Source organism: Rubrivirga sp. SAORIC476 (genome assembly GCF_002283555.1).
Taxonomy (GTDB): Bacteria; Bacteroidota; Rhodothermia; order Rhodothermales; family Rubricoccaceae; genus Rubrivirga.
Genome location: NZ_MVOI01000006.1, coordinates 1 through 230,096 on the forward strand (window position 1 = coordinate 1; position 230,096 = coordinate 230,096).

Consider the following 230,096-nt stretch of genomic DNA (forward strand, 5'->3'; position numbering starts at 1 on the left):
CTCGCCGGTGCCGGTGGAGGGAATCCAGGTGGCGGTGGCGGCGTCGTAGCTCGTCTCGAGGTTGGGCGGGTTGGCGGCCGGGTAGTAGCCGGGCACGCCGCGGACGAGGTTCATCGCCGCGAGGTCGTCGACGGTGAGGCCAGCCGACGGGGTTCCGAGGAAGCGGAAGCCCTTCGGATCGTCGATCAGGATCGACACGCTACCCGGGCCCGTGGCTCCCACGGTCATCGTGAGCGGGACCGTGGTGGTCGGCTGCTCGGGATCGTTGGAGGTGATCACGAGGTCGGCCGTGTAGACGCCGTCGACGAGTCCGGTCGCGTCGAAGGTGAGCGTGGCCGTCTCCGAGGCTCCGGGGGCGACCGTGCCGCTGGCGGGTGCGACCGTCACGAACGGCGGGTCGGGCGGCGTGGGCCGCGGCGACGCCGAGACACTCGGCGGCAGGATCTGCGCCGTGAGGTTGTTGTGCATGTACGCCGCATTGAAGACCATCTGGAGGGCGTCCGTGCCCGCCGCGTTCTCGATGCCGATGGTGTGCGAGAGCGGGTCGCTCGCGTCATCGGTCATCGTGAGGTAGTTGAGGTCGATCTGGCCGCTGGCGTAGAGGACCGCCTGGAAGGTGGTGGCCTCGGCCGCGACGTTGTAGTGCGGCACGTCGGTGAACTGCACGATGAAGTGCCCCTCGCCCGAGTCCCAGTAGGTGATCGTTCCCCCGGCGAGCGGGTTGAGATCGTCCCAGTACATCGCGATCAGGTTGTTCGGCGTGCTCGTGCTCGGCATGTTCTGGTTGGTCAGCGATGAGCTGCCGCTGCCGAACGTGAGCAGGCCGTTGGAGCCGATGTAGATCGTGCTCTGCGAGGCGCCATAGAACGGGAACGAGAACGGGAGCGTCAGCGCGCCCGAGGCCGCGTCGTCGCCGAGGGCGACGGGGGTGCCGATCTCCTCGATGTCGAAGAAGTAGGCGCTCGGTCCGCCCGCCTCGTCGGAGTCGGCGAAGGTGTTGCCGAACGTGTCGGAGCCGCTGCCGAGGGCCCTTCCGGTGCCGCCGAGGGCGGTCTCGTCGCTGGCCTTCGGAGCCGACGTGTCCGCTGCCGGGGCGGCGGACGGGGCCTGCGGACGCGCGGCGGCGTCGCCCGGACGGACCTCGTTCTGGATCGAGGCCGACCACGTCAGGCCAGCGTCACCGGGCGAGGCCGTGTTCGAGATCGTCACGTCGCTCGTGGTCGTCTCGTCCACCTCAAGGGAGACCGAGACCGAGCCCGGCGTCACGTCGATGGACGGCGGCGGCAGCGGCAGCGTGACGCTGTACCCCTGGTCGGTGTAGCTGTCGTACATCGTCTGGAGGGCCGCCGAGGAGTAGCCCATGTTCACCGCGGCCTGGATGACGGCCTGCGCCGCCTGCGGCTGCGTGGTGCCGCCATTCGTCATGGCGAGGCCCTCGAAGACGGCCGTGTCGGTGTCTTCGCGGCCGAGCACGTCCCAGATGCGCATGTTGGACGTCGACCAGTGCTGGCCGCGCGCGTGGGGGGCGCTGCCTTCCGGGTAGTCCGTGGCGCGGTCGGTCACGCGGCCGTTCCAGCACTCGTTGTGGCCGTCCCACTTGAAGACCCAGTCGTAGGCCGCGTCGGAGGGCGTCAGGAGGCCGAGCGAGCGCGTGTAGCTGGCAGCCACGTAGTCACCGAAGCCCTCCGAGAGGCCGTCGCCGTTGGAGATGGCCGCGAGCCAGTCGTGGAGGCCGTGGCCGAGCTCGTGGATCACCACGTCGGCGTCCTCGGCGTCGTCCACGCAGCCCTCGCCGAAGACGACGATGTCGCTCCCGCTGGAGAAGTACGAGTTGTCGGCGCCGTTGGCCCCGTGCGGGTCAAAGCGCACGCCCGTCGTGTAAGCCTGCGGCGTCGCGTCGATGCCGAGCTCCACGTTGACGTACCGCATGTAGTTGTCGATGTGCCAGTACGTGTTGGCCGCCTCGAAGGCGTCGGCGTTGCGCGAGTAGTCGTAGTTCGGCGAGGCCTGCGCGAAGAGGCCCTTCGCAGGCGCCTCCAACTCGCGGATCTCGGCCCACGGGCCGACGAGATTGTAGTTGACGCCATCGAACGTGAGGTCGCGCAGCGTCACCGCCGAGCGCGCCGCCGTGAGGGCCGCCGTGTCGGCGTCGCCGCCGTCGACGTACTGACCGCCGTAGAGGACGCCCGCTCGCGTGAGCGGGTCGGGGTTGAAGATCATCGCCGTCCCGTCGACGCGGGAGAACATCGTCGGCTCGGCCAGCGGGACCATCGACCGCACCGGCGGGTCGTCGTCGTCGTGCCCGGCGTGGTAGATCGTGCGGTCCGCCACGCGGACGAGCTCGCCCGTGTGGGCGTCCACGATGCCTTCCCAGGAGCCGCCCGGCACGCCGCCTTCGACGCGGACGCTCCAGGCCAGGCGCGTCGGAGAACTCGGCCAGATGACGAGCTCGGTCTGCTCGAACAGCGGCTCGGACCGCACGCCGAGGTGGGCGTAGACGGCCGAGCGCGCGGCGCCCTCGCCCACGGCGGGCCGGATGTCGACGGCCGTGAGGTCGTCGCGGTAGCCGTTGGCGAGGAACTGGACGCGGTCGCGCCGGTCGATCGTCACCACCGTCTCATCGCCCCACACGGGCACGCCCGCGACAGTCTGGCGGAAGCGGACCACGGTGCCCGCGCGACCCTCCCGGACGCGCTGCAGCACGAGGTCGGACGCGTCGAAGGTCCGCAGCCCGACCACGGAGGGGTTGCTCGTCAGGTAGGCGCGGGCCTGGCTCTCCGGCGAGCCAGGCGCCATCGGCGCGTTGATCGCGGCCAGGATGGCCGGGCGCGACGAGCCTACGAAGGTCAGGCCGTCCGGCGCGAGCTCCGCGACGGGGTCGGCCCCGAGCACCAGCGGGCTGACGGGCGCCGGCTTCTGGGCGAGCGCGGGAGGCGCCGTTGCCAGCGCGGCGAGCAACAGCGCGCCGACCAGATGGCGCGCTCGAGTAAAGGTGGAGATCATCGAGATCGGGGGGGTGGGGAAGGGCGGAGAAGCACGGAGGAGACATCGTGAGTCCCGAACGGCGCGGGACCCTGGCGACGCGACGATCCATCCCCGGACCGTCTCTGTGCTCACCGATCCTTCATTCTACACCGCGGGTCGGGAAGCCACAACATGTGGGGCGACCTCCGGGCGAGATCCGCCCGTCACGGCCGACGCCCCTCGGTCCGCGAGCGAGACTCCCGACCTCGGTGCCGAGGCGGGCATGCCTACACACGACGGCGGCCGCTCCCGGAGGAGACGGCCGCCGCACGCACGCACCCGGAACGCTCCCTACCGCACGACGACGGCGGATCGGGTCACCACGGTGCCGCCCGCTTCCAGACGGACCACGTAGACGCCCGCCGCCAGCGAGCCGCTGTCCAGCGTCGCCTCGTGACGACCCGCGCTCAGCGGACCGTCCACCAGCGTCGCCACCGACCGGCCGCGCACGTCGTACACCGTCACGCGCGCCGGGCCCGCCTCCGGCAGCGCGAACGACACCCGCGCCGCGCCCGTCGACGGGTTCGGCGCGATCGCCGTCAGCTCGACCTCCGTGATCGCCGCCTCAGCCGAGGCCGAGGTGCCGATCCGCAGCACGAACCGGTCGGTCGCGTTCGCGCCGTCGGCAAAGTCGCTCGACGGGATCACGTCGGTGAACGCCTCCAGCGTCCGCGCGACGTCGAACGCGTAGCTCGACGCCATCCGGACGTCGATCTCGCGACCGGTCACGAGGTCCACCAGCACGACCGGCAGGCTGGCCGGCAGCGCGTCGGCGTCCCACGAGAGCGTGAACCGCGAGCCGGTGCCGCGCGCCTCGATCGCCAGCGGGATCTCGGCCGCCGCGAACGGACGCACATCATGTCCGAGGAACCGGCCACCTGCGCGCGCCCCGATCTGTGCGTACGCCTCGGCGGGCACCTGGAACTTCGGCGTGTCCTCGTCGGCGTCGAACGCGGCCGACGCGCCGTCCACGAAGCGGATCGACAGCGCGCGGTCCGCCACCGGGGCGCCCTCGGCGTCGACGCCCGACAGCGAGAACGCCAGCCTCGGCGCCTCGGCCGACCGAGCGACTGAGGCCGACCGGGCCGCCGAGGCGGGCTGGGTGGCCGAGAACGGGATCGTGATCACGCGCGGGTTGCCGTTGACGCGCGGCCCCTTCGCCTTGGCCCGGAACGCCTGCCACGGCGCCACCGAGACCGGGTCTTCGACCCACGTCCGCGTCTCGGGGTCGTAGACCCACAGCGGCGCGTTCGGGCTCAGCTCGTCGCCGCCCGGCCACGTCGCGATGCCGGTCAGGTCGAGCGTCTCGCCGAACGGGTTGGCGAGGAAGTTGAACCGGGCGCCGTCGGTGTCGAGCGTCACGTCGACGTCGGCCGTGTTGGCCGGCAGGGGGGTCGAGAGGGTGACCGGGAATTCGTAGCCCAGGCTGACGTTCGGGTTGCCCTGGTTCTTGTCGTACATCTGCCAGCGGAAGCCGTGGCCGAGCGCGAGCACCTCGCCGGTGCCGAGCGCCGGAATCCAGCTCCCGGCGACGGGGTCGTAGTCGGTCCAGAGGTTGGGCGCGCGCGCGTTGGGGTAGTAGCCGGGCACGCCGCGGACGAGGTTCATGTCGGCGAGATCGTCCACGGTGACGCCGTCGGCGGGGGCGCCGAGGTAGCGGAAGCCGAGCCGGCCGTCGATCACGATGGAGACCTCCCCACTGCCGTCGTCGACCGTCAGCGTGATGGGGACCGTAATCGTCTCCTGGGTCGGGTCGTTCGTCGAGAACACCAGGTCGGCGGTGTAGGCGCCCTCCGCCAGGTCGGCGGCGTCGAAGGCGACCGCGATGGGCGCCGAGCTGCCGGGCGCGACCGTCCCGGCCACGGGCGACGGGGCGACCCACAGCGTCGGCGCTCCGAAGGAGGCGCGGAACCGCATGTCGTTCCCGGTCCAGGTCGATGCGCCGCCGGGCGTGCCGTCGAACGAGATGAGCGCGGTGCCGCCGGCGTACGGGTCGGCCTCGGCGTAGGTGAACGGGAGCGCACCGGCGTCGAAGTCGAAGAACCACGTCACCACGTCTCCTGCGTTCACCGAGACGGGCGTCGTGAGGGCGAACTCGACGAAGTCCCAGTCGGCCACGGTCAGGTCGAAGGGAATGGCGTCGAGCTCGGGGCCTGCGGTCCCGGTCCCGGCATACACACGCAGCGTGCCCGAACTCGTCCAGGTCGCGTTGTCGGCCGGGCCGTAGATGTCGGTCGCGATGGACGTGAGCGTTCCATCACACGGAGCCGTGAGAGACTGCCCGAGTTCACTGCTTCCCTCGGTCGACCGGGTGAAGAAGTCGACGGCGTCCTGCTCGACGACCTGGCCGTCGACGCAGGCGGCCATCGCCACGGCGTCGTCGGCCGTCGTGACGTTGGCGAGCGAGAGGGACCACGCCAGGTCGGAGTCCGTGGAGGCGTTCGCGATCGTGACGGTCTCTGTCGCCGTGCCACCTACAGGAAGCGTGAGCGAGAGGGCCGGCGGACTGACCGAGGCGACCGGCGGCGACACCGTGGACGCGCGGAAGGCGGCGACCGTCGCGCCGCGCTCGTCGATCACACGGGCGTTGTCGCGGAGGTCGCGGTCGCCGGAGGCCGAGCCGCGCACGACGACGTCGGGGTTGGACCACTGCGGCAGGCGCGTGCACGGGCTCGCCGAGCAGTTGCTGTACGACATCACCGTCCGCCAGGAGGCCTCGCCGCTGGTCGCGTCCTGAAATTTGCCGTGTCCGTAGGCGTAGGGCGTCGTGGAGCCGTCCGCCTCGGGGTTGTGGCGGAGGCCCATGTTGTGGCCGAGCTCGTGGGCGAATGACAGGTTGCCGACGGCGCAGTCGTACGCGGTCACCGTAAACGCCGACGAGGCGCTCGAGTTGATGTAGCCGCGCCCGCACGACCCGTAGACCGAGCTGGACGGGCCGATCAGCGCGACCAGGTCGGCGCCGTACTGGTCGCGGAGCGCGTGGACCTCGTCGAAGGTGCCGTCCGTCTGTCCCTGGAAGGCGGGCAGGTCGGTCGCGGTCGAGCCCGACGATGCGCCCGGCGTCTCGTAGGCATGGACGAGGCGCAGCCGGGGCTGCACCGCACTGTTGTCGGAGGCCGTGTTGGACGCATCGACGGCGGCCTGCGCGAAGGCGACCGGGTCGGCGTAGACGGTGCTGACCTGAGAGGTGTAGGCCACGATCACGTCGATGGTCGGCGACGCGCTCCCGGCCGCAGGGCCACCAGCCGCCCCAGCGGGCGGGAGGCCCGGTACCCGATCCTCCCGATCCTCGCCGGGCAGGGCGCCTTCGTCGTGGTCGCGGAACACGCTCGTGTCGAGGCGGAACAGGGCATGGAGCCCGCCCCCGAGCGGGCGCACCTCGTAGACGGCGCCATCGTGCCAGACGGAGCCCGTCACCCAGCCCCGCCGGGCGACGAGAACGGCCTGCGAGGCGGCCCCGTCGCGTCCGGCCCACGAGGCGTCATCGGCCGCGCGGCGCTCGAATCGGCTCGGCGCGAGGACGGCCTCGGCGCGGCCCGGGAGCGTGAGGCGGACTGCCCCCTGCTCTCCGAGCACCGCCGCGTCGGCGCGGACGAGGTCGATGGCGGAGACGCCGGGTTCGGCCTGGAGCTGGCGGAGGCGTCCCTCCTGCTCCGGTGTCAGCGCGAGGGACGCCGGGGTGGGGGAGAAGAGAGCAGGCTGGGCCAGCGCGGCCGGGGCCGCGAGCACCGCGAGGAGAAAAAAGACTGTGCGCATGAGAGAACGGGGGGAAGACGACCGTGACATGGGGCCACTCGAGGAGGTCGTTCAAGGACTAGAGCGTCGGGTATCGGTCTGGACACCTCAAGATTGACCTCGGCCAGGATAGACCGGGTGCAGCATCCGACAGCGTGACAGCTGGAGCCCGTGGAGATCCGGTCTGTCCTCCAGCCCGACGGCACCTCTTCGTCCCTGAGGCGTGTATTCTGCCCCCCTCCCCCGACGACCCGACTCTGGACCCCTCCGACATGGCCGACTCCCTCTTCGACGCCCGCGACACGCTCGACACCTCCGCGGGTGCCCACACCGTCTACCGCCTCGACCGCGTCGCCGAGGCGACCGGGGCTGACCTCGACCGGCTCCCGTTCTCCATCAAGGTGCTCCTCGAGAACGCGCTCCGTCAGGCCGACCTGCCCGGGCCCGTCGGCGAGGACGACGTGCGCAACCTCGCCAGCTACGACCCGGCGGCGCCCGCCGAAGTCGAGATCCCGTACACGCCCGCCCGCGTGCTGCTGCAGGACTTTACCGGCGTCCCCGCCGTCGTGGACCTCGCCGCGCTCCGGAGCGCGATGGCGCGCAACGGCGGCGACCCCGAGGCCATCAACCCGCGCGTGCCGGTGGACCTCGTGATCGACCACTCGGTGCAGGTGGACTCGTTCGCGCTCCCGGAAGCGTTCCAGATCAACGCCGACATCGAGTTTCAGCGCAACCAGGAGCGCTACGAGTTCCTCCGCTGGGGCTCGAAGGCGTTCGAGAACTTCAGCGTCGTCCCGCCGGAGCGCGGCATCTGCCACCAGGTCAACCTGGAGTACCTCGCCAAGACGGTCTGGACTTCGCCCGGCACCGACGGGCTGCCGGTGGCCTACCCGGACACGCTCGTCGGCACGGACAGCCACACGACCATGATCAACGGCCTCGGCGTGCTCGGCTGGGGCGTCGGCGGCATCGAGGCCGAGGCGGCCATGCTCGGGCAGCCGATCTACATGCTGATGCCCAAGGTGGTCGGCTTCCGGCTCTCCGGCCAGCTCAAGGAGGGCGTCACCGCGACCGACCTCACGCTGACGGTCACGCAGATGCTACGCGAGCACGGCGTCGTCGGCAAGTTCGTCGAGTTCTTCGGCACGGGCCTGAGCACGATGTCGCTGCCCGACCGCGCGACCATCGCCAACATGGCGCCCGAGTACGGCGCCACGATGGGCTTCTTCCCGGTCGATGCCGAGACGCTCGACTTCCTCCGCCGCACCAACCGCTCCGAGGCGGACGTGGAGCTGGTCGAGGCGTACACCAAGGCCCAGGGCCTCTTCCGCACCGACGACACGCCGGATCCGGAGTTCGAGGCCGTCCTCGAGCTCGACCTCGGTGAGGTCCAGCCGTCCATGTCGGGCCCGAAGCGCCCGCAGGACCGGATCGTGCTCGGCGACATCCAGCGCGAGTTCCGCGAGTCGCTCACGCGCCCGGCCTCCCCGCAGGGCTTCGGCCTCAAGGAGGAGGCGCTCTCGAACACCGGCCGCTACGCGGACGACGAGGGCAACGAGCTCGACCTCAAGCACGGCGACGTGGCCATCGCGGCCATCACGTCCTGCACCAACACGTCCAACCCGAGCGTGATGCTCGCGGCCGGCCTGCTGGCCAAGAAGGCCGTCGAGAAGGGCATGTCGGTCAAGCCGTACGTCAAGACCTCGCTGGCCCCGGGCTCGCGCGTGGTCACGGCGTACCTGGAGAAGGCCGGTCTGCAGGACTACCTGGACCAGCTCGGGTACAACCTCGTCGGCTACGGCTGCACGACGTGCATCGGCAACTCGGGGCCGCTCCCGGAGCCGGTGGCGAAGGCCATCACCGACGGCGACCTGATCGTGTCGGGCGTGCTCTCGGGCAACCGCAACTTCGAGGGTCGCATCCACGCGCTCGTCAAGGCCAACTACCTCGCCTCGCCGCCGCTCGTGGTGGCGTACGCGCTCGCCGGGACGGTCGACATCGACCTCCAGAACGACGTGATCGGGCAGGACAAGGAGGGCAACGACGTCTACCTGAAGGACCTCTGGCCGAGCCAGCAGGAGATCCTGGACGCCATCCAGCAGGCCGTCACGCGGGAGCAGTTCGAGGAGCTCTACGAGGGCATCGAGGACTCGAACCCGCGCTGGAACGCGATCGAGACCGGCGAGGGCGCCGTCTATGACTGGCAGGAGAGCAGCACCTACATCCAGGAGCCGCCCTTCTTCCTGGACGTGACCCAGGAGGTCCCGGCGCTGGACGCCATCGCGGGCGCCAAGGCCCTCGTCAAGGTTGGCGACTCGACCACGACGGACCACATCTCGCCCGCGGGCGCCATCCCCAAGAGCGAGCCCGCCGGGCAGTACCTCCAGGACCACGGCGTCGAGCCGAAGGACTTCAACTCGTTCGGCTCGCGGCGCGGCAACGACCGCGTGATGACGCGCGGCACGTTCGGCAACATCCGCCTGCGGAACCAGCTCGCGCCGGGCACCGAGGGCGGCTGGACGACCAAGGACGGTGAGCAGATGTACATCTACGACGCCGCGCAGGCCTACGCCGCCGAGGGCACGCCGCTGGTCGCCTTCGCGGGCAAGGACTACGGCATGGGCTCGTCGCGCGACTGGGCTGCCAAGGGGACCCTGCTGCTCGGCATCAAGGCCGTCGTCGCGGAGTCGTTCGAGCGGATCCACCGGTCCAACCTGGTCGGCATGGGCGTGCTGCCGCTGCTGTTCCAGAGCGGCGAGACGCTCGCGACCTACGGGCTCGACGGCACCGAGACGTTCGACTTCCCGGTCGCCGACGACCTCGCGCCGGGCCAGACGCTCACGGCCACGGCCACCAAGGCGGACGGCTCGGCGGTCTCGTTCGACGTGATCGTGGCGCTCAACACGCCCGTCGAGGTCGAGTACTACCGCCACGGCGGTATTCTCAACTACGTGCTCCGCGACTTCCTGAACACGCAGATGGAGCTGGCGTAGCGACGGACGGACCGCCTCTGAGACTCTTCGCCCGCCTCGGTGACCGTGCCGAGGCGGGCGTCGTCGCGTCTGGGGGGAATGGTCCCCCGGTTCCAGTGAGATGCCTCGGCCGTGCCAGGGGGGAGGCACAGGGCCAAGCCTACGTTGCGGTCCCCTTCCCCACGGGTGCCGCCGTCGCTCGCGTCGGTGGCCCCGTTCCGGGCGGGATGACCATCGGGCCGTCTTCGGACGGCTTGCCCGGGACGGCACGCCTGCCCTCGGTGCTTCGGCGCCGGGGGCAGTTTTGTTGCCAGGAGCGGAGCCGACCGCGCTTGCGGATCCGGTGCCCGTCAGTCGCCGTCCGGCTGGAGGACGCCGGTTCGCCACGCCCACGCGACGAGCTGCGGCCGCGTCCGGATGCCCAGCTTGTCGTAGACCGTGTGGACGTGCTTCTTGATGGTGCTCTCCGTCACGAAGAGGCGGTCGGCGATGTCGAGGTTGCCCAGTCCCTCGGCGACGAGCAGCGCCACCTCGCGCTCCCGAGCGGAGAGGGCAGCGAGCGCGTCCTCAGCGTCGGAGCGGCGGGTGGCGCGGCCCTGGTCCTGCTGCCGGCGGCGGTGGTAGAGCGCGCTGATGCGGCGGCTGAGCCAGCCCACGTCGCCCCGGCCTGCGCCGCGGACGGCCTCGGCGATGGCGGCGAGCGGCTCGCGTTTGGAGAGGTAGCCCGCCGCGCCCGCGTCCAGGACGCCCAGGATGTAGGCCTCGTCCTCGAAGGCGCTCAGCACCAGGACCGCCGTCTCGGAGCCTTGCTCGGCCAGCCGCTCGACCACGTCGAGGCCGGTCAGGCCGGGCATCTCCATGTCGAGAACGAGCACGTCCGGCGCGTGCTCGGCGACGACCGCCAGCGCCTCGGGACCGGAGGAGGCCTCGGCGACGACTTCCAGGTCGGGTTCGCGGTCGAGGTGGGCGCGCAGACCGGCCCGGAACGTCGGGTGGTCGTCGGCGAGGGCGAGGCGGAGCAGCATGGCGAGTGGGGTGGGGCCACGGAAAGGAACGGCCGCCGTGCCGGGCGGGAGGTCAACGCGCGTACCGTTCCGTCACAGCGGCAGCCAGGCGCGGACGCGCGTCCCGGCGCCCGGCGTCGAGGTCACCTCGGCCCGTCCCCCCAGGGCGTCGGCCCGCTCGCGCAGGCCCGCCAGCCCGAAGTGGTCGCCGCGCACGTGGGCGACGTCCGAGATGTGCGTGTCGAACCCGCAGCCGTCGTCGGCCACCTCCACCTCGGCCATGCCGCCTCGCTCCCCGAGGCGGAGCGTGACGGAGGCGGCCTGGGCGTGGCGGCCGACGTTGGCGAGGGCCTCCTGCACGATCCGGGTCGCGGCGTGCTGCACCTCGACCGGCCACCGGCGCCCGTCGGCGTCGAGAGCCAGCACCACCTCCACGTCGGGCGCGGTGCGCTGGAACCGCTCGGCGGCGGCACGGACGGCCGCCGCGGCGCCGAACGTCCCGACGTGCGGCAGGCGGATGTCGGCCAGCACGCTGCGCAACTCGTCGGACGCCTCGTCCAGCGTGGAGCGGACTGTGTTCACCTCGGCCCGCTCCGCCTCAGGGACGAGCGTCGCGAGGCGGTCGAGGTCGTGCCCGACGCGGTACAGGTGCTGCATGGTGCCGTCGTGGAGTTCGCGTGCCAGACGGATGCGCTCGGCTTCTCGGCTCCCCGCCAGCCGCCGCGCGACCTCCGCGGCGTCGGCCCGGCGTCGCTCGCTGCGGCGGACGCTCACCCAGCCCAGCCCGCCGACGCCCGCGAGCACCAGCAGCCCGAGCAGCCCCTGCACCGCGCGGCGCTCCCACCACACGGGCGGCACCTCCACGTGCAGGCGTGAGGGCTCGGGGGCGAACACCCCGGCGTGGTTGCTCCCGACCACCTCGAACGTGTACGTGCCGGGCGGAAGCGCGGCATAGCGCGCCTCGGGCGCCGCCCCGTCGGTCTCGGTCCACGCGGTCTCCAGCGGGGCGAGGCGGTACCGGTACCGGTTGCGCCTGGGTCGCGTGTAGTCGAGCGCCGCGAAGCGGACCGCGAAGCGGCGCCCGGAGGGGGCCAGCCGGAGCGTGTCGCCGGACGCCATCGATCGATGAACCAGGCTTCCCCGCTCGACCTGCGAGAAGCGCACCGGCGGACGGAACGTAGACGGACGGACCTCGGTTGGGCGGAAGGCCGTGTAGCCTCCCGGACCGCCCATCCGGATGGTCCCGTCGGCGTCGCGGTGGGACGACATCAGGTCCACGATGTCGCCGTGGAGGCCGTCGGCCTCGGAGAAGGTGACGACGTCGCGCGTGACCAGGTCGAGGCGGGCGATGCCGCGGTCGGTGCCCAGCCACAGCGCGCCGTCTCCGGCCTCGATCCGGTGGACCACGTTGGACGGCAGGCCGTCGGCGATGCGCAGGCAATCGGTCTCGTCGGTGGCCGGGACGTACCGGCAGGCCCCGGAGCCGACGGTCGCCAGCCACAGCGCGCCCGGGTCGGCAGGGCTCTCGGCGACGTGCCAGACGATCGGCGTCGCGAGGTCTCGGCTGACGCCGGTCCTGTGGAACGCATTCTTGCTGGGGAAGAACCGGTCGAGGCCGCCATCGGACCCGACCCAGACGCGTCCGCTGCGGTCGGTGTAGATCACGTTCACGGCCGCGTCCGCGAGCCCGTCCCCGCCGCCCTCGCCTTCGCGGAACGCGCGCCACTGCTCGTTTTCGCGCAGCCCCATGCCGTACGATGTCGCGACCCACAGACGCCCGTCCCGTTCCACGATGTCCCGAATCGGTAAGCTGTTCTGGACCTGTAGCGCAGAGCCGAGGGTCTGGTTGAGGAGGTCGGCCGGCTCGGTCCGCCCGGTCTCCGGCCAGAAGCGCCACATGCCGCTCCGCTTGCTGCCGAGCCACAGACCGCCTCCCTCGGCCGGGGAGACACGCCAGATTGCGCTCTGGTTGAGGTCCGATCCGGTCCGGTAGCCCTCGACGGACCCGTCCGCGCGGCGGCGGAACAGGCCGCCGTTGGTGGCCACCCAGACGTCGTCGCCGAGCGTGGTCAGGCCGTTGACGCGTCCGTCTCCCAGGCCCTCGGCCGTGGTCACCGCGTGGAAGCCGGACCGAGGCGGGGTCCAGCGGTGAAGCCCCTGCTCCGTCCCGATCCAGACGCCGCCCTGCCGGTCCTCGAACAGCGCCATCACATCGCGCCCGACCAGCCCGGCCTCTCGCTCTATCGCCACCACCGTATCCCGAGCCGGCAGGTAGAGCCGGAGCCCGGACTCGGACCCGAGCCACGCGCGTCCCGGCGTAACGAGAGTCTGGGACGACCGCCCGACCACGTCCAGTGGCCATCTGGTGACGAGGCGGCGCTCGCGCCCGTCCACACGGACCACGCGTCCATCCATCAGAACCGCGCGCAAGGCCCCGTCTTCGATCCACCCGGCTCGGGGGGCGGTCTCCGGTCCGTCGGTCTGCGCAGGGCGGCAGGTGTCTGTCGTGAGGGTGAGGTTGCAGTCCCGCAGCCACACCGCCTCCCCGACGCGAACCATGGGCGAGGCGGTCGGCCCCCCCTGGAAGACCCGCCGAGCGGTCCCGTCGGGGCGGAGGTGGATGGCCCCTTCTCGGGCCGACAGCCACAGGCCCCCGGCATCCGAGTCGAGAAACCGGACGGCCGTGACGCCCAGGGAGTCGAGGGCTGCCTCGGCCACCTCCTCGAACCGGTCCGCGGCTCGGGTCAGCCGGGCGAGGCCGCCCTCTGTGGCCGCCCACACTGCCCCGGTCGCGTCGGCGTGGACGGCGTACACGACGTTCGAAGGAAGCCCGCCCTCGCCCTCCTGCCAGACGTCGAAGCGGACGCCGTCGTAGCGTGCCACGCCGTCGTTGGTGCCCACCCACAGGAAGCCCAGCGAGTCCTGCGTGATGGAGAACACGCGCGGGCTGGGCAGGCCGTCCCCGAGTCCGATGTGCCGGAGGCGGACGGTACCCGCGGTCTGGGCGGACACGGCGCTCGCGCACGCGAACACGCAGGTTGCGAGCAGAATCCAGACGCGCATCGTCGAAACAGTGGAGGCTCGAAGCTAACCGCCCCCCGATGTCGCGGCCCCCGTCGGAGGGTCCAGCCTACCTTGTGGCGTTCCCCTCCCGAGCTCATGTCTGACGTCACGTCTCTCGCCCGCACCCTCCGCATCCTCTGGCTCGCCATCTGCGCGAGCGGCGGGCTCGCGATGGCCGTCTTCGGCTACCTCGCCACCACTTCGGAGCCGACGATGCCCGAGGCGGCCGAGGTCGGCTTCTACGGCGTGGCGCTGCTGTCGATGGTCGCCACGGGCATCGCGTTCACCCTCATCCGGGCGATGGAGCGCCGCCTCCTCCAGACCGAGACCGAGTCTGAGGCGGGAGGCATCATCCGCACCTTCGGGATCGGTGCGCTGGGGACGGCCGAGATGCCCGCCATCGCCTCGGGCGTCGCGGCCTTCCTCACCGGCGAGCTGCTGGTGCTCGCCTTCGGCATGATGCTGTTCGCGTTCGCGCTGCTGACGTGGCCCAGCGACGACCGTGTCGCCTACTGGCTCGCCCTCGGCCAGCGGGGCTGACCACCTCTGGAGCGCCCTCCGAGGTGGACCGCCTCGGGCGTCGCGCGGGAGGGCAACGAGGTGTGGGGGAGCGCGGAACGAGACGCGGGGCGCCCCCCGAAGGAGACGCCCCGCGAACGGAGTCGGCGGAGCCGAGCTACGCGGCCTGGGCCGCCTTGAGCTCGTCCTGGACCGTGCTGGCCTCGACCATCTTGGAACGGAACTCGAACTGGCCGTTCTGCTTCTTCGAGGCCACGATGATCTTCGCCATCTGCTTGGCCTCCTGGCCGGCGCCACGGTTCGTCCGCTGGTTCTTTGAGACTTTCTTCGCCATGGGAGTGGGGGTCTGGGAGTCGTGAGGAGGGGTACGCGGGGAACGCGCCCCACGATCCGCGCACTACGGACGAGCTACTTGATCTCGCGGTGGAGCGTGTGCTTCCGGAGCGTCGGGTTGTACTTCTTGAGCTCCAGCCGCGCGGTCGTGTTGCGGCGGTTCTTCATCGTCGCGTAGCGCGAGGTGCCGGGCGCCTCGGTGCACTCGAGGATCACCTGGTGGCGGACGTCTTTGCCCTTGGCCATGGTCGTCGGGGTCTAGTGCGTCGCAGAGCGGCGCGGCAGAAAGGTCGGGTTAGACGAGCGAGGTGCCCTTCGCGCGGGCGTCCTTCAGCACGGCAGTGATGCCGTTCTTGTTGATCGTCTTGATCGTGGTCGCGGACACGCGGAGCGTGATCCAACGGTCCTCCTCAGGGATGTAGAACCGCTTCTTCTGCAGGTTCACGTTGAACCGCCGCCGCACCTTGTTGTGGGCGTGGGAGACGTGGTTGCCGAACATCGGCTTCTTGCCGGTAAGCTGGTCTTTGCGGGCCATCGGTCGGCGCGGCAAGTCCGCGCGGGGATCTCGGGGGAGGGGTCCGGCACCGGCGCGAGTGCGCACGGGAGCCGAGCCCATGAACCTACGGACCCGCGGCGCCGAGGCCAACCGCTGAGAGCCCGTAGCGTGTGAGTCTGGGGCGAAGACGGGACCGGGGGATGGGGGATGGGCAACCACTCCTGGCAGGCTCCGGAATGGCATCCCGGCCCTCTGCTCGTTCTCCGTTCCCCCGCCCTCACCGCTACAACAGCCCGAAGCGGAGCTGGACGACGTGGTTGCGGCGGCGAAGCTGGCCGAGCAGGCGCCCGTCCTCGACGCCATACGTCGCGTACTCGAGGCGGAAGGCCCGCGTCACGATCCCGATGCCCGCCGACGGCATGCCCTGGCTGAGACCCGCGCGCACTGCCAGCACGCCGGCGAGGCGGGCGCGGACGCCACCCCGCAGGCCCGCCTGCGTCGACTGGTCGAAGTCAGAGGTCCGTGCCGACGAGTAGTCGACGCCGACGGCCGCATCGGCGAGGCCGGGCACCGAGGGGAGGCGGTACGCGGCGCCGAGCCGCACGACCGCCTCGGCGGGCCGGTCGTCGAAGCGCGCCTCCAGCGTCGCGATCTCGACCGCGTCGTCGGGGTCCTCCTCCGACCCCTCGATCACGATCGACCGGTCGAAGTCGTAGTCGAACGAGCCGCCCACGTTCGACACCGAGGCGCCCACGTCCAGCCCGGGCACGCCCACGTCGGTCGCATAGGCGCCCACCGCGAGGCGGACGCCGTCGGCCCGGAGCACGTACAGTTTCTCGGCGTCCGGGTCGAGGGCGTCGACCGGCGAGGCCTTGGCGGTCACGCGCCGCTGGACGTACGTCGCCGAGGCGCCGAGGCGGAGGCCGAACGGGATCGTCAGGCCGGCGGGCGTCTTGGACAGGTCCACGCCCGCCACCACCGGCACGGCGAGGTCGGCACGGCTGTAGAGGTCGATGAACGGGATGCCGCCGCCGCCGTCGGTGATGCGGCCCCGCGTGACGGCCTGCGCATAGGCGCCCACGCCGACGGCGGCGGGGCCGGTCGCGAAGCGGACCGACGGCCCCAGCACGGCGAGGTCGGCCGTCTTGGGTTGCCCACCGATGCGGAACGCCTCGTCGTAGAGGCGCTCCAGGCGACCCGGGTTGGCCGTCCGGATGCTGTCCAGGCCCTCCTCGATGGCCGGGCCGAGCTCGTCCCGGTAGTAGGCCCACGTCTCGTTGACGTTGCCCCCGACGCCCGCGGCGGCGCCGAGGACCGTGACCGTCAGCCCGCGGTCGGTGACGTGGGCGGGGTTGGAGAGGAACGGCGAGTCGAGCGTCGGCAGCGCGACCACGGCGCCGCCGGTCGCGACCCGCGCGAGATCGGTGATGGCGACCGGCGCCTCGTGAGCCGGGGTGACGAAGGGCTGGGCGACGGCAGCAGGCGCGGCGCTCAGGAGCGCGGCGAGCCAGAGAAGGCGGGGCATGGTGGGGTCCGGGGGGAGGGCCTCAGGGAGACACACGAACGGCGACGGCTGCCAGGGGAGGGCGCTCCGAAGAGGCCCGGCCCGCCTGGCCGCGCGTCGCCGTCGGCGAAGGGAGAGCGGGCTTACTCGGCCGTGCAGTAGTCGGCCACGGCGTCCTCGAACTCGATGTAGACTTCGAGCGCGGTGTCGACGATCTCAGCGGCGACGGAGCCGCTGCCGAGCAGGCTGGCCCGCGTGTCGAGCGACAGCAGCGCCTGGCCCAGTCCGCGGATCGAGCCCTCGGCCTGATCGCGGACGGCGTCCTCGTCGTCGGCGCAGATGGCGATCGAGCCGTCCGAGAGGCGGTACCACGTCGTGGTCTCGGGCAGTTCCTCGGAGATGTAGAGGTACGCCTGCATGAACGTCGAGACGGCACTCACGGCGAGGGCCTGCGCGATCCGGTCCTCCGAGAGGCCCAGCGCGCGGAGCTCGGCGACGGCGCCCTCGCGGTCGTACGCCAGCTCGCCGTCGACGACGGTCGTGCAGAGGTCGAACGACTGGATGGCGTCCGGCAGGAGGCCCTGCAGCAGGTCCTTCGCCTCTTCGAGCGTCTCGGCGTAGGCCAGGATGTCCTCGAAGCCGTCCACGCCCGCCGGGTCGAAGGCCTCGGCGTTGGGGTCGGAGGCGTACGAGCAGACGCCGCGGCCGGCCGTGGCCGCCGAGCCCGTCTCGCCGGTGAACGTCGTCAGGTACTGGCCGACGCGGTCGAGGTCGATCAGGTCGATGCCGTCGCGCTGCAGGAGCGTCGTCGCGAGCTCGACGCGGACGACGGCGTTGGTGGGCTCCGACTCCAGCGCCTGCCCGAGCAGGTCGACGGCCTGGGCGTAGTCGCCGCGGTCGCGCGCCAGGATGGCGTCGTCGACCGCCACGTCGACGCCCTGCTCGAGGGTGAGACCGGGGCCGGTCTCGTCGCAGGCGGAGAGGGGGAGGAGGCAGAGAGCTGCCAGCAGCAGCGCGAACGGGCGAGACATACGAACCGGGATCAGGTGTGGTGGGGAGACGTGTCTTCGGTATCGGCCAGACCCGTCGCCTCGAAACCTACGGTCTCATCTTGCGATTGACCCGTGCAGAGCGGAACCGGAGCGCTCCCGGAGACCACTCTTAAGAACCTCCTCCCACCGTTGGCCGGCCCGGAGGCCGTTTGGACTGTGGACGCCGGTCTACGCCCCCGACTGGACCGCCCGCGCCGGGTCGATCGACGCCGCCCGCGCCGCCGGGTAGACCGCGGCCAGCGCGCACAGCCCGACGGCCACCACGAGGACCACGCCCACGTCGAACGGACGGATGGCGACCGGGTACGCATCGATCACGAACGACCCCGCCTCGGCCATCTTCACGATCCCGAACGTCTTCTGAGCCAGCGAGACCGCTAGGCCCAGCGCTAGCCCGATCCCCGCGCCGACGCCGCCCACCAGCAGGCCCTCCAGTAGGAAGATGCGCCGCACGTCCGCCCGGCTGGCGCCCATCGCCTGGAGCGCCCCCAGGTCGCGTTGCTTCTCGATCACGATCATCGTCAGCGCCCCGACGATGTTGAACGCGGCCACCACGATGATGAGCGCGAGGATGGCCGACGCCGCCCACTTCTCCAGCTTCATGACGCTATAGAGCGAGCCCTGGAGGTCGTACCACGTGCGGACGGTGTACTGGCCGGGGAACGCCGCGTCGAGGCGTTCCTGGAACACGCCCTGCACGGCGGCGGCGTCGTCGAGGTCGGTCAGGCGGAGGTCGAGGCCGGTCACGCGGCCGGTCATCTGGAAGAGCCGCTGTGCTTCGGCGAGGCCCACGAACACGTGCGTCTCGTCGTAGGTCGGCTCCAGCGAGAAGGTGCCGCGGACCTCGAAGGCGCGCTGGTCGGGCAGGCCGAACGGGTACAGGCCGATGGCGCGCTCCAGCGCCGCGGCCGAGAGCAGCGACACCGTGCTGCCCGGCACCCGCCCGGCCTCGGGGCCGCCGTCGAGCGACACGCCCGGCTGAGGCGCGCGGACGCCCGTCCGCCCCGCCAGCGCCGCCCCGATCACGATGCCCACCGTGCCGTCCTCGCGCCCGAGGCTGAAGGCGCCGTCGAGGATCGAGCGCTCCACCTCCGCGTCCAGCGCCGACGGGTCCACGCCGCGCACCGTCACGACCTGGTTGAGCGCGCCGCTGTCGTCGGTGGCGAGCAGCGCCTTGCCCTCGACGAAGGGCGTCGCCGAGACCACGCCGGGCTCCAGCCGCGCCAGCGCCGCCAGCGTGTCGATGTCGGCGATGCCGCCGCCCTCGACCGACTCCACGCGCACGTGCGGGTCGTAGCTCACCAGCAGGTCGCGCACCACGTCGTAGAAGCCGTTCAGCACGCTCAGCACGACCACCAGCGCGGCCACGCCGACGGCCACGCCGGCGACCGAGATGCCGGAGATGACCGAGATCAGCGTCAGCCGACGGCGGCTGGCGAGGTAGCGGCGCGCGATGAGGAAGCGGTAATCCAACGGAGAGGGAGGAGGAAAGAGCGCTGGAAGGCAGGAAGAGAGGAGCGCAGGACAAACGCGCCTTGGTCCCTTACCTCTGCCGTCCTTCGCGGGTGCGTTGACACAGGCGGGGCAGCCGGTCGAAGGGTAACGCCGCGTGTCCGCCTCGTCCTGCCCTTCCGCAGAGGAACCCGAACGACGGCGCCCCGGGTACGCGCGGATCGTCCGCCCCGACCCATGCGCTCCGTCCTCCTGCTCGTTCTGTTCGCGTTCGCGATGCCCACCCAGGCGCAGTCGGCGCTGGCGGAGGCCGAGGCGCGGCTGGCCGCGGGCGACTCCAGCGGCGCGCACGCCCTCCTCTACACCGCGCTCCGGGACGCCGACGACGACACGCCCGACCGCGCCGCGCTGACGCGCCTCCGGCTCCGCCTCGAACTGGCCGGGGTCGGGATGGGGAGCGTGCCGCGGCCCTTCCGCCACCAGCAGATCGTCGACGGCGCGACGCGCCTCCTCCGCCTCGCGCCCGCCGACACGCTCGCGCTCCGCGTGCTCGTGGACGACGCCGTGTGGACGGTGCTCCAGTGGCACGACCGCGTCCGCTTCGGGGACGTGTCCTCGCCCTACGGCGCCTTCATCAGCCCGGCCGAGATCGCGTCCCGGATGTCGACCTCGCGGTTCGACATGGACGACCGCGCGGCGATGGGCCCGCCGCTCGAACGCGACGGCCGCGCGCGGGACGCCCACCGCGACGCCGTCCGCTGGCTGGACACGTGGCGCACCGCCGACCCCGCCTCGTCCGCCGCGGCGCAGGCTGCCGCCACCCTGAACGTCGTCGCCCGCGACTGGGCCGGCCTGCTCGCCCTCGCCGAGGCCTGGAGCGCCGCCTCGGGCGACCCGCGGGCCGACCTGTACGCCGGCCTCGCCCACCACCACCTCGGCGACGCCGAGGCGGCCGGAGCCGCGTTCGACCGGGCGCTGCCGCGGCTCGCGCCCGTCGCCCGCGCCCGCTTCGAGAACGTCCGCCCGCTGCTGCCGCTGGACGCGCGCGAGGCCTATGACGCCGACCCGGCAGGGACGGCGGCGCGCTTCTGGGCCGAGACCGACCCGCGCCTGCTCACCGCGCGCTCCGAGCGGCGCGTCGAGCACCGCGCCCGCGTCGTCGAGGCGGACCTCCGGTTCGGGCGGAGCGTCGGCACGTTGTGGGAGCCGCCCGGTCCCGGCGCCGACACCGAGCAAGGCGTCCTGTGGGTTCGCTACGGGCCGCCGCGCCGCGCGATGTCGTTCACACCCAGCGAGTTCGGCGTCGCGGCCTACGGCGACGACAACTTCCGCGTCTGGGACTACGAGGACTTCCAGTTCGTCTTCGACGACCCCGAGCGCGACGGCGCCTTCCGCACCTACAGTCCGCCCGCCGTCGCGTTCTCCGGTCCTGGCGCGTCGGCGCGGCGCGACGACTTCGTGATGCGCGACCGCGCCATGCAGCGCACCGACCCGCAGCGGTCGCAGGACCTGCCCACGGCCGAGGTGCCGGTGCTCGTGTCGCGCTTCCGCGCAGCGGGCGGTGGCACCGAGGTGGTGGTCGGGTTCGGGGTGCTGGTCTCGGAGATGCCGCCTCCGGTGCGAACGGGCGCCTTCGCCCTGACCGACGGTCAGGTGACGGACCGCGCCGTGCAGGAGCGCGACCGGCTCGCGGCGGGCCGCATCGTGCGGAGTGGGGGGGAGGCGGTCTGGGCCGAGGCCGCGACCCTCCGCCTGTCCGGCCCCGGGACGGTCCGCGTGGAGGCCGAGGCGGCCGGAGGCACGCCACGCGGCGCTGCCGACGTGGCCATCGAGCCGCTGGCGGACGGCGTGGCTGGCGCCGGCCTTCGGTTCGGCCTGAGCGACCTGCTGCTGGCGACGAGCGTGGACGACGAGGGACGCGGCCCGGTCGTCCGCGACGGGCTGGGCATCGTGCCCGCGCCGCGGGCCGCGTTCGCCACGACGGACCCGGTGTACGTGGTGCTGGAGGCGTACGGCCTCGCGATGGATGAGGGGCGGACGCGGACGACGGTCGAGGCGACCCTCCGCCCGGTGGCGCGGCGCGGCGGCCTCCTCGGTCGCCTCTTCGGCCGCGGCCAGGGACCGGGCGTTTCCGTGACCACCGAGGCCAGCGGCGTTCGCGCCGACGAGGTCGTCTCGTTCTTCATCGACATCCGGGACCAGGACCCGGGCCGCTACACGCTCACGGTCACCGTGGAGGATGCCGTCGCGGGTCGGTCCGCCTCGGCGCAGCGCGAGGTGGTGCTGGAGTGAGGCGGACGCGTTCGCGCAGGGGCACGCCATCGGCGTGCCCGCGGGATACCGCGGTCGGTCGGGTCCCGCGAGCCGACGAGCGGGTTACCGGGTCCGCGGCCGCACCCGCCGCCACCCGAGCGCGCCCCACAGGCCGAAGCCGAACGCGTTGAGCCACCCGTGCCGCGCCGTCATCCAGGCGATGTCGGGCGGGTCGACTCCGAGGCGCGTGCCGAACTGGAACCAGCCCGCGAGGACCATCGCCAGAGCGAGCGCGCCGCCTGAGACGGCCACCATCAGCCCCGCCGTCCGGTCCTCGAAGGCGCCCCCGCGGACGACGCCGAGCCCGCCCATGCCGATGGCCGACGCGGTGAGCACCGCCACCCCGAGTGCCTCGACGAGCGAGCCGCCCGCCGGGCCGCGGCTCAGCGCGATCCCCGCCGCGACGCCCCAGAACCCGACCGCCAGCCCGACGACCAGCCCGGCATGCAGCCGGTGCCAGCGCGCCGGGAGCGTCCGTCCGAGGAGCCCTGCCCAGACCAGCACGAGGGCGCCCGCGTAGTGGAAATGCGCGGCCGTGAGGAGCGCCACGAGGCTCCCGTACCCGGTGTCGATGCCCGAGCGCGCGAGCACCAGCCAGAGGGCCCCGCCCGGCAGCGTCGCCCAGCCCAGGGCGAGGGCGGCCTCGGCGGCGTCGAGGCGGGCCGACTGCCACTGGCCGAGGGCCTCGCGCGCAGCCCACACCGCGAGCGTGACGGTCGGCAGCAGCCAGACCGCCGCCAGAGCGCCTGCGACCACGCCCTCCGGCACGAGCAGCGACCCGGCCGCGCCGATCATCCCCGGAATCAACAGCCACGACGCTGCCGTGAGGACGCGAGGGGCCGGGGCGAACGAGGCAGGCACGCTGGCCGTCAGGAACAGGGGGATCAGTGCCAGCGGCGCCAGCAGCACGAGGTGCGCCGCCTCCTCGGCTGTCCCCGTGTCGGTGGCGAGCGGGAGGAACAGCAGGCCCAGCCACGCGATCATGCCGGCGAACGCGATGCGGGAGAGGCGCTGGGTGAGGAACGGCACGGCGGCGGGAGCGAGAGGGCGCATGGTACGCCGACCCGGAGGGCACGGTCGCGAGGCGCCGCGCGTTGAGCGTCTCCCCCACGCCGAGACACGCGGAGCGACCTCGCGCCGCGAGGATGCCGCCTGCGACGCCGACGTGCGGTCCACGGCGTGTTCAGAAACCGACCGGAGCCGCCCCCGTACCCCCGCCTTCTCCACGGACTCGCCATGCGACTCGCCCCCCTCGTCTTCGCCTTCGCCCTCGTCGGGTGCCAGCAGCAGGTTCACTCTCAACAGGCCGACGGCCCCGTCGCCGTCGACGCGCCCGGCGCGCTGGAGCGGGCCGAGATCCAGGTCGGGACGAGCCGCCGGACGGCCATCACGCGCGCCGTCGAGGTGGCCAGCCCCGCCGTCGTGTCGGTCAACGTGATCGAGGTGCAGCGCGTCGTGCGCCGGGCGAACCCCATCGAGGAGCTGTTCTACGGGCGTCGGATCCCGGACCGCGTCTATCAGCAGGAGGTCCAGAGCCTCGGCTCGGGCTTCGTCATCTCCGAGGATGGCTACATCGTCACCAACGACCACGTCGCGGGGCAGGCCACCAAGATCACGATCGCGTTCCCGAACGGCACCCAGATGCCCGCCACGCTGGTCGGCAGCGACCCCGAAACCGACATCGCGCTCCTCAAGGTGGACCCTCCAGGGCCGCTCCCGTACCTCGCCTTCGAAGAGAACGGTGACGCGGTGGTCGGCGAGTGGGCCATCGCGCTGGGCAACCCGTTTGGCCTGTTCGAGGCCGCCGAGCCGACCGTCACGGTGGGCGTGGTGAGCGCCATCGGGCGCGACTTCCCGGCGCAGCAGGGCCGCATCTTCCGCGACATGATCCAGACCGACGCGGCCATCAACAGCGGCAACTCGGGCGGGCCGCTGCTGAACGCGCTCGGCCGGGTGATCGGCATGAACACGATCATCTACACCCAGTCGGGCGGATCGGTCGGGCTGGGCTTCTCGGTGCCGTCGTGGCGCGTCCGCCAGGTGGTGGAGGAGCTGCGGGAGGATGGCGTCGTGGACCGCTCCTTCTACACGGGCCTGAGCATCCGGCCGGTGAGCGCGCGGCTGGCGCAGCAGCTCGGCCTGAGCGACGCGCGCGGCCTGGTGGTGACCTCCATCGACTCGAACAGCCCGGCCGAGCGGGCGGGCTTCCTGCCGCGCGACGTGATCGCGACCATCGAGGGCGAGCCGGTGCGCTCCAACGAGGACGTGCGCGACCGGCTGGTCGACAAGCGCGCCGGAGACTCGGTCCGCCTCGGCGTCGTCCGCGGCGGTGAGGCCCTCGACCTCACGCTGACGCTCGGGGACGCACGATGAGGAGAGGCACGCGGCACCGAGTGTGGGGCAGGAAGAGGAGACTCGGCACGCTGGCCGCCTGCCTCTTGCCCCTGGCTCTCCAGGCCTGTCTGCCGTCGAGCCAGAAGGAGAACAGCCGCGCCCTCGCCGCCGCCGACTCGGCCGCCCAGGCCATCGCCGAGGCGGTGCCGGTGGACACGCTCGCCCAGGTCTGGACCGCCCGTGCCCCCGAGGCCGACCCGATGACCGTGCCGTCCACCATCGCGTGGGTCGGCGGGGCGCTCGCGGTCGTGGAGACGCAGGAGGGCAGCGTCCGCCGGTTCTCGGCCGAGGGCGACTATCGCGACCGGACCGACGTGCCCACGGGCAGCTTCCCGTACGGCGCGGGCGTCCGTGGCGACACGCTGGTGGTGCTCGCGCGCGGGACGCCTGCGCTGCTGTGGGTCGTGCCGGGCGAGGGCGTCGTCCGCGAGGTCCCGGCGCCGCTCGGGGCCACGGTGGCGCTCGCCACGCGCGACGTGCTGGCCGTCCGTGTGGGCGGCGGGCCGGACACGCTGGCGCCCGCGGTCGTCCGGCTGGACGAGCGGGGACGGGAAACGGCGCGGCAGGCGCTGCCCGGCTCCGCGTGGCGCTCGGTCGGCTTTCTGCGGTGGTGGCGCGACCGCGTGGTGGCGCTCTCCGGCTACCGCCCCGTCGTCGACCGCCTGGAGCCTACCGAGGCGGGCGGTCTCGGCGCGGCCGACACGCTCGCGCTGACGGGCTTCTACTCGCCCCAGCTCGTCCGCTCGGCGCAGTTCATGCGCGACGAGGTGGACGAGCCGCCGCTGCTCACGTCGAGCGCCGCCGCCCTCCTGGGCCGTCTGTTCGTGCTCAACCTCCGCTCCGACGAGGTCCGCGTGGATGTCTACGACCGGCGCGGCCAGCTGGAGCGCGTGCTCGTCAGCCCCACGCGGGGTCTGGAGATCGACGTGGCGCAGGACCTCGCGATCCGCCGCGCACCCGACGGGGCGGTCGAACTGGCGGTGCTGATGGTGCGCCCGCCAGGCGTCCTCCAGACGCCGGAGAGCCGGGTGATCCTGTTCCGGTGGGACGGCGCGCCGCCCGTCCCGTCGGAGCGCGATTCTGTCCCGACCCTCCCGTAAAGGCTCGAACCTCCCCGCCTCGGCACCGAGGCGAGGAGGGCCGGATGACGAGGCTACCGTACCACCGTGACCGTCCGCGCGGCTTGCTCGGTGCCCGCCACGAGGCGGATCACGTAGACGCCCGGCGCCAGCGACGCCGCCGGGAACGGCAGCTCGTGCGCCCCCGCCGCCATCGGCGCCTCGGCGAGGATCGCCACGCGGCGGCCCAGCGCGTCGAACACCGACACCGACACGTCGGCGGCCTCGGCCAGCGCGAACCGGACGCGGCCGACGCCGCCCACCGGGTTCGGGTCGACGCCCGCCAGCGTGAACGCTTCCGGGGCCTCGGCCTCGGACGCCACCGGGCTCACGCTCAGCGTCAGCGGGTAGCGGACGACCGGCGTGGTCGGGTTGTTGGTCAGGAACGCGATCTCGTCGGTCAACTCGCCCGGCGGCAGGTCCGTCGCGTCCACCTCCAGGATCACGTCGAAGGCCTCGCGCGGGGCGATGGAGCGGTCGGCAAAGATCGGAGCCCCGGCGCGCACGCGCGTGCCGACGCCCGCGGGCAGGTCCGGCGGGTCGATGCGGACGAGCCGCGCCGTCGCCCCGCTGGCCGCGTCCGAGCGCGTGGTGACGAAGAACGAGCCGTCCGGGTCGAGGCGGTCCCGGAGCAGTCCGTACACGCCCATGGACTGGCCGAGCACGTCGGCCGAGAACACGCCGCTGGCCTCGCCGAAGCCCGCGCCGAACTGGTCGCGCGGGAGCAACTCGGTGGCCCCGCCCGTCATCTCCAGAAGGCCCTGCGCGAACGAGACGCCCGGCAGCGAGGTGGCCCCCGCGTCGATGTCGCGCCCGGCGACGAAAGCCGGGTAGCCCGGCAGCAGCGCGCCGTCGGCGGTGACCGCGAGCACGCCCGACGTGGCGTACGACCCGATGAGGAAGGCGTCCAGCTCGGGGCTGTAGTCCATGCCGAAGGGCGTGAAGTCGAGCGGGACCGTGCGCCCGGTCGGTACGATGCTGCCGCTCGAGAGGGTGACCTCGGCGAGCGTGGCGTCTTCGAACAGCGCGACCCAGAGCGACCCCGTCTGGTCGTTGTAGGCCACGCCAGTGACCGACGCGCCAAGGGCGGTCGAGCTAAACGTGTCGCCGGGGTCCATGAGGTCGCGCGCCAGGACCGTCGCCGTCGTCGTCGTCGTCGAGGCGCCGTCGAACAGCACGATGTCGCCGTTGGGCAACTGGGCGAGGTCGTAGAGCTTGGGCGCCGTGCCGAACGAGACCGCACCGAGCACGTCGCCGTCGTCGAGGGCCCCCGCCGACGACCGCATGCCCGCCGTCTCGGCGATGGCCGTGCCGGGTGCCGCCAGCCCGTCGAAGGCCGAGTGCCCCAGCGACGCGGCTGCGCCCGCCTCGAACCGGCTCGTGGCGGGCTCCAGCACGCGGACGAACGAGAGCGTCGCGTCGCCGCCGTTCTGGAGACTCAGCGTGCGCTCAGAGACGTCGCCGCCGTAGATGTTCAGCGGCAGGATCGGCTCCGCCTCCGTGATCGTGGGCTGGACGGCGCCGCCGACCGAGAACTCGATCGGGAACGGCGCCGGGTCGTCGCCGGGCTGGTTGGTCCGCAGCTCGACGCTGCCGCGATAGAAGCCGGTCTCCAGCGCGCTTGCGTCGACGGTCAGCGTGAGGTCTACGGAGCCGTTGCCCGGGATCACGCCGCCGACCGGAGTGACGTAGAACGGTGCCTCGCCCTCGGCCACGTCCACCACGATGTCGTCGAGGAACCAGCCGACGTCGGTCACGCTGGCGTCGCTCTCGAAGCGGAAGGCGAACTGGACGGGGGTGGGGAAGCTCGCGATGCCCGCCACCTCGATCGTGGCCGTCTCCCAGGCGCCCTCGGTGTTGCGGAGGAGGCCGCCGTCGGAGGAGGCGAGCTCCTCGAAGGTCTGCCCGCCGTCGACCGACAGGAGCACCGAGGCGATGTCGAAGCCCGTCTCGGCCTGGAGGTAGTACGCGAACGAGAGCGTCACGCGGCTGTCCGGCGAGGCGCCGCTCAGGTCGATGGTCGGCGTGCGGATCTGGCCGAACGTGTTGTCCGCGTAGGAGTCGATGAAGAGCGTGCTGCCGTAGTACAGCGCCGTCGGGCTGGAGTGGCCGGGCAGGGCCGCCGGGCCCGTCGTGCGCGTCTGCCAGCGGTCCGGCGCCGACTTCCGGTTGAAGAGGAACGACGCGAGCGGGTCGGCGCCCTCGAAGTCGGCCGAGAAGACCGGCGCCGCGGTGCGGGCGGCCTCGGTGGTCTCGGGGAACGCGAAGGCGCGCGTGACGAGCCCCGTCAGCACGCGGTAGCTCAGGTCGAAGGTGCCCGCGTTGGACACCGGGAGGCCCGCCGTGCGCGTCTCGTCGGTGCCGAGGTCGCCGAGCGTGGTCGGGAGGTCGCCGACGGTCAGCTCCGGGGGGACGGCGCCGCCGGTCGTGAACGTCACCGGGACCTCGACCACGCCGCGGTCGTCGTCGTTGGAGCGGATGCGGACGATCCCCTCGACGATGGCCTGGCCGTTGACCCCGCCGATGGTGAGCTGGCGCGTCGTGGAGCCGCCCGCCGGGACGGTGCCAGTGCCGCTGGCGACGGAGAACGTCGGGGACGTGGTGGTCGGGAAGGTGTTCGTGCGCACGAGCTCGATCACGAAGTCGAGCGGCGCCGTGCTGTCGGCGTTGCCGATCACCAGCGGCACGGAGCGCGTGGCCCCCGCGTTCACGTCACCGAGGTCGATCGGGTCGGTGATCAGGAAGCGGTCGTCGATGGCCTGGCCATCCACGCTGAGCGCCAGCGTCGCCGTCGGCGGGTCGTAGTCGACGGTGTAGCCGATGATGTCGAGCATCCGGATGTCGGCGTAGCGCAGTGGGTCGCGGGTGCCGCGGCCGAGGTTGGGGTCCATGATGCCGATCTTGCGCGCCGCGCCGAGGGACGGTGGGCGCAGCGCGTCGTCGCGCCAGTGCGAGGCCTGCTGGCCGTCGCCGCCTTGCCGCGCGCCGGTGGCCGTCGAGACCTCGAACGTGGCCGGTCCGTCGAAGAAGACCTGCACCGGCTCGAAGTAGGTCACCCCGTTCTCGACCGTCAGCACGACCGAGTTGGGCGGCCCCGGCGTCACGACCCGCTGCGCGGTCTCAAAGCCGACGCCGTCGGTCAGGCTCTCGCCTGCCACCACGGCGTCCGGGCGGACGCGGAACAGGTCCCACGGCGCGAACAGCGGCTCCGAGCCCGCCGCCGTGACCCCGATGGCCGACGTGAACCCGAGCGCGTGCCCGATCTCGTGGATGGCGACGCCCTCGAAGTCCGTCTTGTCGCTGTCGACGCCGTCGGTCGGGTCGAAGTCGTACGGGAAGGCGTCGTTGAAGCCGATCGAGGGCACGTTGCCGAAGGGCGCCGAGGAGTTCGTGACGGCGGGCAGGTAGCCGAGCACCTGGAGCGAGATCTGCCCGCCGATGCCGCGGTTGAGGGTGGCGCCGTCGGCACTGGTCGAGGGGGTCGGGGATGGGATGGCGTTGTAGAGCGCCGTCTCCTGGGCGTCGGAGGCGCGGGCCTTCAGGCGCGCGACCATGTCGGCCGTGCCGGTCGTGCCGCCCGCGAACTGGAGCGCCGAGTTCGTGGAGCCGAGCACGTTGGCGTCGTAGGGCGTCCCGAAGCGCTCCGGGCCGTAGTCCACGTCGATCACCGCCGTGATGTCGTTCTGGAGGACCCGCTCCCAGCGCGCGGCCGAACGCCGGAAGGCGAGCAGCGCCTCGGGGCGGTCCAGCAGCTGGTCCGTCGCCCGCAGGACGATGCGGAAGCCCGACGTGCCCTCGGCGTTGAGCGACGGCAGCGGCGTCAGGCGCACGCTCTGGCCCGTCAGGTTCGCGGTCGCGTCGTGGAGGCCCTGCGCCTGCGCCTCGGTGGCCTCGTCGCAGATCAGGTCGCCGCCGGGACCGACGGTCAGGATGTGGACGCCCGCGTGGGCGGGGAGGGGCTGCTGTGCGACCGCGGGCAGCAGCAGCGCGGTCAGGCTGAAGAGCGCCGCGAGGCGGACGAACGACGAGGGCATAGAACCGAATGCGATGTGGCGGGCACACATGGTACGAACCGACGCCCGACGCCACGGGGCACAGCCCACCCTCCAGACCCCCCACAGGGACGGCTGGAGGCCCGGGTTGGGGCGTTCCCTCAGGAGCCTCCGTGCAGGCGCGCACGTTCAGGAGACGCCCCATCTCCACGCCGATGCGCTCGCTCCCTCTCGCCCTGCTCCTGGCCCTCGCCGCCTGCGCGCCCACCGACCCCGCTGAGACGCCCGAGGCGGACGTACCCGCGCCGTCGCCACCCACCGCGGAGGCGCCGGAGCCCGCGGGCGCCGACACGCTCTCGATCACGACCGACACCGCCGACCTGGCGGCCCGCCCGGCGGCACCCGTCCGGGTAGAGGGCGCCTGCCCGTTTGAGGGCTGCGTCTACGGCACTTGGACCACCTCGGCCGAGACGACCGTCTACGCCACTGCCGATGCGTCGAGCGCGTCGTTCACCGTCCCCGCCGGGACCGCGCTTGAGGCGGACCGCGGCTTCGTCCTCGTGACGCGGCTGGGTGAGGTCGTGGTGGATGCGGCCAGCGACCTGTACCTCGCCTCTGGCGAGACGGCCCCGCTGGCGCCCGGCGACACGCTCCTCGTGCTCGACTACGAGGGCGAGGGCAGCTCGCGCGTCTGGTTCGACGGCCGGATCGGGTTCTCCGAAGCTGGGGGCTTCCAGGGGCCACCCGGCGAGGAGCCCGCCCTCCGCCCGCTCACCGAGGCGGTCACCGAGTGGTGGGCCCACGTCACCGCGCCCGACGGCCGAAGCGGCTGGCTCTGGATGGACGAGACGCCCGACGTGAGCGGCGCCGACGCGCTCGGCGGCTGATCTCCCCCTGCCCGCCTCGATGCCGAGGCTAGCGGGCCTCGGGGGCGGAACGGCGCACGGCGGGCGGCGTGAAGGGACGCCAACAGAAAACCGTCCCCCGATGGCAGACGCCCCCCAGATTTCGACGCTCGGCGACCTCAAGGCGTCGGGCTACCGGCCCCGCTCCGTCAAGGACGAGATCCGCGCTAACCTGATCGCCCGCCTCCAGTCTGGCGACGACGTGTTTCCCGGCATCCTCGGCTTCGACCGGACCGTCATCCCGCAGGTCCAGAATGCGCTGCTGGGTCGCCACGACTTCATCCTGCTCGGCCTCCGCGGCCAGGCCAAGAGCCGCATCGTGCGGATGCTGCCGTCGCTCCTCGACGAGTGGGTGCCCGAGGTCGAAGGCTCCGAGATCCACGACGACCCGCTGGACCCGGTCTCGAAGTACGCCCGCGACCTGATCCACGACCAGGGCGACGAGACGCCGGTCTCCTGGCTCCACCGGTCCGCCCGCTACGGCGAGAAGCTGGCCACGCCCGACACGTCCATCGCCGACCTCATCGGCGACATCGACCCGATCAAGGCGGCCACGAGGAAGCTGACCTACGCCGACGAGGAGGTGATCCACTTCGGCATCATCCCGCGCACGCACCGGGGCATCTTCGCCATCAACGAGCTGCCGGACCTCCAGCCGCGCATCCAGGTGGGCCTGCTCAACATCATGGAGGAGCAGGACATCCAGATCCGTGGCTTCAACGTCCGCATCCCGATCGACGTGCTGATGGTGTACACGGCCAACCCGGAGGACTATACCAACCGCGGCTCGATCATCACGCCGCTCAAGGACCGCATCGACTCCCAGATCCTGACCCACTACCCGCGCGAGCTGGGCATCGGCGTCGAGATCACGCGGCAGGAGGCGTGGGCCGAGCGCGACGGCGCGGTGACCGTCCACGTCCCGCACGTCTTTCGGCAGATCGTCGAGCAGGTGGCCTTCGAGGCGCGGGCCTCCGAGTACGTCGATCAGAAGTCGGGCGTCTCGGCGCGGCTGACGCGGGCGGCGCTGGAGGACCTAGTCTCGGCCGCCGAGCGGCGCGCGCTGATCCACGGCGAATCTGAGACCACGCTCCGCGCGAGCGACCTCGAAGCCATCGAGCCCGCCGTGACGGGCAAGGTGGAGCTGGTCTACGAGGGCGAGCAGGAGGGCGCGCAGGGCGTCGCCCGGGCGCTCGTCGGCAAGGCGGTCTCTACCATCGTCAAGACCTACCTCCCGGACCCGACCGCCAAGGGGTCCGGCGCCGACGGTGGCCGCGCGGCCTACCGCGAGGTCCTCGGCTGGTTCTCGAAGGGCCACACGGTCGACCTCGACACCGACCTCCGCTTCGCCGAGTACGTCCAGCAGCTCGACCGCGTCGAGGGGCTCGGGGCGCTCGTGGACGCGCACACCGCGCCGCCGTCACCCGCCGAGAAGGCGTCGATGATGGAGCTGGCGCTGGAGATGCTCCACCAGCACTCGCTGCTCGGCAAGGAGGTCGCCGACGACGGCGCCAGCTACGCCGACATGATGGGTTCCGTCCTCTCCGGCCTCGGCTCCTTCGGCGCGGACGACGACGACGACCTCGACGACGACGAGGAGGACTACCGTCGCTTCGGCTGACCCATGACGCTCCGCCCCGCCACCCCTGCCGACGCCGCGACCGTGTGCGAGCTCGTCCGCGAGCTGGCCGCCTACGAGAAGGCGTCGGCGGACGACGTCTCGGCCTCGACGGCCGCGTTCGCCGCTGCGCTCGCGCCCGACGCCTCGCCCCGCCTCGGCTGTCTGCTCGCCGAGGTGGACGGCGTCGCAGCGGGCGTCGCGGTCTTCTTTCCCGCCTTCTCGACGTGGCGCGCGGGCTGGGGGCTTTATCTGGAAGACCTGTTCGTGCGCCCGGCCTACCGCGGGCAGGGCATCGGGCTGGCGTTGTTCCGCGCCGTCGCCGCGGAGGCCGTCGCGCGTGGGGCCGAGCGGCTGGAGTGGATCGTGCTCGACTGGAACGAACTCGCGCTCGGCTTCTACCGCTCGCTGGGCGCCGAGGCACTGGACGAGTGGACCAAGATGCGGCTCACCGGCGACGCTCTTGCCGCGCTGGCCGAGCCGGTGCGCGACGCGTAAGGACGCGATCCAACGTGTCTGCCAGACCGCCCCGGGCACGACGAGTCGTGTCCCTCCAGGTGCCCGGAGCGGGGCATCGTCGTTCGGCCGCTACTCCACCAACCGTCCGTTCTCCACCTCTACCTCGGCCCAGTTGGAGATCGCATCGGGCGAGGCGGCGATGACGCGGAGGCGGCGGCGCCCCGGCCCGACGGCGTCGAGGTCCAGCACGAGTCGGTCCGCGTGGATGTCGAGGGCGTTCTCCTCCAGCACGCGGTCGTCGACGAGCGCGGTGCCGTCCTCGTCGTCCAGCATCAGCTCCGAGCCGTCGGTGGCGCGGGCCGTGAAGACGAGCAGGCTCGGGTCGGCCGGGTCGAGGCCTTCGACGCGCAGCGACAGCGACGGCCGGATGGCGGGCACGTCGCGCCCGAGGAGCACGTAGCCGACGCCCCCCACCTCGACGGGCACGAGGACCGGGCGCGGCGCCTCGTCGGACACGCGGACTACCACGCGGCCATCGCCGAGCGACTCCACCTCGACGCCCGGCGCGGGCGGGAAGGTGGCCTCGGCATCGGTGCCGAGCAGCGACGCGACGGCGAGCGTGTCGGACTGCCCGCTGCGGATCTCGATCTCCTGCAGTGGCGCCCGGAGTGGCCCCGAGGCGGTGTCGGCCAGGGCCAGCGAGGCGTCCGGCGGCGGCGCCGGGGCGTCGGCGGCGGTATCGCCGCAGCCGACGAGGGCGGCGGCGAGGAAGAGCGAGAGAGGGCGCATCTACACGTCGGGGGGGCGGCGGAGCTTCTTCTTCTCCGACCGCTGGCGCTTGGCCTCCAGGCGGCGGCGCTTCGAGCCCCGAGTCGGCTTCGTCTGGCGCCGCGGCGTGACGGGCCGGTTGGCTTCTTCGAGACGCCGCCGCAGCTCTTGGACGGCGAGGGCCTTGTTGCGGAACTGGCTCCGCGAACTCCGTTCGTTGACGACGGTCCCGGTCGGCCGGTGCGTGAGGCGGACGGCCGTCTCGACCTTGTTGGCGCGCTGCCCACCCTTCGTGCTGCCCGAGAGCGTCTCCACGTCGCACTCGGCCATCAGGTCGTCGTTGGAGTCGGGGATGTCGGGCACAGCCGGATGGAAGGAGAGAGTAGGTTCTACGGCGTCCTCGCCGTCTCGGTCCCGTGCTTCGCTTCGGTCTTCTCGTCGTCGCCGCCTTCGTCGTCATGGAGGTGGCGTCGTACGTGCTCCACCGGTTCGTCTTCCACGGCGTCCTGTGGCGCATCCACCGGACGCACCACGACCCGGCGCATGGCCACGGCAAGGGCATCGAGTGGAACGACCTCTTCTCCGTCGGCTTCGCGGCGCTCTCGATGGGCCTGCTGTGGGCGGGCCGCGCCGACCCGCTGGCGAGCACCGCCTTCCCGCTGGGCGTAGGCATCGCGGTGTACGGGCTGCTCTACTTCGTCCTCCACGATCTCTACGCGCACGGGCGGCTGGGACCGAAGAAGACGACGGTCTCGGCGGCGCAGGCCGTCAAACGGGCGCATGGGCGGCACCACCAGTCGCTGTCGAAGGTCGGCCAGGAGCCGTACGGGCTGTTCCTGTTCCCCCCGTGGATGGGGCGGCGGTTCGAGCGGAAACGGGACCGCGCGGCCTGAGCGTCAGCGCGTCGCGGTGACGACGGCTTGGGCGCCTCCGGGGATCAGACGGACCACCGCTGTGGCGACGACGTGCGCGCCGTCGGGCTCGTCTCGCATCCACGTCTGCACGCGAGCCTGGTCCGAGGAGGCCTCGTCGGACCGGAGCGCCCAGCCGTCCGTCTCGAAGCGCGTCGTCAGGTCGGCGGCGGCGGACGCCAGCGTCCCGCCGGGAATCGTGAGGACGGAGTACGTGCCTCGATACTGCTGAGTCGCACCGTCGAAGCCGAAGCTCTGGGTGGACGATTGCTCCCCCACCGATCGAAGCCAAGGCAGGTCGGGGCCTCGAAACACAGAGGGCTCGTCGGCCGGCTCGTCGATGATTTCGCCATCGCCGATCACGTCGGCCATGTCGACGGGCTCGTCGATGATCTCGCCATCGCCGATCACGTCCGTCATGTCGCTCGGCTCGTCGAAGATCTCGCCGTCGCCGATCACGTCGGCCGCGTCGTGGACGGTCACAGATTCCGGATCGGAGGCGCACCCACCCGCCTCGATGGAGATGCTCACGAAGGCGCCCCCTGCTTGGCGGGGCGCGAACAGCACGTCGCCGTGCGCGTCGGGGCCGCAGAGCCGGAGCCCCGTCGGTGCATACGGCGACGGCTCCGCCGTCCAGCCGGTCGGGAGGGGGTGGGTGGCGTAGGTCGCTGCGAGGGCGTCCGGGGTGCCGTCGAGGCGGGCGAAGCCGAGCGCGAAGAACGGGCCCTCGGGGGCCTCGGGCACGGGCTGGATCGTGATCCCTCCGAGGGCTGAGGCTTCGGGCGGCAGCAGCGTGCGGTCGATGCCCGCAGGCCACCCGCTCTGCTCGACCCCGACTGACGCGTCTCCCATGCTCGACCCCATCACGAACATGGAGAAGAACGCTTCGAGGAGTTCGTTTTCAGTGCTTTGCGCGCTCGCGGTGGAAGACGCGGCGGCGAGCAGCGCGAGGACGCCGAGGCGAAGAAGACGCATCGTGTGAGGGCGAGATCGTGTGCCGGAGGGTAGCCGCCGCCCGCGGCCCCTGTCAACGTCCGGCTCCCGAGCCTCCGGGGTGGCCCCGCCTGCCTGGGCGCCGAGGCGGGAGGCCGCGACGGGCCGGGCCGAGTGGCGCTAGCTTCCGGCATCGCCCGCCGAAGCCATGTCCGAGCCGTCCTCCGCCCCCCCGTCCGCCTCCTCCGAGGAGGACCGCGCGACGGTCGCCGCGGCCGTCGGCGGCGACCAGCGGGCCTACGAGCGCCTGCTCACCAAGTACCAGGGGCCGCTGCGGCGCCACGTCGGCAAGATGGTGCGCGACCAGGGGCAGGTGGACGACCTCGTGCAGGAGGCGTTCGTCAAGGCGTTCAGCAACATCGAGAGCTACAACCCGGCCTACGCCTTCTCGACGTGGCTCTACCGGATCACGACGAACCACACGATCGACTACATCCGCAAGAAAAAGCTGCCGACGTTCTCGATCGACAAGCCGGTCCAGACGCGCGACGGCCAGTTGCAGATGGAACTGCCGGACTCGACGTACCGCCCGGACCGCGCCATCGTCACCGACCAGCGCAATGAGATCCTGAGCGCGGCCATCGCCGAGTTGCCGGAGAAGTACCACCGGGTGATCGTGATGCGCCACCAGCAGGAGATGACCTACGAGGAGATCGCGACCGAGCTGGACCTGCCGCTGGGCACCGTCAAGGCGCACATCTTCCGTGCCCGCGCGCTCCTCAACAAGGCGCTCCGCGCACGACGCGCCGAGCTGGAGTAGCCGCCGTCAGGCGGTCGGCAGCCGGAGCACGAACGTGGTCCCGGCGCCCTCGGTGCTCTCGACCGCCAGCGTTCCGCGGTGGCCCTGCACCACGATATCGTGGCTGAGCGAGAGGCCCAGCCCCGTACCCTGGCCCGCCGGCTTGGTGGTGAAGAAGGGCTCGAAGACGCGCGCGCGGACGGCCTCCGGCATCCCGGTCCCGTTGTCGGCCACGCGGACCTCGACGGCGTCCTCGACGTGCCGGGTGGCGACCGTCACGGCCGGGACGTAGCCGGGGCTTGCAGACGCGGCCCGCGTGCGGACGGCGTCGAGCGCGTTGCCGACCAGGTTGATGATCACGCGCCCGATCTCCTGGGGCACCGCCTCGACCTCACCCACCTCGGGCCCGAGGTCGAGGGAGGGCGCCACGCCGAACGTCGGGTGCTGGACCCGCGCCGCGTGCGCCACGTGCCCGACGTACTCCGCCACGAGCGGGTTGAGCGCGACCCGCCGCCGGTCGCGGCTGCCGCTCCGCGCGTGGTCCATCATCGCGCGCACGATGCCGTCGGCGCGGCGGCCGTGCTGCTCGATCTTCTCGACGTTCAGCCGCAGGTCGGACAGGATCGCGGCGCGCTCCTCGGCGTCGGTCTCCTCGGCCAGCTCGTCCACCAGCTCCTGCGACAGGGAGGCGAAGTTGGTGACGAAGTTGAGCGGGTTTTTGATCTCGTGCGCGATGCCCGCGGTCAGCGCGCCGAGCGAGGCCATCTTCTCCTGCTGGACGAGCTGCGCCTGGGCGGCCTGCAGGTCGGCGAGGGACTGGTTGAGCTCCTCCGTGCGCCGGGCGACCTCCTCCTGGAGCTGGCGCGTGCGCTCGTCCAGGAGGTCGTTCATGGTGCCCTGCTCGGGCTGCATCGCGTCCGGGACGGAGAAGTGGAAGTGGGCGAGCAGCCAGCGGCCGTCCTCGCGTTCGAGCGCGAACGTGAAGCGGGGCCGCTCGACGACGGCCTCGCCGTCGAGGTCGATGGTGACCGCGATCTCGCCCACGGCGACCGCCGACGCGTCGTGGAGCCGGTGGACCGTCATCCACGGCACGTCGAGCGTGAACGGGTACGACATGCCCTCGTGCTCACGCCGCACCATCGCCCGGAGGGCGGCGCGGTTGGCGTAGTAGTCGCCAGGGCCGGTCCCGTAGCCGGTGAAGCTGGGGCGGACGGCCGCCATGAACCGCTCGGTGGCCTCGGGCGACGCGTCCACCCAGTCGCGGAGCAGGGCGTGGACGGCGTCGCGGATCGTCGGGTCGTCGGGGGGCGTCGGGTCCATGGGCGTGGAGGGACGTGCGTGGGGTGTACGGAGCGGCGTGCATCTGGCTCCCGGACGGGTCCTGGGAGGTGGGGACCCCCGCCGATCCCCCATGCCCGGAAATAAGCGGTCGGGCTAGGTTGAGCGCTCCCCACAGACCCCGCGCATGCGCCTGGCTTCCCTCGTCGCCCTCGTCTCTCTCGTCAGCTTCGCGGGTGCCCACGCGCAGTCGGTCGTCGTCAACGAACTGCTCGCGTCCAACGCGACGACGCTCGCCGACCCCGACTTCGGGGACTACGGCGACTGGATCGAACTCTACAACCCCGCGAGCACGCCCGCCGATCTCAGCGGCTACTACCTCACCGACGACTTCGACGAGCCGACCCGCTGGCGCATCCCGGACGGGACCGTGCTCGCGCCGGGCGGCTTCCTCGTGGTCTGGACCGATGACGAGGACACGGGCCCGCCGGCCACGATCGCGCTGCACACCGACTTCAAGCTGTCCGGTGGCGGCGAGCAGGTCGGCCTGTTCGACCCCGCGGGGGCTGTCGTCGACACGCTGACGTTCGGCGAGCAGACGACCGACATCTCCTATGGTCGGTACCCGGACGGCGCCGCCGACCGCGGCGTCTTCCCCACGCCGACGCCTGGCGCGGCCAACGACACCGCGCCTGGCGGCGACGTGCTGGAGGTCCCGACGGTGTCGCTGGAGAGCGGCTTCTACGGCAGCGGCGAGTCGGTCGAGCTGGGGGCCGAGGCGGGGGCCACCATCCGCTACACGCTGGACGGGTCGCCGCCCTCTGAGGCTTCTCCGGCGTACACCGCGCCGCTGGCGCTCTCCGCGACGACGGTGCTTCGGGCGGCGGCCTTCGCGCCGGACGCCGAGGCCAGCCCCGTCGTCACGCGAACGTTCTTCGTGGGCGAGGGAGGGGCGCTGCCGGTGATCTCGCTCGTGACCGACCCGGCGGGCTTCTTCAGCGACACGTCGGGCATCTACGTCGAAGGCACGAACGGCATTCCGGGACGCTGCCGGAGCTACCCGGTCAACTGGAACCAGGACTGGGAGCGCGAGACGCAGTTCACGTTCTTCGAGCCCGACGGCGCGGGCGGCTTCGAGCGCGTGCTGGACCAGGGCGCAGGCGTCGCCATCTTCGGCGGCTGCAGCCGCATCTATCCCCAGAAGTCCCTCGAACTGCACGCTCGGAGCCGGTACGGGGCGTCCGACTTCGCGTACCGCTTCTTCGACGGTGTCGACATCGAGAGCTTCGACGACCTCGTGCTGCGGAGCTCGGCGCAGGACTGGTGGCGGACCATGTTCCGCGACGGCATGATCCAGACGGTCACGCGCCACATGGACCTCGACGGGCAGGCCTACCGGCCCACGGTCGTCTTCCTGAACGGCGAGTACTGGGGCATCCACAACCTGCGCGAGAAGCTCAACGCGGACTACGTCGCCGGCCACTACGGCATCGCCGACGACGACGTGGAGCTGATCGAGGGGACGTGGGGCGGCCAGTCGGAGCACTACGACGCCTTCTCGGACTTCCTCGACGCCAACGACCTCAACGACCCCGACGCGTTCGCGTACGTGGAGACGCAGATGGACGTCGACCAGTACCTCAGCTACCTCGTCGCCGAGATCTACAGTGCCAATGCGGACTGGCCCGGCAACAACCTCAAGCTGTGGCGTCCGCGCACCGCGGAGGGCCGCTGGCGCTGGATGCTCTTCGACACCGACTTCGGCTTCGGCGGCAACGCCAACGGCCAGGCGAGCAGCAACACGCTCGCTCTCGCGACGGAGCCCAACGGCACGGACTGGCCGAACCCGGCCTGGTCCACGCATCTCTTCCGCCGCCTGCTGACGAACGACGGCTTCCGGCACGCCTTCATCCAGCGCCTCGCGGCACACATGACCACGACGTTCGAGCAGGAGCGCGTCGTGGGGGTGATCGACAGCCTCCAGGCGGCCATCGCGCCCGAGATGCCGCGCCACACGACGCGCTGGCCGCAGTCGGTGTCGTTCGGGTCGAGCTGGGAGGGCAACGTCCAGATCATGCGCGACTTCGCGCGCGACCGCGCCGTGAAGGTACGCGGGCACGTGAATGGCTACTTCGACGAGGTCTCCGGTTCGGCCCGCCTCGACGTGGGCGTGGCGGGCGGCGGACAGGTGATCGCGGAGGGCGTCCCGCTACCTCGCCAGGACCCGGCGGCGCCGTTCGAGTCCGTCTTCTTCCGCGGCGTCCCGGTGCGCCTGACCGCCGTGCCCGATGAGGGCTACTACTTCGTCGGCTGGTCTGGCGCGGCGAATGGCACCGAGCGCGACGCGTCGGTGGTGCTGACCGGGACGGCGGCGCTCACGGCCACGTTCGCGCTCGGGACGGATCGGGACGAGGCCGCCCTCGCGCAGACGACCCTCGGCCCGGCCTACCCGAACCCGGCCTCCGGCACGGCGACGGTCGAGGTGACGATGGCCGCGCCGGGTCCGCTCACGGTCCGCCTGGTGGACATGCTCGGCCGCGAGGTCGCCACGCTGGCCGACGGGCCGACGGCGGCGGGGAGGCACCGGCTGTCGGTCGACACGCGCGGGTTGCCGAGCGGCGTCTACACGGTCGTGATGGCATCGGGCGACGTGCGCGCGTCGCGTCGGGTGGTCGTGGTGCGGTAGCCTGCCTCGGCGCCGAGGCGGGGGGAGCTAGAAGCCGATTCGGCCCCCGTCGCCAGACCGGGGCGACTCCTGCGGCTGGGGCGCGGGCGGCGCCTCCGGTGCGACCGGGGCTTCGTCCAGCGGCTCCAGCCTGAAGTCGCCATCGCCCACGAACTCGTCCTCGAACGGACCGGCGCGGCGGGCATCCTCCTCGCGCTTGTCGTCGCGGAAGGCGTCGGCGATCTCGCGCTCGATCTCGCGGCGGGCCTCGGCGATGGCCCGGTCGCGGACGCCCGCGACGCGGTCGGCCCAGCCGTCGCGCCAGCCGTTGCGGTCCACCTCGCGGGCGGCGCGGCGGAGCACCTCGCGGGCGGCCTCCCGCAGGATCGGGTCGTCGATCTGGTCCAGCTCGTCGAAGGCGTCGTCGAGCCATTCCTCGTTCTCGGCGAGGATCTCCTCACGCCGGCTCCGCGTGTCGCGGCGGTCGGGGAGGGGGTAGATCTCGTCGTCGCGCGGGTCGAGGCCGCGCCCGGGCGTGCGCGGGCCGTAGCCGTCCGGCACGTCCGCCTCGCCGCCGAAGAGACGGTCGCCGACGCCCGCGAGCCAGTCTGCAACGCGGTCCCAGACGCCCGGTCCGTCGGCCTCGGGGTCCGGCTGGGGGAAGGCGAGGTTCGTGTCGACGAGGCCGTCGCGCTGGAACGTCCGGTTGAGGTCGCCGACGAGGCGGAGCGCGTTGTGGCCGCCCTGGCCCCAGTACGATGAGCGGAAGGTGACCCGCGGGTCGTCGAAGCCGACCCACGCGCCGGTGACGAGGTCGGGCCGCATGAGGAGGAACCAGCCGTCGGCGCCGTCCTGCGTGGTGCCCGTCTTGCCCGCGAGGTCGCCGCGGCCGCTGAAGGCCGACCGGATCTCGGTGCCCGTGCCGCGGTCCACGACGCCGCGCATCATGTCGAGCAGGTCGACGGCCACCTCGGGGTCCAGCGCGCGGTCGGCGTCGGGTTCGAAGCGGGCGATCTCGTTGCCGTCGCGGTCCGTGATGTGGGTGACGGTGACCGGATCGCGCCGCGTGCCGCCCGAGGCGATCGTGGCGTATGCGCCCGTCAGCTCCAGCAGCGACACGTCGCTCGTGCCGAGGGCCAGCGACGGGACCGCCTCCAGGTCGCTCGTGATGCCCATCCGCCGGGCCGTCCGCGCCATGTCTCTCGCGCCGACCTCGTCGACCAGCCGCGCGGCGATGGTGTTCTTGGAGGACGCGAGGCCGTCGCGCAGCGAGATCATCTCGCCGGAGGACTGACCGCTGGCGTTCGCCGGCTGCCAGATCACGCCGTCGGCCATCTCAATGGACACGTCCTCGTCGGGCAGCACGTCGTCCGGGCGGAAGCCCTCTTCGAGGGCGCGTGCGTAGAGGAACGGCTTGAACGTCGAGCCCGGCTGGCGGCGAGCGCGGGCCACGTGGTCGTAGGCCGAGCGCGCGAACGAGCGGCTGCCGATCCACACCTTCACGTGTCCGGTCTCGGGCTTGATGGCCGTCATCGCGACCTCCAGCCGCATCTTGACCGCGCGGAGCGAGTCGACGAACGACTCGGTGCTGCGGAGACGCTCCAGCACGGCCGCCGGCTCCTCGCCCGCGTCGACCGCCCGGCGGTACGTCTCGGTGCCGCGGACGAACGCGTCGGCGGCGTCGCGGCGGAGCGTCCAGAAGCGCTCGAAGGGCTCGGTGGTGCGGGACGCCGTCACGTAGGGCGCCGTGGTGGTGCCGAGGCGGGAGACCTCGGCCCGCCCCCACTCCACGTCGGCCACGGCCTGGAGCGCGTCGCCGAAGCGGGTGGCCGTCTCCTGCGCGTCCTGCTGCATCCGCCAGTCGAGCGTCGTGTGGATGGTCAGCCCGTCGCCGTAGAGGCTGTAGCCGGTGCGGTCGGCCCAGGCCTCCAGCCGCACGCGGACGTGCTCGGTGAAGTGGGGCGCGCGGCTGCGCTGGATCGACTGGCGCTCGAAGCGGAGGCCGAGCGGCTGCTCGCGCAGGTCGGCCGCCTCCGCCTCGGGCAGGTCGCCGAAGCGGACCATCTGGCCCAGCACCACGTTGCGCCGCGCCAGCGCTCGCTCCGGGTGGCGGTACGGGTTGTAGGACGAGGTGCCCTTCAGCATGCCGACGAGCGTCGCGGCCTGGAGCCGGTCGAGGTCGTCGGCCGAGGTCGAGAAGTAGGTCCGCGCGGCCATCTCGATGCCGTGCGCGTTGTACAGGAACGGGACCGTGTTGAGGTACAGCTCCAGGATCTCGTCCTTCGTGTAGACGCCCTCGATCTTGCGAGCCGTGATGGCCTCGCGGATCTTGCGCGTCACCGAGGCGCTGTTGCCGATGTCGTCCGGGAAGAGGTTGCGCGCGAGCTGCTGGGTGATCGTGGACGCGCCCCGCAGGCCGTCGCCAGTCAGCGCGCCCTTGAACACGGCCGCCCAGCCGAGCAGGTCCACGCCGCCGTGCGAGCGGAAGCGCCGGTCCTCGGTCGCGATCAGCGCGTCGACGACGTGGGGCGAGATGTCGTCCAGGGAGCGCCACTCGCGGCCCTGGCGGGCGTAGCGCGTCAGCTCGACGCCGTCGGCCGAGACGACGACCGAGGGGTCGATCTCGCGTGCATTCCGAAGGTCGCGGACGCTCGGCGTGAACGGCCACAGCAGGATCGTGTAGCCCATCAGCAGGAGCAGCCCCACCACGCCCATCACGGTCCCGAGGCCGGCCAGCCCGCCTGTGGTCCACAGCGCGCGCTTCGGCTTCGAAAGGTCGGGGTCGCGCACCTTGCCCCAGATGTAAACGGCCTTCGTGCGCAGCCACGTCCAGATCGCGACGGTGATCCGGCGGACGTGCGTCCACCACCACGTCAGCGCGCGACGCCAGCGGGGCGAAGGGCCGGACGCTGGGGACGGCGTCGGAGCAGGGGAGGGGGACGGGACGTCGGGCATGGGGGGACGAGCGCGGCCTGCCCCCTACGGGCGAGGAGGCCGCGCGGATGCGCTCCCCTCAACGGACGGACCCGGCGCTCCGTGTCCGCGTCTCCTTCCGCAGCCCTCGTCCGGCGGGGGCTATCCCTCGTCCAGTTCCGCCAGCCGCCGCCGGTGGGGCTCGGCCCGAGCGTCGCGGTCGGTCGCCTCGTACAGCTCCACGAGGCGTCGGAGTGCGGCGGCCTCTGGGCCGGAGGCCGCGCGGATCGTTCGGTAGCCGTCCACCAGCAGCGGCTCGGCCTCGGCGAGGCGTCCCTGGCGCATCAGGCACTCGCCGAGCGCACTCTGCGACACGCCCGTCTGCCACGCATCGGGGCCCAGCGCGTCGCGCCGGCTGGCCAGGACGCGCCGCAGGATGGGCTCGCCTTCGCGCGCGCGTCCCGACCGCGCCAGCTCGTAGCCGAGGCCGCTGAGGGCATCCTGAATGGCCGGGTGATCGGCGGGGAGCGCCGTCCGGAAGACGCCGAGCGCCTCGCGGTAGGCCGCGACCGCGGAGTCGGGCCGACCGGCCTGTCCGTGCGTGATGCCGAGCTGATGGAGGTTGAATCCGACGTACGGGTGGGTCTCGCCGAGGTGCTCTCGATCCCAGGCGACGATCCAGCGGAACGTCTCGGCCGCTTCGTCGAGGCGGCCCCGGTCACGAGCGAGCGTGGCGAGGTGAAAGCGCGCCGTGACCGTGTAGACGTGGTCGTCGCCCAGCGCGTCCTGCCGGATGCGGTAGACCTCGTCGAACTGTTCTTCGGCACCCGCGAGGTCGTCTTGCTGACGGAGGGAGACGCCGAGCATCTCGCGCGTTGTGGCCACGCGCAACGGGCCTGCGTCTGGAGCCGACCGCTGGAGCGCGAGCGCATGGCGGAAGAACGGCTCGGCCTCGGCAGGCTGCCCTCGGTCCTGATCCACACGACCCTGTTCGAGCAGGATGGCGGCGGCGTCGAGCGGATCGGCGGCGCCCGCCACGTCGGCGGCAGCGAGGACGGCGGCGGCCTCGTCCAGCGCGCCGGTGCGGCGGAGCGCAGCCCCGAGGTGGAGGCGGGCCAGGATCTCGGCGTCGGGATCGCTCGCCTCGGTGACCGCGAGCGCCTCGCGCAGAAGGGGGATCGAGGATGCCGGCGCCTCGCCGAGGTAGCGGGCCTGGCCCCGGGCCATGAGCGCGCGCGCGAGCACGTCGGGCGCCCCCGCCTCGCGCGCCGCATCGACGGCGCCGGCCAGCACCGAGTCGGCCTCGGCGTAGAGGCTGAGCCCCTCGAACGCCTCGCCGATGGTCGTGAGCACGTCGGCGAGGGCGGCGGGCTGGGCGGCGAGGGTGGCGCGGGCGCGGTCGGCGCCGCGGAAGAGCAGGTCCCGGGCGCGGAGGGTGTCCGGCCGCTCTGTCGGGGAGGCGAACGGGTCGGCGGCGTCGAACAGGCTCGTCACGAACGCGGTGGTCGCCTCGGCTCGGTCGCGCTCGGTCTGCGCCGCGTCGCGCTCGGCGGAGACCCGGGCCGTCGTGACCGCCGCGCCGCCGAGCAGGGCCGCCAGCACGGCGACCGTCAGCCCGACGCCCAGCCGGTGCCGCGTCACGAAGCGCCCCATCCGGTACGTCGCCGACTCGGGGCGGGCGCGGAGCGGCAGCCGCTGACGGTAGCGGCGAAGGTCGTCCAGCAACGCCTCGGCCGACGCGTAGCGGCGCTCGGGGTCGGCGCGGAGCGCCGCGAGGGCGAGCGTGTCGAGGTCGCCGCGCAGTGTGCGTGCGAGCCGGTCGTAAGTCGTCCCCTTCGCCCGGGCCGCCGCTTCGGTGAGGGCACCGCTGGGCGCGACCGGGTCGGGCCCGGTGGGCCGCCCGCCCGTCAGCAGCTCGTACAGGATCACGCCCAGGGCGTAGACGTCGGCCGCGGTCGTGATCGGCTCGCCGCGCGCCTGTTCGGGGGCCGCGTACTCGGGCGTGAGGACGCGGTGCTCGGGCCGCGTCAGCGCGTCGGCGTCGGTGTCGAGAAGCCGTGCGATGCCGAAGTCCAGGAGCTTGACGTGGGGCACGCCTTCGGCCTCCGCCACCAGGACGTTGGACGGTTTGAGGTCGCGATGGACGACCAGCCGCCGGTGCGCGTAGGCGACCGCCTCCACGGTCTGCTCGAACAGGTCCAGGCGGGCGGGGACGCCGAGGCGGTGCGCGTCGGCATAGACCGTGATCGGCTCGCCCTCGGCCAGTTCCATGGCCAGGAACGGGCGGCCGTCGTCGTGGGCCCCGGCGTCCAGCAGACGGGCGACGTGGGGGTGGTCGAGTCCGGCCAGGATCCGACGCTCGGCGTGGAAGCGGCGCAGCACCTCGTCGGTGTCCATGCCGCGCTTGACGAGCTTAAGAGCGACCTCTTTCTCGAACGTCCCGTCGGCGCGGGCCGCACGGTAGACGGCCCCCATGCCCCCCCGCCCCAACTCGCCGACGACCCGGTAGGCGCCGACGCGGGTACCGGGCTCCAGGCCGGGCTCGTCGCGGCCGACGGCGTCGAGCAGGCCCGAGGCGAAGTCGGCCGCGCTCTCGCCCAGTGCCCGCTCCGCCTCGGCGTCGGCGTGGAGCAGGGCGGTGACGGCGTGGTAGAGGGCGGGGTCGTCGCCGCACTCGGCGCGCAAGAACGCGGTGCGTTCGTCGGCCGGGCGCTGGAGCGCCGCGTCGAACAGGGCGTCGGCCTCGGCCCAGCGGTCGGGGGCGAGAGGGGGCATGGTGATGGGGTCGGGGTCACCCATCGCTCGTGAGATCGGCCGACGGCGGATCACCGGCCTCCCCGTCTTGCATGAGCTGGTAGAGGTAGGCGCGGGCGCGGCGCCAGTCGCGCTTGACGGTCGGCACGGAGCGGCCGGTCGCCTCGGCCACCTCGTCGTGCGTCATGCCGCCGAAGAAGCGAAGCTCGACGGTCTCGGCGAGGCGCTCGCTCTGGGTCGCGAGCCGGTCGAGCGCGGCATCGAGGGCGAGCAGGTCGTGGGCGTCGGCCTCGCCGTCGGCGGCGACCGCCAGCGCCTCGTCGAGTGGGAGGTCGCGGGCCGCCCCGCCGCGCTTCCGGGCGGCTCGGTCGCGCGCGTAGTCGACCAGCACGAACCGCATCGCGCGGGCGGCGAGCGCGAAGAAGTGCGAGCGGTCCCGGAAGGGCGGCGTCTCGCCGGCGGTCAGCTTGAGGTACGCCTCGTGGACGACGGCCGTCGTGTTCAGCGTCTCGCCGGAGCGTCGGCGAAGCCGGGCGCGGGCGATCTGGCGGAGCTCGTCGTAGACGTGGGGCAGCAGGGCGTCCAGTGAGTCGCGGTCGCCGTCGCGCGCGGCGGCGATCAAACGTATGGTGGGGGTGTCGGAGGTCATGGCCGCGGCATACCGCCCAAAAAAGTAAAGCGGACACCGGTATGGCACGGTGATCCGACGGGGGGACATTTTCCGAGGGAAGAGAGAACCGCCCCGATCTGTCATGCGCGCTCCCGTCCTCCTCGCCGTTCTCGCCGCTCTGCTCGCGCCCGCGACGGCCCAGACCGCCTCGTTCGAACTCCTTCCGCCTTCGGACTACAGCAACGTAGAGGCCGTCTCGCCGAACGGGGACGCCGTCCTGCTCTGGAGGAGCGCGTCCGACCTGCGGGAGGCCGTCTGGCACGACGGCGGCCTCACTCCCGTCGGCGCCCCACAGTGTGGGCCGTTCGACAGCTACCGCGCCTTCGCCGTCTCGGACGACGGCGTCCCGAGCGGGGTCGAGGAGGGAACAGACTCGGACCTCTGGCTCTGGCACGGGTCTGCGTGCCGCGCCGTGTCCGGGCCGGGGGCGGTCGAGATCGTGGCCGTGTCGCCCGACGGCGCGCACGGCGCAGGGACTTACAGAGACGCCTCGGGCGGGGACGGCACCTACCGTGGAGGCATCGTCATCCGGGGGGAGGACACGTACGTCATCCCGCCCCAGGGCCCCGGGTTCGGGGTCTACGTGGCGCTCTCCTCCCTCTCGGAGGACGGGGCCGTGGCCGCCGGTGAGGAGTCCCGCGCTCAGGGGGGACCGATCGACGGGGTGGTGGTCCGGGACGGCGTCAAGACGACTCTCCCCATCCTGGCTGGGGACCGGACGACAGTCGTCGACGTCGCGGGGGACGGGACGGTGCTGGCCGCGGCGGTGAGCCTCACGCCGTCCGCGATCCTCGGGCACTACCTGTTCACGGACGAGGAGGTTCTCGCTCTTGCTCCGTACGAGACGGCCTTCGGATCGGCGGATGGCCGCGCGGCCTCGCGTGGCGGTGCGCGCGTGGTGGGGTCCGTGCAGATCGGCGCCGACGTGAGGGAGAGGGGAGCGGTCCTCTGGGAGAACGGCGTCCCTCGCCCTCTGGCCGAGGTGCTCGTCGAGTACGGCGTCGACACGGGCGCCATCCCGGCATTCCTCACGCCCGTAGACATCTCCTCGAACGGCCGCGTCATCGTGGGGGAGACGGGGTCCGGTACCGACCGGCGGGTCTGGCGCGCGGTGCTCCCGGCGACGGCGCGCTGGGCGGAGGCCGCCGACGGACACTGGGACGATCCCGGGCGCTGGGCTCCCTCCGTCGTCCCCGACTCGCTCACGGCCGTCAGCCTCGACGCGGCAGGCGGCGCGACCTACACGATCACGCTCCGCGACGACCAGGCGGCCGGCTCGCTCACGGCCCGCGGCACCGACGCCATCCTCTCTTTCGGGGGGCATGACCTCCGCGTCGGCGACCTCCGCGTCGGCGACCTCCGCGTCGGGACCGAGGCTCCGGCCTCGCTCTACCTCACCGGCGGCACAACCACGGCGCGCGGTGACGTGATCGTCGGGGAGGGCGGGGAGGGGACCGGCGAACTCACTCTCGCTGGCGGACACGACCTCGCGGCCGGGGGGGGCGTCGTGGTCGGGGCCGCTGCCGCCGACGGCCTCAGCGGTCGGCTCGACGTGTTCGAAGGGCGGCTCGCGACCGCCGGCCCGCTCCACGTAGGCGTCGGGGACGGAGCCTCCGGGCACCTCGTCGCCGCTCCCGGCACGACGGTCCAGGTCACGACCTCCTCGCTCTCGGTCTGGGGCGACCTGGGAAGCGCGACGGTCGACGCCGAGGGCGCGTTCGTGTCCATCGTCGGTGCGCTCGTGCTCGCGCAGGGCGAGGGCAGCGACGCGACCCTTCGGCTGTCCGGCGGCACGTTCTTCACGACGACGACCGACCTCTACGTCGGAGACGAGGGCGTGGGCGACATCACGCTCACGACCGGCGCCTCGCTCTCGACCGGCGGGCAGGCGGTCGTCGGCGGGCTCACCGACTCACAGGGCCTCGGGGTCGTCCGTGTCGAGGACGGAGCCCGGTGGGACGTGCTCGGCTACGCGCTTGCCGTCGGGCTGGGAGAAACCGGCGGCGTGCTGCTCAGCGGCAGCGGCCTTCTGTGCGTCGCCGGCGACCTCGTCGTCGGCGAGAACGGGCTGGTCGATGGCCCAGACCCGTTGCGCGTGCTCGCGAACACCGACTGCGTCTCCACGCCGTCGGCGGACTCCGCACCGTCGTCGGGCTCCACGCGGACCGGCGGGGTCACCGTCGCCCGGCTCACGCTGGCCGACGGGGCCGACCTCGCCGTGCCGGCCATCGAGGTCGGCGAGGGCGGCGTGGTGGACGGGGCAGGGGCGCTGGAGGTGCCGCTCACGAACGGCGGCACGCTCGCGCCCGGAGGGGACGGAGACGTGGGAACGCTCGCCCTCGCGGAGGCGCTGGCGCAGACGGCCGACGGGGTGCTCGCCGTCGAGGTGGGCGCCGCGGGAGCCGACGCGGTCACGGTGGCGGGCACGGCTCTGCTCGGCGGAACGCTCCGCGTGACGGCCCTCCCGGGCGAGAGCCCGACGGTCGGCCAGAGCTACGCCGTGCTCACGGCGGGCTCGATCGCGGGCGCGTTCGACCGGATCGAGGCGCCGGACGGGCTGGCGGTCGCGGTCGGCCCGACGGCCGTGACGGTGACCGTCACCGGACCGGTCGACGCCGAGGAAGGCCCCGCGAGCAGGCTCGTGCTGGCGGCGCCGGCCCCGAACCCGGCCGCGGGGTCCGTCACCCTGGGCTATGCCATCCCCGAGGCCGGCCCGGTCCGGCTGGCGGTCCTCGACCTGCTCGGCCGCGAGGTCGCCCGCCTCGTCGACGGCGAGCGCCCCGCCGGGACCCACGAGGTCCGCCTCGACACGGCGCGGCTGGCGCCGGGCGTCTACATCGCCCACCTCGGGACCGAGGCGGGGGGGCTCACGCGGCGCCTGACGGTGGTGCGGTAGCGGCTACCAGCGGTCTCCGTGACGCCCGCCGCGCCGCCCGCGTCGGCCACGGTCGTGGCCGCGGGCACGGAAGGGGTACGCTGTCAGCCCGACCGACAGGCGGCCCTCGCCGAAGTCCACTTCCTCGTCGGTGATGTCGAGCGTCACGTTGCCGACCTGGACCTCGTCGAACCGGCCGCCGCCGAGGTGGACGGCCGCGTCCAGCGCGACGGTCGGGCTCAGGAAGTACGCCACGCCGAGCCCGGCCGTCAGGCCGCCGCCCCGGAGTTCGAGGTCGCGGTCGTCATCCTGGAGGACGGTGCCGCGCAGCGCCACGTCGAGGTACGGCCGCAGCGCATGTCCCGCGTTCAGGTTGAACCGACCGCCGATCTCGCCCGCGCCGAAGTCGACCTCGTCCCGCCCGTCGATCTCGACGCGCCCGCCCGCCGCGCCCGCGTACAGGGTGAACACGGGCGAGAAGCCGTACCCCGCCCGCAGAGAGACCGTGCCGCCTTCGACCTCCACGTCGCTGCCGTCGTCGTCGATGACGAGGCCCTGGCCGTCAAGGCCGATCTGGAGCAGGAGGCCTTCGGTGTTGGACGCCCCATACGGCTGGGCGGCCAGCGGGAGCGAGAGGGCGAGGAGGGAGGCCGCGAGGAGCGTGCGCATGGCAGAGAGGAAGGGACCTCCCTAAGACGCCGTTCCCGGCCTCGTGGTTACATCCCCGCTTCGGTGCCGAGGCGGGGATGGACGTCCTACCACGTCCGCCCGGTCCAGACCGCGTCGTAGACCGGCTCGCCGTCCTCGAACGCGGCCACCGCGCCGACCGCGTCGCCGAAGGCCGCGATCAGCGCGTCCATGTTGATGGCGGTCGGGAGGAAGCTCCGGAGCGCGGCCGCGTCCTCCAGCATCGCGTCGGTGACCTCCTGGCCCTGGCCCGTCACGGTGATGTCGAGGTAGCTCGGCATCCCGGCCGGCTGCATCGGGTCGGACTGCGGGGCGAGGATGTGGAACGTGAGCGCCGGCGTGAGCGAGAACTCCTCGAAGGGCATCGAGAGGTCGAGTTCGGCCACGATCAGGCCGTCCACGCCGAGGTCGCGGATCAGGTTGTCGAGGCGCTGCGCCGAGAACGGGCCGGACGCGTCGGAGAAGAGCGACGTGAACGAGACCGCGTCGAGGTCGCGCAGCCCGCCGTAGGAGTGGCGGACGTACGACGCCGAGTTCTCGTCCTCGACGGCCCCGAAACGCTGGTACGCCGGCGACGCGATCACGTCGGCCAGCGGGATCAGCATCGCGTCGACGTGCTCGCTCATCTGTGCCGTCATGCCGTTGAAGAGGTCCACGAGCAGGCTCTCCCAGAAGGCGTCGCCGAGCTGGGCGAACTGGCGGCTCCGCGTGGTCGTGGTGGTGGTCCGCACGCCGGTCACGTAGTTGTCGCTCGTCGAGGTGCTGGTCTCGGACTGGCTCAGGCCGCGCGCGGCGACGTTGAGCGTGACGAGCGCCAGCCGCCGGGCCCGGCTGAGCGGCGGGCTCTGGAAGGCGACCGGCTTGACGGCCGTCCACTCGACCTCGCGGTCGCCGACGCGCACCTGCCCCTCCAGCGTCGCGGCGGCCCGGCTCGCGATGCCGACGAGGTTGTCGGCGCGCTCGCCGGTGACGGTCACGTTCGCGTAGTCGCTTGCGTACGACACCACGAGTGCCTGGCCGCCGCTGGGCGTCCGCTGCGGCTCGGGGCGGGCGTACTCCTCGACCTTGAGCCAGTTGTCGCCCCGGTTGATCGGGTTGCCCTGGGTGTGCGTCCAGACGCTCGCGGGCAGCTCGACGCGGTCGGCCGCGGCCACGACGGCCACGTCCCAGAAGCCCTTCACGCCCATCGTGGAGCCGAGCAGCGCGATCCGCAGGTCGGCGGCGTCGGAGGCGCTCCGGTCCAACTCCAGCACGAGCGGCTCGTTGAGGCTGATCGTGGCGTTCGCCGGGTCCTGGCCGTTGATGCGCACGATGCGGACCGGCGGCCGGGGCACGACGGAGAACGTCTCCTCCTGTCCGGTGCTGCTGGCGAAGCCGACCGACAGCGCGCCCGAGGCGGGCGTCTCGAAGAACGTGCTGTACGAGCCGGGGAACGTGCGCGGCAGCTCGGCGCCGTCCAGCGTGACGGTCCCGTCGAGGTTCAACAGGCCGATGCCGTTGCGCTTGAAGAGCGTCGTGGAGACGAGCGGCTGGCGGCTCTGCCACCCGCGGATGGCGTTCGTGCCCGCCTCGTCGGTTTCCTCGGGCGCGGCCTGGTCCGAGTATGTGACCATGTAGTTGATCTCGGCGAGGTCCGAGGTGGAGCCCGTCATGACGCGGGCCGCCAGCGTGCCGACCTGGTTCATGACCGTCCCGCACCCGGCGACGGTCAGCAGCAGGAGGGCGAGGGGAAGGGCGAGGCGCGTGCGCGCTGCAGCGGGAGAGGGCATCGGCGTGGACGGAGGGGAGGAGTGGACTCCAGAATCCCTACCCGGCCTCTCGGGCGCATCCCCGCCGCAGGGGAGGGGCGCTCGTCATGCTGCCAGGACCCGGCCTACGACGCGCTGACCATCCCGACCATCGGGAGCGACCGGGTCGCCTCTCCGTCGCCCGACGCCCCCACCCGCGTGGTGGTCGCCGCGGGGAGGTGGAGATGGACGGTCGTGCCGCGGCCCGGCGCGCTGGTGATGTGCATCGTCCCGCCGAGCAGGTCCACGAGCCGGGCGGCCACCGTGAGCCCGAGGCCGGCGCCCTCGTGCGTCCGGGCGTCGCCCTGGGAGGCCTGCTGGAAGGGGGTGGTCGCGCGCGCCACGAAGGCGTCGGGCATCCCGATGCCGGTGTCGGCGACCTCCACCAGAACCTCGGAGCCCACGTCCCAGACCGCCACCGTGACGTGCCCCACCTCGGTGAAGCGGACGGCGTTGTCGACCAGGGCTGCGAGGACGCGAACGAGGAGATCGGGGTCGGAGAACGCGCAGGCGGCATCCCCGTGGGCCTCGATGGCGAGTCCTTTCCCGGCCGCCTCCGCCTGGTGCGCCTGGACGACCGTCTCGGCGACGGCCAGCACGTCGAGGGGGCGGCGCATGACCTCCGCCCCGGCGCTCTCGGCCCAGGTCAGGTCCAGCATGCCGTCCAGGGTCGTGCGGAGGCGGTGCGCGTTGGCGTCGATCTCGCGCAGGAAGTCGCGCTGGGGCCCCTCGACTTCGCTCATCAAGAGGTCTGAGACGCCGAGAATCGCAGCCAGGGGCGTGCGGAACTCATGGCTCATGTTGCTCAGGAGCACGTCCTTGGCTCGGCTGGCGGCCTCGGCCTGGGCCTGGGCCCGGCGCCGTTCGACGAGCTCGCGCTCCAACTGGTCGTTCGTCGCGTGGAGCTGGTCGGCCAGCTGGCGGAGCGACGACACCATCGGCCCCTCGTAGAGCGCCGCGAGCGCGGCCACCGACCCCGTGCAGCAGAGGAAGCTGAGGAGGTGGTGCAGACCCGCCTTGTCTGGCGGCAGGCTGGTCGGGAACGTCCAGCCGAGCGTCGTCGCGGCGACCATGCCGAGGCCTCCGGCCACCGAGATGCCTGCCGCCGCCCACCCGAGGCGGGCGCCGCCGAGGAACGCCGCGGCGAGCGGCGTCACCACCAGCCAGAACACCGCGCCCGAGGCCATCCCCAGGTCGTAGCACGCCAGCACGATCACGCCGAGCTGGAGCACGAGCACGAAGCCGACACTCAGCACCGGGAGCCCGACCCTCGCCCGCATCAAGAACGGGAAGGACGCATTCAGGGCTGCGATCCCGAGCATCACCGCGATGTTGGTGCCGTCAGAGTCGGGGACGTGATGGAGCGTGTGGAGCGCCGCGAACAGGACCATGTTCGCGGTCACGAGGAACGACAGCACCACGAAGAGCCGCGCGCGGAGCCGCATCACACGGTCCGAGGGCACCTCGGGGAGGAACCACTCGATGGCGCGCAGCGCGCCGGAGGGCGGCTCGGGCCGGTGGGAGGGAGAAAGCGGGGGGGCGAACGGCGGCATGGTCGTCGGGTATCGCAGGTCGTGTCCACGGTGTAAGCGCATCCACACATGGAGGTGCGTTTCCCGATCTAGACCGCGAAAAAGACCACGCGAGCGAACCTGACACGCCCCCGTAGCTTCTGAGTCCTCCCCCTGCCCCTTCCCCGCTGAGATGGACACCCCCGCCCGGACCGCCGACGAGACCGCTCGCCTCGAAACCCTCGCCGCCAACGCCATCCGTGGCCTCACCATCGATGCCGTCGAGCAGGCCAACTCGGGCCACCCCGGCCTCCCGATGGGCATGGCCGACGCCGCGACGGTCCTCTGGAGCCGCTTCCTGCGGTTCAACCCGAAGGACCCGCACTGGGCCGACCGCGACCGGTTCGTGCTCTCGGCCGGGCACGGCTCGATGCTGCTGTACAGCCTCCTCCACCTGAGCGGCTACGACCTGCCGCTCTCGGAGCTGAAGACCTTCCGCCAGCTCGGCTCGAAGACGCCGGGCCACCCGGAGGTCCACCACACGCCGGGCGTCGAGACCACGACGGGGCCGCTGGGGCAGGGCATCGCGACGGCCGTCGGCATGGCCCTCGCCGAGCGGACGCTCGCGGCGCAGTTCAACACCGACGAGCACACCGTCGTGGATCACTACACGTACGTGATCGCGTCCGACGGGGACCTGCAGGAGGGCGTCTCCAACGAGGCCTGCTCCTTCGCGGGGCACCAGGGGCTCGGCAAGCTGGTCGTCCTCTACGACGACAACTACATCCAGATCGACGGCTCGACGGACCTCGCCTTCACCGAGGACCGCGCCGGGCGCTACGAGGCCCTCGGCTGGCACGTCATCCGCGAGGTGGACGGGCACGACAACGAGGCGGTCGCCGCGGCCATCGCGACGGCGCGCGACGTGCTCGACCGGCCCAGCCTGATCGTCTGCCGCACCACCATCGGCTTCGGCTCGCCGCATCACGCGGGCACGCACGATATCCACTCGGACGCCCTCGGGGCCGACGAGGTGGAGGCCACGAAGAAGAACCTCGGCCTCCCGCTGGAGCCGTTCGCGATCCCGGAGGGCGCCGAGACGCTCTTCCGTGAGCAGGCCTTCCACGGGTCCGAAGTCCACTGCGACTGGGAGGGCCGGATGACAGCCTATGCCGAGGCGCACCCGGAGAAGGCCGCCGAGCTGACGCGCCGCCTCGCGGGCGACCTCCCAGACGGCTGGGCCGACGCGCTCCCGTCGTTCGACGCCGACGCGAAGGGCATGGCCAGCCGCGCTGCCAGCGGCAAGGTCCTGGACGCGCTCGCGCCCGTCCTGCCGGAGCTGCTCGGCGGCTCGGCCGACCTGACGCCGTCTAACAAGACGAAGGCGGCGGGCATGGAGAACCTCCAGCACGATTCGCCGGCCAACCGCTACGTCCACTACGGCGTTCGCGAGCACGGCATGGCGTCCATCATGAACGGCGTCGCGCTGCACGGCGGCCTGCGGCCGTACGGCGGTACGTTCCTCATCTTCAGCGACTACGGCAAGGCGGCCATCCGCCTCGGCGCGCTGATGAAGGCCCCGGTCGTGCACGTGTTCACGCACGACTCGGTCGGCCTGGGCGAGGACGGCCCGACGCACCAGCCCATCGAGCAACTCGCCGGGCTCCGCGCGATCCCCAACCTGCACGTCATCCGCCCGGCGGACGCCAACGAGACGGCCGCCGCCTGGAAGGTGGCGCTGGAGACGACCGACGCGCCGACCGCGCTCGCGCTCAGCCGCCAGAACCTGCCCACGATGGCGGAGACCGCCGCCGCCGCTGCCGAGGGCGTCGCGAAGGGCGCCTACGTGCTCTCAGATGCCGACGGCGAGCCGGAGGTGATCCTGGTCGCGACCGGCTCGGAGGTCGGGCTGGCGATGGAGGCCAAGGCCCAACTGGGCGACGGCGTCCGCGTGGTGTCGATGCCGTGTGACCGGCTCTTCTTCGCGCAGGACGCGGCCTATCAGGAGTCGGTACTGCCGAAGGGCGTCCGCGCCCGCGTGGCGGTGGAAGCGGGGAGCACGTTCGGCTGGGGCCGCGTGGTCGGCCTCGACGGCGCGGTGGTCGGGCTGGACCGGTTCGGCGAGAGTTCGCCAGGCGAGGCGGCCTACGAGGCGCTCGGCATCACAGTCAACGCCGTCGTCGAGGCGGCGCGGCGCGTGATGGGGTGACGCCCGGCGCTCTGGGCGAGCGGACGATCCGCCTGCGCCTGCCGCGAAGCACGCGGGCGGCGTTCGCCGGCTGCGCCGCGTTCGGCCTGCTCGGTCTGGTCCTCGCGTTCGACGCGGAGGCGAGGACGGCCGGGCTGCTGTCTGCCGCTTTCTTCGGCGGGCTGGCGCTGGCGTCGGGCGTCATCCCCCGCGAGGTCACGTTCGGGGCCGACGCGCTCACGCTCCGGAGCCGCTTGCGCCCCGTCTGGCACATCGCCTACCGCGACATCACCGGGTTCGGCCTCGGCCGTCTCAAGGCCCGCGGCGCGCGCTTCGGGTGGGCGCCGTACGAGAACGCCGCCGAGGTGGAAGAGGCCTTCGACGCGCTGCTGGCCGACGGCTCGATCTCGCTCGACCCTCTGAGCGACGACTTGGTCGAGGCCGACCTCGCTGGACTGGAGGCCTCGACGTTCGGGCTCTACGCTCTGGTCGGGGCCGTCGTCGTGCTCAGCGTCCTCGCACTGAGCGGCGTTCCGCTCTGGGATGCGCCCGAGTGGGTCTACCAGGTCGTCCTTCCGCTCGGCGTCTTCGGTGGGACGATGGGGGCCGCCTACTGGGTCATCCGCCGCCGGATGCGCCGCGACGACCACGAGGGGAGAGACTGAAGTCGGGCGTATTCACAATTTGGAAGGGCTTCCGGGATTCATGGTTCCTTGGCAATCGCGGTTCTGTACGGCTACCATGCCTGCCCCCCGACGCGCCACTGCTTCCTGGCGCCTTCCGTGACCGCACTCGCCCTCCGTCTCGTCCCCGCGCCCGCTCCGGCGGCCGACGATATCGTGGTCCCCGCGGTCCTTCTCTCGCTCCTCCTTCTTATTGGCCTCCTCGTAGGAGGCTGACCCCAAGAAGACCGACCGAGACACGCTGATTCGTCGCACTGCTCCTGGGTTGGTCGAACCCGAGCCCTCTTGATGGACAGCGCCCCCCGAACGTACACGCTCGCCCTGCTTCCGGGCGACGGCATCGGCCCCGAGGTGACGGCCGAGGCCGCCCGCGTGCTCGACGCCGCGGCCGACGCCCACGGTTTCGCGATCCAGACCTCCGAGCACGCCGTCGGGGGAGCCGGGCTGGACGCCGAGGACGACCCGCTGCCGCGCGCCACGCTGGACGCCTGTCTGGACGCGGACGCCGTCTTCCTGGGCGCCGTCGGCGGGCCGGACTGGGACGGGTACGCGGCGGACCTCCGCCCGGAGCGCGGGCTGCTGCGCCTCCGCGCCCGCCTCGGCGCCTTCGCCAACCTGCGGCCCGTCGCCGTCTCCGACGCGATGGCCGAGCGGTCGCCGCTGCGCCCGGAGCGCGTCGCCGGGACCGACCTGCTGATCGTCCGCGAGCTGACGGGCGGCATCTACTTCGGCCACCCGCGCGAGCGGACGGCCGCGGAGGCCTACGACACGATGCGCTACTCGGTCGCCGAGGTCGAGCGGATCGCCCGCGTGGCCTTCGAGTGGGCCCAGAAGCGCAGCGGGCGCGTCACGTCCGTCGACAAGGCCAACGTGCTCGCATCGTCGGCCCTCTGGCGGGACGTGGTCTCGCGCATCGGCGCCGACGAGTACCCCGAGATCGCGCTGGAGCACCTCTACGTGGATCACGCTGCGATGGAGGTCGTCCGCGACCCGCGCCGGTTCGACGTGGTGCTGACCGGCAACCTGTTCGGTGACGTGCTGAGCGACCTCGCCGCGACGCTGCCCGGCACGCTGGGCTTGCTCCCGTCGGCCAGCCTCGGCGGGCGCGTGGGCCTGTTCGAGCCCGTCCACGGGAGCGCGCCCGACCTGGCGGGCCAGGGCGTCGCCAACCCGCTGGCCGCCATCCTGAGCGGCGCCATGCTGCTCGACGCGCTGGGCGAGGGCGCCGCCGCCGCGTCCGTCCGCCAGTCCGTCGACGCCCTCCTCACCGACGGCCCGCTCCCGGCCGACCTCGACGGGACCGCCTCCACCTCCGACGTCGGCGCCGCCGTGGCCGACGGAATCGCTTCGTTCACCCTCACCTCGTAGTCCGATGTCCACCCCCACCGACCGGGTCGTCCTGTTCGATACCACCCTGCGCGACGGCGAGCAGTCGCCCGGCGCCGCGATGACGCTCGCGGCCAAGCTCCGCGTTGCGCGGATCCTCGCCGCGATGGGCGTGGACGTGATCGAGGCGGGCTTCCCGGTGTCCTCGCCGCAGCAGGCCGACGCCGTCAGCGCCATCGTCGAGATGCTCGGGGGCACCGGGCCGGTCGTCTGCGCACTCGCGCGGGCCCACGAGAACGACATCCGCGCGGCCATCGAGGCGCTCGGCAGCGGCCCGAACACGCGCCTGCACACCTTCATCGCGACGAGCGACATCCACATCGCGGCCAAGTTCAGCGCGCCGCGCTTCGGGACCACCGACGCCGAGCGGCGGGCCAGCGTCCTCCGCATGGCCACCGAGGCGGTGCAGCAGGCCCGGGCCCACACGCCCGACGTCGAGTTCAGCGCCGAGGACGCCGGGCGCACCGACCACGGCTTCCTCTGCGAGGTCGTCTCGGCCGCCGTCGAGGCCGGCGCCACGACCATCAACATCCCGGACACGACCGGCTACTGCACGCCGTCCGACTACGCCGCCCTCTTCCGTGCCGTCGCCGACTGCTGCGACCTGACCGGCGTGAGGCTGTCCACCCACTGCCACGACGACCTCGGGCTGGCGGTCGCCAACACGCTCGCGGGCGTCGAGGCGGGGGCGCGGCAGGTCGAGGTGACCATCAACGGCATCGGCGAGCGGGCGGGCAACGCGCCCCTGGAGGAGGTCGCGATGGCGCTCCGCGTCCGGGCCGACCACTACGGCGTCTCGCACGGGCTGGACGCGACCCTGCTCGGCGAGGCCAGCCGCCTGGTCTCGGTGGTGACCGGCTTCGCGCCGCCGCCCAACAAGGCCATCGTCGGGGCGAACGCGTTCGCCCACGAGGCCGGCATCCACCAGCACGGCGTGCTGAAGGACCGCGCGACGTACGAGATCATGCGCGCCGAGGATGTCGGCGCCGACGCGCAGGGCATCCGCCTCGGGCGCCACTCGGGCCGCCACGGCCTGTTCGCCCGCCTCGACCGGATGGGCGTGGAGGTCCCCGCCGCGGACCGGGAGACGGTCTACGACCGCTTCGTGACGCTGGCCGACCAGAAGCGCGAGGTCTACGACGCCGACCTGCTCCGCATCGTCGACCCCGCGGCCGACGTGCCCGCGAGCGGGTTCGCGCTCGTCAGCCTGAGCGTCTCGACGGGGACCGGCGAGCGCCCCCACGCCGAGGTCACGCTGCTCGACGCCGCCACCGGCGACCTGCGCGTCGAGACGGCCACCGGCGACGGTCCGGTGGATGCGATCTACCGTGCCCTCGACGGCGCTGCGGGCCGCCCTCACCGCCTGGAGACGTACTCCATCCGCGCGCTCACGCAGGCCGCCGACGCCCAGGGCGAGGCCCTCGTCGTGGTCTCGGACGGCCCCGCGATGGCGCAGGGCAAGTCGACCGGCACCGACATTCTCCGGGCCTCCGCCGAGGCCTACGTGGCCGCCCTCAACGGCCTCGACGAGGACAACCACCGCGAAGGCGAGGTCGTCGCCGACGGCATCATGGCGTCGTTCGACGCCGCCTAGAGGGATGGAGGGATACGGGATGCGGCGTGCGCAGAACGCCCATTCCGAGCCCCGCATCCCTCTCTCCTCCCTCCATCCCGCATCCCTCCCATGAGAAGCGACACCGTCAAAGCCGGATTCGAGCGCGCGCCGCACCGGAGCCTCCTCCGGGCGACCGGCCAGATCGAGTCCGACGCGGACTTCGACAAGCCGTTCATCGGCGTCTGCAACTCGTACATCGACCTGATCCCGGGGCACGTCCACCTGCAGTCGTTCGGCAAGGTGGTCAAGCACGCCGTCCGCGCGGCGGGCGGGGTCCCGTTCGAGTTCAACACGATCGGCGTGGACGACGGGATCGCGATGGGTCACCTCGGGATGCGCTACTCGCTGCCCTCGCGCGAGCTCATCGCCGACTCGGTCGAGACGGTCGCCGAGGCGCACTGCCTGGACGGGCTCGTCTGCATCCCCAACTGCGACAAGATCGTGCCGGGCATGCTGATGGGCGCCCTGCGCATCAACATCCCGGTCGTGTTCGTGTCCGGCGGGCCGATGGCGGCGGGGCGGCTCCCCAACGGCGAGGCCATCGACCTGTCGACGGTGTTCGAGGGGGTCGGCCGTCACCAGACGGGCGAGATCGACGACGCGCAGCTGCTCCAGATCGAGTCGCTCGCGTGCCCGACCTGCGGCTCCTGCTCGGGCATGTTCACGGCCAACTCGATGAACTGCCTGGCCGAGGTGCTCGGGCTGGCGCTGCCCTACAACGGCTCGATCCTGGCCACCGACCCGCGCCGCCGCGAACTGGCGCGGACCGCCGCCCGCCGCGTCGTGGAGCTGGTCGGCGAGGGCCTCAAGCCCCGCGACATCGTGACCGCCGACGCCCTCGACGACGCCTTCGCGCTCGACATGGCGATGGGCGGCTCGACCAACACGGTGCTCCACCTGCTGGCGCTGGCCCGCGAGGCCGAGGTGCCGTACGATCTCCGCCGCATCGCCCAGGTCTCCGCGCGGACGCCCTACCTGTGCAAGGTGTCGCCGTCGGTGCCGGACGTCCACATGGAGGACGTCGAGGCCGCGGGCGGCGTCCCGGCGCTGCTCAAGGAACTCGACGCCGTCGGGCGCCTCCACCCTGACCGCCCGACGGTCGCCGGGCCGCTGCGCGACACCATCGCGGCGGCCGAGAACAAGAACCCGGCGATCATCCGTCCGGCCGAGAAGGCGTTTCGCGCGACCGGCGGCCTGTCGGTGCTGTTCGGCAACCTGGCGCCCGAGGGCGCCATCGTCAAGAGCGGCGCGGTCAAAGAGGAGATGCTGACGTTCGAGGGCCCCGCGAGGATCTTCGAGTCGCAGGAGGAGGCCATCGACGGCATCCTGGGCGGCGAGGTCCAGAAGGGCGAGGTGGTCGTGATCCGCACCGAGGGCCCGAAGGGCGGGCCGGGGATGCCGGAGATGCTCGGCCCCACCTCGGCGCTCGTGGGCATGGGGCTGGACGCGTCGGTGGCGATGATCACCGACGGGCGGTTCTCGGGCGCGACCCGCGGGCTCGCCATCGGCCATGCCTCGCCCGAGGCGGCGTCGGGTGGCCCCATCGGCGCCGTCGAGCCCGGCGACCGCATCCGCATCGACGTGCTGGCGGGCACGATGGACCTGCTCGTGGACGAGGCCGAGATCGCGCGTCGCCTCGCGGCGAAGCCCGCCTTCGTGCCCAAGATCCGGTCCGGCTGGCTCGGCCGGTACGCCCACTTCGTGACCAGCGCCTCCGACGGCGCCATCCTCCGCCTCCCCGAGGCCGCCGTGCCCGCCTCGGGCGACGGCGCGACGGTGTCGGTCCAGCCCCTCGCCTCCTGATGGTTCCGGCGGGCCGCCCATCCGGCTGCCCGTCGCCGCTTCACCCTCCGCTGGCGTGCCTGCCAGCCTCCCCATGTCCACCGCAACCCTACCCAAGCCGGCCCACCGCGCCACGCCGACGCCCGCCACGGCGCCCGCGGCCGAGGCGCCCGTCCTGACCGGCGCCGACATCTTCGTCAAGAGCCTCGAGGCCGAGGGCGTCGAGTTCGTGTTCGGCCACCCCGGCGGCGCCATCATCAAGATCTACGACGCGCTGGCCCGCATCCAGCCGTCGTTCGAGCACATCCTGGTCCGCCACGAGCAGGCCGGGGCGCACGCCGCGGAGGGCTACGCCAAGGCGACCGGCAAGGTCGGCACCGTCCTCGTGACCTCCGGGCCGGGCGCCACCAACACGGTCACCGGCATCGCCGACGCCATGCTGGACTCAGTCCCGATCGTCGTGTTCACCGGCCAGGTCTCGGTCCCCCTGATCGGCGGCGACGCCTTCCAGGAGGTCGACACGATGGGCGTGACGCGGTCGGTCACCAAGCACAGCTTCCAGGTGCGCTCGGCGGCCGACCTCGCGCCGACCATCAAGGCGGCCTACCACATTGCGCGGACGGGCCGCCCGGGTCCGGTCGTGGTGGACCTCCCCAAAGACATCCTCGTGGAGGAGGCGCCGTTCGAGTACCCCGAGTCGGTCCACCTGCGCGGATACGCCGTGCCGACGGCCGGCCTGCCGGAGAAGATCGAGCGCGCGGCAGGCATGATCCGCGGCGCCGAGCGCCCGTTGCTCTACGTCGGCGGCGGGACGATCTCGTCGAACGCGACCGAGGCGCTGACCGACCTCGCGCGCCACACCCGCATCCCGGTCACGACGACGCTCCACGGCCTGGGCGCCTTCCCCGAGACCGACGAGCTTGCGCTCGGCATGCTGGGCATGCACGGGACGTACTGGGCCAACATGGCCGTCCAGAACTGCGACCTGCTGATCGCCGTCGGCGCGCGCTTCGACGACCGCGTGACGGGCCAGCTCGAGGCGTGGGCCCCCCACGCCGAGGTGATCCACATCGAGATCGACCCGTCGTGCGTCTCGAAGAACGTCTACGCCGACTGCGCCATCCTGGGCGACGTGGGGACGGTGCTCGGCCAGATCGCGCCGCTGCTGGAGCCCAAGGACACGGCCTCCTGGCTCGCGACCATCGACGCGTGGCGCCAGCAGGCGGAGCCCGAGATGCGGACGCCCCCGGGCGACCCGGACGGGCCGCTCGGCGCCGTCGAGGCGATCCGCAAGCTAGGCGCGAAGGCGGGCGACACGGGCGTGCTCACCACCGACGTCGGCCAGCACCAGATGTGGTCGGCCCAGCACTTCGGCTTCGGCCGCACGCGGAGCCACATCACGTCGGGCGGTCTCGGCACGATGGGCTTCGGCTTCCCGGCCGCCATCGGCGCGGCCTTCGGCCTGCGCGGCACCGACGCCGTCGTGGTCTCCATCAACGGCGACGGCGGCTTCCTGATGAACATGCAGGAGCTGGGCGTGGCGAGGGCGCACGGGCTGCCCATCAAGGTGGCCATCATCAACAACAGCCGCCTCGGGATGGTGCGCCAGTGGCAGGAGCTGTTCCACGCCGAGCGCTACAGCCACACCGACCTCTCGGACACCAACCCGGACTTCGTGGCGCTCGCCGAGGCCTTCGGGTGCGCGGCCTTCCGCGCGTCGACGCCCGCCGAGGCCGACGCGGCCATCGAGGCGGCCTGGGCCGTCACGGACCGCCCGGCGCTGATCGAGTTCGTCGTCCCCCACCAGGAGATGGTCTTCCCCATGGTCCCGGCCGGCGCGGCGACCGACAACATGATCCTGCGCCGGTGGCCCGGCGAGGACGCCTGATCCCCATGACCACGTTCACCCAGCAGCAGCTCCTGCGCAAGCGCGCCAACGGCGAGACCGTCCTCCACGACGCGCCCGAGGACCCGCAGACGCACGTCCTCTCGATCCTGATCGAGAACCATGCCGGCGCGCTCAACCGCGTCGTCAACCTGTTCTCGGCGCGCAACCTGAACCTCGACAGCGTCTCCGTCGGCACGACCGAGGACCCGACCACGTCGCGGCTGACCGTCGTCACGACGGGCACGCGGCGGCAGGTCCGCCAGGCGGTCCGCCTGGTGCGCCAGCTGCTCGACGTGCTGGCGCTCGACGAGTTCGTGCCTGGCGAGCCGGTCGTCGAGCGCGAGCTGTGCCTCGCCAAGCTGGCCGCGACAGCCGCCGAGCGCTCCGGCCTGCTGGAGCTCGTCCGCGGCCTGGGCGCCAGCGTCGTCCATGCCGACCGCGAGGCGGTGACGGTCGAGGTGACCGGCACGGCCTCCGAGGTCGACGCCTTCATCGAGGTCGTCAGCGAGCACGGCCTCCTCGAGGTCGCCCGCTCGGGTCGCCTCGTCCTCCATCGACAGCGGCACCTGTCGCTCCCCTGACCGTCGCCGCCTCGGCCCCGAGACGGACCGACACGAGGGCGCGCCACCGGCGCCCCTGCGGGTGCCCTCCCGTCCCCTGATCCTGTACCCCCGACTCTCTAACATGACCGTCCACTACGAGGCCGACCCGGCCGTCATCCGCTCCAAGACCGTCGCCGTGATCGGCTACGGCAGTCAGGGCCACGCCCACTCCCTCAACCTCCGCGACAGCGGCGTCGACGTGGTCGTCGGGCTCCGCGAGGGCTCGGCGTCGGCCGACGAGGCGCGGGCGGCCGGGCTGGAGGTCGTCTCCCCGGCCGAGGCCGCCGAGCGTGGCGACGTGATCATGCTGCTCGTGCCCGACCAGCACCACAAGGCCGTCTACGAGGGCTCGATCAAAGAGCACCTGACGCCCGGCAAGGCGCTGGCCGTGGGCCACGGCTTCTCGGTCCACTACGACCAGGTCGCGCCGCCCGAGGGCGTCGACGTGTTTCTGGTCGCGCCGAAGTCGCCGGGCCACCTGGTGCGGCGCGTCTACACCGAGGGCGGCGGCGTGCCGTGCCTCGTCGCCATCCACCAGGATGCGACCGGCGGCGCGCTCGACCTGGCGCTGAGCTACGCCGACGCCATCGGCGGCACGCACGCGGGCGTCATCGAGACGACGTTCAAGGACGAGACCGAGACCGACCTCTTCGGCGAGCAGGCGGTCCTGTGCGGTGGCTCGGAGGCGCTCATCAAGGCGGGCTTCGAGACCCTCGTCGAGGCGGGCTACCCGGCTGAGCTGGCCTACTTCGAGTGCCTCCACGAGCTCAAGCTGATCGTCGACCTCTACTACGAGGGCGGCCTAGAGCGGATGAACTACTCCGTCTCGGACACGGCCGAGTACGGCGGCCACGCCATCGGCAACCGCGTCATCACGGACGCTGTGAAGGGCGAGATGAAGAAGGTCCTGGGTGAGATCCAGTCGGGCGCCTTCGCCCGCGAGTTCATCGCCGACCAGGCCGACGGCGGCACCAAGCTGGCCGAGATGCGGGCCGCCTCCGAGGCGCACCCCATCGAGACCATCGGCAAGAAGCTCCGCGGCATGATGGGCTGGCTCAAGCCGAAGGCGAACTCCGGCGACGGCGCCACCGAGGCCGCCACCCCCACCGTGACGGCGTAACCTGACGACCGCCCTTTTGCGTGTCGCGTGTGCTTCCGCACGAGCGCCCGCCACGCAGCACGTACCACGCCACGAGGCCCCATGACCATCACCGAAGCCATCCTCGCCCAGCACGCCGGGCGGGACCGCGTGAGCCCGGGCGAGACCGTCTGGATCGACGTCGACACCCTCATGACGCACGATGTCTGCGGGCCGCCGACCATCGAGATCTTCCAGCGCGAGTTCGGCCGCGACGCCAAGGTGTGGGACAAGGAGGGACTGGCGATCATCCCCGATCACTACATCTTTACGGCGGACCAGCACGCGCACCGCAACATCCAGATCCTGCGCGCCTTCGCCGCCGAGCAGGACCTGCCGCACTACTACGACGTGGGCGGCGACCGCTACAAGGGCGTCTGCCACATGGCGCTGGCGGAAGAAGGCTTCAACCGGCCCGGCACGACGCTCTTCGGCACCGACAGCCACACCTGCACGTCGGGCGCCTTCGGGCTGTTCTCGACCGGCATCGGCAACACCGACGCGGCGCTCATCATGGGGACGGGCAAGATCTGGGTCAAGGTGCCCGAGTCGATGCGGTTCGTGTTCGAGGGCGAGCTGCCGCCCTACCTGATGGCCAAGGACCTGATCCTGGCCGTCATCGGTGACATCGGGACGGACGGCGCGACGTACCGAGCGATGGAGTTCGATGGGCAGGCCGTCTACGACCTCTCGGTCGAGGAGCGGATGACGCTCTGCAACATGGCCATCGAGGCGGGCGGCAAGAACGGCATCATCCAGCCGGACGCCAAGACGATGGACTACACGCGCGCCCGGACGGACCGCGCCTTCTCGCCGGTCTACACCTCGCCGGACGCCCGTTTCCACTCCGAGCGCGTCTACGACGTGAGCACGATGGAGCCGCTCGTCGCCAAGCCGCACGCGCCGGACAACAAGGCGCCCGTCTCCGAGGTCGCCGGAACGAAACTCGACCGCGCCTACATCGGGTCCTGCACCGGCGGCAAGCTGGAGGACTTCGTGGCCGCGGCCAAAATCCTGAAGGGCCAGGAGGTCAAGGTGGACACGTACGTCGTCCCGGCCACGACCGACGTCCGAAAGGCGCTGTGGACGAAGGAGGTCGACGGCGAGACGCTGGCAAGCATCTTCGAGGCGGCCGGCGCCAAGATCGGCCTCTCGTCCTGCGCCGCCTGCCTCGGCGGCCCCGTCGACACGTTCGGCCGGACGCACGGCGACGAGGTCGTGATCTCGACGACCAACCGCAACTACCCCGGCCGGATGGGCTCCAAGCAGTCGGCCGTCTACCTCGCCTCGGCGCTCACGACGGCCGCCTCGGCGCTGTCCGGCGTCATCACCGATCCCCGCGACGTGCTCGTCGCCTGACACCGCCCGCCTCGGCGGCGCGCCCGAGGCGGACACCCCGACCATGAACGACTTCATCCGCGGCAAGGCCTACGTGCTCGGCGACCACGTCGACACGGACCAGATCATCCCGGCCCAGCACCTCGTCTACAGCCTCACCGACCCCGAGGAGCGGAAGCTCTACGGCACCTACGCGCTCTCGTCGGTGCCGCCGGAGCAAGCGGGCCTGCCGGAGGGGAACGTCCCGTTCGTGGCCGAGGGCGAACACCGGAGCGAGTACGCCGTGATCGTGGGTGGCGGAAACTTTGGCTGCGGCTCCAGCCGCGAGCACGCGCCGTTCGCGCTCCGCGAGGCGGGCATCGAGGCGGTCGTGGCGGAGAGCTACGCGCGCATCTTCTACCGCAACGCCGTCGACGGCGGCTTCCTGGCGCCGTTCGAGTCGCCGGAGGCCCTGAACGACAAGGTCCGCACCGGCGACGAGGTGGAGTTGGACACGAAGGCGGGCACGTTCACGAATGTGACGACCGGCGAGAGCTGGGCGCTCCAGCCGCTCGGCGACGTAGCAGCCATCCTGGAGGCGGGCGGCGTGTTCGAGTACGCCCGTCAGCAGGGCCTCATCCCAGCCTGACCGGGCCCTGAAGCGCGATTCGGTGGAGACCCCGTGCGGCCTCTGTAGAGGGCGTGCGTGGGGGAGACAGAGGCGGCGAGAAGGCGCGGTGGGCCGTGTAGGACGGAAGCGGTTCGGGAAGCGCTTCGCTGTTAAGCGGTTGTGAGGCAAGCGCTTCCGGAAGCGAAGGGGGCCAACGGAAGGAGGGGCGAGTCGTTGGAGAGACATCCCAACCCCGCACCCCGATGACCACCCGTCTCCGCTTCCCGGCCCTCTTCGATTTCTTCGTCCACCCGCCGATGCAGGACCGTCCCGTCCGCGTCGCGCTGGCGACGGGCCTCGCTGCCGTCGTGGCCGTCGTTGGCATCCTCGCGGTGTAGCGTCGCGGCCCTCCGCTCGGCCTGTGGAGGAGACGCAGACGCGCCGTGAATCCGCCGCGCGTCGGTCGGTTCGTGTGCAACGAGCCGGGACGAGCGCGTTCATGTCTCCCACCGACATCGATCCCACCCTGATGCTTCGTCTTCCTCTGCTCGCGGGCCTCGGCGCGGCTGCCCACCGTTGGCAGGCCTCGTTCTGGGGCGCCTCCGCCACGCGCGTCCGCACGACGCCGTGGCACATGGACACGCTCCGCCGCACGGCGCCTCGCCGCGTGGGCTGAGCCCTCCCGCCTCGGGGACGCCGAGGCCGGAATCACGCCGTCCGCACCCGGGCGGGGCCTAGCTTTCTGGGCCCCGCCCGTTTTCGTTTCCGATGCCCGCTCCCCTCCCTGGCGACCTCGCCCGCCTGACCCGTTTCGTCGCCACAGGGGCGGTCGTGGCGACCGTGCTCGTCGTGTTCCTGACGGCGGGCGAGCGGCCGTGGCAGTCCGTCGCCGCGGTCGTGATGATCGCGCTGCTGCCGTACGTCGCGTTCGTGGCGCTGGCGCGGTGGGTGTCGGGCGTGTTCGAGGCCGAGGCGGTCGTGTTCGGCGGCCTTGTGCTGGCCATGTTCTTCGCCGTCGGGCTGTACGCGATGGCGTACTGGATCGCGCCGGGGCCGCGGAGCGGCTCGGTGGCACTGGCGGTGCCGCTCTTCCAGTCGGTCGGCGTGGCGTTGGCGGGCGCGGGCGGGGCGTTCTTCCGGTGGCGCGCCCGCGCGCCTCGGTAGCTTCGCCGGACGCCCTCGCTGAGCCCATGATCCTCGCCCCCTCCGTCCTCGCCGCCGACTTCGGCCGCCTCGCCGCTCACGCCCGCGAGGCCCTCGACGCCGGGGCCGACTGGCTCCACATCGATGTGATGGACGGCCACTTCGTGCCCAACATCTCGTTCGGCGCCCCGGTCATGCGCGGCCTCAAGACGCTCGTCGAGGAGACGAACACGCCGTTCGACGTCCACCTGATGATTGAGGAGCCGGACCGCTACCTGGAAGACTTCGCGGCGGTGGGCGCAGACCTCATCACGGTCCACGAAGAAGCCTGCCCACACCTCCACCGGACAGTCCAGGCCATCCACGCGCTCGGCTGCCGAGCGGGCGTCGCCGTCAACCCGGCGACGCCGTTGGTCACGCTTGAGGAGATCGCGCCCGACCTCGACCTCGTGCTCATCATGTCGGTCAACCCCGGCTTCGGGGGGCAGGCGTTCATCGAGGGCTCGGTCGGCAAGGTGCGGCGGTGCCGCCAGCTGCTCGCCGGGAGCGGCAGCCGGGCGCTGATCGAGGTCGACGGCGGCGTCACGCCGGCCAACGTCCGCAGCCTCACCGAGGCGGGGGCGGACGTGATCGTGGCGGGCAGCGCGGTCTTTCGCGGCGACGTGGCAGACAACGTCGCGGCCTTCCGCGAGGCCACCGTGACGCGAGCGTAGGCACCGGCGGCTGGGTGTGTGCGTAGACCCGACCCGGAGACCCCACCACACCATGTCGATGATCCCGCCTGCGGGGCGCCTGCTCCTCCTCCCGCTTCTCGTTCTCGCCGCCTGCGCCGCTCCGCCCGACCTCGGCACTCCGCCCGAGGCGGACGCACCCGCCGCCACCCACGGCCTCGACGCGGACGAACTCGCCGCCCTCCGCGGCCTCGGCTTTCCCGTCCTCATCCCGGACGACGTGGGCGACTTCGTACTCGACGGCTTCGAGGCCGAGACCGACGGGGCCTACGGCAGCTACACGCTCGACTACCGCCGCGCCGATGGCGCCTGCTTCGAGCTGACCGGCACCAATGAGGGGCTGGGCGGCCCCGAGTGGCCGCTCGTCTCTGCCCCGGTCCGCATCGCGTCGGTCGGCGTCACGACGCGCGTCTACGAGGCCGCCGACGACCCCGGCGCGACGAGCGCGCAGGTCTGGGGATTGGGCACGGTCGTGTCGGACATCATCATGCTGGACGGGACGGGCATCCTGTTCATCAGCGACACGGACGGCGGGTGCCGCCCGCTGCCGTTCGAGGAGGGCGTGGCGCTGGTCGGCGGCCTCCAGCCGCTGCCCACAGGCCCCGTGCGCGCACCGTCGACCGGCGGCGACCTCGGGGTGTTCGCGCCCGCCGAGGATCTGATGGACACGATGAACGCAGGCTCCTCGCCCCGCGTCGCCGCCGAGGCCTTGGCCGACCGCCTCGACGCGGCCGAGGTCCAGGTCGAGATCCTGTCCGAGACCTCGTACGAGGCCGTGGCCCTGGTGACGGCGCTCCGCCTCCGCGACGACTCGGTCCGCGACGAGCGGCTCCGTCTGACCTACGCGCCCTACGGCGACACCTGGGAGCTGGTCGCCGCCGGGCGGCAGGTCCGCTGCCAGCCCCGCCGCGGCGTGCAGGACTGGCACGACGGGCTCTGCCGGTAGAGAGGAGGCTCAGTCCCCCCGCACGTCGTCCCAGCTCAGGTCGAACGTCGCGAGGTACTTCCGCAGGCGGTCGGCGTCGTTGACGCGCTTGCGGCGCTTGCGCGACTCGGCGAAGAGCGTCCGGCCGGCGTCGGAGAGCGACCGCGACTGGCGGCACACGCGGACCACGTCGGCTAGCTGGACGCAGACGAAGCGGTCGAGTCCGGCCACCGCCTCGGTATCCAGGACCTCGGCCAGGAGGGCGTCGTCCTCGGTGCGGTCGGCCCCGCGCCAGTGGCGGCGGAGACGGCCCGCCTCGGCGTCGACCGTCTCCTCGGTGATGCGGCCGCCGGGCGCGAGTGTCGCCATGCGGGTCACGGCGGCGTTGAGGTCGCGGAAGTTGGCCGTCCACGCCGCCTCGGGCGAGAGCGCGAAGCGGAGGAAGCGGGCGCGGGCGGGCGACGAGAAGCGAACCTGCCGACCGTTCTCCCGCTCGAACCGCGCCAGTTCGTAGTCCAGGTTCGGCTCGATGTCCTCCCGGCGGTCGGCCAGGCCGGGCAGCTCGTAGGTCCACAGGTCGATGCGCGCGAGCAGGTCGTCGCGGAACGTGCCCGCCGAGACGGCCTCGCGCAGGTCGCGGTTGGTGCCCGCGATCAGCTGGAAGTCGCTCCGGGCGTCGCTGTCGGCGCCGATGGGGAGGAACGCCTTCTCCTCCAGCGCCCGGAGCAGCATGGCCTGCTCGTCGAGCCCCAGTTCGCCGATCTCGTCCAGGAACAGGATCCCGCCGTCGGCCGCGCGCAGCAGGCCGGGCCGGGCGGCGACGGCGCCCGTGAACGCGCCCTTGACGTGTCCGAACAACGCCGAGGCCGCGGCGTCGCCACGGAGCGTGGCGCAGTTGATCTCGACGAACGGCCCCGCCAGCTGGGCGCGCGCCTTGCGCAGCTCGTAGATGCGCCGCGCGAGGCGGCTCTTGCCCGCGCCGGTCGGCCCGTTGAGCAGGATCGGCGCGCGCGAGTTGAGGGCCACTCGCTCCACCTCGTCGATGAGCGCGTTGAAGGCGCCGTTGCGCGTCTCGATGCCCGACTTCAGGAACTGCCGCGTGTCCTCGTGCCGCTGCGCCTCGCGTGACGCGATCCGGTCGTAGGTCGACAGGTCGAGGTCGATGATGCGGTGCGTGCCGACGGGGTCGCGCGGGTCCCCCTTCCGCCTCGGGCGCTTGGCGGGTGCGGTCTGCACGAGCCGCCCCGGCAGGTAGCGCGCCTCGGTGAGCAGGAAGAGGCAAATCTGGACCACGTGCGTGCCCGTCGACAGGTGGACGAGGTAGTCCTCGGCCTCGGGGTCGAACGGGTAGTCGGCGACCACGTCGTGGAGCGTGGCGTAGACCTCCTCGAAGTCCCACGGGTCGGCCAGCGGGACCCGGTGCAGGCGCACCTCGGTCTCGGGCGCGACCATCTGGATGTCCTGGGCGACCAACTCGGCGAGGGCCTGGACCGGCGGCTGGTAGATCAGCTCGTAGCGGTCGAGGAGCAGGTCAGGCTGCTGCGCGAGGGCGACGCTGGGCCGCCAGCGGTTCCAGCGCGCGGCCTCGTCCGGGCCGCCCCGGTCGAGCGTGGAGCCGACGAGGCCGAAGGCGACGGTGGGCATGGAAACGGGCTGGGTGAGGAGATCCGCCTCGGGGCCGAGGCGGGTGGGGTTGAACGAGAGGACGCTTCCGTCCCGAACGCGGCTCCTCCCTCAGCGGGGGAGGCCGAGAGGGGCGAGTCGCGCATTGGGGGCACCACGAAGCGAGCTCGACGCAGCTCCATCTGACGCGCGAGAATGATAAACCACGCGCGAGGTGTCGACGCAGCCGGGGCGTCGACAAACGTCCCCGTTCGTCCCAATGCACGATTCCTGACTGGGAGGGGCGATTTTCTTCCGCCATCACGATCTGGCACGGTGCTTTCAATGACGGTGAGCGTCCCCGACGACTTCACCAGCCGGGGAATGCCATGAACACCACGCTCTTCCAGACGCTGCGCGGCTTGCTGACGCCGCCCGCTGACGCCCGCAACCACGAAGCCGCCCCGGCCTATGCACTGTCGCCCCGCGCGGCGCTCGCCCAGCTGGCCGCCACCGGCTGCCTCACGCCGACGTTCTACGCGTCGGCCGAGACGCAGCTCGACGAGGTGCTCGCGCTGGCCGCCCAGGTCGACGTCGAGTACGTCGCCCGGGTCGCCGTCGCGGCGCGGGAGCAGGGCTACATGAAGGACATGCCCGCCTTGCTGGCCGCCCACCTGGCGACCCGCGACACGGCCCTTCTGGAGCGCGTCTTCCCCCGCGTCATCGACTCGGGCCGGATGCTGCGGACGTTCGTCCAGATCCTGCGCTCCGGCGCGGTCGGGCGGAAGTCGCTCGGCTCGGCGCCCAAGCGGATGGTCCGGGACTGGCTCGCCGGTCGATCGGACGCGTCGCTCTTCCGGGCGTCGGTCGGCACCACGCCGTCGCTGGCGGATATCGTCAAGATGGTCCACCCGCGGCCGACGACGGACGCCCGTCGCGCGCTCTACGGCTACCTGATCGGTCGCGACCACGTGGCCGACGACCTGCCGGAGATCGTCCGGGCGTACGAGGCGACCAAGGCCGACCCGGCCCGGGCCGCCGCCGACGGCACCATCCCGGACGTTCCGTTCCAGATGCTCGCCTCGCTGCCCTTCGACCCCGCGACGGAGCGGGCCGTCTGGGCCGAGATCGCGCGGACGGCACCCTGGCACGCCACCCGGATGAACCTCAACGCCTTCGCGCGGCACGGCGCCTTCGCCGAGCCCGGCGTGGCCGAGACGGTCGCGATGCGGCTGGCCGACCCGGAGTCCGTCCGGCGCGCGCGCGCCTTCCCGTACCAGCTCTTCATGGCCTACCGCCAGGTCTCCGCCGACGTGCCCCACGTCGTGAAGGAGGCGCTGCAGGACGCCATGGAGGTCGCCATCGGGAACGTGCCGAGCCTCGGCGGCCGCGTCGTCGTCTGCCCGGACGTGTCCGGGTCGATGTTGTCGCCGGTCACCGGCTACCGGCGCGGCGCGACCTCGGCGGTGCGGTGCATCGACGTGGCGGCGCTCGTCGCGGCCTCCGTGCTGCGGACCAACCCGTCTGCCCGCGTGCTGCCCTTCGAGACCCGCGTCGTGGACGTGGCGCTGAACGGCCGGGACTCCGTCCTGACGAACGCCGCCAAGCTGGCCGCCGTCGGGGGCGGCGGGACCGACTGCTCGGCCCCGCTGGCCCGGCTCAACGCCGAGACCGCCGAGGTCGACCTCGTCTTCCTGGTCTCCGACAACGAGTCCTGGGTCGACGCGGGCAACCCGCGCTACGGAACGGGCACCATGCGCGAGTGGAACCGGCTGAAGGCCCGCAACCCGGGCGCCAAGCTGGTCTGCCTCGACATGCAGCCGCACCGGACGGTCCAGGCCGCGCCCCGCGCGGACGTGCTCCACGTCGGCGGCTTCTCGGACCGCGTGTTCGAGGTCGTGGCGGCCTTCGCCGCCGGGACGCTCGGCGCCGACCACTGGGTCGGCCAGATCGAGGCGATCTCGATCTGACGCCCGACGATTCCGTGGCCCCCTCCTCGTGTGCAGGAGGAGGGGGCCGACCCGAACGCCTCGTCCCCCGCGCCGCCTCGGTCTCCTCCCGGACCCACCCGGCGCTCCCGACTCCTTCCACAGACTGCCCGAGGCGGAATGCCGCCGTGGACTCCATGCTCGCTCGCATGACCACCCGTCCCCGCCCTCCTCGTCCGCTTCCCTCATTTCCCATCTTCCCATGACCTGATCCCACGGCCCGGCGGAATGCCGCGGCGGACTCCATCGACTGTGAATCGGTGGCCGGCAACGGCTACGTCCCCGCACGCCTCGTCCGCCTCGGGCCGCCTCTCGGCGGAGAATGCCTGCGTGACTCCATGGCAAAGCGCTTCGGCGCGACGGGTTCGAGCCCCGGCCCCGCCCCGCGGGGAGGTCACGCATCCCCTCGTCTTCGCCCCCTTCCGCGGTGAATGCCGACGCTGACTACATGGTCAAGGCGCTCCGGCGCTACGGGTTCGAGTCCCGCTCCGCCTCGGCGGAGATGTCACGTCCCTCCTCGTCACCGCCCTCTTCGATCGCCAGCGGCGAATACCGACCGGACTCCACGTTAGAGCGCCACCCTCGGGTGGAGGTCGCGGGTTCAACTCCCGCCCGCCCCTCGGGGCGAGTAGCTCAGTCCCTCGTCCGGTCATCCCTCGTCGCCGCGCGGGCGGTCCTCCTCGTCGAGCACGTCTTCGGGCGAATGCCGACGGGACTCCATGCACCCAAGAGGTCGCGGGTTCGATTCCCGCCTGCGCCCCGGCGCAGTAGCTCAGTGGTAGAGCACTCGGCTCCGTCCCGTCACTCCCTCGTCGCCCGTCGGGCTCGACACGCTTCGCCGCGCGAGCGGCACGATCTCCGAGCACGCCTCCGGGCGAATGCCGGTGGGACTCCATGCCTACGGAGCCGAAGGTCGCCGGTTCGAATCCGGCCATCCCGACTCATCGGGATGTAGCTCAGCGGACAGAGCGTCGTTGGTCCCGCCATCCCCTCGTCGCCCTCCGGGGTGCTCGGCCCTGTTCCGCGCTGGCGAATGCCGGTGAGACTCCATGACGTGCGTCTTCGCGGGTTCGAATCCCGCCGTCTCTTCGGGGACGTGGCAGAGTGGTCAAATGCGTGACACGTCTCGCTGCCTCCTCGTCGTCCTCGCGGATATCCGTTTCCTCCCTCCACGATTCCCCCTCCCATGTCCACGCCCACGCTCATCCCCACCGGCGACGCGACCGCGATCCTGCCCGCGCGGGACGAGCGGCTCACGCCCATCACCGTCATCGGCAACGAGGCCATCCGCGACGTCTTCGAGGCCGGCTGCCTCACCCAGGCCCAGAACGCCCGCGAGGTGCCCGGCGTCACGTCGGTCGTCCTCAACCCGGACGCCCACTTCGGCTACGGCGCGCCGGTCGGCTGCGCGATGGCCTCGCCGACGCACGTCTACCCCGGCCCCGTCGGCGTGGACATCAAGTGCTCGATGAGCCTGCTCCGGCTCGACCTCCCGGCCGAGGCCGTGGACGACAAGCGGACGCGCCGGGCGCTCATCGACGCCATCCAGGCGCGCACGCCGACGGGCGCGGGGCGCAACCAGCGCTCCGTCCCCAAGGGCCGCACGATCGATCCGGTCAGTGGCTGGGAGGCCGTCACGCGCGGCGCGACGCCGTCCGTGCTGGACGCCTTCGGCGTTCCGGCCCACTGGGCGACGCGGTGCGAGGACGCCGTGCACGTCGGCCACGACGGGACGGGCGACGCGCTCATGACGCGCCTCACCGAGCTCCAGGAGACCGGCGCGTTCCCGCACGTCGACGCCAAGCTGCGCCAGTTCGGGACGTACGGCGGCGGCAACCACTTCGCCGAGTGCGAAGCGGTGTCGGTCGAGGACGCGGCCACGGCCGACGCCTTCGGGCTGGTCGACGGCGGCGTGGCATTCCTGTCGCACTGCGGCTCGCGCGGGTTCGGCTACACGCTGGCTCAGCTCGGCTTCCGAATGCTGGAGGACCACTTCGCGCGCTGGAGCACGCCGTTCCCGGCGGGCGACAAGAACCTCGTCTACGCGCCGCTCGGCTCGCCCGAGGCGGATGCGTACCTCGACTACATGGCGCTCGGCGCCAACTTCGCCACGCTCAACCACCTGCTCATCAACGCGCTCGTGCTGGAGGCCTTCCAGGAGGTGATCCCGGGCTCGACCGGCGACCTCGTCTACTTCATCTCGCACAACATCGCGCGGGAGGAGGAGGTCGGCGGGCAGACGCAGTGGGTCCACCGCAAGGGGGCCACACGCGCCTTCCCGGCCGGTCACCCCGGCCTGGCCGGAACGCCGTTCGCGGACGTGGGCCACCCGATCCTGCTCCCCGGCAACCCCCAGGCCGGGAGCGCGGTGATGGTGGCCGAGCCCGGCGCGGAGCAGTCGCTGTACTCCGTCAACCACGGCGCGGGCCGCCAGATGGGCCGCCGCCACGCCAAGCGGACGCTCGACCAGAAGCGGGTGGACGCGTCGTTCGACGCCGCCGACATCCTGACCAACTGCCGCCGCTACCCGATCGACGAGGCGCCCGCCGCCTACAAGGACTTCGACGAGGTCCTGGCGTCGGTCGAGACGGCCGGGTTGGCGCGGCCCGTCGCCCGCCTCCGGGCGCGGTTCGTGGTCAAGGACGGCGACACCGAGTACCGCGGCGCCGCCTGATGCTCTTCGTCGCACCCCGCCCGCCTCGGTGACCGTGCCGAGGCGGGCGGGGACAGATGTTCAGATCCCCGGTCCGAGGCGTATCCTCGGTCGTCGCACTCCGCAGTCTCTCGTGCTCTCCGCTCAGCGCTATTCCATCTGGCCGACCGCCGCCCTCCCGATGCTCCCCGAGCTGTCGGCGAATGGCGATGTCCGCCCCTTTGGTACGAGCTGCGCGAGCACCGGCTAGACGACCGGCCCGATCGCGCGACAGAACACGCGCGATCCGATCCCCGCCACGCCCCGGCGACTCGCGCGTTCGAGTCCCCGGGGCGTGGCCGTTTCTGCCCGGTCCGATGCTCCGCACGGCTGCTGTTCACGTCCCCTCGCACGCGCCCGTCGACGTCGGCGCGGCGTTCCTGCCCACGCTGCTGGCCGCCTCGGTGGCGACCGGCCAGTCGGTGCGCCTCGATGGGTTCCGGGCCGAGGCCGCGCGCCCGGGCCTGCTGCGTCCTGACCTCGCTGTCGTCCGCGCCGCGGCCGCCGTGTGTGGGGCCGAGGTCGAGGGCGACACCGTCGGCTCGACGGCGCTGACGTTCCGGCCGGGCGCTGTCCGGTCGGGTGAGATCCGCGTCGCTGTCGGCGCGGGCGGGAGCGCCGTGCGCGTGATCGAGGCCGTCCTGCCCGCGTTGCTCGTCGCCGACGGCCCCAGCCGGCTGGTGGTCGACGGCGCCACGTTCTCGGTCGCGTCACTCGGCGCCGAGGCGCTCCGTCAGTCGGTCGCCCCGGTCTTGTGCCGGATGGGCGCGGACGTGCGGGTGACCGTCGAGCGGGTCGGCTTCGCGCCCGTCGGCGGCGGCCGGGTGGTGGTCGAGATCCGGCCGGGTGCGCTGTCAGCAATCGGCCTGGAGACGCGCGGCCCCGAGGTGGGACGGCGGGTCCGGGCCGTCGTGTCCGGACTCCCGGTTCGCGTCGCGCGGCGGACGCTGGCCGCGGCGGCGGACGCGCTCGCCGGGTCGTCGTTCGTCGTCGCCCTCGACGCGGTCGAGGCCTCCGGTCCCGGCATCGCGCTCGTGGCCGAGGTCGTGACGACCGACGGCGTGGCGGTGCAGAGCGCGATCGGCGCCCCCGGCGTGGCGTCGACGGAGGTCGCGGCCCGCCTCGCGCGGCGCGTGCGGGCGGTCCTCGCGAGCGACGCGCCGGTCGTGCCCGAGGCGGTGCCCGCGCTCGTCGTCCCGCTGGCGCTGGCCGGCGGCGGTGCGCTGCGGACGTGCGGCCTGGGCACACGCGCTCGGCTCGCCGTCGAGGCCGTCCGCCAGGCCGGGATTGCGGTCCGCGTGCTGGACGAGCCCGGTGGTGCGGTCCGCGTCCTCGTTGGCTGACCCCGGCCGCCTCGGTGGCTCCCCCGACGGAGTCGCCGAGGCGGGCGAGGTGGTGTCTCCGTGGTTGCGGGTCTATGAGGCCATGCGCCGCCATCGCCGCTCGGTTCGCCTGAGGGCCCACGACTACCGGGCTGGGCTCTACTTCGTCACGGTCTGCACGCACGGCCGCCAGCGGCTCTTCGGGGACGTTGTGGATGGGGAGGTGGTGCTGTCGGTCGCGGGACGGATCGCGCGGGTTCGGACGGCGGAGGTGCGGCCGAGCGTGGTTCTGGATGCGTTCGTGGTGATGCCGGACCACGTGCACCTGTTGTTCGGGGTCGTGCCGGACGACACGCCCCGGGCCGATGACGGGTCATCGCGTAGGGGCGTATTGCAATACGCCCCTACCGACGGGGCACCGCGGTCTTTCCAGTCGCCTTCAGGATCGGTCGGTGCCGTCGTTCGCGGGTACAAGGGTGCTGTCACGAATGCGATCAAGAGGCTCTGGCAGGCACCCGATGCGCGCGTCTGGCAGCGCAGCTTCCACGACCGCGTCGTCCGCACCGGCCGGGAGGCCGACGCCATCCGCCGCTACATCGCCGACAACCCCGCCCGCTGGGACCCCGACGCCGGCCGCGCCGACTGACACCGCGCCTGACTGGCTCGGCCGGGTGGTCCGCAGAGTCCCCGAGGTGGGCGGGGACGGTCCCGGCCCTCGGTAGCTTGCAGGATGCCCGCGCTCGCCCACGTCGTCCCGCTCACCCCCGTTGACGGCGTCTACACGTACCGCGTGCCGGAGGCGATGGCCGACGAGGCCGTGCCCGGTGCCCGCGTGCTCGTCCCATTCGGGCGGCGCCAGATCACCGGCGTCGTCGCCGAGCGGGTCGAGGGCAGTGACGACAAGCTGAAGCCGCTCCACGACGTGCTCGACGCGCGGCCTGCGCTCACGTCCGAGTTGCTGGGCCTCACGAAGTGGGTCGCCGACTACTACCTGTGCGCGTGGGGCGAGGCCGTCAAGGCGGCGCTGCCGAGCGGCACCGGCGTCGAGAGCCACCGCGTCGCCCACGCCCTCGCCCCGGCCGACGCCTGGCCGGACGACCCGCGCGGGCGCAAGCTCCTCCGTGCCCTCGCCGAGGCCAACGGCACCGGCCTCCCCGTCGCCGCGCTGGCCGACGTGCTCGGGCGCAAGTCGGTCCCCCAGAACCTGCTCCGGCGAATGGAGGCGGCTGGTGTGTTGCGCATCGACCACGAGGTGCAGGACGCCGCCGTGACGGCCAAGACCGCCCGTCACCTCCGCCTCGGCGACGGCGCAGAGGGGGCTGCGCTGCGCGGCGCCAAGCAGCGCGCCCTCCTCGACCACCTCACCGAGGCGGGTGAGGTCGTGCTCCAGGCCGAGGCGCTCGCGGCGACCGGCGCCACCAGCAGTACGGTCAAGGGGCTGGTCGAGCGAGGGCTCGTGGAGGCGTTCGACGCCGAGGTCGAGCGCCGAGCGGACGGCATGGACGCGGAGGCGGTCGCCCCGGCGGAGGCGCTGGACCTGCACCCGGCGCAGACAGCCGCGCTGGCGGCCATCGTCAGCGCCATCGAGGCGGACCGTGCGGAGACGTTCCTCCTGCACGGCGTCACGGGCTCGGGCAAGACGGAGGTCTACCTCCGCGCCCTCCGCGCCACGCTGGACCGGGGGGAGACGGCCATCGTGCTCGTCCCCGAGATCGCGCTGACGCCGCAGACGGTCCGCCGCTTCCGCGCCCACTTCGGCGACCGCGTGGCGGTCCTGCACAGCCGCATGAGCCCGGGCGAGCGGCTCGACGCGTGGACGCGCATCCGCGACGGCGTCTACCCCATCGTCATCGGCCCGCGCTCGGCCGTCTTCGCGCCGCTGGAGAACCTCGGGTTGATCGTGGTCGACGAGGAGCACGAGTCGAGCTACAAGCAGTTCGACCCGGCGCCGCGCTACCACGCCCGCGACGTGGCGGTCATGCGGGCCCACCGCGCGGGCGCCGTCTGCGTGCTCGGCTCGGCGACCCCGTCGATGGAGTCCGTCGCCAACGCCAACGCGGGCAAGTACACGCGCCTGGAGATGCCCGAGCGCGTGCCCGTCCGCGGCCCCGACGGGACCACCCGGGCGCCCGCGCCGCTGCCGCCGGTCCGCGTCCTCGACCTCGCGCGCGAGAAGAAGGTGCGCCGCCTCAAAGGTGCGCTGTCGCACGAGCTCCGCCTCGCCATCGCCGACCGGCTGGCGAAGGGCGAGCAGACGATCCTGCTCCAGAACCGCCGCGGCTACGCGCCGGTCCTGACCTGCGAGGACTGCGGGTGGACCCCGACGTGCCGCGACTGCGCCGTCTCGCTGACGGTCCACAAGACGGGCCGGAACCTCCGCTGTCACTACTGCGGACGCGCCGAGCGCATCCCCCGCCCCTGCCCCGAGTGCGGCTCCGACGACCTCCGCCAGCTCGGCGCGGGCACGCAGCGCGTCGAAGAGGAGATCGCCGAGGTCTTCCCTGCGGCTCGCGTCCTGCGGATGGACCTCGACACGACCTCACGGAAGGGCGCCCACCGCCGCATTCTGGACGCCTTCGGCCGGGGCGACGCCGACATCCTGCTCGGCACGCAGATGGTCGCGAAGGGGCTCGATTTCCCGCGCGTCACGCTCGTCGGCGTCGTCGAGGCGGACACGGGGATGCTGCTGCCCGACTTTCGCGCCGCCGAGCGGACGTTCCAGCTGCTCGCGCAGGTCGCGGGCCGCGCCGGGCGCCACGAGCTGGAGGGCGAGGTGCTGATCCAGACGCGCAACCCGGAGCACCCGGCCCTCCAGTTCGCCCTCCGGCACGACTTCCACGGCTTCGCCCTCGGCGAGCTGGCCGAGCGCCTCGCCCTCGGCTACCCGCCCTACGGCCGCCTGATCGGGGTCGAGTTGAAAGGCCCACACGAGGGGTCGACGCGCCAGCTCGCCGGGCGCTGGGGCGACGCACTCGTCACCGAGGCGGGCAAGGTCGCCGGGGTCGAGGTTCTCGGCCCGGTCCCCGCGCTCATCGGGCGCGTCAAGCGGTGGTGGCGGTTCCAGATCCTCGTCAAGACGCCCCGCACCCTGCCCGCCTCGGTGCTCGCGTCGATGGTGCGGGCGGCCGAGGCGCGTGTCTCACTTCCTTCCGGCCACCGGGTCAATCTCGACGTGGACCCGGTGGGGCTGTACTGAGGACGGTTCGAACGTGGGAAGGTCGGCAGGCGCTCTGCCTCGACTCGGCCCACCCCCCGCCGTCCCAACGTGCCAGCCTTCGAACCTGTCCACCTCCTGACTTCATGCCTCCCTACGCCACCGTCCCCGAGGCCGACCTGACGCTCCGCGACCAGCTGGCCCTCGACCGGACCGTCCTCGCCAACGAGCGGACCCTGCTCGCCTACCTCCGCACCGCGCTCGCACTGGTGGCGGGCGGCCTGACGCTGCTCCACTTCGTCGACGCGGCCTGGGCGGCTGTGATCGGCGGCGCGGCGCTCCCGCTCTCCGTCGTCGTCGGGGCCTACGGCGCGTGGCGCTTCACTCGGACGCGGCGGCGCCTTCGAGCCATCGGGGCGAGCTAGCCGCAGGGGGCTATCGCGATGCGCCTCTGCCCGAGTCCGCCCATCAGATGTACCGCCGCAGCGCGTCCAGCTCGGCCGGGATCGTATCGACGGCGGTGGGAGCCTCCCGCAGGCGCGCGAGCCGAGGCGGGGCCGAGGGCGTGACTCCGGTCGCCTCGGCGACGGCGTCGGGAAACTTGGCCGGGTGCGCGGTCGACAGGACCACCATCGGTCCGGAGACGCCGTCGGCGCGGCGGCGGCGGATGGCTTCCAGCCCGACCGCCGTGTGGGGGTCAGCGACGTAGCCCGTCTCGTCGTGGACGCGGCGCATGGCTGCCAGCGTCTCGTGGTCCGTGACAGTCTCGCCGTGGACGAGCGCGCGGAGGTCGGCGTCGGAGAACAGCGACCGGAGGCGTTCGAGGTTGCTCGGCACGCCCACGTCCATCGCGTTCGAGAGCGTCGGCACGGACGCCGAGGCGGGCGCGTCGGCGCCGTCGAGGAAGCGGACGAAGCCGTCGTTGGCGTTGTGCGCGGCCACGAAGCCGGTGACGGGCAGGCCCGCGCGCATTGCCATCGTCGCGGCGGTCAGGTTGCCCAGGTTGCCGCTCGGCACGACCACCGTGCCGGGCTCGCCGAGCTGGCGGAGCGCCCAGGTGGTGTAGAGCATCTGCGGCAGCAGCCGCCCGATGTTGATCGAGTTGGCCGACGAAAGGCGCCGGTCGCCGGGCGCGCGCTCGGCGAACGCCGCCTTGACGAGCCGCTGGCAGTCGTCGAAGGTGCCCTCCACCGCGAGCGCCTGCACGCCGTCACGCGCCACGATGAGCTGGCGCTCCTGCACGTCGCTCACGCCGCCTTTCGGGTAGAGCAGCACGACGCGGACGCCCGGCACGCCCGCGAACCCATCTGCGACCGCGCTGCCGGTGTCGCCCGACGTGGCGGCCAGGATGGTTACCTCCTCGCCCTGGAGCGCGTCCGCCATCAGCCGCGCCATCGTCCGCGCGCCGACGTCCTTGAACGAGAGCGTCGGGCCGTGGAAGAGCTCCAGCACGTGCACGCCGTCGCCGAGGGAGACGAGCGGGATCGGGAACGAGAGCGCGTCCTCGACCAGCGCTCCGAGGTCGGTCACCTCGGGCAGCCATGCGGACAGGACCGTCGCGCCGAGGGCCGCACGGTCGGACGCACTCGCCCAGTCGTCCGGGAGCACGGGGATCTCGGTGGGAACGTAGAGGCCGCCGTCGGGCGCGAGGCCATCCAGGAGCGCCTCGCGGAACGGGACGGCGTCGCCGCCGCCGCGCGTGCTGACGTAGAGAGGAGCGGGCACGGAATCAGGGATCAGGGATCAGAAATCGGGGGCCAGTGCCGGCCGACCCTGTCCGCCTCGGTGCCGAGGCGGGCGGGCTCACGGCGCGACCACGCGGACGCCCTGCGGGTCGACGCGGGCGACCCAGCCGGTCGCGTCCACGCCGCCCGCGCGGCTGGCCGCCACCATCGCGTCGACGATGGCCTGCGGGTCGGCGTCGGTGCCCGGGATGGCGAAGAGAGCGGGGCCGGAGCCGGTCAGCGCGCAGCCCGCGGCGCCCGCAGCGAGCGCGGCCCGACGGACGGCCTCGTAGACCGGCACCAGGGGCGCGCGGAACGGCTCGGCGAGGCGGTCGCGCATGATCGCCGCGCCGACGGCATTCCAGTCGCCCTCCAGCAAGGCCCGCATGAGGAACGCGATCTCGGCGGCCTGCGCGGAGGCGTCGCTGTGGGGGACGGTCGCCGGGAGGACGGCCCGTGCGTCGCGCGTCAGCACCTCCACGTCCGGGAGGACGATGGCGAGCGGCGGTGGGGCCGGAAGCGTGAGGCGGCGGTAGACGGTCGGGTCGGATGGAGAGACGAGCACGAGGCCGCCGAAGAGCGTCGGCAGGACGTTGTCGCCGTGATAGCCGCCCGCGGCGCGCTCGCCTTCGAGGACGGCCTCCACCAGCCCACGCTTGTCGAACGGTCGCCCCAGCACCTCGTTGGCCGCGAACGCCCCCGCCACCGCGCTCGCCGACGACCCGCCGACGCCCGAGCCCATCGGGATGCCCTTCTCGATGCGAAGTCCGACGCCGCCCTCGGCGCCGGACTGGCGGAGGACGTGGCGCGCGGCGCGCCCCGCCGTGTTCGTTTCCGGATCGGTCGGCAGTGACGGCGGCCCCTCGACGGTGACGCCCGGCGCGTCGGTCCGCCACGCAGTCACGCGGTCGCCCAGGCCGGTGATGCACAGGCCGAGGGCGTCGTAGCCCGGCCCGAGGTTGGACAGGCTGGCAGGACCGAAGACGGTGACGGGGGAGGAGTCGGGCATCAGGAATCAGGAATCGAGCGGCGGGCCGTCCGCATCGGTCGGGCACCGGAGGGAGGAGGCGCGTCGGTCACGGCATCAGCTCGGCGGCCTTGACGAGGTCGGCGAGGAGGCCCGCGGCCGTCACGTCGGGTCCGGCGCCGGGGCCCTGGACCACGAGCGGCGTCTCGCTGTAGCGGTCCGACTGGATGATGATGACGTTGTCCGTCCCGCGTGAGCCGCCGAACGGCGAGGCGGTGTCCACGGCGCGGACGCCCACGCTCAGGCCGTCGTCCGAGATCACCCCGACGAAGGCGAGACGCTTGCCGTCCGCCTCCGCCTCGGCGACGCGGCGGGCCCAGTCGGCGTCGAGGTCGTCGAGCGCGTCCATGAAGGCGTCGACCGAGACATCGGCCAGCTCGGCGGGAACGAGCGACTCGACGGTCAGGTCGGCGCGCTCGACCTCGCGGCCGGTCTCGCGAGCCAGGATGAGGAGCTTCCGCGCCACGTCCTCGCCCGTCAGGTCGTCGCGCGGGTCGGGCTCGGTCAGCCCCAGCGCCTTCGCCTCGCGGACGGCCTCGGAGAAGGCCGCGCCCTCAGCGAGCTTGTTGAACAGGAACGCCAGCGTCCCCGAGAAGACGCCCTCGACGTGCCGGATCTGGTCGCCCGAGCGCAGCAGGTCGCGGACGGTGAACACGACCGGGAGCCCGGCCATGACCGTCGTCTCGTAGTGGTAGCTCACCTCGCGGCGCCCGGCGGCCTCGCGGAGCGCGCGGTAGTAGTCCATGTCGAGCGTGTTGGCCTTCTTGTTGGGCGTCACCACGCCCACGCCGGCCTCCAGCCAGCGCACGTAGCGCCGGGCGACCGCCTCGGACGCGGTCGCGTCGACCACGATGCGGCGCTCCAGGCCGCCGACGAGCAGCTTCTCGTCGAGCGCATCCAGGTCGGCCTCGGTGGCGGCGTCGCCGTCGAGGAGCGTGATGCCCTCGGCGAGGGGAAGGCCGCCCGCGTCCCACGCCATCCGGCGCGAGTTGGCGAGGCCGACCAGCCGCAGGTGGATCCGGTCGCGCTCCATCAGGACCGGCGCGTGCTCGGCCAGGAAGTCGACCAGCTTGCGGCCGACCGTGCCGGTCCCGATCACGACCACGTGGACGCGCGCGCGCCGCAGCGGGAACGCCTCGTGGAGCGCGCCGAGTGCCGCCCGCACGTCCTCCTGGCGGACGACCAGCGAGATGTTGGTCTCGGCCGCGCCCTGCGCGATGGCGAGCACGTTGACGCCCGCGCGGCCCAGCGTCGCGAACAGACGGCCCGCGAGGCCGGGCTGATGCCGCATCCCCTCGCCGACCGCCGAAACGACGGCGCAGCCGGGGATGGCAGAGATCGACCGGAGGTCGCCGCGGTCGAGTTCTGTCGCGAACGCCGCCTGGAGCGCCGCCACGGCGGCCTCGGCGTGGGCGCCGTCGACCACGAAGCAGACGCTCTGTTCGCTCGACGCTTGGCTGGTCATGCGCACGTTAACGCCCGCGCCCGAGAGCGCCTCAAACAGCCGCGCGCCGACGCCCAGGACCGCCTGGATGCCGCCGCCCTCCACCATCACGATGGCCACGTCGCGGACCGACGAGATCGCCTTGACGCGCAGGTCGAGGTCGTCGGTCTCGTTCGAGATCACCGTGCCCGGCTCGTCCGGGTCGAGGGTGCTCTTGATGAGGATCGGGATGCCGCCGCGCTCGGCGGGCAGCATCGTGCGCGGGTGGAGCACCTGGGCACCGAAGTAGGCCAGCTCGGCGGCCTCGCGGTAGCTCAGTCGCGGCAGCGGGACCGCCTCGGGCACGAGGCGCGGGTCGGCGGTGTAGACGCCTGCCACGTCGGTCCAGATGACGCACTCGGCGGCGTCGAGCGCGCCCGCCAGGATGGTGGCCGTGTAGTCCGAGCCGGAGCGACCGAGCGTGGTCGTGACGCCCGCGGCGGTCGAGCCGATGAAGCCGGTGACGACGGCGACGGCGTCCGGGTCGAGCGCGTCCATCGCCTCGCGCGTCTGGCGGCGCGTGGTCTCGGGGTCGACGGTCGCCGCCCCGAACCGGCCGTCGGTGCGGATGAGCGAGGCCGCGTCGAGGGCGACGGCGGCGTGCCCGGCGGCGCGGAAGGCGGCGGCCACGATGGGGGCGGAGAGCCGCTCGCCGGTCGCGATGACCGCGTCGCGCGTGCGGTCGGTCGCCTCGCGCAGCAGCGAGACGCCGTCGAGCAACTCGGTCAGTTCCCCGAGGCGGGCGTCGAGGACGGCCTGGAGCGCGGGGCGGTCGTCGGCGGTCGCCAGGTCGTCGGCCGCGGCCTCGTGGCGCTGGCGGATGGCGTCGACAGCGTCGGTGTGGCCCGACCGCGCCAGGGCGGCGTCGAGCGCCGCCAGCAGGTCGTCGGTGGTGCCGCCGAGGGCGGAGACCACGACCACCGTGCGGTCCTCGGCGGCGGTCGCTGTGACCAGCTCGACGACCCGGCGGATGCGCTCGGGGGAGGCGACGGACGTTCCGCCGAATTTGGAGACGTGGGGGGCGAGCATGGCGACCGGCAGGGGGGAGGACCCGGAAGCTAGAAGCCCCATGCGCCCGCCGGCCGGTTCCGATGCGATGCAAAGCGCTTCCAGGCCGAAGAAAAGCGGTCGCGTGACGGTCCCGAACCGACATCGGGGGCGCCCCAGCCTGGAGCGCCCCCGAATCAGAGGTCCGCGAAGGCTCTCGGTTAGGAGCCGACGATCAGCTGCCAGCCTGCCACCAGGGCCGCGATCACGAGGATGTTGGCGATGCCGATGGGCAGCATGTACTTCCAGCCCAGGTTCATCAGCTGGTTGTACTTGAAGCGGGGCAGCGTCCAGCGGATCCAGATGAAGCAGAAGGCGATGAACATCGTCTTCAGGAGCGTCATCGTGATCCCGATGAGCGTCAGCGCGACGCCGCCGAGGCCGACGTACTCGACCAGCAGCGCCTGGCCCGGCATCAGGTAGCCGCCCAGGAACAGCACCGTGATCAGCAGCGACGCGATCCACAGGTTGACGTACTCGGCCAGGAAGAACATCCCGAACTTCATGCCCGAGTACTCGGTGTGGTAGCCGCCGACGAGCTCCTGCTCCGCCTCGGGCAGGTCGAACGGCGCGCGGTTCGTCTCGGCCAGCGCACAGACGCTGAAGACGACGAAGCCGACCGGGTTGCGGAACAGGTTCCAGCCGAGGAAGCTGCCCAGGTGGTCCTGGCTCTCGACGATGTCGAACAGGCTCAGGCTGCCCGAGTAGAGCACCACCGAGATGGCCGCCGCGCCCATCGCCAGCTCGTACGAGATCATCTGGGCGGACGAGCGCAGCCCGCCCAGCAGCGAGTACTTCGAGTTGGAACTCCAGCCCGCCAGCGTCACGCCGTAGACCGTCACCGAGGTCATCGCCAGCACCACCAGCAGGCCGACCCCGATGTCGGCGACGGCGAGCGCGTCGCCCGCGGGCGTCTTGGCCCACGGGATCAGCGCGCCGGTGCTCATCGCGATCACCACCATCAGGACCGGCGCCAGGCTGTGGATGAACGGGTTGCCCTGCGCCGGAACGATGTTCTCCTTGAACATCAGCTTGAACACGTCCGCGAAGGACTGGAACAGCCCTGCCGGGCCGACGCGGTTCGGGCCGGAGCGCTCCTGGATGAACGCCGACACCTTGCGCTCGGCGTAGACCAGCAGCGACGCGGTCACGAGGAAGAAGTTGAGCAGCAGGAAGATGACGATCGGCAGATCGAGCACTTCCCAGATAGCGAGGAGGACGTCCATGCGGAGCGATAAAAGGGGCGCGGTGGCACTGTGGTAGCGCCTCAGGCACTACGAGGACACGAGGCGGGGTCAGGCGGAGAGCTGCGGCGCGTCGGCCGTTTCGAGGGGGACGCCGAGGGTGGCCATCGCGCCGTGCGTGGCGCCAGCGAAGGCGGGCCGCTGGGCGATCTCCTTCATCAACGCGGCCGGGCTCTTGACGGCGAGGTCGTGGCCGAGGGCCTTGGCGATCTGGGGGATCGTGGCCCAGCCCGGCAGGCAGTCGACCTTGTTGTCCTCGTCGTGCCACCGGTCGAAGGGCGTCCCGACGCGGTCGTTGCGGCTCTGGCCGGTGCCGAGCGCCATCAGCAGCGACCGGTTCATGGCGCGGACCATCTTCGCCGGGCGCAGAAGCTGCGCGCGGCCCGTCTCGTTGACATAGGTGCCGACGGTCTCGACCGACATCGTGATCGGCAGCTCGACGGTCGCGGGCGTCTGCTGGGTCGTGTGCGTCGTGTGGAGGACGACGGGCGTCCCGGCCAGGTCCGCCTCCGTGAGGAGGCCGGCGGCCACGGGGTCGTCCTGGAGGATGTAGACGAGGTCGGCCGAGGCGACCGCGCCGGCCAGCAGCGCGGGGTCGACGGGCGCCATGCCGAGGCGGAGGCACCCGGCGGTGTTCGGAGCGGGGTCGGAGGAGACGAGCCAGTCGTCGCCCTCCTGCGAGCCGCGGCGGTCGATGAAGCGCGGTGCCTCGGCGCCGACGGCGCTCGCGAGGCGCATCAGCATCTCGTTGTCCTCGACGGTGGCGGTCGCCGAGCCGAGGAAGAGCACGTTGGAGCCTGCGGCCTTGAGCAGCTCCCCGGCCTCGCGGGCGGCCATGTCCCAGGTGGTCGGGGCGCCGTTGAGGCGCGGGCCGGAGGCGCGGTTCTCGTTGTAGGTGGAGAACACGAGCCGGGCCGCATCCGGCATCCAGTACTCGTTCACGTCCAGGTTCTCGCGCGGCGTGATCCGCATGACCTGGTTGTTCTTGGTCCAGACGTCGACGTTGATGCCGATGCCGCCGAAGTCCGAGACCGTCGGCGTCTTGGCCATCTCCCAGACGCGCGCCTGGAAGCGGAAGTAGTCTTCGGTGAGCGCGCCGACGGGGCAGATGTCCGTCGTGCACATCGAGTAGGCGTCGTCGAAGACCTCGCCCGGCGCCGTCATCGGGTGGTTCTTGTCGCCCCGGTTGATGATGGTGAGCTGGTGCGTCTCGGTGATCTCGGCCGTGAAGCGGGTGCAGCGCGTGCAGTTGATGCAGCGCTCGGCGTCGAGGACCACGTTGGGCCCGAGCTGGACGCGCTTCGGCTTGTGGACCTTCTCGAACTCGAAGCGGCTGCCCTCCGGGCCGTACTTGTAGGCCTGGATCTGGAGCGGGCACTGGCCCGCCTGGTCGCAGATCGGGCAGTCGAGCGGGTGGTTGGCCAGCATGATCTCCAGGTTGTCGGCCTGGGCCTCGGCTACCTCCGTGGAGCTGAGCTGGGTGTGCACCACCATGCCCTCGGTCACGTCCAGCGCGCAGCTGGGCATGAGCTTCGGGAAGTAGTTGATCTTCTGCTCGCCGTTCTCGTCGAGCACCGGCTCCTTCGTCTCCCGGTCGAACAGCGGCGTGCCCGCCTTGACGAGGCACTGGCGGCAGTTGGCGGGGACGCTCAGCGAGGGGTGGTAGCAGAAGTGCGGGATCTCGGTGCCCGCGTCGAGGCTGAGCTGGAGGACCTTCTGGCCCGGCTCGAACTCGTGGACGTTCCCGTCGATGGTGACCTGCGGCATGCTGTCGTGTGCGTCGTGCGTGGAGCGGGGGAGGCCCGACTAGGCGTCGGCGAGTTCGGCGCCGAGGGCGGTCAGGACGAGCGTGTTCTTGGGCTCGGTGATGGCAGCGACCTCCTCGGGCGAGGCGCCCGCGTCCTCGGCGTAGTGGCGCTGGTCCTCGACCGACTCGGGCGTCACGTCGAGGATGCCAGTCACGCGGACCGTCCGCCCGGCGGCGTCCTTCGGGAAGGTGTAGACGTAGCTCTCCGACTCGTCGCGGGGGACGTTGATGCGGACCAACTGGCCTTCGTCGTCCGAGAACGTGAGCCAGCAGCCCGCCTGCTGGCAGACCTCGCGGGCGACGCCCTCCACCACGACCGTCTTGCCGGCGTACGTCTCGGCCTCGGCGATGAGCGCGTCCGGCGTGAGCGCGTCGCCGTCGGGCACGGCCTCGCCAAAGGTGCTCGCGGCCACCGAGGCGGCCTCGGTCGTCCCGTCGGAGGCCGCGGGGTCTGCCGGCGCGTCGGCGCAGGCGACCAGGAGGAGGAAGGGGAGAAGCAGGAGTCGAGTCATGGTCAGAGTCGTGCGTCTGGACGGCGGCCGTGGAGCGTCACGGATCGCCCACCGCGCGTCCAGATTACGGTGTGCCGGTCGGGGTGATGAGCTTGTCCGCCTCGATCGAGGCGCCGTCGCCGGACACGTCGGCGCCCGGGAAAGCGGACGGCAGGCACTTGGCCTCGAACTCGTCGCGGAAGCGCTTGATGCCCCAGCGGACCGGCCACGCGGCGGCGTCGGCGAGGGCGCAGACGGTGCGGCCCTCCATCTGGTCGCAGAGGTCGAGCAGCAGGTCGAGGTCGCGCGTGTAGCCCTGGCCGTCGTCGATGCGGTGGAGCAGCTTCTCCATCCAGCCCGTCCCGTCGCGGCAGGGCGTGCACTGGCCGCAGGACTCGTGGTGGTAGAAGTGCGCGATGCGGCGCGTGAAGCTCACCATGTCGGTGTCCTCGTCGAGGAAACACAGCCCGGCCGTGCCCATCGACGAGCCCGCCTCGCGGAGCGTCTCGGCGTCCATCGTGGCGTCCTTCGCCATGGCCCACGTGAGGGGCGGCGTGGACGAGCCGCCGGGGACGACGGCCTTGATCTTCTTGCCGCCGCGGGCGCCACCGGCCACCTCCAGCAGGTCCGGGATGAGCATCCCCGCCGGGTACTCGTAGACGCCCGGCCGGTTGACGTGGCCCGAGATGCCGTAGAGCACCGGTCCGGTGTGCTTCTCGGTGCCGATGCCCGCGAACCAGGCCGCGCCGCGGTTGACGATCAGCGGGACGTCCGCCAGCGTCTCGACGTTGTTGATCGTCGTCGGCATGCCGAAGACGCCGACCTGAGCGGGGAAGGGCGGCTTGATGCGCGGGTAGGCGCGGCGGCCCTCCAGCGAGTTCATCAGGCTCGTCTCCTCGCCACAGATGTATGCGCCGGCGCCCGCGTGGACCACGAGGTCCGTCGAGAAGTCAGTCCCGAGGATGTTCTTCCCGATGTAGCCCTTCGCGTACGCCTCGTCGACGGCCGTCTGGACGTGGTCGATGTAGTCCTTGTACTCGCCGCGGATGTAGAGGTAGCAGGTCTTGATCGACATCGCGTAGCACGCGAGCACGATCCCCTCGATCATCAGGTGCGGGTTGTACTCGAAGATCTGCCGGTCCTTGAACGTGCCCGGCTCCGACTCGTCGCCGTTGCAGCACAGGTAGCGCGGCTTGTCGGGGTCGACGGGCGGCATGAAGCTCCACTTCAGGCCGGTCGGGAAGCCCGCGCCGCCGCGCCCGCGCAGGCCGGACGCCTTGACCTCGTTGGTCAGGCCGACGGGGTCGTACTTGCCGTTCTTGACGACGTCCTTGAGGGCCTTGTAGCCGTCGGCCTCGGCCTCGTAGACGTCGATCTTGTGGAGGTCCTTGATCGGCGGCAGGATGACGCGCTCGTAGCTGCGCCAGTCGCCAGCCTTGGACTGTCCGGTGAGGAGGGTGTCGGTGTCGGCCATGGGATGTCGGGTCGGTCTGCCTCGGTGCCGAGGTGGACGGGGAGCCTTAGTGGATCGTGTCGGAGACCGGCGGGGTGATGTACGTCTCCGTCGCCTCGGCGTCGGAGCGGCGGTTGCCGTTCATCTCGTCCTCGTCCTGCGGCAGCGTGACCGACTCGAACGGGAGCGCCTTGCCGTCACGGAGGGTGTCGACCATCGCGTCGATCTTCTCCTTCGTCAGGTTGTGGACGTAGGGGCCGTTGGTGACCTGGAGCATCGGCGCGGAGCCACACGCACCGAGGCACTCGGCCTCCTGGACCGTGAAGAGGCCGTCCTCGGTGGTCTCGCCCTTGGTCACGCCTAGCTTCTCCTCGAGGTAGTGCAGCATGTCGTAGCCGCCGCAGACCTGGCACGAGAAGCAGGTGCACACGTCGAGGACGTAGGTGCCCTTCTTCTCCTTGAAGTACTGGGTGTAGAACGTCGCGACGCCGTACACCTTCGCGTACGGCACGCCCAGCGTGTCGGCGACGAGGTGCATCGCCTCGGGCGGGAGCCAGCCGTACTTGGCCTGCGCCAGCCAGAGCGTCTTCATGACCGCGCCGTCGGGCGTCGGGTACTGGCTGCGGAAGACGTCGATGCGTGCCTGCTCGTCGGCGGTCCAGACGAGGTCGGCGTCGGCGATCTGGCGCTCGGGCGCCTCGCCGGGCACGTACTGCGGCGTCGGGCTGACGAAGGGGCCGGGGGTTTCTGGCGTCATAACGTTCTGTGTTGAAGGTTGAACGTGGGCAAGGCCGAACCTTCCACGTTCCACGTCGCACGTTCTACTTGTCCGAGTCGCCGATGACGGGATCCACGGAGCCAATGAGGACGACGGTGTCGGCCACCATGGCGCCCTCCATCATGGTCTCGAGGCCCTGGAGGTTCTTGAAGGAGCCGGTCACGATCTTGGCGCGCCACGGGCTCCCGGTGCCGTCCGAGACGAGGTGGAAGCCGAGCTCGCCCTTGGGGCTCTCGATGGCGTGGTAGCACTCGGCACCCTTCGGCGGGGCGACGCCGGTGTCGGTCATCATGAAGTCGTGGATCATGCCCTCCATCGAGTAATAGACCTCGTCCTTGGAGGCGTAGGCCGCCTTCGCGTTGTCGACGCGGATCGGCCCCTTGGGCAGCTTCTGGAGGCACTGCCGGATAATGCGGACCGACTGCTCCATCTCCTCGACGCGCACGAAGTAGCGGGCGAGCGAGTCGCCCTCGGTGCGCATCGGGATATCGAAATCGACCTGGTCGTAGACGAGGTAGGGCTCGAAGAGCCGGATATCGTGGGCGACGCCCGAGGCGCGGAGGGTCGGGCCGGTGTAGCCCTCCCGGAGCACGTCCTCCCGCGTCAGCGTGCCGACGCCCTCGTTGCGGTCGATCCAGATGCGGTTGCGGTTGAGAAGCTTCTTCCAGTCGGCGATCTGCTGCTCGAACTCGTCGCAGAAGCGCTCGGTCATGGCGAGGGCCTCGTCCGAGAAGTCGAACGCGAGGCCGCCGATGCGGGAGTGTGAGACGGTGAAGCGCGCGCCCGCGATCTCGTCGAAGATGGAGTAGATCTCCTCGCGGTACTTGAACGTCCAGAGGAAGACCGACAACGCGCCGGCGTCCATCACCATCGTGCCCGCCCACAGAAGGTGCGACGAGATGCGGGCGAGCTCGCAGCCGATGGTCCGGAGCCACTGGGCCCGCTCGGGCGCCTCGATGCCGGCCAGTTTCTCGACCGCGAGGCACCACGCCACGTTGTTCGAGTAGGGCGACATGTAGTCCATGCGGTCCGTGTAGGGCATGAACTCCTGGTAGGTCTTCACCTCGGCCAGCTTCTCGATGCCGCGGTGCAGGTACCCGATGTCGAGGAGGCACTTCTCGATGGTCTCGCCGTCGAGCTGGCAGACGACGCGGAGGGCGCCGTGCGTGGCCGGGTGCTGCGGGCCCAGGTTGAGCACCATGCGGCTCTCCAGCGGGTCCTCCGCGATCATCGGCACGGCCGAGCCGACCGGGGCGCCGTCGCCGCCGAGGTCGACGCGCTGCCTGGCGTCCGCCTCGGCCTGGATCTCGACCTGCGTGTGGCGGTCCGCCAGCGCGCGGTAGAGCGCGGCGTTGTGGCGCGGCCAGAACGTGAAGAGGTCCTCGGACGTGCCGGGGGCCGCGGCGTGGGCGTTGGGGGTGGCCTGGTCGGTGGTCGCCATAGAGGGGAGGGTACGGGGTACTACCGGGTACGGGGTCTGGCAAGACGGCCAGTGCGAGGCACCCTGTACCTCGTACCCCGGACCGTGTACCTAGTCAGAGTCGAGGTCCTTCGGGATCTGGCCGTGGGCACGCGGGAACGGGTCGGCCTGGAGATCGCCGTCGGGGTGGTTGGCCGGGAGCGGAAGCGAGCCCGGGATGCCGAGGGTCGGGAATTCCTTCCGCAGCGGGTGGTACTCGAAGTCCTCCGGCATATAGATGCGCCGGTGGTCGGTGAGGCCCTCGAAGCGGATGCCCATCATGTCCCAGGCCTCGCGCTCGTGCCAGTTGGCGCCCGGGTGGACGTGCGTGATGGTCGGCACCGTCGGGTCCTCCTCATCCACTCGGACCTTCAGGCGAATCCGCTTCTTGGCCTCCAGCGCGCACAGGTTGTAGAACACCTCGAAGCGGTCCTCCTCGGTGAACCGGTCGATGGTGCCGATGTCGGTCAGGTAGTCGAAGCCGACCTCGTCGTAGAGGAACTGCACCACGTCCGCGAGGCGGGCGGTCTCGACGAAGACCGTCGTCTCGCCCGCGTAGCCGACCGTCTCCAGGATGGCGTCGCCGAACTCCTCGTTCAGGGCGGCGAGCACCTTGGGGACGATCCAGGTCGCCTTGGCGTGCGGGTTCTCGGTCTGGAGCCGCTCCATCTCGCCCGCCAGCGCGTCGCGCGGCGTGAAGTGGAACTTCAGCGTCTGGGCCTGCTCGCCGGGGTCGACGAACGGCGCGTCGTCCGGGCCGCCTACCAGCGCGTCGGCGATAGGCATGAGGGCGACTGACGGCTGCGGCGTCGCCTCGGGAGTCTGCTCGGGGGTGTCGGACATGAGGTCTGGGGCGTGGGGCGTGGATCGTGGGGGACGGCCCACGCTCGACGCGCGGCTCGCTACGCGGGGAGGGTCGCCGGGACCGGCCGGCCGGCGGCGTCGAGCATCCGGCCGTCGATGAGCTGGTTCGGCGCCTCGGTGAAGCGGACGTCCTTGGCGACCGACTCCGTCACGCGGATCTTCTCCTGGATGTCCATCAGCGCGTGGATGATGGCCTCCGGGCGCGGCGGGCAGCCGGGGATGTAGACATCCACAGGCAGGAAGTTGTCGATGCCCTGCACGACCCCGTAGCAGCGGTGCATGCCTCCGGTGGAGGCGCAGGCGCCCTGGGCGATGACCCACTTGGGCTCGGCCATCTGGTCCCAGATGCGGCGGACGGTGTGGGCCATCTTGTGGGAGCACCAGCCCGCGACGATCATCAGGTCCGCCTGACGGGGGCTGAAGCGCATCGCCTCGGAGCCGAAGCGGGCCACGTCGTACTTCGGCCCGGCGAAGCCCATCATCTCGATCGCGCAGCACGCGAGGCCCATTGGCATGGGCATCAGGGAGTTCGACCGCGCCCAGTTGACGACCGAGTCGACGGTGGTGGTGAGGAATCCGCCTTCTTCGCTGAACATGGGGGTGGAGGTCGTGCGCAGAGTCAACGGGGAGGAGCCTGCGGTGTTCGCCGGGTGCCCCGTTTTCAAATCAAACTGAAAGGGCTCAGTCCCAGTCGAGGCCGCCCTTCTTGACGTCATAGAGCAGTCCGACGGCGAGGATGGCGATGAATACGCCGATCACGCTGATGGACGCGAGCGCCGCGCCACCGCCGGCCTCGAGGAACGTCCGGAACGAGACGGCCCACGGGTAGAGGAACACCAGCTCGACGTCGAACACGATGAAGATCATCGCGACGAGGTAGAACTTGACCGAGTAGCGGTCGCGCGCTGAGCCCACGGGGTCCTGGCCGGACTCGTACGGGCTCCCTTTGGTCGCGTTCGGCTGGTGGGGTCCGAAGTACTCCGCGATCTTGAGCAGGCTCATCGCCAGCCCGAGCGCGAGCAGGACCATGAGGAAGAGGGGCAGGAACTCAGCGATCATCGGCGGGCGCGGGGCAGGCAGACAGGGCACGGGAAGCTACCACCGGTCCTCAGGGGCGACGCCTGAACGATGCGCTCGGGGCGTGGACATCGCGGGAAGCCGGGCTGGCGCCGCCTCGGCGCGAAGGCAGGGCTACGTTCTCGGCGTTCTGCCGTGTGCCCCTCCTCCTCCGCATCCTGTGGCTCGACCCGACTCCGCGCCGTCTCGCCGCCCGCGCCGCCGCTGGCTGCGCGGGATCGGGTGGCTGGTGCTCGCCCTCGTGGTCGGCCTCGGCCTCTTCGTGGCCTCGATGCGCGACGCCTTCGGTGGCGCGCCCGAGGGCGAGCGCCTCGCCCGGATGCAGCGCTCGCCGCAGTACGCCGACGGGCGTTTCGTGAGTCCGCTCCCGACGGTCTCCGACAGCGCCTCGTGGGGCGGGATCTGGCGGTTCCTTACGGGCGGGAGCGACATCCGCCAGCCGACGGCACCGATACCGGTCGTGGCGCGCTCGGCCGCCGACTTCGCCGACGCCGCGGCCGATCTGCGGGTGACGTGGTTCGGCCACTCGACGCTGCTCCTAGAGATCGAGGGCGTGCGAATCCTGGTCGACCCGGTCTGGGGCGAGCACGCGGCGCCGTCGCCGCTGCTGGGCGTCCGCCGGTTCTATGCCCCGCCGCTCGCGCTGGCCGACCTCCCGCCGGTCGACGCCGTGGTGATCTCGCACGACCACTACGACCACCTCGACCTGCCGACGGTGCGCGCCCTCGCCGGGACGGTGCCCAAGTGGGTCGTGCCGCTTGGCGTCGGGGCGCACCTGGAGGCGTGGGGCGTGCTGCCGGACCGGATCACGGAACTGGACTGGTGGGGCGAGGCCGAGGTGGCGGGCATTCGCCTGGTAAGCACGCCCGCGCGTCACTTCTCGGGCCGCTTCCTCACCGACCGGGACCGGACGCTCTGGTCGGGCTGGGCGGTCGTCGGCCGGGAGCGGCGGGTCTGGTACAGCGGCGACACGGCGCTCACGCCGGCGTTCGCAGAGGTCGGCCGCCGCCTCGGGCCGTTCGACGTGACGCTCATCGAGTCCGGCGCCTACGACGCCTCGTGGGCCGACGTGCACCTCGGTCCAGAGCAGGCCGTGGCCGCCCATCGGATGGTGCAGCGGGGCGACACGACGGGCGTGCTCGTGCCCGTCCACTGGGGGGCGTTCGATCTCGCGCTGCACGGGTGGACCGAGCCCGCCGAGCGGGTCCGCGTCGCCGCCGAGGCGGCTGGGGTCGCCGTCGCCTTCCCGCGCCCGGGCGAGAGCGTCGCGCCAGATGCCTACCCCTCGACGCCGTGGTGGCCGAGCCTCCCGTGGCAGACCGCCGCCGAGGCGCCCGCCGTGTCGACGAGTCTGCCCGACTCCGTCCTCGCGCTGATCCCGTGACGCGCTCCCAGGGCCGCGTCTCGCCCGACATTCGCGACTCCATGCCGACCTCCAACCGCACCGACCGCCTCGGGCCGAGAGACTACCGGGTCTACACCGAGATCGACATTGCCGCCCCAGCGCCGGTCGTCTGGGCCACCCTGACCGACTTCGAGCGGCTGTCCGACTGGAGCACCTCGTTCAGGGGGCTGACGGGCGACTTCTGGGACGGCGGAGCGGTCACGGCCACGTTCCGCGTCCTCGGCGTCCGCCAGACGTACGAGCACGTGCTGTTCGACGTCGAGGACGGCGTCCAGTGGGCCTGGTCGGATCCGCTCGGCGCGGGCATCCGGGACCATCACGTCTACCGGGTCGAGCCGACGGGCGAGACGACGGCCCGCTTCGTCCACACGGATCGGGCGACGGGCGGATACGTCGGCCTCCTCAACCGCCTCGTCGCACGCGTCATCCGGTCGATGTGCGAGCGCTTCAACGAGGAACTGCGGGCCGAGGCCGAGCGGCGGTACGCGATCTCTCGCGGTGCCGAGTGACCGGTCTGCGGCTTCCTGTATGAGGCGTCGGCGGCCGTAGGCGACGTGACCTGGCGGGTGTCCGGCGCGTTCCGCTCGGGCGGACCGCAGGTTCTGCAGATGGCAGGTTGTGGGGAGCCCGGTGGAGCGACCTTGCGTCGTCCCCACCGATCCGTCATGCGTTTCCTCCTCGTCGCCTCGCTGCTCGCCGTCGCCGCCTCCGCCCAGGCCCCCAACGACTCGGGTCTGCCGCTGGAGCCCGAGCAGGCCGCTTTCGACGCGACCTACTACGACCTCGCCCTCGCCGTCGACATCGACACCCGCACCATCGACGGGACGCTGCTGATGGAGGCCCGCATCGTCCAGCCGACGGCTGCCATCCTGCTCGACCTCGACGCGCCGCTGGAGGTAACCGCGGTGGAGGAGGTCGCGTACGTGGTCGGCTCCGGGGACGAGGTCACGCTGCCGCGCGCCTTCGAGCGGACCGGCAACCGGCTCCGCATCCGCCTCGGGCGGACCGCCCAGCCGGGCGAGGGGCTGCGCTTGCGGATCGCCTACGGCGGCGCCCCCCGCGTCGCCCCGCGCCCGCCGTGGGACGGCGGCTTCACCTGGACCGAGACCGCCGACGGCACGCCGTGGGTCGCCGTCAGCTGCCAGGTCCAGGGCGCCGACCTGTGGTGGCCGGTCAAGGACCACCCGTCCGACGAGGCCGACTCGGTCCGCGTCGCGCTGACGGTGCCGAGTGAGCTTCGCGCCATCTCGAACGGCGTCTGGGAGGGGCGCACCGACCACGGCGACGGCACGGCGACGGAGCGCTGGTTCGTCTCGACGCCCATCAACAACTACGGCGTCTCGTTCGGCATCGGCCCCTACGAGACCGTCGAGATGGAGTACCAGAGCCCGCTCGGCTACACCGCGACGGTGCCGTTCTTCGTCGTCCCCGAGCGCGTGGACGACGCGCGCCGCCAGATGCCCAGCCTGCTCGCCGACCTGGACTTCCTGGAGCGGACCTTCGGCCCGTACGCGTGGCGCGGCGACGGCTACAAGATCTTGCACACGCCCTACCTCGGCATGGAGCACCAGTCGCTCGTGGCCTACGGCTCGACGTTCGAGGACAACGACTATGGCTTCGACTGGCTCCACTTCCACGAGCTGGCGCACGAGTGGTGGGCCAACCTCGGGTCGGCCCCGGACTGGCGCGACTTCTGGGTCCACGAGTCGTTCGCGAGCTACTCGGAGGCGCTCCGCGCCGAGGACATCGCCCTGCGCGCCGGGGGCCCCGAGGCGGCCGAGGCGGCCTACCTCGCCTTCATGCAGGGCAAGCGGGGCAACCACCGCAACGCAATCCCGGTCGCGCCCCGCGAGACGCGGACGACCCAGCAGATGTACGCGCTGCCCGACGGGCGGAGCAACGGAGACATCTACGTCAAGGGCGCCTGGGTGCTGCACTCGCTGCGGTACCTGATCGACGACGACGCGCGCTTCCTGGCCGCCATGCGGTCGCTGCTCTACCCGTCCGCCGCGCACGAGGCCGTGACCGACGGGCGGCAGGCGCGCTGGGTCTCCACCGACGACGTGCTCGCGTCCTTCTCGCGCGCCGCCGACCGCGACCTCTCGGGCCTCTTCGAGGTGTACCTCCGCCAGCCCGAGACGCCGCGCCTCGCCGTCGACCGCGACGGGGCCGACCTCGTGCTCCGCTGGCTCGTGCCCGAGGCCGCCGCCGGGGCCGTGTTCGACATGCCGGTGCCGGTGGTCGTCGGTGGCGACGAGCGCCGCGTCGCGATGCCGGGCGGCGTCGGGCGGACGCCCGTGCCGGAGGGCGTCGAGTGGGCCGTCGACCCGAACGGTCGGATTCTGGTCGACCTCGCCGAGTAGTCCCACTCGTCCCGCCTCGGTGCCGAGGCGGGGTCAGCCGGCCAGCTCCGCTTCGACGCGTCGGCGGAGGGCGCGGGCGTCCTCGGCCATCGCGCGGCGGACCGTGAGCAGGTTCCGCTTCGCGTTCGCCATCTCGAACGCGTCTTGGAGCGCGTCGGGGTCACGGAGGAACGGGCCGGCGTCGAACGGGAACGGAGCGTTCAGCTCTGATAGGTCGGTCTCGGGCACGCCCATCTGGGCGAGGTAGCCGCCGAGCGTCGCGGCGTCGTAGAGCCGGAGCGCGCTCTCGGTCGGGTCCACGTGGCGGCGCATCCGGCGCTCGGCGGCCGCCCACGCCTGGTCGAACTGCTCGTGGTCGTAGAGCCTGCCGCGCGTCCGTTCGAGGTAGGCCGTCACGGCCGTCCGCAGCGAGTCGTCGCGGATCAGGGCGAGGTCGCCCGTCGCCACCAGCGCCTCGGCGGTCCCGACGACCGGGCGGACAGTCGAGGTCCACATCGCGCGTTCGGCCCACGCGAGGAGCGAGTCTCGCGGCGGCGCGGCGGTCTCGTAGAACGCCAGCCACAGCAGCGACCCGGCCCGGTCGACGGGGCGGAGGAAGGCGTCGGCCTCGGTCGCCGCGCGCTCGGTCTCGCGGAGGTCGGCGGCGAGCTGGCGCAGGTAGGCCTGCTCCGACACCGCGTCCTGTCGCCCCTGCCACCAGGCCCCGACGGCGAGCGCGACCAGGACGCCGGTCACGACCACCAGGAACTCGGCCCCGAACCACCGCGCGGCGCCGCCCCAGTCCCAGCGCAGACGCGCTCGGGGCGTAGGGGGAGGGGCGGGGGCGTCGGGCACGGCGGGACAGGAGGGCGCGCGCCAAACCTATCGCGACGCGTCCGGTCGCCGCCTCCGCCGGTCTCGCTGCCAAGGCCCGCGCGGTCAGCCCAGCCCGACGCGCTCGAAGAGGGTGTCCACCTGCGTCTGGTGGTACGCCGGGTCGAAGGCGCCAGCGATCTGCTCGTCCGAGAGATGGGCCGTGATGCCCGGTGCGCCCTCGACGAGGCTGCGGAAGTCGCGGCGCTCGCGCCACGCCTGCATCGCGAGCGGCTGGACGGTGTCGTAGGCCACCTCGCGGCTCAGGCCCGCCTCGATCAGCATCAGCAGCAGGCGCTGGCTGTAAACGAGCCCGTAGGTCCGGCCCAGGTTCTCGAGCATCCGGTCCGGGTTGACGGTCAGGTTCTCGACGATGCGCGCCATCCGCGCCAGCGAGTAGTCCAGCGCGATGGTCGCGTCCGGCAGGATGACGCGCTCGACCGACGAGTGGCTGATGTCGCGCTCGTGCCACAGCGCCACGTCCTCGTAGGCCGCCACCATGTAGCCGCGGAGCAGCCGCGCCATGCCGGTCAGGTTCTCCGAGCCGATGGGGTTGCGCTTGTGCGGCATCGCGCTCGACCCCTTCTGGCCGGTGCCGAACGACTCCTCGGCTTCGAGGACCTCGCTCCGCTGGAGGTGCCGGATCTCGACAGCGATGGTCTCGATGGTGGTCCCGATGAGCGCGAGCGCGGCGAGGTACTGGGCGTGCAGGTCGCGCGGGAGCACCTGCGTCGAGATGGGCGCGGCGCGCAGGCCCAGCCGCTCGCACGTCAGCCGTTCCACCTCGGGTGGGATGTTGGCGAACGTGCCGACGGCGCCCGACAGCTTGCCCACGCGGACGGCCTCGGCGGCGGCGTCAAACCGCTCGATGTCGCGCTGCACCTGGTCGTAGAAGCGCGCCAGCTTGAGCCCGAACGTCGTTGGCTCGGCGTGGACGCCGTGCGTCCGGCCCACGCAGACGGTGTGCTTGTGCTCGCGGGCCCGCGCCGCCAGCACCTCACCCAGGCGGACCAGACCCTCGCGCAGGATCTTGTTGGCCCGCAGCAGCCGGAGCGACTGGGCCGTGTCGACCACGTCGGACGAGGTCAGGCCGTAGTGGACCCACTTGCGCTCCTCGCCCAGCGTCTCGGAGACGGCGCGCGTGAAGGCGACCACGTCGTGCCGCGTCTCGGCCTCGATCTCGTGGATCCGGGCCACGTCGAACGACGCGTTTTCATACAGCGTCTCGACGTCGGCATGCGGGATCTGGCCGGTCGCCTCGGCCCAGGCCCAGCAGGCGGCCAACTCCACGTCGAGCCAGGCCTGAAACTGGGCCTCCTCGGTCCAAAGGGCGCCCATCGCGGGGCGGGTGTAGCGGTCGATCACGGCAGTCGCGGCGGTGTGCTTCCAACATCGGGCGCGGGCCGCGCGCGGACGCTGAAGCCGCCGCCAAGACGGATCAGCTGTCGCTCCCTGCGCGCGCGTTACGGAGCCGACCCGATCTCGTAGAGCGTGTGGCGTCGGGTGCCGTCGGCACGTTCGCCAACATCCCGCCCGAGGTGGAGCGGCCGAGCGCCAGCGAGGAGAGCCTGTGGGCATCGGCGTACGCCTGCGCGAGCGAATCGAGCGGGATCCCGTGGGAGGTCGTCGGCCGCCTGCCGAACGGCCTGCAACGTGTCGAAAGTGCTCATAAGGGGTTCCGGTCGGAGAGGAGGGGCTTGGCGCGATGGAGCCGGACGGCGCCGGGGTGCGCGGAGCGCCGGGTCTCGAGGGCGAACGGCTCCAGATTCCCGGCTGCTTCGCAACCCGGCCCGGCCGACTCAGTACATTTGCCCCTGCCGGTCGCCCTCGGGCCCGCCGGCAGAGTGAGGGCACGTCCCGTACGGCCAGCTCCCTTCGAACCCCGCCAGGGCCTGACGGCAGCAACGGTAGAAGGTCGATGCGGCGCGATACGGATCGCGTGCCCTCACTCTTTTTTTGACTCCACCCCGCTCGTCGCGATGCTGACGCTCCCCCTCGCGCAGGCCGCCGCCCCGACAGGCGGCCTCTTCGGCAACCCGCTCCTCCTCCTGGGGCTGCTCTTCCTCGTGATGTGGTTCACGATGATCCGCCCGCAGGCCAAGCAGGCGAAGGCCCACCGCGAACTGGTCGGCGGCCTCACCAAGGGCGACCGCATCGTGACCGTCGGCGGCATCCACGGGACCATCCGGCAGGTCGACGAGAAGACCATCCTCGTGGAGGTCGATGGCGGCACCAAGCTGCGGATCGACAAGGGCAAGGTGGGCTACACGATCTCCTCCACCGACCCCGCCTGAGGGGTCCTGGGAGAGCGGCTCCTCCCGTGCCGCACGGGGCGTACGGTTCCGCGCCCGTCCCGCGTCCAAGAGGCTCTGCCCTCGCACCCGGTACCCGCATGACGCGCTTCGACTCCATTCCCGAGGCCATCGAGGCCATCCGCAACGGCCGCCTCGTGGTGGTCGTGGACGACGAGGATCGCGAGAACGAGGGCGACCTGATCGGCGCCGCCGAGCTCGTCACGCCCGACCTCGTCAACTTCATGGCGAAGGAGGCGCGCGGGCTGATGTGCGTCTCGGTGACCCGCGAGCGCGCCGCAGCTCTGGACCTGCCCATGATGGAGCAGGCCAACACGGCGCTCCACGACACCCCGTTCACGGTCTCCGTCGACTACCGGCACGGCACCACGACGGGCATCTCGGCGGCCGACCGTGCCAAGACGATCCGCGCCCTCGCCGACCCGAGCGCCCGGCCGACCGACTTCGCGCGGCCCGGCCACATCTTCCCGCTGCGCGCCCAGACGGGCGGCGTGTTGCGGCGCGCGGGCCACACCGAGGCCGCCGTCGATCTCGCGCGGCTGGCCGGCCTCCGCCCGGCAGGCGTCCTCATCGAGATCATGGACGAGGACGGCACCATGGCGCGCGTGCCGAGCCTCCGCGCCTTCGCCGACAAGCACGGCCTGCTGCTGGTCACCATCAAGGACCTCATCGCGCACCGCCTCCGCACCGAGACGCTCGTCCAGCAGGTCGTCGAGGTGGACATGCCGACCGACCTCGGCGACTTCCGCCTCGCGGCCTACGAGGAAGTGCTCACGGGCGACGTGCACCTCGCGCTGAGCAAGGGCGGGCCGTTCTCGCCCGATGAGCCGGTGCTGGTGCGCGTCCACAGCCAGTGCGTCACGGGCGACATCTTCGGCTCGGCGCGCTGCGACTGCGGCGACCAACTCGCGGCGGCGATGGCACAGATCGAGCGCGAGGGGAAGGGCGTCGTCCTCTACATGAAGCAGGAGGGGCGCGGCATCGGCCTGCTCAACAAGCTCCGGGCCTACAAGCTGCAGGAGGAGGGCATGGACACGGTCGAGGCCAACGAGGCGCTCGGGTTCAAGATGGACCACCGCGACTACGGCATCGGCTGTCAGATCCTGCGTGACCTCGGCCTGCGCCAGCTCCGGCTGATGACCAACAACCCGCGCAAGCGGATCGCGCTCTCGGGCTACGGCCTGGAGATCGTCGAGCGCGTGCCCGTCGAGATCGCTGCGGGCGAGCACAATGAGCGCTACCTCAAGACCAAGCGCGACCGGATGGGCCATCTCTTGGACGGGCTCTCGGGCCACGACCGGGACGCGCTCTCGACGGTGCTCGGCGACTGAAAGCATGACGGACGTGGCCTCTGTTTGAGGTGGAGCGGCGAGTGGCGATACGTTCGCGCCCTCCCCGGGCACTCGCCATGAGACTGCTGTCTGTCGTCGTCTTTCTCGCCGTCGCCACGAGCGCGGCGGCGCAAGTCGCTCCCCCGCCGCCGCCGTCGGCTCCGTCGGTCGCGCACGACCGCGAGATGCGGGCGGACCACGTGCGGGGCGTGGCCCGGGACATCCAGCGGTGGGCCCGGATTCCCGCGGCGTTCCGCGGGGGACGGGAAGGCTTTCAGGGAGCGGCCGACGCGTTCAGCGAGGCGTCCCATGACGGCCGCGGCGTGACGGTGGTGCGTTTCAACGGAGGCGCGTGGGTCCACACGTACACGCTGGTCGAGATGGAAGGGGGCGTCGTGATCGAGGGCGCGAGCGACCAGGACGACCGAGTCGTCCGCGCGGTCGTCTCTGGGCTGGAGCCGGAGGATGTTGCGGTCACCATCGAGCCCTAGACGCCTCTCGTGGGGCGGCCAGCGCGTGTAGGCCGCCCGCGCATTCGGGGGCGGGGCGCCCGGCCGTGGGGACAACGGGCCGGCTCGTGGGGTAGGAAGGAGACCAGTCTTCCTGCTGCCCCGATGCGCGTCGTCACTCCCGTCCTCGTCCTGCTCCTCCTCGCCGCCGGAGCGACGGCCCAGACGGCGTTCAGCTACCAGGGCGCGCTCACCGAGGCGGGCGCGCCTGCGGAGGGGACCTACGACTTCCGCTTCCAACTCTACGCCGGGCCGACCGGCGGCTCCAGCGTGGCGACCACGACCGCGACCGGCGTCGCGGTGGCCGACGGCGTGTTCGCGACCGTGGTGGACTTCGGGGCGACCGACTGGCGGCGGGCCCGGTGGCTCGGCGTGGAGGTCCGCCCGAGCGGAGGCGCCTACGAGGCGCTGGGGCCGCGGACGGCCGTCCTGGCGGCGCCGCTGGCCCTCGGCCTGACGGCCCTCGCCATCGACCCGGAGACGGCGGCCGACGGGCCGAACGTCATCGGCGGGTACTCGGGCAACGCAGTCGTCTCGGGCATGAGCAGCGCGACCATCGGCGGCGGCGGCGACCCAGACCGCGACGGCTTCGCGCTGACCAACCAGGTGACCGGCGTGAGCGGAACCGTCGCGGGCGGCTCGGGCAACACGGCCTCGACGGACGCTGCGGTGGGCGGCGGCATCCGCAACCAGGCGACGGGCCGGAACGCGGTCGTGGCGGGCGGCTCGCGCAATCAGGCGACGAGCATCTCCTCGACGGTCTCCGGCGGGCAGGGCAACGTGGCCTCGGACGAGATCACGACCATCGGCGGCGGCATCGGCAACACGGCGGACGGGCTGCACAGCGTGATCGCGGGCGGGCACGGCAACCACGCCGGGCTCGGGATCGCGCACGCGGCCATCGGCGGCGGGCAGTACAACACCGCGAGCGGCAACGGGGCGACCATCCCGGGCGGGCGCTACAACACCGCCCTCGGCGACGGCGCGACGGTCGGAGGCGGGCGCGGCAACCGAGCCGAGGGGGTGTACGCGACGGTCGCGGGCGGCGGCGGCATCAACGAGGCGGACGGCAACACGGCGAGCCAGTCGTACGCAGCGGTCGCGGGCGGGCGCTCCAACACGGCGTCGGGGCTGTACAGCACGGTCCTCGGCGGGCAGGACAACCGGGCGTCGGGCACGCTCTCCGCTGCCGCGGGACGGTCGGCGCAGGCGCTCCATGACCAAGCCTTCGTGTGGTCCGGCGGCACCGGCACGTCGTCCACCGCCGTCGGCCAGTTCCTGGTCGACGCACCGGGCGGCGTGGGCGTGGGGACCAACGCGCCCGGCGGCGCGGTCCACGTGACGTACGCGGGGACGGCCTCCCGGCCTCAGCTGGTGCTCACCGAGACGGCGACGACCGGCGACGCGCGGCTCCGGCTGGGCAACGCCTCCAATGCGGCCTACTGGGAGATCCGCGGCGGCGGCCCGAGCAACGGCACCCTCCGCCTCGGACACGCGTCGGGCGACGTGATGGCGCTCCAGTCTACCGGCAGCCCCATCGTGATGGCCAACGGCGCGTCGCTGACGGCGGGGGGCGCGTGGACGAACGCCTCCAGCCTCTACCTCAAGCACGACTTCGCGCCCATCGACGGCGACGCCGTGCTGGCGACGCTCGGCACGCTGCCGATCGCGACGTGGACGTACGATGCCGAGCCCGGCGTCCGCCACCTCGGGCCGACCTCGCAGGACTTCGCGGCGGCCTTCGGCCTGGGTGGCAGCGACGAGGCCATCGCGACCGTCGACGCCGACGGTGTGGCACTGGCGGCGCTCCAGGCGCTCCTCGCACGTGTCGAGGCGCTGGAGGCGCGCGTGGCGGCGCAGGACGCCGAGATCGAGCGGCTGCGAGCGGGGGGAGAGTAGGGGGAGCGGAGGCGGCAGCGGCAGACTGCAGGGTCCTGTCCCACCTCGGCATTGGGAGGGTGAGGACGTCGCACGCCGTCGTGACAGGCCGCGGCGGGGGTTCCGGTTCTCTCATGTGGGGCGACCTCACACTCCCACCACCCGACCCATGAGCCTCCTCCTGTCCACCCTCGCCCTGATCACAGTCGGGGCCGGGCCCGCCGCGTCGCAGGACGCCCCGTCGTGCGCGACGCTGCTCACCGCGGACGAGATCCGGTCGACCTGCGGCGTCGCCGAGGCGACAGTCGAGGTCTCGACGAGCGGGGACGACCGCTGCCGCATCTCGGCGCAGCGGCCGGGGGCTGTCAGCGCGTTCGTCCTGGACGTGTACGCCGAGCGGGACGTGCAGATGGCCGCCGCCACCGTCGAGATCGCCCGTGCACTCGGCCGGTCCTCCAGCGGATCGGCCGCGCCCGGAGACGCCGACCGGGCTCTCGGGCAGGTGTTCGAGGTTCTCGGCGTGCAGGATGCCGGGGCGGAGGCTGCGGACGGCGTGTCGGCCGAGGACGCCGCGCTCCGCGAGTTGCCCGACCTAGGAGACGGCGGGGTCCGCTACGTCTCCGACGCCGCAGGTGGGATCGGGCTCGTCACGCACGCCGTCGTGTTCTCGGACGGGGCGACGGTCGTGAAGCTGGAGTCGGGCATCGTCGCCGGGCGGGCGGGGGTGTGCACGGTCGACGGACTGGAGGCGCTCGCGCGCCGCGTGGCGGGCCGCCTCTGATCGCGTGTCGCCCACCTCGGCGCCGAGGCGGGCAGGGGGGAGCGGATGAGGTGAAGCGCGAGGACCGACGGAACGACGCGCTCGTTCGGACCCTTCATCCGTCACTCCTCACCTCTCATCCGGCATGCCCCGCGTTCTCCTCTTCACCGGCAAAGGTGGCGTCGGCAAGACGACCTGTGCTGCGGCCACGGCCCTCGCCTGTGCGTCGCGCGGTCAGCGCACCCTCGTCCTCTCCACCGACCCCGCCCACTCGCTCGCCGACGCCGTCGACCGGCCGCTCGGCCCCGAGCCGCGCCAGCTCGCGCCCAACCTGGACGCGATGGAGGTGGACCTGTACTACTCGATGCGCAAGTACTGGGGCAACATGCGCGAGCTGGTCCGCGCGGTGCTCCGCTTCCAGGGTGCCGATGCGATCGCGGCCGAGGAACTGGCCGCGCTGCCGGGGATGGGCGAGGGGAGCGCGCTCCTGTGGCTCGACGAGTTCGTCCGCTCCGGCGACTACGACGTGATCGTGCTCGACGCCGCGCCGACCGGCGAGACGCTCACGCTGCTCACGCTTCCGCAGGTCACCCAGTGGTGGCTCCAGAAGGCGTTCCCGTTGCAGAAGACGGCCATCAAGACCGTCGGCTTCGCGGTCCGCAAGACGACCGGCATCCCGCTCGACCGCGGCTACGAGGAGCTCGACAAGCTGTTCGGCAAGCTGGGCGACGTGCAGGAGATCCTGCAGGACCCTGAGGTCACGTCCGCCCGGCTCGTGATGAACCCGGAGCGGATGGTGATCCAGGAGGCCAAGCGGGCCTACACGTACCTCCAGCTCTACGGCTACGGCGTCGACGCGGCCATCGTGAACCGCGTCATCCCGGCCGACGACGCGGGTGGTGTGATGGCGAAGTACGTCGAGGCGCAGGCGGGCTACCTCGACGAGATCGAGCGCTCGTTCGCGCCGCTGCCGACCCTCCAGGTGCCCCACCTCGGCGAGGAGGTGTTCGGGCTGGAACTGCTGGCGCAGATCGCCGAGGGGCTCTACGCCGACCGCGACCCGGCGGCGGTCTACCACTCGGAGCCGTCGTACAAGGTCGAGAATGAGGGCGAGAGCTACACCGTCTCGCTGCGCGTCCCCGGAGCGGCGCCCGGCGACGTCGAGGCCGAGCAGTTCGGCGACGACCTCGTGGTCCAGATCGCCAACCAGCGCCGCAATGTGACGTTGCCCGCCTTCCTCGCCTACTACCACCTCACGGAGGCGCGCGTGGAGGACGGCTGGCTCCAGGCACGCTTCGAGCCCGAAGCCTAGCGGATCTTATCATGGGTTTCCATGAGAGGCAGAACGGTGGTGTCCCGTTACGTTTCCGATCTGCCCGTTTAATGGCGCGAGCGATCGGCCGATCTCTAGGGGGCTCCTCCACCCAACTCCATGGCGCTCTCGAACCTCCCCCTTCCTCCGAACTTCGGCGGCCTCGGCTTCACCGACCCGACCAACCAGTTCGTGCGCATCACGACGACGGAGGACGACGCGGGCCGTGCGATGGTGGACGGTGTGGTCGTGATTCCCGGCCTGCCCGTCTGCCGCGTCCGCATGAAGACGGACGTCGAGCGCATCTACCGCTACGGCCCCGGCCGCCGCGCCTTGCTCGGCTACGTCCGCGCCGCGCTCCACGAGGACGTGGTGGTGGAGCTGCCGTGGAACTGAGCGAGCGCTCTCCGTAGGACTCGTCTCTCCGTAGGAATCGTCAGAGACCATCGGCGAAGACCGGCATCCCGCGCTGCAGCATGAGGGGCGTTTCTGATGCGAGGCGCGCGAGGACCGGCCGGGCAGGGACGCGCGACCGCGGGTGCGGCCCGGATCAGTCGCGGGCTCCAAGCAGGCGGAGTCCGTTGAGACTGACCAGGACCGTGCTCCCCTCGTGCCCGACGACGGCGAGCGGCAACGCCAGGCCGACGCCCAGAATCGTGACCACCATCACTACGATGGCGCCCAGCGAGATCGCAATGTTGACGGCCAGCGTCCGCCGCGTGCGGCGGCTGAGGCGGAGGAGGTAGGGGATCTTGCCGAGGTCGTCGGCCATGAGAACCACGTCGGCCGTCTCCAGGGCCACGTCGGTCCCGGCGCCGCCCATGGCGATGCCGAGCGTGGCCGCCGCCAGCGCGGGCGCGTCGTTGACGCCGTCGCCCACCATCGCGACGCCGCCCCAGCGCGCTTCGAGGTCGCGGATGAGCGCCACCTTGGCCTCCGGGAGGAGGTCCGCGTAGACCGCGTCCACGCCCGCCTCGGCGGCCATCGCAGCGCCGACCTCGGCCGTGTCGCCGGTGAGCATCGCGACGTGCTCGATGCCGAGCGCCTTCAACTGGGCGACGACCTCGCGGGCGCTCGGGCGGAGCACGTCCGCGAAGGCCAGCACGCCGACGGCGCGCTCGCCGTCCGGGCCGGCCTCGGTCACGACCACGGCCGTCCGTGCCTGCGCGCGGAGCCGCTCCACCTCGGTCAGCGCGTCCCCGAGGCAGGCGACGTCGCGGTCGGCGAAGAAGGCCGGGTTGCCGATGCGGACCGTCCGCCCCGCCACCGTGCCCTCGACGCCGCGTCCGGCGACGGCCACGAAGTGCTCGGCCTCGGCGACCGACTGGCCCCGCGCCTCGGCGTCGCGAACGGTCGCGCGGGCGAGGTGATGCTCGCTCCGGGCCTGGACGGCGGCGGCGAGCGCAACCAGCGCGTCGGCGCCCCCACCGCCGAGGGCGACGGCGTCGGTGAGGCGCGTCTCACCCGCCGTCAGCGTGCCCGTCTTGTCGAAGGCGACCGCGCGGACGCGCGCGGCCTCTTCCACCGTCACGCCACCCTTGAACAGGACGCCGCTCCGGGCGGCGGCGGCGATGGCGCTCAGCACCGCTGCGGGCGTCGAGATGACGAGTGCGCACGGGCTGGCGGCCACCATGAGCGTCATGGCGCGGTAGAAGGTCGGGCGGAAGGGGTCGCCCCAGAGGACGAGGGGGAGGGCGATGGCGGCGAGCGTCATGCCGATCACGGCGAGCGCGTAGGGCTGCTCGAAGCGGTCGATGAGGCGCTGCGTGTCGGCCTTCTGCGCCTGCGCGTCCTCCACCATCGTGATGACGCGGGCGATGGCGCTGTCGGCGGCGGTCTTGGTCACGCGCACGTCGAGCGCGCCGCCGCCGAGGGTTGTCCCGCCGAACACCTCGTCGCCCTCGGCTTTGCCCACGGGCACGCTCTCGCCGGTCAGCGACGCCTGGTCGACCTCGCTGCGCCCGCTCACGATCACGCCGTCGAGCGGCACCCGGTCGCCCGGCAGCACCCGGAACACGTCGCCGATGGCGACCTGCTCGACGGGTACCTCGACCCAGGTGCCGTCGCGCTCGACGCGCGCGGCGTCCGGCCGGAGCTCCATCAGCGCGCCGATGGCCCGACGGCTCCGCCCGATGGCGACGTTCTGGAGGACGTTCGAGAGCGAGAACAGGAACAGCAGCATTGCCCCCTCGAAGGGCGCCCCGATGGCGAGCGCGCCGAGGGCTGCCAGGATCATCAGCAGGTCGATGTCGGCCGTCAGGTTGCGGAGCGCGGCCAGCCCGGCGCGCAGCCCGAACCACCCGCCGAAGACGTACGCGACGGCGTAGAGCGCCCAACTCGCGGCGGTCCAGTCCTGCCACTCGGCCACGAGCCCGCCCACGAGGCCGACGAGGGCGAGGGCCACGAAGACGGCCTCCAGCCGCCACGCCGCTGCGTCGTCGGGGCCCTGGCTCGGTGCGGTCCCACGTAGCCGTGCGTCCGCCTCGGTCGCCGTGTGGAGGGGGAGCGTGTCGGCGTCGGGAGGGGGCACAGGCGGAGTCAGCGGGGATCTCGTCTACGCGCTCCGCGACGCGCGTATCCCGCTCCCTCGTAGGGTCGGAGCGCGACGACGTGCGGGGGCGGTGCCCACACGCCGCGCTGGAAGACGGTGCCGACGGGACCGGCACGGACCTCGGCCAGGTACGACCATGGCGGCGGCGATGAACCGCGTCCCCGCGGGCGACTGCGAAAAGGCTCCCTACCGCACCGCGATGCAGCTGATCTCGACGCGCGCCTCGCGCGGCAGCTTGCCCACCTCCAGCGCCTCGCGGGCCGGCGTCGCTCCGCTGAAGTAGCGGGCGTAGACCTCGTTGACGACCGCATAGTCGTCCATGTCACGGAGGAAGAGCGTCACCTGGGCGACGTGCGCGAAGTCCATGTCGGCCGCCCGGAGCACCGCGCCCACGTTGTCGAGGATCTGAGCCGTCTCCTCCTCGATGTCGCCCGTCACCATCTCGCCGGAGCGCGGGTCGAGTGCGATCTGGCCCGACACGTAGAGCGTCTCGCCGACGAGGAGGCCCTGGCAGTACGGCCCGATGGCCGCCGGGGCGTCGGGGGTCTTGATCCGCTCGCGGCGGGAGGGAGGCTGCGTCGTCATGGGGGTGGGGGGCGCGAACCGTAAGATCCCGGCAGGACCGAGGGCTGACGGCGAAGAAGGAAGAAACTCTAGCCCGCTGCTGGGGCCGGTCGGACCCGGGCGATAGCTTGCCCCGTGCCAATTCCCTCCCGGATCGTTTTATGAGCCGCCACGGTCGCGTGCTCGTCGCCATGAGCGGCGGCGTCGACTCCTCCGTCACAGCCGGTCTCCTCCACGAGGCCGGGTACGAGGTCGTGGGCGTGACCATGAAGACGTGGGACTACGAGACGTCGCTGGGCGGCTCCGGCGTGTCCCGCGCAACCTCGGGCTGCTGCTCGCTGGACGACATGAACGACGCCCGCGCCGTCGCCGTCCGCCTGGGGGCCAGCCACACCGTCGTCGACATCCGGGCGGAGTTCGGGGACTGGGTCATCGACCGGTTCCAGACCGACTACCTCGCCGGGCGGACGCCCAACCCGTGCGTGCTGTGCAACACGCACATCAAGTGGGCCGCCTTGCTGAAGCGCGCCGACGCGCTCGGCTGCGAGCACATCGCGACCGGCCACTACGCCAACGTCCGCGAGCACGAGGGGCGGTGGACCGTGAGCCGCGGCCTCGACGCCAGCAAGGACCAGTCGTACGTCCTGTGGGGCGTCGCCCAGGCCCACCTCGCGCGGACGCTCTTCCCGCTCGGCGGGCTCGCCAAGACCGAGATCCGCCGGATGGCGGCCGACATGGGGATGGCGCACGTCGCGGGCAAGAAGGACTCGTACGAGATCTGCTTCGTCCCCAACGACGACTACCGCGGCTTCCTGCGGCGCCGTGTGCCCGCCTCGGCGGAGCTGTCGGGCGGGCCGTTCGTCCACAGCGAGATGGGCGAGGTCGTGGGGCGGCACGAGGGCTACCCGTTCTATACCGTCGGCCAGCGGAAGCTGGGGATCGCCCTCGGCGAGCCGGTCTACGTGATCCGCATCGAGCCCGAGACCAACACCGTCGTCGTCGGGCCCCGGTCCGCGCTCGCGTCGCAGACGCTGACGGCGCGCGGCGTCGTCTGGGGCAAGTGGGACGGGCTGAACGCCGAGGCGACGCTCCACGGGCAGATCCGCCACCGCGACCCCGGCCTGGCGGCGCTCGTCCGGCAGACCGCGCCCGACGCCTTCGAGGCCGTCTTCGAGGCGCCCCGTGACGCCATCGCCCCCGGCCAGGCGGCCGTCGTCTACGACGGCGACGACGTGGTCGCAGGTGGCTGGATCGACCGCACCCGCTCCCCCGAGGTCGCCGCCGAGGCGGACGACTTCATCGCCCTCCCGACGCTGTGATCGACGAGATCGGACCCGGACAACGCGAGTGCCCGTCGTGTGGCTTTGCCGTCGACGAGGATGCGGAGGTGTGCCCGTTCTGCGCCTACGAGTTTCCGCTCCCGAAGCCGGGCATGAAGGCCAGCGCGTGGCTGTTCGTCGGGCTGATGGTGCTGTTCGCGTTCCCCGCGCTGCTCTGGCTGCTGGGCTGGTTCGGCTGAGGCCTGAGGCGCCCTCGGGGTGGCTGGGAAGGGGTCTCAGGTATTTGGTTGTTCAAACGAACAAATGGGGTGCCGCGGCATTTACCGGGCCGATCCACCTCTGCTGCCATGCCCACCTACGCCGTCACCGGCTCCACCGGCCACCTCGGCCGTCTCGTCATCGCCAATCTCCTGGCCCGCGTCCCCTCCGACGAGATCGTTGCCCTCGCCCGCACGCCGTCGAAGGGGGCAGATCTCGGAGTCACCGTCCGCACGTTCGACTACGACCGTCCAGAGACGCTGCCGCCCGCGCTGGAGGGCGTCGATCGGCTCCTGCTCATCTCGGCCAGTGAGGTTGGGAAGCGCGTCCCGCAGCACCAGGCCGTGATCGATGCGGCGAAGGCCGCGGGCGTGAGCCTGATCGTCTACACGAGTGTCCTCCACGCGCCGGACTCGCTGCTCGGGTTGGCTGACGAACACCGCCAGACCGAGGCGGCGCTGGCCGAGAGCGGCGTGCCCTTCGCGCTCCTCCGCAACGGCTGGTACACCGAGAACTACACCGGCTCCATCGGCGCTGCCGTCGAGCACGGCGTCGTGTTGGGCAGCGCGGGGGACGCCCGCGTGACGCCCGCCACCCGAGCCGACTACGCCGCTGCCGCCGCGGTCGTGCTGACGGCCGACGACCCGGCCGGGCAGACGCTGGAGCTGGCCGGCGATGAGGCGTTCACGATGGCCGAGTACGCCGCCGAAGTGGCCCGCCAGTCGGGCCGCGAGGTCGCGTACCAGGACCTGCCGGAGGAGGACTACCGGGCCGCGCTGGAGCGCATCGGACTTCCCGGGCCGGTCGCCGGCATGATCGCTCAGTCGGACGCCGCCGCCGGTCAGGGCGCACTCTACGACGACGGCCGGGCGCTCAGCCGCCTGATCGGTCGTCCGACCACGCCGCTGGCGGACGCTGTCGCCGCCGCGCTGGCCGCCTGACTCCGCCCGCCTCGGCCGCTCCATGGGCGCACCGAGGCGGAGGCGGCGAACCGTGACGGGACTCGGTGGTGAGACACCCACACTCTCCACCATGCCCATGGAATACCGTCAGCTCGGCCGCTCCGGCCTCAAGGTCTCCGAGATCTGTTTCGGCGCGATGACCTTCGGCGAGGGCTTCTACGGCATCGGAGAGGTCTCCGACCAGGAGGGCGCCGACCGCCTCGTCCACGCCGCCCTCGACGCGGGCGTCACCTTCTTCGACACGGCCGACGTGTACTCGCGGGGACAGTCCGAGACCATCCTCGGGCAGTCGCTCCGGAACAGCTCGGTGCCGCGCGAGCAGGTCGTGATCGCGACCAAGGTGCGTGGCTCCATGAGCGATGCCGCTGCGCAGGGCACAGGCGACGTCAACAACGTCGGGCTGTCGCGGTCGCACATCTTCGACAGTTGCGACGCCAGCCTGAAGCGCCTCGGCGTGGACCACATCGACCTGTATCAGGTCCACGGCTGGGACCCGGTGACGCCCATCGAAGAGACCATGGGCGCGCTGGCCGACCTCGTCCGCATGGGCAAGGTGCGCTACCTGGGCGTGTCCAACTACGCCGTTCGCCACATCATGCGCGCCAACGCCGTTGCCGACCGCGACGGCGGGCCGCGCTTCGTCAGCCTGCAGGCGTACTACAGCCTCGTCGGGCGCGATCTGGAGCACGAACTGATCGACACGGCCGTGGAGGAGGGGCTGGGCATCATGGTCTGGAGCCCGCTCGCGGGCGGTTTCCTGACCGGCAAGTACCGTCGCGCCCAGGACGACCCGGAGGGCTCGCGCCGGACGACGTTCGACTTCCCGCCGATCGACAAGGAAAAGGCCTACGACGCCGTCGAGGCGCTCGACGCGATGGCCGAGGCGAAGGGCGCCACCATCCCGCAGCTCGCGCTGGCGTGGCTGCTCCAGCGGCGCGGCGTGACAAGTGTCATCATCGGCACCAAGAAGCCCGCCCAGCTGGACGACAACCTGGGCGCCACGCCGGTCGCGTTCACCGCCGACGAGCTGGCGACGCTCGACGCGATCACCGCGCCGGAGCGGCTCTACCCGCAGTGGATGGTGGACCGCCAGTCGCGCGACCGGCAGGCCGTCTCGGCCAGCGCGTAGCCGCCCGGCCTGCCTCGGCGGGCGCACCACGACAGGGCGATATGTTGAGGGCTCGCCGCTTCGTCCGCCATGCCCTACGTCCTCGCCCTCGACCAGGGCACCACCAGCTCCCGCGCCATCCTGTTCGACCGGAGGGGCCAGATCCACGCCGTCGCCCAGAAGGAGTTCACGCAGCACTTTCCCCAGCCGGGCTGGGTGGAGCACGACCCGACCGAGATCTGGTCGTCCCAGATCAGCGTGGCGGCCGAGGTGCTGTCGAGCGCGGGCGTCCGGGCGCGCGACGTGGCAGCCATCGGCATCACCAACCAGCGCGAGACGACGGTCGTGTGGGACCGCGCGACCGGGCAGCCGGTCCACAACGCCATCGTCTGGCAGGACCGGCGGACGGCCGCCTTCTGCGACCAGCTCAAAGCGGGCGGCCACGCGCCGACCATCCGCGCCAAGACGGGACTCGTGGTGGACAGCTACTTCTCGGGCACCAAGGTCCGCTGGATCCTCGACCACGTCGAGGGCGCCCGCCAGCGTGCCGAGGCGGGCGAACTGGCCTTCGGGACCGTCGACAGCTGGCTCGTCTGGAACCTGACCGACGGCGCCGAGCACCTGACGGACGTGACGAACGCGTCGCGGACGATGCTCTTCGACATCCACACGGGCGACTGGGACGACAAACTGCTCGGCATCCTGGGGGTGCCGCGGGCGATGCTGCCTGAGGTCCGGTCGTCGAGCGAGGTCTACGCCGAGACGCACCGCGACCTGTTCGCCTCGCCCATCCCCATCGCGGGCATCGCGGGCGACCAGCAGGCGGCCACGTTCGGCCAGCGGTGCACCACGCCGGGCATGGCGAAGAACACCTACGGCACGGGCTGCTTCATGCTGATGCACACCGGCACGGAGCCGGTGGCCTCGGAGAACCAGTTGCTCACGACCGTCGCCTGGAAGCTGGGCGACGCGCCGATGGAGTATGCGCTGGAGGGCAGCGTCTTCATCGGCGGCGCGGTCGTGCAGTGGCTCCGCGACGGGCTCGGCATCATCCGCTCGTCGGGCGAGGTGGAGGCGCTGGCGCGGAGCGTGGACGACACGGATGGCGTCTACCTCGTGCCGGCGTTCGCGGGGCTCGGGGCGCCGCACTGGGACCCGTACGCGCGTGGCACCATCGTCGGCCTCACGCGCGGGACGGTGGCGGGCCACATCGCGCGGGCGGCGCTGGAGGGCATCGCCTTTCAGGTGGCCGACGTGCTGGAGGCGATGGAGAAGGACGCAGGCATCGAGGTAAAGGAGCTGCGCGTCGACGGCGGCGCGGCGCGCAACGACCTGCTGATGCAGATCCAGTCCGACCTGCTCCAGGCGCCGACCGTCCGCCCGGCGGTCACGGAGACGACGGCGCTCGGGGCGGCCTACCTGGCGGGTCTCGCGGTCGGCTTCTGGGCGGATGGCGACGAGATCTCGGCGCAGTGGGCCGTCGATCGCCACTTCGAGCCGGAGATGGCCGCCGCCGCCGCCGCCCGCCTCCGCGCCGGGTGGAACCGCGCCCTCGACCGTGCGGGGGGCTGGGCGGAGGAGGGGGCGTGAGAACGTCGTCCCTCGCCTTGAGCCGGACCCCATGTCGCGTATCGCGTGTTGCGTGACCTACGCAACACGCAACACCGCTCGCCATGACCCGCGACACGATGCTCTCCGCGCTCCAGGGCGCGACCGACCCCTGGGACCTCGTCATCGTCGGCGGTGGCGCGACCGGGCTGGGGTGCGCCATCGAGGCCGCCTCGCGCGGATACCGGACGCTCCTGCTGGAGCAGGACGACTTCGCAAAGGGCACCTCCAGCCGGTCGACGAAGCTGGTCCATGGCGGCGTGCGGTACCTCCGCCAGGGCAACGTGTCGCTGGTGCTGGAGGCGTTGAAGGAGCGCGGGCGGCTGCTCCACAACGCGCCGCACCTCGTCCACGACCTCGCGTTCGTCGTTCCCAACTACGCGTGGTGGGAGGGGCCGTTCTACGGCGTCGGAATGCGGGTCTACGACCTGATGGCGGGGCGCTCTGGCTTCGGCCGCAGCAAGAACCTGTCGAAGGAGGAGACGCTGGAACGCCTGCCGACCCTCGAACCCGACGGGCTGGACGGCGGCGTGGTCTACTACGACGGCCAGTTCGACGACGCGCGGCTGGCGATCAACATGGCGCAAACGGCGGCGGACCAGGGGGCGGTTCTGCTCACGTACTGCGAGGTCACGGGGCTGGTGAAGGAGGGGATGGAGGTCGTCGGCGTCGAGGCGCGCGACCGGGAAACGGGCGCCGAGCACACGATCCGGGCTCGCGTGGTGATCAACGCGACCGGCGTGTGGACCGACACCGTCCGCCGGATGGACGACCCGGCGGTACGGCCGATGATGCAGGCCAGCCAGGGCGTCCATATCGTGCTCGACAAGAGCTTCCTGCCCGGCGACCACGCGATCATGGTCCCCAAGACCGACGACGGGCGCGTGCTCTTCGCCATCCCGTGGCACGACGTGGTGGTGATCGGGACGACCGACACGCCGGTCGAGACGGCCGACCTGGAGCCCCGGCCGCAGCAGCAGGAGATCGACTTCCTGCTCCGCCACACGGCGCGCTATCTCACCAAGGACCCAACTCCGGCCGACGTCAAGAGCGTCTTCGTCGGCCTGCGCCCGCTCGTGGCCGACCCCGATGCCGAGGGAGGCACGGCGGCGCTCTCGCGCGACCACGTCCTCCACATCGCCGACTCCGGGCTGGTCACCATCACGGGCGGCAAGTGGACGACGTACCGGAAGATGGCCGAGGACACCATCGACCAGGCGGCGATGCTGGCCGGGCTCGACGACCAGCCGTCGGTCACGGCGACGCTCCAACTCCACGGCGCCCACGCGCACGCCGAGGTCTTCGGCGACCTCGCGGCCTACGGCGCCGACGCGCCCGAACTCCAGGCGTTGATCCGCGAGGATGCTCGCCTCGGGGACCGTCTGCACCCGGACCGCCCCGTCGTCGCCGGCCAGGTGGTGTGGGCGGCGCGAGAGGAGATGGCGCGGACCGTAGAGGACGTGCTGGCCCGCCGCACGCGCGAACTGTTGCTCGATGCCCGCGCGTCGATCGCGATGGCCCCCCGCGTCGCGTCGCTCCTGGCCGAGGAGTTGGGCCGTGACGCCGACTGGGAGGCCGCACAGGTGGAGGCGTACAGGGCGATCGCGACCGGCTACCTCCTGGCCGACGCCTGACCGTGCCGAGCCTCGATGACACGCTCGTCCTCGCCGACCGGTTGATGGACGCCCTCGGTCGCGACCTCCTCGGCGAGCCGCTGCAGGCTCGTGGCTGGAGCGTGGGCCTGGATCGTGCTCGGCGTCGGCTGGGGGCGTGCCACACAGGCAAGAAGCGGATCACCGTCTCGGCGCACCTGATGCCGTCGCTGCCGCCGGAGGAGGTGGAGGACACCCTCCGCCACGAGATCGCGCACGCCATCGATCACGAGCGGCGCGGGAGGACCAACCACGACCGCGTCTGGAAAACGCTCGCCGTCGCCTGCGGCGCCCGTCCCGAGCGGACGTTCAAGGGGGACCTGCCCGACGACAGCATTGAGGCGGCATACCGAGCCGTCTGCCCGTCGTGTGGGGCGACCTCAGGGATGCACCGCCAGCCGATCCACGCGTGTCGCTGCCGGGCTTGCTACGCGGCAAGGCGGCCGGCCTACCTCGCGGTGACGCACGCGGCTTCCGGTAGGGTCATCTGGCCAGGCGGAGCGACGCCGGGCGTCTTCGGAGGCTGGGTCGGCGTCGAGGCGACGTGTCCGGGCTGCGGCGTCACGGTCCGCCGCGCGCGGACGCCGAGGCGGGCGATGGCATGCGGTGCGTGCTGCCAGCGCCACGCGGGCGGGCGCTTCGACGAGCGGTTCCGGCTGACGTTCAGGGGGGCGAGGCAGGAACGCTAAATCGGAGACGGGTGCACTTTCACCCCCGCCCGCCGGACGGACAGAACTGATAAGAAAGGCCCGCCCCATCACTGTCCGCGTGGTCTTGGGCCAGGGGCTCGCCTGCGTCTCGCTCGGCGTCCATGTGAAGGCGGAAGAGTGAGCGGGAGGCGTCGCGGATCAACGACCTCACGGCCGGGGGGCGCCCACGATCTCCGGGACCCGCTCGACTTCGTCACGGGCCTCGGGCTCAGCCTCGCCCACGACATTGTAGACACAGGCCTCGGCGGGGCGCTCGCGGTCGATCGCGTCGAGGGGGAGGGCTCGACGTCGGTCCTTCGGCTCCCGTAGAGCGTCCTGTCCAGGGCGACACCCCGCGCTGAGGCGGTCTCTCGCGTGCTCTTCCGCGCGGTCTCCGTTTATTCCACCGCAGGACGCTCTCCGCCACGGCACAGTGATCGCGTGGGCCAGACGCATCCACACGCCTTTCGGTCGCATGTCCCACCTCGCGTCGCCCCCGCTCTCCCGGTTCCCGAGTCTCTCGGAGCCGTCGTCGCTGTGCTCGTCGCCGCGCGACGCCTTCGACATCTACGCCCACCCCCGAGAGGCAACGTGACATGAGCACCTGGCTCTCCCCCAACGCCCGGCGCACGATCCGCCGCGTCGTCCCCTTCGGGGTGATCTGGTTTCTGGTGGACCACGTGTTCTCGGTCTCGAACTACGCGGCGGTCGGGAGCTTCTCGGCCGATTCCCACGAGGCCATCCAACTCGACGCCGGGATCTACGTCTTCGCCAGCCTGGCGTCCGTGGCCGTCGGGTGCCTCGTCGGAGTCGTCGAGCTGCTGTTCCTGAACCGGGCTTTCGCCACGAGGAGCCTCGGGGCCAAGCTGGTGGGGAAGACGCTGTTCTACGTCGCCTTCCTGACCGTCGTCGTCGTCGTCTTGTATCCCATCGCAGCGGCGATGGAGATGGGGACCGGGTTGAGCGACGCCCGCGTCTGGGAGCGCCTCGGGGCGTTCGCGGTCAGCATGGAGAGCCTGAGCACGGGCGTCCAGATCACGACGTCCCTCGTCGTCTCGCTGTTCTACGCCGAGATCAGCGAGCACCTGGGCGCCCGCGTCCTCACCAACTTCCTCACGGGGCGGTACCACACGCCGAAGCAGGAGCGGCGCGTGTTCCTCTTCTCGGACATGAAGTCCTCGACCGCGATCACGGAGCGGCTGGGGCACGCCCGCTACTTCGAGTTCCTCCGCGCCTACTACGACGCCCTCGCCGACGCGGTCGTCCGGCACGAGGGCGAGGTGTACCAGTACATCGGCGACGAGATCGTCGTGTCATGGCCGGAGGAGGCCGGGCTCCGCGACGCGAACAGCGTCCGGTGCGCGCTCGCGATGCGGGCGGCACTCCGGACGAGAGCGGGCTGGTTCGAGGAGCGGTTCGGCATTGCGCCGGACCTCCGGGCGGGGGTGCAGACCGGGGACGTGACGACGGGCGAGATCGGCGCCCTGAAGAAGGAGATCGTGTTCACCGGCGACGTGCTCAACCAGACGGCCCGGATCCAGGCGCTGTGCAAACCGCTCGGCGAGGACGTCCTCGTGGGCGACGCGCTGGCGGCGCGGCTCAAGGAGGCGGACGGATGGACGCTCCGGCCGGTCGGCGACCAGGTGCTCCGGGGGAAAGAGCAGCCGGTGGCGCTGTTCGCGGTGGACGTGCCGGAGGCGGAGGACGACGGCGCCCCCGCACCGCGGACCGGGCAGCCCGTGTCCGTGGCTGGGGGGCCCTCGCCTCACTCTCACGCCGCGGCGACGGCCTTGAGCATCCGGGAGAACGGCCGCGCGGGCTCGTCGAACTGATCGAGCGTCCCCACGACGTACAGGTCGCGTTCGGGGCTGTAGCAGGCCATTCGCGCCGTTCGCGCCCGAGTGGCCGATCAACTCGGGGGACCTTCGGGATACGCGCAACATGTCATCATCGCCGCGTCACGTGCGGAGGTCCCGTTCGAAGGCGGCCGCCTCGTCGGCGTGCTCGCGCGCGCGACGGAGGCTCCGCCCGGCGAGGTGGTCGGCCGTCCGGCGGAGCCACGGCGACGCCGCCACCCACTCGGGCCGCCGGTGAGCGACCCAGAGGCCGCCGCCGAGCACGGCCACGCCGAGCGCGAGGTTGGCGACGACCCAGGCGAGGCTCGTCCCGGCGACGAGGTCGACCCCGGCCGCCCACTCGGCCGCAACGACGAGGACGGGGAGCCAGACGAGCGGGGCCGCCAGCAGGACGTTCCGGACGACCCGGCTCCGGAGCGCGTTCAGCGCCGCGAGATGGCCCTGCACCTCGACGACCGGCGCGGCGAGGTCGAGCCGTCCCAGCCGTTCGAGCTGGCGGACCGTCGCGACCAGGTACGCGGCGCTCAGCGCCAGCAGGAGCGCGGCCGACGCGACGGCGGGCCATGGTGACGCCGCGTGCGTCGCGACAAACCAGGCGAGCAGGCCCGTCACGGCGCCGCTCCCGGCCACCTCCAGCCAGAGCGACCACCGGAGCGGGCCAAGCGCGGAGCGCGAGCGTCGGAGCGAGGCCTCGGCGCGCTGCTCGCGGTCCGCCGCGTCGCTCGCGTCGAGCCGCCGGTCGATCTCGTCGAGGGCGAGTTTGAGGTCGTCGAGCGTCATGGGAGGGGGGGGCGGTCTGTAAGGGAGGGCCCGGGTGCGAGGTCGGCCCGGATCTGCGTGCGGAGACGGCTCAGGCGCGTGCTCACGTTCGTGGCCGAGAGGCCGAGGACGTCGGCAACCTCGGCGTTGCGGTACCCCTCCAGGTGGAGCAGGAGGAGCGCGCGGTCGAACGCGCCCAGCCGGTCCACGACGCGGTAGAGGGCGCGGACGCGGTCGTCGTCGTCGGCCGAGAGCGTCGCGGCGTCGACGGGCTCGTGGTCGAGGGCGTCGTAGGACTCGACGGTCCGGTCGCGGAGGGCGGCCCGCCGGACGTGGGAGATGGCGACATTGAGGGCGACCCGGTAAGCCCACGTCGAGAACGGCCGGTCGGGGTCGTAGCGCCCGAAGGCGCGCCACAGGTGCTCGGTGATCTGCTGGGCGAGGTCGCGCTGGTCCTCGGGATGGCGGCAGTACGTCGCCGCCACCTTGCGAACGATCCCGTGGTGCCGGTCGAGGAGGGCCTCGAACCGGGCCTGCGGCGAGTCGTCCGGAGAGCGAGAGAAAAGCACAGAGAGGATCATCGCTCGTCTCGGTACCACTCGATGGACTCTACATCGTACGCCACCTCGGCCGCCTTCATCCCCCCCGACGACAGCGCCACGGCGAGCACGCGGCGGCCCGTCCACGGGACCTGCGCCGACCAGAGCTGATGGAACCCGGAGAACGGGAGGACCAACTCCTGCGCCGTCGCGCTCGGCTCCAGGACGACAGCGTGGTAATCGACGGTGCCGACATCGGCGGTCTGGAGCTTGAGCGCGAGCGGCCCGCTCAGCGCGCGGAGACGGACGCGGACGCCATCCCAGCCGGACACGTCGCGCGGAACGCCCGTGGCGTCGAGCGGAAGGACGAGCTCAACGAACCCGATGCCCGCCGGGCCCGGCCGAAGCGACGCCTCGACGCGGAGCACACCGTCCGAGACCGCAGTCTCGATCTCCGAGGTGCCGCCGATCGCCTCGTCGGTCACGACGCGCCACGCGGTCCCGAGCGTGCTCGCGAGGGTCTCCGAGGCGAAGTCGTCCACGAGGGGGGCGGTCAGCGGCTCCGCCGGGAGCGGGCCGAGCAGGGCCTCGCGGTCGACCACGCGGCCGTTTGACACGACGAACTCGACGTCCTGCGTCCGGCGCACGTCGTCGAGCGGTGAGGCCGCGAGGACGACGAGGTCGGCCCGGTCGCCGACCCGGAGCCCGACCCGCCGGCCGAGGAACGCGCCCGCCTCGGTCGTGGCCGCGGCCAGCGCTTCGCGGGGCGTGAGCCCGGCCTCGACGAGGAGCGCCAGCTCGTGGTGGAGCGAGAACCCCTGGATCGTCCCGAGGACGCCCGCGTCGGTCCCGGCGAGGACGGGGACGCCCGCCCGGTGCAGCTCCCGGACGGCGGCGAGGCGGCCGGCCCGTTCCTCGCGTTGCCGCTCGGCGATGGCTTGGAACTCGGGTCCGAGCGGGGCCGAGTACCCCGCGACGACCGAAGGCGAGACGACAGCCGCGAGCAACGGCGCGTCGCGCCACGGGCGGGTCGTGAGGTCGGAGAGCCCCAACTCGCCCGCCAGGGCGGGGATGGCGACGGTGCCGTGCGTCCGCATCGCCTCCACGACGGCGTCGGGCACGGGTGCGGGGGGGAGGTGCGTCACGGCCGACGCGTCCGCCCGAACGACGTCGACCACGCCTGCCCACGAGTCGACGTGTACGACCGTCTGGAGCCCGAGCGCGCGGGCGGCCTCGACGACGGCCTCCATCGTCGGCCGGTCCATCGACACGAACGAGCCGTCTGGGGTCGTGTACGCCAGCTTGACCACGTCCGGGCGGCGCTCGGCGAGCGCCGCGACGACGCGCCGCGCCTCGTCCGGCGTCGCGACGGTCCGCGTGGGCAGGCCTATCTGGGTGCCGTAGCCTCCGGGCGCGGTGAGCAGCGGCCCCGCGGCGTGGACGTCGGCGGCGTCTCGTCTCTCAGACCCGGTCGCAGCGCGCTGGCGGTCGCGGAGGGCGAAGATGGCGTCCTCGTCGGCGAACAGGTCGAGGAACCCGGTCACCCCAGCATAGAGCATCCGCCGGGCGGCCCCCTCGGTGCCGAGCGTCTCGACGCCGGATGGGGAGAGGTTGCCGTAGCTGTGGACGTGGAGGTCGACGAGGCCGGGGAGCACGGCGCGCCCCGCGACGTCGAGTCTGGGGCCGTCGTACTCCGCCGGCGGAGCGTCGAGGACGGCGGCGACCGTGTCCCCTCGGAGCAGGAGCGCCCCCGTCCTGGCCGCGTCGGTGCGGGGATCGACGAGGCGCGCGTTGAAGAGGAGCAGTTCGCCGGAGGGCGGCGGGGGCTGCGCGGCGAGGGGGCCGGCGAAGAGCAGGAGGGCGAACGCGGTCTGGAGTCGGAGCACGAGAGGGTGGGCGGATGTACCCGTGGTTCGCACGAGGCCCGGAATCGTCACACGGGCCGACAGCCTGCCTCAGGCAGATGCGCCAACCGACCGCAGGTAGATCGCCCACCGGCTCAGCGCCTGCTTGCCGCTCCCTCGTCTCTTCCCTCCGATCAACCGTCTCGCTTCGGCAGGGCTTTCGCGAGCCCGACCGCGCCGGCGACAATCAGGATGACCATCCCGACCGCCCACCAGCTGTACGGCATCTCGAGGAAGACCTCCCCCGTCACCGCTGCGATGACCAGGCCGGCGACGGCCGTCAGAATCGTGGCGAGCGCTCCGGTGATGCGTTGCCAGGGCGGCAGGCCGTACCCGCTGAACCACCGGTCTACCCAGGCGGTCGCGTCCCGAGTCGGGTCGCCGGAGGTAGGAGGAGGCGGGACTACCTCGCCCGAGTAGCCGTGTCGGATGCCCCCCCACACCAGGCCCCCCACCGTGACCGCTCCGTACACGACGGGCATCCAGTACCACGCGTCGAAGCGCGCCCCCGCCCGAGCGGCCAGGACCGCGCCGACGAGGGCGAGACCGGCGCTGACGAGCATCAGAAATGCTCCGATCCGGGCTCGAGTAAACACGGTCACAATGGACATCATGAGGGGGCTGTCAACCCGTTCGTGAACGGCACGACGGGCTGGCGTTCAGCGACCTGCGGCCGGTAGCGGTACGATCAAAGCTACGCGGCTGGCGCCGTTGTGGTAGTCGATGAGGCGATGCCACCGGGCTCGCGGAGGCCTATATCAGGGACCTGAGGTGGCCGCCCGTTTAGCGGCCCCTTTCGCCAGCAACAGAGCCAACCCCCTGTACCCGCGTCGGCGCCGCCGGCTCGACCGAACAGCCCACTTGGGAAACAGCGTCTGACAACCGCGCAGTTGTTAGTTGTCGGAGTCTCAGGCTGAGTGAGGGGCCGGGCGGCAGGAGGTAGAGCCGTTGACTGGCCCACAGAGGGGCGCACCGCGTCGGCGTATATGAGCCCGACGCCGAATATATTCGCCCGGTGTCATTCTGTATCTAATAATCTGTATTAAATATTGATTTGATGTATTTGTATGCGCAAATTATATGAAAGGATGTTTCTGTAGGGTTGGATATGCGCGAAGACTATTAAAACGAAGAAGGCCCGTATCCGGTTGCTAGGCAACCAGATACGGGCTTCCGGGGGTGGAGATGCCGGGAGTCGAACCCGGGTCCGAGAGACGCTACAGTCCAGGCGTCTACGAGCGTAGTCAACGCTTTAAGGGTCTTTGTCCGTCCGGCGTGGCCCGCTGACGGGCTTCCGGGTGGACGCAGGCTGATTAGATCTCGTCCGTCGGGCTCAGCCGGAGCCTTCGGGACCAGCTCACTCTAGTCGGTGCCTCGCGAAGCGATAGTGAGCGTCCGCTCCGCGAGACAGCTAGCGGCGTGTTTACGCGGCCAGCGAGTAGGAGTAGTCGTTCGCAGCTACAATTGCGGTCCAATGGGTCTTGCGGGCGTATTGGACACCACCCGGCGCGCAGCCTGCCGCACACGTCTCTCGTCGAAACCGTGTCATCCCCAAAGAACAGTCAGGGCCGAGGCCGCTGAGGAAGAGACAACGTACGCACACTCGGCAGGGTGCCTACTCCGTCGCGTCTTCATCCCGGTCGCGGGGCGTCCCGAGGGGGACCAGGCCGCGCTCGGAGAGGGCTTCGGACAGCGGACCCAGCACCGCCTGGCGGAGCGTGCCGTCGAGCGCATACACCTTCGTCCGCCCCCCGAAGAGGAGGGACCGGCGCTCCCCCCGGACGTACACCCGGACGAAGCCGCCGTCGAGCGGTACGAGGTCCAGCGCGGCCTCGGTCTTCGAGAACAGCCCTGTGTCGACGCGGCGTGGCGCAGTGCTCACGATGACCGAGTCGACGGATGGGGTGAGCGTCCAGCCGGCCGCCTCGGCAGCCTCGCGGAGGTGCGCCGTCACATCGGCCTGGTCTGCGCGGACCTCGTAATCGCGGTACGGCGGGCTGAACCGGGGCGCGCAGGCCGCCAGGGCGAGGAGGAGAGCGAGGAAGGCGAGTCGAACCATGACGTTCCGATGCTACCGCTTCCACTCGCCCGGCGCGAGGGACAAAAAAAAGCCGGGCGGACACGCTCACCCGTACGTGTCCGCCCGACGGTGCGCAGGCCGAAGCCGTGACGCGCACTTTGGTATCGCTCTTTCACGCCCCCTGCGTCATGCGCTCGTGGACGTGCTGGGTTTCCTGACAAGGGGCGTGCCATCCGCAGCCGGACGGCAAAATCTCTTCTCCTGCGAAGCCAGAGGCGGGCTCCTAGCGATAGAAAGCACCGCCCGTCTACTGTGCTGGACAGGTCTGTATCCGATTCGGTACGACCCTAAGGCTCGCTCTCGTTGCGAGTCGCTCTCAGAGTGCGTCAGAGGAGGCTTGAAGGGGAGCACGCGTGAAGCCTCGGTCAGAATCCCGCCCATGCGCCGTGTACGACCGCGACGGCTTTACCTTTGCTTTCTACGGCCTGACCAGACCTCATCACCCAACCCAACGGCCCCTATGCCCTGCGGTAAGAAGCGTAAGCGACACAAGATCGCGACCCACAAGCGGAAGAAGCGGCTCCGGAAGAACCGCCACAAGAAGAAGAACCGCTAGCGGTGGGCCGGGCGGGCGCCTCGCGCCTGCCTGCCGACGCGATCGGCACCTCTGTCAGGCCGTCCCCAGATCGGGGGCGGCCTGTTTCCGGTTGAGTCGGTCGGATCTCACGCCGCCCCGTTATCTTGCGTTGTCCAACGCCTCGGTCCCCCCACCTCCTCTCATGAGCCAGCGCACTCGAGCGGTCCGCGCCTCTCTCTTCGGTTTCCTCGTCGGCGGCGCGGCTGGCGTGACAGTCGGCCTTCTACTCGCGCCTGACGAAGGACGCCAACTCCGGCGCCGGGCAGCCTACCTGCTGGACCGCTGGGCGGGTGATCTCGCGGCGGTCGTGGACCGTCTCGACCGCGACGGGGCCTCCAGCGACGCCCGCGCCCGCGCCGATGCGCTGGTCGCCGACGCGCGTCAGCAGGCCGAGGACCTCCTCTCGGAGGCCGACGCGCTCATCAGCCAGGCCCGCCTCGGCCGGTCCGGCGACGGCGCCTAGCCGATCTCTTTTCCTTCTGCGCGTCTACGCGCGACCACTCCGGTACCGGCACTCGTGCGTTTTACGATTCTCCTCCCCAGCGCGGAGGGCAAGGCGACCGGGGGCAACCCCCTCGCCCCCGACATGTTCGACTATCGCTCGTCGAACACGTTCAACTACTTCTCGCAACTCAACCCCGAGCGTCGAGCACTCATCGATGCGCTCCAGACCCAGGTCCGGGACGGCAGTGATGAGGACCTGGCCAAGCTCTTCGGTGTCAAGGGCGACACGCTCCAGGAGGCCGTCAGCGTAAACCTCGACGTGTACCGCAGCCCGCTCATGGCGTCTGTGGACCGCTACGGGCCGGGTGTGATGTACGCCGCGATGGACTTCGCGGGACTGCCGACGGGCTCGCAGCGACGGCTGTTGGAGAACGGGGTCATCTTCTCGGGCCTCTTCGGTCTGCTCCGGCCCGACGACCTGATCCCGAACTACCGGCTCAAGATGGACGCCAAGGTGGAGGGCATCGGGAAGGTGGCGAACTACTGGAAGGTGCCCCTCTCGACAGCGCTCAACGACTTGGTGGCGGGCCATGCGGTCTGGAACCTTCTGCCGGGCTCCCACGAGGCGGCTTGGGATGACGCGGGCACCTACGGCCGGATGATCCGGGTCAAGTTCTACAAGGAAGATGAGACGGGCGAGCGCACGGCCGTCTCGCATGGCGTCAAGGAACTGCGCGGCGCTCTCGTGGCCCACATCGTCAACGAGACGGCGGACTCGATCGGCTCGCTCGACCTTTGGGAGCCGCCGGACGGCTACGAGGTCGACCACGACGCCTCCGAGATCGACGAGGCCGGGGGCGGGACCGTCGTGATGGTGTCCAGTCCGGGTTGGGAGAAGCGCCGGGCGTCGCGTCGCAAGGCCCGCGCCGAGGCCGAGGCGGAGGCTGCTGCCGCCCGCCGCGCCCGCGAAGAGGACGACGACTAGAGAGCCGTCAGGAGTCAGAGCCGACCGCCTGACCTGACGGCTGACATCTGATCACCGACGCCTTCTCACCATGTCCGTCGTCATCGGCATCGCCGGAGGGTCCGGCTCGGGCAAGACCACCGTCCAGCGCCGCGTCATGGAGCGGTTCGGGACGCGCCGGATCGCGCTGCTCGACCACGACGCCTACTACCGGCCGCTGGACCACCTCTCGCCGGAGCAGCGCGCACGCTTCAACTTCGACCACCCGGACGCGCTGGAGAGCGACCTGATGGTGGCCCACCTCGACCGCCTCATCGCGGGCGAGGCCGTCGAGAAGCCGACCTACTCGTTCGAGACGCATAGCCGGCTGGAGGCGACGCAGACCGTCGAGCCGCGCCCCGTCGTGTTGGTGGAAGGCATCCTCGTCCTCGCCGAGCCCGCCCTCCGGGAGCGGATGGATGTCAAGCTGTTCGTGGACGCCGCGCCCGACGTGCGGCTGATGCGCCGGATGGAGCGTGACCTGCACGAGCGGGGGCGCTCCGTGGAGTCGGTGCTCGAACAGTACCGGCGGACGGTGCGCCCGATGCATCTCGAGTTCGTGGAGCCTTCCAAGCGCCACGCCGACGTGATCATCCCCCGCGGGGGGCAAAACCAGGTGGCCATCGACATGGTGCTCGCACGGGTGCAGTCGCTGCTGGACCTCGACGCGCGCGGCTAAGTCGGTTGGGGGCGGTCTGAGCGTCGAGCCTGGATCTACCGGTCGGCGGAGCCGCTCAGGATCCGGACGCCGTCCAGCACCAGCGTCGGCTCGACGCGGTCCACCTCGGGGATGCGCTCGGCCAGCCAGCCAGCCCAGCCACCGGTGGCGATCACGAGCGCCTCGCCGCTGAGCGCGGCCTGCGTGCGGTGGAGAAGGCCCGCTACGCCGTCGACCACGAGGACACCGAGGCCAGCCTGGATGGCACCGACCGACGAGTCGCCGACGGGCAGGACGGCGTCCGGCCAGGGGACCTCGGGGAGTTGGCCGGTGCCGCGAGCCAGCGACCGCCGCAGGAGATCCGGGCCGGGCAGGATGGCGCCGCCGAGGTAGGCGGGCTCCGCCGACACCACCTCGGTCGTGAGGGTGGTCCCGGCGTCGAGCGCGATCACCGGCCCCCCCCGGGCGAGCGCGTGCGCGGCGACGGCCGCCGCCAGCCGGTCCGTCCCCAACGTGTGCGGCGTCGCGTACGCCATCCGGAAGGGGAGGGAGAGGTCGACCGAGACGACCAGCGGTGTGGTCCCCGTGAGAGCGGTCAGCACGTCCACCAGTGGCGGCGTCAACCTCGGCACGACGGAGCAGAGTCCGCTCGCCCCGACCTCGCCCGCCAGCTTTCCGAGGCGGGCCATCCAGACCTCGACCGATGCGTCGTCTGAGGGAAACCGGGTGACCTCAGACCACGCGCCATCCCACACCGCTGCCTTGACGGTCGTGTTGCCAACATCGAGGGCGAGGAAGGGCACAGCGTTCAAGAGCGTCGAGCGGGGTGGGTCACGGCGCCGCATCTGGCCGCTTCTGCCGAGTGCTGATTCGCTTTTCCCACGAACGCGACGACCTACAGCGACTCGATGCGGACGGCGTCGATGCGGTTGGGGCTGGCCTTGACGATGGTGAAGCGATGGCCTGCGTGGTCGAAGGCGTCGCGCTCGGCGGGGACGCTGCCCATGTGGGCGAGCACGAACCCGGCCACGGTGTCGAAGTCTCCCTCCTCCAACTCGATGCCCTCCTCCTCGGCGAGGGCCTCCAACTCGACGCGGCCGTGGACCAGCACCGTTCGGTCGTCCACGCGACGGATGGGCGCAGCGACGGGGTCGTGCTCGTCGCGGATGTCGCCGAAGAGCTCCTCCAGCAAGTCCTCCAGCGTCACGATGCCCGCCGTGCCGCCGTACTCGTCCACGGCGACCGCCAGCGTGGTGCCGCCCTGGAGGAAGTCGAACAGCAGGTCGCGCGCAGGCTTCGACTCCGGGACGACGCGGGCCGGGCGGAGGATGGAGCCCAGCGTCTCGGGCGCGTGGAAGAGGTCGTGCGCGAGGACCACGCCCACGATCCGGTCCACGTTCTCGCGGTAGACCGGCAGGCGGCTGTAGCCGGTGTCGATGAACGTCTTGCGGACCTCCTCGATGGTCGCGCCTTCCTCGACGGCCTTGATCTCGGTCCGCGGGATCATCGAGTCCTTGACGCGGAGGCTGCGGAGCTCGAACACGTTGGAGAGGATCTCCGACTCCTCCTCGTCGAGGTCGAGCGTGCCCGTCTCGCGGCTCTCCCGGATGACCAGTTCGAAGTCGCGCTGGAGGAACTGCTGCACGGTGCCTGCCTCGCCCTTCGCCATGCGCACGAACAGCCCGCTCACCCAGCCGGCGGCCTTGATGAACACCCAGAAGATGCCGTACGTCAGCTTCAGCGGTCCGGCGAGCACGAGCAGGACGCGGACCGGCGGCTGCCGCAGCAGCGACTTCGGAATCACCTCGCCGAGGACCAGCACCACCAGCGCCGCGATCACGGTCTGGGCGACGAGCACCCAGGGGCCGGGCTCCGCAAGGCCGAGCGCGCCCCCGAAGAAGGCTTCGAGCGGCGGCTCCAGCGCGAAGCTCATCAGCATCGAGTAGACCACCAGCGCGATGTTGTTGCCCACGAGTGTCGTGGTGAGCAACGTGCCGGGGTCGGCCAGGAAGTCCTGGACCACCTTGCCCATCCGGCCGGACTGGCGCGCGCGTGCCTCCGTCTTGAGCCGGTTCGCCGTCACGAACGCGATCTCCGAGCCGGAGAAGAACGCGCTCAGGGCGAGCATGAGCAGGATGAGGAGGAAGACGGTCATGGTGGGGTGAAGGGCGACCGGGAAGGGGTGAAGGGCTCGTCGCTCCTCACCCTTCGACCGCTACCTCCCTTGGAACTCCGGCGTCTGGCGCTCCAGGAAGGCCATCACGCCCTCCGCGAAGTCCTCGGTGGCGGCGCACTGGGCGAACAGGGCGGCTTCCTGCTGGAGCCCCTGTGGCATCGGCAGCTCTGCCGCGCGGAGGGCCTGGAGCGTCATGGCCACCGCGACGGGCGCCTTCGACGCGATCGTCAGCACGAACTGGCGGGCCGTCTCCAGCAGGTCCGCCTGGGGGACGACGCGGTTCACGAGGCCGATCTCGTAGGCGCGCTGCGCCGAGATCCGCTCGCCCGTCAGCAGCATCTCGGTCGCGATCCCGCGCCCGACGAGGCGCGGCAGGCGCTGCGTCCCGCCGAAGCCCGCGATCAGACCCAGCTGGACCTCGGGCTGGCCGAACTGCGCCGTCTCGGCGGCGACGCGGAGGTGGCAGGCCATCGCCAGCTCGCAGCCTCCGCCCAGCGCGAAGCCGTTGACGGCCGCGACGACCGGCTTGGGCGTGTTCTCGATGCTCGTGAACACCGCCTGCCCGCGTGCGGCGAACCGGTGGGCGTCGAGCGACTCCATGCCTGCGAACTCCGAGATGTCGGCCCCGGCGGCGAACGCCTTCTCGCCCGCGCCCGTGATCACGACGCCGCGGACATCGTCCTGACGGGCGAGCCGCAGCGCCTTCGACAGCTCGGCGACGAGCTGTTGGCTGAGCGCGTTGAGCGCGTCGGGCCGGTCGAGAGTGATCGTGAGGACGCCGTCGGCGTCGGTCTCCGTGCGGAGGGTCTGGAAGTCAGGCACGAGGGTGGGGGAGATGGGCAGTGGAAAACAGGAGCGGGCCGGCGGGAGGTCAATGGCGCCTCGGGGAGAGCGACGAGGCCCGAGGCGGATCTGCCTCGGCCCCTTCCCCGGTTCCTGCGGTCACAGCGAGCTTACCCCTCGCGCTGGCGGCGGCGGAGGTCGGCTTCCGTGTTGGCGGCGTCGCCCAGAATGTCGTCGAGGTCGTCCATGAGGCCGGCGTCAATGCGGCCCTCGACGCGCCCGATCTCTCCGGCGGACGACGTCTCGAAGGCCTCCAGGTCGAGTTCGTTGAGTCCGTCAATGCCGAGCGTGTCGTCGAGCGCCTCCATGGAGTGCTGCGTCTCCTCGACCTCGTTCATGAGCGTGTCGAGTTGGAAGGAGACCTCCTCGGGGTTCTGCATCGTCAGCGACTGCTCGTAGACATAGCGCGTCACGTCCTCGATGGTCTCCAGCTGGGCCTCGATGATGGCGAGGTTCTCGCCCGCCTTCTTGAACCGGTCGAGGCGCTTCTCCAGGATCAGCAGGCGCCGCTGCTTGATGGCGCGGACGCGGGGCGGGTCGGCCTGCATCTCGTTCTGGAGGCCCGTGATGGCGTTCACGATGTCGTTCTCGCCGGTCCGCCGCGCGAACTGGACGTAGCGCTCCTTGAGTTGGAGCAGGTTCAGGTGCGCGTCGAGCAGGCCGTCGAGCTTCTTGAGGTGCGCGTCGAGCAGGCCCTGGCTGGAGTACGGCAGCTTGGCGTAGTTGTCCTTGATCGCCTTCTCCATGTTCCGGAAGCGGACGTAGCGCTTCTGGTCGTCTTTGGCGAGGGTGCGAAAGACCTCGCGGTCGCGGGGCGCCTTGCGCCGCTCGTCGACCTTGCGGGAGCGGACGACGCGTTTGTAGCGCTCGTTGCGGGGGAGGATGCCGAGGTAGAGAAGCTCCGCGGCGGCGGCGAAGACGAGCAGGATGTTGGCGGCGGCCGCCCCCGGCAACAGGAGCGCCGTGACGAGGGCCAGGATCAGGAAGCCCAGGTTCACCGGGCTCATGAAGGCCTCCTTCGTGAAGTTGATCGTCTCGTCGGGCATTGCGGGGTGATGGGTGATAGGGTGATGGGTGATGGGTCGGGCGGGATGCCCTCACGCATCACGGATCACGCATCAGGCGGGGCGTCGGCCGATGGTCTTGGCACCGGCGTTGCCCGTCTCGGGCGTCTCGTCGGCGGGCGGGGGCGTGCGGCCGATGGTCTTGGCCGAGGCGGGCGCGCTCGGGCTGGCGGCATTCTGGGCGGCCTCCGGCGCGGTCGGCTCGCCGCCGCCCATCTGGGCCTTCATCTGCCGCACGAGGGCCTCGGCCTCGGCCTTGGCGAGCGCCTCGCGGTCGACCTCCTCGGCATTGCCGGTGACCGGCGCGAGGCCTTCGGTGGCCAGCTCGAAGCGAGCCTCCGACAGCGCCGCATCGCGCATCAGCTTGTCGGTCATCGCGTCGGTCTCGGCCTCCAGCTCCGGGTTGCGCATGGCGTTGAGCGCGTTGGCCGTGGAGGCCATGCGCTGGGCGCCACGGTGCTGCTGCTTGAGGGCGCGCAGCTTCTGGAGGTGGGCCTTCTCCTCGGCCTTGATGCGCTCGAACTCGGACTTGTCCATAATGGGTGCGGAATGCGGGAGGAGGGGGTGCGTAGAGGAGAGAACGCCATCCCTCCTCTCCGTATCCCATCGTCCCTCGTTACTCGGTGCGCTCGCGGGTGCCGCCGCCGCCACCGGTGGTGGACGGGGCCTCCTCTTCGGGAATGCGAAGCTGGGGCGTCGGCGCGGCTTCCTGGGCGGGCTCGGACATGCCCATCTCCAGCTTGAACTGCTTGACGAGCTCAGCGGCCTGGATTTCCTGGGCGTCCTCCTCGATCTGCATCGACTCCGTGTCGATCGAGTCGAGGGCCATCTCCATGCGGGCCTCGTTGCGCGCGGACTGCTCGTTGACGCGCTGCACCATCTCGTCGTGCGTCTGGTCGACGCCGGCGACCTCGAACTGCTCCAGCGTGTCGGCGATCTTGGCCTGCCACTTGGCGCGGTCGTGGGCGCGGATGGCCTCCTTGGCCTCCTGCATCTTCTTCTCGCGCTCGCGCATGAAGGCCTTCTTGACCTGGAGCGCCTTGTCATAGGCCTGCTCGGCGAACTGGAGCTGCTCGCCCGTCCGCGTCTGCGCCTCCTTGACGCCCTGCAGCTGGACCGCGTAGCGCTGCGCGATGTCGTCGCGACCCGCGTTGATGGCCGCCTTGATCTTGCTCGTCAGCGAGGACTGCTCGGCGGTGTAGCGGCGGTGCTCCTTCTGGAGCAGCATCACGTTGGCCTTCACCGTCGCGATGTTCTCGTTCATCTTCGGGACCTGATCGTTCAACTCGCGCATGTTCTGCTCGAGGATCAGGCGGGGGTCTTCCATCGCAGAGATGGCGCCGCCGAACATCGATTTGATGAGGCGGGTGAATCGCTTCCACATGGGGGCTGTCGGGTCGGGTGGGGAGGCGCCGCAAGCTACGCGGGATGCCGGGAAGGCGAGTCCTACGACAGAGGCGCGGAATGGTTGTCCGGGCCCGCTGGCTCGTGGGCGAGAGCAAAGAGACGTCGGGAACTGGCAGAAGCGAGAGGGGGCGAGGAGGCTCCGACGCAGAGGCCGCCTCTGGCGAGTCCCTAGTCCGCGTTCCCCATGCCTCGCTCCCAACGCGTGCCGTCGAAGCGGTCCAGCAGCAGCGGACGGGGCGTCGGGGGGGCAGCGCCGAGGGTGAACGCGGCCCGGACTGCCTCGGTATCCGCGCGGGAGGGGTCGGAGGCATAGATCTGGGCGAGGACATCGCCCGCCTCGACGCGCTCGCCGAGCGTCTTGTGGAGCACGAAGCCCGCCTTGGGGTCCACGTCGTCCTCTTTCCTGGCCCGGCCCGCGCCGAGGTCGACGGCGGCGTAGCCGAGCGCGAGGGGATCAATGTCTGCCACGAAGCCGGACGTGTCGGCGGTGACGGTGGCGACCGGCTCGCCCATGAGCGCGTCGGGGTCGTCGAGCGCGGCCACGTCTCCGCCCTGTGCGGCCACGATCTCCTGGAGGATGCCGAACGACCAGCCGTCGCGCAGGGCCGCCGAGGCCAGCCGCCGCCCGGCCTCGGGGCTCTCGGTCGCACGTCCGAGGTGGAGCATCTCGCCCGCCAGCGCCAGCGTCACCTCCACGACATCGTCGCACGGGCCACCCGCAGGCGTCTCCTCCTTGAGCAGGCGGATGGCCTCGGCCGTCTCCGGGCCGTTGCCGATGGCCCGCCCGAGCGGCGTGTCCATGTTGGTCAGCAGCGCGACCGTCGGCGTGCCGAAGCCGATGCCGACGCGCACGAGCGTCTCGGCCAGCTTCCGCGCCCGCGTCTCGTCTTTCATGAAGGCGCCTCGGCCGACCTTCACGTCCAGCACCAGCGCGTCGATGCCCTCGGCGAGCTTCTTGGACAGGATGGACGCCGCGATGAGCGGGATCGACTCGACGGTCCCGGTCACGTCGCGGAGCGCGTAGAGGGCCTTGTCGGCCGGGGCGATCTCGCCCGTCTGGCCGATCAGCACCGTGCCCACCTCGGCGAGCACCTCGCGGTAGCGCTCAATGGAGAGCCCGACGTCGAAGCCGGGGATGGCTTCCAGCTTGTCCAGCGTGCCGCCGGTGTGGCCGAGGCCGCGCCCCGAGATCATCGGCACGGGCACGCCGCAGGCGGCCACCATCGGCGCGAGCACCAGCGACACCTTGTCGCCGACGCCGCCCGTCGAGTGCTTGTCCACCTTGACGCCCTCGATGTCCGACAGGTCGAGGACGGTTCCGCTGTGGAGCATCGCCCGCGTCAGGGCGACCGTCTCGTCGTCGCTCAGCCCGCGCAGAAACGCGGCCATGAGGAAGGCCGACATCTGGTAGTCGGGTACGTCGCCTGCCGTGTAGGCGGCGATGAGCGCAGCGATCTCGTCGGGGGCGAGGAGGCCGCCGTCACGCTTCTTCGTGATCAGGCGGACGACGTTGAGGTCGGACACGGGGAGGGAGGAGGGGCGTGGGGCGAACGGCCGAGACGGGCAGGCGCTCGCAGAAGGGCCGGTGCAGGGTACGACGCGCGACCGGATGGGCTCGGCAGCGGGCGCAAACGCAACGAGGCGGGCGGCGTGAAGCCACCCGCCTCGGCGGAAATCGGCGGAGCGGCTGTTAGGCCTGCTCGGCGGCCGCAGCCTCGCGGGCGGCCTGGTCGGCGGCGTCCTGCTCCTGCGCGGCGACGGCCTGCTTGGCCTGCGAGTTGCCGTAGCGGCGCATGAACTTCTCGACGCGGCCGGCGGTGTCGACCATCGTCTTCTTGCCCGTGTAGAACGGGTGGTTGGACGAGTCGACCTCGGACTTGTAGTCCTTGCCCATCGTCGAGCGCGTCGTGAACTCGGTCCCGTCCGCGAGGGTGACGGTGACGAAGGGGTAGTCGGGGTGGATGTCGTTCTGCATCGGAGTAGGCCGTTTGGCGGACAGCGAAGGTACAGGGGGCACGCGGGCAGCCCAAGAGGGGCGGGCGGTGTTCCTCCCGTCTTCGCGCGCCGTCCTACAGGAAGAGCCGCCCGATCAGGTCATACGCGATCAGGCCGACGAGCGCCCCGGTCACGAACTCGCCCCAGCGCGGGCTCCGTCCCTGCCGGATCGCCACGCCCGCGATCACGAGCAGCGCCGCGAGCGCCAGCTGGCCCGTCGGCAGGGCGGGGGAGGACGGTGAGGCGCCGAGCACGCCGTAGGCCACGAGTGCGAGCACGCCGAGGCCGATCGCGAGCGTGCCGCTGGGAGAGGGCGAGGGAGCGTCGGGCATGGGAGGGCGGGTCAGGGGCAGGTATGGGGTACTCGGCACGGCGCGTTCGGTGCCGGAGTGGCCACGGGCGCGTACCGAGAGCCCACTACCACGCCTCCATCCCGAAGACGGCGTTGGCGAACAGCAACTGGCCGTCGGCCCAGAAGCCGCGGAAGAGGGGCGAGTCGGCCAGGTAGACGACCTCGCCGCGGCCGACGTCCTCGACGCCGAACACGAGCGAGTCCTCCAGCCGCTCGCGCGCTTGGACGCCCGCGAACCCGGCCGCGGGCGCGCCACTGCGGACGACGCCGACGTTCCAGCCGTCCGTCAGGAAGTCGACCGGCGCGACGCGGCGCTTGAGGACGTAGGTCCAGTCGGGGTAGCCGAACGCGAGCGGGTGCGTGGGGTCGAGGGCGACGCGGTAGACGGCGCCGGGGACGCTCTCGGAGGCGCCTCGGCGCTCGCGCTCGGCGTAGGGGCGGAGCGCGGCGGCGGCAGTCGTGTCCGCCTCGGGCGCGTCGCGGACCGCGGCGTCGAAGCCGTCGAGGCGGGCGATGGACGGGACGGCGCGCTCCATCGCTACCAGACGGCCCCCCGCGCGGATCCACGACCGCAGCATGTCGGCGCGGTCGGACGAGAGCCAGGCGCCGTAGCTGCCGTCCGGCATCACGAGCACGTCCACGTCGGCGAGCGTGGCGGCGGACACGTCGTCGGCGGTGAGCAGCGCGGCCGGGTACTCGACGACGGCGTCGAACCAGTGCCAGACCTCGCCGAGCGCGGTCGGCGAGACGGGCGTGTCGGCCAGGACAGCGACGGACGGGCGGCGCACGAAGCCGACACGGTTCGAGCCGAGGTCGGGCCCGGAGGTGGCGAAGCCGCTCGCGAGCGCCGTCAGTGGTCGGCCTGTCGCCTGGGCCGCCGCGCGCACGACGGCGTCGAAGCGGTCCCCGAGGCGGGCGTTGCCGGCGCGCGTGACGACGAGCGCGCCGCGTCCGAACGTCCGCCCACCCGCCTCGAACGGCTCGGGCACGATCCGCACGCCGACGCCCTCGCGGAGCAGCCGTGCCAGCAGTCGCGCGTCGTCCGGACTGCTCCACCCGGCGACGTAGGCATAGGGGCGGCCCGACGGCACCGTCGCGGCGGGCGGTGCCGGTCCGCCGGTCGCCACCGGGCCGGTCGCGGCCACGCCCTCGACGCCGTAGACGTAGGGCAGCGCCCACGCCGTCGCGTCGTACGTCACCGAGTCGCCCAGGACGGCCTCGGGCTCGAACAGGACGGCTGCCAGACGCCCCTTCGGCTGGTCGGCCGCGACCACGAGCGCACCCGCCTGGACCGCGACCCGCCCCGCCTCGGCCGGTCGGTCGAGGCCTCCGCCGTAGCGGACGCCCGAGACGGTCTGGTCGGTCGCCCAGCCGTACGCGATGCCCTGCAGGTCGAGCAGCGCCGCCAGCGCGCCGAGGCGGCCGGGGTCGCCCTGGGCGACGTAGGTCTGCGCCCCGGCGGGCGTGGCCTGGAAGTAGGCCGCGAACTGGCGCCGTACCTCGGCTGCGTCGCGGGCCGTCGTGGCGACCGTCGTCAGGCCGGTCGCGACGTGGTGGTCGATGCGGTCGCGCAGCGTCAGCGTGTCGCCCTCGGCGGTGCGGATGGCGAGGCCGGCGCGGCCCGATCCGCCCTGCTCGTAGGTCATCCCGATGGCGCCGTTGAAGGTTGGCCACGTGTCGCCGTAGGCCGGGTAGAACAGGTCGAACTCCTCCTTGGTGAAGTACAGCCAGCCCTCGCGGTCGAACACCTCGGCGTTGGCGCGGCCGATGCGCGTCTGCAGCTCGCGCTGCCACGGCGTGATGCGCGGGTGGAACGGCTCGGCGGCCGGCGCGAAGTAGTACGGGCTCTCGACGCCCTGCTCGTGGAAGTCGACGTGGACGGCGGGCAGCCAGCGGTTGTAGGCGGCCAGTCGGGCGCGCGTCTCGGGCTGCGTGCCCCAGGCCCAGTCGCGGTTGAGGTCGAACAGGTAGTGGTTGAAGCGCCCTCCGGGCCACGGCTGGTCGTGCTCGCGGGCGTCGGGGTCGGCGTTGGGGAGCGCACCGCGCCGCTGTCGGTAGCCCGAGACGTAGCGGTCACGGCCGTCCGGGTTGAGGCACGGGTCGAGGACCACGACCACGTCGGCCAGCCTCGCCGGGTCCTGCGTCAGGTCGTAGAGCGTCTGCATCGCCGCCTCGGTGCTGACGGCCTCGTCGCCGTGGACGTTGTAGCTCAGCCAGACGACGGCCTTCGTCGGCTCGCCCTCGCCGCGTGCTGCGGCGACGCTGCTCTGCCGGGCGGCCTCGGCCACCGCGGGGCTCTCGGCGACGACGGCTAGCAGCAGCGGGCGCCCCTCGGGCGTCTCGCCGTAGCGCTCCACCGTCACCAGCGGCGAGGCGTCGCCGACGGCCTCGACGTAGTCCACCACGCGGTGGTGGGGCGTGAACCGCTCGCCGAGGGCATAGCCGAGGAACGCCTCGGGTGTCGGCACCTGGGCGGCGGCGGCGGCGGAGAGCAGGACCGCCAGGGCGGGGAGGGCAGAGCGGAGCACGGGCAAGGGAGCGGGTCTCCCGGAAGCTACCGGCAGAGCCCCCTCCGTCTCGGACTCAGTCGAGGCGCCGGAACGTCCGCCGCCGGGGCGCGGCCTCCAGCGTGACCGCAGCCACGGTGCCCGACGTGAGGTCGATCTCGACCGCCTCAGCGGTCACCCCGCGCGGCAGCGCCGCCGGGTCCACGCGGACCGTGTAGCGCCCCGGCGCCAGGCCGACGAACCGGAACGCGCCCTCGGGGTCGGTCACGCCCCGCAGGCTGGCCCCCGTCTCGCCGACGATCTCGACCGAGACGCCGCCCAGCGGCCGCGACGGCCCGGCGAGCTGGCGGCCCGTGCGCGAGGCCTCCAGCAGGAGGGCTCGGCCGATCACCTCCGCGCTCGCCGGCGCGGCGAGGTCGGCCAGTCGTGTCACCTCGCCGCCGCCGACGCGCACGGGGACCGCGCCGAGCGCGTACGGCGACGCCCCGGCCGCGTCCGCGCCGACGGTCAGCTCGTAGGCGCCGGGCGGGAGGCCGGAGAGGGCGAACGACCCGTCGGGCGCCGACAGCGCGGCGGTCTGCCCGACGAACACGGGCACGCCGCCCAGCCCCAGCCCGGTCTCGGGGTCGATGACGCGGCCCTGGACGGCCCCGCTCTCGCGGCTCCGCGCTAGGGGCAGCGCCAGTGGCTGCGACAGTGTCACGAGCGCCTGCCAGCGGTCGGCGGTCAGGCGGAACGGGTCGGCGTCGTCGGCCAGGCGGAGGACGCGGGCGGAGAGGCGCTGCCCGCTGCGGGCGGTCCATGCGAGCGCGCCGTCAAGGCCCCACAGGTCCTGCGCGCCCTCGCGGAGCCGCTGCTGGGCGAAGACGGTGGCGCGGACGAGCAGCGAGGGCGTCGGCCGGATCGCGGCGCCGAGTGACGGGCGCCACGCCAGGCCGGTCTGGGTCGACGCCGAGCCGCCCAGCCCGACGAGCACCTCGGCGCCCGCCCCGAGGCGGAGCCGGGTGGCGACATCCGCCCCGGCCTCATCGTCCCGTGCCTCCCCTGCGATCCGGCGGCGGGCGAACCCGCGGAGGTCGCCCTGAACCCGTCCCAGCTGGAACGGGCTCCGCACGCGCGCGGCCCCCTCGGCCAGCGGCCGCGCGTCGCGGACGTAGCGCGTGCCGCCGACCTCCCACTGGAGGCCTCGGCCCGTGCGGCCCGACAGACGCGCGTTCTCCAGCGCGATCCCGACCCGCCCCTCGCGCGCCAGCACCCGGTAGCGCGTCGCCCGGGCGGACACGTAGCCGTCGCCGACGTAGAGGACGGCCTCGCCGCGCGCGTCGACCGTGCCCGCCGTGAGCAGGGGGAAGGAGGAGGGCGTCGACCGGGTGGCGGCGGTCAGGCGGACCGGGCCGCGGCGCACGTCCAGCCGCGCCGCGCCGCCCGCCTCGGTGGCTCCGCCCAGGCCCGCTTCCACGTCCACCCGGACGCCCTGGGCCGGCTCCACGACCGTCCGCAGGCCGAGCAGGGTGCCCGCCAGCGGGCCGGTTCGCACCAGCCCCATCGCCCCGATGCGGATCGGCATCGCCGCCGTCCCGACCGACCGCGACGCGCGGAGGCCGACGGTTCGGTCGCCGGGCAGGTAGCCGATCCGGTCGCCGAGGGCGAAGGCGCCCGCCGTCCACCGCGCGCGCTCGGCCTCCCCGGCGATGCCCGCCCCGAGCACCACGCCTGCCAGCGGGCCGTGGTCGACGGCCGCGTCGCCGAGGGTGGTGATGGTGGTCGGCGTCGAGAGCTGGGCCCGGTAGAGGTCGCGGCCGGTGAGCGCGTCGCCGCCGACCGCGGGCGCCCGCACGCTGACCCGAAGCCGCGCGTCGCCGTTCTCGCGCAGCAGGCCGCCCGCGTCGAACGTGACGAGCGCGCCCGACTGCGACCCGCCGACCGGGTCGGACCGTGTGGCGACCTCGATGCCGACGCGCCCGGGCAGGTCGTGCCGCGCCAGCCGGAGCGCGCCGGGCTCGGGAACGGCCAGCACGCGCACGTCGGTGGTCTCGACGAGCCCCGAGGCCGCGTCGGCGGCGTCCAGGCGGACCCGGATGCCGCGGCTCTCGACCAGCGCCGACGGAGCGGTCAGCGTCAACGTCGTGACGATGGTCTCGCCGATCCCGATGGTGACTGCGCGCTGCCCGAGGCGGGCGTCCCAGCCCACCGGGACGGCGGCCACGAGGTCGAGCGTGAGGGGCACGTTGCCGTCGTTCGCCAGCGTCACGGGCAGGTCGCTCGGCTCCCCGGCGACGAGCGGGTGCGTCGGGCGGCCGACCGCGATCCGCGCGGCCCGGCGCTCGGGGATGGTGACCGCGACCTGCGCCTGGGCCAGCGTGTCCGGGCTGAGCAGCGTCACCCGGACCGGGACGGTCCCTGCGGCGGCGCCTTGCGGCGGCGACACGATCACGAACACCGACCGGGCGCCGGGGCCGAGCGCCAGCGTCCGCGGCCCGCGCGTGCGCCACGTCGGCGGGGCGTCCACCGCGACGCGGACGCGCGCCGAGTCGGCGCTGGTGACGCGGAAGGCCAGCGTGGCCCGCCCGCCGTCGGCCACCTCGACCGCGCCCGCCTCGGGGGCTCGGAGGGTGACCTGGGCGTGCGTCGGAGACAGCACACCGCCGATCAGCACGCTCCACCACACCGCCAGGGCGACCGCCCGCACCTAGCCGCCCGAGGGGAGCCCGTCGAGCGCGATCTCCTTGCCGAACACGTCGTCCGCGCCCGGGTCGATGATGACGAGCGCCGTGTGGCCCGCGCGCGGTGCCGTCAGCGGGAGGCGGACGGTGATCGACGAGCCGGGGTAGAGGATCGGGCGTCCGCCCGCGACCGTCTCCGCCAGCGCGCCGTCGGGACCGTAGACCTCGGCCAGGACCTCCGGGCCGAGCGCCATCTCGCCCGTGTTGGCGAGCGTGAACGTCAGCACGTCGCCCTCGGCGCCCGTCACGACGGCCTCGTCGCGCACCTCGAACCCGAGCTCGCCCGGCCCGACGTGCGTGATGAGCTGGACGCCCAGCCGCGACCGCCGCCGGATGCGGACCTGCCGCTGCCCGTCGTCCGTCGCCGACGGCGCCTCGGGGAGGACCTCCTCGATGAGGGCGACCGACCAGTACGAGCCGGCCAGCCCCGGCTCGTCCGGAACGCGCGTGGTGTAGGGCACCAGTGCCGTCTGGCCCGGCAGCACCGTCAGCACCGTCGCGGGCATCGACAGCCAGCCCGCGTTGGAGCGCGGCGCCGTGCCGGGGGCGCCGTACGAGGGGCGCCCTCGGTCGAAGGCCAGGTCCTGGAGGTAGACCCGCATCTGGACCGCCTCGGTGCCCGCGTTGAACAGCTCGATGGCCGCCTCGTCCTCGGCGCCGGGCGCGACCTCGGTCGGCACGATCAGCCCCGAGCGAACATGGATCTGGGCCGCCGCCCCGGAGGCGACGGCCCAGAGGAGCGCCAGGAGCAGGCCGCGCATCATCCGCCCGGGAAGGCCGGGGCGGCCGTCTGCAGGATCGTGTACGTCACGTCGAACGACCGGTCGGCCTCGTCGGCCGTGAGGTCGTCCAGCTCGACCGAGTAGCCGATGACCTGGGTCGCGTGGCAGAGCGTGATGCCGCTGGCGGCCGCGATCTCGGTGTCGTCGGCGGTGAGCGTGACGGCGCCGCCCTGAGCCCCGCAGGACCCCGGCGTGCCCGACGTGCTCGTCGACGTGTTGATGGTCGAGATCGCGCCCGGCGTGACCGTGATCGACAGGTCGTTCCAGTCGCCCGCCGAGGCCGCCTCGACGGCGATGTCGACCTGGTGGGCGAAGTCGAGGTTGGTCGCGAACGTGATCCGGTCGCTCAGCGCCAGCGTGCTGCCGGTGCCCGCGGGGGCCGTCGGGTCGGTGTCGTCTAGGCCGGGCGCGAAGTCGAACACCAGGTCCGAGTCCGCGGCGCCGTCCTGGTCGTCCAGCGAGACGACGTGGGTGAACGGCTCGATCTGCACGATCAGGTCGAGCTGGTCGTCCGTGTCGGACTGGGCCCACGCGGCGGGCGCGAGGGCGAGTCCGAGGAGCAGGAGGAGGGAGAAGCGCGGCATTACTCCGTGGCCAAGATCGTGTAGGTCACGTCGAACGCGCGGTCCGTCTCGTCGGCCGTGATCGAGTTCAGCTCGACCGAGTAGTTGACGAGCTGGGTCGCGTGGCACAGCGTGATGCCGCTGGCGGCGGGCACGTCGGTCGCGTCGGCCGTCAGGGCGACGGCGCCTCCGGCGGTGCCGCAGGACCCGGCGTCGCCCGCGACGCTGGTCGACGTGTTGATGGTCGAGATCGCGCCCGGCGTGACCGTGATCGTCACGTCGTTCCAGTCGCCGGCCGTGGCGCCGGTCACGTCGATGTCGACCTGCTGGGCGGTCGCGTAGTTGGTCGCGAACACGATCCGATCGTCGAAGGCGACGGCAGCGGGCGGGGCGCCGGTCGTCGGGTCGGCGTCGTCGAGGCCGGGAGCGAAGTCGAAGATCAGGTCCGAGTCGGGCGTGCCGTCCACGTCGTCGAGGGAGACGATCTGGGCGAAGCCCTCGATCTGGACGAGGAGGTCGAGGCTCTCGTCGGTCGACGTGGCGGACTGGGCGAAGGCGGCGGGCGCGAGCAGGAGCGCGAGCGCGGTGAGGAAGAAGCGGGTCATCGGAGTGTGGGGGTGAACAGGGTGTGTGAGCGAAGGGGCGCCGTGAGCGCGCCCCCGGGGACAGGGTCCGCGAGGACCCAGAGATGAACGTGGAGCGGGTGGGCGCCCGCGGGAGCGAGCGCGTCGACGCGGGCGCCGAGGTCGAGGGTGACGAGCGTCCGCCCGGCGGGGAGGCCGGTCGCCAGCTCGCACGGCCCGGCGGCGTCGCAGGCGTGGGTGCGGAGCCGGGCGTCGGCCGTGGTGGGGGCCACCAGGCCGTGGGCGGCCATCTGGAGCGCGATCGCGGCGGAGGGGGCAGGGGCGTCGGCGACGAGGCGGCACGTGGCGCCCTCGGGGCAGGTCACGGCGACCGTGCGGCTCGCAGAGGACGCGTCGGTGACCTCGACCACGCCGACGGCGTCCAGCACCGCCACGCGGGCGATGTCGTCCGACCACGCGCTCTGGGCCTGGGCGGCCACGGCGAGCAAGAGCAGGGGCAGCACGCGCAGCATCAGCGGACCACGGTGAGGCGCTGCACGGCGACGCCCGCAGACGTGCTCAGGCGGACGACGTAGACACCGGCCGGCAGGCCGCTCGTGTCGAAGGTGGCGGCGGACTGCATTGAGGCGTCCGCGACCACGGCGACCTGGCGGCCCAGGGCGTCGTAGACCGCCACCTGCGCCGGGCCGTCGGCCGACCACGTCAGGCGGGCCAGGCCGCGCACCGGGTTCGGGGCGGCGGCGAGCGCCAGCGTCGCGGCCGAGAGCGGACCGTCGGCGGCGGTCGAGGCGGAGGAGAGGGTCAGCGGGATCTCGGCGGCCCCGGCCAGGCCGGTCTCCATCGAGGTCCCCTCGGTCACGGCCGAGGCGGGGATCTGGAGGACGCGGCCTTGCGCGAGGTCGACCGTCTGCCCGCCGAACGTGGCGACGACGGTCCCGACCGGAACGCTGCCGTCGGCGTCCAGCAGGCGGATCTCGTACCGCGCGGCGCCCAGGCGGACGGCCCCAATGCGAAGGCGCGTCGCCACGTCGCCCGTCGGCAGGCCCTCCTGGCCGAGCGCGTCGTCGCCGACGGCGGCCAGGGCGAAGGCGGCCGCCAGCGGACCCGGTGCGGGCGTGTCGAAGGCGTCGGAGCCGCTGGAGGCGTCCGGGGTGAGGAGGACGGCGACCTGGGCCTGGCCGAGCACGGCGCCGTCGGCGTCAAGCGCGGTGACCGCCAGGCGGACGCGCCCGACCTCGGTCTGCGCCCGGCGGGCGGCCGCGGCGGGCACCGGGAGCGTGACGCTGGTGGCGCCCCGCCCGATCCGGTCGCGGCGCAGGAACCCGGCCTCGGCCGGAGCGAGTGCGTCGCCGAGCGTCCGCGAGCGGGACTCGTAGCTCATCGTCTCGGCGTCCCACACGAAGACGGCGTCGCGGAAGCCCTCGGCGTCCAGCGTCGACAGGTCGAAGGTCTGGGCGAACGGGTTGCCGACGAGCGCGAAGGCCGTCTGGTCGTCCAGCGGGCCTGCGCTGGCGGCCGCCGTCGGCGCCGCGGCGGCGTAGTCGACCGTGATGCCGGCGGAGGTCAGCGGCTCGTCGGCGGAGTCGGGGAGGTAGACGGCGACCGCCTGCCCGCCGCCAATCTCGTCGGCGTCGGCGACGGCGACCCAGGTGCGGCCGGTCCAGCGGAGGACACGGCCCAGCCCGCCGGGCGCGTCGAGCGTCAGGTCGAGGTCGTCGGCGAGGTCGGCGAGCGTGGCCGTCTCGGCGGTCGGGCCGAGCAGGCGCCAGCCCGTGTCGTTGCCCAGCCCGTCGGTGCCGGGGAAGGTGACGCCGACTGCGGGCACGATCACCTCACAGGTGATGGTCACCTCGCCGTCCTTTTTGCCGAAGGGATCGCCGGGCGTCTCGCTCGCGACGTCGCCGGTGGTGCCGTCGGTGGCGGAGAGCACCTCGCCCGAGAACACGCCCGTGTTGACGTAGGACGTGCCGCCGGAGCCGCCGCCGAAGCTGGTCAGGTTGGAGAGGCCGCCGTCGCCGCCCAGGTAGCCGCCGCCGCCACCGCCGCCGTTGACACCTCCTCCGCCCGCGCCGACGCCGTTGCCCCCGTTGCCGCCCGCACCCGGAGCGGTCACGATGACGGACCCGCCGCCCGTTCCGCCCTGGCCGCGTGCGTTCGTCGCGCCTGCGCCACCCCCGGATCCGGCCGTGCCGGCCCCTGCGACGCCGAATCCACCGCCGCCACCGCCTCCGCCCGCGGGGCCTGCGCCCTGTGCGCCGCCCGCCGGCGTGCCTCCGAGTGCCGCGCGGCCGCCTTCACCGGGGGCGTTGCCCTGTCCGCCGCCGCCGCCGCCGCCCGCGACCGTGAGCAGCGTGGAGCCTGTCGCGACCGCCGTGCCACCGCCGCCGCCCGCCGAGACGGTTCCCGCCAAGCCCGCCGAGCCGGTCAGGACCTGGAACGTGGTGCCGCCGGGCACAACGAACCGCGACACGACCCGGGCGCCGCGCCCGCCGTTGCTGGGGTAGTTCGTGGGCCGCGCGCCGTCGGCTCCCCGCGCCGAGACCGTCAGGGTGTAGTCGTCGCCGACGGGCGGCGTGAAGGCGCCGGGGGTGGAGAACGTGACCGGCGTCCCCGAGCAGATCTGGGCCTGGACAGCCTGCGGGGCGAACGAGAGAAGGCCAGCGAAGGTGGCGAGCCGGAAAGCGCGCCCGAGAGGAGCCAGGGACATAGGGTCTGTCGGAGCCGTGCCGAGGCACGAGGGTGAGCCACGGCGCCCGGCTTGGGGGAAACCCCGAGGGAGCGCCGTGGCCAAACGATAATCCGTGAACCCTCCATTCTGGGGCGAATCGGCGGGTTCCTAGGCCCGGATGCGCGCTCGTCCTACGTGCGGCGACGGTCCGCACCGCCCGTCCAGACGGTCGCGAACGCGCACAAAAACGCCCCTCCGCGTCGGCGTCGGTCGATTCGGTCGCTCTGGAAGCGATGCGTCGGCCGAGTGAGCGACGCCAGCCTTCCCGAGGCCCGCCGGACCCGATCCACCCCGTCCTACTCCCGGTAGGCCAGCAGCCGGAGCGCGTTGGCGACCACCACCAGCGTCGACCCCTCGTGGAGCGCGACGGCCGGGCCGATGCCGAGCCCGAACAGCGTCGCCGGGACCAGGAAGGCGACCATGCCCAGGCTCATCCACAGGTTCTGGCGGATGATGCGCCGGGTCGTCCGGCTCAGGCCGACCGCGAACGGAAGTCTCGACAGGTCGTCGGCCATGAGCGCCACGTCGGCGGTTTCGAGCGCGACGTCGCTCCCCGCTGCGCCCATCGCGATGCCCACGGTCGCGTTCGCCATCGCGGGCGCGTCGTTGACGCCGTCGCCGACCATCGCCACCTCGCCGCGCCGGCGGAGGGCCTGGATCGCCGCCACCTTGTCGTCGGGCAGGAGGTCGCCCCGCGCCTCGTCGATGCCGACGGCCCGCGCCACAGAGTCGGCGACTACCTGAGCGTCGCCCGAGATCATGATCGTCGTCTCGATGCCGAGGGCGTGGAGTTTTTGGATGACAGCCTTCGCGCTCGCCCGCGGCGTGTCCATCAACCCGACGACGCCGAGGAACCGGTCGCCCCGGCGGACCAGCATCGTCGACCGCCCGTCGGCTTTGAGCTGGCGGTCCCGGTCGAGAAGCGCGTCCGGGGCGGGCGTGCCGCCGTCGAGGGTGAACAGCGCAGGCTTGCCGACCTCGACCGCCTCGTCGCCGAGGCGGGCGCGGACGCCGTGGCCGGTCACGCTCTGCAGGTCCTCGGCCGGGACCTCGCCCGTCGTGCGGTCCGCCAGGTCGCGCACGACGGCCCGCGCGAGGGGGTGCTCGCTCAGCCGCTCGACTGCGACGACGGCCTCTAGCAACTCCGCCTCGGTCGCGCCGTCGGCCGGGATCACGTCGGTGACGCGGGGCCTGCCCTCGGTCAGCGTGCCCGTCTTGTCGAAGGCGATGGCCGTCAGCCCGCCGAGCGCTTCGAGCGGACCGCCGCCCTTGACCAGCACGCCGCTGCGTCCGGCCCGTGCAACGCCCGACAGCACGGCGCTGGGCGTCGCGATGGCGAGGGCGCAGGGCGAGGCGGCGACGAGCACGGCCATCGCGCGGTAGAAGGACTGGGCGAACGTCTCGTCCACCACGACCCACGCGAACAGCAGGCCGACGACGAGGGCCAGCACGGAGGGCACGAACACCTTCTCGAAGCGGTCCGTGAACCGCTGCGTCGGCGAGCGCTCCGTCTCCGCCTCGGCCACCATCTGGACGACGCGCGCCAGCGTGGTCTCGCCCGCGGGCTTGGTCACGACGACGTCCAGCGCGCCGCTCCCGTTGAGCGTCCCCGCGAACACGCGGTGCTCGGGCGCCAGCGCCTCGGCGTCGGCCAGGGCGGCGTCGAGGTCGTCCACCGGTCGCTTGTCGACGGGCACGCTCTCACCGGTCACGGGCGCCTGGTCGACCGCGCTCGTGCCGACCGCCACGACGCCGTCGGCCGCGATCCGCTCGTCGGGGCGGACGACCACGGTGTCGCCGACCCGCAGGTTGCCGACGGGTACCTCGGCCTCGACGCCCTCGCGGCGGACGCGGGCGGTCGCGGGGGCTAGCTCGCCCAGGGCTTCGATGGCGCGCCGCGCGCGGCCCATCGCGTACCCCTCCAGCGCGTGGCCGATCGAGAAGAGGAACAGCAGCAGCCCGCCCTCGAACCACTCGCCCAGCGCCGCGGCGCCCGCCGCCGCCACCAACATCAGGAAGTCGATCTCGAAGCGGCCCGCGCGGATCGACTCCCACGCCTCCTTGACCGTGAACCACCCGCCGAACGCGTACGCGCCGACGTAGAGCGCCAGCGGGACGGCCTCGGCCACCTCGGTGACCGTGTCGAGCGTCCAGCCCAGCCCGACGCAGACGCCGCTCAGGACGGCGAAGACCAACTCCGTCCGCTCCCCGAAGATACCGCCGTGGGCGTGGTCGTGTGCGCCAGCGTGACCGTGTCCAGCGTGCGCGTCGTGGCCCTCATCCGGTCCGTGGTCGTGGCCCGTATGGTCGTCGTCCGCAGGAGGCTCGGGGGCGTCCACCGTCACGCCGAGGTCGGCGAGGGCGCGGCGGAGGTCGGCCTCGGAGGTCGCCTCCCGGTCGAACTCGATGCGGATCGGTCCGGTCGCGTTGGCCTCCGCCTCGACGACGCCGGGCGTCTGCTGCAAGCGTTCCGTCACGGTCCGCGCGCGGCGCTGGTGGCCCAGCCCGTCGGCGGGCCACAGGACGTGGCCGTAGCGCGCCGTGATCGCGGTCCCCGCGGCCTCGGCGGTCCGGCGCAGGCGCGGGAGCGCGACCACGGCCGGGTCGTAGTGGAGGCACAGCTGCGCCGGGCGCCCGCCCTCGGCCGGGACCACATGGGCCTCCTCGACGCCCGTCGTCGCCGCGAGCGCGTCGGTGAGGCGCGTCACGCAGGCGTCCCGCTCGTCCGGCGCGTCGGGAAGGAGGAGAGGGAGGTCGAGGCGGAGCGGGTCAGGCATGGGGGGCGGCGAGGGGTTTGCGGAGCAGGGCCGCCTCGAACAGCCCGCCGAACAGGGCCGGCTCGCGGTGTTCGAGCCCGAGCCCGGTGCCGTCGAGGAGCGGGCCGAGCTGCCGGTTCAGGTCGGTGGCGACGATCCGGGTGACCGCGCCCGCGAGCCGGCGGCGGATCGACGGTCGTTCGCCGTCGGGTAGGAACTTGTCGAAGACGGCCACCCGCCCGCCCGGCCGGAGCACGCGGGCGGCTTCGCCGATCGCCGCCTCCGGGTCCGGCACGACGGCGAGCAGGAGGTGGAGCAGGACCACGTCGAACGAGGCGTCGGGGAGGTCGAGGGCGTGGGCGTCGAGCCTGCGGACCTCGACGACGGATCCGAGGCGGTCGGCCTCAGCGCGCGCGGCGCGGATCATGCCTGGCGCCACGTCGCCCGCAACGACCTCGGCCTCGGGCGGCAGGTGGGCGAAGTCGAGACCCGTCCCGCACCCGGGGATCAGGACCCGCTCACCGGGCTGGAGGTCGGCGAGCGCGAGCGACCGCCGGCGTCCGGCATCGAGGCGTCGGACGATGGGATCGTAGACCGGCGCATAGAGCGTGTACCGGAGGCGATCCCAGAGCGTCGAGGTAGTGGCCATGAGGAGCAAGGGGAAGGCGCAGATCGCGTTGAGACAGCGAGGGGAGCCGGAGGTCCGAGGAGAGGCTGCGGCTGGCGCGGCCGTCAGGGCTTCGTCTCGCCGAGCGTCCGCACGACCTGGCCGCGGCTGACGAGCGACACACCCTGCCCCTGGGCCGTCGAGATCATGACCGCCTCCACGAGGGGCGCGCTCACCTCGGCCTCCGCGACCCACTCGACCAGGAAGTTGGCGCCGACGCCGCCCGTCCGGTCCCGGCCCTCGATCACGAACGCCTCGGACGCCAGCGGCCCCAGCGAGACCGGCTGCTCGACGTAGCGCCGCACGAGCCGCCCCGTCGAGTCGTAGTACCCGACCTCCGCCACGGTGAGCGCCCGGTCGGGGTCCGTGTTGCGGATGCTGAGAGTGGCCGTCAGGTCCAGTTCGCGCGTGCCGTCCTGGTGGAAGATGTGGGAGTAGACCGGCACGTAGATCGTCTCGCCCACGACGGCATCGGCGGGCGCCGTGGTGCGGACCGTCGTGTCGGGGGCAGCCGGGGCCGCCTCGGGCGACCGGCCGGGCGCTTCGCACCCCGCGAGCACGCAGAGGCCCAGCAGGACGCCGAGGCGGGCGGGGCGGAGACGGGGGAGCCGGGGCATGGGCGGGGGAGCGAGGGCGAGGAGTGAACCGGATCCGGAGCGTTCGGGTCCGCTCCCGGATCTCGTCGTTGGACGAAGCTGGGGACAACCCCCACGGCCCGCTGTGCATTCAAGGGCTCCCCTCTTCCTTCCCTTTCGCCATGTCTGACACGTCCAACCAGTACGACATCCAGAACCCGCTCACGCAGTACCCGCGCCCGCCCTTCCCGCGCCAGCCGCAGCCCGCGCCGGGTCTGATCGGCGAGATGGACCCCGTTCCCGATCACGGCGAGACGAGCTACCGCGGCCTCGGCCGGATGGAGGGCCGCAAGGCGCTCATCACCGGCGGCGACTCCGGCATCGGCCGGGCGACGGCCATCGCCTACGCGCGCGAGGGCGCGGCGGTCGCCATCAACTACCTCGACGCCGAGAGCCCCGACGCCCAGTCGCTCGCGGACCTGATCGAGGGCGAGGGGGGCACGCTCGTCCGCCTGCCCGGCGACCTCACCGACGAGGCGTTCTGCGAGCAGCTCATCGCCGACGCGGTCGACCAGCTCGGCGGGCTGGACGCGGTCGTCATCAACGCGGGCAAGCAGGTCTACACCGAGGACATCCAGGACCTCACGACCGAGCAGTTCGATCAGACCTACAAGACGAACGTCTACGCGATGTTCTGGCTGTCGAAGGCCGCGCTCCCGCACCTCCCGCCGGGCGGCACGATCATCAACACGACCTCGATCCAGGGCTACAGCCCGTCGCCGGGGCTCCTCGACTACGCCTCCACCAAGTGGGCCATCATCGGGTTCACGAAGGCGCTCGCGAAGCAGGTGATCGGGGACGGCATCCGCGTCAACGCGGTCGCGCCCGGCCCGTTCTGGACGCCGCTCCAGCCGTCGGGCGGGCAGCCGCAGGACAAGGTCGAGGAGTTCGGCTCCCAGGTGCCGTACGGCCGCCCCGGCCAGCCCGCCGAGATCGCGCCGATGTACGTCTTCCTGGCGACCCAGGAGTCGGGCTACACGACCGGCGAGGTCTTCGGCTCCACCGGCGGCGAGCCGACTGCGTAGCGCGGCCAGGTCCCTCCGCCTCGGTTCCGAGGCGGGGGAGGTGGGCTCACAAACGGAGTCGATCTGAGGGCAATCTTTCACTCCCCCTTGACCCGGACCCCCATCGGGCGATATCGTGAAGGCACTCGACCGGCGCCTGCCTTGTCTCTCTCGATCAATCTCGTCAATCGGAATCTCGGCTCCTCAGGGAGGCGTGACCGGTGGCGTGCGTAGAGGGTAGCAGACCCACACACGACCCGAGCGGCCTCTCCACTCCCGGAGAGGCCGCTCTTTTTTTGTCCCGACCCGACACTCGTCTCGCCCCCCCGATCTCATGTGCTCCATCCTCGGCCTCCTCGACCTCCAGTCCGATCCCGCCACCGCGCGGGCGACGGCCGTCCGCCTGAGCGGCCTGCAGCGCCACCGCGGCCCCGACTGGTCGGGCGTCTACGCGACGGACCGCGCCATCCTGGCCCACGAACGGCTCGCCATCGTCGACGTGATGCACGGCGCCCAGCCGCTCCTCAACCCGGAGGGAACGCTCGCGCTGGCCGTCAACGGCGAGATCTACAACCACCGCGCGCTGCGCGAGGGGCTGGCGGAGCCGTTCACGTTCCAGACCGAGTCCGACTGCGAGGTCATCCTGGCGCTCTACCAGGAGCACGGGGCCGATTTCCTCGACAGGCTGACGGGCATCTTCGCCTTCGTGCTGGTGGACGCGGAGCAGGACCGCTACCTGATCGCCCGTGACCCGATGGGCGTGATGCCGCTCTACACCGGCCGCGACGAGCACGGGACGCTGTACGTGGCGTCCGAGATGAAGGCGCTGGTGCCGGTCTGCAAGCAGATCGAGACGTTCCCCCCCGGCCACGTCTGGGACAGCGCCGTCGGCCACCCGGTCCGCTACTACACGCGCGACTGGATGGCGTACGACGCCGTCAAGGACAACGACGCGACGCCCGAGGCAGTCCGCGAGGCGCTGGACGCGGCCGTCAAGCGCCAGCTGATGACCGACGTGCCGTACGGCGTGCTGCTCTCCGGCGGGCTGGACTCGTCCATCACGGCCGCCCTCGCCATGAAGTACTCCAAGCAGCGCGTCGAGGCGGACGATCAGCAGGAGGCGTGGTGGCCTCATCTCCACTCGTTCGCGATCGGCCTGGAGGGGTCGCCGGACCTGGCAGCAGCCAAGGAGGTCGCGGCCCACATCGGGACGGAGCACCACACGCTCACCTTCACCGTCGACGAGGGCGTGGACGCGATCCCGGAGGTCATCCGCCACCTGGAGACCTACGACGTGACCACCATCCGCGCGGCCACGCCGATGTTCCTGATGGCCCGCCGCATCAAGGCGATGGGCATCAAGATGGTGCTCTCGGGCGAGGGGTCCGACGAGATCTTCGGCGGCTACCTCTACTTCCACAAGGCGCCCGACGGCCAGCAGTTCCACGAGGAGACCGTCCGCAAGCTGGACCGGCTCCACCAGTTCGACTGCCTGCGCGCCAACAAGTCGATGGCGGCGTGGGGCGTCGAGGCCCGGGTCCCGTTCCTCGACCAGGAGTTCCTCGACGTGGCGATGCGCCTGGACCCGGAGGCCAAGCGGCCCACGGACGGCAAGATGGAGAAGCACATCCTGCGGGAGGCCTTCGAGGACATGCTCCCGCCGTCGGTCGCCTGGCGCCAGAAGGAGCAGTTCTCCGACGGCGTCGGCTACTCGTGGATCGACTCGCTGAAGGCCCGCGCCGAGGAACTGGTCTCGGACGAGCAGATGGCCGCCGTCGACTTCCGCTTCCCGATCCACCCGCCGGACACGAAGGAGGGCTACCTCTACCGGACCATCTTCGAGGAGCACTACCCCCACGACGCCTGCGCGCTGACGGTGCCGTCCGGCAAGTCGGTCGCGTGCAGCACGCCCGAGGCGCTGGCGTGGGACGCGTCGTTCGCGTCGTCCGCCGACCCGTCCGGCCGCGCCGTCGCGGGCGTCCACGTGGAGGCGTACTGACCGGCCCCGCCCGCCTCGGTGTGCTCGCGGAGCGACCGAGGCGGGTCAGCTCGGGAGTCGCATGTGGTTGAGGACGTAGTCCGCCTCGGTCTTGATCTCACCGCGGCCGAGGCTGGCGAGCCCGCCGCCGACAGCCTGCCCGTTGCGGACGAGGTCCGTGTTCTGGCCGGCGCCGCTCCGCGTCACGCCGAGGTACCGGATGCAGTCGAGGATCCGGTCGCGGTCGCCGGTCCCGTAGAGGCGGGCGTGGAGGTGGGGGTAGCCGTGGGGAGGGAAGTACATGTCGCCGCCCGACCCTTTCAACCAGCCTCGGCGGCTGAGGGCACGGGCGACGTCTTCCTGAAACACGCGGGGCATGAGGCTCGGAGGGAGGTGGGTCCGAACCCAATATGAATCAGACGCTTGAATGATGGATCGGGTGGCCACACGAACCGCTAGCCCTCCGCCCGCAACACCGCCAGCGGCGGCTGCTGCAGCGCGCCCCGGCTCCCCGCCAACCCGACCGCGACGGTCAGTAGGGGCACCACGAGCAGCGCCCAGCCGAGCCACGACAGATCCGGCCGGAAGGGGATCTGGAAGGCGAACGTCGCCAGCCCCCACGCCCCGGCGACGGCCAGCAGCCCGCCCGTCAGCGCGGCCAGCACGCCGAGTAGCGCGTACTCGGCGGCCAGAATGGTGCGCACCTGCGCGCGGCTGGCGCCGAGCGTCCGCAGCACGACCGCCTCGCGCGTCCGCTGGGCCAGCGCCACGCGGACGGCGCCGGCCAGCACGACGAGACCGGTCACGACGGCGAACAGGGCCATGAACCGCAGCACGAACGCGACCCGGCTCAGCACGCGGTCGACGAGCGCCAGCACCAGCCGCACGTCGACAGCCGACACGTTGGGGAACGCCTCCACGACCGCCGACTGGAGCCGCGCCGACGCCTCCGGAGAGCCCGCGCGCGTGAGCAGGATGGTCGTCTGCGGGGCGTCGGTGAGCGGGCCCTCGGGGAAGACGGCGAAGAAGTTGGGCGACACGCGCGCCCAGTCCACCTCGCGGAGACTCGTCACCTCGCTCTCGATCTCAGCGCCGGAGATGGACCACGTGATCCGGCTGCCCAGGCCCACGTCGAGGTCGAGCGCGATGTCGGTGGAGAGCGAGACCGGGATCACGGCCGCGTCCGCCTCGGTGGTGCCCTCGAAGGTGCCCGCGGTGAGCGTCTCCGAGTCGACCAGCCGGTCGCGGTAGGTCGAGCGATACTCGCGCGTCAGCGTCCAGCGCTCGGGGCCGCCCTCCCGTCCGGAGAACGACTCGTCGGCGCTCTCGGCGAGCGTGTCGATGGGGACGCCGTCGATGGCTGCGATGCGCATCGACACGAGCGGGACCTCGTCGACGATGGGCAGGCCCTGGGATTCCACGAGCGCCCGGAGGTCGTCGCGCTGGGTCGGCTGCACGTCGAACAGGACCACGTCGGGGCTGCCCGCGTCGGCGGACGGCAGGGCGACCTGCGCGAGGATCGACTTCTGGACGAGGCCGAGCGCGAGCACGAGGAAGACGCCCAGGCCCATCGTCAGGAGTAGCACGAGCGTCTGGTTGCCGGGCGCGTGGAGGTTGGAGAGCCCCTGTCGCCACGCCCACGGCAGGCCGGGCCGGACGATGCGGCGGACGACCGCGCGCACCAGCGCGGCGGCCAGCGCCAGCAACGCGAACACGGCCGCGGTCCCGCCGACGAACGCGGCGGCGCCCACCACCGACTGCGTCTGCAGGTACGCGAACCCGGCCACGACGCCCACCAGCACCACGCCGAGGCCGAGGCGGAGCGGGTCGAGGCCCTGTGCGGCGGCGTCCTCGCGGAGCGCCCGCAGCGGCGGCACCCGACGGACGCCCACCAGCGGCAGAAGGGCGAACAGGACGGCCGTCGCCGAGCCCACGCCGAGCCCTTCGGCCAGCGCCCGTGGCACGATCGCGTTGTCCACGTCGACCGGGAGGAAGTCGGCGAAGACGAGCGGGAGGAGGCGCTGCACGCCGACACCGAGCAGCGCTCCCAACGCGGCGCCGATCACGCCCAGCGCGAGCGCCTGCAGACCGTACGCCGCCAGCACGCGCCGCGACGACATCCCCAGGCACCGCAGCGTCGCGACCGTTTCGGCCTTCTCGCTCACGTAGACGCTCACCGACGACGCCACGCCGATGCCGCCCAGCAGCAGCGCCACGAAGCCGACCAGCGACAGAAAGCGCGTCAGGTAGCCGGACGCCTCCGAGACCTCCTGCTGCTCCTCACCCGCAGTCTCATAGCGCACCTCGGCGGCGTCGAGCGCCGGGAGGACGGCGTCGAACCCGGCCAGTTCGTCCTCGAAGCGGAACGCGGCCGAGAAGCGGGCACGGCTGCCGAAGCCGAGCAGGCTGTCGTCCAGGGCCACCAGCGGCAGGTACACGCGCGGCCCGACCAGCCCCGCGATGTCGGGCTGCCCCGGCACGCCGTCCACCTGCCCGAGGATGGCGTAGCTCCGGCCGCCGATCTGCACCGAGTCGCCGACGGCGGCGTCCATCTGGAGCAGCAGCGTCGCGTCGACGAGGGCGCCGGTCGTGTCGCGGCCCAGCGCCCCGGCGGCGTCCGCTGGGGTGGTCTCGACGGCGCCGTAGAGCGGGTACGGCCCGTCGAGCGCGCGGATCTGGACGAGCCGCGCGAGCCCCTCGCCAGCGGCGGCGGCGGGGAAGCGCGCCATCGACGGGAACGAGGCCTCGCGGACGACAGTCGCGCCGGTCGCGGCCTGGAGCGAGTCCAGCAGCGCCTGCGTCGAGTCGGGGAACGCCGACCCGCGCCGGACCTCCACGTCGGACCCGAAGACCTCCTTCGACTGCTCGGCGACGGCGCGCTCCAGGTTCAGCCCGAACGAGCGAATCGCGACGAGGGCTGCCACGCCGAGCGCCATCGCGGAGACGTACAGCACCAGTCGCCGCCGCATCCCGCGGCTGTCCTGCCAGGCGAAACGGAAGGGGGAGAGGGCCATGGGGGAACGTGTGCGAGGGGGCCTGTGGGACGCAAGCCGAAGGTGGGCGCTCATCTGTCAGCCCGAGCAGAGCGAGCCAGAGGTCAGCGTCGGCGAGGACCGCCGAAGGACCTGCTGACCTGGGAGACTCGTCAACGCAGCGCGGCCAGATCCTTCGGCTCCGGCCGAGGGCGGCGGCGGCTCGGGAGGACGCGCATGGGATGTCGGAGTCGCCATGAACCCGCGAGCGCGTGCGGGGATGCGCCCGCCTCGGTGGATCGCTGGGGGAGTCCGCCGGGCACGCCGAGGCGGGGCGGCCCGGAACGCTGCCCGCGCGGCGCGGTACCGACCGGCCCCGACACAGATCCCCATGCCGACCGTCTACGTCACCCGGAAGGCGCACTTCAACGCCGCCCACCGCCTCCACAACCCGGACCAGTCCGCCGAGTGGAATCAGGCCACCTTCGGCAAGTGCAACAGCCCCAACTGGCACGGCCACAACTACGAACTGGACGTGACGGTCGCGGGAGAGCCGGATCCCCAGACGGGCTTCGTCGTGGACCTCGCGGCGCTCAAGCACCTCATCGAGGCGCACGTCGTCGAGCCGCTGGACCACAAGAACCTCAACCTCGACGTGCCCTTTCTGGAGGGGAAGAAGACCTCCACCGAGACGCTGGCCGTCGCCATCTGGGAGCAGCTCGCGCCCCATGTCCCGGGCCTCTACGAGGTGGTGCTCCGCGAGACCCACAACAACTCCGTCGTCTACCGTGGCGAATAACCCAGACCCGTCTGCCTCGCGCCCCGGTGGCGCCTCCGACCTCGCGACCGAGTTTGCGAGCCCGCGCCTCTACGAGCGGTCCGACGTGTACCACGCCGAGACCACCGACCAACTGGCCGCGCTCACCGAGCGCCAGCTCGAACTGATCGGCGAGGACCCGACCCGCGAGGGCCTCCTCAAGACGCCCGAGCGCGTCGCCAAGGCGTGGCAGTTCCTGACGCACGGGTACGGGCTCGACCCCGAGGCCATCCTCCGCAGCGCGCTGTTCGCCGAGGACTACTCGCAGATGGTGCTCGTGAAGGACATCGAGGTCTACAGCCTCTGCGAGCACCACGCGCTGCCGTTCTTCGGCAAGGCGCACGTAGCCTACATCCCCAACGGCCACATCGTCGGGCTGAGCAAGATCCCGCGCGTGGTGGACGTGTTCGCGCGGCGGCTGCAGGTGCAAGAGCGGCTGACGCTCCAGATCCGCGATGCCATCGACGCGGTGCTGAAGCCGGAAGGCGTGGCCGTCGTGATCGAGGCGCAGCACCTCTGCATGATGATGCGGGGCGCCGAGAAGCAGAACTCGCACACGACCACGAGCGCCATGAGCGGCGTCTTCCTGGACCAGCCCGACACGCGGGCGGAGTTCATGCGCCTGATTTCGGGCTAAGCGACGAGCGGAGGCCACGCCTGGTGTGAGGCGGCCCGTGTGGCTCGGTCCGACTCGGGCGCCGAGGCGAGCGAACAGACCAGATGGCCCCCCGCCTCGTTCTGCCGGTCGGGCGCCGTGGGTTCGGGAGGCCGGCGTGAAGGACGCCCCCCGCGGCGCGCGCTAGCTTTGTCGCCCCGCTGCCTGTGCCTGCTGTGTCCGAGTACCACCGCCTCGACGCCGACGCCGACGCCCGCTTCCTGCGCGCCCGCGTCTCCGACCCGCTCACCCGTGTCCCCTTCCGGCCGACCAACGAGGTCGTGCTGTGCGACACGTGCGGGATGGTCTCGCTCCGCGAGACCTGGGAGGCCCTCGGTGGCTGTCCCAACGGCCACACCACACCTGCACGCTGGGATGCGGCCGCGGCGCTCTCCGCCGGAGACGGGGCCGCGACCCGCACCCCGGCGGCCCCACCGCCGCCCGTGCCCGAGACGCGCGGCCGGGGGCTGACGTGGCTGCTCGTGGCCGTCGGCGTGGCCGGGCTGGTCGTGCTCGGGGTCGTGATCGTGGGGCTGCTCACGGACCGCGGCGACGCGCCCGTCGTCCAGCCCATCGAGCCGACGGGCACCCAGGGCGCCCAGGAGGCCGTCGCCGTCGCCGAGGCGGGCCTCCTCGAAGGCGCGCTCACCGAGGACGACTTCGCCCTGCCTGACGGCCGCTTCCAGGACCTCTACACGTTCGCCGCCGACTCGTCCGGCCGCGTGCTCTCGTTCCGCGCCTCCTCGGACGCCTTCTACCCGGACCTCGTCGTGGAGACGCCGCAGGGCGAGCGCGTGGCTGCGGACCTCGTCTCGGACGATCCGGACACGGGCACGCGCATCGTGGCGGTGACGGGGCTGCGTGGGCCAGGCCTCTATCGTGTCCTGCTGGCCTCGCGACTCCCGGGGCAGACGGGCGCCTATGCCCTCCGCATCGTCAGCGAGGAACCGGTGCGCCCGCTGTCGCCCAACGGGTCCGCGGTGCGTGCCGAACTGGGCGCCTTCAGCCAGCAGGTGGAGGGCTTCTACCGCGACCGCTACCGGTTCTCAGGGGCCGAGGGCCGCGAGCACACCATCACGGTCCGGTCGAGCGCGTTCGCGCCGGTCGTCCAACTCCAGGGCCCCGGCGGCGCGGTCCGGGGGGAGACCGGTCGCGCCGGAGGCGTGGTGACGTTCGTGTTCACGCCGAGTCGCAGCGGCACGCACACGCTCGTGGTGTCGTCGCAGACGGCCAACCAGAAGGGCGCCTACTCGGTGCAGCTGGCCGTCGAGGCCCCGCCGCCGCCGCCGCCGACCGTCACCCCGGCGGGGCTCCCGGCCAACGGGCGCCCCGTCTCGGACTCGCTCGCGGCAGGCGCCACCAAGACCTACAGCCTCCGGGGCCGCGTGGGCGACCGGGTCCAGCTCGAAGTCCGCACGGACGGCTTCACGCCGTCGCTCGTGCTCGTCGGCCCCGACGGCACGCGGACGCCCGCCCCGCCCGACGGCGACCGGGCTCGGATCCGCCTCACGCTCCCGACGGCGGGGACCTACCGGGTCCTCATCGGTGCGCCCAGCGGCGGCGGCGTCGCCCGGACGACGCTGGAGCAGCAGGCAGCCGTGACCGCCGAGGACATCCCCCGCCTGCCGGGCGCCGACGGCCTCGGCGGTGAGACGCCGGCCCCCGCGCCCGAGGACGAGGGTGACGAGGATGGGTACCAGCCACAGCCCATCGACGGCGCCCCCGACGGGGGGCAGCGCTGAACCCCCTTCCGGCTGTAGCTTTCCCTCTCCCAGGCCGGGCGCCACGCCCCGATATGAGCGACGACGCCGACGACACGATCCGAGTCCCCAAGGCCCGCCTCCGCGAGGTGAAGGCCGAGATCGACAAGCTGAAAGGGGACCTGTCCGCCCTCCGCGAGGAGCACGAGAACCTGAGGGCCCACCTCAAGGGCTCGATCCAGGAGGTCGCGCGCCTGACCGAGGAGAACGAGCGGCTCCGCCGGTAGGGCGGGCGCCGGGATGAGCGGCCCTGGCTTCATCCAGGACCCCTCGCCCTGTCAGTTCGACGATGCCAGCTCTGCCGTCCGCAGGAGGTGGTACGGGTTGACCGGCGTGCCGCGCCCGTCGCCGCGCTTGTCGAGCACCTGGAAGTGGAGGTGCGGCCCCTGCGCGTTGCCCGTCGAGCCGACGGTGCCGAGCACCTGCCCGCGCCGCACGCGCGTCCCGACCGCGATGCCGTCGGCGTAGGCGTCGAGGTGGGCGTAGTAGAAGTCGGTCTGGCCGTCGGCCGAGGTCAGGTAGAGGGTGTTGCCGCCGAGCCCGTTCCAGTGCTTGCGCGAGATCGTGCCGTCGACGACGGCGACCAGGGGGGTGCCGCGGGGGGCGGCGATGTCGATGGCGTTGTGCGTCCGCCCACCGGAGCGCGCGGCCGTGAACGAGTCGCGCAGGTCCCCACCATCGATCCCGACGACGGGGATCACCATGCCGGATGCAGTCGCGGGGCGGCGCTCGGCGACGGGCGCCGTCTCTTCCGGGGCCCGTGCCGGACGTGCCGCCGGGCGCTCGTCCGCGCGGGCGGGGCGCTCGGCGACCGGCGGGGACCCGCCGCGTGGAGCCCCCCAGCCGTTCAGGCGTCCGCTGCCGGATCCGGCGCAGGCGGAGAGGAGGAGGCCGGCGACGAGGAGCGAGGCGGTCGAAGCAAAGGAGCGCATGGCGAGCGTGGTAGGCAGTCGCAAGTATCGACCGTCTGGCCGCGCCGATAAGCGCCGCCGTCACACCATCTGTGGGGTGGCCCCACTTCGGCTGAGAGAAGAGGGATGGCAGCGGGTGGACAATAGGCCGTTGGGGAGTTCATCTGCGCTTGAAAACACGACACGCTCGATCCCATACCACCTATCGACGGACGAAACAACACCGTCGCTTCCACTCTTCTCTTTGCTCAACGATTGATATGAATACGCTCCTCTCGACTTCCAGCCTTCGCAACACCACCGTCGTCAACCGCCAGGGCGAAGACCTCGGGTCCATCGAGGACCTGATGCTCGACCCGCAGAATGGCCGCATCGAGTACGCCGTGCTCGACTTCGGCGGTTTCCTCGGCATCGGCGACAAGTACTTCGCGGTGCCGCTCCAGGCCTTCGACATCGACCGCTCGAACGAGCGATTCGTGCTCGACGTGACCAAGGAGCGCCTTGAGTCGGCCCCCGGGTTCGACAAGAACGACTGGCCGGAGACGGCCAACCGCGAGTTCGTCGAAGGCGTCTACGACTTCTATGGCCAGCGTGATGTGTACCTCCGCTCGCGCATGACCGAGCCGGCGCTCGCCAACTAGCGCGCCGCACGCAGTCGCGCCCGATGGAAGGGCGCATTCAGGTCCCCCGGTTCTCGGCGCCGGGGGGCCTGTTTTTTGTGCCTCCTCCCGCCTCGGTCGGGCCGTGGGGAAGGCGTCAGGATCCGGCGGCGCGCTCGTCGTCGGAGAGGCCCGCCCACCAGTCGGCGTAGGGCGTGTTCTGGGGGGCGTACCGGTTGTGGTCGGCGTCGGCGCCCCACCAGGTGGGGCCGCGCTCGCCGAGGGCCACCTTGGCGGTGTGGACGCGGGCGCGTGCCTCGCGCTCGGCGTCGGCATCGTCCGCGCGCTTCGCAGTGCCGACGGCGCGACGGGCGTCCATCAACTCACGCACGAGGCGTTCGCGCTCGGCATCGGGGAGGTCGGGGTTCGAGCAGCGCCACAGCCGTCCACCGTGGACGAAGTAGCGGCCGTCGGGTGTGGACGGGAGGTGGTCCGGACAGGTCGACACGGGAGCGGGCGAGGTACCCGCTCGCTACGCCTGGAGGGCGGACAGGATGCCGCCGATCTCGCCGGGCTCCGGGAGAGCGTCTGCGTCGTCGCCAGCGGCGAGCACGTCGAGGTAGAAGCGCGCGAAGGCGATTCGCTCCTGGGCCGAGGCCGACGTGCCCTCGAAGAGGTCGTCGAAGCGGGCCATGACGGCGTCGGTGACGTCGCCGGAGACGTAGCCCGTGAGGAGGGCCGTGAGAGCGGTGGGGCGGGCGGTGGTGACGTGAGCCATGAGACGCGGGGTGTGTGCTTGACCGTTCCTTCGTCAAGTCGTGTGCCAACTCGCCGATACCGAGACTGTCGCGTTGCCGTCCGTCGGACAGAGGCTTTGACGGGTCGAGACGGAACGGACGCGTTACCATTCGGCCCCTCTGGAGCCGCCCCATGTCCCCGCTCGACGCCGTTCGCCGACGCTTTCGTCACCACGCGTGGGCGGGACGTACCCTCGTGCGCGTGCTGGAGGCACACCCCGTCCCGGAGGCGCTCCGCCCGTTCGCGCACGCCCTCGCGGCGGACCGGGTGTGGCACCGCCGCCTGACCGGCGCCGACACGGCCGGGCTGGAGATCTGGCCCACGCTCGACGCGGCAGCCTGTCGCACCCTCCTCGCCGCGACCACGTCCGACTGGCGGGGCTTCCTCGGGGGTCTCGATGACCTCGACGGCACCATCCAGTATCAGAACTCGCAGGGCCAGCCGTTCGAGAGCTCCGTCGCCGACGTGCTCGACCACGTCCGGCTCCACGCTGCCCACCACCGAGGACAGGCCAACGCCGCCCTCCGGGCCGCCGGGGTCGCGCCTCCGGCCCTCGACCTGATCGTCTGGGCCCGTACTCCCACCGCCCCTCGTCTGTGATGCGCCTGCCTCTCCTCGCCGCCCTCGCCCTCTCAGTCCTGACCGCCTCGGGGTGCGCGCAGACCGCCCCGGTGGCCGACGCCGACGCAGTCCCAGCCGACACGATGGCGACGCCGCCTCGCGTCGGGCCCGTCTTCGCGGGTCCCATGCAGGCCGACCCGGTCTACGACGCGGCGACGCTGCTGGAGGCCATGCACGCGCGCCACGCGGCGACGTGGTACCGAACCCTCTCGTTCACGCAGGCCACGTCTCGCCGCCTCCCCGACGGCACGGTGTCGGTCGAGACGTGGCGCGAGTGGGCCGCGCTCCCAGGCCGTCTCCGCATCGAGATGGACGACCCGATGGCGGGCGTCGACGTGCTGTTCGTGGGCGACACGACGTACGTCTATCGCGACGGCGCGCTCGCGCTCACCGAGGTCGACCGCAACCCGCTCCTGCTGTGGGGCTTCGACGTGTATGCACAGGACCCGGCCGAGTCGCTCCGCATCCTGGCCCAAGAGGGCGCCGACCTGGACGCCTTCCGCACGGACATCTTCGAGAACCGGCCGATGTACGTCCTCGGGACGCCAGAGAGCGGCGAGGTGTGGATCGAGCAGGACCGGCTGCTGTTCGTCCGGCGGGTCGAGACCGACGACGACGGCGCCACGCAGGACATCCGCTTCGCCGACTACGAGCCGCTCGGCGGCGGCTGGATCGCGCCGCTCGTGGAGGTCTACGCCGACGGCGAGCGCGTCTTCTGGGAGGAGTACTCCGACATGGTCGCCGACCCCGACCTCGACCCGGTCCTGTTCGACCCGGCGCGCTGGGCCGACGGCGTCGCGGCCGGGGTGGAGTGACCTGGCCCGCCTCGGCGGAGGGCGCCGACGGGGGGACCGAGGTCAGCGCACGCGCCGCGACGTGATGCGGAAGCGCCGCGCGTAGTCCGACCCGACGCCGCGCCATTCCATCACGTCGCCGCGGAGGGTGACCTCCCAGACGCTGTCGTTGTCCGGGCCGAGGTCGCTGTCGAGGCCGAGGCGGCGGGTGCCGTCGCGGTAGACCCAGAGGCCGTCGTTGCGGCCGTACGGCTGGCCGCCGCTCTCGAACGTGCCGTCGGCGTGGAGGACGAGGTAGCGGTCGCGGGCCGGGTTCGCCTCGGCCGACACGTCGACGCCGTCGTCGAGGACGCGCTCCATCGCCCACCGGCCGATCAGGGCATCGCGAACGGACGAGGAGGGCGTGTCGCCGGCGGGGGAGGGCGCGGGCGAGGAGGGCGTCGTGGTGGCGCAGCCGCTGGCGAGGGCCGCGAGCAGGACGAGGGCGAGAGCGGGACGAGACATCGAAGCGAACAGGGTGAGCGGGGGAGACTCGGAGGCCACGCCCGAGGTTGCGGGGGGACCGGTCCGAGGCGTCCGGCCGCGTTCGGACCCGAGGCAGGAGGGAGGCGTCGAGCGGATGCACCGCGTCGGGCGTCGGTACCTTGCGGGCCCTCCGCGCCGCTATGCAGACCGACCTCAGCCTCTCCGCCGACGACACCCCGCGCCGCAAGCTCTACGTGGCCGTGGCCGGCAACATCGGGGCGGGCAAGAGCACGCTCACCCAGATCCTCGCCGACACGTTCGGCTGGGCGCCCTTCTTCGAGTCCGTCGACGACAACCCCTACCTCGCCGACTTCTACGACGACATGCGGCGCTGGAGCTTCAACCTCCAGGTCTTCTTCCTGTCGAGCCGCTTCAAGCACCAGAAGGAGATTGAGGCGTCGCCGCGGTCGGTGGTGCAAGACCGGTCCATCTACGAGGACGTCGAGATCTTCGCCCGCAACCTCCACGACATGGACCTCATGGACGGACGGGACCACGAGAACTACGTCGAGCTGTTCTCGATCATGGCGGGCTACCTCCAGCCGCCGGACCTGCTGGTCTATCTCCGCGCCAGCGTGCCGACGCTCGTGAGCCACATCCAGGCGCGCGGGCGCGAGTTCGAATCGTCCATCCGGCTCGACTACCTGGAGCGCCTCAACGAGCTCTACGAGGACTGGATCGACCGGTATCCGTACCCCAAGATGGTCGTCGAGACCGACAACCTGGACTTCGTCAACGAGGACGAGGACCGATACGAGATCCTGAGCCGCATCGAGAACCGGCTGTTCGGGCTGTTCCCGGTCGAGGGATGAGGCGGTCGGCCTGCGCGCTCGCGCTGGCCCTCGTGGCGCTGGCCGCCCCGGTCGCCGTCGCCCAGACGCCGGACACGACCGCGTCCGTCCGCGCCCTCCCGGCCGACTCGCTCGCCGCGCCGCCGGACGCCCTCGCTCCGCCGGACTCTCTCGCGCCCCCGCGGGTCGTGGCCGCCCCGGTGGATCCGTTCGGCGCTGTCCCAGGGCGCGTCGCCACGCCGGTGCCTGCGACGACGGCCGTGCTGGACCTGACGGCGCTGCTGACGGACGCGCCCGCCGGCCTGGCGCCGTCGGCGTTCGCCTACCGCCTCGGCGCACCGGGCCGGTCTGCGGGCGTGGCGCTCGACGGCCTCGACCCGGCGGCGCCCGCGTTGCTGCTCGACGGCCGCCCGCTGGTGGATCTCGTGACGGACGCGCCGCGGCTCGACCTGCTGCCGCTGGCCGCGATGGGGCCGTTGCGGCTGGGGGATGGCGCCCTCGGCCGCGGGATCTCCCTGCAGACCGGGCTCCGCGACCTGCGGATCGGCGTGCCGGTGACGGAACTGCGCTACCTCGGTGGGCAGGACGGCATCCAGCATGTCTCGGGATTCCACGCGCAGACTCGGCGTCCGCCAGCGTTCCTGCGAGGAGGCAGCGACGCGAGCCGCCTCACCGTCTCCGGCCATGCCGCCAGCCGCTCCGCCGACGGCCTGCTCGCGGGGGCCGACGGCTCGCACACGGACGCCTTCGGTCGGCTCCTGCTCACGCGCCCCGGCGTCGCCGCCGAGGTGGGCGTGCTCTACACCGACCGGACGGACGGCGCGCGGTCGGGCGTGGTCCCGCTCGGCGGGCTGCCGCTCACGTCGGTCGTCAACACGTCCACCGGCACGGTGCTCGGCAGCGGCGCCACGCGGCGGACGCTCCGCGCTGAGCCCTGGGCGCGACTCCGGCTTCCATTCGTCCGCAGCGCCCCGACCGAGGTGGGCGCGTCGGCCGTGCTCCAGCGCCTCGTCTTCGTCCCGGCCGACGGCACCGGCGACACGCTGCGCGTCCACGGGCAGCGGCTGGCGGCTTTCGCCCAGCAGCCGGTGCGCGTCTCGGGCCACGCGCTCACGGTCCGCCTCGACGTGCTCGCGGACGCTGCGCCGGGTCCGGACGAGGGCGCGCTGCCTGGTGCGGACGGTCGCCTCGGGATCCACGCCGCCGTGACCGACTCCCTCCGCCTCGGGCGCATGGCCGTCGTGCTCGGTGCCGGGGTGCATCAGGCCGACGGCGCGGTCTGGCCGTCGGCGTCCGCGCGGGCCTCAGTGGGGGGGCTCTCCGCAGGCGTGCGGACCGGACAGCGGGCGAGGTCGTGGCTGGAGACGAACGGGCTACCGGGCCGTGTGGCGCCGGACGCGACGCATGGCTCCGAGCGAGTCGTCGCGGCCGACGTGGCCGTTTCGGCCCGCCGGGGCGACTGGCGGCTGGGCGCTCGTTTCTTCGGCGACGTGACCTCTGATGGACGTCACCTGCTGTCGCTCGGCGACACGGCGGCGGCCGTCGTCGTGGCCGAGGGGGCCGTGTTCCAGGGCGGCGCCGGGCTGGGCGTGGGCTGGCGCGAGACCGTGCGACGAGGGTTCTACGCCCGCCTCGACGGCACCGCACGCGCTCTGGCGGACCCATCGACGGATCTCCTGACGCGCCTCGACGCTGCGCTCCCGCGTGTGTGGGGCGTCGGGCGGCTGGGCGTCCGCGCCGAGGACGTGGGCGACGGCGTGCTGGACCTCGACCTCGCCGTCGTCACGCAGGCGTGGACCGCGTTCCGGAGCCGCCGCGTGGATCCGGCGACGGGCGCGCTCGTGCTGCCCGAGGCGGGCACACCCATCGGCACCGAGCTGCCCGCGCGGGCGCTCGTCGGGCTGGAGGCGACGGCCACGTTCAGCGCGCTCGCGTCGCTCTTCCTCCGGTACGACCACGCCCTGGGCGAGCGCGTCGTGGGGGCGGCCGTCACCGCGGGCGAGCCGCTGCCGCCCCACGTCCTCCGGTTCGGCGTCTTCTGGGCCCTGCTGAACTGAACCGCGCGCCTCCGTTCAGGCTTCGCCTCAGTCCTCGACCTCGGGCAGGCGGAAGGTGATCGGCACCGCGAAGCGGACCTTGACGGCCACGCCGCCCTGGCGCCCCGGCTCGAAGCGGGCCTCGCGGACGGCGCGGAGGGCCGCCTCCGAGAGCATGTCGTCGGGCGAGCGGAGCACGACCGCGTCCTGCACGCTACCCTGCTCGTCGACGACGAACTGGACGATCACCTGGCCCTCGATCCCGGCGTCGCGGGCCAGCGGCGGGTACGTGACGCGCTCCTGCAGGCCCGCGAGACCGCCGATCAACCGAGGCTGCTCGTCTACGACGGCCATCACGTCTGGGTCGCCCTCGGGGTCGCTGGCCTGCGGGCGGGGGGCCGGTTCGGCCTGTCCCACTGTCTCGGCCTCCGCCGGGAGCCGGAAGGTGATCGGGACGGCGAAGCGCACGCGGACGGGCTCGCCGTCGACGCGGCCGGGCTCGAAGCGCGACGGGCGGACGGCCGCCATCGCTGCCTCGTCCAGGCCGTCGTTGCCCGACGACCGGGCCACCACGAGCTGCTCGACCGTACCCTCCGTGCTCACCACGAACTGGAGGACCGTCCGGCCTTCGACCCCTGCGCGGCGCTGAAGCTCGGGGTACTCGACCCGCCCCATCAGGCCCTCCAGACCGCCGATCAGCACCGGCATCTCGTCGGCGACCTCGACCACGTCGGTCGTGTCGGCGGGTGCGGCGAGGGTGGACGTGACGGTCGCGACGGCCGGACTCGGGGAGGCGAGCGTCGCGCCAGCCACGGCGGCGGCGAGCACGACCAGGCCGAGGAGCCGGCCGAGGTGGCCGAAGAGGCGAGCGCGGGCAGGGGAGAGGGGGCGGGTCATGGCGTCAATGCGGGTTTTCAGGGAGGAGGAGCCCCAGGCGGCGCCGAGGGCGAGAGGGGGCGCCGGGAGGGCGGCGTACGAGAACAGGAGGTCGGCGTAGGCGCGGCGACGGTCCGGGCACGCCGTGAGGACGGCCGCGTCGACGGCGCGCTCGCGGTCGAGGTTGAGCCCACGGCCCAGCACTCCGACGAGCGGGTGGGCCGCGAAGACAGCCTCGACGACCTGCTGGACGGCGTGCCACGCGTAGTCGGCCCGGCGGACGTGGGCGACCTCGTGGGCGGCGGCGACCTCCAGCGCCTCGGGGCGGAGGTCGGGGGGGAGCGCCACCACAGGGCGGCGCCAGCCCAGCGTGAACGGGGGCGTGTTGGCCGGCCCCTCGACGGCCACGACCGCGCGGGTCACGCCGAACCGGATCCGGGCGGTCTCGACTGCAGCGGCGGCCTCCGCCGAAGCCGACGGGAGGCGTCGGCGCGTCGTGTGGGCCCGCCAGGCCGCGTGCGCGACGTGCGCCAGCCGAATACCTGCGAGGCCGATGGCGGCCACCACCACGAGGCCGAGCACGACATCGAGTCCGGACAGCGTGGGCGCTACGTCGACGGGCTGCGCGCCGACGGCGATGCCGGGCAGCCACGTCACCTCGGTGGTCAAGGCCGTCACGGCACGCGCGGCGTCCGGCGCGAGAGCCTTCAGCGAGGCGGGCAGCGCGAAGGCCAGCGGCAGCGCGGCCAGGACCGCGCCGCGGATCGGGAGCGACAGCGGCGCCCCGGCACGGCTCGCGCGCAACGCCGCCTCGGCCAGGACGGCGACGACGCTCCACACGAGCACCGGGAGCCAGAGGGCGAACACGGACGCCCGTCCGAGGTCGGCGAGGGTCAACAGGTCAGGCATCGGAGTCGGGAGCGGGGCCGTCGAGGCCGTCGATGAGGGCGCGGATCTCGGCCCGCTCGGCGTCGCTGAGTGCCTCGCGCTGGACGAGCGCCTGCACGAGGCTCGTCGTGGAGCCGCCGAAGACCTTGTCGAGGATGCCGCCGAGCACGCTCGCGCGAACCTCTTCTGGGGCGCGAGCGGCCGTGTAGACGTACGCGGTGCCATCCTGCTCGAAGGTCAGGTAGCCCTTGTCCGCGAGGTTCTTGATGACCGTCATGACTGTCGTGTAGGCCACCTTGCGGCGGGCGGAGACGCGGTCGTGGACGTCGCGCGCGGTGGCCCGGCCGAGGGACCAGACCTCGCGGAGGACTTCCATCTCGGTGCCACCGAGGGGGGTGAGGGGGTTGCGCATCCGGGTATCGTGATGGGTAGTACGAATCATATAGTAGAGGGGGAGCAGATGTCAACCCCTCGTTAGAAATCGGGCTCGGACGGGGCGTTAGCTTCGCAGTCCGCCCCCCTCGCCCGTGCCCCGGCGCTCCCGACCCGACCGAACCAACGCCGAGTGGCTGGCCGACCTCGCCTCCGAGGGGCCCGCCCTCGACGCGGCCCTGCGCGACCTCCGGCCGGTCCTCCTCCGGGCGCTCCACGTCACGCTGGCTCCCCGCGTCGACCGCGGCGCGGACGCCCTCGCCGACGACCTGGTGCAGGACGCCCTGCTGCAGGTCCGCGACCGGGCCGGGCAGTTCCGCGGCGACGCCCGGTTCACGACGTGGGCGCAGAAGGTGGCCGTCCACCTCGCCTTCAGCGAACTGCGCCGCAAGCGCTGGGAGGACATCCCGCTCGACGCCCTCGTCGCCGACCCCCCCGCGGCGCCCGCTCCCGGCGCCGACGTGGCGATGGCCAACCACGAGGCCGTCACGATGGTCCGCCGCCTCATCGCCGAGGAACTCACCGAGCGCCAGTCGACCGCGCTGACGGCGATCCTCAACGGCGTCCCGATGGACGACGTGGCTCGCCACCTCGACACGAACCGCAACGCCCTCTACAAGCTGCTCCACGACGCTCGCCTCCGCCTCCGCAAGGCGTTCGAGGCGCGCGGTCTCACCCCGGACGACCTCCTCGACGACGCGACCTGACGCGGCGCGCGGCGCGGGTAAGCCCAGCCCCGGCCCCGGCGTCTGACTTCCACGATGACCCTCACCCCTGACATGCTCCGGATGCTCGTCGCCAGGGCCCTCGCCTCGCGGGCCGACGAGCTGTCGTGCAGCGAGTGCGACGCGCAGGTGGACCGCTTCGCGGAGATGGCGCTCGCTGGTCTGGGAGCCGCCGAGGCGCTCCCGCTGGTCGAAGAACACCTGAGTGGTTGCCCGATCTGCCGGGAGGAGTTCGAGGCGCTGATGGATGTCCTGCGCGACGCGGCGCGTGCGGAGGAGCCCTGGTGGCGTCGTCTCCTTTCGCGGAAGTAGGACAGTCCCTAACGTCCTGTAGTTCGCGGAACCCCCGGCCGGCCTCGGGGTGGAGGGCCGGATCGCCCCCCGACCGTCGAGCCTGTGTCTGATTCCGTCCATCCTCTCGAAGACCTCGCCCTGCTCACGCTCGTCGTCGCCCACGGCACCGACGCGGAGCTGGACGCGCGCGAGACCCGCGCGCTGGTCCACCAACTGGCGCTGATGGAGCCCCGTCTCGGGCACGGTGAGGGCGCGTTCGACCTGAGCGAGTGGGTCCACCGGGCCGTCGAGGCGTACGGGGCGCTCAGCGTCGTGGAACTGGACGACGTGGTGGCCCGCCTCGGGGCCGCGCTGGACGGCACCGAGCGGACGCGCGCCCTGGAAGCGCTCATCCGGGTCGCCCAGGCCGATGGCGTGTTCCACACGATGGAGAGGACCTTCCTGCGCCATGTCGCCCAGGTGTGGGGCGTGACCGAGGCGGGTGAGGGGTAGCGTCTGTCAGGCGCTTCCGGCTGGTCGGAGGGACCGGCGTGTGGCAGATTGTCCGGCCCCGCCTCCACGCCCGTGATCGACCGCCGCCGCTTCCTCGCCTCCGCCAGCGCCCTCGCCGCGGGCGCCGCGCTCCCCGTCGCCGCCCACCCCGCCGACGCACCCCACCTCGGGCCCGAGGCGGTCCGGCCCGAGGGCGCCGCCCTCCGCGACCTGACACCCGACGACCTCCAGACGGCGGCCGAGGTGCAGGGCCTCGACTTCACCGCGGCCGACCGCGAGCTGATGCTGCCCGACGTGACGGAGCGGCTGGAGAGCCTCGCCGCCATCCGCGACGCTGAGCCGCCGAACAGCGTCGCCCCGGCCCTCGTGCTGGACCTGTCGATGGGCGGGCGGACGATGCCCGGCCCCGGAGCGGGCGCGACCGTCCCGATGCCGTCGCTGTCCTCTCGTCCGGCGGACGACCGCGACCTGGCCTTCCTGTCGATCCCCGAGCTGGGCGCGCTCCTCCGCCGTGGCGCCGTCACGAGCGTCGGCCTGACGGAGCTGTTCCTGGAGCGGCTGCGGACCTTCGACCCGATCCTCCAGTGCGTCGTGACGCGGATGCCAGAGCGGGCGCTGGAGACGGCGCGGGCGCGCGACCGCGAACTGGCGGCGGGCGTGGACCGCGGTCCGCTGCACGGCATCCCGTGGGGCGCGAAGGACCTGCTGGCGGCGAAGGGCGCGCCGACGACCTGGGGCGCCGAGCCCTACCGCGATCAGGAGATCGACGAGGATGCCGTCGTGGTGCAGCGCCTGGAGGCCGCGGGCGCCGTCCTCGTCGCCAAGCTGACGCTCGGCGCGCTGGCGTGGGGCGACGTGTGGTTCGGCGGGAGGACCAAGAACCCCTGGAACCCGGACCAGGGGTCGTCGGGGTCGAGCGCCGGGCCGGGCGCGGCGGTCGCTGCGGGCCTCGTGCCGTTCGCCATCGGCTCCGAGACGCTGGGCTCCATCGTCTCGCCGTCGACTCGCAACGGCGTCACCGGCCTCCGCCCGACCACCCACCGGGTCCCGACGACGGGCGCGATGGCGCTCTCGTGGAGCATGGACAAGCTCGGCCCGATGACGCGCAGCGCTGTCGACGCGGCGCTCGTGTTCGACGCCATCCGCGGGCCGGAGACGGGCGAGGACGCGGCCTTCCCGTTCGATCCGTCGGCTCCGCTCTCCGACCTACGCGTCGGCACAATCGTCTCGACGGACCCGGATGACGCGGGCGCCGAGGCGGACTTCGCCACGATGGGGGTCCTCCGCCGCCTCGGCGTTACGCCGGTCGAGGTGGCCCTGCCGGACGACCTGCCCATCTCGGCCCTCTCGATCATCCTCGAAGCCGAAGCCTCGGCCGCCTTCGACGGGCTGACGCGCTCGCGGGGCGTCGACCGGATGGTGCGGCAGGAGCGCAACGCGTGGCCCAACGTGTTCCGCCACGCGCGCTTCATCCCGGCTGTCGAGTACATCAACGCCAACCGCATCCGCACCCAGCTCATGCAGGCGATGGGCGAGCTGATGAGCCAGATCGACGTGCTGGTGACGCCCAGCTTCGGCAACGCGGGGCTGCTCATCACCAACCTCACCGGCCACCCGGCGGTCGCGATCCCGAACGCGCTCTTGCCGGTGGACGGCTTCCCGGACCGCCGGGCGCCGCACTCGATCACATTCGTGGCGCCGCTCTGGGGCGAGCACCATGCGCTCCGTCTCGCACATGCCGTCCAGGAAGCCACCGAGGTCCACCGCCAGCGCCCGCCGGTGAGTTGAGGGGCGGTTTCGGGCGATTCGCGTCTGATCGTTGGGTGAGGGAGCCACTGAAACCGCCCCCTGTGACCTGGATCCGGGCCTCACCGGTTCCGAAGCGACTCCGGCCTCGGATTGCGCGACAGACGGGACGATGTTGAGCGTTGACAGGTCCCACCTCCGCTCTCCTCCGATGCGCGCACTCCTCCTGGCCGGACTGCTCATCACCCTCGGCCTTCTCATCCAAGCGACCGGTACCCCACCGCCGCCAGCGGATGAGCCGCCTTCCGTCTATCCGGCGAAGGCGGATCCGGCACCCCCCATTCCCGACGCGCGGATCTCGGTCTGGCGCGGCTGACTGCCGTCCGGGTCAGTCGATGCGGACGACGACATCGTGCCGCTCGGAGCGATGGCGCCGGTCCCCGTGGCGCCGGTCGTGCCGCCGATGGTCGTGACTGCGATCCGAGTGGACGCGATGCTCGACGTGGACGTGCCGGTCGTGATGGGCGTGCGACCGAAGCCCCCGGAGCTGCTGGACGGCGACGACGGCGAAGAGAACGGCGAGGATCGGCAGCGCGAGGCGCTGGAGGCGGCGGCGTTGGGACATGAGGGCACAACGGAGAGGAGATGGCCGTACGTGCCCACCTCCCGACGTGTTACGTGATGTCGCCGCTCCCCCCGTCCTTCTACGACCGCCCGACCCTCGCCGTCGCCCGCGACCTGATCGGCGCGTTGCTGGTGTACGACTCCCCCGACGACGGTCGCCTGGTGGGTCGCGTCGTCGAGACGGAGGGCTACCGCGCCGACGACCCGGCGATGCACGGCTGGCGGGCGACGTTCGGGGGGGACGGCTTCGTGCGCCCCATTGGCCGCGCGGCCGACCTGTTCGCCGCGCCGGGGACGGCGTACGTCTACCGGATCCACCACACGAACTGGCTGCTGAACGTGGTCACCGAGCCCGAAGGCGTCGCGGGCGGCGTGCTGATCCGGGGCGTGGAGCCGCTGGAAGGCGAGGCCGCCATGACCGCCAACCGGCCCGCCTCGGTGCGGCGGCGGCGGGACCTGACCAACGGGCCGGGCAAGCTGACGCAGGCGTTCGGCATCAACGAGGCGCCGGGCGTGCCGCGGAGCCGCTTCCACGGGACCGACCTCACGGTGCCGCCGCTCTTCTTCGCCGCCGGCGAGCCCGTGCCCGACGACCGCGTCGCGGCGGGCAGCCGGATCGGCATCTCGCGTGGCATCGACCTGCCCTACCGGTTCGTCGAGGTGGGCAACCCGTTCGTGTCGCCGGGCCTGCCCAGTGACGTGCGCGTGGCGCGCAAGACGGGGAAGCGGGAGTAGCGCATCGGGGAGGTTCCTGATGGTCGTCGGGGAGCCGATGGTGCCGCCGGCACGTCCACCCGTTCCCTCGTCGCTCGTCCTCGTGATCCCGATCCACGCTCGAACCCTCGCCCTCTGGGACGGCGTCCGCGCCAGCTACTGGTTCCTCCCGTCGCTGATGACGGTCGCGGCCGGGATCCTGTCGTTCGTCCTGATCGGCGTGGACGCGCGCGTGGGGCCCGACTGGATCGCAGAGGTGCCGTTTCTGTTCGGCAACCGGCCGGACGGCGCGCGGTCGGTGCTGTCTACCATCGCCGGGTCCATGATCGGGGTGGCGGGCGTGACGTTCTCGATCACGATCGCGAGCGTGGTCTACGCGAGCGGCCAGTACGGCCCGCGGCTGCTGACCAACTTCATGGACGACCGTGGCAACCAGATCACGCTCGGCACCTTCATCGCGACGTTCCTCTACTGCCTCCTCGTGCTGCGCACGATCCGGTCGGCGGGCGACGGCGACGGGCTGGAGTTCGTGCCCCACATCGCGATCCTGGTCGGCCTCGGGCTGGCCGTGGCCTCGGTGGGCGTGCTGATCTACTTCATCCACCACGTGCCCGAGAGCATTCACGTGTCGAACCTGATCGCAGGCGTCGGGCACGACCTGGGCGAGAAGATCGGCGTGCTGTTCCCTGAGCGGGTCGGCGAGGGCGCCACGACGCGCGAGGCCGAGCGCGACGACGACGCGCTGACGGAGGTCCCGGCGGGCTTCTACTCCGACGCCGTCCGCATCGCGGCCGACGGGGATGGCTACATCTCCGGGCTCGACGCCGAGGCGCTGCTGACGCTCGCCACGGAGAACGATCTGCTCGTCCGCATCCGCCACCGGCCTGGCGACTTCGTGGCCGCCGGCGACACGCTCTGCCTCGCGTGGCCGCCCGACCGGGTCTCCGACGAGGCGGCGGCCGGCATCCGGACGGCGTTCGCCTGGGGCCGCCAGCGGAGCGCCCGGCAGGACGTGCGCTTCCTCGTCAACGAACTCGTCGAGATCGCGGCGCGGGCGCTCTCGCCCGGCGTCAACGACCCGTTCACGGCCATCTCGTGCCTCGACTGGCTCGGGGCTGCGCTCAAGGACCTCTCCGACCGCGACTTCCCCAGTGCCCAACGGTACGACTCGGCGGGCCAGTTGCGGGTCGTCGCGTACCCGACCACCTTCGAGGACTTCGTCGGGGGCGTGTTCGGCCAGCTCCGCCCCTACCTCGCTGCCGACCGCAACGCCGCGCTGCACGCGCTCAAGACGCTCGGCGAGGTCGCCGGACGCGTCACCGACGACAGCCGTCGCGCGGCCCTCCGCCACCAGGCCGACGCGATCTACGAGGGCGCCCAGAAGGCGCTCGTGCTGGAGGCCGACCGGGCGTCGGTCCGGCAGCGTCACCACGAGGTCATCCGCCTCCTCTCCGGCCGCCTCGACTACGAGACGGCGACGGCGCAGACCGACTGGATCGGCGGGACGGCTTGAGCCGCTGCGGCGTCTGGAGCAGACTGTCCGCCTCGGTGCCCCCGCCGGGACACCGAGGCGGGGCGGGCTACCAGGAGCAGCCGGCCGGAGCGTCGGGCGCTTCGTTGTCGGCCTTGCCGTCCGACCACGTCGGCGAGACTTCGTAGATGTCGCTCCGGGTCACGACGCAGTTCGGGCTCGGCCCGAACACGTGCACCTCGACGCGCGGGTCTCCGGGCGACTGCGGAAACCGGTGGATGTGGAGGAACGGGTGGGTGTCGCTCGCACCCACGTAGCGGACGACGCCGTTTTCGACGACACCGGACCGCTCGAAGCCGTTCCACGTGTCGGTGCGATCCTCCCGGTAGCCGAGGTCGCTGATGGCGAGGTCACCCAGTGCATCCGCGTTTCGCCCGGCCCCGCCCTGCGCGGTCGGCTTGAGGTAGAAGGCGACGATGTCGCCGGACATCGCGACGCCCTGATCGACGTACCGGTCGATTTCAGACTTCTGCTGGTTCTCGGTAAACGCCTGGATGCCGACGACGACCGCGAGGCCGACGATGACGATGCTGAGGACGAGAAGGAGGAGTTGCTGCTGACCCATGGGGAAGGGGAGGTGAGTGAGGTCTGGGTCTCACAACAACCTTCGTTCCTAACGGTTTAGCGGCCCATCGCCGGGTCGTGCGCGTGACAGGTCGCCGCCGTCATCGGGCGATCCCACGAGAGGGTGACCCTGCACCCTCGGGTGAATGAGGGAACGTCTGGGTCGAATCCTCCACACGGGGATCACCCTCCGCCTCGGTGCCTCCGTCGGGACACCGAGGCGGGGCGAGAGATCACTCGCCCGGGATGCCGGGCTCGGTCATGCTGCGCACGTCCAGCACCTCGTCGATGCGCTCGGCCGGGATCAGGTCCATCTCCGTCAGCACGTCGCGGACGGAGCGGCCCTCGGCGGCCGACTTCTTGGCCACCTTGCTCGCCATGTCGTAGCCGATGTCGGCGTTGAGGGCGGTCGCGATGGAGGGGTTCTTCTCCAGCAGCTCCTGCGCGCGGGCGCGGTTGGCCGTGATGCCCTCCAGGCAGCGCTCGCGGAAGGCGTCGAGGATGCCCGAGAGCGCCTCGATGGACTCCAGCATGGCGTGGGCCATGACCGGCATCATCACGTTGAGCTCGAAGTTGCCGTGCTGGCCGCCGACGGTGATCGTGACCGCGTTGCCCATGACCCGCGCGCCGACCATCATCATGGCCTCGCTCATCACGGGGTTGACCTTGCCCGGCATGATCGACGAGCCCGGCTGGATGGCGGGGAGCTGGATCTCCGAGAGGCCGGAGGTCGGGCCGGAGGACAGGTGCCGGATGTCGTTGGCGATCTTCATCAGCGACACGGCGAGCGTGTTGAGCGCGCCCGCGGCCGAGACGTAGGCGTCCTTGGCGGCCTGCGCCTCGAAGTGGTTGTCGGCCTCGCGGAAGGCGACGCCCGTGATCTCGGAGATCTCGGCGATGGCCGCCTCGGGGAACGCCTCAGGGCGGTTGATGCCGGTGCCGACGGCCGTGCCGCCGAGCGCCAGCTCGGCCAGCTCGTCGCCCGCGCGCTCGACCCGCTGAATGCCCTTGCGGACCTGCGCGGCGTACCCGCCGAACTCCTGCCCGAGGCGGACCGGCGTGGCGTCCATCAGGTGCGTCCGCCCCGACTTGAGCACGTCGTCGAACTCGACGGCCTTGGCCTCCAGCGCGGTCGCGAAGCGGTCGAGCGCGGGGAGCAGGTCCTCCGCCAGCGCCACGCGCGCGGCGACGTGCATGGCCGTCGGGATCACGTCGTTCGACGACTGCCCGTAGTTGACGTCGTCGTTGGGGTGGACCGAGGCGTCGCCGCCGAGCGCGTCCGTCGCGACGTGCGCGATGACCTCGTTGGCGTTCATGTTGGTCGATGTGCCCGAGCCGGTCTGGAAGATGTCCAGCACGAACTGGTCGTCCAGCTCGCCCTCCCGGACGCGGAGCGCGGCGGCGGCGATGGCGTCCGCCTTCGCGTCGTCGAGCAGGCCGAGGTGCTTGTTGGCGCGGGCCGCGGCGGCCTTGACCGTCCCGAGCGCCTCGATGAAGCGGCGCGGGAAGCGAAGCGACGAGACGGGGAAGTTCTCCTTCGCGCGCTGAGTCTGGGCGCCGTAGAGGGCGTCGGCGGGGACTCGGACCTCGCCGAGCGAGTCGGTTTCGATGCGGACGGACATGGAGGGGGTGGACGCGTGAGGAAGGGGACGTGTGGGCCCGTCGGCTGAGGCCAGCGGCAGCGCCTGAGGGGCCGTTCGGAGAACGTACCGGGGAGGGGGCGCCCGGTTCGGGGGATCTCGGCGAACTTGGCACCGTCCCGGCCGTCCATCGGGGCGCGCCTGGCCTCTTGGCCCGTCCCCACCCGAACCGCTCTCCACTCGCCCCCGTGAGCACCCGCCCCCTCGTCCACTCCGAGATCCCCGCCATGCAGGCCGAGGCGGACGCGGCGCGTGCAGCGGGCCGTCGCCTCGCGCTCGTGCCGACGCTCGGTGCGCTCCACGCCGGTCACCTCGCGCTGGTCCGCGAAGCGCGTGAGCGGGTCGGGCCGGACGGGCACGTGACGGTCTCCATCTTCGTCAACCCGACCCAGTTTGGGCCAGGCGAGGACTTCGCGGCGTACCCGCGCACGATGGACGCGGACCTCGATCTGCTCGCCCACCTCGCTGACCCCGAGCGGGGCGACGCAGGCGTCAACGTCGTCTTCGCGCCGACGCCCGAGACGATGTACCCGTTCGGCCTGCCGCCCTACGCGATGGTCTCAGTCCGCGATCTCGACCGGCATCTCTGCGGGGCGCACCGGCCGGGCCACTTCGCGGGCGTCACGACGGTGGTGGCGAAGCTCTTCCTGGCATGCCGTCCGCACCTGGCCGTGTTCGGGCAGAAGGACGCGCAGCAGCTGGCCATCCTGCGCCGCATGACCGACGACCTCGGCTTCGGGATCGAGCTGGTCGGCCACCCGATCGTGCGTGAGGCCGACGGGCTGGCGCTGTCGTCGCGCAATGCCTACCTCTCGCCCGAGGAGCGGGCGCAGGCGGTGGTCCTGTCGCAGGCGCTGCGTGCGGCCGAGGCGTCGGTGGCGCTCGGGGCGCGCGACGCGGCAGCGATCCGCGGGGCGATGGCCTCTCAGTTCGCCACGGTGCCCCTGGCACGCGTCCAGTACATCGAGATCGTCGATGCGGACACGCTGCAGCCGGTCGACACGCTCTCTGCGGAAAGCCCTTCCGAGGGCCGCTACCTTGCAGCTCTCGCCGTCCACTTCGGCACCACCCGACTCATCGACAACACGACGCTGGTCGTGGGGAAGTAGGGGTGGGGGAACGCCCCCCGTCTCCAGTTCCTGATTCCATTCTGCTATGACGATCACGCTGTTCAAGGGCAAGCTGCACCGGCTCACCGTCACCGAGGCCGCCCTCCACTACGAAGGCTCGATCACGCTCGACCGTGAGCTGATGGAGGCCGCTGGCATCCTGCCGTACGAGCGGGTCCAGGTCGTCAACGTCCACAACGGGGCGCGGCTGGAGACCTACACGATTCCCTCGGCACCGGGCTCGCGGACGGTGTGCCTCAACGGGCCCGCGGCTCGCCTTTGCGCGCCCGGCGACCTCGTCGTGGTGATGGCCTACGCCGACATGACGCCCGAGGAGGCCGAGACGCACCAGCCTCGCGTGGTGCTGGTGGACGGGGAGAACAACCCGACCGAGGTGTTCGACCTCGACGGCGCCGACGTGTCGGACCCGACGCGCCCGGCCGTCACCAACGCGGTCGACGTGCGGGACCTCTTCGCGCCGCGCCTCGGGCGAACGCTCCCGACGCGGTCCGGCGGTGGGAGGCGGACGGGCCGGTGATCGAGAGGGACTTTCTCCTCCGGCAGGTCCATCAACTCGCGCAGGTGCTGGCGGCCGTGATCGGGCGACGAGGAGAAGGAGACCACGTCGAGGCCGAGGAGGCTCTCGCGGAGGGCCTTCAGTCGACGTTGGGCGTCCGCCTGGATCGGCTTCGAGCCATGAGCCGTCCCGAGGTGACCGCGCTCGTGTCGGAGGACGGGGCCGTTTCTGCCGAGAAGGCGGTCGCTCTGGCCGACGTGCTCTCTGAAGACGCCGAGGCGGAGGGGCGCGTCCGGGCGCGATGGCTCTACGAGGCCGCGCTCGCGGTGGGTGGGCCGGTGCCGTTCGACGTCCAGGCTCGCCTCGACGCGCTCCCCGAGGGGTAGGCTTCAAGGTCGTCGGCGTCGGGCTCAGTCGGCGAACGGCCCTTCGGAGACTGGCGCGCCGTCGGCCGCGTGGTGGGTGCCGCGGACGCCCTCTCCATCCACCCAGACGCCCGTCCACACCGTCCCGTCGGGTCGGCGGAAGGTGCCGGTGCCGTGGCGCGACCCGCCGACGAACTCGCCGGTGTAGACGCCGCCGTCGTCGTAGGTCCGCACCCCGTCTCCGTGGGGGGCGCCGTCGCGGACCTCGCCGACGTAGAGGTCGCCATCGGCCCAGATGTAGGTGCCGCGGCCGTCGAGCAGGCCGTCGCGGAAGGTCCCGACGTAGAGGGCGCCATTGGTGAGGGCGAGGCGCCCGTCTCCGTGGCGTCGGCCGCCGACGAAGGCGCCTGCGTAGCGCTCGCCGTCGGGGGCGGCCCACTCGCCCTGGCCGTCGAGGCAGTCGCCAGACACGCAGAGGAAGACGACCGCGAGGCGGGACAGGACGGCGGGGTCGTAGGGCGCGGTGCCGAGCGTGAGCGTCCGCGGAGCCCCGTCCCGGACGACCTCGAAGGTGGCCGTCGGTCCGGCGTCGCGGGCGGCGACCAGGACCGCCTGCACGTCCACTGTGCCGGTGACGGACTGCCCGTCGACGGTGACGAGCGAGTCGCCGGCTGCGAGGCCGCCCGCCTCGGCGCCGCTGCCGGGCGCGACGGCGGTCACGACCGGCTGGCCGTCGGTGCCGCCGAGGTAGGCGAACCCGAACCCGACCGGCAGGCCGTCCTGCGCAAGGGCGGCGAGAGGCAGCAGGAGGGCGACGAGGGGGGCGAGGCGGCGGGCGACCATGCGAAGAGGGGGGAGGGGGCGCCCTCCCTCCGTCGCCTCGTCGGCGCGGGGATCACCGCAGACCTGAACGAACACCGGCCGACGCCCCGAAGGGCGCCGGCCGGCAGACGGACGGGGTCGGGTCGGCTACGCGTCGATCACGTCGGCGCCGTTGCGGACGATCTCGCTCTCAGGGAAGAAGTAGCGGCCCTCCTTGACGCCGTTCTCCGGCGAGTCGGAGCCGTGGACGGCGTTCTCGCCCATGCTCGTCGCGAACTGCTTGCGGATGGTGCCCTCGGCCGCCTCGGCCGGGTTGGTGGCGCCGATGACCTCGCGCCACTTCGCAACGGCGTCGTCGCGCTCCAGCACGAGCGGGATGCAGGGGCCGGACGACATGAACTCGGTCAGCTCGCCGAAGAAGGGGCGCTCGGCGTGGACGGCGTAGAAGCCCTCGGCCTGGCCGCGCGTCAGGGTGACGAGCTCCATCGCGCGGACGGCGAAGCCCTCGTCGAGGATGCGGTCGAGGATCTTGCCCGCGTGGCCGGCGGCCACGGCGTCGGGCTTGATGATGGCGAGCGTGCGCTCCATGTCGGTGTGGGTCTTGTTGAAGGGGTCCGCCAATCAACCGAGGCGGGGGGGTGGGGACCGCGAAACGCCGGGGAAGAGGGGCGCACGTGGGCTCCGAGGAGGCGCCCGCGGAGCGACGGCCGGACGGTTGGCGTCGAGATCCCTCGCTGGCGCTCAGGATGACAGGAGTGCGGTTCGCTGCTGCTCTCCGCCCCGCACGACTGCCAGCCCCAGGCCGGCTCGCCCATGCGAGGAGAGGACGTCGGGGGCATGCTCCAGGGCATCGGTCCCCGGATGTGACGCGCCTCGCCGGTCCGTCCGGTTCGCGTCTTGTCCAGTCCCAGGAAGGGCGCAGAGCAGGCCAGGGCCAGAAACAAGAAACCGGCCCCTGCATTGCGCAGAGGCCGGTTCTCGGGGTGTGGAGCATAGCGGATTCGAACCGCTGACCTCCTCAATGCCATTGAGGCGCTCTACCAACTGAGCTAATGCCCCGAAGGACGCCGCGCTCCGGGCGACGAACGGCCAAGATAGGCGGCACCCCTCGGGGCGGTCAATGGAGCGGACGCGAAGATGCGGGAGCGCGATGGCCGCGCCACTCCGCACCGCCCGCCTCGGCGTCCGGCTGGGGCGGCGCGCTAGCTTCGGGCAGTCTCCCCCCCGAAGCCGTGTCCGACCGCCTGATCCACGTCGCCAAGTTCGGCGGCACCTCCGTCGGGACGCCCGACCGCGTCCGCCGCGTCGTCGAGTTGTCGACCAGTCCTGAGACGGACGGGATGCGGCGGGTGGTCGTGTCGTCGGCGTTCGGGGGCGTGACCGACCGGCTGCTGGCGGCCATCGAGGCGGCGGTGGGGCGGACGGGCGCGCATCGCGAGATCCTGCGGGAGGTCCGCGAGCGGCACGAGGCGGCGCTGCTGGCGCTCGTCGCCGAGGCCGAGCAGGCGGCGGTACGGATGCAGGTCGAGACGCTGTTCACCGAGGTCGGCGAGCTGCTGTACGGCGTGTACCTGCTGCGGCAGTGCGACGCGCGCTTCAAGGACGCCATCGTGTCGGCAGGCGAGCGGGCGTCGGTGCCCATCGTGGCGGCGGCGTTCCGGGCGGCGGGCCACGGCGCCGTGGCGCTCGACGCGACCGCGTTCGTCCGCACCGACGACGGCTTCGGGGAGGCGGCCGTCGACTTCGACGCGACGCGCGGGCTCGTCCGCGCCGCCCTCGCGGAGGTGCCGGACGATACCGTCGCGGTGGTGACGGGCTTCGTGGCCTCCACCGCAGACGGCGTCACGACGACGCTCGGACGCTCGGGCTCCGACTACACCGCCACCATTCTCGCGGGCGCGCTCGACGCCGCCGAGTGCGTCATCTGGACCGACGTGGACGGCGTGCTCTCGGCCGACCCGCGCCAGGTGCCGGACGCCTTCTCGCTGCCGCGGCTGAGCTACCAGGAGGCCGCCGAACTGGCCCACTTCGGTGCCAAGGTGCTGCACCCGCGCACGATGCGCCCGCTGCTGAGGGGCGGCATCCCGCTGCGCATCAAGAACACGCTCCGGCCCGAGGCGGCGGGCACCGAGATCGGCCCGGCCGACCCGGACGTGCCGCCGTCGATCCGCGCCGTGACCGCCATCCGTGACGCGGCGCTGATCCGGGTGGATGGCGCGTCGGTGCTGGAGGTGCCGGACCTCGCGCGGCGCATCTTCGAGCCGCTGGCCGAGGCGGGCGTGCCGGTGTTCCTCGTGGCCCAGGCGTCGGCGGAGGGCAGCATCGGCCTCGCCATCCGTCAGGCCGACGCCGACGCGGTGGTGCGCCTGCTGGAGCGCGCGCTGGCGCGCGAGCTGGAGCGGGGCGACGTGCGCAGCGTCCGCGCCGAGGCGGGCGGGGCGGTGGTGGCGGCGGTCGGGTCGGGGATGCACGCCGCGGCCGGGCTCGCGGGGCGCTTCTTCGCGACGCTCGCCAGCGCCCACGTCAACGTGCGGGCGGTCGCGCAGGGCGGGGGCGACCATACGATCTCGGCCGTCGTCGCCGACGCCGAGGCGGCGCTGGCCGTCGGCGCGCTGCACGAGGCGTTCGCGATGCGGCGCCTGCGGACGCACCTCGTGGTCGTCGGTGCGGGCTCGCTCGGGCGCCGCCTGCTGGCGCTCCTCGACGCGCAGATCCCCCGGCTGCTCGACCACGGCCTGAACGTCGTGCTGGCGGGCGTGGCCGACAGTCGGCGTCTGCTGTGGGACCCGTCGGGCCTCGACCCGGCCTCCGCCGCCGACCGGCTGCCGGAAGGCGATCCCACCGACCTCGACGGCCTCGTCACCCGGCTCACCGGGGCCCGGCTGGAGCGGCTCGTCGTGGTGGACGCGACGGCGAGCGCGGCCGTCGCCGAGCGCCACGCGGCGTGGCTCGGGGCGGGTGTGGCCGTGGTGACGCCGAACAAGGAGGCCACAGGGCGGTCGGCTGCCGCCTGGGGCGAGGCGCAGCGGGCGTCGCGCGTGGGCGAGGCGCCCTACCTCTACGACGCGTCCGTGGGCGCCGGGCTCGGCCTGGTCGGGCGCCTCCGCGACCTCGTCCGCACCGGCGACCGGGTGCTGGAGATCGAGGGCGTGCTCTCGGGAACGCTGTCCTACGTCATGAACCGGATGCGCGACGGCGCCGCCTTCTCGGAGGCCGTCCGCGATGCCCGCACGGCGGGGCTGGCCGAGCCCGACGTGCGGGACGACCTCTCGGGGCGCGACGTGGCGCGCAAGCTGGCGTTGCTCGCTCGCGAGGTGGGCGTGGCCGTGAGCGCAGCCGACGTGTCGGTCGAGAGCCTCGTCCCGGACGGGCTGGAGGCGGTGTCGCTGGAGACGTTCTGGGAACGCCTGCCCGAGGCCGACGCTGCGTGGCAGGCCCGTCTCGGCGGCGCGTCCGCGGGGGAGGTCCAGTACGTCGCCCGGCTGGGGGCCGACGGGGCGATTCGCGCGGGCGTGGAGAGCGTTCGTGCCGAGGCGGGCTCGCTGCTGGCTGCGCTGCGCGGCTCCGAGATCGCCGTCGTCGTGCGCACCGAGCGGACGGGCGACCACCCCATCTTCTTCCAGGGCCCCGGCGCCAGCGCCGACGTGACGGCGGCCGTCGTCCTGGCTGACGTAGTGCGTGCGGCCGAGGCGATGCGGTAGGGGCTACGCCCGCGTTACGGCCGGTAGCGGTAGCTCGCCGTGGCGCGGCGGGTCTGGTTGAGGCCGCCCGCCTGTCCCTGCACCGCGCCCTGCGACACGACCTCGCCGTCGATCGCGATGGTCGCCACCATGCCCGTCACCTCGCCGCCGGCGTTGAGCTCGCCCTCCAGCGTGTAGATTCGGTCCTCGTCCCTCGGTGCGAGGACCAGGACCGTCCACGGGAGGGAGACGGACCCCAGCGTGCCTGTCTCCCCGTCCGCGCCGGTGTAGCGGATCGCGTCCACGCTCGGCGCGCCGTACTGGGCGGTCGGCTCGATGCGATACGTGACCGAGATCGTCTCGCTGGGGGGGAGGACGCGGGGCGGGCGCTCGGTGGCCGAGTCGCAGGACCCGAGGACGATGCCGAGGACGAGGAGAAGAGCGAGACGCATCGAAAGAGAGGAAGGGGACGTGCCCTATGGAACGCAGGCAGCGGTCGGACAGGCTCATGGCGCCGCGAGGCGCGAGGAGAGGGGCCGTAGTTTCAGGAGGTCCCAATCTCTCTCGGGACCGCGCATATTTCCCCCTCTCCCATGCAATTTGCCCTGGTCGGCACCGGACGGATGGGGCAGGCCGTCGATGCCGTGGCCGCCGAGCGCGGCCATGCCATCGTCGCCCGCTTCGACGCCGAAGCGCCCCTGCTCGACGCCCGCGACGCCTCCGCACTGAACGGCGCCGAGGCGGTGATCGACTTCTCCATCCCGGAGGTCGCCCTCGACCAGATCCACCGCTACGCCTTCTGGGGCGTCGACGCGGTCGTCGGCACGACGGGGTGGACCGACCACCTCGACCAGGTCGTGGAGTGGGTGGCAGAGGGGCAGAACGGGCTGCTGTGGGCGCCCAACTTCTCGCTCGGGCTGGCGCTCGTATCGCGGGCGCTGGCGGGCCTGCTGCCACTGCTGGACCGCCTCGACGAGTACGACGCCGCCGTCCACGAGGTGCACCACACGGGCAAGCTGGACAGCCCCAGCGGCACGGCGCTCCGGCTGGCGGAGGAACTGCTCGCGGGGCTGGGCCGCAAGACGCACATCGAGGCCGAGACGCAGCACGGTGCCATCGACCCGGCGGCGCTCCACGTGACCAGCCAGCGGCTCGGCCGCGTGCTCGGCGAGCACACCGTGGCGCTCGACAGCGAGGTGGACCAGATCCAGATCGTCCACACGGCCAAGAGCCGCCGGGCGTTCGCCCTCGGCGCCGTCCGCGCCGCCGAGTGGGTCGCGGGCCGCCAGGGCGTCTTCACGCTGGAGGACATGCTGCAGGGGGAGGGGACGGAGGGATAGGCGGAGCCTGTCGCCGGTGTCCTGCGTTCAGTCCGTCCCCCATCCCTCCTGCCTCCCCTCCGCGCCATGGGTCCCGCCCGCCAGCCTCTGTTCCGCGGCACCGCGCCCGCCCTCGTCACGCCGTTCACGCCGGACGGGCGGGCCATCGACGAGGCGGCGTTTCGCGCGCTGATCGACTTCCAGATCGGTGGCAGCTCGTGGGGCGGCGAGGCCTACGACGGCGTCGAGGCGCTCGTCGTACTCGGCACCACAGGCGAGAACCCGACCGTCACCGACGGCGAGCGGCGGCGGCTGGTGGACCTCACGCTGGAGCACACGGCGGGCCGCGTCCCGGTGATCGTGGGCACGGGCACCAACAGCACCGCCGAGACGGTCACCTTCTCCCGCGAGGCCGCCGAGGCGGGGGCGGACGGGCTGCTCGTCGTCGGGCCGTACTACAACAAGCCGACGCCCGCGGGCGTGCGCGCCCACCTCGCGGCCGTCGCCGACGTGACCGACTGCCCGATCATCCTCTACAACGTCCCCGGCCGGACGGGCTCGAACCTGACGGCGGAGACGACGCTGTCCGTGCTGGACCTCGTGCCGAGCGTCGTCGGGGTGAAGGAGGCGTCGGGCGACCTCAACCAGATCGCGGACCTGCTGGCGCACGCGCCGGACGGCGTCGCGGTCTACTCCGGCGACGACGATCTCGCGCTCCCCACCGTCGCCCTCGGGGCGGACGGGCTGATCTCGGTCATCGCCAACGCCGCGCCGGGGCCCGTCGCCGAACTGGTGCGCCGCGCGCTGGAGGACGACCTCGCAGGGGCACGGGCGCTCCACTTCGCCCTTCTCGACGCGATGCGGGCCAGCTTCCACGAGGCCAACCCGGGCCCGCTGAAGGCCGTCCTTGCCGCCCAGGGGCGCATGGAGCCGACCCTCCGCCTCCCGCTGGCGCCGCTCACCGAGGCGGGGGCTGCGCACGTGCTCGCGGCCTACGCGGCGGTCACCGAGGCGGGCCGGGCCGCGTAGACGCGCGACCGCATTTCGGAACGGCGCCCGACCGGCCGATTCCTCCTCTCCACTCAGCCACGCTCCCGATGGGCTACCGACCCGACCTCGACACGACCCTCCGCCGCTACGCGGAGGCCTGGAACACCGAGGACCCGGACGCCCGCTGGGCGCTCATCCATGCGTGCGCTGCGCCGGAGGTCACGTACCTCGGCTCGGAGTCCGACCGGCCGGTGGAGGGGCAGGCCGCGATGGTGGCGTTTCTGGGGATGCCCGATTCGGGAGGCGCGTTCGAACTCGGCCCGCACAGCACGCACCACCACTGGGTGCGCGCACCCTGGCGCCGGGTCTCCGCCAATGGCATCACGACGGGGCTGCTCGTCGCGGAACTGGACCGCCAGAACCGCCTCCACCGGATCCTGCACTTCATGGATTAGGGAAGTCCGGGAGTGGGGTGCTGCAGGACGAGGCTACCCAGGCCGGACGCAAGCCGGCTCGGGGTGGATTCCGTGAACCCGTTGCACGCCGGGGCACCGTCCGCCACCTTTCCGAACTCCGAACTCCGAACTCCGAACTCCGAACTCCGAACTCCGAACTCCGAACTCCCATGTCCGATCTCGCCGCTCTCCAGTCCGCCATCGACCGCCACGCCGAGGCGCCCGGCCCCGACGCCCGCGCGGACTTCGAGGCCCTCCTCGACGCGCTCGAAGCGGGCACGATCCGCGCCGCCGAGAAGGGTGACGACGGCACGTGGCGCGCCAACGGCTGGGTCAAGCGTGGCATCCTGCTGGGCTTCCGCCTCGGCGCCATCGTGGACCTGTCCGGCGACGAGTTCGCCTTCTTCGACAAGGACACCTACCCGATCCAGCGCTTCGGGGCGGACCGCGGCGTCCGCATCGTGCCGGGCGGGTCGACCGTGCGGCGCGGGTCGTACCTCGCGCCGGGCGTCGTCTGCATGCCGCCGATGTACGTCAACGTGGGCGCGTACGTGGGGGCGGGCACGATGGTCGACAGCCACGCGCTGGTCGGGAGCTGCGGCCAGATCGGCGAGCGGGTCCACCTGAGCGCGGCGGCTCAGGTCGGCGGCGTGCTGGAGCCCATCGGCGCGGCGCCGGTCGTGATCGAGGACGACGTGTTCGTCGGGGGCGGCTGCGGCGTCTACGAGGGGACGGTCGTCCGCGAGCGCGCGGTGCTGGCAGCGGGTGTCATCCTGACGCGCTCGACGCGGGTCTACGACCTCGTCAACGAGACCGTCCTCCGCTCCACCGAGGCGGGGCCGCTGGAGATCCCGGCGGGCGCGGTCGTGGTGCCGGGCAGCCGCGCCGTCGACTCTGACTTCGGCCGGGCGAACGGGCTCGCGCTCTCGGCGCCCTGCATCGTCAAGTACCGGGACGCCTCCACGGACGCCTCGACGACGCTGGAGGACGCGCTCCGGTAGCCGGTCGGCCGAGCCTTACCGCCGGAACAGCGACCCGACGAGCGCGACGACGGCGGTGTAGAGCGCGCCGCCGAGCCAGAGGCCGAAGACGAGGAACGGCGTCCGCGTGCTCTGGTCGAGCGCCAGCACGATGGTCAGCAGTCCGTTGTGGACGACCGCGATCACGAACGCGCCGACGAACGCCTGGACGGGCGTCAGTCTCAGGTTGTCTCCCTGTTCGGAGCGGAACAGGCCGATCACGAAGCCCATGATGGTCTTCAGGACGGTGTTGAGACCCAGCACGTCGGGCATCACGAGCAGGTCCATCGCCAGCCCGGCCCCGAAGCCCGCCGTCGCGCCCGCCACCCGGCCGCGCCGGAGGGCGATGTACGCGACGTAGAGCAGGACCACGTCCGGCCAGACATCCCAGAGCCGGAGGTTGCTCAGGAGCCACTGGAGCAGGACCACGGCCAGGCCCACGGCGACCTGGCGGAGCACATACGGCATGCGGACGAACGAGGAGAGGGGGGGGAGAAGCTACGGGAGTCCGCGCCTACTCTCGTGGGCCGTGTCCGGTCCCGCCGCACCGCGAAGCCGCTCGGGAGTCCGCCTCGGTGCGGCCACCGGCCCCCTGCGGGTGAGGGGTTCGCGGGGCCTTCGTCGCGGCTACTCCTCGTCCGCCGGGACACGGCGGCCGGTGGCGAGGGCGCGCACGATGTCGTCCTGCGCCTGCGCGATCCGCCCGCCGCTGGTCGTGTAGTTGTTCGCCATCAACACGAACACGTACGGCGTCCCGCTCGGCCCGTCGACGTAGCCCGCGAGGCAGCGGACGGCCAGCAGCGAGCCGGTCTTGGCGCGGACCGGCACGCCTGAGAGCCGGTTGCGCAGCGTCGAGCCGGCGCCGCCGCCCTCGGGGAGCGACCGCCGGAACGCCCCGCTGGCGGGGTGGGCCCGCATCGCGCGGAGGACGGCGCCCAGCGAGGCCGGCGTCACCATGTCCTTGCGCGAGAGGCCCGAGCCGTCGGCGAGGTAGAGGTCGCCGCCGTCGACGCCCGCCGCCGTCACGAACGCCTGCACGCGGTCCTCGGCGGTGTCCGTGTCGCCGCCGCCGATCGTGCGGAAGACCTGCTCGGCGTAGAGGTTGTCCGACTCGCGGTTGATGCGCTCCACGATCTCGTCGAGCGTCGGCGAGACGTAGGCCTGCAGCGGCTCGGCGCCGTCATAGGACGGCTTCTGCTGCGAGTCGTCCACGTCGACGCGCACGGCGCGGGACACGTCGATGCCCGCTTCCTCCAGGCGCAACGCGAAGGCGTGGACGGCGAAGAGGGTCGGGTTGGCGACCGGGACGCGGAGCGTGCCGCGGTAGTTGGAGGGGACGCCGCCGCGGAGCACGAACGTGTCCGTCCCCAGCGTCCGCTCGATGTCGATGCGGCCCCCGCCGGACCGCGTCACGGCGTCGCCAGTGACGGCCGCGAAGCCGGGCGGGTCGGACTCGAAGCGCGGCGCCTGGCCCGGGCTCGTCCCCTCGATGCGGATGGAGACGAGGTTGTCGCCCCAGACGAGGCCGCCCGCGGGCGGCGCGTAGCTCTCGGTCGCGATGTGGGTCACGTCCCAGCCCTCGCCGTAGCGCGCGTCCTCGAACGCGTCGTCGTCGCCGATGATGCGGCCGTCGATGCGGCGGACGCCCGCGGCCACGAGCGCCTCGGCCCAGGTCTCGAGCGGGTCGCCGTGGCCCTCACTGCCGAAGGTGGGGTCGCCGGAGCCGCGGATGACGAGGTCGCCCCGGAGCGTGCCGTCGGCCGAGACCTCGCCGAAGTGGTAGAGGCGCGTCGTGTAGCGGAACGTCGGGCCGAGGCGGTCGAGGGCGACGGCGGTCGTGAACAGCTTCAGGTTGGAGGCCGGGAGCAGGTTCTTGTCCGCGTTGCGGCTCAGCACCACGCGCCCGTCGCGGGCGTCGCGGACCTCGATGCCCCAGATGGCCGACGGCAGGTCGGCGTCGGCCAGGATCTCGTCGATGATGGCGAGGGTCTGGGCCTCCTGTCCGTCGGCGTCGGCCTGGGAGGGCGGGGCGAGCCAGAGGACGGCCGCGACGGCGAGGACGAGGGACAGGGCGAGCGGCCAGGCGCGGGACATCGGGGGACGGGTGGGGGGACCGGGAGCCAACGCGCCCAAGCTACCCGTCGTGCGCGCCTCGCTCGCGGAAAGCGGGACGGCGTCTGGCCCTGCCCCCCTCGGCGCCGAGGGGAGCCGCCTCGCAGGGCGCTACGCCTGCTCGGTCACCCGCACGTCCGTCAGGTCCCCGTGGACATCCAGCTTGGCCTCCAGCGTCGCGCTCATCCGCAAGACGCGGCGGGCAAGGCCGTCCGGGTCGTCGGCGGTGCCCGTCAGCAGGTCCACGGCGAGGGCGGCGAACGACAGGGGGACCAGCAGGGTCGCCGCCAGGCCTGCCAGCCAGACGCGGGCGTTGTACGTGACGACGTCGGAGATGAGGGCGGAGCGGGCGGACACGGTCGGGAGGGTGTGTGTGCTCGCCCTACGGACCCGTGGTCCGCGGAGTTACGACGCCCCGAAGCCGCGTGCCGCCTCGGCGACCTCGTCGCGGAAGAGGCGGAACCACGGCGTGTAGCGGTCCGGCCGGGTGGCCATGTCCGCCCGGAGCACGTCGGCTTCGGCCCACTCCCAACTCGACACCTCCGCGGCGGCGGGCACCGGCGTCCCCTGGAAGCGGCCGACGAAGACGTGGTCCAACTCGTGCTCCACCAGCTTCTCGGGGCCGACGAGGTCGGCCCGGTAGACGCGCGAGAAGGCGGGCTGGAGGAGGCAGCGGACGCCCATCTCCTCGTCGAGGCGGCGGTGGGCCGCGGCGTCAGGCGTCTCGCCGGGGCGCGGGTGCGTGCAGGCCGTGTTCGACCAGAGGCCCGGCGAGTGGTACTTGCCGTCTGCGCGGCGCTGGAGGAGCCACCGGCCGCGGTCGTCGAACAGGAACACGGACACGGCGCGGTGCAGCCGCCCATCGCGGTGGACGGCCAGCTTTTCGGCCGTGCCCAGTTCGCGGTCGGCGGCGTCCACGAGGACGACGCGCTCGGTGAGGTCGGGAGTCATGGCACAAGAATGCGGCGCGGGCGGGGCCGTCGGCGTCGGGCGTCCCCGGAGAGCGCCCTCGCAGACAGCCCCAACGTACGCGAGGGGGGACCCGTTCGGTGTCCGTCGCCGCGGAGCGTCGGACGTAGAGGTTGGATTCCGTGGCGAGCGTCGATATGCTTTGGTATGCGAACGGCTTTCCTCTTCGTCCTCCTCGCCCTGTCCGCCTCGGTGGCCGTGTCGGCGCAGCCGGAGGGGGAGCCGATCCCGGACCCGACCCCTCCGCACCAGTACTACCCGCTGGCGGTCGGCAACGTCTGGGAATATGCCAACCAGGGTCTGCTGCCGCTGACCGAGGGGTATTTCCTGCGTCGAGAGATCCTCCGCGACACGGTCATCGAGGGACGGACCTACTTCGTCGAGGTGCGGTCGCGGAACGACGACGACGGCATGGGCTGGCACTCGTCCCGGACGACGCTCGTCCGCTTCGACTCGACCTCCGCGCGGCCCGTTCAGTGGGGCGGCACGCGGGAGGGTGCATTCGAGTGCTCCTTCCGCGGAGACTTCGGAGCGGCCATCGTGTGCTGGGACGAGACGTTCCCCGACGGTGACACGTACGTCGGCGGGCAGGTGGACGCGGTCATCCCCTTTGGGGGCGGAGGGCGAGGCCTCCCCCCACCGGGCGAGATGGAGGTCGCGGCGACGAAGACGTTTTACCCGCTTGGGCCCGCTGATCCCGGCACCTTGCCGTACTACGCCGCGCCCATCGGCTACGCAGGGGAGACGCCCGGCTTCTGTACGGGCTGCTGGCGCAATTTGACCTACGCCCGCGTCCGTCTGGACGATGGCTCGGTCTACGAGGTTGGCGAGCGCTACGCGGTCGCAGCCGACGCCGCGCCCGAGGCGGGCGGCCTGACGCTGGGGGGCGGCCCGAATCCCACCGCGGGCGCCCTCACCCTCCGCCTCGGCGGCGTGGCGGGCGAGGCGGTGACGCTGGAGGCGTTCGACGCGCGGGGGCGCCAGGTGTGGGCGAGGGAGGTTCTCGGCCAGCAGCCGGTCTCTGTGGACGCGTCGGGCTGGGCGCCGGGGCTCTACCTCGTCCGCGCGAGGACTGGCACTGAGGACGTCACGACGACGATCGTCCGGCGGTAAAGGCGGGGTCTGTGCGCGCCTCCCGGATCGCCTGGAGGACTTTCTCCTGAACAGACACCGTGCCCACGTGGGGCGTCCCGACCTGGAGCGCGTAGCTCGTCATCCACAGCACGGACCGCTTGCGCACGTCGACGATGTCCTCCCATGGGATGAGGAGGGGCGGGTGGCCGGGGCGGAACGGGAGCGGGACGCTCAGGTGGAGGCCCTCCGGCTCGATGGCCACGTGGAGCGCGCTGTTGTAGTTCGACAGGCCGACGGCGCCACTCGTGAACCGAAAGCGGCGGCTCGTCGGCGGCGCGTCGGTCTGGTAGTGCCGGGCGAATCGGGCCCAGCCCATCTGCGCGATGATCCACACGACCCCGCTCCAGAAGAGAGGGAAGACGACCAGGAAGGCGAGCGGGATGAGGATCCACCAGAGGGCCATGGTGGAGTCTACGGCTGCCACCGCTCGCCTCGGCAGGTCAGAGCGTCGCTTCCTCGGGCGCGCCGCTGTGGACGAGGAGCACAGTGCCCGCGGCGGCGGCCAGCCCGTCGAGGCCTTCGCCGTAGGCATCCGCCTCGCCCGCGTCGGGGCGCTGCATGCCGAGGACCGTCAGGTCGGCGTCGGCGGAGTGCTCGCGGACGAGGTCCGCGAAGGGCCGGTCGCGGTCGGCCCGAACCAGGACCACCACCTCGGCCTCCACGCGGACTGCCTCCAGCAGGCGCTCGGTCTCGGCGCGAACGCCCGCGACGGCCTCCTCGCGGCCCACCATGCGCAGGACCCGGAGCGTGGCGCCGTCCCAGTCACGGTGGCGGCGGACGAGGTGGGCGAGCAGCAGCATCAGGTCGCCGTTGCCGCCGCGCCCGCCCCACCAGACCTGGATCGTCCGCCGCGCGCCGAAGCCTCGCGCGTCGTCGACGCGCAGGAAGAGGACGGCCTTGCCGAGGTCGGCGAGGTCGCGGAGGACGCGGAGCAGCAGGGCCCGCCCTCCCGCCGACCCGCTCCAGCCCATCAGCACCGCGTTGGCCTCCAGCCGCCCGACGCCGTGCGACTGGGCGACGGCCACGGCGCCCGAGGCGAAGTCGGACACGATCTGCGCCTCGGCGAACGCCGCCATCCGGTGGTCGCGGATGTAGGTCCGGATCCGCTCGCGCGCCTGCCGCCGCAGCGCGGGTTTGTTGGGCTCGTCGATGGCCCCGGTGATGAGCTGGCTGAAGGTGACCACGCCGCGCCCGAGGCTGAGCCAGTTGGCCAGGGAAACCAGCCGCTCGCGGTTGTGGGGCTGACCGGTGAACACCATCAGGTTGGGCCGCCAGTTGCGCGGGTCGGGCGCCTTGCGCTCCAGCTTGAGGAGCGCGAACCGCGCCAGCGAGGTCCAGACGCCGCTCCGCACGTCGCCCCACGCCTCCACCGTCTCGCGGCGTCGCAGCGCGAAGTAGATGCCGTACGTGACCACGATGGCAGCCACGGTGGCGGGCGCGTTGATCAGGAACATGGCCCCGTAGCAGCCCAGCGCGCCCAGCGCGGGGACCAGCACCGGCACGGCGAAGGTCGGCCGGAAGCTCGGGTTGCCGACGGCCTTCTCCAGCGCGGCCACCAGGTTCACCATGCCGTACGTGTTCAGGAAGAACATCGTGATGACCGGCGCGACGGCGTCGATGTCGCCCGCCCAGATCACGGCGACCGCCACGAGGCCCGTCAGCAACACCGCCGCGCGGGGCTCAGTCGGGCTGCCCATCCGCCCGGCCATCCAGCGCGGCACCACGCGGTCACTCGCGACGGCCTCCAGTGTCCGCGGGGCGGCGAGCACGCTGCCCAGTGCGCTCGACAGCGTGCTCGCGGCGACGCCCGCCAGGATCAGAATGGGCACGGCCGCCAGGTCGGACATGGCAGCGGTGTTGGAGATCAACTCCTCGGCCGTGAAGTGGGTCGCGAACCAGACCGCAGCGGCCACATAGACGACGGACGTCACCAGGATCGACGCGATGGTGCCGACGGGGATGCTCCGCGACGGGTCTTTGAGGTCGCCCGAGAGCGAGATGCCCACCTCGATGCCGGTCACGGCGGGGAAGAAGACCGCGAACACGACCCAGAACGAGACGCCCTCGCCGCTGGCCAGCCCGGCCGTCGGCGCGCTGATGTCGCCCCAGCCGCCCGCGAAGAACGACACCAGGGCGGCCACCAGGACTGCCAGGATGCCGAACTGGATCTTGAGCGCGAAGTCCGCCCCGACGTACGCGATCACGACGAACGCGAGCGCCACGCCGGTCGCCAGAAGTTGCGGGTCCAGGCCGGCCATGAACGGCACGACGGACATCGCCTCCACGAAGCCGATGATGTAGAACGCCACCGAGATCGCCTGCGAGAGGTACAGCGGGATCCCGATCGCGCCGCCGATCTCCAGCCCCAGCGACCGCGAGATGAGGTAGTAGTTGCCGCCCGCCCGTACGTCCATGCTCGTCGCGATGGACGAGAGCGAGAGCCCGGTCAGGAACGAGATCGCGTTCGCGAGCAGGATGATGACGAGCGCGCCCCACAGCCCCGCCTGCCCGACCACCCAGCCGGTGCGCAGGAAGAGGATGATGCCCAGGATCGTGAGCACGTTCGGCGTGAACACGCCGGCGAACGTGCCGAAACGGGCGGTGGACGCGGGAGCCTCGCGGTCGGCCATCATGGGGAGTGGAGAGCGCCGGAGTGTAGCGCCGACTTCGCCCCGGTGCACCGCAGCACGCCCTGCGACGCGGCCATCGGCTCTCTGGCCTGAGTGGCCCCGCCCTTGCACCTCGCGACCCACCTCGCCGTCCTCACTCTGCTCGCCTCGGTCACCGCCTCGGCCCAGCCCGCGTTGGACGAGTTCGACGCCCACGTGAACCGGCTCTTGTTTCTCGACGGGGGGCTGGGGGGGGCGCGCCTGGGGCGATGTCAACGGAGACGCCTTCGTGGATGGTCCTTCGTGTCGCGCACGATGAACGCGTGATGCGGTGCGACGTAGGGCTGCCGGTCGGGGTCGGGCTGTGAGACGAATGCGAACGGTTGCGACAGTTGGATGGGCCCCTTGGTCCACGTCAGCCCTCCGGACCGTCCCGCTGACATGGGAAGCCCGCGGATGCTCGTCTTTCGAGGCAGGCGCTCGGGAGGCGATCTGGCCGGAGGACGGCCAGAAAATGGGGCGGCCCTCCGAAGAGGACCGCCCCATGCTGCCGGGAGAGGGAGCGCTTAGCGCGTCACGACCAGACGGCCCGTCTGCACCTCGGCGCCCGTGCGGAGGCGGTAGAGGTAGACGCCGCTCGGCAGCGTCGTCGCGTCGAAGCGGACCTCGTGGTTGCCCTCGCCGAGCGGGCCGCTGGCGAGCACGGCGACGCGCTGGCCCAGGGCATTAAAGACCTCCAACTGCACGTCGGCGGCCTCTTCGAGACCGAACGTGACGCGCGCCGACGAGGCGACCGGGTTCGGTGCGACGCGGAGTTCGGTGTCGATGGCTGCGCTCGACGCCGCCGAGGCGCTCGCGAGAGCGGCAGGCGCGAGGGAGGTCGAGTTCGAGCAGTCGCCCGAGTCGGTCTCGCAGACCTGGTAGACATCACCCGCGCCGCCATTGCGGTCGCTGTAGGAGCCGTCGTCCTTCGTGTTGGCGATGGACGATCCGTTCCGGTAGACCAGCACGCGGCCGCCGTCGGCCGGGCTCCAGCTGAGGTTGTTCTTCGGCCGACGCCCGCCCGTGCGGGTGACGGTCAGCGTGATCGCCGTCGGCGGCGGGGGCGGCTCGCTGCCCCACAGGTCGAAGGCCTCCTGGTTGTCGTTGGTACGAGTGGACGACCCCTGGTCGGCCGAGAAGCCGAGGCCGCGGCGCGCGAAGGCGGCCTGGAGGGTCGCGGTGTGAGCGCCCCCGTAGAGGGCCTGATCGGCCGCCAGGATGCCGTCGCGGCCGGTCACGAAGCCGGGCTGACAGGGCTGCAGCTTCATGCCCTCGGTGACGAGGTTGAGCATGATCTGGTTGCCCGCCGTGCCGGACGCGTTGTAGAGGTCCGCCGAGAACCCGTGCGCGTCGATCATGTCCCAGGTGACCTCCCACAGGATGGTCGCCCAGACGAAGCCGATCTGGTGCACCGCCGACATCGAGGCCGTGTTGCCGTAGGTGTAGCCGTTGTCGGCGAAGTCGGTGTCGTAGGGCGCCAGCCGGATGCCGCCGCCGTTGACCCCGTAGTCGAACAGGTAGTTGCCCATGCCGCGCGAGTCGGTGCGGTCGTCGGCGCCGTCCATGGTGAACATCATGGCGTACCAGTCGCTCCATCCCTCGCCCATCTGCTCGGCGTTGCCGAGGCAACCTGCGAGGCTCGGGCCGCCCGTGAGGCGGTTCGAGATGCCGTGGCCGTACTCGTGGACCACGACGCCGTTGTCGAAGCTGCCGTCCACGTCCGGGTTGGAGTACGTGCCGATGTACATCTGCATCCGCGGGCGGGAGCCGTCGGCGGGGGTGGCGAAGTTGGCGTTGTTGGTGCCGCCGCCGTCCTGCGCCTCGGCGCGGACGTCGTCGTTGCCCGCACCGCCGCGGCCGTAGTTGTTGACCTGGAAGTTGCCGCTCGCCTCGTCGAAGCCGTACTGGTACATCACGTCGTGGATGACGTTGTTCCAGTAGAACAGGTTGGTGACCGAGGCGGGGCGGTAGGCGCTCGGCGCCTGGTTCAGGTCGACCGGGAAGTCGAACGACAGGCCCGCGCCGCCGTCAGGGCTGCTGCCCGTGTCGGGGCTGTTGTTGGCGTCGATGTCCGTGTATGCGTGGACGTTGTTGCCGCGCGTGATCGTGTACTCCGCCCCGGCCGACCCGTTGGTGTCGTGCCAGCCGAACGGGGAGGCCGTCGCGTCGTCGGGGTCGGTGACGAGCACGCGGCCGGACGAGTAGATCGGCGCCTCGTCGGGCATCGCGTAGACGCGGTAGCCGCCGACGTTCGAGCGGGCGGCGACGAAGGGCGAGAGCGCCTCGGTGTGCTCGCGGACGGGCACGAGCGACAGGGGGGGCGCCTCGCCGAACGTGTCGTGGACCACGAGGTCCGTTTGCGAGAGGACGCGGCCGGAGCGGGCGTCCACGTAGGCGAGCCACCAGTGCTGGGCGTCAGCCTGGTAGAGGGAGACCTCCCAGGCGAGCTGGACGCCCTTCAGCTCGTCGGCGTGCCACACGAGGCGGGCCGGGACGGGCTCAGCAGCGACCCCGCCGTCGCTCAGGACGACGGCCTGCGACGGTCCGCCGGTCCGCCCGGTGACGGTGAAGGCGCCGCCGCGGAGGCGGTTGTGGCGCGCGACCGCGTTGGCGGCGTCGGCGGCCGTGAGCGTCGGGGCGGCGGAGAGGGAGGCGCTCGGCGAAACGAGCCGCTCCAGCCCGACGGCGTGGAACACGTCGCCCGAGCGGCCGATGGCGAGGCTGGCCTCGGTGCCGACGACCTCCAGGCCGCTGATCGACTGGCGGAGGTAGACGTACTCGGCGCCGCTGCGCGCGGAGGGGACCGCGTCCGTGACGACGAAGTCGGCGCTGGCGAGGCCGTCGGCCGCCGCAGCGCGGCGGGCGTGGTCGAGGGCCGCGTCGGCGCGGAGGGACTGGGCCTGTGCACCCATCGGGAGGAGGCTCGCGATTACCGCGAGGCGTAACAGTCGGGACATGTGAGAGGTGGGCTAGGGAGTCGCGCATCCTGTACCGCAGGGCGCGGGCGTCCGAACCTAGCTGCCGTCTCACTGTACGTTCACATTTTCATGACCCTGTCTTCACAGGACCTGTGGGTCGCGGCAGTGGTGCCCCAGCACTACAGCGTTTCTCCTCCCAGTCCGCCTTGGCGCCGGGGTGGGCCGTACCAAGCGCGGGGGGCGAGTCTCCGAAGAGACCCGCCTCGTACAGGCGCCCGTCGGCGAGCACCGCTACCAGTCGGAGGCGCGCTCACCCATCAGTTCGGCGCGGCGCGCATCGATGAGCGCCTGCCGACGCGAGGCGCGGTCGCGGGTCGCAGCGTCCAACTCGTCCGCCTCGGCCTGCAACGCGGCGGCCTGCTCGCGGAGGGCGGCCGCCTCCTCGCGACGGGCCTCGCCGCGAACCTCGAACAGCTCGCCCAGGACGTCGTCCAACTCGCGGAGCGCGTCCCGTCGGGCGTCGCCCTCGGCGGAGCGGGCGCGGCGGGCGAGTGACTGCGACTCCATCTCGAGGGCACGCATCCGCTGGCGGGTCTCCGAGGAGACGCCGGGGCGGGTCTGGAACTCGCGGAGCATCCGGGGGAGCAGGCCTGCGGGGCCGTCCGCGTCCATGCGCCATGTGGCGAGGCCGTCCAGCGATGGCATCCGCAAACGGACCACGTTGGCCTCGTCGCCATCGCCCTGGCGGACGATCATCTCGTCGCCGTCGCTCTCGATCCGGAGGCGGACCGCCCGGCCGTCGCCGCCGCTGCGATCGAGGATCACCTCGTCGTCCTCGATCACGACGTTCCGGCCGTCGTCCGAGAAGAAGGCCGCGCCGCCCCGCCGTTCGTCGAGGGTCGTGTCGCCGTTGACGATGATCATGCGGCGGACCTGCGGGCCGTCGGCGTCGTCGCGTTCGATGATGATCTCGCGCTCGGTGCGGGTGTCGTCGGTCTGGGCGACGGCGGGGAGGGCGCCGAGGGCGAGGGCGGTGAGGAGCAGTCGTCGCATGTCGAACAGGGTGGAAGGGGTTGAGACCGTTCCGAACGAGCGCCGCCGCGGTCTCGTGCGCCGCCGGTTAAAAAAACAACACTCGGGCGAGACGGAGGCGCCGTTGACCTTCGGGGTGGGGCGCTCGCGTAGGTACGCACGACCCTTGCTCCCCGCGCTCCCATGACCCGCCGCATCGAACCCGTCGAGACCTACGCCAGCCTGTTCCGCTGGGCCGCCACCTACTCGTTGCTCCTGACCGACGACGTGCTCCACGTCGTCCGCCTCGGTCCCGCGATGGGTGGCGTCGGCGGGGCGGAGGGGTACCTGACCGGCGCCAGCCGCCAGCTCGACGCCGAGGCCCGGCGCGACCGCCTGGCGGGAAACGAGGACCTGGGCCAGGAGACCGGCGCGGCACTCGGGGTCGCGCTCGCGGCGCCCGTGCTGGAGCGCGTCGAGGCGCGGTACGGAGCGCAGGTGGCTGCGGGCGTCCGGCAGCTGGAGGCACGCGGCCACGAGGCGCTGTCGGCCGAGAAGGGCAGCTTTCGGTTCATGCTCTCCGAGATCCAGTCGTTCGGGCCCGGCAAGAAGGGGGCGCTCGACACGATGGACTTGAAGACCTCCGGGCGCGACTTCCAGTTCAAGGTGGCCCCCGGCGGCGGCGACGACCTCCGCGCCTTCGCGGACGCCGTGATGGCCGCCCGCACGGCCTGAACGAGCGCGGGGGACCCGCCGACTGGCGAGCCCCCCGCGAGGACCGGTCCGAGACGGCGCGCTAGGCCTCGTCCGTGGGCAGGTTCTGGTACGCCTCGATGACCTCACGGACGTGGGCGCCGGACGACTGCATGTCGGACGACTCCTTCTCGTTGAGCGACAGCTCCACGATCTCCTCGACGCCGTTGCGGCCCAGGCGGACCGGCACGCCGATGAACATGTCCTCCAGGCCGTACTGGCCCGTGACCCAGGCCGCGGCCGGGAGCACGCGGTTGGAGTCCTTCACGATGGCCTCGACCATCTCGGCGGCGCCGGCGCCCGGCGCGTACCACGCGCTCGTGCCCATCAGCTTGACGATCTCGCCGCCGCCCTTCTTGGTGCGCTCGATGATCTCGTCGAGGCGGGCCTCCTCGATCAACTCCGTGACCGGCTGGCTGCCGACCGTCGTGAAGCGCGGCAGCGGCGTCATGGAGTCGCCGTGGCCGCCCAGCAGCATCGCGTTGATGTCGCGGATCGAGACGCCGAGCTCCATCTTCAGGAACGCCCGGTAGCGCGCCGTGTCCAGCACGCCCGCCATGCCCATGACGCGGTTGGACGGGAAGCCGCTCTCCATGTACGCGACGTACGTCATCACGTCGAGCGGGTTGGAGACGACGATGATGATGGTGTCGGGCGAGTGCTCGACGACCTTCTGGGTGACGCTGGAGACGATGCCTGCGTTGACCTTTAGCAGGTCGTCGCGGCTCATGCCCTCCTTGCGGGGCAAGCCCGCCGTGATGACCGTCACGTCCGACCCGGCCGAGATGGCGTAGTCGTCGCCGCCCTCGATGACGGTGTCGAACCCGTGGATCGGGGCGGACTCCATGAGGTCGAGCGCCTTGCCCTGGGCGACCCCGGCGTTGATGTCGATGAGGGCGATGTTCTGGACGATGTCCATGCGCGCGACACACTCGGCGACCGTTGCGCCGACGTTGCCCGCGCCTACCACGGTGAGCTTCATAACTGGAGGGATGGGGAGGGAGGGATGAGGGAGGCGGTACGCGCCCGCTCCGCCGACGTTCGGCGCTCGCGTGTCAGCATAGGGGGAGCGGCCCCCGGAGGCGCTTCCGGCGCATCGGATTCGGCGCGAAGATCCACGGTATCACACGCCGGTTCACGGACGCCCGTTGGCCTGGCGTAGGATGCATCGCGCGCGCATCCGGGCCTGGCTCTGCTTCTGCCCGCCCCCTGCGGCGTGCCGTGTGCGTCCGCCTCGTCCCTTCTCCTCCGCTGATCCTCTCCACCACACCATGATCCGGATCCTCGTCCTGCTGGCCTCCCTCCTCGTTGCCGGGTGCGCCGTCAGCCAGCCCGCCTCGGCGCCCGCGCCGGTGCCCTCGGCGCCCGCCTCACCGGAGCGTCCGCGCAACGTGATCCTGATGATCGCCGACGGCTTCGGCCCGGCGTCGGCCACGCTGGGAGCGGCGGCGAAGGGCGCGCCGCTGGCGTTCGACAGCCTGCTCGTGGGCTCGGTCGAGACCTCGGCCACCGACAGCCGGGTGACCGACTCGGCCGCGGGGGCGACGGCCTACGCCTGCGGCCTCAAGACCTACAACGGCGCCATCGGCATGGACGCCGACCGCCAGCCGTGCCGAACCGTCCTCGAAGCCGCCGAGGCGCGTGGCATGGCGACCGGCCTCGTCGCCACCAGTCGCATCACGCACGCCACGCCCGCCTCGTTCGCGGCCCACGTCGCGCTCCGCGCGGAGGAGGCGGAGATCGCATCCCAACTGGCAGCCTCCGACGTGGACGTGCTCTTCGGTGGCGGCCGGACGTTCTTCGCCGACCTCCTCGGTCCGATGGCCGAGGCGGCGTGGCACGTCGCCACGGACCGCGCCGGGTTCGACGCCCTCGACCGACTCCCCGCCGCCGCACTCCTGGCGGACGACCACCTCGCCTACGAGATCGACCGCGATGAAACGGCCCAGCCGTCGCTGGCCGAGATGACGACGCGCGCCCTCGATCTGCTCGCGGCCTCGTCCGACGCACGGGCGAACGGCTTCTTCCTGATGATCGAAGGCTCGCGCGTCGACCACGCGGGCCACGGCAACGACCCGGCCGCCCACCTCGGCGACATCCTGGCCTACGACGCCGCCGTCGCCGCCGCGCTCGCCTGGGCCGCCGCCGACGGGGCCACGCTCGTGGTGTCCACGGCCGACCACGAGACGGGCGGCATGACGCTCGGCCGCGACGGCGTCTACCAGTGGGACCCCGCGCCGCTGCTCGCCACGACCGCCAGCCACGACGTGATCTTGAGCCGGGCCGAGGCTGCCTCGGACCCTGCCGAGGTGGTCCGCCTCGCGCTCGGGCTCGACGTGCTGCCCGAGGGCGCCGCGGACGCCCTCCGGGCCGCGCAGGCCACCCCGGCCGCGTTCCGTCTCCTCGTCCGCGACCTCCAGTCGGTGCCCGCCGGCGTCGCCTGGACCACCAGCGGCCACACGGCCGTCGACGTGGGGCTCTACGCCTTCGGTCCGGGTGCCGCGCTCTTCCACGGTCGGATGGGGAACGACGCCGTCGGGCAGGCACTGTTCGAGGTGCTGGGGCTCTAGGGAGCCTCTTCGCGTCTGCCGGTTCCTTGCTCACCGACTTCGGGCGGTGAGCAGGGCGCGGCGGGCGCGGGTCTGGAGCCGGAGCGGACCGAACTCGCCCACCCCATCCTGGATGCGTGCCTCGGCGCGCGTCAGCAGCCCCTCGGCTTCCTCGTGCTGGCCGACGCGGGTGAGTGCTTCGGCGAGCGCGCTCTGTGCCTCCGCGATGCGCCAGTGGCCGGGCGTCGAGACCTGGCGGATGCGGAGCGCCTCCCGGAGGATGGGCACGGCCTCGGCTGCCCGGCCCTCGCGGACGAGCGCCTCGCCGAGCCCGGTCATCGGGTACGGGCGGGCCGTGTGGAGCGCGGGCGTGCCCGACGAGTCGTGCGTCGCGAGCGAGCGGCGGCACCAGCGTTCCGCATCGGCCGCGTCGCCACGGGCGAGGGCGAGCAGGCCCAGGTGCGCCTCGGTGTGGGCCACCCGGAGGTGGGTGTCGCCGTGGAGGCGGCGGAAGATATCGAGCGACCGGATGAGGAGCGGCTCGGCGCGGTCGAGCAGCGCTGCGTCGCCGTTGAGGAGCGCCCGGTCCTTGTAGAGGAGGCCGAGGTTGCTGAGCGCGAGCGCGGTCTCGGGATGGGTCTCGCCGTAGGTCGCCTCGAAGATGCCGAGGGCTTCTCGGTAGTACCCCTCCGCGCGGACGTAGTCGCCCTGGTTCTTGACCACGACGCCGATCTCGTTGAGGACGCTGCCGAGGCGGGCGCTCTCGGGGCCGTAGTGGCTGCGGTAGAGCGCCGCCGCGCGCCGGTATGCGGCCTCCGCGCGCACGAGGTGTCCCTGACGCCGCAGCAGCGCTCCGATCGCCGCGTGCGCGTGCGCCGTCTCGATGTCGCCGTCGCCGAGCGACTGCCGCAGATCCGCGAGCGCGCGGACGAGGTGGGGCTCGGCCTCCTCGAAGCGTCCCTGGTGGACGAGGTTCAGGCCCGCCGCCCGCCGCAGGATGGCCACCGCGGGCGCGGACGGACCGAGCGCCTCGGTGCCGCTCGCGAGCGCCTCGTCGAGGATCTGCTCCGACTCGTCGTAGCGGGACTGCTGGGTGAGCAGCATCGCGAGGTCGGCCGCCGACTGGAGGGCGTCGGGGTGGCCGGGGCCGCCGAGCGTCTGGCGGAGCGTGAGCGCGTCGCGCTGGAGCGCCTCGCCACGGTCGAACAGGCCCAGGTTTCCATACACCTTGCCGAGCGAGGCCTCGACGGCGGCCCGCGTCCAGGGGTCCCCCTGGAGGCCCGAGCGGAGGCGCGCCGACGTACGGTCGAGGAGGGCCTCGGCGGAGACCTCCCGGCCGCCCGTCTCGTCCGGGTCCACGTCGCCGAGGAGGTCGGTCAGGAAGACCGTCGCCTGGACGGCGCGGTCGCGCTCGTCGTTGGCGCGGCTCGCCTCGCGGAGCGCGATGCCCGCGGCCGCCAGCACGACGACCGCGGCGACGGCGGTCACGGTCACGCCGGTGCGGTGGCGGCGCACGAACCGCGACGCGCGGTAGCCCACCGTCGACGGACGCGCGTCGACGGGGAGGCCCGCGAGGTGGCGCCGGAGGTCGGCGCAGAGTGCCGCGGCGGACTCGTAGCGCTGCTCGGGCTCCTTGCGGAGGGCCTTCAGCACGATCCGGTCGAGGTCGCCGCGGAGGCGGCGGCGCAGCTTCTCGGCTGTCGACGATCGGAGCACGCCGGGGCCTGGCGTGGCCGCGTGGGCCTCGGCGGCCCGTGCGGGCACGTCCGATGGCAGCGACGGAGGGGGCGCGGGCCCGTCGTCTGCGACCGCCTCGGACAGGCGCGTGGGCGTCTCTTCGAGGATGGCTCGCTCGATGGCGTGGCGCCCCTCGACATGCGCGAACGGGCGTCGCCCGGTGAGGAGTTCGTAGAGCAGCACCCCCAGCGCATAGACGTCCGTGGCCGTGGTGATGGGAGCGTCGGAGACCTGCTCGGGGGCCGCGTACTGCGGCGTCATGACGCGCTGGTCGGCGGCGGTCACGACGTGGGGCGTGGCCTCGTCCTCGCCGAGCAGCTTGGCGATGCCGAAGTCGAGCAGCGTCACGCGGGGCCCGTCGGGCGTGTCCGCCACCATGACATTGGAGGGCTTCAGGTCGCGGTGGACGACGAGGTTGCGGTGGGCCGCCTGGACCGCCTCGCAGACGTGCTGGAAGAGCCCCAGTCGTGCCTCGACGGTGAGCCGGTGGCGGTCGCAGTAGTCCGTGATGGGGTCGCCCTCCACGAAGTCCATCGCCAGCCAGGGGCGCCCGTCCGGGGCGACGCCGCCGTCGAGCAGCCGCGCGATGGACGGGTGGTCGAGCCGGGCCAGGATCTGGCGCTCGGCGACGAACCGCGCCGCGCCCTTCGCCGACAGGCCCGCGCGCACCAGCTTGACGGCAGCCGTCTGTTCGTACGGACCGTCGGCTCGCTCGGCGCGCCAGACTTCGCCCATCCCCCCGCGGCCGACGCGCTCGATCAACTGCCACGGACCGACCCGGTCGATGGGCTCGGCCAGGGGGCGGGGCGGCGGGGGGAGGTGGAAGAAGGTCTCCGCGCGGGCGTCGGCGTCGAGCAGGGCCTGGACCTCGGCCCGGAGGGCGTCGTCGGGGTCGCCGTCGGGCGTGCGGCAGGCGCGGTCGAGAGCGCTCTCCCGCTCGGCTTCGGGGAGGTCGGCGATCTCCTCGAAGAGGGCTTCGAGGCGGCGCCAGCGGTTCATGGAATCGGTCATCGCGCGCTCGGTGGGAAGCGTGCCGGGACCTCTCCTACCGGAGATGGGGCGGCGGACTGTCGCCAAACGTACGCGTCCGCTGCAGCGCACGGAATACGAGCACGTGGCCGAGGAGCGCCACCTGCACGAGCCACGCGGGCAGCCAGACGCCGGGGAACGTGACCGGCAGCAGAACCTGCGGCTGCGTCGGCACGATGCCGAAGGCCGAGAGGGCCGCCGTCGCGACGACCCCGGCGAGCAGCGCCAGCCCGAGGACGTTCCACGCCACGACGGCCCACCGGGGCGGCGTGCCTCGCCACAGCCAGAGACCCAGCCCGACCGCCGTGAGGCCCGTCGCCACGTCGAGGTTGTAGCCGTGGTACGTGACTTCGGCCGGGACCACGCCCGCGTCGAAGGCCGCCGCGAGCCACACCTCCACCCCCACGCGGAACGCCTGCGCGCCGACCAGCCACGCCAGCGGCCACGCCAGCAGCCGGTCGCCGACGCGCGAGAGCCCGAGCGAGACGGTCGCCACGGAGAAGGCCAGCAGCATCAGCGCCGCCGCGGGCGGACGCGCCTGCACGTCGGCCAGGGTGCCGGAGGCGGCCAGGGCGGCCGAGAGGCTCAGGTAGCCCGCGACGAGGCCGAGGCCGAGGAGGAGCCAGCGACGCCGCGCGGGGCCGTCCGCCTCGGGGCACCAGAGGGCGAACACGAAGGCCGCCGCCATGGCGACCGTCAGCGTGACCAGGGCCACCGCGAGGAGGGGAGGAAGAGGCATCGTGAACGGCGCGCTGATTCCGCACGGTACGACGCCCGGTGTGCGTCGAGAGGGTGTGCAGAGCGTGTGACACGGCGGGCGTCAGCGGGTGGGGGCATCCTGTCGCGATCTTCCGAAGCCATGGACATCGACCGCGCCGAATTCGTCATCGTCGACACCGAGACCACCGGGTCGCGGGCGGGCGACGACCGCCTGATCGAGATCGGGGCCGCGCGGCTGGTCGGCGGGGAGATCGTAGACACCTTCCAGCAGCTCATCGACCCCGGCCGCCACGTGCCCAACCGGATCACGCGGCTGACGGGCATCTCGACGGCGATGGTCTACGGCCAGCCGTCGGCCTCGGAGGTGATGCCGCGCTTCCTGGAGTTCCTGGGCGACGCCGTGCTCGTGGCCCACAACCTGCCGTTCGACGCACGCTTCCTCGACGTGGCGCTCGCCGAGGCGGGCCTGCCGCCGCTCCAGAACCCGTCCGTCGATACCCTGCGGCTGGCCCGGCGCATGCTGTCGTCGCTGCCCTCGAAGGGGCTCTCCCAGCTGACGAAGCACTTCGGCATTGAGGTCCACGGCCGTCACCGCGCCCTGGGCGACGCCACCGCGACCGCCGAGTTGCTGGTGATCCTGCTCGGCCGGATGCGGATCGAGTTCGGCGTCGAGACCGTGGACGACCTGCTCGGCTTCCAGCGGCGACGCTACAAGGACACCCGCCGCGAGCCGACGCACCTCAAGAAGATCCGCGAGCAGATCCTGCCGCTGCTGCCCGACCGGCCGGGGGTTTACTTCATGCGCGACAGCCGCGGCTCGGTGATCTACGTCGGCAAGGCGAAGAGCCTCCGCAACCGCGTCCGGAGCTACTTCACCGGCGTCGAGAACCACGTCCCCAAGACGCGCAAGCTGGTGCGCGACGTGCGCGACGTGACGTGGCGCGAGACCGGCACAGAACTGGCGGCGCTGCTGGAGGAGTCGAAGCTGATCAAGAACTACCTGCCGGTCTACAACCGCGCGCTCCGCCGCTACCGCGACTACCCCTTTATCCGCCTCGACACGACGCACGCGTACCCGACCATCTCGTGGACGCCGCGCATCGCCAACGACGGTGCCGAGTACTACGGCCCGCTCGGGCGGCGCGGGCAGGCCGAGGAACTGGTCGAGCTGATCGGGCGGCTGTTCATGCTCCGTGAGTGCGACGACAACGTGTTCGCGCTCGGGCGGCCGTGCCTCTACTCCGAGATGGGCCGCTGCGGCGCGCCCTGCGTCGGCGGGCCCGGTGCCGAGCAGTACGACCTGGAGGTGGAGCGCGTGCGCGCGTTCCTGACCGGCCAGGACATGGAGGCGGTCGACATGATCGAGGAGGCGATGCGGCAGGCCGCGGCGACGCGCGAGTACGAGGCTGCGGGCTGGTACCGGGACCAGCTCCACCGCCTCCAGCGGACGTTCGGCCGCCAGCGCCGCATCGCGTCGGCCGTCCACGAGCACGACGCGGTGCTGGTGGAGCCGCTCGCCCCCGGCTACGAGGGGCTCGACGGCGGCGCCCAGCTCTTCCTGATCCGCCACGGCCGCCTCGCGGCGCGCGTCGAGATCCCGTCGGACCCCGGCCCCGACGAGGTCGCCGACCTCGGGGCCGCACTCGCCGAGACGTTCGACCCGGCCGTCTCGGCACCCAGCGCCCACGGCCGCCCCGACGTGGACGAGATGCGCATGCTCGCCAACTGGATGCGCCTCCACCCCGACGGCGCCCGGCAGGTCCGCTGGCGCCCCGACCTCGACGCGGACGCGTTCTTAGCCGGCGTCCTCGCCGCGGCCGAGGAGGCCGCCCCGACGCCCGAGGCGGAGGTGGAGGAGACGGACGACTGAGCTGACCTCGCCTCGGAACCCGTTCGCCAGGGGTCGTGTCGTCTCCGTCCACTTGACGCCGACGTACCCCAGCCCGACGCACCCGACCAGCATCTCGACGACCTCCGAGGTCCACCGGACGCCCATGCGGACGGTAGCGGACGCGACGAAGCCGTCGGCGTAGAGCTTGACGAACCCGAAGAGAGTGATCGCGACGAGTGCGGTCACCAGGCTACTGGGTGTGGTGAGCGAGCGGAGCCAGTCGGGGGCGTCGTCCAGACGAGCGGGGAGCGTCAGCAGAAGCCCGACGGTGCCGGCGAGCAGGTAGAGGTACCCCGCGGTGCCCTGGACGCCGTGAAGGTTGTGGAGCGTCGTCTCTCCCTGAGCGTTGGCTTCGACCAAGAGGCCGGGGGTGGCAAAGTGGAGGAACTGCTGCCCCCAGCTGATCTCTTCCATGGCGACGAGCACCAGGGCGACGCCGAGCGCGCGTAGGGCGGCCGTCTGCGCGGTCGGCCGTCGCTGGTCGCGCCAGCGCCTCGCCAGGTCGAAGGCGAGGAGCCCACCCAGCAGCAACGTGAGAAACGTGGCCACCTCGACCACGTGATTCTCCTGCACCCACTGCGTGGCGAGGTCTCGCGTGGAGGGAGCGCCCTGGAGCAGGCCGTACCCGACCAGGAGCAGGAGAGGCAAGACGGTGCCACGTCGCGTCCGAGCGTCGGGAGCAGAAGTGGACAAATCCGTCGGCATCTCAGAACTCGGAGGGATGCGGGTATCGCCGCTCGCGGCGACCGGGTATAGTGCCGGTGGTCTCCGAGGCCGTGGAGACGGACGAGTGACGCACCCACCCGTGTGACACGACGGCGCCCGCCTCGCGCGTACCCTGGGCCCCTTCCCCGACCCCCCTCGTTTTGGCTGGCTACCGCGGACACCTCGTCGGCGCGACCGTCTTCTTCGCCGTCTACCTCGGCGTGCTGGTGCTCCTCTACTCCGTCGACCAGGCGTACCGCCAGTTCACCGAGGTGGAGCTGATCGCGTACCCGCTCGGCCTGTTCGGCCTGTGCCTGCTATTCGGGCTCTGGCCCGACGTGGACACCAACTCGAAGGGGCAGAACATCTTCTACAGCCTGTTCTTCGTCGTCGACGTGGGGCTGATCGTGGCGCGTGAGATCGAGGCGGCGGCGTACCTGGGCCTCTTCTGCATCCTGCCCGCGCTCGGTAAGCACCGCGGGTGGACGCACACGTTCTGGGCGATGCTGCTCATCCCGAGCCCGCTCCTGGTCATGCCCTACGTCCTGACGCCGGAGCGGCCGCTGGCCGGGCTGCCGTTCTACGGCGCCGCCGTCGTCGGCTACTTCAGCCACCTCGTGTTCGACGGGATGGTGGTCCGCCTGCCGAGGAGAAAACGGAAGACCGGGTGGTGAGGAGGGGGCGCCTCCGTGCCCGGCCCTCGTTCAATACAGCGACATGTTGAACGCCGGGCGGTGGGCCTGCGAGACGCGGTGGCCCTCGCCGAGGGTCTGGAAGAGCGCCACGCCGAGCTTGCGGGCGCCGTCGTCGTCGTAGAAGCGGTCGGCGCGGATGGCCTCGATGAGGCGGTCGAGCGTCGTGTCGAGGTCGTTGGCGCGGAGGGCGGTCAGCGCCGCGACGACGTGGGCGCGGGGCGGGCCGTCGGGCAGCGAGTCGAGGTCGCGGTCGAGCGCCGTCAGGACGGTGCGGACGGCCTCCGCCTCGGGCGTGTGGAGGTCGCGGACCAGGTCGTGGGCGCGGTCGCGGTCGTCGAAGGCGAGGAGACGCGCGAGGCGGCTGCGGGCCGCCGCGGCCCAGGAGGCCGTCTCCGCCTCGGGATCGGCGAGCGCCGCCTCCAGTTCGGCGCGAGCGGTGGCGCGGTCGCCCGCTCCCCAGGCTACCTCCGCCGCCTTGGCGTGGGCGCGGGCGGGCGAGGGGAGGTGCTCGTCGAGCCACTGGCGGAGGATGTGCTCCGGGAGCGCCCCCGTGAACTCGGCCGCGACGGCGCCGCCGACGAACAGCTTGACGGCCGGGATGCCGCGGATGCCGTAGCGCTGCATCAGCCCCGGCGCCTCGTCGGTATTGACCTTGACGAGCGCCCACCGACCGGCGGCCTCGGCGGCGAGGCGGTCGAGGACCGGCCCGAGCACGCGGCACGGCCCGCACCACGGCGCCCAGAAGTCGACGAGGATGGGGCGGGCATGACTGGCCTCGACCACGTCGGCCTGGAAGTCGAGGGCGGGACTCGCAGCGTCGGGCATGGCGTCGAAAATCGAGGGAAGGGGGAACGCGCCAGCAACACCGCAGGGCGTGCGGGGTTGGCCGCGATGTCACGGACGCTCTCCTTCCCGGTTCCCATGTCGACCTCTCTGATCCCGCGTGCGGGACGCTCGCTCGCTCTGCTCGTCGCCGCCCTCGTTCTGCCAGCGTGCCAGACCGTCGGCGCCAACCTCGCCGAAGTGGAGAACGAGGCCGTCGCCGCAGCCTCCGCGGACCAGCCCATCACGGGCGCTCCGGTCGGCACGATGGCCGAGGCGGACCCCACCGATCCGCTCCGGTTCGAGGGCGAGACGCACCTCCGCAACATCCGCCAGTTGACCTTCGGTGGCAACAACGCCGAGGCGTACTGGAGCCCCGACGGCACCCAGCTGTCGTTCCAGAGCGACTGGGGCGCCATCAACAGCCAGGGCTGCGACCAGCAGTTCGTGATGTCGGTCGCCGAGGGCGCGGGTGAGGATGGCGCGGGCGCCGACCTGGTCTCGACCGGCCAGGGACGCACCACCTGCGGCTACTTCCTCACCGACGACCGCGTGGTCTATGCGTCCACCCACGCGGCGGGCCCCGAGTGCCCGACGACCGCCGCGCAGCGCACCGGCCGCTACGTCTGGGACGTGTTCGACTCGTTCGAGATCTACGTCGCCGACGCCGACGGCTCGAACCCGGAGGTCCTGATCGGCGGGCCCGGCTACGACGCCGAGGCGACCGTCAGCCCGGATGGCCGGTTCGTCATCTTCACGTCCACCCGCTCCGGCGACCTGGAGCTGTGGCGCTATGAGGTGGCCACGGGCGATCTCCTCCAGCTCACGGACGAGCTCGGGTACGACGGCGGTGCCTTCTTCTCGCCCGACGGCTCGCAGATCGTATGGCGGGCCTCCCGCCCGACGGGCGAGGCGGCCGACCAGTACCGCGCCCTCCTCACCCAGAACGCGGTCCAGCCCGGCGCGCTCGACCTCTACGTGGCCGACGCCGACGGCTCCAACGCTCGTCAGGTGACCACGCTGCCCGGCGCCAACTGGGCACCGTTCTTCCACCCGTCCGGCGAGAAGCTGATCTTCGCGTCCAACCACCACACCCTCGATGAGGGCGGGCGCGAGTTCGACCTTTTCCTCGTCGACCTCGACGGTGGCGATCTGGAGCGCGTCACCTTCAGCGGCACCTTCGACGCCTTCCCGATGTTCTCGCCCGACGGCACGAAGCTGGTCTTCGCGTCCAACCGCAACGTCGAGCGCACGCCGACCCGCGACACGAACGTCTTCGTCGCCGACTGGGTGGAGTAGAATGATGGCAGGAGCGCCCGCGCTCCAGAACGCAGAAAGAGCCCGGCTCGATGGCCGGGACGGCGCTCTCCGGGCCATGACGTGTGCTGGCGTCTGAGCCCGCAAGGGAGCACCTTGCGTTCCTGCATCCTGCGTTCCATGTCGCCCGCCGCCGCCTATCTCCGCGTCCTCTCGGCCTTCGCCGACTTCGACGGACGCGCGTCGCGGGCCGAGTTCTGGGGCTTCGTCCTCGTCCACCTCGGCGTGACGGTGGTGCTGGCCGTGGCGTCCGCCGTCGTCGGCACCGTGACCGAGGCGGCCTGGGTGGCGGGCAGCGCCGTGTTCGCGCTCTACGCCGTCGGGACGTTCTTCCCGGCGCTCTCGGCCGTCGCGCGTCGGCTCCACGACACCGGGCGGAGCAGCCTGTTCGTGCTCGTCGGGCTGCTGCCGGTGATCGGCCTGGTGCTCGTCTACTGGCTGGCGCGGCCCGGCGACCCGGCACCCAACGCCTGGGGGCAGCCTGCGGACGGGTGAAGAGGGAGGGGCGATGAGCCGTCTGGCCCTCCGCCCCTCACCCTTCGCCTGCTCAGATGCCGAAGCCCTGGTCGACGCCGCCGCCCTGCGGCTGCTGCTGAGGCTGCGGACGGTTCTGGTTCGAGCCGAACGTGTAGGTCAGCGTGAACGAGGCCTGCCGGATGGCGGGGTCGAACGACGTGTCGCGGAAGGTGACGCCGTTGTCCGACTCGAACTCGAACTTGGCCAGCCCGAACGGGTCGTTGACACGCGCCGCCAGCGAGAGCTGCTCGCTCAGCTTCTGGTTGAGGCCGATGGTCGTGAAGGCGAAGCCGCTGCGGGTGCCGTCGACCGTCGTCTCGGGGCCGCGGTAGAACATGAAGCCCTGCAGGTCGGTGCCCTCGCGGACCTTCCACTGGAGGCTGGCCCGCGCGTTCCAGGTCAGGTTCTCCGTGGCCGCCTCGTCCGGGTCGGGGTCCGAGGTGACGGCCTGATAGACGCTGCTCGACACGAAGCCGCGCACCGGGCCGAGGGCGCCGAAGAGCGTCACGTCCGCGCCGAGGCTCGTCTGCGTGTCCAGGTTCTGCGCCGTGAACAGGTTGATGCCCGTCTCCTCATTGACGATGAATCGGCGCGAGATCACGTCGGTCGTCCGGCGGTAGAAGGGCGTCAACGTGGCGAAGAACTTGTACTGGAAGGTCAGCTCGTAGGAGTCGGTGTACTCGGGCCGGAGGCTCGGATTGCCGACGCGCACGAAGCGGTCGTTCGAGAGGTCCGGGAACGGGTTCAGGAAGAACGTCCGCGGGCGCTCGATGCGGCGCGAGTACGCGCCCTTGATGAGCGTGCCGGGGCCGAACGAGTAGGTCGCGAACGCGCTCGGGAAGAGGCTCTGGTAGGTCTGCTCGCCCGCCGCGTCGAGGTCGACGCCGGGGTCGTAGCCGTCGGGCAGGGGCGTCGCGAGGTCGAACGTGCGCCGGGCCGTCTCGGCACGGAGGCCGACCTGGACCTGGACGGGGCCGATGGGCCGCGCGCCCTGGAGGTAGGCCGCGTAGATCTGCCGCGTGTAGTCGAACGCGTTGGAGCGCGCCGCGTCGGGAGCCAGCGTCGCCTCGCTGTCGCCGGTCTCGAAGCCGGTCGCGCTGGTCACCCACTCGCCGTTGACCTTGCCGCCGACCTCCAGCTTCATGCCGCCGAGCGGGCGCGTGTAGTCGACTTGGGCCGACGCCTCGTCGGTGGCCTCGTCCGAGGTCTGGCGCTCGAACGGGAAGGGGTCGGTGGCCTCTACGAACAGGCCGAGGTTGTCGTTCTCGACGTGCGTGTAGCGCGTCTCCACCGCGATCTCGTGGTCCGACTGGGTGCCGCCGCCGCCCCGGGGGCCGCCGAAGCCACCTCGGAAGCCGCCGCGCCCGCCGCCGCCTCCACCGCTGCCCGCGTCGCCGCCCCCGCCGCCGGCACCGAACTGGCGGCGGAAGATGAGCGCCGCGTCGCCGTTGAGGCCGTCCGTGTCACTGTTCGAGTCGCGGATGGAGTTGACCGTGCCGCCGTTCGGGAAGGTGTCGAAAAAGGTCGTTGTGGACCCGTTCGCACCGCTCCGGAGGCCCAGCGAGCCCTCCGCCGAGAGCGTCGTGCCGGGCGCGAGGAGGTAGGCTGCCGAGCCGTTCAGGAAGTGCGACTGGTCCGAGTTGTCGTCGACGCCCGACTGGTCGGTCTCCGTGGGGATGCCGTCCGGGGGCGCCGTCAGGTAGCGGAAGAGCGAGCTGCGCTCCGTGTCGCGCTCGCCGTAGCGGTAGCCATACTGCCCGTTGAGGTCCCACGCGCCGCGCTGGTAGGCGAGGTTGGCGCCCGCCTGTCCGCTCAACTCGGTGCCTCCGCCGAACGTGAGGCCTCCCGAGAGGCCTCGGTCGGTCCCCTCCGCGAGGACGATGTTGACGATGCCACCCATGCCGTCGGGCTCGTAGCGCGCCGACGGGTTCGGGATCACCTCCACGCGCTCCACCTTGTCGGCCGGAATCTGGCGCAGCAGCGCGGCCAGGAAGGCCCCCCGCACCGGCACCGGGCGGCCGTTGATCTGGATGACGACGTTCTGGTTGCCCCGCAGCGAGATGTTGCCGTCCGTGTCGACCTCCAGCGAGGGGAGCGTCTGGAGCGTTTCGATGGCGCTGCCGCCTGCCGTGACGGCCTGCTCTTGGACGTTGTAGACCGTCCGGTCGGCCTGCTGCTCGACGAACTCGCGCCGGGCGGTCACCTCGGCTTCGCCCAGGACCGCCGCGCTCTCGCCGAGGCGGATCTCCCCGAGTGCCGTCGGCGACCCAGCGGCGACGGTGAAGACGTCCAGCGGGCGGCTCTCGTAGCCGATGAAGCTGGCCCGCGCGAGGTAGTCGCCCGGCCGGATCGGGTCGATGCGGACTGCGCCGTCGGCATCGGCCGCGCCGCCGGTCACGAACGACGTGTCGCGGACTGCGAAGATGGACAGGGTCGCCGAGGGCAGCGGCGCGCCAGTCGCGTCGTCGACGATGGTGGCCGTCACGGCGCCCTGCGGACGGCCCGCGCCGGGCGTCTGGGCGAAGGACGGGGCAGCGGCCAGGAGGCCGACGAGGAAGGCGAACCGAAGGGACATGATGTGGAGAGGAGCGGGGAGAGCGATAGCCGCTGCAACGGAAGCGGTGACAGAGAGTTGTGCCGATCCTGCGTCGGATGCACGAAGGCGTCATGAACGGCACCGGCGCCAGTACGAGCGCGCCGGAGGGGAGGCGCTACGGAGATGGCGCCGCCGGGTTGCCCTCCGGTTCGGAGCCCAGCGAGCGCGGACGCGCCAGAGGCGGAGCACGGGGCGGGCTGGAGGGCCCCCGATCTCGGCCAGAGACTGCTAGCTTGGGCGCATGGCCCGCGCACCTCGATCTCCGTTCTTGACCCTGCTGGCGCTCGCCGCGTCGGTGACGGTCGGGGCGAGCGGCTGCGTGCCCTACAGCGTCGGAGCGACCGCGGCGACGGTGGCGCCCCGCGAGATCGAGCCGAGCACCATCCTTCAGGTCACCTCCGGCCGCCGCGACCTGCTGGAGGATGACGAGCCGAAGGGCGCCGGGCTCATGCTCGGCAACGAGGCCCGCCTCGGGCTCGACGCCCGGTCGGACGTCGGCGTCCGCATCGTGGGGCTGGGGAGCGTCACGGCGACCTACAAGCGTCGCCTGGCAGGCCTGCCCGGGCAAGACGCCGGGGTGTCGCTGCTCGTCGGTGCGGGCGTGGTCGGGGCCACCCACCTGCACGCCGAGGCCACCCTGGTTGCCTCGCCGGGACCGCTCGCCCCAGCGTCTCAGATCGTCCCGTATGGCGCCATCCGCCTCCAGGACCTGACCGCGTTCGCGCCGGACGCGCTGGGCAGCGCCCCGGCCCTCGGCCTCGTCATCGGGGGACGCTTCGGCTGGCCGGACCTCGCTGTGAGCCCGGAGTTGGGCGTGTTCTACAGCCCGTCGCCGTTCGCGGGGGACGACGACCTGATCCTCGTCCCGTCGGTGACCGTTCGCGGAGACCGATTGCGGAAGGCGCTCGGGATCTGAGGGAGCGTGGACGCAGAACGGGCAGAGCGCGTAGAGCGGTCTCGTCGGTGCCAGTTTCCCTCGCGACACGCCATGCTCCGTCTCGGTCTGCTCCTGGTCCTCCTCGCCATCGGCGGGTGCGCGGCGTCGGGAGACGAGGCCGTGGCACCGAGCGACGTGCGGACGGTCCACCTCGCGGGCCGCTTCGAGACGAGCTACCGCGGCAGGCCGCCACGGGGCGCGTACGGGCTCCGCGTCTACCTCCTGTTCCGGCGGTCCGACGGGACGGGCTGGGAGCACGCCGTGCCGCCGTCAGGCCGGTCACGGCGGCACCGGACGTTCGACGTGCTGGCCGAAGATGGGAGCTTCCGGTTCGATCTCGCCACTGCCGACGACCTCTCGGCCTACAACGAGGTCGCGGTCGTCCCCGCGCTGCAGTCAGATGCCGTCCGCCTCGTGCCGACGCCCGCGGGCGCGCGGACGCTCGACGACACGACCACCGTCCTCCCCCTGGCCGACGCGATCCGGGTCCCTCTGTCCGCCTCGGGCCCGGTCCGGGCCGAGGCGCTCCACGCCGAGGTGCGCCCCGAGGTGGGCGTGATCGTGCGCTACGCGACGCTGAGCCGCGAGTTCGTGAGCGCGCTCTACGACGGCGCGCCGCCATTCGACCTGCCACCGGTGCGCGTCGAGCGGAGCCGGGGCGGCGGCTACGTGTTCCAGGCGCTCGACCCGGACGCGCTCGCGCTGGGCGGCCACGAGATCGAACTGAACGTCGCGCGGGGCCTCTCGGCCACGCTCGTCGGCCACGAGTACGGGCACTACGCGAGTTTCCAGATGTGGGGGGCGAACCCGCTCCGCTACACCCTCCGCAACCGGAATCTGCGCGAGGGCTGGGCCATCTTCTTCTCGTTCGCCGTCCGTGCCTACGCGGCGGCCCAGTACGGCGACGTGGATCTCGCCTCGTCCAATCCGGAGCGGGCGGCGTTCACCGACGGCATCGCCGGGCGGGCGCGCTACCAGGGCATCGTCTATGGCACGACGCACCCGGACTACGCCGCGATCGGGGCGCTGCTCTGGAGCCTCTACGACCGCGCCGCCCCGTCGCCGTTCGAGTACGAGGGGGACGACCTCGGCAGCCTCGCGGGCGACAACGACGACATCGCCGGGGGCGTCGCGTTGGTCGAGGCCGTCCGGACCACGCGGACGCGCCTGCTCGCCGAGGCGGGCATCGCGGAGGTCGTCCAGACGTTCCGGGCGGCGATGCCGCCGGGCCTGAGGCCGTCCATCGACGGCGCGCAGGACTTCTTCCTCTGCCCCGCGTGGCCGCGCTGTGACGTGACCGCGTCCGCAGATGCCTCGTCGCGTACGGCGTCACGCACGCTCCGCCCCGTCGCCCCGGCGGATCTGGTCGCGCGCCGGGTGTCGGCGCAGGCCGTCGCGCTGTCGTGGAATCCGCAGACCGGCGCGGCGCCCTGGGCCAACCTGCCCGACGCCGTCCAGGTGCTCCGCAACGACGCCGTGGTGGCGACGCTGCCATGCCACACGGCCTCCTGGGTGGACGACGACGCGGGGCCGGGGCAAGTTCGGTATGAGGTCCGCGCGGTCGGGGGCGGCGGCGTGGCCCACGGCGGGGCCGAGGCGGAGGTGGAGGGGGTGCCGTAGCCGCGAGGCGTCGAGCGCTCAGCAGCCGCCGAGCCTCGGGCTCCGGATCTCTCGCGCCGACACGTCGCCGACGATCCGAGGCGTCACGACGAGATGCGCGGGGTAGGCGGTGGCGGACGCTCGCTCGGCATGCGTCACAGGCTGTGGCCCGTCGTACACCACGCAGGCGGTCAGCCGGTCTCCCCGGCGCCGGAGGTCGCTGATAAGGACGACGCCGCCCGACGCCGTCGCCGGGTAGACGACCCCCACCACCGAGGAGGTCTCATAGTCGATGTCGGGCAGTGGGGCCACGAGTCCGTAGTCGGTGGCGAACGCGGCCTCGTCCTCGTCTGAGCGCAGCACCACCATCTTCGACGACTGGGATTCGCTGAGCAGGGTGTCGGTCCGGGCGAGCGTCTCGAACGAGATCTGGTCGGACTCCGGGCCAACCAGCGAGCAGCCGATCAGCCCACTCGTGAGGAGCAGGGCACAGCAGAAAGAGACGACACGCGAAGAGCGACGCAATGGCTTGGGGAGCGAGTGGGCGTAGCGTCTGGCGGGGTCTCTCGGGGGTGGGTGTGCCGGAGGATACCGGCCCGCCAGGCAGCGGTCAGGGCAAAACTGTCGGACCAGATCCAGGCCTCACTCCCCGGCCAGCTGCCGCGCCGCCAGCGCGGCCAGGAAGCCCGTGCCCGTCCGCAACGCCTCCTCGTCGACCGTCATGCGGGGCGTGTGCAGCCCGTGCGTGATGCCCGTCGCCTCGTTGCCGACGCCGAGCACCGAGAACGCTCCCGGGATCTGCTCGGTGTAGAAGGCGAAGTCCTCGGCCGCGTACCACATCGGAAGGTCGATCACGCGCTCGGCGCCGACGTAAGCGACCGCAGTCTCGCGAGCGAAGGCCGCCGCCGCCTCGTCGTTGTTCAGCACCGGGTAGCCGACGACGATGTCCACGTCGCACGTCGCCCCGAACGCCTCGGCCGTCTTTTGCGCCGTCCGGCGGATGAGGTCGTGAGCCTGAAACCGCCAGTCCTCGTCCATCGCGCGGAAGGTGCCGATCAGGCGGACGGTGTCCGGCAGGATGTTGGTCGCCCCGTCCGCCTCGACGCGTCCGAAGGACAGGAGCGACGGGATGCCGGGCGGCCGGTTGCGCGAGATCACCGCCTGGAGCGCGGTCAGGATGTGTGCCTGCGTGAGCACCGCGTCCACCAGCAGATGCGGCGCCGCCGCGTGGCCGCCCTGGCCGTGGATGGTGAGGTACACCTCGTCGGCCGACGCCATGAAGGTGCCGCCGCGGATGCCGATGGTGCCCGCAGGGAGTTCGGGAAACACGTGCTGGCCGAAGATGCGCGCGGGGCCATCGTGGCCGCCCATCGGTCCGAGCACACCTTCCTCGATCATGACAGACGCCCCGCCCGGCGCCTTCTCCTCGCTCGGCTGGAACACGAGGCGGACCGTCCCGGCGAGGTCGGCGCGCATCGCCTGGAGCACCTGCGCCGCGCCGAGCAGCATCGCCGTGTGGGCGTCGTGCCCGCAGGCGTGCATCCGCCCCGGCGTCTCGCTGGCGAAGTCGAGGCCGGTGGCCTCGGTGATGGGCAGCGCGTCGATGTCGGCGCGGAGGGCGACCGTCGGGCCGGAGCGTGCGCCCTCGACGTGGGCCACGACGCCGGTCTTGGCCACGCCCTCGATGGGGTCGAGGCCGATGTCGCGCAGCGTCCGCGCGATGAGCGCGGCCGTCTCGTGCTCCTCGAAGGCCAGTTCGGGCCGCCGGTGGATCGCCCGTCGCAGGCGGACGACCTCGGGGAAGACGTCGTCGGTAAGGGCGTGGATGCGGTCGAGCATGGGGAGAGGGGAGAGGCTGAAAGTGTACCGCCACGGAACGCCGGGAGGGCGACCTCGATATGTGTGCATCGGAACCGCTTCCATCCTTGCCCCTCTCTCTCATGCCTCTTCGCTCCGCCTTTCTGGCCGCTCTGCTGGCCGTCCCCCTCGTCGCCGCCGGCCAGACGGCGACCGACGTGACGCTCACCGCCTCCGACGGCAACACGGTCGCCATCGACCGCGACGACTACGGCGTCCCCCACATCACCGCCGACACCGAGGCGGCCGTCTTCTTCGGCCAGGGCTTCGCCACGGCCCAGGACCGCCTCTTCCAGCTCGAAACGTTCTGGCGGACGGCGACGGGGCGCCTCGCCGAACTCCAGGGCTCGGCCGCGCTCGCGCAGGACCAGGGCATCCGGACGGTCTACTACACGCCCGCCGAGCGCGCGGCGCAGTTCACCCAGCTCACGCCGCGCCTCCAGACCATGATCTCGTCCTATGTGGACGGCATCAACGCGTACATCGACTCGACCTCGGCGAACCCGTCGGCCTACCTGCCGGGCGAGTACGCGGCGGGCGGCTTCCAGCCCGAGCCGTACTCCGTCGACAAGGCGATGGCGGTGATGCAGTTCTTCATCCGTCGCTTCGGCGAGATCGGCGGCGACGAGCTGGCGCGCCTCGCCGAGTTCCAGGCTCAGGGCGTCGACTGGTTCGAGGCCAACCGGCCGGTCAACGACCCGACGGCCTCGGTCACCATCGAGGCGTCGAGCCAGGTGCCCTCGCCTCCTGCCGGGGTGACCTACGACGGCCCCGAGGTGGACCCGGACGTGGCGGCGACCGCGGCGGCTCAGCGCGAGGCGCTGACGGCGTCGCTCGTCGCGAACGGCGTGCCCCACAAGTTCGGCTCGTTCGCGGCCGTCATCTCGAGCGCGATGTCGGAGACGGGCCACGTGATGCTGCTCGGGGCACCCCAGATGGGCCAGCCGCGCGTCGACGCAAAGGCGGTCACGGCGGAGTACGAACTGCTGGTCGGCGATTCGCGAGGCGACGGGCTCCACGTGGCGGGCATGAGCGTGCCCGGCATCCCGGGCGTCATCATCGGGCGGACGCGCGGCCGGGCGTGGACGTTCACAACGGGCGCCACCGACAACACCGACACGTTCACGCTCACACTCGGGCCGCCCGGCCCCGGCGGCGTCCCGACCTACCTCTACGACGGCGCTTTCATCCCGGCCGAGCCCAACGTGCAGACCATCGGGGTCGCCGGCTCCGACCCGGTGACGTACACCAGCTTCCGCTCGGTCTACGGCCCGGTCTACGCCATCGACGCGGACAACGGGGTCGCCTACAGCTACCGCTACGCGTTCGAGAACCGCGAGCTGGACATGGCCGAGGCGCTCCTCGACGCCTGGGACGCGACCTCCATCGACGGCTTCCGCGCCGCCGCCGCCCGCATCCCGGTTTCGTTCAACATGTTCTATGCCGACAAGGAGCAGAACATCGCCTACTGGCACGTCGGCGACTACCCGATCCGGCCGGGCGACGCCGACCCCCGCCTGCCGCTCCGGGGCGACGGCACCCAGGAGTGGCTCGGGCTGACCCACTTCGCGCAGCAGCCGCAGTCCGAGAACCCGGCCCAGGGCTACTTCGCCAACTGGAATAACAAGCCGGTCGCGTGGTGGAACCAGGGCGACAACGTCCGCTGGACGGGCACCTCGCCCGGCGGCTACCACCGCTACTACGACGGCGTCGAGGTCCTCAAGGACCACCTGGAGTCCGTGGCCCCGGTCGACTTCGAGGAGCTCCAGGAGCTGACTCGGGTGGTGCGCACGAACGCCCAGTACCCCGAGTACCCGGCGACCTACCAGCAGGTCATCGAGCTCTGGGTCTACGGTAGCCGAGGCGAGGGCGTGGGCTACCGGGCCGAGAACGTGATCCCGCCGGGCCAGAGCGGGTTCATCGACATCACGGGCACGCCGAGCGCCAACTTCGCCGACCAGTGGCCGCTCTACCAGTCGTCCGCGGGCGAGGGGCCGATCGAGATGAAGCCGTTTACGTTCCTGGGCGAGGCCGACGTGGCCACGGCCGCCGGGCCGGACGCGGCGTTCGGCCTGGGCCTCCCGTTCCCGAACCCGGCGCCGAGCGCGAGCACCGTGGTCGTCCGCCTCGACGCGCCCGCCGAGGTGGAGGTGGCCGTGTACGACGCGCTCGGCCGCCGCGTGGCCGTCGCCGCCTCGGGCGCCTTCGCCGCCGGGGACCACCCGGTCCGCGTCGACGCGTCGGCGCTGGCGCCGGGCGTCTACGTGGTGCGGCTCGCGACCGACGGCGCCGTCCGCTCGCAGCGTCTCGTCGTGGCCCGCTGACGGACCGCCCGACCAGACTGCGGCCCCGCTCCGGATGTCCGGGGCGGGGCCGCGTCGCGTTCAGCCAAGCCTTCAGGCTAGTTGAAGCCGACGCCCGAGACGGCGGGCCGCTCGTCGCGGTTGGCGAGCTCCCAGGCGGTGCCGAAGATCAGCCGACCGATCCGCGCCATGCGGTCGTAGTCGATCTTGTCAGCGCTGTCGCCGACGCCGTGGTAGTCCTCGTGCGTGCCCGTGAAGTAGAAGATGAAGGGCACGTCGTACTTGCCGAAGTTCCAGTGGTCTGAGCGGCGGAAGAACTGGTTCGGGTCGTCCGGCGAGTTGAAGCGGTCCGAGAGGAGCAGGTCCGTGCCCGTCGTCTCGTTGACGGCCTCGTTCCAGTCGTGGATGTCCTGGCTGATGAGGTCGCCGCCGATGATGTAGACGTAGTCGGTCCGCTCGAAGCCGCGCTCGGGGTCGTACCGACCGATCATGTCGATGTTGAGGTTGGCGACCGTCTGCTCGATCGGGATGAGCGGCTCGCGGTCGGCGTAGTACTCGCTGCCGAGCAGGCCCTTCTCCTCACCGGAGACGTGGAGGAAGAGGATCGAGCGGCGCGGCCCGTCGCCCGCGTCGGCGGCAGCCTTGAACGCCTCCGCGATCTCGAGCATCGTCACCGTGCCCGAGCCATCGTCGTCGGCGCCGTTGTAGATCGTGTCGTCCCCGTCGCCGTCGTCGCCGACGTGGTCCAGGTGAGCCGAGATGACCACGACCTCGTCCTTCAGGTCGGTGCCCTCGATGAAGGCGACGACGTTCTCCGACAGGACCTCGGTCTTGGTCATCTCCGCGGTGACCGAGAGGGTCAGGCCGGTGTCGCCGAGCGGGTAGGCGCCGTCGGCGTCGGCCGCGACGTTGGCCGCGCCCATGAGCGCGTCGAGCGCCTCGCGGCTGGTGATCAGGATCGCGGGCAGGCCCCCTTCGCTCTTCTCGGCGCCGTCGACGGCGGGAAGGGCGAGGCGACCGGCCTGGAAGGCGCTCGCCGCGCGGCCCTGGAGGGCGGCGTTGGTCGGGGCCGTGGCGAGGAGGACGCCCTTCGCGCCCGCCGTGCCGAGGGCCCCGAGGGCGGCCCGCATGGCGCCCTGGTCGGCGCCCGGCGCGAGCACGGGGTACGTGCCGTCGAGGTCCATGCCGTCGAGGTCCGATCCGTCGCCGACGAAGACGAGGCGGCCGGGCGTGTCGTCCTCCACCTGCCCGTAGGCCGGGATGAGGAAGGCGGTCTCGGTGTCACCCTCGGCGAGCGTCGAGGTCAGCACCGGCGTGCCGGCCTGCTCCACGAGCCCCGTCAGGCTGACGAGCGTGGATTGCTCCAGCGCGAAGGGCTGCAGGTAGCCGTCGATGCCGTAGTTGCCGTTGTCCGGTCCGGTACCGCGCGCCGCGATGCCGAGCGTCGCGTACTGGCCCGCGAGATAGCGGGCGGCGAAGCGCTGGCCCGGCTCGCCGGTCTCGCGGCCCGCCAGGTAGTCGTCGGCGTAGACGTAGAGGTGGCCCGCCAACTCGGCGGGCGTGATGGTGGCCTGGTACCGGCCGACGAGGCCGGGGTCGGCGACGGCGGTCGCGGTCTGGGCGGAGGCCACGGGGGCGAGGGCGGTCAGCGCGGCGAGGGCCGCAGCGGGAAAGCGCATCGTGTCGGGAAAAGGGAAGAGAGGGGCCGGGAACGGCCGGACCGTCAACCTACGTGTCCGCGCGGAGAGGTTGCGCGCGTGCGGCGACGGGTCGGCTCCCCCCACCTCGGCGCCGAGGCGGGCCTCACCAGCCCCGAGGCCTCGCACCGCCCTGCCGAGGCCCCAGACCGACGTGTCAGGCCTACCGACCGGCCTGTCGAGGTCGTCGGCCGGCTCGTCAGACTCGCCGACCGGCCCGTCGGGGCCACCAACCGGCCTGTCAGAGGCACCGACCCGCCCCTCAGAGGCACCAACCGGCACTTTTGTAACGCCCCCCACGTCCGCACCGAGGCGGGCCTCCTCGCTGACCCCTTGACGTTTCCTGGAGCGAATTGCAGGGTGGTGTGCCCGGTACCCCGTACCCACCCGAAGGACGGCCTAATACAGCCGCTTGCGCTTGTCGAGGTACGCGCGGAGTGCGTCCGCGTAGGGGCGGGCCGTGTCGAGCAACTCGTAGTCCACCCCCGCCTCGCGGCAGGCGCGGCGCACGGACGCGACGAACGCCCCGGACGCCTCCCGGTACGCCTCCCGGACCTGCGCGGGCTGGAGCGTCCGTTCCTCGCCCGTCTCCATGTCGCGCACGCGCACCGGCCGGTCGTCGAAGTCGAACCGCTGCTCCGTCGCCGCGTCGAGGACGTGGAACACGACGACCTCGTGACCGCGGTGCCGCAGGTGCCGCAGCGCGCGGACCGTGTCGTCGGCCCCGGCGGTCGACTCGAAGAGGTCCGAGATGACGACCACGAGAGCGCGGCGCGGGATCCGCTCGGCGATGTCCTGGAGCGCGGCGGCGGCGTTCGTGTCTGTGGCCCCTTCCGCCTCGGCGGAGAGGCGCGACAGGCGAGCCAGGAGCGTCCGCACGTGCGTGCGCGTGGCCTTCGGCGGGACGACCGTCTGCACGGTGCGGTCGAACGTGATCAGGCCCGTCGCGTCGCGCTGGCGCGCCATCAGCACGTGGAGGGCTCCCGCCAGCGTGGCGCCGTACTCCAGCTTCGAGATCCCCGCGTGCCCCGCGTACCGCATCGAGGCCGACGAGTCCAGCGCGATGTAGTGGCGCAGGTTCGTCTCCTCCTCGTAGCGCTTCACCACCAGCCGGTCGCTCCGCCCGTACACCTTCCAGTCGACGTGCCGGAGCTCGTCGCCGGGGCTGTAGGCGCGGTGCTCGGCGAACTCGACCGAGAAGCCGTGGAAGGGGCTCTTGTGGAGGCCCGTGATGAAGCCCTCGACGACCGTCCGCGCGCGCAGCTCGAACGACTCGATCTGTGCGAGCTCGGAGGGGGAGAGGAGGGTGGCGTCGGGCATACGGCAGGGTAACGCCGGGCGGGCGGCGTCGGTGCGCGAGCGCTTGAACACGGACCGGACCCGCCGATACCCTCTGCATGGCGACGTTGAGCCTCCCGGAGCGACACCAGGTCACGCCGTACCTCTTCGGGGTGGCGATGCTGCCCCTGTGCGCGCTGTTCGCATTCGGCGAGTACACCTACGACCCGAACCCGCTCATCGTGCTGGTCCACGCCTTCGACCTGATCGTCCACGAGGCGGGCCATTTCATCTTCCGCTTCTTCGGGCAGACGATGATGGTGGCGGGTGGGTCGCTGCTCCAGATCCTCCTCCCGGCGCTGTTCGTTTACCAGGGGCTGTACTGGTCCAACCGCATCGGGACCCAACTGGCGCTGCTGCTGCTCGGGCAGAACTTCGTCGACGTGTCGATCTACGCCGCCGACGCCCAGGCGCGCGCGCTCCCGCTGCTCGGCGGCGACCGTGTCTTCCACGACTGGCACCGCCTCCTCAGCCAGTTCGGCCTGCTGGAGGCAACGCCGATGATCGCGGGGACGCTCTTCGCGCTCGCCTTCGTGACGTGGGGCGTGATGCTGCTGGTGCCGCGCTGGATCCTGTAGCCGTCTCCGCCTCGGCGCCGAGGGGGGCGGGGACGTGGTAGACTCGGGCGGCTCACTCCTTCTCCGTCATGCGCCTCGCCCTCCTCGTCCTCGCCGCGCTCGTCGCGGCCTCCCCGGTCGCCGCCCAGCGGACCGTCGTTCACTGCGGCACGCTCCTCGACCCGGCCACCTCGATGGAGCCGCTCCTCGAACAGACCGTCGTGGTGATGGACGGGCGCGTCGCGGAGGTCGTGGCGGGGTTCACCACCGACGCCGACGCCATCGACCTGACCGGCGCGACATGCATGCCGGGGCTCATCGACAGCCACACCCACCTGACGGGCGAGAGCCGCTCCAACGGCTACATCGACCGCTTCCGCCTCACCCCGGCCGACCGCGTCCTCCAGGCCGTCGCCTTCGCGCGCTCGACGCTGATGGCCGGCTTCACGACGGTCCGTGACGTGGGCGCCGACGAGGGGGCGGACTACGCGCTCCGCGACGCCATCAACCGCGGTGACGTGGACGGGCCGAGGATGTTCGTGGCAGGCAACAGCCTCTCCATCTCCGGCGGCCACGCCGACCGCAGCAACTCTTACCGCGAGGACATCGTCGGCGTCCCGGACGAGACGCAGGGCGTGGTGGACGGCGTCGACGCGGCCGTCCGCGGCGTGCGGATCGCGATCCGGCGGGGGTCGGACCTGATCAAGTTCACGGCGACCGGCGGCGTGCTCTCGCTCCAGGGCGACGGCACCGGTGCGCACTTCTCCGAGGCCGAGATGCGGGCCATCATCGAGACCGCCAACGCGCGCGGGCTGACCGTCGCGGCCCACGCCCACGGCGACGAAGGGATGGCGACGGCCGTCCGCGCGGGCGTCTCGTCCATCGAGCACGGCACCTACATGTCCGACGCGACGATGGCGCTCATGCGCGAGCGCGGCACCTACCTCGTCCCGACGATCACCGCCGGTAAGTCCGTCGCCGACTCGGCGCGCATCGAGGGCTACTACACGCCCGTCGTAACGCAGAAGTCGCTCACCATCGGGCCGCTCATCCAGGACACGTTCCGCCGCGCGTGGGAGGCGGGCGTGCCGATCGCGTTCGGCACCGACGCGGGCGTCTTCCGCCACGGACGCAACGCCAACGAGTTCGTCTACATGGAGGAGGTGGGCGTGCCGTTCATGGAGGCGCTCCGCTTCGCGACCGTCAACGCGGCCGACCTGCTGGGGCGTGCCGAGACGCTCGGCGCGCTGCGGCCCGGCTACACCGCCGATCTCGTCGCGGTCACGGGCGACCCGCTCACCGATGCCTCGGCGATGCGGGACGTGGCGTTCGTGATGCAGGCGGGCCGCGTCGTCAAGCAGGACGGTCAGTTCGTCCCCCGTCCCACCCGAGGCCGGTAGGCCCGCCTCGGCGGCGCCGTCGGGGGTGTCTCGCGGGGGCCTTAGCGGCGGGCTGCCAGCCGGGCGCGGCGCTCGGCGAGCGTCTGCCGCTCGTTGGCGAGCGCCGAGCGCTGGGCGGTCAGGCGCTGCCCCTGCGCCGCCGCCTCGCGGACGCGGTCGGCGTGGGCGCGGTAGCCCGCGTCGATCTCGGCCGTCCAGTCGTTGAGCATCTGGGCCTCGCCCTCCAACCGCTCGGCCTCGTCCTCCAGCGCGAAGCGGGCGTCGTCGTAGGCGCGGCGGTCGGCGTCGGAACCACCGTAGCGGGACAGGTCATCGTACATCCGGCGGACACGGTCGGCCTGGCCGTGGTATGCGTACGTGTCGGCCCGGTAGTCGCGGATCTGCGCCTGGAAGCGGGCGCGCTCGTCGTCCAGCGCGGCCTCGTCGGCTCGGATGCGGGCGAGGTCGGCGCGGACCGAGGCGAGGTCGGCCTCGACGCGCCCGAGGTCGCGGTCGAGGGCTGCGATCTGCCGGTCGAGGTCGGCGGGCTGGGCCGTGACGGACGCCGCGGCGAGCAGCAAGAGAGCGGGCAGGAGAACGCGCATGGTCGGAGAGGGGAGAGAGGGGAGTCCAACGCCGCTCGGCCCGGTCCGGTCCAGTCCGCTACTGGCGGAAGAGGGCCGCGCCGTAGTAGCAGACCTCCGTCGAGCACTCGTACATGACCACCTCGGCCGAGTAGCGGCCCGCGCCCGGCACGGTCACGATGGGCACGTCGTCGTCGAGCTGGTCGCTGTCGACGAGCGTGCCGGTGGCGTCGTACAGGAAGAGGTCCACGTCGGAGCAGTCCTGGTCGCAGACGCCGACGACGGTGCCCGCGCCGCTGGCCTCGAACGAGAAGCGCTCGCGCCCGCCCGCTGCGACGGTGCCGACCTGGTCCGTGCCGACTTGCTGGAGCCCCTCGGAGCGGTAGTGCTGTCGCGCCAGGTCGAGTTGCTCCGTGAGGGTTTGCGTGTAGGCGTTCGTGTTCGCCCCGCCCCCGTTGCCGAAGCGGTCGCCGCTGGGCGCTCGTCCACTGCGCCCCGCGGTGGGGCGCCCGCTGCCGTCCGCCGCCCGCGCCCAGGCGCCGATGCCGACGAAGCAGAACTCGGTCGCGCACTCGAACATGAGCCCTTCGAGCGCATACGTGCCCGAGCGCTGGGGCGTCACCGAGACCACCGGGATGTCATCCGCGAGTTCGTCGCTGTCGACGAGCGCGCCCGACGGGTCGTAGAGGAAAAGGTCCACGTCGGTGCAGTCGTTGTCGCACGTGCCGACGATGCGGTACTCGGTGCCCGCCTCCAAGTCGATGGTGAAGCGCTCCCGGGCGTCGGCGTCGATGCGGGCGACGTGGGCGTCGACGGTGCGGGTGTAGCCCTCGCGGGCGAGCGTGCGGTCGAAGGCGTCGAGCTGGTAGCGGACCTGCCCCTCGTAGTCGCCGCCGTCCGGGATGCCGGAGGACGTGGGGACGGGCGGCGGGGCCGTCTCGCGGGGCGCGGTCCGGGGCGTCTCGCGGGGGGGGGGTCGGCGGGCGACGGGCGGCGGCTCGGTGGCGTCCGGCGGCGGGGTGGAGGGGGGCTGCCCGGAGAGCGTCTCGGAGTCGATGTAGCCGTTCGTGATGGCAGCCAGGCGGGCGCTGCGCGGCGGGTGCGTCCGCGAGCCCTCCTCGGTGGCGATGGCGCGCATGGCGCGGAGCGCGTCGTCGAGGGTGGCGCCCATGCGCTGGAGCACGAAGCCCGAGAACTGGTCGGCCTCCAGCTCGATGGACGGCCGCGAGCCGCCCGCCTGCAGCGTGTGGCCCTGGAGGTGATGGCCGAGCTCGTGGGCCAGGATCGAGACCTGGGACCAGTCCGAGTTGGTCCGCATGCGGACCGCTCGCATGAACTCCTGGTTGTAGAGGATCAGGCGCTCGCCCGTGGCCGCGTCGATCACCGCCGAGGCGTTGTCGACGTTGGCGGCGCGGATGGTGAAGTTGGGCCGCAGCCCCGTGTAGCGCGTCACCTCGCGCACGGCCGCCTCGGCGTCGTCGTCGGGGTCGAAGCCGAAGACGGTCGCCTCCATCGTCTCACCATCGAAGTTGCAGTACGACCCGATGGCGATCGGCGTCTGCGCGGCGGCGGGCAGGGCCAGGGCGAGGAGCAGCAGCGGGAACGAGCGGAGCATCGGAGCACGGGGAGAGTCGCCCCTCATGGTACCCACCGTCGTCGGCCCAGACGCTCCCCGGAGGCGGGGAGAGGCGACGCACGCGCTCTGGGTCAGCGCACGACTGTGAACCGAGCGTGCCCACCGACGACCCTGCCGCCGTCATCTGCGGAGATGCGGGCGACGTAGACACCCGCGGCCAGGCTCTCATGCGCCAGCGGGAGCCGGTGCCGCGCGGCCGACAACTCGACCGTCCGCTGGGTGACGCGGCGGCCCAGGGCGTCGTACACGGACAGCGTCACGGAGGCGGCTGCAGGCAGGTCCACCGCGACGGTCGCCGTCCCGTGCGACGGGTTCGGCGCAACGGCGCCGACTGCGAACGTCGACGGGGCCGTCTCGCCGTCCACGTTGCCGGGCACCGTGATCTCGGCGTCGGGCGTCTCGGGCGACGGTTCTTCGTACCCGACCCGGTCGCGAGCGACGGAGTAGAACGCGTACGTCATGCCCCGCGCGCCCGAGTACGTGGCCGAGGTCTCGGCCGTCGCCTCGAGCCACAGCACCGGGGTGTCGCCGTTGATGGCCACATAGACGTCGTAGGTCGCAATCCCGCTGCCCGGCGTCCCGGATGCGGCGTCGTCACCGCCCCAGATCACCTCGAACGCCTCGGCGTCGGCCGTGGGGGAGGGGAACGGCGCAACGGCGCTCTGGGGAGGCTCGGCATCGACGCCGACCGCCCACGGGTTGGTGTCGATGGCGGCGTTCGCGTCGAACACGATCCGGGCCGCGTCGGCGCTGGCCGCGTCCGTCGCGAGGTCCGGGAGGAGGCGCACGCGGTAGCCGACGTAGCCCTCGCCGTTCCCCGCCTCGTCGTTGGGTGGGAGGAAGCCCGCCAGGATGTCCGTCGGCTCCTCGCCCGTCTCCGGGTCGAGCGTCGAGAGGTCCCACCGGATGACGCCGGTCGCCGGGTCGAACTGGGCCTCGACGTGGGCGGCCACCTCCAGACGCGGGCGCAGGTCGAGGTCGAAGCTCGCCGTCTGGACCGACTCCGTCCCCGAGAGCCCGGCGTCGACGGTCGCAGACTGGTCGGCGACGCCGCCGTAGGCGAACGCGAACGTAGCCGGGTCGAAGACGGTCGTGTCGAGCGTGTCCGTCACGACGACGTCGCGGGCGGCCGCGGTCGCCGTCGCGAGGTTCTCGAAGAACACCGTGAAGAGGTGCGGCTCGGCCGTGTCGTCGGCGCCGAGCCAGTGGGTGGCGGCGAGGTCGCCCGCCTCGGTGCCCGGACCGAGCTTCTCGTTCGGGTCCTCCGACCCGTTGCACGAGGTCGTGGTGGTGCCCGCCGCGCCGCCCTCTCCCATCGGGGAGCCCCAGCCCGGCAGTCCGGCGCACGCCGCGAGCGTGCCGTCGGTGCCGTTGTAGATGCCCGCCAGCGTGTTCACGCCCTCGGCGATGCGGATGATCTTGGACGGCGGCACCAGGTCGATGCCGCACGAGACGGCGTTGATGGACGTGGCGACCGCGAACGCGTAGGCGTCCACGTTGGGGTCGGTCAGGGCGATGGCCGTCGAGACGGCCCCCTTGATGCACGCCCCCCCGGGCAGGAAGCCGACGAGCAGCCCGACGGCGTTGGCGGCGCACGAGAGCGACTGATCCTCCGACGCGCCCGGCGAGGCCGTCGCACGGATCAGCAGGTCCTCGCCCTCCTCCGCGACCGCCGAGCAGGTCGGTCCGGCCACGCCGCCGAAGCCGCGTCCGGCGCTCGACCCGGTGCCGCCGCTGCTGGGGCCGAGGGCCAGCGTGAACCCGTCGAGCCCGCCCTCCGGCATCGGCTGGGGCGGCGGGATCGCGGGGTAGTCCGTGCCGTCCGGCGGCGGCGGCAACAGGGCGGGGTCGTAGATGCGCGTCCGGCAGCGGATCTCGTCGTAGTTGGGCGTCGCCGAGGGCGGGAGGCCCTGGCACCGCGCGGGATCGCGGGGGCCGAGGCGGTCGGCCTGCCTCTCCGCACCGGTTTCGGTGTTCCGGACGAAGACGTCCACCTGGACCGTGGTGTAGGCCCCGTCGTCGTTCCCGCTCCGGGCCAGGACGCCCACCGGCAGGTCGCGGCCTCGGCGCCATGCGCGCGGTGCGGAGATCTGAATGGCGACCGGCGTTGCGCCCGGCGGCGGGGTCGGGTCCACGACCAGCAACGATGCGACCGTGCCGTCGCCCTCGACCGTCGGGTCGACGGCCAGGCTGGCCGCGAGGCCGGCGGCCTCGACATCGGGCGCCTCGACGGTGTCCGGCAGCGCGATCAACCCGGCTGCGGTCTGGGCGATGGACGCGAAGTCGTTGACGGCGGGCGTGACGCCCTCAGCGTAGAGGACCCGGAGCGTCCCGGCGAGGGACACGGTCCCCGAGGCCACGACCTGCCCGGCGAGCGCGCCGCCGGCCTCGCGCCCCACGATGGTTTCGAGCACGCCGCCCGCTACGTCGAGGCACTGCTGGGTCCCTTCCAGCACGAGCGAGCCCGACAGCCGGATCGTGCCGTCCGGGAAGGTCAGGCAGTCGGGGGCGCGGAACCGCGTCAGCGCGGCCGAGGCCACCTCGAAGACGCCGGTCCCTGCGAGCGCCCAGTCGAACGCGATCAGGTCCTCGTTGAAGATGTCGATCACGAGCGTCCCGTCGACCGTCACGCGCGGCTGCGCCGTCGACTCGGTCGGCTCGTAGAACGCGCGGTAGTTCTCCAGCACGGTCGCGGTCGCCCCCGCCTCGATCACCCACTCGGCCCCGTCGAGGCCGTAGAGGTAGGCCCCGTTCATCGTGGCCGTCTGCCCGGTCGGCAGCACCAGCCGCGTGCCGACGAGTCGCTTTTCGTTGCTCGCCGAGCCGGCGCCGCCCGTCGTGGCGAGTCCGCCGGCGGCCGTCACTGTGCCGCCGCCCTCCAGCGTGCCGCCGCGCCACGAGAGCAGCCCTCCGACCGTGATCCCGCTGGGCGCCCAGACCGACGCGCCTCGGTTGTCGAGGGCCAGCGGGCCCGTCACCGTCAGGGGACCGGTCAGTTCGAGGCGGTCGTTTAGGTCGAGAGAGAGGCTGGCGAGCGTCAGCGGCGCAGCGTCCTCGACGGTCACCCGGCCGCCGCCCGTGACAGACAGGGTCAGGTGACCGATGGAGACGGTCGAGAGGGACGGCACCACCACCGCGGTCTCGCCCGACGACAGCGCGCGGCTCACGACGAGGCTGTCGACGGCCAACTCGCCCTCGACGCGCGTCGGGCCCCCGCCGAAGCGGACGGCGGCCCCAGCGGCGCCCTCGATCCGCGAGGCGAGGCCGAAGGTGACGGCGCCGGTCTGGTGTGCCAGCGAGAGCGTCCCCGCGGTGGCGCGGTAGGTCGCGCCCCGGTCGGTGATCGGCCCGGCGAACGTGACCTCGCCGCCGAACCGAGCGTCCGAGGTCTGTTCGACCGTGCCCGAGGCGTCCAGGCCCCAGTCGATGCGCGGGTTGCCGCCGTCGCGAACGTCGAACCGGAGCGTCCCATCCACGACGATCGTTGGTGTGGCCGTGGACTCGGTGGGGATCTCAAACGACTCGACGGATTCGGTGACGGTGAGCGTCGCGCCCGCCTCGACCACCAACTCGGACCCGTTGAGCGCGCGGAAGTACCAGCCGTCGAGCGAGCCGGTCTGCCCGGCCGGGAGCACCAGCCGCCCGCCGTCGAGCCGCTTGATGTTGCCCGACGACGCCGAGGCGCCGGTCGTCCGCAGCCCGCCGCCCGCCGTGACGGTCCCCCCCAGGAGTACGCCGCTCGCCCAGGTCATCCGCCCGCCCACGTCGAGCGTGGACCCGACGGCGAGCGTCGAGGTGGACTGGCTGAACTGGAGCCCTCCAGTGACCGTGAGTGCGGCGTCGAGCGTGAGCGCGCCACGAAACGCGGCGAACTGGAGCCCGGCGACCGTGGTAGGTGCCGTGAGCCGGACGGACGCGTCGGTCTGGGTGATGAGGACCGAGTCGGTCGCGGCCGGGACGCGGTCGAGGTCCCAGTTGTCGGCGGTCTCCCACAGGCCGTCGCCGCCGTCGCCCGTCCAGGCGATGGGCGTCTGCGCGTGCGCGATGGGGATCAGCAGGACGAGGACGAGGAAACGAAGCGGCATGTGGTGTCAGAGTTAGGTCTGCCTCCCCCACAAGAAAGCACGCGTCGGGCTGTCATCCCGGGCGACACGCCGCTGTCGGCCGGGGCGTCCTAGCTTTCCGGCCCCCCGACCCGACCGCTCCGCATGGCCGAGACCGACCCCTCGGTGCTCGACACCGACATCGAACACCTGCCCGGCGTGGGCGAGCGCCGCGCCGAGCCCCTCCGCAAGGCGGGC

The 230,096-nt window shown here is 72.3% G+C and carries 190 protein-coding genes, 2 tRNA genes, 2 other RNA genes and 1 pseudogene (1 of these 195 running past the window's edge); 95 read left to right on the forward strand and 100 right to left on the reverse strand.

The window, feature by feature from the left end; translation table 11 throughout:
• The coding region (locus tag B1759_RS11525; protein WP_095515230.1) for a M4 family metallopeptidase at window positions 1-3,003 on the reverse strand (3,003 nt) is incomplete at its 3' end.
• A gap of 312 nt (window positions 3,004-3,315) precedes the next feature.
• On the reverse strand, window positions 3,316-6,780 hold the full coding sequence (locus B1759_RS11530) for a M12 family metallo-peptidase (protein ID WP_158225224.1): 3,465 nt from the start codon (window positions 6,778-6,780) through the stop codon (window positions 3,316-3,318).
• A 251-nt stretch (window positions 6,781-7,031) separates the two neighbouring features.
• On the opposite strand from B1759_RS11530, the gene acnA reads away from it, so the two are divergent.
• Window positions 7,032-9,752 carry an aconitate hydratase AcnA gene (acnA, locus tag B1759_RS11535; protein ID WP_095515232.1) on the forward strand — a complete coding sequence of 907 codons (2,721 nt, stop codon included), beginning with the start codon at window positions 7,032-7,034 and terminating at the stop codon, window positions 9,750-9,752.
• 329 nt (window positions 9,753-10,081) lie between these two features.
• Here the strand turns inward: acnA and B1759_RS11540 are convergent, their stop codons facing one another.
• The gene (locus B1759_RS11540) at window positions 10,082-10,756 is read right to left on the reverse strand and encodes a response regulator transcription factor (protein WP_198948836.1); all 675 of its coding nucleotides are present in this window, start codon (window positions 10,754-10,756) and stop codon (window positions 10,082-10,084) included.
• 72 nt (window positions 10,757-10,828) lie between these two features.
• The gene (locus B1759_RS11545; RefSeq protein ID WP_095515233.1) at window positions 10,829-13,798 is read right to left on the reverse strand and encodes a two-component regulator propeller domain-containing protein; all 2,970 of its coding nucleotides are present in this window, start codon (window positions 13,796-13,798) and stop codon (window positions 10,829-10,831) included.
• Window positions 13,799-13,894: 96 nt separating this feature from the next.
• Between B1759_RS11545 and B1759_RS11550 the strand changes: the two genes are divergently transcribed.
• Window positions 13,895-14,338, forward strand: coding sequence for a hypothetical protein (locus B1759_RS11550; protein WP_095515234.1), 444 nt, complete (start codon window positions 13,895-13,897; stop codon window positions 14,336-14,338).
• Window positions 14,339-14,474: 136 nt separating this feature from the next.
• Here B1759_RS11550 and B1759_RS20000 read toward each other — a convergent pair whose 3' ends face one another.
• From B1759_RS20000 to B1759_RS11575, 6 genes are all read right to left on the reverse strand, one after another.
• Complete coding sequence (locus tag B1759_RS20000; protein WP_198948837.1) at window positions 14,475-14,651, reverse strand: hypothetical protein; 177 nt, start codon at window positions 14,649-14,651, stop codon at window positions 14,475-14,477.
• A 74-nt stretch (window positions 14,652-14,725) separates the two neighbouring features.
• On the reverse strand, window positions 14,726-14,896 hold the full coding sequence (gene rpmG / locus B1759_RS11555; RefSeq protein ID WP_095515235.1) for a 50S ribosomal protein L33: 171 nt from the start codon (window positions 14,894-14,896) through the stop codon (window positions 14,726-14,728).
• Window positions 14,897-14,945: 49 nt separating this feature from the next.
• Window positions 14,946-15,185, reverse strand: coding sequence for a 50S ribosomal protein L28 (gene rpmB, locus B1759_RS11560; RefSeq protein ID WP_095515236.1), 240 nt, complete (start codon window positions 15,183-15,185; stop codon window positions 14,946-14,948).
• Between the two features lie 244 nt (window positions 15,186-15,429).
• Window positions 15,430-16,671: a hypothetical protein gene (locus tag B1759_RS11565; RefSeq protein WP_095515237.1), complete on the reverse strand. Its 1,242-nt coding sequence runs from the start codon at window positions 16,669-16,671 to the stop codon at window positions 15,430-15,432.
• Window positions 16,672-16,793: 122 nt separating this feature from the next.
• Window positions 16,794-17,681 (reverse strand): tetratricopeptide repeat protein, encoded by an 888-nt coding sequence (locus tag B1759_RS11570; protein WP_095515238.1) that lies wholly within the window; start codon window positions 17,679-17,681, stop codon window positions 16,794-16,796.
• A 189-nt stretch (window positions 17,682-17,870) separates the two neighbouring features.
• Window positions 17,871-19,175, reverse strand: coding sequence for an FtsX-like permease family protein (locus B1759_RS11575; RefSeq protein ID WP_095515239.1), 1,305 nt, complete (start codon window positions 19,173-19,175; stop codon window positions 17,871-17,873).
• A 216-nt stretch (window positions 19,176-19,391) separates the two neighbouring features.
• Here B1759_RS11575 and B1759_RS11580 point away from each other — a divergent pair, with 216 nt between their 5' ends.
• The gene (locus B1759_RS11580; protein WP_095515240.1) at window positions 19,392-21,446 is read left to right on the forward strand and encodes a GWxTD domain-containing protein; all 2,055 of its coding nucleotides are present in this window, start codon (window positions 19,392-19,394) and stop codon (window positions 21,444-21,446) included.
• Between the two features lie 84 nt (window positions 21,447-21,530).
• Here B1759_RS11580 and B1759_RS11585 read toward each other — a convergent pair whose 3' ends face one another.
• Window positions 21,531-22,520, reverse strand: coding sequence for a YndJ family transporter (locus tag B1759_RS11585; RefSeq protein WP_095515241.1), 990 nt, complete (start codon window positions 22,518-22,520; stop codon window positions 21,531-21,533).
• 183 nt (window positions 22,521-22,703) lie between these two features.
• Between B1759_RS11585 and B1759_RS11590 the strand changes: the two genes are divergently transcribed.
• A complete protein-coding gene (locus tag B1759_RS11590; RefSeq protein ID WP_095515242.1) occupies window positions 22,704-23,840 on the forward strand; it encodes a S1C family serine protease in 1,137 nt (378 codons plus the stop codon).
• A 65-nt stretch (window positions 23,841-23,905) separates the two neighbouring features.
• Window positions 23,906-24,961 (forward strand): hypothetical protein, encoded by a 1,056-nt coding sequence (locus tag B1759_RS11595; RefSeq protein WP_095515243.1) that lies wholly within the window; start codon window positions 23,906-23,908, stop codon window positions 24,959-24,961.
• A 53-nt stretch (window positions 24,962-25,014) separates the two neighbouring features.
• On the opposite strand, the gene B1759_RS11600 is transcribed toward B1759_RS11595, so the two are convergent.
• A complete protein-coding gene (locus B1759_RS11600; RefSeq protein ID WP_095515244.1) occupies window positions 25,015-29,013 on the reverse strand; it encodes an NF038122 family metalloprotease in 3,999 nt (1,332 codons plus the stop codon).
• Between the two features lie 173 nt (window positions 29,014-29,186).
• On the opposite strand from B1759_RS11600, the gene B1759_RS11605 reads away from it, so the two are divergent.
• The 3 genes from B1759_RS11605 to B1759_RS11615 all read left to right on the forward strand — a co-directional run bounded on the left by B1759_RS11605 (window position 29,187) and on the right by B1759_RS11615 (window position 31,992).
• Window positions 29,187-29,858, forward strand: a complete 672-nt coding sequence (locus B1759_RS11605) for a hypothetical protein (RefSeq protein WP_095515245.1) — start codon at window positions 29,187-29,189, stop codon at window positions 29,856-29,858.
• Window positions 29,859-29,958: 100 nt separating this feature from the next.
• Window positions 29,959-31,497, forward strand: coding sequence for a magnesium chelatase (locus tag B1759_RS11610; RefSeq protein WP_095515246.1), 1,539 nt, complete (start codon window positions 29,959-29,961; stop codon window positions 31,495-31,497).
• Window positions 31,498-31,500: 3 nt separating this feature from the next.
• Window positions 31,501-31,992 (forward strand): GNAT family N-acetyltransferase, encoded by a 492-nt coding sequence (locus tag B1759_RS11615; protein ID WP_095515247.1) that lies wholly within the window; start codon window positions 31,501-31,503, stop codon window positions 31,990-31,992.
• Window positions 31,993-32,082: 90 nt separating this feature from the next.
• Here B1759_RS11615 and B1759_RS11620 read toward each other — a convergent pair whose 3' ends face one another.
• The gene (locus tag B1759_RS11620; protein WP_095515248.1) at window positions 32,083-32,742 is read right to left on the reverse strand and encodes a hypothetical protein; all 660 of its coding nucleotides are present in this window, start codon (window positions 32,740-32,742) and stop codon (window positions 32,083-32,085) included.
• Window positions 32,743-33,084, reverse strand: coding sequence for a peptide chain release factor-like protein (locus B1759_RS11625; RefSeq protein WP_095515249.1), 342 nt, complete (start codon window positions 33,082-33,084; stop codon window positions 32,743-32,745).
• 53 nt (window positions 33,085-33,137) lie between these two features.
• On the opposite strand from B1759_RS11625, the gene B1759_RS11630 reads away from it, so the two are divergent.
• Entirely contained in the window at window positions 33,138-33,614 is a 477-nt protein-coding gene (locus tag B1759_RS11630) for a sterol desaturase family protein (protein ID WP_095515250.1), read from the forward strand.
• A 3-nt stretch (window positions 33,615-33,617) separates the two neighbouring features.
• Here the strand turns inward: B1759_RS11630 and B1759_RS11635 are convergent, their stop codons facing one another.
• Window positions 33,618-34,607: a hypothetical protein gene (locus B1759_RS11635; RefSeq protein WP_095515251.1), complete on the reverse strand. Its 990-nt coding sequence runs from the start codon at window positions 34,605-34,607 to the stop codon at window positions 33,618-33,620.
• Window positions 34,608-34,773: 166 nt separating this feature from the next.
• On the opposite strand from B1759_RS11635, the gene B1759_RS11640 reads away from it, so the two are divergent.
• Window positions 34,774-35,385: an RNA polymerase sigma factor gene (locus B1759_RS11640; protein ID WP_095515252.1), complete on the forward strand. Its 612-nt coding sequence runs from the start codon at window positions 34,774-34,776 to the stop codon at window positions 35,383-35,385.
• 6 nt (window positions 35,386-35,391) lie between these two features.
• Here the strand turns inward: B1759_RS11640 and B1759_RS11645 are convergent, their stop codons facing one another.
• Window positions 35,392-36,684, reverse strand: coding sequence for a sensor histidine kinase (locus B1759_RS11645; RefSeq protein WP_158225225.1), 1,293 nt, complete (start codon window positions 36,682-36,684; stop codon window positions 35,392-35,394).
• 145 nt (window positions 36,685-36,829) lie between these two features.
• Here B1759_RS11645 and B1759_RS11650 point away from each other — a divergent pair, with 145 nt between their 5' ends.
• The gene (locus tag B1759_RS11650; RefSeq protein WP_095515254.1) at window positions 36,830-39,328 is read left to right on the forward strand and encodes a CotH kinase family protein; all 2,499 of its coding nucleotides are present in this window, start codon (window positions 36,830-36,832) and stop codon (window positions 39,326-39,328) included.
• A 27-nt stretch (window positions 39,329-39,355) separates the two neighbouring features.
• On the opposite strand, the gene B1759_RS11655 is transcribed toward B1759_RS11650, so the two are convergent.
• The 3 genes from B1759_RS11655 to B1759_RS11665 form a co-directional block, all read right to left on the reverse strand.
• Window positions 39,356-42,262 carry a transglycosylase domain-containing protein gene (locus B1759_RS11655; RefSeq protein WP_095515255.1) on the reverse strand — a complete coding sequence of 969 codons (2,907 nt, stop codon included), beginning with the start codon at window positions 42,260-42,262 and terminating at the stop codon, window positions 39,356-39,358.
• Between the two features lie 120 nt (window positions 42,263-42,382).
• The gene (locus B1759_RS11660; protein WP_158225226.1) at window positions 42,383-44,995 is read right to left on the reverse strand and encodes a serine/threonine-protein kinase; all 2,613 of its coding nucleotides are present in this window, start codon (window positions 44,993-44,995) and stop codon (window positions 42,383-42,385) included.
• A 16-nt stretch (window positions 44,996-45,011) separates the two neighbouring features.
• Complete coding sequence (locus B1759_RS11665; protein ID WP_095515257.1) at window positions 45,012-45,623, reverse strand: ECF-type sigma factor; 612 nt, start codon at window positions 45,621-45,623, stop codon at window positions 45,012-45,014.
• A gap of 103 nt (window positions 45,624-45,726) precedes the next feature.
• On the opposite strand from B1759_RS11665, the gene B1759_RS20005 reads away from it, so the two are divergent.
• Window positions 45,727-48,540 (forward strand): T9SS type A sorting domain-containing protein, encoded by a 2,814-nt coding sequence (locus tag B1759_RS20005; RefSeq protein ID WP_095515258.1) that lies wholly within the window; start codon window positions 45,727-45,729, stop codon window positions 48,538-48,540.
• 3 nt (window positions 48,541-48,543) lie between these two features.
• On the opposite strand, the gene B1759_RS11675 is transcribed toward B1759_RS20005, so the two are convergent.
• The 3 genes from B1759_RS11675 to B1759_RS19305 form a co-directional block, all read right to left on the reverse strand.
• Window positions 48,544-49,188, reverse strand: coding sequence for an outer membrane beta-barrel protein (locus B1759_RS11675; protein ID WP_095515259.1), 645 nt, complete (start codon window positions 49,186-49,188; stop codon window positions 48,544-48,546).
• 86 nt (window positions 49,189-49,274) lie between these two features.
• Complete coding sequence (locus tag B1759_RS11680) at window positions 49,275-50,975, reverse strand: hypothetical protein (protein WP_095515260.1); 1,701 nt, start codon at window positions 50,973-50,975, stop codon at window positions 49,275-49,277.
• Between the two features lie 104 nt (window positions 50,976-51,079).
• Window positions 51,080-52,546 carry a HAMP domain-containing sensor histidine kinase gene (locus B1759_RS19305; protein ID WP_158225227.1) on the reverse strand — a complete coding sequence of 489 codons (1,467 nt, stop codon included), beginning with the start codon at window positions 52,544-52,546 and terminating at the stop codon, window positions 51,080-51,082.
• 151 nt (window positions 52,547-52,697) lie between these two features.
• Between B1759_RS19305 and tkt the strand changes: the two genes are divergently transcribed.
• The 15 genes from tkt (at window position 52,698) to B1759_RS11755 (ending at window position 68,533) form a co-directional block, all read left to right on the forward strand.
• Window positions 52,698-54,713 (forward strand): transketolase, encoded by a 2,016-nt coding sequence (gene tkt, locus B1759_RS11695; RefSeq protein WP_095515262.1) that lies wholly within the window; start codon window positions 52,698-52,700, stop codon window positions 54,711-54,713.
• Window positions 54,710-55,357 (forward strand): hypothetical protein, encoded by a 648-nt coding sequence (locus B1759_RS11700; protein ID WP_095515263.1) that lies wholly within the window; start codon window positions 54,710-54,712, stop codon window positions 55,355-55,357. The genes tkt and B1759_RS11700 overlap by 4 nt, the downstream gene beginning before the upstream one ends.
• A gap of 306 nt (window positions 55,358-55,663) precedes the next feature.
• Window positions 55,664-56,743 carry a 3-isopropylmalate dehydrogenase gene (gene leuB, locus B1759_RS11705; protein ID WP_095515264.1) on the forward strand — a complete coding sequence of 360 codons (1,080 nt, stop codon included), beginning with the start codon at window positions 55,664-55,666 and terminating at the stop codon, window positions 56,741-56,743.
• Window positions 56,744-56,747: 4 nt separating this feature from the next.
• Entirely contained in the window at window positions 56,748-58,355 is a 1,608-nt protein-coding gene (locus B1759_RS11710) for a 2-isopropylmalate synthase (RefSeq protein ID WP_095515265.1), read from the forward strand.
• Window positions 58,356-58,445: 90 nt separating this feature from the next.
• On the forward strand, window positions 58,446-60,179 hold the full coding sequence (ilvD, locus tag B1759_RS11715; protein WP_095515266.1) for a dihydroxy-acid dehydratase: 1,734 nt from the start codon (window positions 58,446-58,448) through the stop codon (window positions 60,177-60,179).
• Window positions 60,180-60,252: 73 nt separating this feature from the next.
• Window positions 60,253-62,046: a biosynthetic-type acetolactate synthase large subunit gene (ilvB, locus tag B1759_RS11720; protein WP_095515267.1), complete on the forward strand. Its 1,794-nt coding sequence runs from the start codon at window positions 60,253-60,255 to the stop codon at window positions 62,044-62,046.
• A 5-nt stretch (window positions 62,047-62,051) separates the two neighbouring features.
• Window positions 62,052-62,627 carry an acetolactate synthase small subunit gene (ilvN, locus tag B1759_RS11725; protein WP_143537366.1) on the forward strand — a complete coding sequence of 192 codons (576 nt, stop codon included), beginning with the start codon at window positions 62,052-62,054 and terminating at the stop codon, window positions 62,625-62,627.
• Between the two features lie 103 nt (window positions 62,628-62,730).
• On the forward strand, window positions 62,731-63,768 hold the full coding sequence (ilvC, locus tag B1759_RS11730; protein WP_095515269.1) for a ketol-acid reductoisomerase: 1,038 nt from the start codon (window positions 62,731-62,733) through the stop codon (window positions 63,766-63,768).
• An 81-nt stretch (window positions 63,769-63,849) separates the two neighbouring features.
• Window positions 63,850-65,145: an aconitase/3-isopropylmalate dehydratase large subunit family protein gene (locus B1759_RS11735; protein WP_095515270.1), complete on the forward strand. Its 1,296-nt coding sequence runs from the start codon at window positions 63,850-63,852 to the stop codon at window positions 65,143-65,145.
• A gap of 43 nt (window positions 65,146-65,188) precedes the next feature.
• Window positions 65,189-65,752, forward strand: a complete 564-nt coding sequence (locus tag B1759_RS11740) for a 3-isopropylmalate dehydratase (protein ID WP_095515271.1) — start codon at window positions 65,189-65,191, stop codon at window positions 65,750-65,752.
• A gap of 224 nt (window positions 65,753-65,976) precedes the next feature.
• The gene (locus tag B1759_RS20365; RefSeq protein WP_255380509.1) at window positions 65,977-66,111 is read left to right on the forward strand and encodes a hypothetical protein; all 135 of its coding nucleotides are present in this window, start codon (window positions 65,977-65,979) and stop codon (window positions 66,109-66,111) included.
• Window positions 66,112-66,242: 131 nt separating this feature from the next.
• A complete protein-coding gene (locus tag B1759_RS19720) occupies window positions 66,243-66,389 on the forward strand; it encodes a hypothetical protein (protein ID WP_158225228.1) in 147 nt (48 codons plus the stop codon).
• A gap of 92 nt (window positions 66,390-66,481) precedes the next feature.
• Window positions 66,482-66,877, forward strand: coding sequence for a hypothetical protein (locus B1759_RS11745; protein ID WP_095515272.1), 396 nt, complete (start codon window positions 66,482-66,484; stop codon window positions 66,875-66,877).
• A gap of 26 nt (window positions 66,878-66,903) precedes the next feature.
• Window positions 66,904-67,569 carry a ribulose-phosphate 3-epimerase gene (rpe, locus tag B1759_RS11750; protein ID WP_095515273.1) on the forward strand — a complete coding sequence of 222 codons (666 nt, stop codon included), beginning with the start codon at window positions 66,904-66,906 and terminating at the stop codon, window positions 67,567-67,569.
• A 58-nt stretch (window positions 67,570-67,627) separates the two neighbouring features.
• A complete protein-coding gene (locus B1759_RS11755; protein ID WP_143537367.1) occupies window positions 67,628-68,533 on the forward strand; it encodes a hypothetical protein in 906 nt (301 codons plus the stop codon).
• Between the two features lie 9 nt (window positions 68,534-68,542).
• Here the strand turns inward: B1759_RS11755 and rtcR are convergent, their stop codons facing one another.
• The gene (gene rtcR, locus B1759_RS11760) at window positions 68,543-70,156 is read right to left on the reverse strand and encodes an RNA repair transcriptional activator RtcR (RefSeq protein ID WP_095515275.1); all 1,614 of its coding nucleotides are present in this window, start codon (window positions 70,154-70,156) and stop codon (window positions 68,543-68,545) included.
• A 347-nt stretch (window positions 70,157-70,503) separates the two neighbouring features.
• Here rtcR and B1759_RS11765 point away from each other — a divergent pair, with 347 nt between their 5' ends.
• From B1759_RS11765 to B1759_RS11790, 7 genes are all read left to right on the forward strand, one after another.
• Window positions 70,504-72,084 (forward strand): TROVE domain-containing protein, encoded by a 1,581-nt coding sequence (locus tag B1759_RS11765; protein WP_095515276.1) that lies wholly within the window; start codon window positions 70,504-70,506, stop codon window positions 72,082-72,084.
• A 963-nt stretch (window positions 72,085-73,047) separates the two neighbouring features.
• Window positions 73,048-73,191: transfer RNA gene (locus B1759_RS19725), tRNA-OTHER, on the forward strand.
• A gap of 97 nt (window positions 73,192-73,288) precedes the next feature.
• Window positions 73,289-74,776 (forward strand): RtcB family protein, encoded by a 1,488-nt coding sequence (locus B1759_RS11770; protein WP_095515277.1) that lies wholly within the window; start codon window positions 73,289-73,291, stop codon window positions 74,774-74,776.
• Between the two features lie 335 nt (window positions 74,777-75,111).
• Window positions 75,112-76,137: an RNA 3'-terminal phosphate cyclase gene (locus B1759_RS11775; RefSeq protein WP_158225229.1), complete on the forward strand. Its 1,026-nt coding sequence runs from the start codon at window positions 75,112-75,114 to the stop codon at window positions 76,135-76,137.
• 82 nt (window positions 76,138-76,219) lie between these two features.
• Window positions 76,220-76,762 (forward strand): transposase, encoded by a 543-nt coding sequence (locus tag B1759_RS11780; RefSeq protein WP_095515975.1) that lies wholly within the window; start codon window positions 76,220-76,222, stop codon window positions 76,760-76,762.
• A gap of 84 nt (window positions 76,763-76,846) precedes the next feature.
• Complete coding sequence (priA, locus tag B1759_RS11785; RefSeq protein ID WP_095515279.1) at window positions 76,847-79,312, forward strand: primosomal protein N'; 2,466 nt, start codon at window positions 76,847-76,849, stop codon at window positions 79,310-79,312.
• Between the two features lie 104 nt (window positions 79,313-79,416).
• Window positions 79,417-79,695, forward strand: a complete 279-nt coding sequence (locus B1759_RS11790; protein ID WP_095515280.1) for a DUF202 domain-containing protein — start codon at window positions 79,417-79,419, stop codon at window positions 79,693-79,695.
• 43 nt (window positions 79,696-79,738) lie between these two features.
• Here B1759_RS11790 and thrC read toward each other — a convergent pair whose 3' ends face one another.
• The 12 genes from thrC to B1759_RS11850 form a co-directional block, all read right to left on the reverse strand.
• Window positions 79,739-80,995 carry a threonine synthase gene (gene thrC / locus B1759_RS11795; protein WP_198948838.1) on the reverse strand — a complete coding sequence of 419 codons (1,257 nt, stop codon included), beginning with the start codon at window positions 80,993-80,995 and terminating at the stop codon, window positions 79,739-79,741.
• Between the two features lie 78 nt (window positions 80,996-81,073).
• Complete coding sequence (locus B1759_RS11800) at window positions 81,074-82,003, reverse strand: homoserine kinase (RefSeq protein WP_095515282.1); 930 nt, start codon at window positions 82,001-82,003, stop codon at window positions 81,074-81,076.
• Between the two features lie 67 nt (window positions 82,004-82,070).
• On the reverse strand, window positions 82,071-84,533 hold the full coding sequence (thrA, locus tag B1759_RS11805; protein WP_095515283.1) for a bifunctional aspartate kinase/homoserine dehydrogenase I: 2,463 nt from the start codon (window positions 84,531-84,533) through the stop codon (window positions 82,071-82,073).
• Between the two features lie 179 nt (window positions 84,534-84,712).
• Window positions 84,713-85,777 carry an NADH-quinone oxidoreductase subunit NuoH gene (nuoH, locus tag B1759_RS11810; RefSeq protein ID WP_095515284.1) on the reverse strand — a complete coding sequence of 355 codons (1,065 nt, stop codon included), beginning with the start codon at window positions 85,775-85,777 and terminating at the stop codon, window positions 84,713-84,715.
• 69 nt (window positions 85,778-85,846) lie between these two features.
• Window positions 85,847-87,562 carry a 2Fe-2S iron-sulfur cluster-binding protein gene (locus tag B1759_RS11815; RefSeq protein ID WP_095515285.1) on the reverse strand — a complete coding sequence of 572 codons (1,716 nt, stop codon included), beginning with the start codon at window positions 87,560-87,562 and terminating at the stop codon, window positions 85,847-85,849.
• Between the two features lie 39 nt (window positions 87,563-87,601).
• Window positions 87,602-88,114: a DUF4920 domain-containing protein gene (locus B1759_RS11820; protein ID WP_095515286.1), complete on the reverse strand. Its 513-nt coding sequence runs from the start codon at window positions 88,112-88,114 to the stop codon at window positions 87,602-87,604.
• Window positions 88,115-88,178: 64 nt separating this feature from the next.
• On the reverse strand, window positions 88,179-89,567 hold the full coding sequence (gene nuoF, locus B1759_RS11825; RefSeq protein WP_095515287.1) for an NADH-quinone oxidoreductase subunit NuoF: 1,389 nt from the start codon (window positions 89,565-89,567) through the stop codon (window positions 88,179-88,181).
• 46 nt (window positions 89,568-89,613) lie between these two features.
• Window positions 89,614-90,303 (reverse strand): NAD(P)H-dependent oxidoreductase subunit E, encoded by a 690-nt coding sequence (gene nuoE, locus B1759_RS11830; protein ID WP_095515288.1) that lies wholly within the window; start codon window positions 90,301-90,303, stop codon window positions 89,614-89,616.
• Window positions 90,304-90,367: 64 nt separating this feature from the next.
• Window positions 90,368-91,765, reverse strand: a complete 1,398-nt coding sequence (gene nuoD / locus B1759_RS11835; protein ID WP_095515289.1) for an NADH dehydrogenase (quinone) subunit D — start codon at window positions 91,763-91,765, stop codon at window positions 90,368-90,370.
• Window positions 91,766-91,855: 90 nt separating this feature from the next.
• Entirely contained in the window at window positions 91,856-92,626 is a 771-nt protein-coding gene (locus tag B1759_RS11840) for an NADH-quinone oxidoreductase subunit C (RefSeq protein WP_198948839.1), read from the reverse strand.
• 59 nt (window positions 92,627-92,685) lie between these two features.
• The gene (locus tag B1759_RS11845; protein ID WP_095515290.1) at window positions 92,686-93,243 is read right to left on the reverse strand and encodes an NADH-quinone oxidoreductase subunit NuoB; all 558 of its coding nucleotides are present in this window, start codon (window positions 93,241-93,243) and stop codon (window positions 92,686-92,688) included.
• Window positions 93,244-93,328: 85 nt separating this feature from the next.
• Window positions 93,329-93,706, reverse strand: a complete 378-nt coding sequence (locus B1759_RS11850; protein WP_095515291.1) for an NADH-quinone oxidoreductase subunit A — start codon at window positions 93,704-93,706, stop codon at window positions 93,329-93,331.
• A 178-nt stretch (window positions 93,707-93,884) separates the two neighbouring features.
• Here B1759_RS11850 and B1759_RS11855 point away from each other — a divergent pair, with 178 nt between their 5' ends.
• From B1759_RS11855 to B1759_RS11865, 3 genes are all read left to right on the forward strand, one after another.
• Window positions 93,885-95,108: an MBL fold metallo-hydrolase gene (locus tag B1759_RS11855; protein WP_198948840.1), complete on the forward strand. Its 1,224-nt coding sequence runs from the start codon at window positions 93,885-93,887 to the stop codon at window positions 95,106-95,108.
• On the forward strand, window positions 95,105-95,638 hold the full coding sequence (locus B1759_RS11860; protein ID WP_095515292.1) for an SRPBCC domain-containing protein: 534 nt from the start codon (window positions 95,105-95,107) through the stop codon (window positions 95,636-95,638). The genes B1759_RS11855 and B1759_RS11860 overlap by 4 nt, the downstream gene beginning before the upstream one ends.
• A gap of 156 nt (window positions 95,639-95,794) precedes the next feature.
• Window positions 95,795-97,492 carry a M1 family metallopeptidase gene (locus tag B1759_RS11865; protein WP_158225230.1) on the forward strand — a complete coding sequence of 566 codons (1,698 nt, stop codon included), beginning with the start codon at window positions 95,795-95,797 and terminating at the stop codon, window positions 97,490-97,492.
• A gap of 33 nt (window positions 97,493-97,525) precedes the next feature.
• Here B1759_RS11865 and B1759_RS11870 read toward each other — a convergent pair whose 3' ends face one another.
• Both B1759_RS11870 and purB read right to left on the reverse strand, forming a co-directional pair.
• Window positions 97,526-98,326 (reverse strand): hypothetical protein, encoded by an 801-nt coding sequence (locus tag B1759_RS11870; protein WP_095515294.1) that lies wholly within the window; start codon window positions 98,324-98,326, stop codon window positions 97,526-97,528.
• 84 nt (window positions 98,327-98,410) lie between these two features.
• Window positions 98,411-99,709, reverse strand: a complete 1,299-nt coding sequence (gene purB, locus B1759_RS11875) for an adenylosuccinate lyase (protein WP_095515295.1) — start codon at window positions 99,707-99,709, stop codon at window positions 98,411-98,413.
• Window positions 99,710-100,192: 483 nt separating this feature from the next.
• Between purB and ffs the strand changes: the two genes are divergently transcribed.
• The 8 genes from ffs (at window position 100,193) to B1759_RS11915 (ending at window position 106,842) form a co-directional block, all read left to right on the forward strand.
• Window positions 100,193-100,292, forward strand: an RNA gene (gene ffs, locus B1759_RS11880) — signal recognition particle sRNA small type.
• Between the two features lie 31 nt (window positions 100,293-100,323).
• Window positions 100,324-100,638 carry a preprotein translocase subunit YajC gene (gene yajC, locus B1759_RS11885; RefSeq protein ID WP_095515296.1) on the forward strand — a complete coding sequence of 105 codons (315 nt, stop codon included), beginning with the start codon at window positions 100,324-100,326 and terminating at the stop codon, window positions 100,636-100,638.
• Window positions 100,639-100,736: 98 nt separating this feature from the next.
• Window positions 100,737-101,987, forward strand: a complete 1,251-nt coding sequence (locus tag B1759_RS11890; protein ID WP_095515297.1) for a bifunctional 3,4-dihydroxy-2-butanone-4-phosphate synthase/GTP cyclohydrolase II — start codon at window positions 100,737-100,739, stop codon at window positions 101,985-101,987.
• A gap of 77 nt (window positions 101,988-102,064) precedes the next feature.
• Window positions 102,065-102,478, forward strand: a complete 414-nt coding sequence (locus tag B1759_RS11895; protein ID WP_095515298.1) for a hypothetical protein — start codon at window positions 102,065-102,067, stop codon at window positions 102,476-102,478.
• Between the two features lie 123 nt (window positions 102,479-102,601).
• The gene (locus tag B1759_RS11900; protein WP_095515299.1) at window positions 102,602-104,395 is read left to right on the forward strand and encodes a tail fiber domain-containing protein; all 1,794 of its coding nucleotides are present in this window, start codon (window positions 102,602-102,604) and stop codon (window positions 104,393-104,395) included.
• A gap of 148 nt (window positions 104,396-104,543) precedes the next feature.
• Complete coding sequence (locus B1759_RS11905) at window positions 104,544-105,155, forward strand: hypothetical protein (RefSeq protein WP_095515300.1); 612 nt, start codon at window positions 104,544-104,546, stop codon at window positions 105,153-105,155.
• A gap of 124 nt (window positions 105,156-105,279) precedes the next feature.
• Window positions 105,280-106,446, forward strand: coding sequence for an ArsA family ATPase (locus B1759_RS11910; RefSeq protein WP_095515301.1), 1,167 nt, complete (start codon window positions 105,280-105,282; stop codon window positions 106,444-106,446).
• 120 nt (window positions 106,447-106,566) lie between these two features.
• On the forward strand, window positions 106,567-106,842 hold the full coding sequence (locus tag B1759_RS11915; RefSeq protein WP_095515302.1) for a hypothetical protein: 276 nt from the start codon (window positions 106,567-106,569) through the stop codon (window positions 106,840-106,842).
• Window positions 106,843-106,996: 154 nt separating this feature from the next.
• Here B1759_RS11915 and B1759_RS11920 read toward each other — a convergent pair whose 3' ends face one another.
• Together B1759_RS11920 and B1759_RS11925 are read right to left on the reverse strand one after the other, a co-directional pair.
• Window positions 106,997-108,976 (reverse strand): heavy metal translocating P-type ATPase, encoded by a 1,980-nt coding sequence (locus B1759_RS11920; RefSeq protein ID WP_198948841.1) that lies wholly within the window; start codon window positions 108,974-108,976, stop codon window positions 106,997-106,999.
• 207 nt (window positions 108,977-109,183) lie between these two features.
• The gene (locus tag B1759_RS11925; RefSeq protein WP_095515304.1) at window positions 109,184-109,582 is read right to left on the reverse strand and encodes a RidA family protein; all 399 of its coding nucleotides are present in this window, start codon (window positions 109,580-109,582) and stop codon (window positions 109,184-109,186) included.
• A gap of 140 nt (window positions 109,583-109,722) precedes the next feature.
• Here B1759_RS11925 and mnmA point away from each other — a divergent pair, with 140 nt between their 5' ends.
• From mnmA to B1759_RS11970, 8 genes are all read left to right on the forward strand, one after another.
• A complete protein-coding gene (gene mnmA / locus B1759_RS11930; RefSeq protein ID WP_095515305.1) occupies window positions 109,723-110,880 on the forward strand; it encodes a tRNA 2-thiouridine(34) synthase MnmA in 1,158 nt (385 codons plus the stop codon).
• A complete protein-coding gene (locus tag B1759_RS11935) occupies window positions 110,877-111,080 on the forward strand; it encodes a hypothetical protein (protein ID WP_198948842.1) in 204 nt (67 codons plus the stop codon). Before mnmA ends, B1759_RS11935 begins: the two co-directional genes overlap by 4 nt.
• 108 nt (window positions 111,081-111,188) lie before the next feature.
• Window positions 111,189-112,040, forward strand: coding sequence for an SDR family oxidoreductase (locus B1759_RS11940; RefSeq protein ID WP_095515306.1), 852 nt, complete (start codon window positions 111,189-111,191; stop codon window positions 112,038-112,040).
• A 97-nt stretch (window positions 112,041-112,137) separates the two neighbouring features.
• On the forward strand, window positions 112,138-113,190 hold the full coding sequence (locus tag B1759_RS11945; RefSeq protein WP_095515307.1) for an aldo/keto reductase: 1,053 nt from the start codon (window positions 112,138-112,140) through the stop codon (window positions 113,188-113,190).
• Between the two features lie 69 nt (window positions 113,191-113,259).
• Window positions 113,260-114,759, forward strand: a complete 1,500-nt coding sequence (glpK, locus tag B1759_RS11950) for a glycerol kinase GlpK (RefSeq protein ID WP_095515308.1) — start codon at window positions 113,260-113,262, stop codon at window positions 114,757-114,759.
• 83 nt (window positions 114,760-114,842) lie between these two features.
• A complete protein-coding gene (locus B1759_RS11955; protein WP_198948843.1) occupies window positions 114,843-116,411 on the forward strand; it encodes a glycerol-3-phosphate dehydrogenase/oxidase in 1,569 nt (522 codons plus the stop codon).
• A 2-nt stretch (window positions 116,412-116,413) separates the two neighbouring features.
• Complete coding sequence (locus tag B1759_RS11960) at window positions 116,414-117,118, forward strand: SprT-like domain-containing protein (protein ID WP_095515309.1); 705 nt, start codon at window positions 116,414-116,416, stop codon at window positions 117,116-117,118.
• A 596-nt stretch (window positions 117,119-117,714) separates the two neighbouring features.
• On the forward strand, window positions 117,715-118,950 hold the full coding sequence (locus B1759_RS11970; RefSeq protein ID WP_095515311.1) for an adenylate/guanylate cyclase domain-containing protein: 1,236 nt from the start codon (window positions 117,715-117,717) through the stop codon (window positions 118,948-118,950).
• Between the two features lie 126 nt (window positions 118,951-119,076).
• Here B1759_RS11970 and B1759_RS11975 read toward each other — a convergent pair whose 3' ends face one another.
• The 6 genes from B1759_RS11975 to B1759_RS12000 all read right to left on the reverse strand — a co-directional run bounded on the left by B1759_RS11975 (window position 119,077) and on the right by B1759_RS12000 (window position 124,235).
• Window positions 119,077-119,754: a hypothetical protein gene (locus B1759_RS11975; protein WP_095515312.1), complete on the reverse strand. Its 678-nt coding sequence runs from the start codon at window positions 119,752-119,754 to the stop codon at window positions 119,077-119,079.
• A complete protein-coding gene (locus tag B1759_RS11980; protein WP_198948844.1) occupies window positions 119,751-120,302 on the reverse strand; it encodes an RNA polymerase sigma factor in 552 nt (183 codons plus the stop codon). The genes B1759_RS11975 and B1759_RS11980 overlap by 4 nt, the downstream gene beginning before the upstream one ends.
• Before the next feature lie 8 nt (window positions 120,303-120,310).
• Complete coding sequence (locus tag B1759_RS11985) at window positions 120,311-122,158, reverse strand: CIA30 family protein (RefSeq protein ID WP_143537368.1); 1,848 nt, start codon at window positions 122,156-122,158, stop codon at window positions 120,311-120,313.
• A gap of 152 nt (window positions 122,159-122,310) precedes the next feature.
• Window positions 122,311-122,772, reverse strand: coding sequence for a hypothetical protein (locus B1759_RS11990; protein ID WP_143537369.1), 462 nt, complete (start codon window positions 122,770-122,772; stop codon window positions 122,311-122,313).
• Window positions 122,773-123,353: 581 nt separating this feature from the next.
• Window positions 123,354-123,729: a transfer-messenger RNA gene (ssrA, locus tag B1759_RS11995) on the reverse strand.
• A gap of 62 nt (window positions 123,730-123,791) precedes the next feature.
• Window positions 123,792-124,235: a hypothetical protein gene (locus tag B1759_RS12000; protein ID WP_095515316.1), complete on the reverse strand. Its 444-nt coding sequence runs from the start codon at window positions 124,233-124,235 to the stop codon at window positions 123,792-123,794.
• Window positions 124,236-124,975: 740 nt separating this feature from the next.
• Here B1759_RS12000 and B1759_RS12005 point away from each other — a divergent pair.
• The 3 genes from B1759_RS12005 to udk all read left to right on the forward strand — a co-directional run bounded on the left by B1759_RS12005 (window position 124,976) and on the right by udk (window position 126,959).
• Window positions 124,976-125,296: a YtxH domain-containing protein gene (locus tag B1759_RS12005; RefSeq protein WP_095515317.1), complete on the forward strand. Its 321-nt coding sequence runs from the start codon at window positions 124,976-124,978 to the stop codon at window positions 125,294-125,296.
• A 54-nt stretch (window positions 125,297-125,350) separates the two neighbouring features.
• Complete coding sequence (locus tag B1759_RS12010; RefSeq protein WP_198948845.1) at window positions 125,351-126,262, forward strand: YaaA family protein; 912 nt, start codon at window positions 125,351-125,353, stop codon at window positions 126,260-126,262.
• Window positions 126,263-126,332: 70 nt separating this feature from the next.
• Window positions 126,333-126,959 carry a uridine kinase gene (gene udk / locus B1759_RS12015; RefSeq protein WP_095515319.1) on the forward strand — a complete coding sequence of 209 codons (627 nt, stop codon included), beginning with the start codon at window positions 126,333-126,335 and terminating at the stop codon, window positions 126,957-126,959.
• Between the two features lie 35 nt (window positions 126,960-126,994).
• Here the strand turns inward: udk and B1759_RS12020 are convergent, their stop codons facing one another.
• The 19 genes and pseudogenes from B1759_RS12020 to B1759_RS12110 all read right to left on the reverse strand — a co-directional run bounded on the left by B1759_RS12020 (window position 126,995) and on the right by B1759_RS12110 (window position 148,702).
• Window positions 126,995-127,741: a type III pantothenate kinase gene (locus B1759_RS12020; protein ID WP_158225232.1), complete on the reverse strand. Its 747-nt coding sequence runs from the start codon at window positions 127,739-127,741 to the stop codon at window positions 126,995-126,997.
• A 92-nt stretch (window positions 127,742-127,833) separates the two neighbouring features.
• Window positions 127,834-129,093 (reverse strand): hemolysin family protein, encoded by a 1,260-nt coding sequence (locus B1759_RS12025; protein ID WP_095515321.1) that lies wholly within the window; start codon window positions 129,091-129,093, stop codon window positions 127,834-127,836.
• Between the two features lie 60 nt (window positions 129,094-129,153).
• Window positions 129,154-129,936: an enoyl-CoA hydratase/isomerase family protein gene (locus B1759_RS12030; protein WP_095515322.1), complete on the reverse strand. Its 783-nt coding sequence runs from the start codon at window positions 129,934-129,936 to the stop codon at window positions 129,154-129,156.
• Between the two features lie 131 nt (window positions 129,937-130,067).
• Complete coding sequence (locus tag B1759_RS12035; RefSeq protein ID WP_095515323.1) at window positions 130,068-131,003, reverse strand: hypothetical protein; 936 nt, start codon at window positions 131,001-131,003, stop codon at window positions 130,068-130,070.
• A 72-nt stretch (window positions 131,004-131,075) separates the two neighbouring features.
• Window positions 131,076-131,558, reverse strand: coding sequence for a hypothetical protein (locus B1759_RS12040; protein WP_095515324.1), 483 nt, complete (start codon window positions 131,556-131,558; stop codon window positions 131,076-131,078).
• Between the two features lie 79 nt (window positions 131,559-131,637).
• The gene (locus B1759_RS12045; protein WP_095515325.1) at window positions 131,638-132,405 is read right to left on the reverse strand and encodes a PspA/IM30 family protein; all 768 of its coding nucleotides are present in this window, start codon (window positions 132,403-132,405) and stop codon (window positions 131,638-131,640) included.
• 191 nt (window positions 132,406-132,596) lie between these two features.
• Window positions 132,597-133,952, reverse strand: a complete 1,356-nt coding sequence (locus B1759_RS12050; protein WP_095515326.1) for a thymidine phosphorylase — start codon at window positions 133,950-133,952, stop codon at window positions 132,597-132,599.
• Between the two features lie 253 nt (window positions 133,953-134,205).
• Window positions 134,206-134,403: pseudogene (rpmE, locus tag B1759_RS12055) on the reverse strand (50S ribosomal protein L31); the annotation flags it as partial.
• A 94-nt stretch (window positions 134,404-134,497) separates the two neighbouring features.
• A complete protein-coding gene (locus B1759_RS12060; RefSeq protein ID WP_095515328.1) occupies window positions 134,498-134,755 on the reverse strand; it encodes a hypothetical protein in 258 nt (85 codons plus the stop codon).
• Window positions 134,756-134,840: 85 nt separating this feature from the next.
• The gene (locus B1759_RS12065) at window positions 134,841-137,303 is read right to left on the reverse strand and encodes a M14 family metallopeptidase (RefSeq protein WP_198948846.1); all 2,463 of its coding nucleotides are present in this window, start codon (window positions 137,301-137,303) and stop codon (window positions 134,841-134,843) included.
• Window positions 137,304-137,358: 55 nt separating this feature from the next.
• Complete coding sequence (locus B1759_RS12070) at window positions 137,359-139,971, reverse strand: hypothetical protein (RefSeq protein ID WP_095515330.1); 2,613 nt, start codon at window positions 139,969-139,971, stop codon at window positions 137,359-137,361.
• Window positions 139,972-140,766: a hypothetical protein gene (locus B1759_RS12075; protein ID WP_095515331.1), complete on the reverse strand. Its 795-nt coding sequence runs from the start codon at window positions 140,764-140,766 to the stop codon at window positions 139,972-139,974.
• Window positions 140,766-141,371, reverse strand: a complete 606-nt coding sequence (locus B1759_RS12080; protein ID WP_095515332.1) for a hypothetical protein — start codon at window positions 141,369-141,371, stop codon at window positions 140,766-140,768. Before B1759_RS12080 ends, B1759_RS12075 begins: the two co-directional genes overlap by 1 nt.
• Window positions 141,371-141,955, reverse strand: a complete 585-nt coding sequence (locus B1759_RS12085; RefSeq protein WP_095515333.1) for a hypothetical protein — start codon at window positions 141,953-141,955, stop codon at window positions 141,371-141,373. The genes B1759_RS12080 and B1759_RS12085 overlap by 1 nt, the downstream gene beginning before the upstream one ends.
• Window positions 141,952-142,437, reverse strand: a complete 486-nt coding sequence (locus B1759_RS12090; protein WP_143537370.1) for a hypothetical protein — start codon at window positions 142,435-142,437, stop codon at window positions 141,952-141,954. The genes B1759_RS12085 and B1759_RS12090 overlap by 4 nt, the downstream gene beginning before the upstream one ends.
• An 8-nt stretch (window positions 142,438-142,445) precedes the next feature.
• On the reverse strand, window positions 142,446-144,641 hold the full coding sequence (locus tag B1759_RS20470) for a T9SS type A sorting domain-containing protein (protein ID WP_158225233.1): 2,196 nt from the start codon (window positions 144,639-144,641) through the stop codon (window positions 142,446-142,448).
• A 317-nt stretch (window positions 144,642-144,958) separates the two neighbouring features.
• The gene (locus B1759_RS12100) at window positions 144,959-147,439 is read right to left on the reverse strand and encodes a heavy metal translocating P-type ATPase (RefSeq protein ID WP_095515336.1); all 2,481 of its coding nucleotides are present in this window, start codon (window positions 147,437-147,439) and stop codon (window positions 144,959-144,961) included.
• Window positions 147,432-148,067, reverse strand: coding sequence for a class I SAM-dependent methyltransferase (locus B1759_RS12105; RefSeq protein WP_095515337.1), 636 nt, complete (start codon window positions 148,065-148,067; stop codon window positions 147,432-147,434). Before B1759_RS12105 ends, B1759_RS12100 begins: the two co-directional genes overlap by 8 nt.
• Before the next feature lie 83 nt (window positions 148,068-148,150).
• Complete coding sequence (locus B1759_RS12110; protein ID WP_095515338.1) at window positions 148,151-148,702, reverse strand: DUF3124 domain-containing protein; 552 nt, start codon at window positions 148,700-148,702, stop codon at window positions 148,151-148,153.
• A gap of 140 nt (window positions 148,703-148,842) precedes the next feature.
• On the opposite strand from B1759_RS12110, the gene B1759_RS12115 reads away from it, so the two are divergent.
• The gene (locus B1759_RS12115) at window positions 148,843-149,745 is read left to right on the forward strand and encodes an SDR family oxidoreductase (protein WP_095515339.1); all 903 of its coding nucleotides are present in this window, start codon (window positions 148,843-148,845) and stop codon (window positions 149,743-149,745) included.
• 313 nt (window positions 149,746-150,058) lie between these two features.
• Window positions 150,059-151,723 (forward strand): asparagine synthase B, encoded by a 1,665-nt coding sequence (gene asnB, locus B1759_RS12120; RefSeq protein ID WP_095515340.1) that lies wholly within the window; start codon window positions 150,059-150,061, stop codon window positions 151,721-151,723.
• A gap of 45 nt (window positions 151,724-151,768) precedes the next feature.
• On the opposite strand, the gene B1759_RS12125 is transcribed toward asnB, so the two are convergent.
• Window positions 151,769-152,005, reverse strand: a complete 237-nt coding sequence (locus B1759_RS12125; protein WP_143537372.1) for a hypothetical protein — start codon at window positions 152,003-152,005, stop codon at window positions 151,769-151,771.
• Between the two features lie 152 nt (window positions 152,006-152,157).
• Complete coding sequence (locus B1759_RS12130) at window positions 152,158-154,716, reverse strand: ABC transporter permease (protein ID WP_158225234.1); 2,559 nt, start codon at window positions 154,714-154,716, stop codon at window positions 152,158-152,160.
• A 349-nt stretch (window positions 154,717-155,065) separates the two neighbouring features.
• On the opposite strand from B1759_RS12130, the gene B1759_RS12135 reads away from it, so the two are divergent.
• The 4 genes from B1759_RS12135 to B1759_RS12150 all read left to right on the forward strand — a co-directional run bounded on the left by B1759_RS12135 (window position 155,066) and on the right by B1759_RS12150 (window position 158,133).
• On the forward strand, window positions 155,066-155,473 hold the full coding sequence (locus B1759_RS12135) for a 6-carboxytetrahydropterin synthase (protein ID WP_095515343.1): 408 nt from the start codon (window positions 155,066-155,068) through the stop codon (window positions 155,471-155,473).
• A gap of 85 nt (window positions 155,474-155,558) precedes the next feature.
• Window positions 155,559-156,128 carry a GTP cyclohydrolase I FolE gene (folE, locus tag B1759_RS12140; RefSeq protein ID WP_369811375.1) on the forward strand — a complete coding sequence of 190 codons (570 nt, stop codon included), beginning with the start codon at window positions 155,559-155,561 and terminating at the stop codon, window positions 156,126-156,128.
• 194 nt (window positions 156,129-156,322) lie between these two features.
• Window positions 156,323-157,888: a hypothetical protein gene (locus tag B1759_RS12145; RefSeq protein ID WP_095515345.1), complete on the forward strand. Its 1,566-nt coding sequence runs from the start codon at window positions 156,323-156,325 to the stop codon at window positions 157,886-157,888.
• A 53-nt stretch (window positions 157,889-157,941) separates the two neighbouring features.
• Window positions 157,942-158,133 carry a hypothetical protein gene (locus B1759_RS12150; RefSeq protein ID WP_095515346.1) on the forward strand — a complete coding sequence of 64 codons (192 nt, stop codon included), beginning with the start codon at window positions 157,942-157,944 and terminating at the stop codon, window positions 158,131-158,133.
• Window positions 158,134-158,184: 51 nt separating this feature from the next.
• On the opposite strand, the gene B1759_RS12155 is transcribed toward B1759_RS12150, so the two are convergent.
• On the reverse strand, window positions 158,185-158,838 hold the full coding sequence (locus B1759_RS12155) for a M23 family metallopeptidase (protein WP_095515347.1): 654 nt from the start codon (window positions 158,836-158,838) through the stop codon (window positions 158,185-158,187).
• A gap of 239 nt (window positions 158,839-159,077) precedes the next feature.
• On the opposite strand from B1759_RS12155, the gene B1759_RS12160 reads away from it, so the two are divergent.
• On the forward strand, window positions 159,078-159,458 hold the full coding sequence (locus B1759_RS12160) for a PRC-barrel domain-containing protein (RefSeq protein ID WP_095515348.1): 381 nt from the start codon (window positions 159,078-159,080) through the stop codon (window positions 159,456-159,458).
• A 115-nt stretch (window positions 159,459-159,573) separates the two neighbouring features.
• Here B1759_RS12160 and B1759_RS12165 read toward each other — a convergent pair whose 3' ends face one another.
• Both B1759_RS12165 and B1759_RS12170 read right to left on the reverse strand, forming a co-directional pair.
• The gene (locus tag B1759_RS12165) at window positions 159,574-159,924 is read right to left on the reverse strand and encodes a hypothetical protein (protein WP_095515349.1); all 351 of its coding nucleotides are present in this window, start codon (window positions 159,922-159,924) and stop codon (window positions 159,574-159,576) included.
• Between the two features lie 24 nt (window positions 159,925-159,948).
• The gene (locus B1759_RS12170; protein ID WP_095515350.1) at window positions 159,949-160,194 is read right to left on the reverse strand and encodes a hypothetical protein; all 246 of its coding nucleotides are present in this window, start codon (window positions 160,192-160,194) and stop codon (window positions 159,949-159,951) included.
• Window positions 160,195-160,346: 152 nt separating this feature from the next.
• Here B1759_RS12170 and B1759_RS12175 point away from each other — a divergent pair, with 152 nt between their 5' ends.
• Entirely contained in the window at window positions 160,347-160,814 is a 468-nt protein-coding gene (locus B1759_RS12175; protein ID WP_095515351.1) for a DinB family protein, read from the forward strand.
• Window positions 160,814-161,650, forward strand: a complete 837-nt coding sequence (locus B1759_RS12180) for a hypothetical protein (RefSeq protein ID WP_095515352.1) — start codon at window positions 160,814-160,816, stop codon at window positions 161,648-161,650. Before B1759_RS12175 ends, B1759_RS12180 begins: the two co-directional genes overlap by 1 nt.
• Window positions 161,651-161,692: 42 nt before the next feature.
• Here B1759_RS12180 and B1759_RS12185 read toward each other — a convergent pair whose 3' ends face one another.
• Window positions 161,693-162,133 (reverse strand): hypothetical protein, encoded by a 441-nt coding sequence (locus B1759_RS12185; protein ID WP_095515353.1) that lies wholly within the window; start codon window positions 162,131-162,133, stop codon window positions 161,693-161,695.
• A gap of 161 nt (window positions 162,134-162,294) precedes the next feature.
• Between B1759_RS12185 and B1759_RS12190 the strand changes: the two genes are divergently transcribed.
• Together B1759_RS12190 and B1759_RS12195 are read left to right on the forward strand one after the other, a co-directional pair.
• Window positions 162,295-162,966, forward strand: a complete 672-nt coding sequence (locus B1759_RS12190; protein WP_095515354.1) for a deoxynucleoside kinase — start codon at window positions 162,295-162,297, stop codon at window positions 162,964-162,966.
• A complete protein-coding gene (locus B1759_RS12195) occupies window positions 162,963-165,002 on the forward strand; it encodes a hypothetical protein (RefSeq protein WP_095515355.1) in 2,040 nt (679 codons plus the stop codon). Before B1759_RS12190 ends, B1759_RS12195 begins: the two co-directional genes overlap by 4 nt.
• Before the next feature lie 27 nt (window positions 165,003-165,029).
• On the opposite strand, the gene B1759_RS12200 is transcribed toward B1759_RS12195, so the two are convergent.
• Together B1759_RS12200 and B1759_RS12205 are read right to left on the reverse strand one after the other, a co-directional pair.
• On the reverse strand, window positions 165,030-166,754 hold the full coding sequence (locus B1759_RS12200; protein ID WP_233134414.1) for a TonB family protein: 1,725 nt from the start codon (window positions 166,752-166,754) through the stop codon (window positions 165,030-165,032).
• Window positions 166,755-166,758: 4 nt separating this feature from the next.
• Window positions 166,759-167,157 carry a BlaI/MecI/CopY family transcriptional regulator gene (locus tag B1759_RS12205; protein ID WP_095515357.1) on the reverse strand — a complete coding sequence of 133 codons (399 nt, stop codon included), beginning with the start codon at window positions 167,155-167,157 and terminating at the stop codon, window positions 166,759-166,761.
• A 115-nt stretch (window positions 167,158-167,272) separates the two neighbouring features.
• Between B1759_RS12205 and B1759_RS12210 the strand changes: the two genes are divergently transcribed.
• The 5 genes from B1759_RS12210 to B1759_RS19735 all read left to right on the forward strand — a co-directional run bounded on the left by B1759_RS12210 (window position 167,273) and on the right by B1759_RS19735 (window position 170,810).
• Complete coding sequence (locus B1759_RS12210; RefSeq protein WP_095515358.1) at window positions 167,273-167,884, forward strand: RNA polymerase sigma factor; 612 nt, start codon at window positions 167,273-167,275, stop codon at window positions 167,882-167,884.
• A gap of 54 nt (window positions 167,885-167,938) precedes the next feature.
• Window positions 167,939-168,214 carry a hypothetical protein gene (locus tag B1759_RS12215; RefSeq protein ID WP_095515359.1) on the forward strand — a complete coding sequence of 92 codons (276 nt, stop codon included), beginning with the start codon at window positions 167,939-167,941 and terminating at the stop codon, window positions 168,212-168,214.
• A gap of 84 nt (window positions 168,215-168,298) precedes the next feature.
• Window positions 168,299-168,688 carry a TerB family tellurite resistance protein gene (locus B1759_RS12220; RefSeq protein ID WP_095515360.1) on the forward strand — a complete coding sequence of 130 codons (390 nt, stop codon included), beginning with the start codon at window positions 168,299-168,301 and terminating at the stop codon, window positions 168,686-168,688.
• A 72-nt stretch (window positions 168,689-168,760) separates the two neighbouring features.
• Complete coding sequence (locus B1759_RS12225) at window positions 168,761-170,476, forward strand: amidase (RefSeq protein WP_198948847.1); 1,716 nt, start codon at window positions 168,761-168,763, stop codon at window positions 170,474-170,476.
• A 169-nt stretch (window positions 170,477-170,645) separates the two neighbouring features.
• The gene (locus B1759_RS19735) at window positions 170,646-170,810 is read left to right on the forward strand and encodes a hypothetical protein (RefSeq protein ID WP_158225236.1); all 165 of its coding nucleotides are present in this window, start codon (window positions 170,646-170,648) and stop codon (window positions 170,808-170,810) included.
• Window positions 170,811-170,822: 12 nt separating this feature from the next.
• On the opposite strand, the gene B1759_RS12230 is transcribed toward B1759_RS19735, so the two are convergent.
• Window positions 170,823-171,059: a hypothetical protein gene (locus tag B1759_RS12230; RefSeq protein WP_095515361.1), complete on the reverse strand. Its 237-nt coding sequence runs from the start codon at window positions 171,057-171,059 to the stop codon at window positions 170,823-170,825.
• Window positions 171,060-171,115: 56 nt separating this feature from the next.
• Here B1759_RS12230 and B1759_RS12235 point away from each other — a divergent pair, with 56 nt between their 5' ends.
• Together B1759_RS12235 and B1759_RS12240 are read left to right on the forward strand one after the other, a co-directional pair.
• Window positions 171,116-171,793 carry a DNA-3-methyladenine glycosylase gene (locus B1759_RS12235; RefSeq protein WP_095515362.1) on the forward strand — a complete coding sequence of 226 codons (678 nt, stop codon included), beginning with the start codon at window positions 171,116-171,118 and terminating at the stop codon, window positions 171,791-171,793.
• An 82-nt stretch (window positions 171,794-171,875) separates the two neighbouring features.
• The gene (locus tag B1759_RS12240) at window positions 171,876-173,285 is read left to right on the forward strand and encodes a DUF2254 domain-containing protein (RefSeq protein WP_198948848.1); all 1,410 of its coding nucleotides are present in this window, start codon (window positions 171,876-171,878) and stop codon (window positions 173,283-173,285) included.
• Window positions 173,286-173,352: 67 nt separating this feature from the next.
• Here the strand turns inward: B1759_RS12240 and B1759_RS12245 are convergent, their stop codons facing one another.
• Window positions 173,353-173,868 (reverse strand): hypothetical protein, encoded by a 516-nt coding sequence (locus B1759_RS12245; RefSeq protein ID WP_095515363.1) that lies wholly within the window; start codon window positions 173,866-173,868, stop codon window positions 173,353-173,355.
• 232 nt (window positions 173,869-174,100) lie between these two features.
• Window positions 174,101-175,489, reverse strand: a complete 1,389-nt coding sequence (locus tag B1759_RS12250; protein WP_095515364.1) for an aspartate ammonia-lyase — start codon at window positions 175,487-175,489, stop codon at window positions 174,101-174,103.
• A 236-nt stretch (window positions 175,490-175,725) separates the two neighbouring features.
• Between B1759_RS12250 and panC the strand changes: the two genes are divergently transcribed.
• Genes panC through B1759_RS12265 form a run of 3 tightly spaced genes read left to right on the forward strand, consistent with a single transcriptional unit; the run spans window position 175,726 to window position 177,519 of the window.
• Window positions 175,726-176,616, forward strand: coding sequence for a pantoate--beta-alanine ligase (panC, locus tag B1759_RS12255; RefSeq protein WP_369811376.1), 891 nt, complete (start codon window positions 175,726-175,728; stop codon window positions 176,614-176,616).
• A gap of 46 nt (window positions 176,617-176,662) precedes the next feature.
• Window positions 176,663-177,154, forward strand: a complete 492-nt coding sequence (gene panD, locus B1759_RS12260) for an aspartate 1-decarboxylase (protein ID WP_095515365.1) — start codon at window positions 176,663-176,665, stop codon at window positions 177,152-177,154.
• Window positions 177,151-177,519, forward strand: a complete 369-nt coding sequence (locus tag B1759_RS12265; protein ID WP_095515366.1) for a hypothetical protein — start codon at window positions 177,151-177,153, stop codon at window positions 177,517-177,519. Before panD ends, B1759_RS12265 begins: the two co-directional genes overlap by 4 nt.
• Before the next feature lie 24 nt (window positions 177,520-177,543).
• Here B1759_RS12265 and B1759_RS12270 read toward each other — a convergent pair whose 3' ends face one another.
• From B1759_RS12270 to B1759_RS12280, 3 genes are all read right to left on the reverse strand, one after another.
• Complete coding sequence (locus B1759_RS12270) at window positions 177,544-178,341, reverse strand: MORN repeat-containing protein (protein ID WP_095515367.1); 798 nt, start codon at window positions 178,339-178,341, stop codon at window positions 177,544-177,546.
• A gap of 126 nt (window positions 178,342-178,467) precedes the next feature.
• Window positions 178,468-178,908, reverse strand: coding sequence for a nucleoside-diphosphate kinase (ndk, locus tag B1759_RS12275; protein WP_095515983.1), 441 nt, complete (start codon window positions 178,906-178,908; stop codon window positions 178,468-178,470).
• A gap of 398 nt (window positions 178,909-179,306) precedes the next feature.
• Window positions 179,307-179,379: transfer RNA gene (locus B1759_RS12280), tRNA-Ala, on the reverse strand.
• A 173-nt stretch (window positions 179,380-179,552) separates the two neighbouring features.
• Between B1759_RS12280 and thrA (B1759_RS12285) the strand changes: the two genes are divergently transcribed.
• Window positions 179,553-182,021 carry a bifunctional aspartate kinase/homoserine dehydrogenase I gene (thrA, locus tag B1759_RS12285; protein ID WP_198948850.1) on the forward strand — a complete coding sequence of 823 codons (2,469 nt, stop codon included), beginning with the start codon at window positions 179,553-179,555 and terminating at the stop codon, window positions 182,019-182,021.
• Between the two features lie 14 nt (window positions 182,022-182,035).
• Here the strand turns inward: thrA (B1759_RS12285) and B1759_RS12290 are convergent, their stop codons facing one another.
• Window positions 182,036-182,452 carry a hypothetical protein gene (locus tag B1759_RS12290; RefSeq protein ID WP_095515369.1) on the reverse strand — a complete coding sequence of 139 codons (417 nt, stop codon included), beginning with the start codon at window positions 182,450-182,452 and terminating at the stop codon, window positions 182,036-182,038.
• Window positions 182,453-182,593: 141 nt separating this feature from the next.
• Here B1759_RS12290 and dapB point away from each other — a divergent pair, with 141 nt between their 5' ends.
• The 4 genes from dapB to B1759_RS12310 all read left to right on the forward strand — a co-directional run bounded on the left by dapB (window position 182,594) and on the right by B1759_RS12310 (window position 185,765).
• A complete protein-coding gene (dapB, locus tag B1759_RS12295; RefSeq protein WP_095515370.1) occupies window positions 182,594-183,340 on the forward strand; it encodes a 4-hydroxy-tetrahydrodipicolinate reductase in 747 nt (248 codons plus the stop codon).
• A gap of 66 nt (window positions 183,341-183,406) precedes the next feature.
• Complete coding sequence (gene dapA, locus B1759_RS12300) at window positions 183,407-184,348, forward strand: 4-hydroxy-tetrahydrodipicolinate synthase (RefSeq protein WP_095515371.1); 942 nt, start codon at window positions 183,407-183,409, stop codon at window positions 184,346-184,348.
• A gap of 68 nt (window positions 184,349-184,416) precedes the next feature.
• Entirely contained in the window at window positions 184,417-184,764 is a 348-nt protein-coding gene (locus B1759_RS12305) for a hypothetical protein (RefSeq protein ID WP_095515372.1), read from the forward strand.
• 170 nt (window positions 184,765-184,934) lie between these two features.
• The gene (locus B1759_RS12310) at window positions 184,935-185,765 is read left to right on the forward strand and encodes a 2,3,4,5-tetrahydropyridine-2,6-dicarboxylate N-succinyltransferase (RefSeq protein WP_095515373.1); all 831 of its coding nucleotides are present in this window, start codon (window positions 184,935-184,937) and stop codon (window positions 185,763-185,765) included.
• Between the two features lie 15 nt (window positions 185,766-185,780).
• Here B1759_RS12310 and mreD read toward each other — a convergent pair whose 3' ends face one another.
• The 4 genes from mreD to idi all read right to left on the reverse strand — a co-directional run bounded on the left by mreD (window position 185,781) and on the right by idi (window position 188,846).
• The gene (mreD, locus tag B1759_RS12315) at window positions 185,781-186,251 is read right to left on the reverse strand and encodes a rod shape-determining protein MreD (protein ID WP_095515374.1); all 471 of its coding nucleotides are present in this window, start codon (window positions 186,249-186,251) and stop codon (window positions 185,781-185,783) included.
• 159 nt (window positions 186,252-186,410) lie between these two features.
• Window positions 186,411-187,877, reverse strand: a complete 1,467-nt coding sequence (dacB, locus tag B1759_RS12320; RefSeq protein WP_095515375.1) for a D-alanyl-D-alanine carboxypeptidase/D-alanyl-D-alanine-endopeptidase — start codon at window positions 187,875-187,877, stop codon at window positions 186,411-186,413.
• Window positions 187,878-188,006: 129 nt separating this feature from the next.
• Window positions 188,007-188,252 (reverse strand): hypothetical protein, encoded by a 246-nt coding sequence (locus B1759_RS12330; protein WP_095515376.1) that lies wholly within the window; start codon window positions 188,250-188,252, stop codon window positions 188,007-188,009.
• 48 nt (window positions 188,253-188,300) lie between these two features.
• Complete coding sequence (idi, locus tag B1759_RS12335) at window positions 188,301-188,846, reverse strand: isopentenyl-diphosphate Delta-isomerase (protein WP_095515377.1); 546 nt, start codon at window positions 188,844-188,846, stop codon at window positions 188,301-188,303.
• 165 nt (window positions 188,847-189,011) lie between these two features.
• Between idi and B1759_RS12340 the strand changes: the two genes are divergently transcribed.
• Window positions 189,012-189,977, forward strand: coding sequence for a T9SS type A sorting domain-containing protein (locus B1759_RS12340; protein ID WP_158225237.1), 966 nt, complete (start codon window positions 189,012-189,014; stop codon window positions 189,975-189,977).
• Here the strand turns inward: B1759_RS12340 and B1759_RS12345 are convergent.
• The 4 genes from B1759_RS12345 to B1759_RS12360 form a co-directional block, all read right to left on the reverse strand.
• Window positions 189,952-190,401 carry a hypothetical protein gene (locus B1759_RS12345; protein ID WP_095515379.1) on the reverse strand — a complete coding sequence of 150 codons (450 nt, stop codon included), beginning with the start codon at window positions 190,399-190,401 and terminating at the stop codon, window positions 189,952-189,954. The two genes, B1759_RS12340 and B1759_RS12345, sit on opposite strands and share 26 nt — an antisense overlap.
• Before the next feature lie 37 nt (window positions 190,402-190,438).
• Window positions 190,439-192,631, reverse strand: a complete 2,193-nt coding sequence (locus B1759_RS12350) for a hypothetical protein (RefSeq protein WP_233134416.1) — start codon at window positions 192,629-192,631, stop codon at window positions 190,439-190,441.
• Window positions 192,632-193,173: 542 nt separating this feature from the next.
• Window positions 193,174-195,606, reverse strand: coding sequence for a M36 family metallopeptidase (locus B1759_RS12355; protein WP_143537373.1), 2,433 nt, complete (start codon window positions 195,604-195,606; stop codon window positions 193,174-193,176).
• 252 nt (window positions 195,607-195,858) lie between these two features.
• Window positions 195,859-196,620 carry a hypothetical protein gene (locus tag B1759_RS12360; protein ID WP_095515382.1) on the reverse strand — a complete coding sequence of 254 codons (762 nt, stop codon included), beginning with the start codon at window positions 196,618-196,620 and terminating at the stop codon, window positions 195,859-195,861.
• A 162-nt stretch (window positions 196,621-196,782) separates the two neighbouring features.
• Here B1759_RS12360 and B1759_RS12365 point away from each other — a divergent pair, with 162 nt between their 5' ends.
• Window positions 196,783-197,313, forward strand: coding sequence for a hypothetical protein (locus B1759_RS12365; protein WP_095515383.1), 531 nt, complete (start codon window positions 196,783-196,785; stop codon window positions 197,311-197,313).
• 61 nt (window positions 197,314-197,374) lie between these two features.
• Here B1759_RS12365 and mdh read toward each other — a convergent pair whose 3' ends face one another.
• On the reverse strand, window positions 197,375-198,313 hold the full coding sequence (gene mdh, locus B1759_RS12370; protein WP_095515384.1) for a malate dehydrogenase: 939 nt from the start codon (window positions 198,311-198,313) through the stop codon (window positions 197,375-197,377).
• Between the two features lie 289 nt (window positions 198,314-198,602).
• On the opposite strand from mdh, the gene B1759_RS12375 reads away from it, so the two are divergent.
• Window positions 198,603-199,901, forward strand: a complete 1,299-nt coding sequence (locus B1759_RS12375; RefSeq protein ID WP_158225239.1) for an alkaline phosphatase — start codon at window positions 198,603-198,605, stop codon at window positions 199,899-199,901.
• 30 nt (window positions 199,902-199,931) lie between these two features.
• Here B1759_RS12375 and B1759_RS12380 read toward each other — a convergent pair whose 3' ends face one another.
• Together B1759_RS12380 and B1759_RS12385 are read right to left on the reverse strand one after the other, a co-directional pair.
• The gene (locus B1759_RS12380; protein WP_095515386.1) at window positions 199,932-202,628 is read right to left on the reverse strand and encodes a serine/threonine-protein kinase; all 2,697 of its coding nucleotides are present in this window, start codon (window positions 202,626-202,628) and stop codon (window positions 199,932-199,934) included.
• Window positions 202,629-202,662: 34 nt separating this feature from the next.
• Entirely contained in the window at window positions 202,663-203,385 is a 723-nt protein-coding gene (locus B1759_RS12385) for a hypothetical protein (RefSeq protein WP_095515387.1), read from the reverse strand.
• Between the two features lie 120 nt (window positions 203,386-203,505).
• On the opposite strand from B1759_RS12385, the gene B1759_RS12390 reads away from it, so the two are divergent.
• Window positions 203,506-205,236: a DEDD exonuclease domain-containing protein gene (locus tag B1759_RS12390; RefSeq protein WP_095515388.1), complete on the forward strand. Its 1,731-nt coding sequence runs from the start codon at window positions 203,506-203,508 to the stop codon at window positions 205,234-205,236.
• Here B1759_RS12390 and B1759_RS12395 read toward each other — a convergent pair.
• Window positions 205,162-205,905: a hypothetical protein gene (locus tag B1759_RS12395; RefSeq protein ID WP_095515389.1), complete on the reverse strand. Its 744-nt coding sequence runs from the start codon at window positions 205,903-205,905 to the stop codon at window positions 205,162-205,164. The two genes, B1759_RS12390 and B1759_RS12395, sit on opposite strands and share 75 nt — an antisense overlap.
• A gap of 218 nt (window positions 205,906-206,123) precedes the next feature.
• Here B1759_RS12395 and B1759_RS12400 point away from each other — a divergent pair, with 218 nt between their 5' ends.
• Entirely contained in the window at window positions 206,124-206,636 is a 513-nt protein-coding gene (locus tag B1759_RS12400) for a metal-dependent hydrolase (RefSeq protein ID WP_095515390.1), read from the forward strand.
• Window positions 206,637-206,666: 30 nt separating this feature from the next.
• Here B1759_RS12400 and B1759_RS12405 read toward each other — a convergent pair whose 3' ends face one another.
• Window positions 206,667-207,482 (reverse strand): tetratricopeptide repeat protein, encoded by an 816-nt coding sequence (locus B1759_RS12405; RefSeq protein WP_095515391.1) that lies wholly within the window; start codon window positions 207,480-207,482, stop codon window positions 206,667-206,669.
• Between the two features lie 96 nt (window positions 207,483-207,578).
• Between B1759_RS12405 and B1759_RS12410 the strand changes: the two genes are divergently transcribed.
• A complete protein-coding gene (locus tag B1759_RS12410; RefSeq protein ID WP_198948851.1) occupies window positions 207,579-208,778 on the forward strand; it encodes a PD40 domain-containing protein in 1,200 nt (399 codons plus the stop codon).
• Window positions 208,779-208,916: 138 nt separating this feature from the next.
• The gene (locus B1759_RS12415) at window positions 208,917-209,291 is read left to right on the forward strand and encodes a DUF805 domain-containing protein (RefSeq protein WP_095515392.1); all 375 of its coding nucleotides are present in this window, start codon (window positions 208,917-208,919) and stop codon (window positions 209,289-209,291) included.
• A gap of 52 nt (window positions 209,292-209,343) precedes the next feature.
• Here B1759_RS12415 and B1759_RS12420 read toward each other — a convergent pair whose 3' ends face one another.
• Window positions 209,344-211,887 (reverse strand): TonB-dependent receptor domain-containing protein, encoded by a 2,544-nt coding sequence (locus B1759_RS12420; protein ID WP_095515393.1) that lies wholly within the window; start codon window positions 211,885-211,887, stop codon window positions 209,344-209,346.
• A gap of 262 nt (window positions 211,888-212,149) precedes the next feature.
• Here B1759_RS12420 and B1759_RS12425 point away from each other — a divergent pair, with 262 nt between their 5' ends.
• Both B1759_RS12425 and B1759_RS12430 read left to right on the forward strand, forming a co-directional pair.
• Complete coding sequence (locus B1759_RS12425) at window positions 212,150-212,824, forward strand: hypothetical protein (protein WP_095515394.1); 675 nt, start codon at window positions 212,150-212,152, stop codon at window positions 212,822-212,824.
• Between the two features lie 72 nt (window positions 212,825-212,896).
• Window positions 212,897-214,465: a hypothetical protein gene (locus tag B1759_RS12430; protein ID WP_095515395.1), complete on the forward strand. Its 1,569-nt coding sequence runs from the start codon at window positions 212,897-212,899 to the stop codon at window positions 214,463-214,465.
• A gap of 18 nt (window positions 214,466-214,483) precedes the next feature.
• Here B1759_RS12430 and B1759_RS12435 read toward each other — a convergent pair whose 3' ends face one another.
• Together B1759_RS12435 and B1759_RS12440 are read right to left on the reverse strand one after the other, a co-directional pair.
• Entirely contained in the window at window positions 214,484-214,969 is a 486-nt protein-coding gene (locus B1759_RS12435) for a hypothetical protein (protein ID WP_095515396.1), read from the reverse strand.
• A 117-nt stretch (window positions 214,970-215,086) separates the two neighbouring features.
• Window positions 215,087-216,283: a M20 family metallopeptidase gene (locus B1759_RS12440; protein ID WP_095515397.1), complete on the reverse strand. Its 1,197-nt coding sequence runs from the start codon at window positions 216,281-216,283 to the stop codon at window positions 215,087-215,089.
• A 101-nt stretch (window positions 216,284-216,384) separates the two neighbouring features.
• Here B1759_RS12440 and B1759_RS12445 point away from each other — a divergent pair, with 101 nt between their 5' ends.
• Window positions 216,385-218,625, forward strand: a complete 2,241-nt coding sequence (locus B1759_RS12445; RefSeq protein WP_158225240.1) for a penicillin acylase family protein — start codon at window positions 216,385-216,387, stop codon at window positions 218,623-218,625.
• Window positions 218,626-218,702: 77 nt separating this feature from the next.
• Here the strand turns inward: B1759_RS12445 and B1759_RS12450 are convergent, their stop codons facing one another.
• Both B1759_RS12450 and B1759_RS12455 read right to left on the reverse strand, forming a co-directional pair.
• Window positions 218,703-220,283 (reverse strand): M28 family peptidase, encoded by a 1,581-nt coding sequence (locus tag B1759_RS12450; protein ID WP_095515399.1) that lies wholly within the window; start codon window positions 220,281-220,283, stop codon window positions 218,703-218,705.
• Window positions 220,284-220,700: 417 nt separating this feature from the next.
• Window positions 220,701-221,621, reverse strand: coding sequence for a DUF58 domain-containing protein (locus tag B1759_RS12455; protein ID WP_095515400.1), 921 nt, complete (start codon window positions 221,619-221,621; stop codon window positions 220,701-220,703).
• A 77-nt stretch (window positions 221,622-221,698) separates the two neighbouring features.
• Between B1759_RS12455 and B1759_RS12460 the strand changes: the two genes are divergently transcribed.
• Window positions 221,699-222,217, forward strand: a complete 519-nt coding sequence (locus B1759_RS12460; protein WP_095515401.1) for a hypothetical protein — start codon at window positions 221,699-221,701, stop codon at window positions 222,215-222,217.
• Window positions 222,218-222,285: 68 nt separating this feature from the next.
• Window positions 222,286-223,596 carry an amidohydrolase family protein gene (locus B1759_RS12465; protein ID WP_095515402.1) on the forward strand — a complete coding sequence of 437 codons (1,311 nt, stop codon included), beginning with the start codon at window positions 222,286-222,288 and terminating at the stop codon, window positions 223,594-223,596.
• Between the two features lie 41 nt (window positions 223,597-223,637).
• Here the strand turns inward: B1759_RS12465 and B1759_RS12470 are convergent, their stop codons facing one another.
• The 3 genes from B1759_RS12470 to B1759_RS12480 form a co-directional block, all read right to left on the reverse strand.
• Entirely contained in the window at window positions 223,638-224,180 is a 543-nt protein-coding gene (locus B1759_RS12470; protein WP_095515403.1) for a hypothetical protein, read from the reverse strand.
• A gap of 58 nt (window positions 224,181-224,238) precedes the next feature.
• The gene (locus B1759_RS12475) at window positions 224,239-225,774 is read right to left on the reverse strand and encodes a hypothetical protein (protein WP_095515404.1); all 1,536 of its coding nucleotides are present in this window, start codon (window positions 225,772-225,774) and stop codon (window positions 224,239-224,241) included.
• A 92-nt stretch (window positions 225,775-225,866) separates the two neighbouring features.
• Window positions 225,867-229,880, reverse strand: coding sequence for a T9SS type A sorting domain-containing protein (locus B1759_RS12480; RefSeq protein WP_095515405.1), 4,014 nt, complete (start codon window positions 229,878-229,880; stop codon window positions 225,867-225,869).
• A 123-nt stretch (window positions 229,881-230,003) separates the two neighbouring features.
• On the opposite strand from B1759_RS12480, the gene recG reads away from it, so the two are divergent.
• Window positions 230,004-230,096, forward strand: the beginning of a protein-coding gene (recG, locus tag B1759_RS12485; RefSeq protein ID WP_095515406.1) for an ATP-dependent DNA helicase RecG. 2,025 nt of this gene lie beyond the right edge of the window; 93 of the gene's 2,118 nt are visible here — the first part of the coding sequence; its start codon is at window positions 230,004-230,006; its stop codon lies off the right edge, out of view.

Bases quoted from the DNA above. Each gene is read 5' to 3' on its own strand.
- B1759_RS12455 (WP_095515400.1), bottom strand. From the start codon at position 221,621: ATGCCCGACGCCACCCTCCTCTCCCCCTCCGAGCTCGCACAGATCGAG.
- B1759_RS12190 (WP_095515354.1), top strand. From the start codon at position 162,295: ATGCAGACCGACCTCAGCCTCTCCGCCGACGACACCCCGCGCCGCAAG.
- B1759_RS20365 (WP_255380509.1), top strand. From the start codon at position 65,977: ATGACCACCCGTCTCCGCTTCCCGGCCCTCTTCGATTTCTTCGTCCAC.
- dapA (WP_095515371.1), top strand. From the start codon at position 183,407: ATGGGTCCCGCCCGCCAGCCTCTGTTCCGCGGCACCGCGCCCGCCCTC.
- B1759_RS11890 (WP_095515297.1), top strand. From the start codon at position 100,737: ATGACGCGCTTCGACTCCATTCCCGAGGCCATCGAGGCCATCCGCAAC.
- idi (WP_095515377.1), bottom strand. From the start codon at position 188,846: ATGACTCCCGACCTCACCGAGCGCGTCGTCCTCGTGGACGCCGCCGAC.
- B1759_RS11900 (WP_095515299.1), top strand. From the start codon at position 102,602: ATGCGCGTCGTCACTCCCGTCCTCGTCCTGCTCCTCCTCGCCGCCGGA.
- B1759_RS11925 (WP_095515304.1), bottom strand. From the start codon at position 109,582: ATGACGACGCAGCCTCCCTCCCGCCGCGAGCGGATCAAGACCCCCGAC.
- B1759_RS12290 (WP_095515369.1), bottom strand. From the start codon at position 182,452: ATGCGTCTCGCTCTTCTCCTCGTCCTCGGCATCGTCCTCGGGTCCTGC.
- B1759_RS12175 (WP_095515351.1), top strand. From the start codon at position 160,347: ATGTCCCCGCTCGACGCCGTTCGCCGACGCTTTCGTCACCACGCGTGG.
- rpmG (WP_095515235.1), bottom strand. From the start codon at position 14,896: ATGGCCAAGGGCAAAGACGTCCGCCACCAGGTGATCCTCGAGTGCACC.
- B1759_RS11655 (WP_095515255.1), bottom strand. From the start codon at position 42,262: ATGCCCGACGTCCCGTCCCCCTCCCCTGCTCCGACGCCGTCCCCAGCG.
- B1759_RS11530 (WP_158225224.1), bottom strand. From the start codon at position 6,780: ATGCGCACAGTCTTTTTTCTCCTCGCGGTGCTCGCGGCCCCGGCCGCG.
- B1759_RS11975 (WP_095515312.1), bottom strand. From the start codon at position 119,754: ATGACGCTCGACGACCTCAAACTCGCCCTCGACGAGATCGACCGGCGG.
- ilvB (WP_095515267.1), top strand. From the start codon at position 60,253: ATGTCCACCGCAACCCTACCCAAGCCGGCCCACCGCGCCACGCCGACG.
- B1759_RS12340 (WP_158225237.1), top strand. From the start codon at position 189,012: ATGCGAACGGCTTTCCTCTTCGTCCTCCTCGCCCTGTCCGCCTCGGTG.
- B1759_RS12415 (WP_095515392.1), top strand. From the start codon at position 208,917: ATGTCGCCCGCCGCCGCCTATCTCCGCGTCCTCTCGGCCTTCGCCGAC.
- B1759_RS11620 (WP_095515248.1), bottom strand. From the start codon at position 32,742: ATGCGCCCTCTCTCGCTCTTCCTCGCCGCCGCCCTCGTCGGCTGCGGC.
- B1759_RS11970 (WP_095515311.1), top strand. From the start codon at position 117,715: ATGAGCACCTGGCTCTCCCCCAACGCCCGGCGCACGATCCGCCGCGTC.
- B1759_RS12350 (WP_233134416.1), bottom strand. From the start codon at position 192,631: ATGATGGCCGACCGCGAGGCTCCCGCGTCCACCGCCCGTTTCGGCACG.
- B1759_RS11945 (WP_095515307.1), top strand. From the start codon at position 112,138: ATGGAATACCGTCAGCTCGGCCGCTCCGGCCTCAAGGTCTCCGAGATC.
- nuoH (WP_095515284.1), bottom strand. From the start codon at position 85,777: ATGGACGTCCTCCTCGCTATCTGGGAAGTGCTCGATCTGCCGATCGTC.
- B1759_RS11645 (WP_158225225.1), bottom strand. From the start codon at position 36,684: ATGGACCCGACGCCCCCCGACGACCCGACGATCCGCGACGCCGTCCAC.
- B1759_RS12195 (WP_095515355.1), top strand. From the start codon at position 162,963: ATGAGGCGGTCGGCCTGCGCGCTCGCGCTGGCCCTCGTGGCGCTGGCC.
- B1759_RS12405 (WP_095515391.1), bottom strand. From the start codon at position 207,482: ATGCCCGACGCTGCGAGTCCCGCCCTCGACTTCCAGGCCGACGTGGTC.
- B1759_RS12110 (WP_095515338.1), bottom strand. From the start codon at position 148,702: ATGCCCCGGCTCCCCCGTCTCCGCCCCGCCCGCCTCGGCGTCCTGCTG.
- B1759_RS12205 (WP_095515357.1), bottom strand. From the start codon at position 167,157: ATGCGCAACCCCCTCACCCCCCTCGGTGGCACCGAGATGGAAGTCCTC.
- B1759_RS12310 (WP_095515373.1), top strand. From the start codon at position 184,935: ATGTCCGATCTCGCCGCTCTCCAGTCCGCCATCGACCGCCACGCCGAG.
- B1759_RS11545 (WP_095515233.1), bottom strand. From the start codon at position 13,798: ATGCGCGTCTGGATTCTGCTCGCAACCTGCGTGTTCGCGTGCGCGAGC.
- B1759_RS11790 (WP_095515280.1), top strand. From the start codon at position 79,417: ATGCCTCCCTACGCCACCGTCCCCGAGGCCGACCTGACGCTCCGCGAC.
- B1759_RS12035 (WP_095515323.1), bottom strand. From the start codon at position 131,003: ATGCCCGACGAGACGATCAACTTCACGAAGGAGGCCTTCATGAGCCCG.
- B1759_RS11780 (WP_095515975.1), top strand. From the start codon at position 76,220: ATGCGCCGCCATCGCCGCTCGGTTCGCCTGAGGGCCCACGACTACCGG.
- B1759_RS11590 (WP_095515242.1), top strand. From the start codon at position 22,704: ATGCGACTCGCCCCCCTCGTCTTCGCCTTCGCCCTCGTCGGGTGCCAG.
- B1759_RS11665 (WP_095515257.1), bottom strand. From the start codon at position 45,623: ATGACCTCCGACACCCCCACCATACGTTTGATCGCCGCCGCGCGCGAC.
- mreD (WP_095515374.1), bottom strand. From the start codon at position 186,251: ATGCCGTATGTGCTCCGCCAGGTCGCCGTGGGCCTGGCCGTGGTCCTG.
- B1759_RS12040 (WP_095515324.1), bottom strand. From the start codon at position 131,558: ATGGACAAGTCCGAGTTCGAGCGCATCAAGGCCGAGGAGAAGGCCCAC.
- B1759_RS12085 (WP_095515333.1), bottom strand. From the start codon at position 141,955: ATGACCCGCTTCTTCCTCACCGCGCTCGCGCTCCTGCTCGCGCCCGCC.
- B1759_RS20000 (WP_198948837.1), bottom strand. From the start codon at position 14,651: ATGGCGAAGAAAGTCTCAAAGAACCAGCGGACGAACCGTGGCGCCGGC.
- ilvC (WP_095515269.1), top strand. From the start codon at position 62,731: ATGACCGTCCACTACGAGGCCGACCCGGCCGTCATCCGCTCCAAGACC.
- ilvN (WP_143537366.1), top strand. From the start codon at position 62,052: ATGACCACGTTCACCCAGCAGCAGCTCCTGCGCAAGCGCGCCAACGGC.
- B1759_RS11580 (WP_095515240.1), top strand. From the start codon at position 19,392: ATGCGCTCCGTCCTCCTGCTCGTTCTGTTCGCGTTCGCGATGCCCACC.
- B1759_RS12115 (WP_095515339.1), top strand. From the start codon at position 148,843: ATGTCTGACACGTCCAACCAGTACGACATCCAGAACCCGCTCACGCAG.
- B1759_RS12245 (WP_095515363.1), bottom strand. From the start codon at position 173,868: ATGGGTCAGCAGCAACTCCTCCTTCTCGTCCTCAGCATCGTCATCGTC.
- B1759_RS11915 (WP_095515302.1), top strand. From the start codon at position 106,567: ATGGCGCTCTCGAACCTCCCCCTTCCTCCGAACTTCGGCGGCCTCGGC.
- B1759_RS11955 (WP_198948843.1), top strand. From the start codon at position 114,843: ATGACCCGCGACACGATGCTCTCCGCGCTCCAGGGCGCGACCGACCCC.
- B1759_RS12130 (WP_158225234.1), bottom strand. From the start codon at position 154,716: ATGGCCCTCTCCCCCTTCCGTTTCGCCTGGCAGGACAGCCGCGGGATG.
- B1759_RS12185 (WP_095515353.1), bottom strand. From the start codon at position 162,133: ATGTCTCGTCCCGCTCTCGCCCTCGTCCTGCTCGCGGCCCTCGCCAGC.
- B1759_RS11585 (WP_095515241.1), bottom strand. From the start codon at position 22,520: ATGCGCCCTCTCGCTCCCGCCGCCGTGCCGTTCCTCACCCAGCGCCTC.
- B1759_RS20005 (WP_095515258.1), top strand. From the start codon at position 45,727: ATGCGCGCTCCCGTCCTCCTCGCCGTTCTCGCCGCTCTGCTCGCGCCC.
- mnmA (WP_095515305.1), top strand. From the start codon at position 109,723: ATGAGCCGCCACGGTCGCGTGCTCGTCGCCATGAGCGGCGGCGTCGAC.
- B1759_RS12375 (WP_158225239.1), top strand. From the start codon at position 198,603: ATGATCCGGATCCTCGTCCTGCTGGCCTCCCTCCTCGTTGCCGGGTGC.
- yajC (WP_095515296.1), top strand. From the start codon at position 100,324: ATGCTGACGCTCCCCCTCGCGCAGGCCGCCGCCCCGACAGGCGGCCTC.
- B1759_RS12445 (WP_158225240.1), top strand. From the start codon at position 216,385: ATGCCTCTTCGCTCCGCCTTTCTGGCCGCTCTGCTGGCCGTCCCCCTC.
- B1759_RS12025 (WP_095515321.1), bottom strand. From the start codon at position 129,093: ATGACCGTCTTCCTCCTCATCCTGCTCATGCTCGCCCTGAGCGCGTTC.
- B1759_RS12360 (WP_095515382.1), bottom strand. From the start codon at position 196,620: ATGCGACGACTGCTCCTCACCGCCCTCGCCCTCGGCGCCCTCCCCGCC.
- B1759_RS12150 (WP_095515346.1), top strand. From the start codon at position 157,942: ATGAGCGACGACGCCGACGACACGATCCGAGTCCCCAAGGCCCGCCTC.
- B1759_RS11850 (WP_095515291.1), bottom strand. From the start codon at position 93,706: ATGATCGCTGAGTTCCTGCCCCTCTTCCTCATGGTCCTGCTCGCGCTC.
- B1759_RS11800 (WP_095515282.1), bottom strand. From the start codon at position 82,003: ATGCCCGACTCCTCCCCCGTCACCGTCTTCGGTCCTGCCAGCCTGTCC.
- B1759_RS11895 (WP_095515298.1), top strand. From the start codon at position 102,065: ATGAGACTGCTGTCTGTCGTCGTCTTTCTCGCCGTCGCCACGAGCGCG.
- B1759_RS11565 (WP_095515237.1), bottom strand. From the start codon at position 16,671: ATGCCCCGCCTTCTCTGGCTCGCCGCGCTCCTGAGCGCCGCGCCTGCT.
- B1759_RS12475 (WP_095515404.1), bottom strand. From the start codon at position 225,774: ATGCTCCGCTCGTTCCCGCTGCTGCTCCTCGCCCTGGCCCTGCCCGCC.
- B1759_RS12100 (WP_095515336.1), bottom strand. From the start codon at position 147,439: ATGCCTGACCCGCTCCGCCTCGACCTCCCTCTCCTCCTTCCCGACGCG.
- B1759_RS12230 (WP_095515361.1), bottom strand. From the start codon at position 171,059: ATGTCCCAACGCCGCCGCCTCCAGCGCCTCGCGCTGCCGATCCTCGCC.
- B1759_RS11675 (WP_095515259.1), bottom strand. From the start codon at position 49,188: ATGCGCACGCTCCTCGCGGCCTCCCTCCTCGCCCTCTCGCTCCCGCTG.
- B1759_RS12470 (WP_095515403.1), bottom strand. From the start codon at position 224,180: ATGCGCGTTCTCCTGCCCGCTCTCTTGCTGCTCGCCGCGGCGTCCGTC.
- B1759_RS12215 (WP_095515359.1), top strand. From the start codon at position 167,939: ATGACCCTCACCCCTGACATGCTCCGGATGCTCGTCGCCAGGGCCCTC.
- B1759_RS12075 (WP_095515331.1), bottom strand. From the start codon at position 140,766: ATGCGCGGCCTGCTCCTGGCGCTCCTCTGGGCCGTCGCCTCCGGGGCG.
- B1759_RS19305 (WP_158225227.1), bottom strand. From the start codon at position 52,546: ATGCCGCCGTTCGCCCCCCCGCTTTCTCCCTCCCACCGGCCCGAGCCG.
- B1759_RS19735 (WP_158225236.1), top strand. From the start codon at position 170,646: ATGCGCGCACTCCTCCTGGCCGGACTGCTCATCACCCTCGGCCTTCTC.
- B1759_RS12390 (WP_095515388.1), top strand. From the start codon at position 203,506: ATGGACATCGACCGCGCCGAATTCGTCATCGTCGACACCGAGACCACC.
- rpe (WP_095515273.1), top strand. From the start codon at position 66,904: ATGATCCTCGCCCCCTCCGTCCTCGCCGCCGACTTCGGCCGCCTCGCC.
- B1759_RS12380 (WP_095515386.1), bottom strand. From the start codon at position 202,628: ATGACCGATTCCATGAACCGCTGGCGCCGCCTCGAAGCCCTCTTCGAG.
- B1759_RS12170 (WP_095515350.1), bottom strand. From the start codon at position 160,194: ATGGCTCACGTCACCACCGCCCGCCCCACCGCTCTCACGGCCCTCCTC.
- B1759_RS11635 (WP_095515251.1), bottom strand. From the start codon at position 34,607: ATGCGTCTTCTTCGCCTCGGCGTCCTCGCGCTGCTCGCCGCCGCGTCT.
- B1759_RS12060 (WP_095515328.1), bottom strand. From the start codon at position 134,755: ATGCCCGACGCTCCCTCGCCCTCTCCCAGCGGCACGCTCGCGATCGGC.
- B1759_RS11660 (WP_158225226.1), bottom strand. From the start codon at position 44,995: ATGCCCCCTCTCGCCCCCGACCGCTGGGCCGAGGCCGACGCCCTGTTC.
- B1759_RS12365 (WP_095515383.1), top strand. From the start codon at position 196,783: ATGACCCGCCGCATCGAACCCGTCGAGACCTACGCCAGCCTGTTCCGC.
- dacB (WP_095515375.1), bottom strand. From the start codon at position 187,877: ATGTCCCGCGCCTGGCCGCTCGCCCTGTCCCTCGTCCTCGCCGTCGCG.
- B1759_RS12430 (WP_095515395.1), top strand. From the start codon at position 212,897: ATGCTCCGTCTCGGTCTGCTCCTGGTCCTCCTCGCCATCGGCGGGTGC.
- B1759_RS11775 (WP_158225229.1), top strand. From the start codon at position 75,112: ATGCTCCGCACGGCTGCTGTTCACGTCCCCTCGCACGCGCCCGTCGAC.
- B1759_RS12355 (WP_143537373.1), bottom strand. From the start codon at position 195,606: ATGTCCCGACTGTTACGCCTCGCGGTAATCGCGAGCCTCCTCCCGATG.
- B1759_RS20470 (WP_158225233.1), bottom strand. From the start codon at position 144,641: ATGTCCCTGGCTCCTCTCGGGCGCGCTTTCCGGCTCGCCACCTTCGCT.
- B1759_RS12160 (WP_095515348.1), top strand. From the start codon at position 159,078: ATGAATACGCTCCTCTCGACTTCCAGCCTTCGCAACACCACCGTCGTC.
- B1759_RS11600 (WP_095515244.1), bottom strand. From the start codon at position 29,013: ATGCCCTCGTCGTTCGTCCGCCTCGCGGCGCTCTTCAGCCTGACCGCG.
- B1759_RS12250 (WP_095515364.1), bottom strand. From the start codon at position 175,489: ATGTCCGTCCGCATCGAAACCGACTCGCTCGGCGAGGTCCGAGTCCCC.
- glpK (WP_095515308.1), top strand. From the start codon at position 113,260: ATGCCCTACGTCCTCGCCCTCGACCAGGGCACCACCAGCTCCCGCGCC.
- ilvD (WP_095515266.1), top strand. From the start codon at position 58,446: ATGAGAAGCGACACCGTCAAAGCCGGATTCGAGCGCGCGCCGCACCGG.
- asnB (WP_095515340.1), top strand. From the start codon at position 150,059: ATGTGCTCCATCCTCGGCCTCCTCGACCTCCAGTCCGATCCCGCCACC.
- mdh (WP_095515384.1), bottom strand. From the start codon at position 198,313: ATGAAGCTCACCGTGGTAGGCGCGGGCAACGTCGGCGCAACGGTCGCC.
- B1759_RS12480 (WP_095515405.1), bottom strand. From the start codon at position 229,880: ATGCCGCTTCGTTTCCTCGTCCTCGTCCTGCTGATCCCCATCGCGCAC.
- B1759_RS11865 (WP_158225230.1), top strand. From the start codon at position 95,795: ATGCGTTTCCTCCTCGTCGCCTCGCTGCTCGCCGTCGCCGCCTCCGCC.
- priA (WP_095515279.1), top strand. From the start codon at position 76,847: ATGCCCGCGCTCGCCCACGTCGTCCCGCTCACCCCCGTTGACGGCGTC.
- B1759_RS12000 (WP_095515316.1), bottom strand. From the start codon at position 124,235: ATGGTTCGACTCGCCTTCCTCGCTCTCCTCCTCGCCCTGGCGGCCTGC.
- acnA (WP_095515232.1), top strand. From the start codon at position 7,032: ATGGCCGACTCCCTCTTCGACGCCCGCGACACGCTCGACACCTCCGCG.
- B1759_RS11550 (WP_095515234.1), top strand. From the start codon at position 13,895: ATGTCTGACGTCACGTCTCTCGCCCGCACCCTCCGCATCCTCTGGCTC.
- B1759_RS12080 (WP_095515332.1), bottom strand. From the start codon at position 141,371: ATGCCGCGCTTCTCCCTCCTCCTGCTCCTCGGACTCGCCCTCGCGCCC.
- B1759_RS12465 (WP_095515402.1), top strand. From the start codon at position 222,286: ATGCGCCTCGCCCTCCTCGTCCTCGCCGCGCTCGTCGCGGCCTCCCCG.
- B1759_RS12005 (WP_095515317.1), top strand. From the start codon at position 124,976: ATGAGCCAGCGCACTCGAGCGGTCCGCGCCTCTCTCTTCGGTTTCCTC.
- B1759_RS12385 (WP_095515387.1), bottom strand. From the start codon at position 203,385: ATGCCTCTTCCTCCCCTCCTCGCGGTGGCCCTGGTCACGCTGACGGTC.
- B1759_RS11845 (WP_095515290.1), bottom strand. From the start codon at position 93,243: ATGTTCAGCGAAGAAGGCGGATTCCTCACCACCACCGTCGACTCGGTC.
- rtcR (WP_095515275.1), bottom strand. From the start codon at position 70,156: ATGCCCACCGTCGCCTTCGGCCTCGTCGGCTCCACGCTCGACCGGGGC.
- nuoF (WP_095515287.1), bottom strand. From the start codon at position 89,567: ATGGCCGACACCGACACCCTCCTCACCGGACAGTCCAAGGCTGGCGAC.
- B1759_RS11765 (WP_095515276.1), top strand. From the start codon at position 70,504: ATGAACACCACGCTCTTCCAGACGCTGCGCGGCTTGCTGACGCCGCCC.
- B1759_RS12410 (WP_198948851.1), top strand. From the start codon at position 207,579: ATGTCGACCTCTCTGATCCCGCGTGCGGGACGCTCGCTCGCTCTGCTC.
- B1759_RS11745 (WP_095515272.1), top strand. From the start codon at position 66,482: ATGCCCGCTCCCCTCCCTGGCGACCTCGCCCGCCTGACCCGTTTCGTC.
- B1759_RS12180 (WP_095515352.1), top strand. From the start codon at position 160,814: ATGCGCCTGCCTCTCCTCGCCGCCCTCGCCCTCTCAGTCCTGACCGCC.
- rpmB (WP_095515236.1), bottom strand. From the start codon at position 15,185: ATGGCCCGCAAAGACCAGCTTACCGGCAAGAAGCCGATGTTCGGCAAC.
- B1759_RS11740 (WP_095515271.1), top strand. From the start codon at position 65,189: ATGAACGACTTCATCCGCGGCAAGGCCTACGTGCTCGGCGACCACGTC.
- tkt (WP_095515262.1), top strand. From the start codon at position 52,698: ATGGACACCCCCGCCCGGACCGCCGACGAGACCGCTCGCCTCGAAACC.
- B1759_RS11735 (WP_095515270.1), top strand. From the start codon at position 63,850: ATGACCATCACCGAAGCCATCCTCGCCCAGCACGCCGGGCGGGACCGC.
- B1759_RS11615 (WP_095515247.1), top strand. From the start codon at position 31,501: ATGACGCTCCGCCCCGCCACCCCTGCCGACGCCGCGACCGTGTGCGAG.
- B1759_RS11540 (WP_198948836.1), bottom strand. From the start codon at position 10,756: ATGCTGCTCCGCCTCGCCCTCGCCGACGACCACCCGACGTTCCGGGCC.
- B1759_RS11905 (WP_095515300.1), top strand. From the start codon at position 104,544: ATGAGCCTCCTCCTGTCCACCCTCGCCCTGATCACAGTCGGGGCCGGG.
- nuoE (WP_095515288.1), bottom strand. From the start codon at position 90,303: ATGACGCCAGAAACCCCCGGCCCCTTCGTCAGCCCGACGCCGCAGTAC.
- B1759_RS12420 (WP_095515393.1), bottom strand. From the start codon at position 211,887: ATGTCCCTTCGGTTCGCCTTCCTCGTCGGCCTCCTGGCCGCTGCCCCG.
- B1759_RS11940 (WP_095515306.1), top strand. From the start codon at position 111,189: ATGCCCACCTACGCCGTCACCGGCTCCACCGGCCACCTCGGCCGTCTC.
- B1759_RS19720 (WP_158225228.1), top strand. From the start codon at position 66,243: ATGCTTCGTCTTCCTCTGCTCGCGGGCCTCGGCGCGGCTGCCCACCGT.
- B1759_RS12105 (WP_095515337.1), bottom strand. From the start codon at position 148,067: ATGGCCACTACCTCGACGCTCTGGGATCGCCTCCGGTACACGCTCTAT.
- B1759_RS12460 (WP_095515401.1), top strand. From the start codon at position 221,699: ATGGCGACGTTGAGCCTCCCGGAGCGACACCAGGTCACGCCGTACCTC.
- ndk (WP_095515983.1), bottom strand. From the start codon at position 178,908: ATGGAGCGCACGCTCGCCATCATCAAGCCCGACGCCGTGGCCGCCGGC.
- B1759_RS12155 (WP_095515347.1), bottom strand. From the start codon at position 158,838: ATGCGCTCCTTTGCTTCGACCGCCTCGCTCCTCGTCGCCGGCCTCCTC.
- B1759_RS11910 (WP_095515301.1), top strand. From the start codon at position 105,280: ATGCCCCGCGTTCTCCTCTTCACCGGCAAAGGTGGCGTCGGCAAGACG.
- B1759_RS12125 (WP_143537372.1), bottom strand. From the start codon at position 152,005: ATGTACTTCCCTCCCCACGGCTACCCCCACCTCCACGCCCGCCTCTAC.
- B1759_RS11570 (WP_095515238.1), bottom strand. From the start codon at position 17,681: ATGTCTCGCCCGTTCGCGCTGCTGCTGGCAGCTCTCTGCCTCCTCCCC.
- panD (WP_095515365.1), top strand. From the start codon at position 176,663: ATGACGATCACGCTGTTCAAGGGCAAGCTGCACCGGCTCACCGTCACC.
- B1759_RS12305 (WP_095515372.1), top strand. From the start codon at position 184,417: ATGGGCTACCGACCCGACCTCGACACGACCCTCCGCCGCTACGCGGAG.
- B1759_RS11755 (WP_143537367.1), top strand. From the start codon at position 67,628: ATGATCCCGCCTGCGGGGCGCCTGCTCCTCCTCCCGCTTCTCGTTCTC.
- udk (WP_095515319.1), top strand. From the start codon at position 126,333: ATGTCCGTCGTCATCGGCATCGCCGGAGGGTCCGGCTCGGGCAAGACC.
- B1759_RS12270 (WP_095515367.1), bottom strand. From the start codon at position 178,341: ATGGTCGCCCGCCGCCTCGCCCCCCTCGTCGCCCTCCTGCTGCCTCTC.
- B1759_RS12440 (WP_095515397.1), bottom strand. From the start codon at position 216,283: ATGCTCGACCGCATCCACGCCCTTACCGACGACGTCTTCCCCGAGGTC.
- thrA (WP_095515283.1), bottom strand. From the start codon at position 84,533: ATGCTCGCCCCCCACGTCTCCAAATTCGGCGGAACGTCCGTCGCCTCC.
- B1759_RS11610 (WP_095515246.1), top strand. From the start codon at position 29,959: ATGGCAGACGCCCCCCAGATTTCGACGCTCGGCGACCTCAAGGCGTCG.
- B1759_RS11815 (WP_095515285.1), bottom strand. From the start codon at position 87,562: ATGCCGCAGGTCACCATCGACGGGAACGTCCACGAGTTCGAGCCGGGC.
- B1759_RS11840 (WP_198948839.1), bottom strand. From the start codon at position 92,626: ATGTCCGACACCCCCGAGCAGACTCCCGAGGCGACGCCGCAGCCGTCA.
- dapB (WP_095515370.1), top strand. From the start codon at position 182,594: ATGCAATTTGCCCTGGTCGGCACCGGACGGATGGGGCAGGCCGTCGAT.
- B1759_RS12345 (WP_095515379.1), bottom strand. From the start codon at position 190,401: ATGGCCCTCTGGTGGATCCTCATCCCGCTCGCCTTCCTGGTCGTCTTC.
- B1759_RS11820 (WP_095515286.1), bottom strand. From the start codon at position 88,114: ATGACTCGACTCCTGCTTCTCCCCTTCCTCCTCCTGGTCGCCTGCGCC.
- B1759_RS11770 (WP_095515277.1), top strand. From the start codon at position 73,289: ATGTCCACGCCCACGCTCATCCCCACCGGCGACGCGACCGCGATCCTG.
- leuB (WP_095515264.1), top strand. From the start codon at position 55,664: ATGGACAGCGCCCCCCGAACGTACACGCTCGCCCTGCTTCCGGGCGAC.
- B1759_RS12235 (WP_095515362.1), top strand. From the start codon at position 171,116: ATGTCGCCGCTCCCCCCGTCCTTCTACGACCGCCCGACCCTCGCCGTC.
- B1759_RS12425 (WP_095515394.1), top strand. From the start codon at position 212,150: ATGGCCCGCGCACCTCGATCTCCGTTCTTGACCCTGCTGGCGCTCGCC.
- B1759_RS11640 (WP_095515252.1), top strand. From the start codon at position 34,774: ATGTCCGAGCCGTCCTCCGCCCCCCCGTCCGCCTCCTCCGAGGAGGAC.
- B1759_RS12450 (WP_095515399.1), bottom strand. From the start codon at position 220,283: ATGCGCTTTCCCGCTGCGGCCCTCGCCGCGCTGACCGCCCTCGCCCCC.
- B1759_RS11680 (WP_095515260.1), bottom strand. From the start codon at position 50,975: ATGCCCTCTCCCGCTGCAGCGCGCACGCGCCTCGCCCTTCCCCTCGCC.
- B1759_RS11650 (WP_095515254.1), top strand. From the start codon at position 36,830: ATGCGCCTGGCTTCCCTCGTCGCCCTCGTCTCTCTCGTCAGCTTCGCG.
- B1759_RS11605 (WP_095515245.1), top strand. From the start codon at position 29,187: ATGCGCTCGCTCCCTCTCGCCCTGCTCCTGGCCCTCGCCGCCTGCGCG.
- nuoD (WP_095515289.1), bottom strand. From the start codon at position 91,765: ATGGCGACCACCGACCAGGCCACCCCCAACGCCCACGCCGCGGCCCCC.
- B1759_RS11710 (WP_095515265.1), top strand. From the start codon at position 56,748: ATGTCCACCCCCACCGACCGGGTCGTCCTGTTCGATACCACCCTGCGC.
- B1759_RS12045 (WP_095515325.1), bottom strand. From the start codon at position 132,405: ATGTGGAAGCGATTCACCCGCCTCATCAAATCGATGTTCGGCGGCGCC.
- B1759_RS12135 (WP_095515343.1), top strand. From the start codon at position 155,066: ATGCCGACCGTCTACGTCACCCGGAAGGCGCACTTCAACGCCGCCCAC.